This window comes from Halovivax cerinus (assembly GCF_024498195.1).
Taxonomy (GTDB): domain Archaea; phylum Halobacteriota; class Halobacteria; order Halobacteriales; family Natrialbaceae; genus Halovivax; species Halovivax cerinus.
Window position 1 is genome coordinate 1,428,901 of record NZ_CP101824.1, and the last position, 229,446, is coordinate 1,658,346.

The 229,446-nt window shown below is 64.7% G+C and carries 216 protein-coding genes, 1 tRNA gene and 3 pseudogenes (2 of these 220 cut by a window edge); 115 read left to right on the forward strand and 105 right to left on the reverse strand.

Features of this window, described 5'->3' with window-relative positions; translation table 11 throughout:
* Window positions 1-558: the 5' portion of a formyl transferase gene (locus tag NO366_RS06515; protein ID WP_256533515.1), read on the reverse strand. Its footprint begins 150 nt before the window's first position; only the first 558 of its 708 coding nucleotides appear in the window; it begins with the start codon at window positions 556-558; the stop codon falls past the left edge of the window.
* 139 nt (window positions 559-697) lie between these two features.
* Between NO366_RS06515 and wecB the strand changes: the two genes are divergently transcribed.
* Window positions 698-1,765 carry a non-hydrolyzing UDP-N-acetylglucosamine 2-epimerase gene (wecB, locus tag NO366_RS06520; protein WP_256533516.1) on the forward strand — a complete coding sequence of 356 codons (1,068 nt, stop codon included), beginning with the start codon at window positions 698-700 and terminating at the stop codon, window positions 1,763-1,765.
* Entirely contained in the window at window positions 1,758-2,690 is a 933-nt protein-coding gene (locus NO366_RS06525) for a glycosyltransferase (protein WP_256533517.1), read from the forward strand. The genes wecB and NO366_RS06525 overlap by 8 nt, the downstream gene beginning before the upstream one ends.
* A gap of 19 nt (window positions 2,691-2,709) precedes the next feature.
* Here NO366_RS06525 and NO366_RS06530 read toward each other — a convergent pair whose 3' ends face one another.
* Window positions 2,710-3,948 (reverse strand): hypothetical protein, encoded by a 1,239-nt coding sequence (locus NO366_RS06530; protein ID WP_256533518.1) that lies wholly within the window; start codon window positions 3,946-3,948, stop codon window positions 2,710-2,712.
* An 874-nt stretch (window positions 3,949-4,822) separates the two neighbouring features.
* Window positions 4,823-5,857, reverse strand: a complete 1,035-nt coding sequence (locus tag NO366_RS06535; RefSeq protein ID WP_256533519.1) for a glycosyltransferase — start codon at window positions 5,855-5,857, stop codon at window positions 4,823-4,825.
* Between the two features lie 398 nt (window positions 5,858-6,255).
* Here NO366_RS06535 and NO366_RS06540 point away from each other — a divergent pair.
* A pseudogene (locus tag NO366_RS06540) lies at window positions 6,256-7,088 on the forward strand (transposase); the annotation flags it as partial.
* 245 nt (window positions 7,089-7,333) lie between these two features.
* On the forward strand, window positions 7,334-8,758 hold the full coding sequence (locus tag NO366_RS06545) for a glycosyltransferase family protein (RefSeq protein ID WP_256533520.1): 1,425 nt from the start codon (window positions 7,334-7,336) through the stop codon (window positions 8,756-8,758).
* Window positions 8,759-8,825: 67 nt separating this feature from the next.
* On the opposite strand, the gene NO366_RS06550 is transcribed toward NO366_RS06545, so the two are convergent.
* Window positions 8,826-10,685 carry a sulfatase-like hydrolase/transferase gene (locus NO366_RS06550; protein WP_256533521.1) on the reverse strand — a complete coding sequence of 620 codons (1,860 nt, stop codon included), beginning with the start codon at window positions 10,683-10,685 and terminating at the stop codon, window positions 8,826-8,828.
* A gap of 168 nt (window positions 10,686-10,853) precedes the next feature.
* A complete protein-coding gene (locus NO366_RS06555) occupies window positions 10,854-11,849 on the reverse strand; it encodes a sulfatase-like hydrolase/transferase (protein WP_256533522.1) in 996 nt (331 codons plus the stop codon).
* Window positions 11,850-11,997: 148 nt separating this feature from the next.
* Here NO366_RS06555 and neuC point away from each other — a divergent pair, with 148 nt between their 5' ends.
* From neuC to NO366_RS06570, 3 genes are read left to right on the forward strand one after another with little or no spacing between them, the layout of a single operon-like run.
* Window positions 11,998-13,197: a UDP-N-acetylglucosamine 2-epimerase gene (gene neuC, locus NO366_RS06560; protein WP_256533523.1), complete on the forward strand. Its 1,200-nt coding sequence runs from the start codon at window positions 11,998-12,000 to the stop codon at window positions 13,195-13,197.
* The gene (locus NO366_RS06565; protein ID WP_256533524.1) at window positions 13,190-13,876 is read left to right on the forward strand and encodes an acylneuraminate cytidylyltransferase family protein; all 687 of its coding nucleotides are present in this window, start codon (window positions 13,190-13,192) and stop codon (window positions 13,874-13,876) included. The genes neuC and NO366_RS06565 overlap by 8 nt, the downstream gene beginning before the upstream one ends.
* Window positions 13,873-14,889 (forward strand): N-acetylneuraminate synthase family protein, encoded by a 1,017-nt coding sequence (locus NO366_RS06570; protein ID WP_256533525.1) that lies wholly within the window; start codon window positions 13,873-13,875, stop codon window positions 14,887-14,889. The genes NO366_RS06565 and NO366_RS06570 overlap by 4 nt, the downstream gene beginning before the upstream one ends.
* A gap of 20 nt (window positions 14,890-14,909) precedes the next feature.
* On the opposite strand, the gene NO366_RS06575 is transcribed toward NO366_RS06570, so the two are convergent.
* Window positions 14,910-16,712, reverse strand: coding sequence for an ABC transporter ATP-binding protein (locus NO366_RS06575; protein WP_256533526.1), 1,803 nt, complete (start codon window positions 16,710-16,712; stop codon window positions 14,910-14,912).
* A gap of 670 nt (window positions 16,713-17,382) precedes the next feature.
* On the opposite strand from NO366_RS06575, the gene NO366_RS06580 reads away from it, so the two are divergent.
* Entirely contained in the window at window positions 17,383-17,730 is a 348-nt protein-coding gene (locus NO366_RS06580) for a hypothetical protein (RefSeq protein WP_256533527.1), read from the forward strand.
* Between the two features lie 397 nt (window positions 17,731-18,127).
* On the opposite strand, the gene NO366_RS06585 is transcribed toward NO366_RS06580, so the two are convergent.
* The 6 genes from NO366_RS06585 to NO366_RS06610 all read right to left on the reverse strand — a co-directional run bounded on the left by NO366_RS06585 (window position 18,128) and on the right by NO366_RS06610 (window position 20,921).
* Window positions 18,128-18,568, reverse strand: a complete 441-nt coding sequence (locus tag NO366_RS06585) for a toxin-antitoxin system TumE family protein (protein ID WP_256533528.1) — start codon at window positions 18,566-18,568, stop codon at window positions 18,128-18,130.
* Window positions 18,565-19,080, reverse strand: coding sequence for a winged helix-turn-helix domain-containing protein (locus NO366_RS06590; RefSeq protein ID WP_256533529.1), 516 nt, complete (start codon window positions 19,078-19,080; stop codon window positions 18,565-18,567). The genes NO366_RS06585 and NO366_RS06590 overlap by 4 nt, the downstream gene beginning before the upstream one ends.
* Window positions 19,081-19,207: 127 nt before the next feature.
* Window positions 19,208-19,360, reverse strand: coding sequence for a hypothetical protein (locus tag NO366_RS06595; RefSeq protein WP_256533530.1), 153 nt, complete (start codon window positions 19,358-19,360; stop codon window positions 19,208-19,210).
* Between the two features lie 260 nt (window positions 19,361-19,620).
* A complete protein-coding gene (locus NO366_RS06600) occupies window positions 19,621-19,908 on the reverse strand; it encodes a hypothetical protein (RefSeq protein WP_256533531.1) in 288 nt (95 codons plus the stop codon).
* A gap of 192 nt (window positions 19,909-20,100) precedes the next feature.
* The gene (locus NO366_RS06605) at window positions 20,101-20,550 is read right to left on the reverse strand and encodes a type II toxin-antitoxin system VapC family toxin (RefSeq protein WP_256533532.1); all 450 of its coding nucleotides are present in this window, start codon (window positions 20,548-20,550) and stop codon (window positions 20,101-20,103) included.
* On the reverse strand, window positions 20,547-20,921 hold the full coding sequence (locus tag NO366_RS06610; RefSeq protein WP_256533533.1) for a helix-turn-helix domain-containing protein: 375 nt from the start codon (window positions 20,919-20,921) through the stop codon (window positions 20,547-20,549). Before NO366_RS06610 ends, NO366_RS06605 begins: the two co-directional genes overlap by 4 nt.
* Window positions 20,922-21,653: 732 nt before the next feature.
* On the opposite strand from NO366_RS06610, the gene mntA (NO366_RS06615) reads away from it, so the two are divergent.
* The 4 genes from mntA (NO366_RS06615) (at window position 21,654) to NO366_RS06630 (ending at window position 23,728) form a co-directional block, all read left to right on the forward strand.
* Entirely contained in the window at window positions 21,654-22,082 is a 429-nt protein-coding gene (gene mntA / locus NO366_RS06615; protein ID WP_256533534.1) for a type VII toxin-antitoxin system MntA family adenylyltransferase antitoxin, read from the forward strand.
* The gene (hepT, locus tag NO366_RS06620; protein WP_256533535.1) at window positions 22,079-22,543 is read left to right on the forward strand and encodes a type VII toxin-antitoxin system HepT family RNase toxin; all 465 of its coding nucleotides are present in this window, start codon (window positions 22,079-22,081) and stop codon (window positions 22,541-22,543) included. Before mntA (NO366_RS06615) ends, hepT (NO366_RS06620) begins: the two co-directional genes overlap by 4 nt.
* A 451-nt stretch (window positions 22,544-22,994) precedes the next feature.
* The gene (locus tag NO366_RS06625) at window positions 22,995-23,303 is read left to right on the forward strand and encodes an AbrB/MazE/SpoVT family DNA-binding domain-containing protein (RefSeq protein WP_256533536.1); all 309 of its coding nucleotides are present in this window, start codon (window positions 22,995-22,997) and stop codon (window positions 23,301-23,303) included.
* The gene (locus tag NO366_RS06630; protein WP_256533537.1) at window positions 23,300-23,728 is read left to right on the forward strand and encodes a PIN domain-containing protein; all 429 of its coding nucleotides are present in this window, start codon (window positions 23,300-23,302) and stop codon (window positions 23,726-23,728) included. The genes NO366_RS06625 and NO366_RS06630 overlap by 4 nt, the downstream gene beginning before the upstream one ends.
* On the opposite strand, the gene NO366_RS06635 is transcribed toward NO366_RS06630, so the two are convergent.
* Window positions 23,700-23,885 (reverse strand): hypothetical protein, encoded by a 186-nt coding sequence (locus NO366_RS06635; RefSeq protein WP_256533538.1) that lies wholly within the window; start codon window positions 23,883-23,885, stop codon window positions 23,700-23,702. The two genes, NO366_RS06630 and NO366_RS06635, sit on opposite strands and share 29 nt — an antisense overlap.
* A 343-nt stretch (window positions 23,886-24,228) precedes the next feature.
* Between NO366_RS06635 and NO366_RS06640 the strand changes: the two genes are divergently transcribed.
* The 6 genes and pseudogenes from NO366_RS06640 to NO366_RS06665 all read left to right on the forward strand — a co-directional run bounded on the left by NO366_RS06640 (window position 24,229) and on the right by NO366_RS06665 (window position 27,215).
* On the forward strand, window positions 24,229-24,477 hold the full coding sequence (locus tag NO366_RS06640; RefSeq protein ID WP_256533539.1) for a hypothetical protein: 249 nt from the start codon (window positions 24,229-24,231) through the stop codon (window positions 24,475-24,477).
* A gap of 279 nt (window positions 24,478-24,756) precedes the next feature.
* The gene (locus NO366_RS06645) at window positions 24,757-25,308 is read left to right on the forward strand and encodes a DUF7342 family protein (RefSeq protein WP_256533540.1); all 552 of its coding nucleotides are present in this window, start codon (window positions 24,757-24,759) and stop codon (window positions 25,306-25,308) included.
* Window positions 25,309-25,595: 287 nt separating this feature from the next.
* Window positions 25,596-25,829 carry a hypothetical protein gene (locus NO366_RS06650; protein WP_256533541.1) on the forward strand — a complete coding sequence of 78 codons (234 nt, stop codon included), beginning with the start codon at window positions 25,596-25,598 and terminating at the stop codon, window positions 25,827-25,829.
* Window positions 25,830-25,927: 98 nt separating this feature from the next.
* A pseudogene (locus NO366_RS18635) lies at window positions 25,928-26,195 on the forward strand (type II toxin-antitoxin system HicB family antitoxin).
* Between the two features lie 34 nt (window positions 26,196-26,229).
* Window positions 26,230-26,448 carry a type II toxin-antitoxin system HicA family toxin gene (locus tag NO366_RS06660; protein WP_256533543.1) on the forward strand — a complete coding sequence of 73 codons (219 nt, stop codon included), beginning with the start codon at window positions 26,230-26,232 and terminating at the stop codon, window positions 26,446-26,448.
* Between the two features lie 488 nt (window positions 26,449-26,936).
* Window positions 26,937-27,215, forward strand: coding sequence for a DUF433 domain-containing protein (locus NO366_RS06665; RefSeq protein ID WP_256533544.1), 279 nt, complete (start codon window positions 26,937-26,939; stop codon window positions 27,213-27,215).
* 134 nt (window positions 27,216-27,349) lie between these two features.
* Here the strand turns inward: NO366_RS06665 and NO366_RS06670 are convergent, their stop codons facing one another.
* Together NO366_RS06670 and NO366_RS06675 are read right to left on the reverse strand one after the other, a co-directional pair.
* Complete coding sequence (locus NO366_RS06670; RefSeq protein WP_256533545.1) at window positions 27,350-27,736, reverse strand: PIN domain-containing protein; 387 nt, start codon at window positions 27,734-27,736, stop codon at window positions 27,350-27,352.
* Window positions 27,726-27,950, reverse strand: coding sequence for a ribbon-helix-helix domain-containing protein (locus tag NO366_RS06675; RefSeq protein ID WP_256533546.1), 225 nt, complete (start codon window positions 27,948-27,950; stop codon window positions 27,726-27,728). Before NO366_RS06675 ends, NO366_RS06670 begins: the two co-directional genes overlap by 11 nt.
* A 122-nt stretch (window positions 27,951-28,072) precedes the next feature.
* Here NO366_RS06675 and NO366_RS06680 point away from each other — a divergent pair, with 122 nt between their 5' ends.
* Window positions 28,073-28,369 (forward strand): DUF5615 family PIN-like protein, encoded by a 297-nt coding sequence (locus tag NO366_RS06680; protein WP_256533547.1) that lies wholly within the window; start codon window positions 28,073-28,075, stop codon window positions 28,367-28,369.
* Between the two features lie 574 nt (window positions 28,370-28,943).
* Here the strand turns inward: NO366_RS06680 and NO366_RS06685 are convergent.
* The 4 genes from NO366_RS06685 to NO366_RS06700 all read right to left on the reverse strand — a co-directional run bounded on the left by NO366_RS06685 (window position 28,944) and on the right by NO366_RS06700 (window position 31,208).
* On the reverse strand, window positions 28,944-29,339 hold the full coding sequence (locus NO366_RS06685; RefSeq protein WP_256533548.1) for a type II toxin-antitoxin system VapC family toxin: 396 nt from the start codon (window positions 29,337-29,339) through the stop codon (window positions 28,944-28,946).
* Window positions 29,336-29,491 carry a hypothetical protein gene (locus NO366_RS06690; protein WP_256533549.1) on the reverse strand — a complete coding sequence of 52 codons (156 nt, stop codon included), beginning with the start codon at window positions 29,489-29,491 and terminating at the stop codon, window positions 29,336-29,338. Before NO366_RS06690 ends, NO366_RS06685 begins: the two co-directional genes overlap by 4 nt.
* Before the next feature lie 747 nt (window positions 29,492-30,238).
* Window positions 30,239-30,682: a hypothetical protein gene (locus tag NO366_RS06695; RefSeq protein WP_256533550.1), complete on the reverse strand. Its 444-nt coding sequence runs from the start codon at window positions 30,680-30,682 to the stop codon at window positions 30,239-30,241.
* A gap of 1 nt (window position 30,683) precedes the next feature.
* A complete protein-coding gene (locus NO366_RS06700; protein ID WP_256533551.1) occupies window positions 30,684-31,208 on the reverse strand; it encodes a winged helix-turn-helix domain-containing protein in 525 nt (174 codons plus the stop codon).
* A gap of 608 nt (window positions 31,209-31,816) precedes the next feature.
* Here NO366_RS06700 and NO366_RS06705 point away from each other — a divergent pair.
* Window positions 31,817-32,761, forward strand: a complete 945-nt coding sequence (locus tag NO366_RS06705) for an alkaline phosphatase family protein (RefSeq protein ID WP_256533552.1) — start codon at window positions 31,817-31,819, stop codon at window positions 32,759-32,761.
* Window positions 32,762-32,992: 231 nt separating this feature from the next.
* On the opposite strand, the gene NO366_RS06710 is transcribed toward NO366_RS06705, so the two are convergent.
* Window positions 32,993-34,753 (reverse strand): hypothetical protein, encoded by a 1,761-nt coding sequence (locus tag NO366_RS06710; RefSeq protein ID WP_256533553.1) that lies wholly within the window; start codon window positions 34,751-34,753, stop codon window positions 32,993-32,995.
* A gap of 302 nt (window positions 34,754-35,055) precedes the next feature.
* On the opposite strand from NO366_RS06710, the gene NO366_RS06715 reads away from it, so the two are divergent.
* Complete coding sequence (locus tag NO366_RS06715; RefSeq protein ID WP_256533554.1) at window positions 35,056-35,208, forward strand: hypothetical protein; 153 nt, start codon at window positions 35,056-35,058, stop codon at window positions 35,206-35,208.
* A 146-nt stretch (window positions 35,209-35,354) separates the two neighbouring features.
* On the opposite strand, the gene NO366_RS06720 is transcribed toward NO366_RS06715, so the two are convergent.
* On the reverse strand, window positions 35,355-36,362 hold the full coding sequence (locus NO366_RS06720; RefSeq protein ID WP_256533555.1) for an alpha/beta fold hydrolase: 1,008 nt from the start codon (window positions 36,360-36,362) through the stop codon (window positions 35,355-35,357).
* Between the two features lie 195 nt (window positions 36,363-36,557).
* Here NO366_RS06720 and priL point away from each other — a divergent pair, with 195 nt between their 5' ends.
* The 3 genes from priL (at window position 36,558) to NO366_RS06735 (ending at window position 38,347) form a co-directional block, all read left to right on the forward strand.
* Entirely contained in the window at window positions 36,558-37,721 is a 1,164-nt protein-coding gene (priL, locus tag NO366_RS06725) for a DNA primase regulatory subunit PriL (RefSeq protein WP_256533556.1), read from the forward strand.
* The gene (locus tag NO366_RS06730) at window positions 37,718-37,861 is read left to right on the forward strand and encodes a hypothetical protein (RefSeq protein ID WP_256533557.1); all 144 of its coding nucleotides are present in this window, start codon (window positions 37,718-37,720) and stop codon (window positions 37,859-37,861) included. Before priL ends, NO366_RS06730 begins: the two co-directional genes overlap by 4 nt.
* Before the next feature lie 105 nt (window positions 37,862-37,966).
* On the forward strand, window positions 37,967-38,347 hold the full coding sequence (locus NO366_RS06735) for a toxin-antitoxin system TumE family protein (RefSeq protein WP_382274428.1): 381 nt from the start codon (window positions 37,967-37,969) through the stop codon (window positions 38,345-38,347).
* 31 nt (window positions 38,348-38,378) lie between these two features.
* Here NO366_RS06735 and NO366_RS06740 read toward each other — a convergent pair whose 3' ends face one another.
* Window positions 38,379-39,035, reverse strand: coding sequence for a helix-turn-helix domain-containing protein (locus NO366_RS06740; RefSeq protein WP_256533559.1), 657 nt, complete (start codon window positions 39,033-39,035; stop codon window positions 38,379-38,381).
* An 82-nt stretch (window positions 39,036-39,117) separates the two neighbouring features.
* Between NO366_RS06740 and NO366_RS06745 the strand changes: the two genes are divergently transcribed.
* The 3 genes from NO366_RS06745 (at window position 39,118) to NO366_RS06755 (ending at window position 41,081) form a co-directional block, all read left to right on the forward strand.
* Window positions 39,118-40,302, forward strand: coding sequence for an FAD-dependent oxidoreductase (locus NO366_RS06745; RefSeq protein ID WP_256533560.1), 1,185 nt, complete (start codon window positions 39,118-39,120; stop codon window positions 40,300-40,302).
* A gap of 137 nt (window positions 40,303-40,439) precedes the next feature.
* A complete protein-coding gene (locus tag NO366_RS06750; RefSeq protein WP_256533561.1) occupies window positions 40,440-40,718 on the forward strand; it encodes a DUF433 domain-containing protein in 279 nt (92 codons plus the stop codon).
* Window positions 40,719-40,721: 3 nt separating this feature from the next.
* The gene (locus NO366_RS06755) at window positions 40,722-41,081 is read left to right on the forward strand and encodes a DUF5615 family PIN-like protein (RefSeq protein WP_256533562.1); all 360 of its coding nucleotides are present in this window, start codon (window positions 40,722-40,724) and stop codon (window positions 41,079-41,081) included.
* 166 nt (window positions 41,082-41,247) lie between these two features.
* On the opposite strand, the gene NO366_RS06760 is transcribed toward NO366_RS06755, so the two are convergent.
* Together NO366_RS06760 and NO366_RS06765 are read right to left on the reverse strand one after the other, a co-directional pair.
* On the reverse strand, window positions 41,248-41,928 hold the full coding sequence (locus tag NO366_RS06760) for a DUF4382 domain-containing protein (RefSeq protein ID WP_256533563.1): 681 nt from the start codon (window positions 41,926-41,928) through the stop codon (window positions 41,248-41,250).
* Between the two features lie 220 nt (window positions 41,929-42,148).
* Window positions 42,149-43,114 (reverse strand): stage II sporulation protein M, encoded by a 966-nt coding sequence (locus NO366_RS06765; RefSeq protein ID WP_256533564.1) that lies wholly within the window; start codon window positions 43,112-43,114, stop codon window positions 42,149-42,151.
* A gap of 184 nt (window positions 43,115-43,298) precedes the next feature.
* Here NO366_RS06765 and NO366_RS06770 point away from each other — a divergent pair, with 184 nt between their 5' ends.
* From NO366_RS06770 to NO366_RS06780, 3 genes are all read left to right on the forward strand, one after another.
* Window positions 43,299-44,597: an amidohydrolase gene (locus NO366_RS06770; RefSeq protein WP_256533565.1), complete on the forward strand. Its 1,299-nt coding sequence runs from the start codon at window positions 43,299-43,301 to the stop codon at window positions 44,595-44,597.
* A gap of 339 nt (window positions 44,598-44,936) precedes the next feature.
* Window positions 44,937-45,647 (forward strand): hypothetical protein, encoded by a 711-nt coding sequence (locus NO366_RS06775; RefSeq protein WP_256533566.1) that lies wholly within the window; start codon window positions 44,937-44,939, stop codon window positions 45,645-45,647.
* 444 nt (window positions 45,648-46,091) lie between these two features.
* Window positions 46,092-46,241, forward strand: a complete 150-nt coding sequence (locus NO366_RS06780; protein ID WP_256533567.1) for a hypothetical protein — start codon at window positions 46,092-46,094, stop codon at window positions 46,239-46,241.
* A gap of 78 nt (window positions 46,242-46,319) precedes the next feature.
* Here the strand turns inward: NO366_RS06780 and NO366_RS06785 are convergent, their stop codons facing one another.
* The gene (locus NO366_RS06785) at window positions 46,320-49,265 is read right to left on the reverse strand and encodes an OmpL47-type beta-barrel domain-containing protein (RefSeq protein ID WP_256533568.1); all 2,946 of its coding nucleotides are present in this window, start codon (window positions 49,263-49,265) and stop codon (window positions 46,320-46,322) included.
* A gap of 160 nt (window positions 49,266-49,425) precedes the next feature.
* The gene (locus NO366_RS06790; RefSeq protein ID WP_256533569.1) at window positions 49,426-54,087 is read right to left on the reverse strand and encodes a carboxypeptidase regulatory-like domain-containing protein; all 4,662 of its coding nucleotides are present in this window, start codon (window positions 54,085-54,087) and stop codon (window positions 49,426-49,428) included.
* 697 nt (window positions 54,088-54,784) lie between these two features.
* Between NO366_RS06790 and NO366_RS06795 the strand changes: the two genes are divergently transcribed.
* From NO366_RS06795 to NO366_RS06805, 3 genes are all read left to right on the forward strand, one after another.
* Window positions 54,785-55,054 carry a hypothetical protein gene (locus NO366_RS06795; RefSeq protein WP_256533570.1) on the forward strand — a complete coding sequence of 90 codons (270 nt, stop codon included), beginning with the start codon at window positions 54,785-54,787 and terminating at the stop codon, window positions 55,052-55,054.
* 498 nt (window positions 55,055-55,552) lie between these two features.
* The gene (locus tag NO366_RS06800) at window positions 55,553-55,930 is read left to right on the forward strand and encodes a DUF7718 family protein (RefSeq protein ID WP_256533571.1); all 378 of its coding nucleotides are present in this window, start codon (window positions 55,553-55,555) and stop codon (window positions 55,928-55,930) included.
* Complete coding sequence (locus NO366_RS06805) at window positions 55,927-56,064, forward strand: hypothetical protein (RefSeq protein WP_256533572.1); 138 nt, start codon at window positions 55,927-55,929, stop codon at window positions 56,062-56,064. Before NO366_RS06800 ends, NO366_RS06805 begins: the two co-directional genes overlap by 4 nt.
* A gap of 133 nt (window positions 56,065-56,197) precedes the next feature.
* Here NO366_RS06805 and NO366_RS06810 read toward each other — a convergent pair whose 3' ends face one another.
* The 3 genes from NO366_RS06810 to mntA (NO366_RS06820) all read right to left on the reverse strand — a co-directional run bounded on the left by NO366_RS06810 (window position 56,198) and on the right by mntA (NO366_RS06820) (window position 57,994).
* Complete coding sequence (locus NO366_RS06810) at window positions 56,198-56,821, reverse strand: DUF7437 domain-containing protein (RefSeq protein ID WP_256533573.1); 624 nt, start codon at window positions 56,819-56,821, stop codon at window positions 56,198-56,200.
* Window positions 56,822-57,128: 307 nt separating this feature from the next.
* On the reverse strand, window positions 57,129-57,572 hold the full coding sequence (hepT, locus tag NO366_RS06815; RefSeq protein ID WP_256533574.1) for a type VII toxin-antitoxin system HepT family RNase toxin: 444 nt from the start codon (window positions 57,570-57,572) through the stop codon (window positions 57,129-57,131).
* Window positions 57,569-57,994 carry a type VII toxin-antitoxin system MntA family adenylyltransferase antitoxin gene (mntA, locus tag NO366_RS06820; RefSeq protein ID WP_256533575.1) on the reverse strand — a complete coding sequence of 142 codons (426 nt, stop codon included), beginning with the start codon at window positions 57,992-57,994 and terminating at the stop codon, window positions 57,569-57,571. Before mntA (NO366_RS06820) ends, hepT (NO366_RS06815) begins: the two co-directional genes overlap by 4 nt.
* 309 nt (window positions 57,995-58,303) lie before the next feature.
* On the opposite strand from mntA (NO366_RS06820), the gene NO366_RS06825 reads away from it, so the two are divergent.
* Complete coding sequence (locus tag NO366_RS06825; protein WP_256533576.1) at window positions 58,304-60,373, forward strand: histidine kinase N-terminal 7TM domain-containing protein; 2,070 nt, start codon at window positions 58,304-58,306, stop codon at window positions 60,371-60,373.
* 69 nt (window positions 60,374-60,442) lie between these two features.
* Here NO366_RS06825 and NO366_RS06830 read toward each other — a convergent pair whose 3' ends face one another.
* Window positions 60,443-61,405, reverse strand: a complete 963-nt coding sequence (locus NO366_RS06830; protein ID WP_256533577.1) for a YIP1 family protein — start codon at window positions 61,403-61,405, stop codon at window positions 60,443-60,445.
* A 294-nt stretch (window positions 61,406-61,699) separates the two neighbouring features.
* Window positions 61,700-62,605: a hypothetical protein gene (locus NO366_RS06835; RefSeq protein ID WP_256533578.1), complete on the reverse strand. Its 906-nt coding sequence runs from the start codon at window positions 62,603-62,605 to the stop codon at window positions 61,700-61,702.
* Between the two features lie 248 nt (window positions 62,606-62,853).
* Here NO366_RS06835 and NO366_RS06840 point away from each other — a divergent pair, with 248 nt between their 5' ends.
* The 5 genes from NO366_RS06840 (at window position 62,854) to NO366_RS06860 (ending at window position 67,265) form a co-directional block, all read left to right on the forward strand.
* Window positions 62,854-63,048 (forward strand): hypothetical protein, encoded by a 195-nt coding sequence (locus NO366_RS06840; protein WP_256533579.1) that lies wholly within the window; start codon window positions 62,854-62,856, stop codon window positions 63,046-63,048.
* Between the two features lie 111 nt (window positions 63,049-63,159).
* Window positions 63,160-64,482 carry a hypothetical protein gene (locus tag NO366_RS06845; RefSeq protein WP_256533580.1) on the forward strand — a complete coding sequence of 441 codons (1,323 nt, stop codon included), beginning with the start codon at window positions 63,160-63,162 and terminating at the stop codon, window positions 64,480-64,482.
* 201 nt (window positions 64,483-64,683) lie between these two features.
* Window positions 64,684-65,430 carry a hypothetical protein gene (locus NO366_RS06850; RefSeq protein ID WP_256533581.1) on the forward strand — a complete coding sequence of 249 codons (747 nt, stop codon included), beginning with the start codon at window positions 64,684-64,686 and terminating at the stop codon, window positions 65,428-65,430.
* Window positions 65,431-65,519: 89 nt separating this feature from the next.
* Window positions 65,520-65,915, forward strand: a complete 396-nt coding sequence (locus tag NO366_RS06855) for a hypothetical protein (RefSeq protein WP_256533582.1) — start codon at window positions 65,520-65,522, stop codon at window positions 65,913-65,915.
* 60 nt (window positions 65,916-65,975) lie between these two features.
* Window positions 65,976-67,265 carry an adenosylhomocysteinase gene (locus NO366_RS06860; RefSeq protein WP_256533583.1) on the forward strand — a complete coding sequence of 430 codons (1,290 nt, stop codon included), beginning with the start codon at window positions 65,976-65,978 and terminating at the stop codon, window positions 67,263-67,265.
* A gap of 45 nt (window positions 67,266-67,310) precedes the next feature.
* Here the strand turns inward: NO366_RS06860 and NO366_RS06865 are convergent, their stop codons facing one another.
* The gene (locus NO366_RS06865) at window positions 67,311-67,565 is read right to left on the reverse strand and encodes a type II toxin-antitoxin system HicA family toxin (protein ID WP_256533584.1); all 255 of its coding nucleotides are present in this window, start codon (window positions 67,563-67,565) and stop codon (window positions 67,311-67,313) included.
* Window positions 67,566-67,574: 9 nt separating this feature from the next.
* Window positions 67,575-67,844 (reverse strand): type II toxin-antitoxin system HicB family antitoxin, encoded by a 270-nt coding sequence (locus NO366_RS06870; protein WP_256533585.1) that lies wholly within the window; start codon window positions 67,842-67,844, stop codon window positions 67,575-67,577.
* Between the two features lie 239 nt (window positions 67,845-68,083).
* Here NO366_RS06870 and NO366_RS06875 point away from each other — a divergent pair, with 239 nt between their 5' ends.
* A complete protein-coding gene (locus NO366_RS06875; protein WP_256533586.1) occupies window positions 68,084-68,890 on the forward strand; it encodes a hypothetical protein in 807 nt (268 codons plus the stop codon).
* A 417-nt stretch (window positions 68,891-69,307) separates the two neighbouring features.
* Entirely contained in the window at window positions 69,308-69,808 is a 501-nt protein-coding gene (locus NO366_RS06880) for an RDD family protein (RefSeq protein ID WP_256533587.1), read from the forward strand.
* A gap of 63 nt (window positions 69,809-69,871) precedes the next feature.
* Here NO366_RS06880 and NO366_RS06885 read toward each other — a convergent pair whose 3' ends face one another.
* The gene (locus NO366_RS06885; RefSeq protein ID WP_256533588.1) at window positions 69,872-71,278 is read right to left on the reverse strand and encodes an MFS transporter; all 1,407 of its coding nucleotides are present in this window, start codon (window positions 71,276-71,278) and stop codon (window positions 69,872-69,874) included.
* A 119-nt stretch (window positions 71,279-71,397) separates the two neighbouring features.
* Window positions 71,398-72,279 carry an ArsR/SmtB family transcription factor gene (locus NO366_RS06890; RefSeq protein WP_256533589.1) on the reverse strand — a complete coding sequence of 294 codons (882 nt, stop codon included), beginning with the start codon at window positions 72,277-72,279 and terminating at the stop codon, window positions 71,398-71,400.
* An 80-nt stretch (window positions 72,280-72,359) separates the two neighbouring features.
* Here NO366_RS06890 and NO366_RS06895 point away from each other — a divergent pair, with 80 nt between their 5' ends.
* From NO366_RS06895 to NO366_RS06910, 4 genes are all read left to right on the forward strand, one after another.
* Entirely contained in the window at window positions 72,360-73,196 is an 837-nt protein-coding gene (locus NO366_RS06895; RefSeq protein ID WP_256533590.1) for a CPBP family intramembrane glutamic endopeptidase, read from the forward strand.
* A gap of 135 nt (window positions 73,197-73,331) precedes the next feature.
* Window positions 73,332-73,856 (forward strand): Holliday junction resolvase Hjc, encoded by a 525-nt coding sequence (gene hjc / locus NO366_RS06900; protein WP_256533591.1) that lies wholly within the window; start codon window positions 73,332-73,334, stop codon window positions 73,854-73,856.
* A gap of 189 nt (window positions 73,857-74,045) precedes the next feature.
* Complete coding sequence (locus tag NO366_RS06905; protein WP_256533592.1) at window positions 74,046-74,678, forward strand: alpha/beta hydrolase; 633 nt, start codon at window positions 74,046-74,048, stop codon at window positions 74,676-74,678.
* Window positions 74,679-74,894: 216 nt separating this feature from the next.
* On the forward strand, window positions 74,895-75,311 hold the full coding sequence (locus NO366_RS06910) for a universal stress protein (RefSeq protein WP_256533593.1): 417 nt from the start codon (window positions 74,895-74,897) through the stop codon (window positions 75,309-75,311).
* Between the two features lie 128 nt (window positions 75,312-75,439).
* Here the strand turns inward: NO366_RS06910 and NO366_RS06915 are convergent, their stop codons facing one another.
* Both NO366_RS06915 and NO366_RS06920 read right to left on the reverse strand, forming a co-directional pair.
* A complete protein-coding gene (locus tag NO366_RS06915) occupies window positions 75,440-77,527 on the reverse strand; it encodes an acyl-CoA dehydrogenase family protein (protein WP_256533594.1) in 2,088 nt (695 codons plus the stop codon).
* A gap of 76 nt (window positions 77,528-77,603) precedes the next feature.
* The gene (locus NO366_RS06920; protein WP_256533595.1) at window positions 77,604-82,580 is read right to left on the reverse strand and encodes a PKD domain-containing protein; all 4,977 of its coding nucleotides are present in this window, start codon (window positions 82,578-82,580) and stop codon (window positions 77,604-77,606) included.
* Window positions 82,581-82,946: 366 nt separating this feature from the next.
* On the opposite strand from NO366_RS06920, the gene NO366_RS06925 reads away from it, so the two are divergent.
* Window positions 82,947-83,732, forward strand: a complete 786-nt coding sequence (locus NO366_RS06925; protein WP_256533596.1) for a helix-turn-helix transcriptional regulator — start codon at window positions 82,947-82,949, stop codon at window positions 83,730-83,732.
* 13 nt (window positions 83,733-83,745) lie between these two features.
* On the opposite strand, the gene NO366_RS06930 is transcribed toward NO366_RS06925, so the two are convergent.
* The gene (locus tag NO366_RS06930) at window positions 83,746-84,384 is read right to left on the reverse strand and encodes an SWIM zinc finger family protein (protein ID WP_256533597.1); all 639 of its coding nucleotides are present in this window, start codon (window positions 84,382-84,384) and stop codon (window positions 83,746-83,748) included.
* Between the two features lie 264 nt (window positions 84,385-84,648).
* On the opposite strand from NO366_RS06930, the gene NO366_RS06935 reads away from it, so the two are divergent.
* The 3 genes from NO366_RS06935 to NO366_RS06945 all read left to right on the forward strand — a co-directional run bounded on the left by NO366_RS06935 (window position 84,649) and on the right by NO366_RS06945 (window position 87,254).
* On the forward strand, window positions 84,649-84,888 hold the full coding sequence (locus NO366_RS06935; RefSeq protein WP_256533598.1) for a DUF7472 family protein: 240 nt from the start codon (window positions 84,649-84,651) through the stop codon (window positions 84,886-84,888).
* Window positions 84,889-85,203: 315 nt separating this feature from the next.
* Complete coding sequence (gene hisG, locus NO366_RS06940; RefSeq protein ID WP_256533599.1) at window positions 85,204-86,058, forward strand: ATP phosphoribosyltransferase; 855 nt, start codon at window positions 85,204-85,206, stop codon at window positions 86,056-86,058.
* Between the two features lie 464 nt (window positions 86,059-86,522).
* Complete coding sequence (locus NO366_RS06945; RefSeq protein ID WP_256533600.1) at window positions 86,523-87,254, forward strand: hypothetical protein; 732 nt, start codon at window positions 86,523-86,525, stop codon at window positions 87,252-87,254.
* 209 nt (window positions 87,255-87,463) lie between these two features.
* On the opposite strand, the gene NO366_RS06950 is transcribed toward NO366_RS06945, so the two are convergent.
* Window positions 87,464-87,787, reverse strand: coding sequence for a DUF7577 domain-containing protein (locus NO366_RS06950; protein WP_256533601.1), 324 nt, complete (start codon window positions 87,785-87,787; stop codon window positions 87,464-87,466).
* Window positions 87,788-87,946: 159 nt separating this feature from the next.
* Window positions 87,947-88,837 carry an acyltransferase gene (locus NO366_RS06955; RefSeq protein WP_256533602.1) on the reverse strand — a complete coding sequence of 297 codons (891 nt, stop codon included), beginning with the start codon at window positions 88,835-88,837 and terminating at the stop codon, window positions 87,947-87,949.
* Between the two features lie 112 nt (window positions 88,838-88,949).
* On the opposite strand from NO366_RS06955, the gene NO366_RS06960 reads away from it, so the two are divergent.
* A complete protein-coding gene (locus NO366_RS06960) occupies window positions 88,950-89,600 on the forward strand; it encodes an NUDIX domain-containing protein (protein WP_256533603.1) in 651 nt (216 codons plus the stop codon).
* Window positions 89,601-89,638: 38 nt separating this feature from the next.
* Here NO366_RS06960 and NO366_RS06965 read toward each other — a convergent pair whose 3' ends face one another.
* The 3 genes from NO366_RS06965 to NO366_RS06975 form a co-directional block, all read right to left on the reverse strand.
* Window positions 89,639-91,084, reverse strand: a complete 1,446-nt coding sequence (locus tag NO366_RS06965) for an ABC transporter permease (protein WP_256533604.1) — start codon at window positions 91,082-91,084, stop codon at window positions 89,639-89,641.
* On the reverse strand, window positions 91,081-91,911 hold the full coding sequence (locus NO366_RS06970; protein WP_256533605.1) for an ABC transporter ATP-binding protein: 831 nt from the start codon (window positions 91,909-91,911) through the stop codon (window positions 91,081-91,083). Before NO366_RS06970 ends, NO366_RS06965 begins: the two co-directional genes overlap by 4 nt.
* Before the next feature lie 76 nt (window positions 91,912-91,987).
* A complete protein-coding gene (locus NO366_RS06975) occupies window positions 91,988-93,502 on the reverse strand; it encodes a ribonuclease FAU-1 family protein (protein WP_256533606.1) in 1,515 nt (504 codons plus the stop codon).
* Between the two features lie 327 nt (window positions 93,503-93,829).
* Between NO366_RS06975 and NO366_RS06980 the strand changes: the two genes are divergently transcribed.
* On the forward strand, window positions 93,830-94,570 hold the full coding sequence (locus tag NO366_RS06980; protein ID WP_256533607.1) for a DUF6517 family protein: 741 nt from the start codon (window positions 93,830-93,832) through the stop codon (window positions 94,568-94,570).
* A 23-nt stretch (window positions 94,571-94,593) separates the two neighbouring features.
* Here the strand turns inward: NO366_RS06980 and NO366_RS06985 are convergent, their stop codons facing one another.
* The gene (locus NO366_RS06985) at window positions 94,594-95,232 is read right to left on the reverse strand and encodes a riboflavin synthase (protein ID WP_256533608.1); all 639 of its coding nucleotides are present in this window, start codon (window positions 95,230-95,232) and stop codon (window positions 94,594-94,596) included.
* A 232-nt stretch (window positions 95,233-95,464) separates the two neighbouring features.
* Here NO366_RS06985 and NO366_RS06990 point away from each other — a divergent pair, with 232 nt between their 5' ends.
* Window positions 95,465-95,701, forward strand: a complete 237-nt coding sequence (locus tag NO366_RS06990; protein ID WP_256533609.1) for a DUF7533 family protein — start codon at window positions 95,465-95,467, stop codon at window positions 95,699-95,701.
* Between the two features lie 10 nt (window positions 95,702-95,711).
* On the opposite strand, the gene NO366_RS06995 is transcribed toward NO366_RS06990, so the two are convergent.
* The 4 genes from NO366_RS06995 to NO366_RS07010 all read right to left on the reverse strand — a co-directional run bounded on the left by NO366_RS06995 (window position 95,712) and on the right by NO366_RS07010 (window position 99,555).
* On the reverse strand, window positions 95,712-96,827 hold the full coding sequence (locus tag NO366_RS06995; RefSeq protein ID WP_256533610.1) for a M24 family metallopeptidase: 1,116 nt from the start codon (window positions 96,825-96,827) through the stop codon (window positions 95,712-95,714).
* A complete protein-coding gene (locus NO366_RS07000) occupies window positions 96,824-98,698 on the reverse strand; it encodes a UvrD-helicase domain-containing protein (RefSeq protein ID WP_256533611.1) in 1,875 nt (624 codons plus the stop codon). The genes NO366_RS06995 and NO366_RS07000 overlap by 4 nt, the downstream gene beginning before the upstream one ends.
* A gap of 214 nt (window positions 98,699-98,912) precedes the next feature.
* Window positions 98,913-99,071, reverse strand: coding sequence for a DUF7563 family protein (locus NO366_RS07005; protein ID WP_256533612.1), 159 nt, complete (start codon window positions 99,069-99,071; stop codon window positions 98,913-98,915).
* Window positions 99,072-99,372: 301 nt separating this feature from the next.
* Window positions 99,373-99,555: an HVO_0416 family zinc finger protein gene (locus tag NO366_RS07010; RefSeq protein WP_256533613.1), complete on the reverse strand. Its 183-nt coding sequence runs from the start codon at window positions 99,553-99,555 to the stop codon at window positions 99,373-99,375.
* Between the two features lie 314 nt (window positions 99,556-99,869).
* On the opposite strand from NO366_RS07010, the gene ubaA reads away from it, so the two are divergent.
* On the forward strand, window positions 99,870-100,739 hold the full coding sequence (gene ubaA, locus NO366_RS07015) for an SAMP-activating enzyme E1 (protein ID WP_256533614.1): 870 nt from the start codon (window positions 99,870-99,872) through the stop codon (window positions 100,737-100,739).
* A 42-nt stretch (window positions 100,740-100,781) separates the two neighbouring features.
* Here the strand turns inward: ubaA and NO366_RS07020 are convergent, their stop codons facing one another.
* The 5 genes from NO366_RS07020 to NO366_RS07040 form a co-directional block, all read right to left on the reverse strand.
* Window positions 100,782-101,084, reverse strand: a complete 303-nt coding sequence (locus NO366_RS07020; RefSeq protein ID WP_256533615.1) for a HalOD1 output domain-containing protein — start codon at window positions 101,082-101,084, stop codon at window positions 100,782-100,784.
* Between the two features lie 132 nt (window positions 101,085-101,216).
* A complete protein-coding gene (locus NO366_RS07025) occupies window positions 101,217-102,152 on the reverse strand; it encodes a cobalamin-binding protein (protein WP_256533616.1) in 936 nt (311 codons plus the stop codon).
* Window positions 102,153-102,231: 79 nt separating this feature from the next.
* Window positions 102,232-102,990, reverse strand: a complete 759-nt coding sequence (locus NO366_RS07030) for an E3 ubiquitin ligase family protein (protein ID WP_256533617.1) — start codon at window positions 102,988-102,990, stop codon at window positions 102,232-102,234.
* A gap of 328 nt (window positions 102,991-103,318) precedes the next feature.
* The gene (locus NO366_RS07035; RefSeq protein ID WP_256533618.1) at window positions 103,319-103,981 is read right to left on the reverse strand and encodes a hypothetical protein; all 663 of its coding nucleotides are present in this window, start codon (window positions 103,979-103,981) and stop codon (window positions 103,319-103,321) included.
* A gap of 79 nt (window positions 103,982-104,060) precedes the next feature.
* Window positions 104,061-104,594 carry a helix-turn-helix transcriptional regulator gene (locus NO366_RS07040; RefSeq protein ID WP_256533619.1) on the reverse strand — a complete coding sequence of 178 codons (534 nt, stop codon included), beginning with the start codon at window positions 104,592-104,594 and terminating at the stop codon, window positions 104,061-104,063.
* 46 nt (window positions 104,595-104,640) lie between these two features.
* Between NO366_RS07040 and NO366_RS07045 the strand changes: the two genes are divergently transcribed.
* Window positions 104,641-104,964 carry a nucleoside triphosphate pyrophosphohydrolase gene (locus tag NO366_RS07045; RefSeq protein WP_256533620.1) on the forward strand — a complete coding sequence of 108 codons (324 nt, stop codon included), beginning with the start codon at window positions 104,641-104,643 and terminating at the stop codon, window positions 104,962-104,964.
* Between the two features lie 411 nt (window positions 104,965-105,375).
* Here the strand turns inward: NO366_RS07045 and NO366_RS07050 are convergent, their stop codons facing one another.
* Window positions 105,376-106,410: a sodium:phosphate symporter gene (locus NO366_RS07050; protein WP_256533621.1), complete on the reverse strand. Its 1,035-nt coding sequence runs from the start codon at window positions 106,408-106,410 to the stop codon at window positions 105,376-105,378.
* A 354-nt stretch (window positions 106,411-106,764) separates the two neighbouring features.
* On the reverse strand, window positions 106,765-107,049 hold the full coding sequence (locus tag NO366_RS07055; RefSeq protein WP_256533622.1) for a DUF8011 family protein: 285 nt from the start codon (window positions 107,047-107,049) through the stop codon (window positions 106,765-106,767).
* Between the two features lie 377 nt (window positions 107,050-107,426).
* Here NO366_RS07055 and NO366_RS07060 point away from each other — a divergent pair, with 377 nt between their 5' ends.
* Window positions 107,427-108,218: a TrmB family transcriptional regulator gene (locus NO366_RS07060; RefSeq protein WP_256533623.1), complete on the forward strand. Its 792-nt coding sequence runs from the start codon at window positions 107,427-107,429 to the stop codon at window positions 108,216-108,218.
* Between the two features lie 200 nt (window positions 108,219-108,418).
* Here the strand turns inward: NO366_RS07060 and NO366_RS07065 are convergent, their stop codons facing one another.
* Both NO366_RS07065 and NO366_RS07070 read right to left on the reverse strand, forming a co-directional pair.
* Window positions 108,419-108,616: a helix-turn-helix transcriptional regulator gene (locus NO366_RS07065; RefSeq protein ID WP_256533624.1), complete on the reverse strand. Its 198-nt coding sequence runs from the start codon at window positions 108,614-108,616 to the stop codon at window positions 108,419-108,421.
* Between the two features lie 3 nt (window positions 108,617-108,619).
* Window positions 108,620-109,015 (reverse strand): hypothetical protein, encoded by a 396-nt coding sequence (locus NO366_RS07070; RefSeq protein ID WP_256533625.1) that lies wholly within the window; start codon window positions 109,013-109,015, stop codon window positions 108,620-108,622.
* 255 nt (window positions 109,016-109,270) lie between these two features.
* Here NO366_RS07070 and NO366_RS07075 point away from each other — a divergent pair, with 255 nt between their 5' ends.
* Window positions 109,271-110,905, forward strand: coding sequence for an oligosaccharide flippase family protein (locus NO366_RS07075; protein ID WP_256533626.1), 1,635 nt, complete (start codon window positions 109,271-109,273; stop codon window positions 110,903-110,905).
* Between the two features lie 151 nt (window positions 110,906-111,056).
* Here NO366_RS07075 and NO366_RS07080 read toward each other — a convergent pair whose 3' ends face one another.
* Window positions 111,057-112,136 (reverse strand): DUF7350 domain-containing protein, encoded by a 1,080-nt coding sequence (locus NO366_RS07080; protein ID WP_256533627.1) that lies wholly within the window; start codon window positions 112,134-112,136, stop codon window positions 111,057-111,059.
* A 242-nt stretch (window positions 112,137-112,378) separates the two neighbouring features.
* Between NO366_RS07080 and NO366_RS07085 the strand changes: the two genes are divergently transcribed.
* On the forward strand, window positions 112,379-113,683 hold the full coding sequence (locus tag NO366_RS07085; RefSeq protein ID WP_256533628.1) for a DUF7405 family protein: 1,305 nt from the start codon (window positions 112,379-112,381) through the stop codon (window positions 113,681-113,683).
* A 100-nt stretch (window positions 113,684-113,783) separates the two neighbouring features.
* Here the strand turns inward: NO366_RS07085 and NO366_RS07090 are convergent, their stop codons facing one another.
* From NO366_RS07090 to NO366_RS07115, 6 genes are all read right to left on the reverse strand, one after another.
* Window positions 113,784-114,665 (reverse strand): aldo/keto reductase, encoded by an 882-nt coding sequence (locus NO366_RS07090; RefSeq protein ID WP_256533629.1) that lies wholly within the window; start codon window positions 114,663-114,665, stop codon window positions 113,784-113,786.
* Between the two features lie 79 nt (window positions 114,666-114,744).
* Entirely contained in the window at window positions 114,745-115,602 is an 858-nt protein-coding gene (locus NO366_RS07095) for a CPBP family intramembrane glutamic endopeptidase (RefSeq protein WP_256533630.1), read from the reverse strand.
* 152 nt (window positions 115,603-115,754) lie between these two features.
* The gene (locus tag NO366_RS07100) at window positions 115,755-116,783 is read right to left on the reverse strand and encodes a Gfo/Idh/MocA family protein (protein WP_256533631.1); all 1,029 of its coding nucleotides are present in this window, start codon (window positions 116,781-116,783) and stop codon (window positions 115,755-115,757) included.
* Window positions 116,784-116,854: 71 nt separating this feature from the next.
* Window positions 116,855-118,492 carry an ABC transporter permease gene (locus tag NO366_RS07105; protein WP_256533632.1) on the reverse strand — a complete coding sequence of 546 codons (1,638 nt, stop codon included), beginning with the start codon at window positions 118,490-118,492 and terminating at the stop codon, window positions 116,855-116,857.
* Window positions 118,479-119,369 (reverse strand): ATP-binding cassette domain-containing protein, encoded by an 891-nt coding sequence (locus NO366_RS07110; protein ID WP_256533633.1) that lies wholly within the window; start codon window positions 119,367-119,369, stop codon window positions 118,479-118,481. The genes NO366_RS07105 and NO366_RS07110 overlap by 14 nt, the downstream gene beginning before the upstream one ends.
* A 254-nt stretch (window positions 119,370-119,623) precedes the next feature.
* The gene (locus tag NO366_RS07115) at window positions 119,624-120,121 is read right to left on the reverse strand and encodes an Lrp/AsnC family transcriptional regulator (RefSeq protein ID WP_256533634.1); all 498 of its coding nucleotides are present in this window, start codon (window positions 120,119-120,121) and stop codon (window positions 119,624-119,626) included.
* Window positions 120,122-120,389: 268 nt separating this feature from the next.
* Here NO366_RS07115 and NO366_RS07120 point away from each other — a divergent pair, with 268 nt between their 5' ends.
* Window positions 120,390-122,567 carry an amino acid permease gene (locus tag NO366_RS07120; protein ID WP_256533635.1) on the forward strand — a complete coding sequence of 726 codons (2,178 nt, stop codon included), beginning with the start codon at window positions 120,390-120,392 and terminating at the stop codon, window positions 122,565-122,567.
* A gap of 117 nt (window positions 122,568-122,684) precedes the next feature.
* On the opposite strand, the gene NO366_RS07125 is transcribed toward NO366_RS07120, so the two are convergent.
* Window positions 122,685-122,933, reverse strand: coding sequence for a hypothetical protein (locus tag NO366_RS07125; protein WP_256533636.1), 249 nt, complete (start codon window positions 122,931-122,933; stop codon window positions 122,685-122,687).
* Between the two features lie 453 nt (window positions 122,934-123,386).
* Here NO366_RS07125 and NO366_RS07130 point away from each other — a divergent pair, with 453 nt between their 5' ends.
* Window positions 123,387-124,487, forward strand: a complete 1,101-nt coding sequence (locus NO366_RS07130; protein WP_256533637.1) for an NADH:flavin oxidoreductase/NADH oxidase — start codon at window positions 123,387-123,389, stop codon at window positions 124,485-124,487.
* 382 nt (window positions 124,488-124,869) lie between these two features.
* Here the strand turns inward: NO366_RS07130 and NO366_RS07135 are convergent, their stop codons facing one another.
* Window positions 124,870-125,280, reverse strand: a complete 411-nt coding sequence (locus NO366_RS07135; protein ID WP_256533638.1) for a hypothetical protein — start codon at window positions 125,278-125,280, stop codon at window positions 124,870-124,872.
* A 126-nt stretch (window positions 125,281-125,406) separates the two neighbouring features.
* Complete coding sequence (locus NO366_RS07140) at window positions 125,407-126,192, reverse strand: helix-turn-helix transcriptional regulator (RefSeq protein WP_256533639.1); 786 nt, start codon at window positions 126,190-126,192, stop codon at window positions 125,407-125,409.
* Between the two features lie 158 nt (window positions 126,193-126,350).
* On the opposite strand from NO366_RS07140, the gene NO366_RS07145 reads away from it, so the two are divergent.
* Complete coding sequence (locus tag NO366_RS07145; protein WP_256533640.1) at window positions 126,351-129,329, forward strand: beta strand repeat-containing protein; 2,979 nt, start codon at window positions 126,351-126,353, stop codon at window positions 129,327-129,329.
* 247 nt (window positions 129,330-129,576) lie between these two features.
* Here the strand turns inward: NO366_RS07145 and NO366_RS07150 are convergent, their stop codons facing one another.
* A complete protein-coding gene (locus NO366_RS07150; RefSeq protein ID WP_256533641.1) occupies window positions 129,577-131,097 on the reverse strand; it encodes a carboxypeptidase M32 in 1,521 nt (506 codons plus the stop codon).
* A 294-nt stretch (window positions 131,098-131,391) separates the two neighbouring features.
* On the opposite strand from NO366_RS07150, the gene NO366_RS07155 reads away from it, so the two are divergent.
* Together NO366_RS07155 and NO366_RS07160 are read left to right on the forward strand one after the other, a co-directional pair.
* On the forward strand, window positions 131,392-132,009 hold the full coding sequence (locus NO366_RS07155) for a hypothetical protein (protein WP_256533642.1): 618 nt from the start codon (window positions 131,392-131,394) through the stop codon (window positions 132,007-132,009).
* A gap of 108 nt (window positions 132,010-132,117) precedes the next feature.
* Complete coding sequence (locus NO366_RS07160) at window positions 132,118-132,501, forward strand: hypothetical protein (RefSeq protein WP_256533643.1); 384 nt, start codon at window positions 132,118-132,120, stop codon at window positions 132,499-132,501.
* Window positions 132,502-132,874: 373 nt separating this feature from the next.
* Here NO366_RS07160 and NO366_RS07165 read toward each other — a convergent pair whose 3' ends face one another.
* The 4 genes from NO366_RS07165 to NO366_RS07180 form a co-directional block, all read right to left on the reverse strand.
* Entirely contained in the window at window positions 132,875-134,398 is a 1,524-nt protein-coding gene (locus NO366_RS07165; RefSeq protein WP_256533644.1) for a carboxypeptidase M32, read from the reverse strand.
* 202 nt (window positions 134,399-134,600) lie between these two features.
* A complete protein-coding gene (locus NO366_RS07170; RefSeq protein ID WP_256533645.1) occupies window positions 134,601-135,035 on the reverse strand; it encodes a toxin-antitoxin system TumE family protein in 435 nt (144 codons plus the stop codon).
* A gap of 8 nt (window positions 135,036-135,043) precedes the next feature.
* Complete coding sequence (locus tag NO366_RS07175; protein ID WP_256533646.1) at window positions 135,044-135,577, reverse strand: DUF7342 family protein; 534 nt, start codon at window positions 135,575-135,577, stop codon at window positions 135,044-135,046.
* Between the two features lie 88 nt (window positions 135,578-135,665).
* The gene (locus NO366_RS07180) at window positions 135,666-136,850 is read right to left on the reverse strand and encodes a M20 family metallopeptidase (RefSeq protein ID WP_256533647.1); all 1,185 of its coding nucleotides are present in this window, start codon (window positions 136,848-136,850) and stop codon (window positions 135,666-135,668) included.
* Between the two features lie 222 nt (window positions 136,851-137,072).
* On the opposite strand from NO366_RS07180, the gene NO366_RS07185 reads away from it, so the two are divergent.
* The 3 genes from NO366_RS07185 to NO366_RS07195 all read left to right on the forward strand — a co-directional run bounded on the left by NO366_RS07185 (window position 137,073) and on the right by NO366_RS07195 (window position 147,133).
* Window positions 137,073-140,267, forward strand: a complete 3,195-nt coding sequence (locus NO366_RS07185) for an ATP-binding protein (RefSeq protein ID WP_256533648.1) — start codon at window positions 137,073-137,075, stop codon at window positions 140,265-140,267.
* A gap of 220 nt (window positions 140,268-140,487) precedes the next feature.
* Window positions 140,488-143,685 (forward strand): ATP-binding protein, encoded by a 3,198-nt coding sequence (locus NO366_RS07190; protein WP_256533649.1) that lies wholly within the window; start codon window positions 140,488-140,490, stop codon window positions 143,683-143,685.
* Window positions 143,686-143,833: 148 nt separating this feature from the next.
* Window positions 143,834-147,133, forward strand: a complete 3,300-nt coding sequence (locus NO366_RS07195) for an ATP-binding protein (RefSeq protein WP_256533650.1) — start codon at window positions 143,834-143,836, stop codon at window positions 147,131-147,133.
* A gap of 9 nt (window positions 147,134-147,142) precedes the next feature.
* Here the strand turns inward: NO366_RS07195 and NO366_RS07200 are convergent, their stop codons facing one another.
* Window positions 147,143-148,246 (reverse strand): PAS domain-containing sensor histidine kinase, encoded by a 1,104-nt coding sequence (locus tag NO366_RS07200; RefSeq protein ID WP_256533651.1) that lies wholly within the window; start codon window positions 148,244-148,246, stop codon window positions 147,143-147,145.
* 186 nt (window positions 148,247-148,432) lie between these two features.
* Between NO366_RS07200 and NO366_RS07205 the strand changes: the two genes are divergently transcribed.
* Window positions 148,433-151,624: an ATP-binding protein gene (locus NO366_RS07205; RefSeq protein WP_256533652.1), complete on the forward strand. Its 3,192-nt coding sequence runs from the start codon at window positions 148,433-148,435 to the stop codon at window positions 151,622-151,624.
* 161 nt (window positions 151,625-151,785) lie between these two features.
* Entirely contained in the window at window positions 151,786-153,672 is a 1,887-nt protein-coding gene (locus NO366_RS07210) for a PINc/VapC family ATPase (RefSeq protein ID WP_256533653.1), read from the forward strand.
* 465 nt (window positions 153,673-154,137) lie between these two features.
* Here NO366_RS07210 and NO366_RS07215 read toward each other — a convergent pair whose 3' ends face one another.
* From NO366_RS07215 to NO366_RS07240, 6 genes are all read right to left on the reverse strand, one after another.
* A complete protein-coding gene (locus tag NO366_RS07215) occupies window positions 154,138-154,569 on the reverse strand; it encodes a hypothetical protein (RefSeq protein ID WP_256533654.1) in 432 nt (143 codons plus the stop codon).
* 159 nt (window positions 154,570-154,728) lie between these two features.
* Window positions 154,729-155,019, reverse strand: a complete 291-nt coding sequence (locus NO366_RS07220; RefSeq protein ID WP_256533655.1) for a winged helix-turn-helix domain-containing protein — start codon at window positions 155,017-155,019, stop codon at window positions 154,729-154,731.
* Between the two features lie 263 nt (window positions 155,020-155,282).
* The gene (locus tag NO366_RS07225; protein WP_256533656.1) at window positions 155,283-156,446 is read right to left on the reverse strand and encodes a DUF5305 domain-containing protein; all 1,164 of its coding nucleotides are present in this window, start codon (window positions 156,444-156,446) and stop codon (window positions 155,283-155,285) included.
* Between the two features lie 140 nt (window positions 156,447-156,586).
* Window positions 156,587-157,768 carry a signal peptidase I gene (locus NO366_RS07230; protein WP_256533657.1) on the reverse strand — a complete coding sequence of 394 codons (1,182 nt, stop codon included), beginning with the start codon at window positions 157,766-157,768 and terminating at the stop codon, window positions 156,587-156,589.
* Between the two features lie 43 nt (window positions 157,769-157,811).
* On the reverse strand, window positions 157,812-158,669 hold the full coding sequence (locus NO366_RS07235) for a CARDB domain-containing protein (protein WP_256533658.1): 858 nt from the start codon (window positions 158,667-158,669) through the stop codon (window positions 157,812-157,814).
* A gap of 260 nt (window positions 158,670-158,929) precedes the next feature.
* Complete coding sequence (locus tag NO366_RS07240) at window positions 158,930-159,430, reverse strand: hypothetical protein (protein ID WP_256533659.1); 501 nt, start codon at window positions 159,428-159,430, stop codon at window positions 158,930-158,932.
* Between the two features lie 238 nt (window positions 159,431-159,668).
* Here NO366_RS07240 and NO366_RS07245 point away from each other — a divergent pair, with 238 nt between their 5' ends.
* The 13 genes from NO366_RS07245 (at window position 159,669) to NO366_RS07305 (ending at window position 174,338) form a co-directional block, all read left to right on the forward strand.
* Complete coding sequence (locus tag NO366_RS07245) at window positions 159,669-160,196, forward strand: DUF7344 domain-containing protein (RefSeq protein WP_256533660.1); 528 nt, start codon at window positions 159,669-159,671, stop codon at window positions 160,194-160,196.
* A 39-nt stretch (window positions 160,197-160,235) separates the two neighbouring features.
* Window positions 160,236-161,081, forward strand: coding sequence for a hypothetical protein (locus tag NO366_RS07250; protein WP_256533661.1), 846 nt, complete (start codon window positions 160,236-160,238; stop codon window positions 161,079-161,081).
* Between the two features lie 195 nt (window positions 161,082-161,276).
* Window positions 161,277-161,594, forward strand: a complete 318-nt coding sequence (locus tag NO366_RS07255; protein ID WP_256533662.1) for an EMC6-like membrane protein — start codon at window positions 161,277-161,279, stop codon at window positions 161,592-161,594.
* Between the two features lies 1 nt (window position 161,595).
* Entirely contained in the window at window positions 161,596-163,464 is a 1,869-nt protein-coding gene (locus NO366_RS07260; RefSeq protein ID WP_256533663.1) for a ribosome biogenesis/translation initiation ATPase RLI, read from the forward strand.
* Window positions 163,465-163,689: 225 nt separating this feature from the next.
* Window positions 163,690-165,375, forward strand: coding sequence for a hypothetical protein (locus tag NO366_RS07265; RefSeq protein ID WP_256533664.1), 1,686 nt, complete (start codon window positions 163,690-163,692; stop codon window positions 165,373-165,375).
* A 49-nt stretch (window positions 165,376-165,424) separates the two neighbouring features.
* Window positions 165,425-165,976, forward strand: a complete 552-nt coding sequence (locus NO366_RS07270; RefSeq protein WP_256533665.1) for a hypothetical protein — start codon at window positions 165,425-165,427, stop codon at window positions 165,974-165,976.
* 6 nt (window positions 165,977-165,982) lie between these two features.
* A complete protein-coding gene (locus NO366_RS07275) occupies window positions 165,983-167,377 on the forward strand; it encodes a radical SAM protein (protein WP_256533666.1) in 1,395 nt (464 codons plus the stop codon).
* A complete protein-coding gene (locus NO366_RS07280) occupies window positions 167,374-168,264 on the forward strand; it encodes a hypothetical protein (RefSeq protein ID WP_256533667.1) in 891 nt (296 codons plus the stop codon). The genes NO366_RS07275 and NO366_RS07280 overlap by 4 nt, the downstream gene beginning before the upstream one ends.
* A gap of 212 nt (window positions 168,265-168,476) precedes the next feature.
* The gene (locus NO366_RS07285) at window positions 168,477-169,259 is read left to right on the forward strand and encodes a hypothetical protein (RefSeq protein ID WP_256533668.1); all 783 of its coding nucleotides are present in this window, start codon (window positions 168,477-168,479) and stop codon (window positions 169,257-169,259) included.
* A gap of 525 nt (window positions 169,260-169,784) precedes the next feature.
* Entirely contained in the window at window positions 169,785-171,470 is a 1,686-nt protein-coding gene (locus NO366_RS07290; protein WP_256533669.1) for a hypothetical protein, read from the forward strand.
* A gap of 2 nt (window positions 171,471-171,472) precedes the next feature.
* Window positions 171,473-172,093 (forward strand): hypothetical protein, encoded by a 621-nt coding sequence (locus NO366_RS07295; RefSeq protein WP_256533670.1) that lies wholly within the window; start codon window positions 171,473-171,475, stop codon window positions 172,091-172,093.
* A complete protein-coding gene (locus tag NO366_RS07300) occupies window positions 172,090-173,514 on the forward strand; it encodes a radical SAM protein (RefSeq protein WP_256533671.1) in 1,425 nt (474 codons plus the stop codon). Before NO366_RS07295 ends, NO366_RS07300 begins: the two co-directional genes overlap by 4 nt.
* On the forward strand, window positions 173,511-174,338 hold the full coding sequence (locus NO366_RS07305; RefSeq protein WP_256533672.1) for a hypothetical protein: 828 nt from the start codon (window positions 173,511-173,513) through the stop codon (window positions 174,336-174,338). The genes NO366_RS07300 and NO366_RS07305 overlap by 4 nt, the downstream gene beginning before the upstream one ends.
* A 165-nt stretch (window positions 174,339-174,503) precedes the next feature.
* On the opposite strand, the gene NO366_RS07310 is transcribed toward NO366_RS07305, so the two are convergent.
* From NO366_RS07310 to NO366_RS07320, 3 genes are all read right to left on the reverse strand, one after another.
* Complete coding sequence (locus tag NO366_RS07310) at window positions 174,504-174,740, reverse strand: glycine zipper 2TM domain-containing protein (RefSeq protein WP_256533673.1); 237 nt, start codon at window positions 174,738-174,740, stop codon at window positions 174,504-174,506.
* 74 nt (window positions 174,741-174,814) lie between these two features.
* On the reverse strand, window positions 174,815-175,570 hold the full coding sequence (locus NO366_RS07315) for a hypothetical protein (protein ID WP_256533674.1): 756 nt from the start codon (window positions 175,568-175,570) through the stop codon (window positions 174,815-174,817).
* Between the two features lie 260 nt (window positions 175,571-175,830).
* Entirely contained in the window at window positions 175,831-176,352 is a 522-nt protein-coding gene (locus NO366_RS07320) for an archaemetzincin family Zn-dependent metalloprotease (protein WP_256533675.1), read from the reverse strand.
* A 39-nt stretch (window positions 176,353-176,391) separates the two neighbouring features.
* On the opposite strand from NO366_RS07320, the gene NO366_RS07325 reads away from it, so the two are divergent.
* From NO366_RS07325 to npdG, 5 genes are all read left to right on the forward strand, one after another.
* Window positions 176,392-176,802 (forward strand): UPF0146 family protein, encoded by a 411-nt coding sequence (locus tag NO366_RS07325; RefSeq protein WP_256533676.1) that lies wholly within the window; start codon window positions 176,392-176,394, stop codon window positions 176,800-176,802.
* Window positions 176,803-176,959: 157 nt separating this feature from the next.
* Window positions 176,960-177,982 carry an HAD-IA family hydrolase gene (locus NO366_RS07330; RefSeq protein ID WP_256533677.1) on the forward strand — a complete coding sequence of 341 codons (1,023 nt, stop codon included), beginning with the start codon at window positions 176,960-176,962 and terminating at the stop codon, window positions 177,980-177,982.
* Window positions 177,983-178,080: 98 nt separating this feature from the next.
* A complete protein-coding gene (locus NO366_RS07335) occupies window positions 178,081-178,305 on the forward strand; it encodes a hypothetical protein (protein ID WP_256533678.1) in 225 nt (74 codons plus the stop codon).
* A 67-nt stretch (window positions 178,306-178,372) separates the two neighbouring features.
* Complete coding sequence (locus tag NO366_RS07340; RefSeq protein ID WP_256533679.1) at window positions 178,373-179,986, forward strand: FAD-dependent oxidoreductase; 1,614 nt, start codon at window positions 178,373-178,375, stop codon at window positions 179,984-179,986.
* Window positions 179,987-180,086: 100 nt separating this feature from the next.
* The gene (npdG, locus tag NO366_RS07345; protein WP_256533680.1) at window positions 180,087-180,755 is read left to right on the forward strand and encodes an NADPH-dependent F420 reductase; all 669 of its coding nucleotides are present in this window, start codon (window positions 180,087-180,089) and stop codon (window positions 180,753-180,755) included.
* Window positions 180,756-180,846: 91 nt separating this feature from the next.
* On the opposite strand, the gene NO366_RS07350 is transcribed toward npdG, so the two are convergent.
* Together NO366_RS07350 and NO366_RS07355 are read right to left on the reverse strand one after the other, a co-directional pair.
* Complete coding sequence (locus NO366_RS07350) at window positions 180,847-181,818, reverse strand: hypothetical protein (RefSeq protein WP_256533681.1); 972 nt, start codon at window positions 181,816-181,818, stop codon at window positions 180,847-180,849.
* Between the two features lie 153 nt (window positions 181,819-181,971).
* Complete coding sequence (locus tag NO366_RS07355; protein WP_256533682.1) at window positions 181,972-182,241, reverse strand: thioredoxin family protein; 270 nt, start codon at window positions 182,239-182,241, stop codon at window positions 181,972-181,974.
* 153 nt (window positions 182,242-182,394) lie between these two features.
* Here NO366_RS07355 and NO366_RS07360 point away from each other — a divergent pair, with 153 nt between their 5' ends.
* The 3 genes from NO366_RS07360 to NO366_RS07370 all read left to right on the forward strand — a co-directional run bounded on the left by NO366_RS07360 (window position 182,395) and on the right by NO366_RS07370 (window position 185,482).
* Window positions 182,395-183,282 (forward strand): DUF7351 domain-containing protein, encoded by an 888-nt coding sequence (locus NO366_RS07360; protein WP_256533683.1) that lies wholly within the window; start codon window positions 182,395-182,397, stop codon window positions 183,280-183,282.
* A 257-nt stretch (window positions 183,283-183,539) separates the two neighbouring features.
* Window positions 183,540-184,541 (forward strand): ABC transporter ATP-binding protein, encoded by a 1,002-nt coding sequence (locus NO366_RS07365; protein ID WP_256533684.1) that lies wholly within the window; start codon window positions 183,540-183,542, stop codon window positions 184,539-184,541.
* Complete coding sequence (locus tag NO366_RS07370) at window positions 184,538-185,482, forward strand: ABC transporter permease subunit (RefSeq protein ID WP_256533685.1); 945 nt, start codon at window positions 184,538-184,540, stop codon at window positions 185,480-185,482. The genes NO366_RS07365 and NO366_RS07370 overlap by 4 nt, the downstream gene beginning before the upstream one ends.
* Before the next feature lie 10 nt (window positions 185,483-185,492).
* On the opposite strand, the gene NO366_RS07375 is transcribed toward NO366_RS07370, so the two are convergent.
* Together NO366_RS07375 and NO366_RS07380 are read right to left on the reverse strand one after the other, a co-directional pair.
* Window positions 185,493-185,783 carry a DUF424 domain-containing protein gene (locus NO366_RS07375; RefSeq protein WP_256534008.1) on the reverse strand — a complete coding sequence of 97 codons (291 nt, stop codon included), beginning with the start codon at window positions 185,781-185,783 and terminating at the stop codon, window positions 185,493-185,495.
* 26 nt (window positions 185,784-185,809) lie between these two features.
* Window positions 185,810-186,619, reverse strand: coding sequence for a tetratricopeptide repeat protein (locus tag NO366_RS07380; protein WP_256533686.1), 810 nt, complete (start codon window positions 186,617-186,619; stop codon window positions 185,810-185,812).
* A 111-nt stretch (window positions 186,620-186,730) separates the two neighbouring features.
* Between NO366_RS07380 and thpR the strand changes: the two genes are divergently transcribed.
* The gene (thpR, locus tag NO366_RS07385) at window positions 186,731-187,336 is read left to right on the forward strand and encodes an RNA 2',3'-cyclic phosphodiesterase (protein ID WP_256533687.1); all 606 of its coding nucleotides are present in this window, start codon (window positions 186,731-186,733) and stop codon (window positions 187,334-187,336) included.
* An 81-nt stretch (window positions 187,337-187,417) separates the two neighbouring features.
* Here thpR and NO366_RS07390 read toward each other — a convergent pair whose 3' ends face one another.
* Window positions 187,418-187,648 (reverse strand): antitoxin VapB family protein, encoded by a 231-nt coding sequence (locus NO366_RS07390; protein ID WP_256533688.1) that lies wholly within the window; start codon window positions 187,646-187,648, stop codon window positions 187,418-187,420.
* A 958-nt stretch (window positions 187,649-188,606) separates the two neighbouring features.
* Here NO366_RS07390 and NO366_RS07395 point away from each other — a divergent pair.
* From NO366_RS07395 to NO366_RS07435, 9 genes are all read left to right on the forward strand, one after another.
* Window positions 188,607-189,503, forward strand: coding sequence for a hypothetical protein (locus tag NO366_RS07395; RefSeq protein ID WP_256533689.1), 897 nt, complete (start codon window positions 188,607-188,609; stop codon window positions 189,501-189,503).
* Complete coding sequence (locus NO366_RS07400) at window positions 189,482-191,161, forward strand: hypothetical protein (protein WP_256533690.1); 1,680 nt, start codon at window positions 189,482-189,484, stop codon at window positions 191,159-191,161. The genes NO366_RS07395 and NO366_RS07400 overlap by 22 nt, the downstream gene beginning before the upstream one ends.
* Window positions 191,162-191,872: 711 nt before the next feature.
* Window positions 191,873-192,883, forward strand: a complete 1,011-nt coding sequence (locus tag NO366_RS07405) for a hypothetical protein (RefSeq protein ID WP_256533691.1) — start codon at window positions 191,873-191,875, stop codon at window positions 192,881-192,883.
* 155 nt (window positions 192,884-193,038) lie between these two features.
* Window positions 193,039-193,191 carry a 50S ribosomal protein L39e gene (locus tag NO366_RS07410; RefSeq protein ID WP_007699949.1) on the forward strand — a complete coding sequence of 51 codons (153 nt, stop codon included), beginning with the start codon at window positions 193,039-193,041 and terminating at the stop codon, window positions 193,189-193,191.
* A complete protein-coding gene (locus tag NO366_RS07415) occupies window positions 193,191-193,469 on the forward strand; it encodes a 50S ribosomal protein L31e (protein WP_256533692.1) in 279 nt (92 codons plus the stop codon). The genes NO366_RS07410 and NO366_RS07415 overlap by 1 nt, the downstream gene beginning before the upstream one ends.
* A gap of 1 nt (window position 193,470) precedes the next feature.
* Window positions 193,471-194,136 carry a translation initiation factor IF-6 gene (locus tag NO366_RS07420; RefSeq protein WP_256534009.1) on the forward strand — a complete coding sequence of 222 codons (666 nt, stop codon included), beginning with the start codon at window positions 193,471-193,473 and terminating at the stop codon, window positions 194,134-194,136.
* A gap of 268 nt (window positions 194,137-194,404) precedes the next feature.
* Complete coding sequence (pfdA, locus tag NO366_RS07425) at window positions 194,405-194,860, forward strand: prefoldin subunit alpha (protein WP_256533693.1); 456 nt, start codon at window positions 194,405-194,407, stop codon at window positions 194,858-194,860.
* Window positions 194,861-194,865: 5 nt separating this feature from the next.
* Window positions 194,866-196,074, forward strand: coding sequence for a signal recognition particle-docking protein FtsY (ftsY, locus tag NO366_RS07430; RefSeq protein WP_256533694.1), 1,209 nt, complete (start codon window positions 194,866-194,868; stop codon window positions 196,072-196,074).
* 139 nt (window positions 196,075-196,213) lie between these two features.
* Window positions 196,214-196,690, forward strand: a complete 477-nt coding sequence (locus tag NO366_RS07435) for a beta clamp domain-containing protein (RefSeq protein ID WP_256533695.1) — start codon at window positions 196,214-196,216, stop codon at window positions 196,688-196,690.
* Window positions 196,691-196,714: 24 nt separating this feature from the next.
* On the opposite strand, the gene NO366_RS07440 is transcribed toward NO366_RS07435, so the two are convergent.
* Window positions 196,715-197,125 carry an HIT family protein gene (locus NO366_RS07440; RefSeq protein WP_256533696.1) on the reverse strand — a complete coding sequence of 137 codons (411 nt, stop codon included), beginning with the start codon at window positions 197,123-197,125 and terminating at the stop codon, window positions 196,715-196,717.
* A gap of 38 nt (window positions 197,126-197,163) precedes the next feature.
* On the reverse strand, window positions 197,164-197,400 hold the full coding sequence (locus tag NO366_RS07445) for a type II toxin-antitoxin system HicB family antitoxin (RefSeq protein WP_256533697.1): 237 nt from the start codon (window positions 197,398-197,400) through the stop codon (window positions 197,164-197,166).
* A 184-nt stretch (window positions 197,401-197,584) separates the two neighbouring features.
* On the opposite strand from NO366_RS07445, the gene NO366_RS07450 reads away from it, so the two are divergent.
* A complete protein-coding gene (locus NO366_RS07450; protein WP_256533698.1) occupies window positions 197,585-198,976 on the forward strand; it encodes a signal recognition particle protein Srp54 in 1,392 nt (463 codons plus the stop codon).
* A gap of 20 nt (window positions 198,977-198,996) precedes the next feature.
* Here the strand turns inward: NO366_RS07450 and NO366_RS07455 are convergent, their stop codons facing one another.
* The 6 genes from NO366_RS07455 to NO366_RS07480 form a co-directional block, all read right to left on the reverse strand.
* The gene (locus tag NO366_RS07455) at window positions 198,997-199,311 is read right to left on the reverse strand and encodes a DUF7344 domain-containing protein (RefSeq protein WP_256533699.1); all 315 of its coding nucleotides are present in this window, start codon (window positions 199,309-199,311) and stop codon (window positions 198,997-198,999) included.
* 69 nt (window positions 199,312-199,380) lie between these two features.
* Complete coding sequence (locus tag NO366_RS07460; RefSeq protein ID WP_256533700.1) at window positions 199,381-200,337, reverse strand: helix-turn-helix domain-containing protein; 957 nt, start codon at window positions 200,335-200,337, stop codon at window positions 199,381-199,383.
* A 177-nt stretch (window positions 200,338-200,514) separates the two neighbouring features.
* Window positions 200,515-200,970: an RNA-binding domain-containing protein gene (locus tag NO366_RS07465; RefSeq protein ID WP_256533701.1), complete on the reverse strand. Its 456-nt coding sequence runs from the start codon at window positions 200,968-200,970 to the stop codon at window positions 200,515-200,517.
* Window positions 200,967-201,533 carry an AAA family ATPase gene (locus tag NO366_RS07470; protein WP_256533702.1) on the reverse strand — a complete coding sequence of 189 codons (567 nt, stop codon included), beginning with the start codon at window positions 201,531-201,533 and terminating at the stop codon, window positions 200,967-200,969. Before NO366_RS07470 ends, NO366_RS07465 begins: the two co-directional genes overlap by 4 nt.
* Window positions 201,534-201,651: 118 nt before the next feature.
* The gene (locus tag NO366_RS07475) at window positions 201,652-202,047 is read right to left on the reverse strand and encodes a hypothetical protein (RefSeq protein ID WP_256533703.1); all 396 of its coding nucleotides are present in this window, start codon (window positions 202,045-202,047) and stop codon (window positions 201,652-201,654) included.
* Window positions 202,044-202,805: a creatininase family protein gene (locus NO366_RS07480; protein WP_256533704.1), complete on the reverse strand. Its 762-nt coding sequence runs from the start codon at window positions 202,803-202,805 to the stop codon at window positions 202,044-202,046. Before NO366_RS07480 ends, NO366_RS07475 begins: the two co-directional genes overlap by 4 nt.
* Window positions 202,806-202,904: 99 nt before the next feature.
* Here NO366_RS07480 and NO366_RS07485 point away from each other — a divergent pair.
* Window positions 202,905-202,979, forward strand: a tRNA-Arg gene (locus NO366_RS07485).
* A 445-nt stretch (window positions 202,980-203,424) separates the two neighbouring features.
* Here NO366_RS07485 and lhgO read toward each other — a convergent pair.
* Complete coding sequence (lhgO, locus tag NO366_RS07490; protein WP_256533705.1) at window positions 203,425-204,636, reverse strand: L-2-hydroxyglutarate oxidase; 1,212 nt, start codon at window positions 204,634-204,636, stop codon at window positions 203,425-203,427.
* Between the two features lie 448 nt (window positions 204,637-205,084).
* On the opposite strand from lhgO, the gene NO366_RS07495 reads away from it, so the two are divergent.
* Complete coding sequence (locus NO366_RS07495; RefSeq protein ID WP_256533706.1) at window positions 205,085-205,216, forward strand: hypothetical protein; 132 nt, start codon at window positions 205,085-205,087, stop codon at window positions 205,214-205,216.
* A gap of 153 nt (window positions 205,217-205,369) precedes the next feature.
* Here the strand turns inward: NO366_RS07495 and NO366_RS07500 are convergent, their stop codons facing one another.
* The 5 genes from NO366_RS07500 to NO366_RS07520 form a co-directional block, all read right to left on the reverse strand.
* Window positions 205,370-206,686, reverse strand: coding sequence for a hypothetical protein (locus tag NO366_RS07500; protein ID WP_256533707.1), 1,317 nt, complete (start codon window positions 206,684-206,686; stop codon window positions 205,370-205,372).
* Window positions 206,683-207,279, reverse strand: a complete 597-nt coding sequence (locus NO366_RS07505; RefSeq protein WP_256533708.1) for a hypothetical protein — start codon at window positions 207,277-207,279, stop codon at window positions 206,683-206,685. The genes NO366_RS07500 and NO366_RS07505 overlap by 4 nt, the downstream gene beginning before the upstream one ends.
* Window positions 207,280-207,411: 132 nt before the next feature.
* The gene (locus NO366_RS07510; protein ID WP_256533709.1) at window positions 207,412-208,074 is read right to left on the reverse strand and encodes a hypothetical protein; all 663 of its coding nucleotides are present in this window, start codon (window positions 208,072-208,074) and stop codon (window positions 207,412-207,414) included.
* 206 nt (window positions 208,075-208,280) lie between these two features.
* On the reverse strand, window positions 208,281-209,075 hold the full coding sequence (locus NO366_RS07515) for a CHRD domain-containing protein (protein ID WP_256533710.1): 795 nt from the start codon (window positions 209,073-209,075) through the stop codon (window positions 208,281-208,283).
* Between the two features lie 234 nt (window positions 209,076-209,309).
* Window positions 209,310-209,717, reverse strand: coding sequence for a hypothetical protein (locus NO366_RS07520; RefSeq protein ID WP_256533711.1), 408 nt, complete (start codon window positions 209,715-209,717; stop codon window positions 209,310-209,312).
* Between the two features lie 234 nt (window positions 209,718-209,951).
* On the opposite strand from NO366_RS07520, the gene NO366_RS07525 reads away from it, so the two are divergent.
* The 10 genes from NO366_RS07525 (at window position 209,952) to NO366_RS07570 (ending at window position 219,688) form a co-directional block, all read left to right on the forward strand.
* Window positions 209,952-210,212, forward strand: coding sequence for a hypothetical protein (locus tag NO366_RS07525; protein ID WP_256533712.1), 261 nt, complete (start codon window positions 209,952-209,954; stop codon window positions 210,210-210,212).
* Window positions 210,213-210,441: 229 nt separating this feature from the next.
* On the forward strand, window positions 210,442-210,798 hold the full coding sequence (locus NO366_RS07530) for a DUF7344 domain-containing protein (RefSeq protein ID WP_256533713.1): 357 nt from the start codon (window positions 210,442-210,444) through the stop codon (window positions 210,796-210,798).
* A gap of 192 nt (window positions 210,799-210,990) precedes the next feature.
* Window positions 210,991-212,142 (forward strand): NAD(P)/FAD-dependent oxidoreductase, encoded by a 1,152-nt coding sequence (locus NO366_RS07535; protein WP_256533714.1) that lies wholly within the window; start codon window positions 210,991-210,993, stop codon window positions 212,140-212,142.
* A gap of 66 nt (window positions 212,143-212,208) precedes the next feature.
* Complete coding sequence (locus NO366_RS07540; RefSeq protein WP_256533715.1) at window positions 212,209-212,637, forward strand: universal stress protein; 429 nt, start codon at window positions 212,209-212,211, stop codon at window positions 212,635-212,637.
* A gap of 121 nt (window positions 212,638-212,758) precedes the next feature.
* Window positions 212,759-212,953 carry an HVO_2922 family protein gene (locus NO366_RS07545; protein WP_256533716.1) on the forward strand — a complete coding sequence of 65 codons (195 nt, stop codon included), beginning with the start codon at window positions 212,759-212,761 and terminating at the stop codon, window positions 212,951-212,953.
* Between the two features lie 181 nt (window positions 212,954-213,134).
* Window positions 213,135-214,451: a sodium:calcium antiporter gene (locus tag NO366_RS07550; protein WP_256533717.1), complete on the forward strand. Its 1,317-nt coding sequence runs from the start codon at window positions 213,135-213,137 to the stop codon at window positions 214,449-214,451.
* 116 nt (window positions 214,452-214,567) lie between these two features.
* Window positions 214,568-215,929, forward strand: a complete 1,362-nt coding sequence (locus NO366_RS07555) for an NAD-dependent succinate-semialdehyde dehydrogenase (protein WP_256533718.1) — start codon at window positions 214,568-214,570, stop codon at window positions 215,927-215,929.
* A gap of 139 nt (window positions 215,930-216,068) precedes the next feature.
* On the forward strand, window positions 216,069-218,570 hold the full coding sequence (locus NO366_RS07560; RefSeq protein WP_256533719.1) for a heavy metal translocating P-type ATPase: 2,502 nt from the start codon (window positions 216,069-216,071) through the stop codon (window positions 218,568-218,570).
* Window positions 218,571-218,666: 96 nt separating this feature from the next.
* A complete protein-coding gene (locus NO366_RS07565) occupies window positions 218,667-219,008 on the forward strand; it encodes a hypothetical protein (RefSeq protein ID WP_256533720.1) in 342 nt (113 codons plus the stop codon).
* Between the two features lie 113 nt (window positions 219,009-219,121).
* A complete protein-coding gene (locus NO366_RS07570; RefSeq protein WP_256533721.1) occupies window positions 219,122-219,688 on the forward strand; it encodes a hypothetical protein in 567 nt (188 codons plus the stop codon).
* Between the two features lie 98 nt (window positions 219,689-219,786).
* Here NO366_RS07570 and NO366_RS07575 read toward each other — a convergent pair whose 3' ends face one another.
* Window positions 219,787-220,017 carry a hypothetical protein gene (locus NO366_RS07575; RefSeq protein WP_256533722.1) on the reverse strand — a complete coding sequence of 77 codons (231 nt, stop codon included), beginning with the start codon at window positions 220,015-220,017 and terminating at the stop codon, window positions 219,787-219,789.
* 512 nt (window positions 220,018-220,529) lie between these two features.
* Here NO366_RS07575 and NO366_RS07580 point away from each other — a divergent pair.
* Window positions 220,530-220,781 carry a hypothetical protein gene (locus NO366_RS07580; RefSeq protein WP_256533723.1) on the forward strand — a complete coding sequence of 84 codons (252 nt, stop codon included), beginning with the start codon at window positions 220,530-220,532 and terminating at the stop codon, window positions 220,779-220,781.
* 287 nt (window positions 220,782-221,068) lie between these two features.
* Here NO366_RS07580 and NO366_RS07585 read toward each other — a convergent pair whose 3' ends face one another.
* Complete coding sequence (locus NO366_RS07585) at window positions 221,069-222,148, reverse strand: aminopeptidase (RefSeq protein ID WP_256533724.1); 1,080 nt, start codon at window positions 222,146-222,148, stop codon at window positions 221,069-221,071.
* Between the two features lie 141 nt (window positions 222,149-222,289).
* On the opposite strand from NO366_RS07585, the gene NO366_RS07590 reads away from it, so the two are divergent.
* From NO366_RS07590 to NO366_RS07600, 3 genes and pseudogenes are all read left to right on the forward strand, one after another.
* Window positions 222,290-224,419 carry a hypothetical protein gene (locus NO366_RS07590; RefSeq protein ID WP_256533725.1) on the forward strand — a complete coding sequence of 710 codons (2,130 nt, stop codon included), beginning with the start codon at window positions 222,290-222,292 and terminating at the stop codon, window positions 224,417-224,419.
* Between the two features lie 76 nt (window positions 224,420-224,495).
* Window positions 224,496-226,814: a hybrid sensor histidine kinase/response regulator gene (locus NO366_RS07595; protein ID WP_256533726.1), complete on the forward strand. Its 2,319-nt coding sequence runs from the start codon at window positions 224,496-224,498 to the stop codon at window positions 226,812-226,814.
* Window positions 226,815-227,027: 213 nt separating this feature from the next.
* Window positions 227,028-228,046: pseudogene (locus tag NO366_RS07600) on the forward strand (threonine aldolase family protein).
* A 23-nt stretch (window positions 228,047-228,069) separates the two neighbouring features.
* Here the strand turns inward: NO366_RS07600 and NO366_RS07605 are convergent.
* Complete coding sequence (locus NO366_RS07605; protein WP_256533727.1) at window positions 228,070-228,198, reverse strand: DUF7859 family protein; 129 nt, start codon at window positions 228,196-228,198, stop codon at window positions 228,070-228,072.
* An 829-nt stretch (window positions 228,199-229,027) separates the two neighbouring features.
* Window positions 229,028-229,446 carry the 3' portion of a YfcE family phosphodiesterase gene (locus NO366_RS07610; RefSeq protein ID WP_256533728.1) on the reverse strand. The gene runs 100 nt beyond the window's last position, so the window shows 419 of its 519 coding nt (coding positions 101-519); the start codon falls outside the window, past its right edge; it ends in the stop codon at window positions 229,028-229,030.

Here is a 229,446-nt window from a genome sequence, read left to right on the forward strand (position 1 = left end):
CTCAAGCAATAATATCGCCTCTCGAGTTAATGCCGCTGCCAGTTCTCCTATCGTAGTAACCATATCGAGAGGGGTTTCGAACAGTCCAATCCGATACTTCTGTTGAGCGATGATATCCCCTTCATCGAACTCTGACGTCATCTCGTGTACTGTCACTCCTCCTTCCGCTTCGGCATTGGCCCATTGCGCTCGATGAACGCTCAGTCCTCGGTAGCGAGGTAGATAGGAACTGTGGACATTGAGCGCCGCGGTCTCTGGGATGGCTAATGCTTCGTCCGGAACTCTATGCGACCATCCTATTGAAATGAGATAGTCGCACCCTGACACTTTATCTGTGACTTCATTGATCGTAGTCCCAACCTCACTCGGATCGTCGCAGACGGAGATAGGGAAGGTTAAATCTCGTGCTGCTGACACTGCCTTCCCAGAACGTGCATCGGTCACCACCTTCACACAGGTGTTCTCAAATGCCCACTCCGAAGAAAAGCATTCGAGCACTTCTTTGCTCTTATTAGATGAAGAATTGGCCAGGAATACGATATCAATGTCGGACAGCATACTCTTGGACGGTCAGCCGACACTGCCCTTAGATGTTCTGGTACTCTCTCCAACTCTATCTTATCATCTAACGAAATGGCGGGGAATTCTAGCCAGAATGATAACGCTTACTTGGCAACGGGGCTAGTTCCGTATCAAGTTGAAAGTACTTTCTATAGTCGGTGCTAGGCCGCAATTTATCAAAGCCTTCGCCGTTTCTCGTGAGCTACGGAAATCGCACGAGGAAATCCTCGTTCATACGGGCCAACACTACGACGAGGAACTCTCCGACGTTTTCTTCGAGGAACTGGGGATTCCAGAACCCGATTACAACCTCGGTGTCGGTTCGAGTTCGCACGGAACACAGACCGCAGCAATGCTCGAGGGGATAGAAGGGCTGATCGAAACCGAAGCGCCCGACGTTGTGTTGCTCTACGGCGATACGAACTCAACGCTCGCTGGAGCGATTGCGGCGGCGAAAGTAGATCCCATCGTTGCCCACGTCGAAGCTGGTCTGCGTAGCCATAACCGAGAGATGCCCGAGGAAATCAACCGGGTTCTTACTGATCACGCGTCGGATCTCTTGTTCGCTCCTAGTGACTCAGCGGCGGAAACGTTAGCCGAGGAGGGTATCACGGAGGGGGTTCACGTCACCGGAGACGTGATGTACGACGCGATTTTGTGGGCACGAGACGTTGCCAAGGAAGAGTCGGATGTGCTCACTCAACTCGGCGTCGAGGAGGGTGAGTTTTTCCTATCGACAGTCCATCGGGCGAGCAACACTGATGAACGAGATCGTCTTGAGGCTATTCTTGATGGCCTTTCGGCGGCACCACGTGATGTCGTGTTACCTGTTCACCCCCGGACCGAGGATCGATTGAAATCGTACGATCTTTGGCACCGTGCAACCTCCGAACTTGAAGTTATTGACCCCGTCGGATACTTAGATTTCGTTCGACTGCTGGACGGTGCAGAGCGAGTTGTGACCGATTCCGGGGGAGTTCAAAAGGAGGCTTTTTATTTGGATACACCTTGTGTTACGCTGAGGGATGAGACAGAATGGAAAGAAACAGTCACATCTGGATGGAACAAACTAGTTGGCGTATCCGCCCCCGAGATTGTCAAATTTTTAAATAAAAGTTGGTCTCCTGGAAGAAAAGGAGATCCATATGGGAGTGGCGACGCGTCGGTAAAAATCGCAAAAATATTGGCCGATTATAATGAATGAATTGAATATCCTTTCCCTGACTACAAATAAATATGCGCCATTTTATCAGTCACAGGTCGAAGCACTGAATAGATTTGGATGTGATACAAAAACTATATCACCATATAAAGAAACAAATAAGGTTGACAATATTGGGTATGACAGATCGGTATTAGACTATTTGAAAATATGGCCAAGATTATATGGTAACTTGGAGGATGAATATGATATAATTCACGCCAATAATGCAAAAGTGGCACCAATGGCACTTTCACAAATTCGATGCCCGGTGGTAGTCACCTTTTGGGGATCAGAATTAATGGAAAAACATACAACTCTAAGCAGAATTTGTGGCCGGATTGCAGATGAAGTGATAGTACCATCCTCTGCAATGTCGCCGTATCTATCAGTTTCCCATTCAGTCATTCCATTCGGTGTTGACAAAACTATTTTTAAGCCAATGGACACAAGCGAAGCTAGGGATCAATTAGGCTGGAGTCAATACGATGACATAGTTCTTTTCCCATATCCAAAGTCAAGGAAGGTGAAACGTTATTCCCTTGCTGAAGAGGCGGTATCTAGCTTAGATTCGGATGTTGTTCTTAAGACTGTATCTGGCGTTCCTCATGAAGATATGCCAGTATACATGAACGCAAGTGATGTCATTCTGATAACCTCTGAACGAGAGAGTGGTCCTATGGTGATTAAGGAAGCAGCACTTTGTAACCAGCCGATCGTCTCAACCGATGTCGGATTTGTGGCAGAAACATTGGATAATGTCCCCGGATCCTTCGTTTGTGACAATAAAACGGAGATAGTCAGGTGCTTGAAACAGGCATTAAAGTATGGAGGAAACGCAGACGCTCGCAGTAAGGTTGAAGACCAGTGTAGCACCGAAAAGATGGCTCAATCAATTTTAGATGTGTATAACCGTGCACTACGATAGACACAACCAATTCAGAAATTCATCCAACACACCGGTTGTGTTTTTGATAAATATTGTAACTTTCTCCATTCTTATAAACCATGTTTACATCACAACCAAATGAAACCTGAGGTACTTTTCCAAATACTGTGAACCGGGCATTTGTTGTTTTGAGTTGGTACAGAGCATTTCCAGAGTAGAGATATGGCCTTTCGATAACTAGCTGACTCCCACTTTGCAATTGTACCTTGTTCCTCGAGTGGTTAATAGTCAACATTGAGGAATTCGGATTATCGTAGTATCGGCGGATGATCGTTGATGCACGGCCATCGGCGATTATCGACGAATCATCTCCATAAGCGTCGACAAACTCGTACATCGCGTACTCGTTATCGTTGGCGGCGTAGCGTTGAGCCGAATGCGCATCATCTGCGATCGGTCCGTCGACCGCGCCTATAAATCCGACTGCCATGATGGCAAACCAGACGCCACAGAATAAGATCAAGGCTGGTAGTGCGACGCGGCCAATGATGTCTTCTGTGAAAACTTCGCGAAGCCCGATCGCAGCAAACGGTGCGAGGGCAAATGAAATGAACTGAAACCATCTCATTGGGAAAAAGAAGTCTATATTGAATAGTGGACCACCGAAGGCAAATAGATAAAGAATCCCGATGAGGGCCGTGAACTGGACTCCAAATTGGTCCCACCGATGTCCGAGGTGCCGAATAACACCGACAGCTGCTAATCCGAATAACACTGCTGAGCCAACAACGTGAATAGGGGTCAATCCACCCGCGACGGAGGTAGCGACGTTAAGACCTTCGGGAAGCGTTTCTCCCCCTCCTCCTCCTGAAGAGCGGAACCCGATTTGGGACAGCAGCGGTATCAGTTGCATTACCAGGCTTGACACGACATCCGGAGCGTCACCTTCCGGGCCGCTGTACCGGGTTATCCGCCAGAATTGAACGAGACTTACGCCAAGAATCATGAGGTACCCAATTATATGGAAGCGCCGTTCACGGTGATAGTCTGCTGCCAGGATTGCAACTAAAGCCATGAGTGTGATCCACCCCGTAGACTGGTGCGTTAATAGGACCATCAAATAACAAATCAATGCAACTCCGAGCATACGTTTTGAATCTGTTACTAAAAACCGGTGGGTTCCGTAAACCGCGAGAGTGAAGAACACCATTCCAATAGTTGTTGTGCTTTGGAACACGCTCCAACCCAGTGTAAAATCGGCTGTGATATAGAGTAATCCACCGAGACTCCCGAGCATCGGTGCTCCGTACGTCCGTTGAATTAGAGCGAATATGACCAGGGGGGGAACAACAGTATACAAAAAAGTGACAGATAGAAAGAAAATCTCCTGTACATCTAACCCTGTGACGTGTGCGACCGATGCTAGTATTTCGTGGTACGCTGGCGCATAATAGTACTTCGACGTAGCAAATACTTGATCGAGTGCTCCAGTGGTGATCAATTCTTGTGTATGCCGGAAGTGATAGTGGCCGTCACTCCCAAACGGATACGGGCTGGAGAAGTGGATCGTTGCTCGATGGAGAAGGCCGCTTATTAGAGCGAAACTGATACCGAGAAGAGGTTTTCTAGATAAGATTACGAATAGCGATATGCAGTATAGTACAATAGTAAGCCCTATCACCCAAACCGATCGAGTGAACCCTCCTAGGCGATATACAAGTGTCAGGGTTCCTACCCCGAATAGAAACCCTAGCATGGACAATCGCCAATCGAATGGGGTGGCAGGCAGTTTCTGTATCCAATTTCTATTTGCAGTAAATACTGAGAATATTCCTCCACTAAGAGCCGCCAAGGGATATATCTTAGCGAATGGATTAGATATGAAAACCGACAGCATTAAACCAAGGATGCCCGCAGAAATAGATACCATTGCGAGGGATTTGTGACGGTTTGTGTTGAACCTCGTCCAGAGTCTCATTGGGCGAATCTTCCTAATATGGTGTAATAATAGACGCGGTTAAGTATTGCCATATTCTCGTTAAAGGGTTGGTTTGTAAAACGACCCGTGATTCAGATCTGCTCTTGTTAGTTCTCTGGTCGTTTTCAATGTACCACCGTGAAATTACAGATGCAGTTTAACACGTGAATTGCTAGATTCATAACGTTCTATTTTAACTAAAAAAAGCACACACTTCGGCGGCTCGATCTTCCCAGGTGTTACGTTTGGCAGTTTCAATGGAATTTTTGGAAATCGTGTTAACTTTACCCAAATCATGCATCAGTGACATGACTCCCTCGGCCAACTCAACTGGATCGTCTCTACAAATGACTCCACAGCCGTTATTCTCGACAAATCTTGCGATCGTCTTACATTTAGTTGAGACGACCGGTAGCCCAAAAGACATATATTCGAACAATTTTACCGGCATGGCCATATTGTTGTAATATGTGTCTCTAAAAGGTATGATACCTATATCACTTTTATTATATATTGGTTCTAGCCCTTCGCCCGACTCATGATAAACGTAAATTGGGAGACTTTCGATGGCGTTACTTGTTTTGTCATTTAATCTTTCATATTCTCCTTCCCTACAGACCAGGTGCAGAACAATATCATTATTTTCTAACTCCCTCATCATACCAACTAGGTTATGTATCCCATATCTCTCCGAAATACCACCAACGTATATTATATCGCTCACTTCCTCTCGTTCTATTGGATTCTGTTTATTACAGCCAGGCCATAATACGTCTCGAGTCGCAGCTTTTAACGACAGCTCTAATGAATATTCACTCGGAAAATAGACTATATCGGCTAGTTTTGTGTATAGGTCGACTTCAGCAAAATGTGCCGCTCTAAATACGTATTTCTTAACTCCATCCTTAGAGAAATGGTCTGCGAATTTCCAATATGTGTCTCGATAAAAAACTGCTAGGGGTACGTCGTGTTTCCGAATCTTGTAGAGAAATGGATAATCATACAATGGATGAATCGGGGAGGAGGGAGGTTCTGAATAGCAAAAATCATATTTGTCCCATTCCATACTCTCTCCAAATACTTTTCTTAACCTATTCTTGCCCCTTCCTTGAATTATGTCAACATCGTGGCCTAGCCCCTTCAACGATCGAAACATCTCATAGGGTCTCTTTCCTGACCCCTTCTTGACGTTAAACGATTCACGGGGAGAATGATACAATATTTTCATCCCTCCTCAATTTGTGATCCCTCTCTATTAAGCGTCTCCATCTTTTCACCGGAATTCAGATTCTATTCACGAATCACTAAGAATTTTAGGAAATATATTCCATTTGACTATATATTACTTTATATGTATACATTTATCGAGGGGATAGATCCTATCACTATCAATTTCCCCGTTTCGAACACGAACTATTCCCTTATTCGATCGAAGTTGGGGCACATGTGTGGGGAATGCGATTCTAGATCGGTCAAATTATACGTCTGAATGGATTCCGAGTTATCTACCTTCTCTCCGGGGACTGAATTCGGCTCTGTTTAGACGTCCGAACCGCGACGGAGGAACCGCCACTAGTAAGTCGTAGGGTTCTAGCAAGAGATGCTACTTTTCGAATGTAGCAGGGAGTGAAGCGGGACGGTTCGGTTGTGCAATTGAAGATCGCCCGCTTCACCGAATTATTCGTTTCGCTCGCCAATAAGTTGTCGCTGGAGAGTGGGCTCCGGCGTTTCATCCCGGTGAAGGCGGCTACGCTGACTGGGTGATTGTTACGTTTCACGGCTTTCGCGAGTATCATAATCACCCGTAACGGCGCCTCATGGATGGTCTATCCGAGCTGCCAAAATTTCCGACATTCTCGGTCTAGTACTGTCTTATCTGCCCGATTTCACTAACCACCTGTGCGCGGTATCTACGACTCAAAATGCCGATCTGGTGCGTCCTCCTACGACTTTCGGCGGAGCTGCACGACACCGGTGAGAGCCAGGCGTTTGACGCGACTGGTATGGATCGCATCTCTGTCAGCCAGCACTACGCGAAACAGACGAATTACACGGGTTTCGGGCGGATAAGACGGCCGTCTTGATCACATGCAAAAATAATCTGCCCCTTGATTTTAACTGGTCCATTAAACGATCGCATGACTCTCATTCCGGTTGGAAAGTGCCGAAACGAAACCAAAACAAGGTGAATAGCCTCACGGGGATAAAGGCTACAACTGATGGTTATTACGCAAGATACTCCTTTCAGACGGTGTGGAGCCGCTGATCAAGCACTGCGAATTTGGTTGTATCGGCGTCGCGCGAAAACTTTGATTGATAATGCTATCTACAACCAACACTCGAACGTCGAATCGGCATTTTTTGAACCCCGGCGAAAATATGGCTAGATAGTCCGTACTCGAACTTGGTACGGCCAGTTCCGGGAACTCGTTCTGAAGTATGTAGTCAGAAGCGTCGAAGCGCACTCCGCTTTGGAGCAAGGTTCAGTAAATCCGTTCGTCGTGACTCACGCTGGTATCGTCTCGTCATCAATCGGATTGAACGCTGTCCAAAAACCGGAAGAGTGGCTATAGTGGAAGTATGCTAGTCAATTCTCCATTTTGAATTGAGCGTTGACCATTGGTAGTGGGACAGGAGACGCCCTACAGAGCAGGTAGACATAGGCATTGTTATACCTACGCTATCCAATACCCAACCGTCGTAGATGAATCTCGACCACGAGCAATTCTTTGATTTCGAACTCGACCAATCACTCTACGATCTCACGGTGGACGGTGTTCCCGTTTGGGAGCGAATACGCGTGAAGGTAGCAAACGAAATTAAACGAAAGCACGGCCTTGGACAGGCCCATTCGAATGCGGCCGAGGGATACGCTTCGTACACGAAAGCCGCCAGATTACTGGCGAAAAATATCGTCCACAAGAACCCACTACTCGCTGACCAATCGGATATCGTAATCGTCGGCTCTCCGAGACGAAAACAACTTGAAGACGGACGATGGTGGGACATATACACCGACCCAATTCACCAAAAACTCGACACGGACTCCCTCCATCTGGAGTTACCCTATTCGCTTGAACATCGTTCTCCAGTACCAACGGAGAATATGCGCTACCTTGATATGGTTAAATTTATCGGGGATGCTCAACGGCTCCTTGGGGTAGGAAAACCGACGTTGACGACAAAAATTGATACCCGGTTGAATAGTATCTCACGAGCGATTAAGCGTGAATTCGACGCCACTGTCAATGTTGGGTCGATCACTAGGGAAACCCTCCATAAACGAACCACCCTTCTCAGGTTGTACAAACGGGTGATAGAACGGACAAGGCCGTCGATCGTGGTCCTTGTCTGTAGCTACGGCAAGGAAACGCTGATCGAGGCCTGTAAAGACCAGAACATTCCTGTCGTCGAACTCCAGCACGGTGTCATCTACGAACACCACTACGGCTACTCGTTTCCGGCACCTCGAACCAAGGAAATGTTTCCGGACTACCTCCTCACGTTCGGGGAGTTCTGGGGTGAGCACATTGAGTTCCCCATCCCAGACGAACGGGTGATCCCCGTCGGCTATCCTCACTTGGAGAACTCGCTCGATCGCTACACCGACGACGAGACTAGCGACCAGTTCCTGTTCATCTCCCAAGGGACAATCGGCGAGCAACTGTCGAAGTTCGCGATGGAGGTCGATCGCCATCCGGATGTCGACTACGATATCGTGTACAAACTCCACCCGGGCGAGTACGATCGCTGGAAGGACGAGTACCCCTGGCTGCTCGACGCGAACTTCGAGATTGTCGACAGCTCGGATCGCCAGCTGTACAGGCTGTTCGCTGAGTCGAGCGCCCAAATTGGGGTCGGATCGACGGCCGTCTACGAGGGACTAGCGTTTGGTCTGGAAACGTTCGTTTACGACTGTCCGGGTTCCGATGTCTTGGAGCCGCTGATCGACGAGGGAGCAGCGTCTATGGTCACGTCTGTAGACGAACTCGCGTCCGCACTCGGAGGGGAGGGCGGGTCGTTCGACCGAGAGTACTACTTTGCACCCAACGCGACCCAGCAGGCGTGTAACGTGATCGAGCGGTTGGCTGAAAACGGAACGATGTACGATCGAGCGAACGAATTATGACTGTCCGATTCTGTAGTCGGTTGATGGCCGCACGGGAAACCGAGTTGAAATCTCGGCATCGGCCTACTCAGAGGTATCCAAGATCTTGCAGTCGGTCTTCGGTTTCCTGTGCGGGACGCGTCGCCGACACAGCCGAGTCGTACGAGCCTCCTGCTCCAGACGTTGCGAACTCCTCGGCGATCCGCTCGAGCTCGGCCGCGTTCGACGGGCCGTCGAGTTCCGTGAAGTCACCGTCACGAACGGCCTTGACGTCGTAAAACTCGGTGAGGACTGGACCGGCGTCGATCACGTCGGACGACGGTCGATCAGGATAGCCGGTGTCGTAGGTGAAGATCCCTTTGACCCCGTCCGATTCGACGGCGACGTTGTACCGTTGCGGCGTGATCCGCTCTGTGATTCGTGGAACCGAATTCCCGTCTTTCGTCTGTAGTGGTTCACCGGCACAGCTGTTGGGGACATCGGCACCGATCTCGTGAGCAATCGTCGGGAGGAAGTCGACGGTGTTGACGGTATCGGGAACCGACCACTCCGCAGTTGCCGGCGGCTTGATCGCCATGAACGGTCGGATATTGCGGTCGTAGAGCGAACTGTGGGTGAAGAAACCGCGTTCGCCGAACTCTTCGCCGTGGTCACCAGTGAGGATGATCAGCGCGTCGTCGAACAAATCGACGGATTTGAGATAATCGGTAAACCGGGCGACTTGCTCGGCCGTGTACTCGATCGACAGTGAATGATACCGTTCCATCTTAGCCGAGAGATCTTGCTCTACGTCGTGATCACGTTCGTACACCCGGAGGTACTCTCCCGTCTCTCCGCGAGCGGCATCGTATTGCTCCCGATATCGTGATGGTCCAGTTAGATCCAGTTCTTTGTCCGAAAGTCGGTCGAGAGGCGGGAGATAGGGATAATGTGGATCGAAAACGTGGACGAAGTAGAACAGACTGTGGTCTCGCCGCTGCAGGTCGGTATCGATCCATTCGATTACCTGTGATAGACTCTCTCGGGAATCGTGATTGCGGCTGACCCAGTCATTGTACCCCATTACGTCGCCACGGTACCGATGGCACCCCCGACCGAATCCGAATTCGGGCAGGATACGGGTATGACTGACGAGACTGGAGCATTTGTAACCGTGGTCGGTCAGTAGTTCGGGAATCGTCGTCAACGTCGGATTGATCGGTCGCTCGTCCCCTTGGCCCTTTCCGTGACCTACGTAGCCGTGATCCCCTGGGTGTGTACCCGTGAACATGGAGCCGTGGGACGGGGGCGTCCAGTGGGCTTGGGTTCTGGGTTCCGTCGGGATAGTCGCATCCGATCCAAGTGCCTCGACGATTGGTTGCATAGACTCTCGTGCCGAATAGGGGAGCGTATCGATAGAGAGCAGGAAGATTGGAGGCTGTTCGCGATCCGGTTGAAGGGCAGGTAACCCGACTCGAGTTCGGTGCGCGCTGGTGTTCTGTCTAAACACGTTCCGAGAACGCCGCGACGAGGCACCATCTGTCGAGATCCGAATCGTGGCGGTATCTGTCGACTCATCTACTGGGATTGTGGACCAGAGCTGTGCCGGGTAGTCGTAGGTACCGTCGCTGACGATCCGTCGTATCTCGGTCGACGAGGTGATCGTCACCGATTCGCTGCGTTCGCTACCGACAATCGGCACTTCGATCGCACTGGCATTCGAGGTATCGACCTCCAAATCGATGGTTTGATTGGGGGGGGAATCTTGAGCAATAATATATTCAGTATCGTGGATACAGTAGGTGTTGAAATCAGTGTTCGACATCCACTCGGGTGTGTTGATGTCTTGTACTTTGTAAATCTCCTCGGTGAATAGCGACGATAGCTTTTCGCCGCCCTTTCGAACTACAGCAGGAAACCCCTCTTCTCGCAGTAACGAGAAGGTTGATCTGACAGTTCCAGGTCCCATTCCTACGGTGCCATTTTTCAAGTGGGACTTTATCGTTTTTCGTTTTCGAACTCTGGTTAGTCACTTAGGAGGACTATATGCCTAGAGACCTCTCCAACCCAATTTGCCGAACCATGCGTGCAATGATCGAACATCATTCGGCCGGTCTGTCTAGTACAGTACCCCCGACTATGTTTTGTAACCGAGATTTACCAACCGTTTTTCGATTGCTTCATTGGTAATATCTTGTAAGGTTGTGGGCTTCTCTGAGGTGACTTCTGGCCTATCTCCAGAATCGACTGTTAGCCAAGGAACGCGTCGCAGTTCTTCCATATACGTGTTTTGTGGGTGGCCAAACACATCTTTCTCACCTAACGACTGGCCATGGTCTGCGGTCACCACTATCTTCCCATCAAAATATTCAATTAGGCTGGATACATATTCTAACACAATCTCCAGATTCTCCACATATACTTCTTTAAATTCTTCCATCGTCATATAACCCTCTCTGACGGCGCCACCTAACGTTGATACTACGTTCTCGCCATTTTGGTCGTAATTCTTGATTTTCTCAGGATCTCTGGAGAGAACGATCAACCCCTCGTTTTTCACTCGCTTCCGGAGTTCTTCGGCTCGTTCTCCGAGATAGGGGCTATGGGGTTGCATGAAATGAGAAATGATACGTTTGTTAGGATATTTCTCATAAGCATCTATCGTCGCGTTGTAAACTGTGCTGGGGGCCATGCCTTTCGCACTAGAGTGGAGGACTTCCACATCCTCAACAGCGTCATCCTCGTCAGTGAAAATGAGGTCGTGGAACGCACCGTCTGCAATCCGAGCCCCGTATCCGTTCGCAGTCACGTAAACGGTGTTGTAGAGTTCCCTGTTAGCAAAGTTCTTCGTAGCAAACTCTTTGCTATGAGAGCCCCTTGATATAACAGAATTCAAGTTGCCCTCCATCGAAGCAACCTCCTCGAAAATATCGTACCGACAAGCATCTAGTATTATTAAATAATCCCAATCTTTAGCCATCACGTCTATCCCATATCCATATTTTTGTACGAATTGATGCCGGTTATACCATTTCCTGGGCAGGTGGGCTATCCGTTTCATCTCACTAGCTATTAGTTTCGGCGAATTAACTCCTCTTTTTACATTCTCAATTGTGTATCTCTTAGAGCTCATACTCTATTCTGTCTCTCCATTTTGGGTGAGTGGTGATTAAACTACTGTAGCTTTCCTACCGGTGGGGGTGTAAAAAATACAAATAATGTATGGGATATCTAGCTAATGATGGCAAAGTACTTCGGAAATGGGTCACAACGTGCCCATAATGCCAACACGGGTGGCTTCGATCGTCACGACGCGATCTCAGTATGCACGGGTAAAAACTGTTTACCAGTCGTTAGAGGCGGATGAACGGATCGATTTCCGGTTGATTGTTTCTGGAGGCGGACTTGTTCACCGGTTCGGAGAACTAACCGACACTATCGAAACGGCCGGAATCGATATCGAGAAGAAGATACACACGTTGTTAGAGGGCGGAGAGCCCGTCACGCAGGCGAAGACCACCGGGATGGGGCTTATCGAGTATGCCTCGGCACTCGAAGATATTGATCCCGACCTCCTGTTGACGAGTGGTGATCGTTATGAGACTATGGCGACTACACTGGCTGCATCGTACCTCAACCTCCCTGTCGTCCACCTGGAAGGTGGGGAACTGACAGGATCGATCGACGACAAGGTGCGCCATGCGACGACGAAAATGGCCGACTACCACCTCGTTTCGACCGAACGTGCGCAGGATGTCGTCAAGGAACTCGGCGAATCCGACGACCTAATTTACCGGACCGGCTGTCCGTCGATAGACATTTGTCAGGAAATCGAAGTCGACGGACGAACGGCGTACGACCCCCAGGACGACTACGGCGGCGTGGGGAGTACTGTCGACGTCACCGATGACTATCTCGTTATTCAGTATCACCCCCTCCCGACGGAGTACGAATCAAACTATGAGAAGGTCCAGGAACTGATCGCCGCCTACCAACGCCTTGATGTCCAGGCGTTCTGGTTCTGGCCGAATATGGACGCCGGTACTGATCAGGTGTCGAAAGCGATCAGGGAGTTCCGAGAACAGGGGGATCCGGACGACGTACGATTCTTCATCAATCTTGACCCCCACGACTACCTTACGCTGGTCAGTAACGCGGCCTGCATGGTCGGAAATTCGAGCGTGGGGATCCGCGAATGCTCGTACTTCGGAGTCCCGACAGTAAACATAGGTGAACGGCAGAATGAACGCGAACGTGGTCCAAATGTAATAGACGTCGAGTGTGACCGAGACGAAATCGTGGCAGCGATCGGGACTCAACTCGAACATGGTCGGTATCCCCAGTCGAATCTCTACGGTTCCGGGTCAGCAGCGGAGACGATTACGGAGATCATCGCGGATCTCGACCCAGAACAGAAAGACCCCATGACACCCGCGCAAATCATGCAACATGAACAGGAGATCCAACTATCCCATGACTGAACGTGACGTCCTCGGACTCGTCCCTGCAAGAGGTGGATCGAAGGGGGTACCAGAGAAGAACATTAGGGATATCGCAGGAAAACCACTGATCGCTCACTCGATTGAGTCAGGACGCAAATCTACTGTGATCGATTCCGTAGTGGTGTCTACCGACGACGAAGAGATAGCAACTGTCGCAGAAGAGTATCATGCACGTGTTCCCTTCCTGAGACCAGACAATCTGGCTACGGATACTGCACCGACGAGTCCCGTCGTGGAGGACGCACTCGAGACGCTCGCGGAACAGGGGGAATCGTACGACGATATCGTCCTGTTGCAGCCAACGTCACCGCTACGAAGTTCGACGCACATCGACGAGGCGTACGAGCTGTACACGGTACAGGATGCTGATTCCCTCATATCGGCTTATCCGACAACCGAAACTCGGTGGCGGTCGACGTCGAACGGAGCAGTCCAATTGAATTACGAGGACGAGAGCAAACGCCGGCAAGATAGAGAACCGGAATACATAATCAATGGCGCTGTCTACGTTACGGCCGTCGAAGCGTTTCTATCGTCACAGGAACTCATCACGGGAGAGACGGTAATCTACGAGATGGACGAGATTGATTCGATCGATGTCGACACACCCTTCGATTTATGGCTCGCCGAACAAGTGATGACGGAGTGGAAACAGTGATCGAAATCGACGGCACGAAGTTGGGATCGGATAGCAGGCCATACGTAATCGCGGAAGTGGGAATTAACGCTCGAAACGACCTCGAACTCGCGAAACGATTTATCGAGGTTGCAGCGTCGGCTGGAGCGGACGCCGTGAAGTTCCAAACCCATCTTGCCGACGCGGAGATATCTGAACCCGCGATCCGTAGTATCGGCGCCGGTGACGTATACGAGACGGTTGCCGAGTGCGAGTGGACGGCCGAGGAACACGAGATGCTGCGGGCGCACGCAAAGGCCAGCGATGTTACGTTTCTCTCTACGCCCTTCTCGGTAGAAGCCGTAGATCTTCTCGAAGAAATCGACGTCCCTGCGATCAAGATTGGCTCCGGAGAGTTGACCAATCGGGAGCTACTCGCCCGTGTTGCTGAGACTGGCAAGCCGTTACTCGTTTCGACCGGAATGCACACGCGGGAAGAGATCGCTGAAGCCTGTTCGTTCCTCGAATCAGTAGCGGAGGAATTTGCGCTATTTTACTGTGTCTCCGAGTATCCCACATCTCCCGCAGACTTCGACTTCGGGACGATCCAGTCACTGGAGCAACTGGCTGATGTCCCTGTCGGGTTCTCGGATCACTCTACCGGGGCCGAAGCTGCGAAAGTCGCAATTGGAAATGGAGCCGCGATGATCGAGAAGCACTTTACGATCGACCGCCGATTACCCGGCCCCGATCAGGAGGTGTCCATCGAACCGGAAACGCTCGAGGACCTCTGTTCGTTTGCCGATCTATATCACGAAACATCTACGGAAAAGACTGAGTTGCAGGGAGAAGAGCCAGACGTGAAGGCGTGGGCACAGCATAGTCTCGTCGCGAAACGACCGATTGAGCAAGGCGAGGAATTCACCACGGAAAATCTCACGACGAAGAGACCTGGTTCTGGTATCTCAGCGAATAGATATTTCGATATTGTTGGGAGGACAGCTGCTACCGACATCGAAGAAAATATCGTGTTATCGTCGGACGACGTCCAATAACTGAGAGGGTCGGACAGTTATCACCGAGACTGGATCGCGTACAGATCGGCGTACTGTCCACCACTATCGATCAGCTCACCGTGTGTCCCGGTCTCGATAATCTCGCCGCTCTCAACGGTATAGATCCGATCCGCATTCTCCACCGTTGACAGTCGATGCGCAATTGCGATCATCGCGTAGTCTCGTTCCATCTCCTCGATTGCCTCCTGAACCTCCTGCTCGAGATTCGAGTCGAGGTCGCTCGTCGCCTCGTCGAGAACCAGCAGGTCGGCGTCCTGCAATAGCGCCCGCGCCAGCGCCACCCGCTGTTTCTGCCCGCCCGACAATCTCACGCCATCGTCACCGAGCATCGTTTCGTACCCGTCGGGCAACTCGTCGAAGAACTCGTCGACCTTCGAAATCGAACAGGCCCGGTCGAGTTCCGCTCGCGTCACGTCGCGGTTCCCAATCGTGAGGTTGTACTCGAGTGTGTCGTTGAAGATGAACGGATCCTGGCGGACGACGGCGATCCGTTCGCGCCACTCGTCGATATCCATCTCGTCGATCGGGACGCCGTTGGCACGAATCTCCCCCTGGTCGAGTTCGTACAGTCGGGCGAGCAGCGAGACGATGGTCGACTTTCCGGCACCCGACTGCCCGACGAACGCGACGAACTCTCCTTTCTCGACCTCGAAGTCGATTCCCTGGAGTACCTGCTCCTCCTCGTCGTACGAGAAGTGGACGTCGTCGAATGCCACAGTATTGACGACATCGGGAACCTCTCGTGTTGACTCGTTTGGCTCCTCTCGCGACTGGAGTTCCGTGATGAACTGTTGGGTTCGGACGAGGTGTGGGAGATCGTTCTCGACGCGATAGAACAGGTTATTCAGGCCACTCACCTGGGGACCGAGTTGGAACATCGCGAAGAGGAAGACACCGAGCGAACCGAAAGAGAGGTTTGCGAACGTCAATGCGAGATAGATGAGGACGAAAACGGAGACAGCGACACCGAGATTGTAGAAGTTGGTGATCGCCGCCTCGTTCCGACGGAGGGTTATACGTGCGCTCGTGAACTGGTCGATCGCGTCGAGGAAGTCCTGACGAAGTTCGTCGGCAAGTCCGAAGATCCTGACGTCACGAATCCCTTGCGTCCCGGCCTGGGCGGCTTCCTGTCTTCGTTCGTTGGCATCTGCTACCCGGTCACCAACCGCGTATCCCGGCTCAATGACCCGTCGGAGGAATACGGTCAGGAATCCGAGGACGGCAACTGCAAAGACAGTCAAAAATGGTGAGATGACTAGCGCAATAAGTAAATAGACCGAGGAGAGAAAGAGTTTTTGGAGAAGTTGGACGACTCGCTGGATGACTCTCCCTGCGTAGTTGGTCTGTGTGACGATCGCGTTCAGAATATCGTCGGATCCCTCCTCGTCGAAGTAGGTGACGCGGGCATCGAGTGCGCTGTCGTACGCGCGAATTTGCAAGTCGCGAATATAGTACGTCCGGAGCGCCTCCCGGAACCAGGCGACGACGAAACTCGTCGTGTACCGAACGGTCATCACGGCCGCAACGCCGACGACGACGTAGCCCAGTGTGAACGGGATTCCGAGTGTCGCGTAGGCCGTTACGAACATCCCCATGAGCCCATCCGCTTGGGCCGTCGGATCGTCCACCTGGACGATCTCGATGATCGGGAGAATAAAGCTGAGCCCGACGCCCTCGAGGACAGCCGCCGCGAGACCGAGGACGACGATGAGGATGGTGAATGTTGGGTTGAATCGTGCGACGTCGAGGAGTGCATCGATCTTTTCTCGTCGTGAGACCGATTCTGAGCCGTTAGAGGACATGTCGAAGACTGATCAGACGAAAGTCTTCGAGTGAGAACTATAACCTCGTCGGTACGTGGTTCAACGCTTCAAAGCTTAGAGATGGACGCTCAATGGGAGCCCTGGTTAGAACACTCCTGTCATCCAATATATTTTAGATGAAGTGGCCAAGCCGAATGGTGGTTGCCAAATAATGACCGTGTATATTTAAAGACCTCCCCGCAGACTCTTTATTGGAAGTGCTTGCAACGTATGGAAAGTCGAAGACTTTTCGAATGGTCGTTACACGATGGTCTTGGCAAGTCGAAGCGATCGAAACCGGTCTTACCGACCAGTGCCCGATTGACCGGGCAGCCTTAACACATATATCGTCTATGGGGGTTTGACCTGGTAGTAGTATCTCGTTTTGAACCCACTGAATCCGCTCGTTTACAAATAATAGAACCGACACTCCGGTGATCGAACGAACCTGTACCGACCTGCCGAACGATCTGGATTAGACAAACGATATCTGCCCGCTCACCTAATTCTTATCCTAAAACAAATCACCAGTAGATATAATACACTGCCCTTCGTTGACACGCGTGGAAGCCACGCTCACCGGTTCGCCGGCTGGGTAGAATTGCCCCGGGTGCTTGGGACACCCGGAGCGTGGCTTCCGATCCCCAGGACAGGGGATTCTACGAAAGCCATGAATCACTACACACCCAACACGGATAAACGCCACGCACAGCCCGCCTACCGCCTGCGTACGCCCACTGACCAGTCTAGCACCCCACTACACCTCCGGACCGATCTTCTCCCACGTGTCGCCTGCGCGGACGACGACGATGCGGAGTATCTCGTCCTCGATCCCGCGCCGCCATCAAAGTACTCGGCCAAACCGGGCCACCGTCCGGTCGACTATCCGCCGTGTCCCCACTGCGGCGAGCCGGTGATCACGGTCTGGATGTTCGGCCCGGACATGCACACCGCGGATCCCTGCCAGTGCGCGCTGACCCGCGAGGAAGTCGTGGCCCTCGGCGGTGATGAGCTGTGAGGGGAGACGAACCGGAGCCCGTCGAGACGCCCGACGCTCCAGACAACCCGACCCGGAGCACGGACCCGATCGCGTCGACACGCCCGACCCAGTCGATACGCCCGATTCCGTCGACGCCCCAGACACACCGGACCCGACGAACTCGCCCTTCCCGCTGTGTCCGCGCTGTGATCGCCCGGTCACCCGCTACACCTCCACGGGCCCACACACCCACGTCGCGAGTCCCTGTGGCTGCCGGCTCTCGCTCGCCGAGGTCCAGGGGATGCGGTAGCGACCCAACCGTCCACTGAACGAGACACTTCCCTCCACTCTCGATCCGATCCCCGTCGAACCGTCCACCCCCGATCACCGTCGTGCGAGCGGTGTGTCACATCGATTCCCCGCTCTCAGCATCCAGTCACGGCGGATTGGAGCGGCTGTTCAACCGGGACGGATCGCCGGCGTCGTAGGCCGCTCGCCACAGCGCGTGGACGGCCCGTGCGACCAGCGATACCTCTGTCACTTCGATACAGGAGGGTTCGGCGATCGAACCGTCCGGCGGATGGAAGTGAATTTCGGGCGAGTGTGCGTTCGGGTGGCGGTCGAATCGCCAGTTGACGTCCCGGTTATCGACGTAGTGAAACGAGTACATGTCGAGTTCGCTCCACTGCACGTCGAGGCGGGCCGCGTCGGCGCGTCCGATCCCGTCGGTGAGGTGAATCTCGAGTTCGGTCGGCGCGATCTGATCGTCGAAGGCCGTCGAGTCGACCAGCGGTTCGAGATCGATCCAGAGCGTTCGAACGCGCTGGAGGGCGGGCAGGTAGATCGGGCCGAACGCCCCGGTTCGGTCGTCGCTCATGCGGTGAGCTGGTGACTGGCTTCGTCGTACGCGAGGGCCGCCTGGGCGACCGCGAGGTTCGTCCGCGTCGTCTTCCACGCGCTTATGTCGTCCCATCCCTCAGTCTCGTCGGCGTCGAGTTTCCGTGCGAGCGCTTCGGGGGTCACGACGTCGTAGCGATCCTGGTAGCGACGAATGTCCCGCTTCATCCGTTCGATGCCGTCGAGAATGTCGTCCCGGGTGGTTTCCTCCCGGAGCTCGCGGATGCGGGCGTCGAGTACGCGGTCGCTGTTTCGTTTGTACAGCGTCGTCCGGCCGTCTGCGTCGGCCTCGGCGAAACCGGTGGTGACGAGAGTCTTGCAGTGTCGTCGGGCCGTCGGCTCGCTGACGAGCGCTCGCTCGGCGATGCGGGCCGCCGATTGCCCGTCGTGGGTCCCCTCGACGATCGCGTACACTCGTTCGAACGGGGACGTCTCCGCCTTCCACTCCGCTTTCACGTGCTCGTTGACGTCGTCCCACCTGCTGGTGGTCATAGCGTCGTCTACGCACTCGGTGAATAAATAGTTTCTCTGAAAAACTATACTTTTCCGGGGTGGTGTCGGTCCCGAATAGCACTCTCCAGGCGATGCGGTAGTGACCGAGCGACCCCTCAGATAGCACTCACCACCGCCCACGTTCGATCGAGTTCGCCTCGAACTGTCCACCCTCGATCGCCGTCGTGCGAGCCACCACGATCGTCCCGCCGACGCCGTCCCGTGATCGACGCTCGCGGCCGTCCGACGAATCGGCGGCGTCCCACCGGTGTGTCGCCACTGACGATCGCGTCGGCGAGTCGGCTGTCGCGTCGAGTATCCGAAACCGATAGTTTCGGGTGGCGCCACGACGCGGCCGTCGATCGCGTCAGTCCGCACCCGGGTGATCGAATCGAACGCGACTCACTCGGTCGCGAGTTCGTCGTAGATCTCCGCGTGTTCGTCCAGGTCGTGCCGGCCGAGGAACCGGATGCGGTAGCGCCGCGTCCTCGGGGGAGAGATCGTCGGGAATCTGTTGCTGGTCGCGCTCTGCTGCCATACTCACTCCTCGCTACGGGCGTCACGATCACAATCGTTCGGTTCGTCGTCCGTCGTCTCGTGTGGTCGAGGACCGGACTGTCGATCCGACCCGTCGATGCGTGACAGCCAGAGATCGATCGTCGCTTCGTACTCAGGTGCCAGCGGTGCGGTATGTGTTCGGAAGTACGCGGTCACCGAATCGGCCTCGACGCCCGTTTCGTCCGTCGCGAGCGCTTTCAGTATGTCCTTCACCGTCCGGTCGTAGTCGAAGGAGTACCCGTTCATGGCGTAGAAGATTCGAACGGACATACGGAGGCTGTTGTGATCGCGTTGCACGGTCGCCCGTGTCTGCGTACGGACTCGAGGAACTGTACTCGCGGGCGGGTGTTCGCTCACCGATTTGACGGTCGCTGCCCGATAGTGCGGGCCGCCGCGTTCCTGTGCGTGAACCGAGCGACTCCGCTGTCAGTTCGGGTCGGGAACGATAGCGGTCGAATACCGTCACCCGTTCCCGGTATCGTCGGGGACGACGGTGAACCCGAGGGTGTGGAAGTCGTCCGGGTCGAAGGTAAATACGTGTTCGATCTCGAAGTGGCGGGCGATCGCACCGCCGAGGTGATCGAAGAACGCGATCTCCTGGTCGTCGTACCGAACGAACCACTCGTGGGCCGCGTCGAACGTCGTCTCGTCGACTGGGAGGACGTTGATCGTCTCGGAGGACCGGATCTCTTCCAGCGTCGAGACGGCGTCTCGGTGGCTCGTCTGATAGAGGATCACCGTCGCGAGCTCGGCGAGTACGTATCGACTCGTGAATACCGGAGCGTACTGGTCGCCGGCCCGTATGGCATCGAGGACTGCCGCTGCACGCGCGTGATTCACGTCGTCTTCGACGTACGCGGCGTAGAAGCCGCTCGTGTCGACGAACAGCGGGTCGGCTGCCCCCGCGGTCATGTGGAACTTTCCGCGGAGTCACCGTAGAGGATCTCGTCGATGTGTTCGGACGCGTCCGCTGGCTCTCCGGCTTCGAAGGTGCGCCGGTCGAATATCGGATCCGACGCGTTCACACCGTGTGTTCCGGGAGCGTGCGGACGGTCGTCGACACGCCACCACACGACGGCGCGACCGCCCACCTTCGCCTTCTCGACCTCGCCGTCGTCGGCCAGTTGTTGCAACCGTCGGTAGGCCTGGGACCGGTCGAGATCGAAGCGGTCGGCGATCGACTGCGCCGTCTGGAACGGGCGGTCGGCATGCGTGAAATGCGCGAGGAGGGACTCGTCCGTCACGGACGGCGTGTACTTTCCGTGTTCGTTGCGGTTACTCATGCCAGACCCTTCGTAGTGCACCGGAAAAAGTGTTACACTACGAAGTGAGCCGATGGGGCCGCAGCGCGAACCATCGTTGCGATCGCCGGACCAGCCTGCTAGGGGCTGAATTCGTGGTAGCGCCTCCGAACTGCCCGCCGTGTCGACCGACGCTCGAAACCGCGACGAGAATTCGGGATGTCCGTAGCGTTTCTGTCGGCGATGCACCGGTTCGTCGTGCGGAACGACCCTTCGGTACCGTCTACGGTCCCTCGCACAGCCACCCGCAACGTAGCGGTCGAACGCTGCATCACTCGTGGTTCCCGTTTCACTATCCGAGCGTCCCAGCTGAGACCGACGGACTGAGGGGGTTCCCCTCGGATCCCTGCGGCTGTGACCGTCCCGAGTACCGGGTCGAGCACCTCGTGAGGCAGGAGTGCTCGCGGCCGAAGACCCGACGAACTCTCTCCCCGCTGTGACCGCCCGGTGACGAGCAACACTCCGACGGGCCCGCACACGCACGTCGCGAGTCCCTGCGGCTGCCGACTCTCGCTCGCCGAGGTCCGGGGGATGCGGTAGCGACCGACAGATCCACGAACGAACTCGCCAACGCTCACGCTCGATCCCCGTCGAACCAGCCACTCCCGATCGCCGTCGTGCGAGCGCGTGTTCGCTACCGTCGATACACGGTGAGACGTCGCAGGGGACGCACGGTGAGATACACCTTTGTGGCGCCGCGCTAGAGTGACAGGTATGCACGAGTCCGGATTCGACGAGGAGACCATCGAGACGTTGTCGAGGGTCCTCGGCGAGCACGGCGTGTCGTTCGCGATGGTGTTCGGATCGGGCGCCCGGGGGACGATGGACGAGGGGAGCGATCTGGACGTCGCGATCGAGTTCGAAACGGTTCGACCGACCGACGAGGGGTACAGCGAGCGGTACCTGCGACTGCGGGGAGCGCTCGACGAGGCGCTCTCGACCCCGGTCGACGTGGTCGACGTCCACGCGATGGAACCGCGGTTCGCCCGCGTCGCGTTCGACGAGGGCTGCCTGGTTCGCGGCACCGAATCGCGGAAGACCGAGTTGGCGGAGCGCTACGCCGGCGAGGCGCTGTCGGTGACGGACGCCCGCGAGCGCGTCCGCGCGGCGGTGGAACGACTGCAGGACGTGACGGTCGGATGAGCGACGACGAGGGACTGTCGGCGGAGCGAGCGACGCGTATCGCCGATGCAATCGAAGCCATCGAGCAGAACGTGTCCGGCCTCGAGCGATACCGCGATCTCTCGCGATCGGAGTACCGGTCGGACGAGTCCACAGAGCGGCGCGAAGCCGTCGAACGGAAGTTCGAAAAGCTGATCGCTGCGACCGTCGACATCGCCGAGACGATCATCGCAGCCGACGGCGCGTCCGTACCCGGCCGTCGAAAGGACGCTATCACGGGGCTCGAACGGCGCGGCGTCATCGACGAAGCCCTCGCACGACGGTTGCGCGAGGCGGTCGGGTTCCGGGACGTCCTGGCGCACACGTACGGCCCGGTGATCAACGACGATATCGTCTACGACGCGTTACAGGAGAGCCTCGGTCGGTACGTTGCGTTCGCCGAGGCGATCGATGCGTATCTCGACGACGCGCTCGATGACTGAACCGGGGCTCCATCGCTCGATACCAGTAGTCCGGACCACTGATCCGCTCGCTCGAACAACAGCACTGCGTTCGCTCGATGACCCCTTCGGTGGCGACCCGACATCGAACGGGTTTCGACGGCGAGGACGAACTCGACCGACTCACATCTCTCCGGAACCGCCCGGCCGAAGTGACCCTTCGATGACGGTGCGGCGTGACTCCCTCGTCGGTTCCACAACGCTGAATCCCGCGTCGGTGTTGTTGCTTCGACCCCGTCTTTTAGTCGTCGGTCCTGCGGCTGCCGACTCACGCTCGCGGCGGTCCAGGGGATGCGGTAGCGACCGAGCGATCCCTCAGATAGAATCCGCACCACCCTCGATCGTCACACCCGATCGACCACCTCCCTGTCGAGCGCACAGCAGCCGCGAAATGGTTATGTATGTTCGAACCGCAGTATGAATACGAGAAAGTATGAGTAAATCTGAGTCTGAGAAAGTGGTCTCTGTATCATCCCGCGGGCAGGCCACGATCCCGAAAGAGTTCCGCGAAGAGTTGGAGATCGAGACGCCCGGGCGGGTGAAGTTCGTCAGGACGGACGAGGGCGAAATCGTCGTTCGTCCTATCCACTCGGTTACGGATCTGCGTGGGGTTCTGTCCGGAAAGACCGACGAGCGGGGTCGTTCGGCCGTGGAGCGCTTGCGGGAGGAACGCGCTTCTGACAGAGCGAGCGAGGAAGCGTTGCGCCAGCGGTACGCCGATGATGAGGAGTCCGACGCATGACGATCGGGTCAGAGATCCCCGAGACGATCGTGTTCGACACCGAACCGCTGATCGCCTATTTTTGCGACGAACCGGGAAGTGATACCGTCGAGCGGTACGTAGAGGCGGTCGAAGGTGCGGCGAACGGCTACATTTCGGCGATCAATCTCGCCGAGGTCCACTACGTCGTTCGTGCGATCGACGGTGAAGAGCGGGCGGACGCTGTCGTCGATGTGTTAGAAGAGAGCGGGATCCGCCGCGTCGACACCGACGCAACGTGGCCGGTAGCGGCTGATTTCACGTTTCGCTACGCGCCGGCGCTCGGCGACGCGTTCGCTCTCGGGACTGCGGCACACCTAGATGGGACGCTCCTGGTCGGTGCCGATGATGACTACGACGACGTCACCGACGTTCCGATCACGCGTTTTCGAACCGAACCGGCGTAGAGAGCACCTCGGCGAGGGCGAGGACGGCGTCCCGCCAGAAGCCCGCGAGCCGTGACTCCTCGGCGGCGGTTCGCTGGCTGTGAAGCAACCCCTCCGGGTGTGACGAGTACCCGGAGTGTGGCGTCCGATCCCGTAAGAGGATGCGACTGAAAGCCACGATCCGCGTATAGAGTCACCACGGATACACGCCACGCACAGCCGGCCTACCGCTCACAAACGGATGCTCACGAGTCTAGCACCCCACTACACCTCCGGACCGATCTTCTCCCGCGCGTCGCCTGCGCGGACGACGACGATGCGGAGTATCTCGTCCTCGATCCAGCGCCGCCATCGACGTACGCGGCCAAACCGGGCCACCGCCCGATCGACTATCCGCCGTGTCCCCACTGCGGCGAGCCGGTGATCACGGTCTGGATGTTCGGCCCGGACATGCACACCGCGGATCCCTGCCAGTGCGCGCTGACCCGTGAGGAAGTCGTGCGCCTCGGAGTTGATGAGCTGTGAGGAGAGACGAGCCCGATCCCGTCGACGCCCCCGACCCGGAGAACGCGCCCGACCCCGTCGACGCCCCGGACGCGCCCGACCCCGTCGACGCCCCGGACGCGCCCGACCCCGCGGACGCTCCCTTCCCGCTGTGTCCGCACTGCGACCGCCCGGTCACCCGCTACACCTCCACGGGCCCGCACACGCACGTCGCGAGTCCATGCGGCTGTCGACTCACGCTCGCCGAGGTCCAGGGGATGCGGTAGCGACCGACAGATCCACGAACGAACTCGCCATCGCTCACGCTCGATCCCCGTCGAACCAGCCACCCTCGATCGCCGTCGTGCGAGCGCGGTCACTGTCGGCCTCGCTCACGCTCGTCACTCCCAACCGGTCGCCGGCTCGGTGACCGACTCGGACGGGGGCGAGACCTGGCGGTCCTCGTCGGCGGAACGGGCATCCGTCACCGCTCCTTCGAGGATAGTCGTGGGGATGCGAACATATATGAGATACAATCTCGAATGGAGTCGATAGAGGTGTCAGGGATGTCCGAGTCCTCGCGGGACGGCGTCCGGTCGTGGAGTGAGACCGACAGTGCGCGCGAGCGGATCCGTTCGATCGCGGAAACGCTTCGGGAGCCCCGTTCGGTCAACTGGATCAGTGACCAGGCCGAGGCGGCGTGGGGGACGACGAAGGAGGAACTCGAGTCCCTGGTCGAGCAGGGGCGGATCCGTCGCGTTGCGGTCGGCGACGCGACGCGCTACGAGCCGGACTACACCACGTTACTCTTCGAGGAAATTCGCGCGCTCATCGGCGACAACTCGCGCGAAGCGCTTCGGGACGAGTTGGCTGCGATCACGGAGGAAGTAGAAACGTGGCGGGAGACCTACGGCGTCGAGACGTGGGAGGAACTCGAACGGTCGCTCGCGGACGACGACCTCTCGAGCGAGGACCTCCGCGAACGTCGCGACGTGATCGGGTTCTGGCGCGAGAACGAGGCGGATCGGCAACTCATCAAACACGCACTCTCCCTCTATTCGGACGTCGAATCCGCTCGTGAGACGATGGCGGACGCCGCCGACGGCGCCGCGAGCTAACCTGGCGCACACCGCATGATCTTCCTCGCACATCGAGACCGCTACACCCAACGGACGCTCCTCCGTGACGTCCACGATCGGCTGACGAACCAGCCCGGCTGTTCGGACGTTCGGTACCGACCGTCCCGTCGGCGCCCCGGCACGTGATCGCCTCGGTCGATCCGGAGCCGTTCCTCGGTCGATCCCACGGATGTGACCGCGCTCGGCTGGAAATTCGATTCTGGAATCTGACGGGTAACTCGCACGAATACTACCGTCTCAACTGGATCGAGCCCGCACGACGGCTCATGTTCGGATTCCATCGGGACGGCGATCACCCGGATCTCGGGCCGTGCCACGTACAACTCGATCACGAGGACGCGCCGATCGCTCGATACGAAGCCTCGGTTCTCGATGTGCATCCGCTCGCCGTTCTCGACGAGCGCCTCGGGCAGCTCCCGTCTGCCCTCTCGTCCATCCGGTGGGTCGACGGCACGCCGTCACTCCCGGGGTGGGACGGATCGGATTCCGCCCTCGGCTGAAGCCGTTGGCTTCCTCCGTGCACTTCTGTGCGTCTGTAACAGCGTCGGCCGGGACTGGCCGAATCCGTATCGGACCGGTCGCCGTATCGACGGGAACGATGGCGAGTTCCTCGAGTAACGGGCCCGTCCACGAGGCCGAAATCAGGCTGTGGCGCGAAGAGGGGGTGGATCGCCAGAGACGTCGAGACGGGCGTGACGACGCAGGGATCGTCCCGGGAGGCTGCGCTCGACACTCTCGACGATGCGGTCGCGCTCCGGCGGGGCGATCGCGGCCGGGAGCCGACGGACGCGGAACGTCGAGACCTCGGGATCGATCCGGGGGCGAACGAGACTGGCGAGCGGGAACCGCCCGACGTCCTCGAGTAGGATTGGACGCCGCACGGTTTCCGGCCGATAGGTCGTGACGGTCCTCGTCAATGTCGGCGGATTCGAGTGGCGACGGACGACGGGCGATCACGCGCAGTTGTACGACGAACACCCGACGAACGACGACGATCGACGGTGGGTGCCGGTGCCGTTGCACGACGAACGTCGGACGGGGACGCTCAGGGATAGTGCGGAACGTGCCGGTGCCAACGATTTCGATGCGTTCTGTGCGTGGATCGATCGGAACGCGTAGCGGTCGTCGCGATTCCGGTCGTGCGTTCCACTGTCGCTGATCCAGTTCTCCGATGCGAGGAGTCGATACGTGGCCCGTCGAGCCGTCCGGCGGTCGATCCACGGGCCCGCACACGCACGTCGCGAGTCCCTCCGGCTGTCGACTCACGCTCGCGGCGGTCCAGGGGATGCGGTAGCGACCGACAGATCCCACGAACGAACTCGCCACGCCGCCCACGCTCGATCGAGTTCGTTCTCGATCCGTCCGCCCTCGATCGCCGCCGTGCGAGCGGGGCACTCCCGCTGCGCGCTCGTCTCCTGTCAGCCCGCCGGTCGTTCGTTCGAAGTCGACTCGGATCGGGCGAATACCGAGCACAGTTTCCGTCTCCGACCGTTCCACATCGACGCGCTCGACTGGTCGACGCGGTCGGGTTCCCGGCTCTCGGTGTGCCAGCCGACGGTGGCGCCGACGAACGTGTATAGGCTATCGCGACCAACTGTCGACCGTACATGGCCAGTATCGTTCGCACGGAGGACGTTCTCGGTGGCGAGCCCCGCATCGACGGGACGCGTGTCGGGGTTCTCGACGTCTACGAACTCGTCATCGATGGCGGCTACGCCCCCGCCGACGTGGCCGATCAGCTCGGCCGGAGCCACGCTGAGATATACACGGCGCTCGCGTACTATCACGACCATCCCGAGGAGATGCGTCACCTCCGTCGGGATCGCGAGGAGACGACGTCGACGCTCGCCGACGAGGCGTTGCAGCCGCCGGAACCAGCACAGTGACGCGCTCGGTTTGCACCGACGAACACGTTCCGAGCACCGGATGCCGGGTTCGTACTGATCGAACGTGTACTCGGTCGAGAGCGGCTCGCCACCGGCTTTCCCGCCGATTGATGCCACTCGGCCGAGTCCCCGGGTCAGGCGAGTTCTCGCGGATCGATGTGATCGACTTCCACGATATCGGGGTAGAGGGTATCGGTCGAGACGATCGGTTCCTCGAGCACCATCGCCGCGCCGAGGTGGATCGCATCGAACTGGTTCAGTCGATCGTACGCGCGCTGTAACACCATTCCAGCATCGAGATGCTCGATTCGCAACGGAACGATCGTGATTTCGTTCGCATCGAGCCGGTCGTGGATCGTCGTCAGCCTGTCGAGTCCCCACTCGCCTTCCATAGCGTACTGGACTTCGATACAGGTTGCGACGGACGTCTTCGGGTCGGCGATCGCGTCTACGTCGACGGCAGAAGACAGCCAATCGTCGTCTTTTAGCACCGATAACACGACGTCGGTATCAACGTACACGTTTTCGCTCCAGTCGGTCCTCGACGTCCTGTTTCGCCCGGTGAGCCGTCTCCTCGTGGAGGCGTTTCAACCGGGATTCGCGAGCCACGAGGCGGGCTCCGTATCGGAGTGCGTCGGACCGCGAACCGAACTTTCCCTCCGCGACGAGTTTATCGAGTTCCTCGACCAGGCCGTCGGGGATCGAGACCGGGATCGATTTTCTGTCCGCGCTCATAGCTATACATATGTGTAGCTCTCTAATAACGGTTTGGCCCGGGGTGCGGGCGGACGCGCACGCGGGGAGGTGAACCCGTCTTCATCGGTGAGACCCGTATTCCGTAGACAGTTCGTCCTCGGGTGCTGACGCGTAGTCGGAAACACGTTCCGAGCGTTTTCGTCACGGCTCTCCGATCGAACGGGTACGTCGTCGTGACGGCCAATTCGGTGTTCGGAGAAGGGACCGACGATCGTCGGCTGCTCGAGTACTGTGGCGAGGCAGGTCACGTGTTCGTCACGCACGACAAGACGGACGTCGGCGGCGCGGTCGGCGATAGCGTCGACCACGCGGGGATCGTCATCTACACCGATCCGGTGTTTCCGCGCGCGGATCCGAACGGGGCGGTTCGGTCCATCGAACGGATCCTCGAACACTAGTCACCGACCGACCTCGCCGGCGAGCGTGTCTGGCTCGATCAGTGGCGCCGTACCGCGGACGAGAGCGTACGGGAACGGACGTCCGTTCTCGTCGACGGCCGACCCACTGTCCGATCCCGATACCCTCGACCCGCGCCGCCAACAGAATCGGTCCGAGAGAACCTGGTCGAGCAGTCGGCCTCCCCGTCGTGACCGAACTGTGTCGACACCATCGTCGCGTGTGGACCTGCAGTTCGGATCACCACGTCGCGAGTCCCTGCGGCTGTCGACGCACGCTCGCGGCGGTCCAGGCGATGCGGTAGCGACCCTACCGTCCACTGAACGAGACACTTCCCTCCACTCTCGATCCGATACCCGTCGAACCACCCTCGATCGCCGTCGTGCGAGCGCGGGTCCGCTACCGTCGGCTTCGATGCGAGTTGCGACGTTGCCCCACCCTCCACTCTCGATCGCCCGTCGAACGGAGACGATACGTGGCCGGTTGGGGACGCCGCATCGATCCGGACGCGTGCGTCTCGCTTGCAAACGGACTCGAACCAGAGACAACTCTCGCGAGCGATCGTGACTCGGTGCGCTAGTCCTGGGCGACGGCCGTCGGATCGAGGGCACCGCCATCCCGTAACTCGGCGTCGAAGGAAACGAGCTCGGCGTCGTGATTGTGCGCACAGGCCAGAACGAGGCAATCGATCGGGTAGCGGAGCGTATCCGTTTGCAGTCGATTCGCGGCCATCATGTCGGACGCGTCGGGAATGACGACACGAACGTCGGCCGTAATTTCGTGCTGGATTTCCTGCGCTCGCGACTGTTTGAGGCGCTGTTTCTTCGTCAGAACGGAGCGTAGTTCCATGAGATTCATCGTCGCCGCTGGGAACTCGTGATCCGCGTCGAGCAGCTGCGTGGCGACGGCGCCCGTTTCGGGCTCGTCGGTCACCGCCGCGATGAAGCAATTCGTATCGAGAAAGAGTCTCATCGCCGTTCTCGAAGGGACCGAACTTCTTCGACGGAGTCGACGTCCAGGTCGGCCGCCAGTCCGCGGAGGCGAGTTCCCAGCGGCTCGCGCTCGCTATTCGTCACATCGCTCGAACGCGCGAATTCGCTCGCTTCGTCGGCGAAGACTCCCATAGGGTACGAGAGGTGTGCCATCGATATACCAGTCGGTGCGATCCCATCGCCGCACCGATGTCCACACGGGTGAGTGACCGAGCGCCCGATGGCATCGAGAACGGCCGGGTGGCTACTCGACCGGCGGCTGTGCCCTCGACGTGCCTGAATCGTTGCGACGGGCCCGCACACCCACGTCGCGAGTCCCTCCGGCTGTCGACTCACCCTCGTTGAGGTCCAACGGATGCGGTAGCATCGCCAAGCGATCGCTCCGATAGCACTCGCCACCCCGCCACTTCGATCGAGTTCGCCTCGAACCGTCCACCCTCGATCGCCGTCGTGCGAGCACGTCGACAGCTCCTCCCGGGAACGGTGTCCGCGATCGACGCTCGCGGTCGTTTGACGAATCGGCGGCGTCCCACCGGATCGCACCGGTGTGTCGCCACTGACGAGCGCGTCGGCGAGTCGGCTGTCGCGTCGAGTATCCGAAACCGATAGCTTCGGGTGGCGCCACGACGCGGCCGCCGATCGCGTCAGTCCGCGCCCGGGTGATCGAATCGAACGCGACTCACTCGGTCGCGAGTTCGTCGTAGATCTCCGCGTGTTCGTCCAGGTCGTGCCGGCCGAGGAACCGGATGCGGTAGCGCCGCATCCTCGGGGGAGAGATCGTCGGGAATCTGTTGCTGGTCGCGCTCGGCTGCCATACTCACTCCTCGCTACGGGCGTCACGATCGTACTCGTTCGGTTCGTCGACCCTCGAGTCGTGCGTCACTTCTCGGAGAGTATCGCGGTCACTTCGTCGAGGATCTCCCAGGTGACGCGCGCCGGTTCGACGCTGTTGAACGCGAAGGGCTCGTACGCGTACGAGTCGCCATCGCTCGCTCGTTCCTGGTAGTGGCCGAGGCCGTCGACGTGCGTCTGCTCGTGGTGGTGCCAGCCGCAGTCGAACCCGGTGTCGTCTGCGTAGTGAAAGCGAAAGTGCGGCGGAGCGCCTGCCGGTCGAACGAACCACGCGACCGTGAGGGTTCCGGGTGGCGCGTCCGAGCCGACGAGCAGCGGGTCGATCGCCGCGCGGAGCTGGGTGTAGAGGGCGTCGTGGGGGTGGCCGTCGACGCTCGTGATCGCAGGGTGTCTACGGAGCTCTCGACGGATTCCCTGGAGGGCGGCGTGCGACGCGCGTCGCGGATCTCGCCCGTCGTCTGTCGGGGCCATCCTAGGCGTGAGCGCGGTCGGTCAGCTGGTCGAACTCCGCGTAGTGTTCGATCGCGTCGTCGACCACGGAGACGTGGTACTGCGTGAGTTCCCAGTCGCTGGCGGCTTCCTTGAGGGCGACCGTTTCGTCGGCCGAGTCGGTCGTCGCGGCGCGTTCGCGCAGCGCTGTCGGAGAAACGACGTCGTACTCGCGTTCGTACGCGCCGAGCTGGTCTTGCAATTCGGCTTTCCGATCGAGGAGCTCGTCGTGGTCGTGCGTTTCCAGCAACTCGCGAAGCGTCTGAAACCGGACGTAGAGCGGATCGGGTGCGTACGCCGTCGCACCGTCGGATTCGACGGTTCGCACGACGTTCATCTCGACGAGTCGGGTGAGGTGGTCGTTCGCGGTGGTGGGTGAGACGGCTGCATCGTCGGCGATGTACCCCGCGGTACGCGGCCGATCGAGTGCCTGAGCGATCGCGCGGACGCGATCGAACGCTGTCGCGTGTTTCGTCCACGTGTCGACGCCGGGATCGTCGTCGGTCATGGGCGGACCGACGGCGCCAAGTCCAATAAATCTGTCTGGAACACAAATTATTGGATCGATGGTGGCCACCTCCTGGTGACCACACGGCAGTCGGTCGTCGCCGTCTCGGGCACCTCTCGTGGGGCGGACTGAGTCGTGATGCCGGTCAGGTGACGACTCCCGCGGCCGGGTACGCCGTCCCGAGATCGATAGTCCGGTCGTCGTTCGAAGGGGAACACCGGCGCCGTGACGCCGTAGCGGAGCCGGCTCTCCTCGGGAAATGGGGACGGGTACGCCAACTGGACGATTCTACGGGCACGACTCCGTGGCCGTACCTGTCCACAATCGATCGACACACCTCGAACGAACCACCCTCGATCGCCGTCGTGCGAGTACGTACCCACCGCGCCCCGGGAACGGTGTCCGCGATCGACTCTCGGCGACCGTCCGGGCGATCAGCGAGCGCACGCTCGACGTGAGTCGTCGGGTCGGTTCCGTCGCGACATCCCAACCGAGACAGAGACTGCTGATTCTGCCGTCGATTGTGCCCCGTCGCGGGGACGAGCCACCCAAATCTACCTACGACAAATAGAAGAAAGATTTAGTGCTAGTAGTTATTTTATCTACGTATGGTATATGGAAAACTCGTCCGGACGGCGTACTACGCGTACGTGGGGGCCGCGATGTCCGTCTTTTCCAGGCGCCCGTTCGGGACGAACGTCTTCGACCGGGAGTGGGACGTCCTCGTGATCCTCGACACCTGCCGCGTCGACGCGCTGGCGTCCGTCGCGAGCGAGTACCCGTTTCTCGACGAGTCCGCCGTCGACTCGATCTGGTCCGTCGGCAGCGGGTCGAGCGAGTGGATCGCGAGTACGTTCCGCGAGGAGTATCGCGAGACGATACGCGACACCGCGTACATCTCGGCGAACGGGTTCGCCCAGCGCGTGCTCGTCGACGGCGAGCGTCCCGACGACGGCCGCGGCTGGTCGTGGTCGAACTGGCAGACGGTCGACGCCAACACGTTGCACTCGCTCGATCAACCGTGGCTGTACACCCCCGATCACCCGGAGTGGCACACCGAACCCCGACCGGTCACCGAGCGAGCCATCGACACCTGGCGAACCGACACACCGGATCGGATGATCCTCCACTACTCACAACCGCACCATCCGTACGCGGCGAACGCCCGGGCGGAGGGGAGAGACGAACTGTACCGTTTCGAGGCCGAACCCTTCAGGGCGCTCAGGGAGGGCCACGACCGCGAACCGATCTGGACCGCCTACCTGGACCAGCTTCGCGAGGTTCTGGACGACGTCGCACTCTTGCTCGAGAATCTGGACGCCGAGACCGTCGTCATCAGCGCGGACCACGGCGAGGCGTTCGGCGAGTGGGGCGTCCTGTACAAACACCCGCTCGGCGTCCTCCACCCGTCGATCAGACGAGTGCCGTGGGTGGAGACGGCCGGAACCGACACCGGGACGTACGAACCCACCCTGGAGCCGACGACCGACCGGGACGAAGCCGAGGAGAAGGCGATCGCCCAGCTCGAGAAACTCGGCTACGTGGATCCGTAGCGACCCGCCTGCGAATCTACGCTGCCACGACGGTGGGAAATCGTCCCTGCGCGTTACAGTCATGGGCGTCGGTCGCCTCAGTGATCGGCTCGACCGGTCACGGCAGCGCTCGATCGGTCGTCGTCTGGCGAACGGCGATCCGGACGAGGTGAGCTTCGTCGGTCGGTCCGGCACCCAGGTCGGCAGGGACGTCTCGAACTGTTCGCCCATTGCGCTCCGTCGACCCACGACTCACGCCGTTCCGTGGACGTACCACTCGACGTTCCCGTTGGTGTAGAACCGTGAGACGGTTGGACTCGAATCCATCCCGTCGAGGTCGGCTTCGGTGACGTGCAGTTCGTCGTACAGGCCCACCTCTCGTTCGTAGTCGCTCCGCGTGAGGACCGTGTAGTCACCGGTCGGATCGCCGACCGGGAGCGAGTTCCCGTCGTACAGGACCTGGCGTGTCGTAAACGGGATCGGCTCCTGCCACTCGACGTACGCGTCGTAGTACCGCTCGGGATCCGTTCTGAGGTAGTGTATGTACGATCCGTCCTGCACTCGATCGAGGGGGGAGGCGTACCCGGCCTGTTCCGCGTCGGAGACGTGGCTGGTCGGTTGATAGATGTACGGCGAGAGGTGAACGATCGGGATCGACAGGAGGAGAAAGACGATGAACGCGACCGAGAGGACGGTGGAGATGGCTCTGCGCCGTGTTGGGAACTGCTCGCACAGCTGGCCCATCCCTAACGGGGCGAGAATGGATATCACCATCATGATGAACCCGAGATGTCGGAAGTACTGTGACGAGAACGCGATGTAGAAGCCAAAGAGGAGGAACAGGGGGATCAGCGAGACGGTCAATCCTCTCTCGAGATCGCTCGAGCGAGCCGAAACACGCTCTAGTGCGTCAGGGAGCACACGGCCGGGGAGGAGTAATACGACCCCGTAGAGGCCGCCGATCGCGCAGAAGACCGCGGAGACGAGAAACAGTTTCACGAATAGCTCTTCGATGGACCCGCCAAGCTGGGCGAGCGAGCTCCCGGCGCCGGAGACGTCTCCCGTCGATCCGGAGAACTGGACGATCGACCGCACGAGCCCGGAGACCGAGCGTTTGAACGGGTCGAACCCGTACACCCACCGCCAGAAGATGAGGCCGGTGATCGCCGTGGCCGACACGACCCTCCCGGGCCGCATGGCGGGTCCCGTTCCCGACGCGGAGATGTGAAACACGAGTGGAATCGTGATTCCGATCAGTACGAAATTAAACGCCTGTTGGGGGTGGGCGAGAACGAGGACGACGAGTCCGACCACCGACCCGAGCACGAATCCGGCGCGATCGGATGTGACTGACCGGAATAGGAGGTACAGGACGATGGGCGTGAGGAAAATAGCGAGGAGGGTTGGATACGGTTGGTAGAACGTTCCAGCCCGCGAGACCTGGTTTACGGGGAGCAAGAGACAGGCCGTTACACACGCGATGACTGTCGCTGGGTTCGAGGCGCTTCGATCCCGCACTATCAGGGTTACGAATAGGATGTACGCAGCCGTACAGACCGGTAACAGAAGCAGCATGGCTGCTTCCAGGGGGAGTCCGGCGGGGAGTGCGACCACGGACGAGAGGAGTGACAGAAGCGGGTAGAGAATCTCTGTTACGGAGGTGGACCCCGTCACGATACTCCGTGCCATTCCGAGGTGCGAGAGCGCATCGCTCGTGCCGAGGTATCGGTATCCGCGGATGACCGGCAACGCACCCACAACCAACACGGTCCACCCGACGTTGGTCGCCGCGAGGCCGCTGTTCAGCGTGGATTTCGAACGGAACGCGATGGGGACCGAGAGGAGGACGGACCCGACGACGAACCCCCAGAACAGTGTCGGGGTGGCACGATACATCGAGAGTTCGTATCCGCGTGCGGGGTTCCTATAGGCGGAGACGATGGCGATGGCGGAGGCGGTAACACAAACGAGTAGCGCGACCCGTTCCGTCCGGGTGCCGTAACTCTCGCTCATCGCGAGACGTGTGCGCTCCGCCCTCGTCCAGTGATGGGGGAACCGCCTGTGGGTGTACCCTCGGCGAACGCTCGAGTTCGCCGACTAGCGAGTCCAGACCGCTGCCTATCCCCGACGGAATAGCTTTCGGCCGTGGCCGAAGCGGAGTCGATTGGACGAGTGTCTCCTCCAGGCGCTCGTCTCATACTCGCACATACTCCTGAAAATAAATGAGCCTATCGAATGTAATAGAACGAAAACAGCTCGTATCGATAGGGGCGGCTGGTAGTAGAGACGGACCGGGCAGTACGTTCCCGTCGAACGTGTGTACGTCCACTCACACCACACAGTACGACCTCGTCTCCGAAGGGCGCCGGTTCACCATCCACGGCGCCCTCCCGATCGAGGCGACACAGCCGCGCGATCGCAGTCGGGTGTACTCGACGGGTCGCGACGACCTGACACTCCTTCGGTGAGCGCCCGTCGGGACGCCACTCGACAGGCCGCCACCGGTGGGCGCCCGAGGGATCGGTTCCGGTGCGTCCCCGCGGGTAACATTGGATTCGGTGCGGCCCCGCGGGGACGTCCGGTGCGATCTTTGGGAGGAGCGGTCCGACCCCAGTCAGTGTGCGTCGAGGAACGAATCCAGCCGATCGGTCACGCGGTCTGCCCGCTCCAGTCCGACCAGGTGCGGCCCGCCCTCGATCAGTTCGATCTCGCTCTCCGGAATGGCCTCGGCGAGTGCGTGACCGTTCTCGACGGGGACGATGCGGTCGGCCGTGCCGTGGAGGACGAGCGTCGGAACCGAGACGTCGGCGAGGCGATCGCTCGGATCGAAGCGGTTCCAGGCGGCCCACTGGGCGTCGCGCGTGGCGGTGGCCGGCCCCTGCTCGTCCTGCCAGACGCGAAGCCGTTCGAGCAGTCGCGGGTTGCGTGCGACGAACGCGTCGGTGAGGAATGGGCGCAGGCGGGCGCGCTTGCGAGCCAGTTCGGATCCCCCGTCGGGATCGCGTTGCTGTCGGCGGACCGAGTCGGGCGTCTCCGGCACCTCAGTCCCGCCGTGGCGCGTCCCGACGAGCGTCAGCGATCGCACTCGGCCGTACGCTACGGCGTACTGCAGGGCGATGGCACCGCCGAGGCCCTGTCCGACGAGGTGGACGCGACCGCGCGACCGTCCCAGACCGAGGGCCGCGTCGTCGGCGAGGACGGCATCGAGGTCGGCGGCGAGATCGGAGACGGTGTACCCGCCCCAGCGACCGACGATCGGGCGTCGAAGCGGACCTGGAAGCGACGGGACGACCGGCCACAGACCCGCGTCCGAGCGGCCGCGGTCGTCGTGGACGGCGACGCCGCCGTCGGCGAGCACGCGCGGGCCGGTACCCCGGAGGAACGGCGCGACGACTCGCCGGCGGCCGCGAAACGCCTCGCGCTGCCAGCGCCAGGCCCACCGGCCGGTCTCGATCCCCGGCACGAAAACGACGGGGGCGTCGTCGCGGACCCGTGTCTCCGTGTCGGATCGCTCGTCAGCCTCGCCGGTGTCGCTCCCGGTCGCGTCCGGGTCGGAGTCGTCCTCTCCCATCGGATCGACCTCGTAGGCGAGTTCGACCCCGTCGCGCGTGACTCGCGGCATACCACCTCTATCGTGGGGCGTGCTCTTCAAGTCGGCGACACTCGGCCCGTGATCGGAGCGCCTCAGCGTTCTCGACGGCGACCGTCGCGACGGGCGCTCACTCGGCCTGTTCGATCGCGGCGGTGAGGCCGGGTATCAACCCTGTCCGTATCAACCATCGTGTTTATCCTCGTTCGCACACATTCACCGCTAGCGATGGACGCTCGCCACGCGCGGTACCCGTTCTTCGAGGCGGCGAGAGAGGCCGTTGCGGAGGCGGCGGTCGACCTGGCGAGCGTCGTGGAGTCGGAGCCGGCGGTCGTCGAGCGGGCGATGGAACGCGTCGAGTGGGCGCTAGAGGAGGGCGACGTGGGAGAGCCCGCGCCCGACGTGCGGACGGAACTGTTGTCGTACCCGGTCGCGCGGGTACTCGTCTCGCTGGTCGGCGAGCGGGTGCTGGTTCGGCGGTACGCGCGTGCGGAGGCGGCGGTGGCCCACGAACGGATCGTCGCGGACCTGGCCGACACGACGGAACTCAAGAGCGTCGACTCGGCCGGACTCGACCTGGACGACCTGCTCGCCGAGTTCGACCTCGTGGACGCGGTTCGCGAGGCGCCGCCCGAACTGGCGGCGGCCGTCGCCCCCGAAGAGGCGGCCGGTCCGACGGCGGGGTCGACCGGTCGTCCGAGGAACGAACCCACTTACCTGATCGAGGTGGGTGCGTACCTCCCGCTCGCGGCGGACTGCTGGGGCGACGAGTGGCGACTGGTCAACCGGGCGCTGGCCGACGGCGAGGTTACCGTGACGGAGACCGAACTCCTCACGCTCCTCCGGGAGGCCGTCGGGAGCCGCGTCGAGGAGGGGCTTCCCTTCCCCGACGTGCCGGATCCGATCGCCGAGGCGCTCGACGACGAAGCGGCCGCCCTCCGTGAACTCGTCGCCGAACTCGAACTCGTCCGCGAGATCGATACGGTCGTCCCGGAGCTCTTCCCGCCCTGTATGAAGGCGCTGCTGGACGACATCCAGAAGGGCGAGCACCTGCCCCACCACTCGCGATTCGCCATCACGGCCTTCCTCTCCTCGATCGGCATGACGACCGACGAGATCGTCGAACTCTACCGCGTCAACTCCGCGTTCGGCGAGGAGATGACCCGCTACCAGACCGACCACATCCGCGGGGAGACCTCGCCGACGGAGTACTCGCCACCTTCCTGTGCCACCATGCAATCGTACGGCGACTGCGTCAACATGGACGACCTCTGCGAGCGCATTCCGCACCCGATGGCCTACTACGAACAGCGCCTCGACGACGCCGAGGACGAGGACGAGGAGATCGAAGACTGGCGCGAGACGCTCGAGGAGGGCGAGGCAGCGGAGTGAGTACGCGAACCGGCGGAGTGAGTACGCGAGCCGTCGGTGCACTGGTAGAACGGCGTGCGATCGTCTCCGATCTGGCGGAGCGGGTGAGCGAGCGTCGCGACCGGGAGTCGGCCCCGTCGTTGGCAGGGTGTGCAAACTGAGTCGGCCCCGTCGTGCGCAGACGGTGCTGGCCCGTCGTGTTTCCTGGCCGACCGGGTGCGGATCGACCCCTATCGACAGGCCCGCCGGATCGAGCGACGCTTCAGTTGATCGAACGCCAGTTGTCCACCGATCCGCTCGTTTCCACAACGCAGTTCGACCCGGACGTGTACGAACCGAGGCTCCTCTCCGCCGCGCTCGAATCCGATCGCTATCCACCGAGTGTCACGGCCGCCCGGCTCGACAGTCGGTGGTTCGAGAGCGGAGACGTCTCGTCTCACTACGTCGAGACGCGCGCGGACGAACCGAACTGGCAGTGTCGCTGGGATCGGCACCCGAACGGATACGACGACCGTCTCCACTTCCATCGACCACCAGACGGGACCGACACTGTCGACCTCGACCGTCCGTCGCTGCATCCACTCGACGTGTACGCGACGGTACTCGCGGCGATCGAAACGCGAATCGAACCGACGTGGGACGCATAGCTGACCGTGGCCGTTCCGACGGTCCAGTTCGTCACCGAACCAGTTGCGAAAACACCCGTGCTTCGACCTTTCGGAGGTGTTCGCCGGCCGTCGAGGGCGAGATACCGACGACCTCGGCCACGTCTTCGAGCGTCGCCTCCCGGGTCGCGCGATAGTATCCCAGATCGACCGCCGTTTCGAGGACCTCCCGCTGGCGATCCGTCAATCGCCGTGCGAGCGATGCCTCGTCCGGATCGTACGACCCTGTCTCGCAGACCTCGAACGAGAGCGCCGACCCGCCTTCGACGGTTCGATACAGCGCCTGCACGTCCGCCTCGCTCCCCATGAACGTGATTCGTAGCGCGCCGTCGTCCTCGATGTGGATCGGCAACTCGAGACTGACGCTCGATTCGCGCCGGAGGTCGAGGAGCCGTCGAGTGGGCGGCGTGGGCTCGATCTGACTCACCGCGATCCAGGGGTCGGTGCCGGTGACGAGCGCGTCGATCACGTGCGGTGACCTCGCCGTGATCGCCTCGTACCGGTCACGATCGCCGCTGCCCTCGGCGAACAGGAGGGCCGTGCCGTCTGCGAGCAGCTCGACGGAGTGGATCGCCTCTCGCGTGATGGACGGTTCGGCGCTCAATCGCTCGCCGAGCGGGTGGAGCCCGCCGTTGTCGGCCGGATCGACCCGGACCGTGACGTATCGCATGGTCGTGCGATCGCACCCCTTACATAAAGGGCCGTCTCTATGGGGCAGTCAGTGCGTCCCATCGGGGACCCACCTACCGGGTATGAGCAGGAACGACACGCTCGACGTGGCGATCGTCGGCGGCGGCATCTGCGGGCTCACGACGGCGCTCGCCTTGGAACGACGGGGGATCGAGCCGCGGCTCTACGAGGCGGCCACCGAGTACCGGCCGGTCGGCGCCGGCATCCTCCTCCACACGAACGCGATGCTCGTCTTCGACCGTCTCGGGCTCGCCGATCGGATTCGGGACGCTGGCGTCGAACTTACCGGCGGGGAGATCCGTTCCCCGACCGGAACGCTACTGAAACGGCTCGATCTGGCGGGCGTCGAACGGGCCGCGTTCGGTCACGGCTACGTCGCGATTCACCGGGCGGCGCTTCAGCGGCTCCTCCTCGACGCGCTCGCGACCGAGGTGCGGACCGACACGACCTGTACGGCCGTCGAACGGACGGACCCACCGGTCGCCGTGTTCGCGGACGGGACGACGATCGAACCGGACGTGCTCGTCGGCGCGGACGGGATCGACTCGACGGTCCGCGAGGCGGTCGTGCCGGGGGTGGACCGGCGTCGACTGGAGAGCGTCGTGTACCGGGCGGTCGTCCCGGTCGAGCTGCCACCAGCCGACCGCAGTCGTGGGTTCCAGTGCTGGGGTGTCGGCACGTACACCGGCGGGGCGCGGATCGACGCCGATCGCGTCTACTGGTTCGGAACCGCCCCCGAGCCACTCACCCCCGAGTCCGCGAGTCCCGCGGCGAAACTGGCGGCGATTCGCGACCACTACCGCGGGTATCCCGAGCCGATTCCCGGTATCGTCGACGCCCTCGAACCCGGCGACGTCTTCCGGTCGGAGCTGGCCGACCTGCCCCGTCTCGAGCGGTGGCAGATGGATCGCGTCGTCCTCGCCGGCGACGCCGCCCACGCCCTCCTTCCGTTCGGCGGTCAGGGTGCCGCTCAGGGGATCGAGGACGCGATCGTCCTGGCGCACGCACTCGCGACGCACGACGACTCGACGGCGGCGCTCGCCGCCTACGAAGCCGAGCGAAAGGACCGCGCCGATCGCGTACACGACGAGGCGCGTCGCATGGGCTGGCTGGCGACGATTCGGTCGACCACCGGCGCCCGGCTCCGAAACCTTGGGGTCCGCCTCTTCCCCGAACGAGTGTTCGACCGCTTTCGACGACGGCGGGCGGCGGCGACGCCGCTCCCGGAGGATGGGAGTGGGGCGTGACCGTACAACGGTATCGTCCACACCGACCCGCGTCACCGATTCATCGACCACGTCCGGTCGAGTTCGGTCGTTCACCGCCGTCCGGTTCCGTCCGAGCGGTCCGGTAGTTTATACGGGATGGCGACTTACTCGTCGGTATGACAGCCATCGTCCGGACCGACGACGTCCTCGGCGGTGATCCACGCATCGAGGGAACGCGAATCGGGGTTCTCCACGTGTTCGACCTCGTGATCGCCGGCACCTCGACGCCGGAGGATGCTGCCGACCAACTTGGAATCGGTCTCGGCGACGTCTACGGCGCGTTGTCGTATTATTACGATCATGCGGACGAAATGGCGCGGATCCGCGCGCGCCACGAGTCACTCGAAGACGAACTCGCGGAGCGGACCGTTCAGCCGCCGACGGCCGTCGAGTGAGCGATGACGACGCCTCCGCTTCTTCTCGACGAGCACGTCCCGCGGGTGCTCGAACACACGTTCGACTCTAGCGGGTACGAAACGGTTCGCGCCGACGAGCGCTTCGAACCGGGGACGGACGACGAGCAGCTCTTCGCCTGGTGTCGAGCGAACGGTCACGTCCTGTGTTCGAACGACCGTGACTTCGTCTCGATGGCGGAGGGACACGACCACGCCGGTGTTTTGCTGTATACCGACCAGGCCTGGGTCCGAACGCACCCGCGAGACGTTCTCAATACGGTCGATTATGTCGTCGCGGAATTCGGGTCCGCAGGGCTCGATGGGCAGATCGTTTGGCTCGAAGCCTGGCGTGATGCGCGCTGAACGGGACGCGGACGGTGATCGACGACGGATCACCGTCTCCACTGCCGAGGGGATACCCAGTTACGCTCGCGATGTCCCGGACGCAGCGTAAAACGAATCGCTGTCCGACGATACAGTGGAGCTTCCCGGCGATACAGCGGAGCGGTCCGACGAGACGGTGCAGGCGTCACTCGTTCTCCGCGCCCGACCGCGTCGCGTCGACCTCCTCGATCTCGGCCTCGGTTCCACTCTCGCTGATGACCGGCGTCAGGATGTACCTCCCGCTCTGGCCGGCCTTTTTTGGCGCGATGTCGTAGACGAAGTCGAGTTCCTCGTCGGCGGCGACGGTGAACGGCGTCCTGATCTTGAGTCGCTCGCTGGGGATCTTCAGCGTGGTCTCGGTCCCGTCGGTGAGTACCGCGTGCGTGTCCGCGACGAACATGTCGACCGCGACGTACTCCCCTGTGGGGACGTCGAGTTCGTCGAGGACGGTGGCCTTCGGTCCCTTCAGCTGTGTGAGGTCGACCGTGGGATCGTCGAGGTCGTACTCGTCCCAGCCGCCGCGGCCGCTCTCGGGGGCGTCGGACTCGTTTCCATCGTCGGTCTCCGATTCGTTGCTGGCGTCGCTCCCGCCGTCCGTCTCGGACTCGTTGCCGCCCGATTCGTCGTCTTCGCCCGCGGGCTTGAACGCGACCGCGGAGACCGTCACGTCGAGCGTCTCGAAGTCGTCGATGCGATTCGGCTCGTCACTCACGTAGAATCGGACGGTGCCGCGCTCTCCGCCGCCGAATCCGTCGAGTGAGCTCGTACAGCCGGCTGTCAGGGCGATACCGCCCGCGGTCGCGGTTACGAAGGTTCGTCGGTTCATGCGGGCTGACCGTACCGACGAGGGACGTAAAACCCGGGAGACCGTTGGTGCCCGTTTCGAGCGTTTGGACCGTTTTGAACGGTTCTCCTGACGGTTCGACCGTTTCGAACGGCTCCCCCGGTGGTCCGACCGTTTCGAACGGTTAGATACACACCCCCGACGCGCGAGCGTACTGGGGGCCGCGAACCGAGAGCGGGTCGCGAACGTGACCTCGACGACGCTACGCGGTTTCCAGTCCCTCGAGGCGCTCGGCGAACACCGTTTCGAGCAGCGGGCTGGTGACGTACGTCTCGACGAACGCCGCGAGGACGAGCAGGAACCAGGCGAAGACGACGAGTGCGGCGGTCCGGCGGAGGTACGCCCGGGTGACGAACGCCTCGCGGCGACCGGTGATGCGTGCGACCAGCCGATGGACGATACGGAAGCCGACGCCGGCGGCGACGAACAGCGCCGTCAGTTCGAAGATACCGTGTGGAAGGAGCCCGACGAGGATGTAATCGACCCCGACGAGGCCGCCGGTGAACCAGACGACGTTGCCGACCAGCAGGCCGTTGAACCCGATGACGTACGCCGACAGGAGCCCCAGCGAGACGGCACCCGCGATGGAGACGAGAAACGGGATCGTGTTGTTCTGGACGAACCACCAGGCGGTGAGGTCACTCTCCTCGATTCCGGCGAAGGGGTCCTGTCCGGTGACTTCGGTGATGAGCTGCAGGAGGTTCACGCCCGTTGCGCCCAGAGCGAGCCCGCCGGCGACGCCGAGGAAGAAGAGCCCGGCTGCCCCGCCGGTGTACCGTCGGTGCTCGGCCCAGCCGTTGGCCAGCGCCTGGAGGGCACCGGGCGCTCGACGGGGGCCGAGGACGGCGACCCCGACGAACGCGCATCCGAGTACGGCCGCGCCGATCGCTTCACCGATCGGACCCTGAACGCCGGTGGCGAGCGCGACCAGCAGCGTGGCGACGCCGAGGAGACCACAAAGGATCGCCCAGCGTCGGACCGTCTCGGGATCGGCATCGTCCGTCGTGGTCGGCTCGGATTCGCCCGTCGTGGTTCGATCGGATTCGCCCGTCGTGGTTCGATCGGATTCGGCTGTCGCAGGGTTCGGTTCGTTCGCTGGTGGTTCCGACGTGGGATCGCGTGTCGCAGTACTCCCCGACGCCTCGTCCGATCCCGACCGATCGTTCATACGCGCCTCGAGGGTCCTGGCCGCGGTAAATCTTCCCATGTTGTCATCTGCGGTCGCGTCGGTGCCACGCGACGGCCCAGGCAGGACGCCCGGCCGCTCTCCCGCCCGACGGCGTCCGATGATCCGTTATCGCCGTCGGTCCAGGACCGACACGCTAAGGCGCCCGTGGGCGAAACGACGGGGTATGTCTACGCTCGCACTCACCGGCGGCCGGGTCCTCCGACCGGACCTGACCGTCGACCGCGCGGACGTCCTCGTCGACCAGGAGACGGGCGAGATCGGAGCGATCGGTCCCGACCTCGGCGACGACGCCGACACCGTACTCGACGCGACGGACGCGCTCGTCACGCCTGGCTTCGTCAACGGCCACTGCCACGTCGCGATGACGCTCCTTCGGGGCTACGCGGACGACAAACCCCTCGATGCCTGGTTGTCCGAGGACATCTGGCCGGCCGAGGCGGAACTCACGCCCGAGGCGATCGAGGCGGGTGCGGAACTCGGCCTGCTGGAGATGGTCCGCGCGGGGATCACCGGCTTCGCGGACATGTACTTCGAGATGGATCGCGTCGCTGACGCCGTCGACCGCGCCGGCGTTCGCGCCAGACTCGGCCACGGCGTCATCTCCGTCGGGAAGGACCACGAGGACGCGCGCGAAGACGCCGAGACGGGGCTCGAATTCGCCCGCGCGTTCGACGGCGCCGCCGACGGCCGCGTCCGGACGGCCTTCATGCCCCACTCGCTGACGACGGTGAGCGAGGCAATCTACGAGGAGTTCGTCCCGAAAGCGCGCGATGCGGGCGTTCCGATCCACCTCCACGCCAACGAGACCAACGACGAGGTGACACCCATCGTCGAGGAACACGGCGTCCGCCCGCTCGAATACGCCCGCGAGCTGGGCCTGCTCGAACCCGGGGACTTCCTCGCCCACGGCGTCCACGTCGACGAGACGGAGATCTCCCTCCTGGCGGAGACGGGCGCCGGCGTGATCCACTGCCCCGCCTCGAACATGAAGCTCGCGAGCGGGATGGCGCCCGTTCAGGCCCTGCTCGACGCCGGCGTGACGGTCGGACTGGGCACCGACGGCGCCGCGTCGAACAACGACCTCTCTCTGTTAGACGAGGCGCGCGACGCGGCGATGATCGGCAAGCTCGCGGCCGACGACGCAGCCGCCGTCGCCGCCGCGGACGTCGTCGAGATGGCGACCGCCGGCAGCGCCGAAGCGATCGGCCTCCCGGCCGGTCGGCTGGAGACCGGTGCACCCGCCGACCTCGCCGTGATCGACCTCTCCGGGCCCCACCTGACGCCACACCACGACCTCGTGAGCCACCTGGCGTACGCCGCCGCGGCGAGCGACGTCAGACACACCGTCTGCGACGGACGGGTCCTCATGCGCGATCGCGATGTGCGGACGCTCGACGCCGATCGCGTCCGCGAGCGCGCGGCAGCCGAGGCAGCCGCGCTCGTCGAGCGCGCCGAGTCCTGACCATCGTACGGCGGACGCCGAACTGGGGTTCTCGGGCGACGTGAACGCCGCTCGTCTCGCCCACTGGTGATCGATCGCCGCCCGTTTCACCTGCTGGCCGCACCGAGTGTCGCTCGTCTCGCCTACTGGCGAATCGATCGCCGTCCGGGTCGGCTGCTGATGGATCGTCCGCATTCAGAGCCGTCGTTCGACCCCGCGATAGCGTGTCAGTCTCCCTCTATTGAACGTTCAGATTCCGTTATAAACGCTTTCGTCGTCTCTCGGACCGTCCTGTACGAGTTCAAACGGAACGAACTGCTTGGGGGCTTTATCCGGGACTCGCGAGTGTTATCGAGTGCAATGAATCGAATCAACGCACCCGTCGCTGCTGCGCTGGCGGCCCTGCTCGTCGTCGCCGCGTTGGCGCCGCTCGGCGTGGCTGCGGCGGCCGATGAGACGAACGAGCTGTCGGTCGCCGTCTCGGATACCGACGGCGACCCGGTCGTCCACGTGACGGCGAACGGGAGCGCGGTCGAGAACGCTTCCGTGAACGTCACGCTCGCGGACGACTCGGACGATGACGACGCGGACGACAACGAATCCGACGAAGACAACGAATCGGACGACGAAGGGTACGCGGGCGTCGGTACCTACGAGACCGACGCGAACGGGACTGTCGCCCTGCCCGCGCCGGAGTCGGACGTGACGATCGCCGTCACGGCCACCGCTGACAACGCGTCCGCGTCGACGACGGTCGAACTCGACGCCGACGACGAGGCGACTGACGTCGGCTTCGGCCAGATCCTGTCGCAGTTCATCCAGGAGAACAAGGACGAAGCCGACGGCCCGTTCGGGCTCATCGTCTCCCAGTTCGTCCACGACAACAACCCCGGTAACGCGCCCGACCACGCCGGTCCGCCGGACCACGCAGGCGGCAATCAGAGCAGCCAGGGTCCGCCGGACCACGTCGATGACGACGATGGCGACGATGACGGCGACGACGAGGGCGGCCCACCGGGTCACGGAGGATCGCCGGGTGACGACGGCGACGCTGACGACGAAGACGAGTAACGAGCGACGACAGTACACCCTGCCGACTAGCATCACAGTCCACGCTCCGCGCGCATCCTGTTGCAGGCACCCCCACTACCGATCCCGGTCCCACCGGATCGAACGCGCGCGTTTTCCCCATTCGTCGACTCAATAGCAGCGGCCGGCGTACGGGCCGCTTTCCGGCACCGTTCGGAGGAGCGATGCTGCCTATCCGGTCGGCCGATCGTCCATCGCTGTCGACGTAGTCCCGGGAGTAGCGACGACGAATGAGAAGGTATAGTATTACTATATGGATAGTAGTATTATGGCACGTGGTCCACTACTACTGGGTCCGATGGGCAGTATCGATATTCTCATTCAGCTACTCGCGGTAGGGGTTTACTTCGGATTCATATTTGCAGGTGTCTGGATTTACGATACATATATCAAGCGGAGATAAACTCAAATCGGTGAATACTGGTATTGCTTCGTCGGTTGCCGTTGCAGGAGACCGACACAGTAGCGCGTGATGGTACGACGGCGCTGTTACGGGAAGGGTTCGAAGGTGCGGGCCAGTTGCAGTTTCTGAAGGCCGAAACCGTCCGCCTCGCCGGTTCGAACGTCACCGGTTAACTGGGGGTGCCGAACGGGAAGCACATCGTGAGGTTGTACGGTAGTCGAATCACCGGCTGTGGCGCCCGTCGCGAATCGTTACTGCCGGCGGAGTGCCACTCCGAGAACGACGAGCGCGACGAGCGCGGCGACCGGTGTGAAGCCGGGGATGCCGTCACCGCCGTCGGAACCGTCGCCGGCCGGCGTGGACTCGGATTCGTTCTCGTCGGTCTCCGCCGGCGATTCCGCCGACGCCTCCTCGACGGTGACCGTCCCGACGGCCTCGCCGTTGACGCTGACCTCGTAGGTGCCAGGTTCGTCGATGGCGTGTTCGAGCCTCGCCTCGACGCGTTCGCCGGCCGGGACGGAGACCGTCCTCGTCCCGACTACCGATCCGTCGAGTGCGAGTTCGAGCGTGCGGTCGCCGGCGGCGTCACCGGTGTTCGCGACGACTGCGGTGACCGCGATCGAGTTCCCGGCGTCGATCTCCGGCGTGTCGAGGCTCGTCTCTCGGACCGAAAGCGACGGTTCCGGGTCGGATTCCGGCGGTGGCGGCGGCAAGCCGGGACCGCCCGAGTCGTCGGCGGTGACGGTGAGGTTGAGCGTCGTTCCGTTTCGGTTCCCGGCGGTATCGGTGACGGCCACGGAGAGCGTGTGGTTGCCAGTGGTCTCGGGCGCTTCGACCGTCGCAGTCCAGTTCCCGTCCGCCTCTCGGAGGGCTGTCTCGTTCGTCTTGACGGCGTGGACGCCGCTTTGGTCATCGGCCACCTCGACGGTGAGCGTGAACGCCTCACCGGGCGTCAGATCCCCTCGCTTCGACGCCGTCGCGTTCACTATCGTCGGCGATCCTCGGTCGATTCCGACCGTCGCGTTCGCGGTCGGTTCCGTGTTGTCGAGCCGATCGACACTGTGGTACGCCAGCTCGTGAGTGCCGTTCGCCGTGAGCGACACCGGTCCGGTGTACGGGTCGAACGCGCCCCCATCTCTGCGAAGGACGGTCGTCTCGACGCCGGTCGTCGCGTCCGTCGCGTCGAGGGTGACTTCGACCGATCGGTTCGTCCAGCCGTCGGTCAGTGTCCGGTTCGTCGAGAGCGTCGTCTCGGGTGCCTCGCGGTCGATCCCAACGGTCGTGTTCGTGATGGACGCTGCGTTACCGACTTCGTCGGTGCTGAAGTACGAGATGATGTGCGTTCCGCTCTTCGCCAGGGTGATCGGTTCACTGTAGGTGCTGAAAGGCTGCCCATCGACGCTGACGAGGGTCTCGGTGACGTTCGATGTCGAATCAGTCGCATCAAGGCTGACCGCGACCGACCCGTTGGTCCAGCCGTCGGTCAGCGTGCGGTTCGTAGAGAGCGTTGTCTCAGGTGCCCCGCGGTCGATACCGATAGTCGTGTTCGTTACCGCCTCCGTGTTCTGGAGTTCGTCGGTGCTGTAGTACGAGATTTCGTGAGTCCCGTTCGCCGACAGGGTGATCGGACCGCTGTACGTGGTGTCTGGACCACCGTCGACACTGACGACCGTCGTCTCGACGCCGGTCGTCGCGTCCGTCGCCTGGAGGGTGACTTCGACCGATCGGTTCGTCCAGCCGTCGGTTAGTGTCCGGTTCGTCGAGAGCGTCGTCTCGGGCGGCGTCGTGTCGACGGTGATCGATCGATTGCTGTCGGTCGACGTATCGTCGTCCCCATCGCGCACGTACGTCGTGAGCGTGTGCGTGCCGTCGGTCAGCGTCCGGTTCGTCTCGAACTGACCGGCGCCGTCGGAGGTCGTCCCGTCGCACCCGAGCGCCTGGAACTGACCATCGTCGACCGAGAGGTACGCCCGGTAGGATGCATCGTACGGACTCGACCCCTCGATCGTGATCGGTACGGTGCTCTGGTTGAAGCGCTCGGTCGAGTTAGAAATTTCGGCTGTCAGACCCGCCGGGACGACGTCTGCGAAGGCTTCGCCCGTGATGTCGACGTAGGTATCGTTGTACGAGGCGTTTCGGGGCGTGAACGTGCCGGAGTCGTTGTGGTGGACCCGCTGGGCGGGCTCGATCTGGGTCCCCTCGTGGTACTCGTTCCACGTCTGGACCAGCAGGTGCGAGAGGTCGTAGTCAACGAGGTCGTTGATCGCCGTCTCGTACTCGGTCGCGTTGCGTTCGAGGAACGGTGCGTCTTCGGGATGTGGCTTCGTGAACCCGGGCGAGACGTAGCCCGAGTCGGGCTGGGTTCCCAACCGGTTCGCCGGTGCGTACTGGTGCCAGCCGTCGATCCCCGGTTCCGTCGCGGCCATATCCCCGTTGACCTTGAGGACGACGTGGACGTCGGTCTGGTTCTTCACTCGGCGCCAGCGCTCCGGGTACGTGGTGTTCTCTCCCTCCTGGAGGTCGCCGTCGTCCGTTATCTCCCCGTAGACGTACACCACTGGCGAGCCGTTGATCGTGTAGTAGTACGGGCTGTCGGCGTAGTTCGCTTTGATGTACTCGATGTCGTCGACGATCTCGTCGACCGGTGGATCGTCGAAGTCATCGGAGCTGTTGTATCCCGGCCCCTCCTTCTCGTAGTACATCGCCCACTTCAGATTTCGGTGCGGATTGGTCGCACTCGGCATGATCTCGTCGACGATGGTGTCGAAATTCTCGTCCGTTCGACTGCCAGGTCCCCACCACGACGAGATCGCGACCTCGATGTTCGCCTGGCGCATCTTCTCGAACTGCCAGCGCTTGACGCTCCGATTGGTGCTGTTGTACAGTTCGATCTCGGGTTGGTACCCTGGAACGAGATCTGGCGTGTAGTTCGCGTACCACGTGTCGGGTGGATCGTGGTCCTGGTCGCTCCAGTGGGCGTCGTCGCCGTACCACGGGTAGAAGAACGTCCCAGACGTCTGGTTCGGCTTGGTCAGCGAAGCGCTGGCGTTCTGGCAGGCCTGGGGAAGCGTCTGGGCGCCACTCCCGGCCGTATGCGGGGACGACTGCGCGAGTGGGGCCGGGGCCGACAGGGTACCGACGATAGAGACGAGTAGAATCGTGACGAGAATTCCGGCCCACACCCGCGACCGTCGCATCACCTGATCATTCGAACCATCGAACAAATAGGTGTGGGATATTTTCGCACGGGCTCGGTTCGACGAGTCCCGAAACCGCACCCGAGTGGTAGAGCAGCGTGAGGCGAACGCCGATCTGTATACTGAACCGCTCTCCTGCCCGACGGCGTCCGATGATCCGTTATTGCCGTCGAGTCAGGACGACCGTCACTGCCAGGGCGACGAGCGCGGCGACCGGCGTGAAACCGAGGATGCTGTCACCGCCGTCAGGGGTGTCGACATCGTCGGTCGACGCGGACTCGTTCCCGTCGGTCTCCCCCACTGGCTCCGCCGACGCTTCGGTGACGGTGACCGTTCCGACCCCTTCGCCGCCGATCGTACCGCCGTCGACGGCGAGGTCGTACTCGCCGGGGTCGTCGAAGGTAAACTGGAGCGTCGCGTCGACGCGTTCGCCTGCTGGCACGGTGACGCTGACCGTATCGAGGACCGATCCGTCGTGGGTGAGTTCGAACTCCCCCTCGCCCTCGGCGTCGCCCGTGTTGCTCACCGTCGCCGTGACCGATCCCGTCTCGCCGACTGCGAGTTCGTCGGTGTCGAGGGTCGTGTCGACGAGGTAGAGCGAGGCCTCGGATCCCGACGACGACGGCGGTGCTGGCGGGAGTCCGCCGCCGGACGACTCTTCGACGGTCACGTTCGTCGACGCCGACGCGTTCGCCGTGGCGACGGTGTAGTTCGCCTCGCCCGTCGTGGCCGGCGTGTGCGTGAACGTGATCGTCGCGTTCTCGTCCGTGCGCCAGTCGTCGGTGGCATTGAGCGAGACGTTCTGCGTCCCGGTCTCGGTCCCGTTGACGAGCAGTCGGACGGAGTCGTTCCAGTCGTCGGTGCCCCGGTTCGGGATCGTCGCGGAGACGTCCAGGCCGCTGTCGACGGTGGCCGAGTCGGGTGCCGTGAAGTCACGCACGCCGAAGTAGCGCGCTTTCTGCGTCAGCGTGGCGTTCACGTCCCCGACGTCGTCGGTCAGCTCGGAGACGTTCTGCGTCGCGTCCCGGAAGATCGGGTGGTCGAACGCGACGGTGTGGTTCGCGCCCGTGCCCGCCACGTTCTCGACGGTGTAGGTGCCGTTCGCGTCGGTCTCTGCGGGGTAGCTCGCCCCCGCCGTCGTCTCGGCGCTGATCGAGACGTTCTCGAGGAGTGCGCCCGCGGTCGAGTTCACGGTGCCGGAGATCGAGGCGTTGCCGACCATCTCGACGGCGATGGATTCGTTGTACCCCAGTTCGACGGTGAGGTTCGTCCTGTACTCCTCGTACCCGGCCGCACTGGCGTTCAGCGTGTACTCGGCGCCCGTCGCCGGGACGTCCGCGATCGCGAATCGCCCGCCGTCGCTCGTCTCGTTTGGCCCGAGCGTCGTTCCCCCGTCGGGGTAGTCGACCGTCAGGGTCGCGTTGGCGAGGTGGTGACCCGAGACGCTATCGACGACGGCACCGCGGATCGTCGCCGCGCCGGTCGGGGCGAAGTCGACTGTCGCGGTGGTGTTCGACGCCACGGCGACCGAGTCGTTCGTCGCCGCGTCGTAGCCCGTCGCGTTCACGCTGACGGAGTAGTTTGCGCCCGTGCCGGGGACGTTCGCGACGGTGAACTCGCCAGCCGTGGTCGCTTTCTCGTCCCCGCCAACGGTTTCAGTTCCGACGATGGCCGTCTCGCCGTCCGGGTAGGTGACGGTCACCGGCGCACCGACGAGCCCCTCGCCGGAGTGGGCGTCGGTGACGGTGCCGGTGATGGTGGCGTTGCCGGCGAGCGTCCGGTCGAAGCTGACGATCTCCGACTCGTTCGCTTGCACGCTCGTGTCCGTGAGCGGCTCGTAGCCATCGGCGGTCACACTAACGCCGTACGTCGACCCGTTGCCCGGCACGCCCTCGATCCGGAACGTGCCGTTATCGGGCGTTTCGGCGGATCCGACGGCCGTCGTCCCGTCGGGATACGTCACGGTCACGGTAGCGTTCGGGAGGGGTTCGGTCGCCGCTTCGTCCGTGATGGTCCCCTCGACGACGGCGTCGCCGCGGAGGGTGACCGTCCCCTGCGGGTTGTCGCCGGCCGAGAGATCCTCCAGCGTCGATACGTTCGCCTCGTAGCCGGTGGCGTCGACCGAGACGGTGTAGTTGTAGGCGCTGGAGACGTTCTCCACGGTGACCACACCCGTCGCGTTGGTCGATGCGTTGTAGGTACCGACGGTCTCGTTTTCGAGCGCGACCGTCGCGTTCTCGATCGGTGCGCCGGAGATCTGGTCACCAACGTCCAGCGTGACGTTTGCATCGCCGGAGAGCGAGGCGTTCAGGGAGTACTCGCCGTCGACCGTCAGGTCCGTTCGCTCCCAGCTATCGTATCCCGAAGCGTCGATGGAGACGTTGTACGTTCCGTTCTGCGGGAGGCCCACGCTGTACGCCCCGTCCGCCGCCGTCGCCGCGGTTGCCACCGTCTCGCCGGCGTCCTCGACGGCGACTTCGATTCCGGCGAGTCCGGTTTCGGTCTCGTAATCGGTGACGGTTCCGGTGAGCACGGTCGTGGCTTCCAGCTCGATGTTTTGGGTGTGATCTCCGTCGATCGTGAGCGACTCGTTCCACGGCGCGAAGCCCTCGGCGTCGACCGAGACGTTGTACGTCGCCCTGGTTCCAGGGAGCGATATGGCGTAGCTCCCGTCGGACGTGCTTCGGCTTTCGTAGGTTCGCGATCCGGTTTCGGCCGTAACCGTCTCTTCTGGGAGTGGTGTCCCGTCTCCGTCCGTCATCGTTCCGGAGAGTGTCGCGTTCCCGGTGAGCTGGATCGTGCCGAGGTCTTTCACACCGGGGTTAGGCATGTCTATCGATTCGGTGGTGTTGGTCTCGTACCCGGGAACGTCGACGGTGAGGTTGATCTGAGAACCGCCTTTCACGCCGTCGAGTTCGAACGCTCCGTCGCCGTCAGCCTCCGTCGAGACGGAGAACGAAGAGCCGTTCTCGTAGGTGACGGCGATCTCAGCGCTGGCGTTCGGGAGAGCCGCCTGCGACACCTCGGTCGCGTCGGTGAGCGTCCCGGAGACGGACGCATTGCCGTCGAGCGAGACGTCGGCGGTCACGGTTTCCATTCCGCGCGGGCTGACTTCTGCCGAATTCTCTTCGTACCCATCGGCGGAGGCGATGACGGTGTAATTGCGAATCGCCGGGACGTTCTCCACTACGTACGTTCCGTCGGGATTCGTCTCAGCGGTGGTACTCCAGTCGTCGTTAACCGCCTCGATTGCTACGGTCGCACCCTCGATATGTTCTCCTGTTTTGTTGTCTGAGATTGTGCCCTCGACCCTTCCGCTAGTCACCTCTTGGATCGCAGCGGTAGCGTTGACGATCCCGTGTCCGTATCTGGTGTCTTGCTCGGGTGGTTCACCTGCAGGTTTCCAGGCCGTTTCTGTTAGGGCATTTTGTATCTCTGTCGGCGTGAGATCCTCTTTCGTCGCCGACTCCATCAGCGCCGCCACCCCTGAAACATGTGGCGTTGCCATCGATGTCCCGGTAAAGTAGTCGTAGTTTCCACCTGGAATAGAACTGAATACTCCGACTCCCGGAGCGGTAACGTCGGGAACGATCCAGCTATTGGGGTCCCCAGACCCATATGAGTCAAAATAGTGTCGATAGACGACTTCTCCGCTCGAATTCGTGTACATGTCAGCATTCCAGTCGGTGCCGCCGACGGCGAGCGATTCGTTGGTGTTTGCGGGCGATCCCGAGGTGCCTTCGCCGTCATTACCTACGGCTGCGATGACGGCGACGCCGTTGGCGTTCGCGTTTCTCACGGCCTTGACGTAACTGTCGTCGTACCGATTCCCTCCGAGACTCATCGAGATGACATCGACGTCGGCTGGATGATCGGCCGCCCACTCCATCGCCTCCAGAATGCCCGACGTTGAACCACTGCCATCACTCGCCAAAACCTTCCCATGGAGCAATCTTACGTCCGGTGCAACGCCGTACTGTTCGTTGTACGCGGTCGTGTCGCCTCCAACCGTTCCCGACACGTGCGTTCCGTGGCCGTTGTCGTCGTACGGCGATGATTGGTGATTGATAAAATCTTTCCAGCCGTCGTCGATGAGGTCAAGGTCGTTGTGATTTTCGGTGTCTATCCCAGTGTCGAGAACGGCGACCGTTGCGCCGCCTCCTTTCGTCCCGAATTCATCCCATGCCTCGGGTACGGAAATCTGTTCGAGGCCGTAGGTTGGATTTCCGGACGCGGATAAATTTACTGATGTAGATGCGTTTACCGGTGATGTAGAGTTCGGTCGGTTGGCAGGTCCGGTCTTATTTGACCCAGAAAGTCCCGTCGATTGCGTCACCGCGGCTTGGACCTCGTAATTTGGTTGTATGCCAGCCACCCCGTCGATTCGTGCCAGTTCCTCCAGCGCCACCTGCTCCGTATCCACCGTCACGAGCGCCGCGTTCGTAATCCAGAAGTCGTTCTCCACGGTCACGCCGTCCGTCCCCGCCGCGTAACGCTTTAGTGGTGCCTGCGAGGCACTCGCTTTCGTCTTCAGCGTCTCGACCGCGTTCGAACTCGCCTTGACGCTCGCCAGATCGGCCGATTCGAACCGGACGATCGCCTCTACTTCACCATCGGATTCTTGTAACGCCTGATCGATCTCGACGTCCGCCGCCGGGTTCGACCCGACCTCGGTTGCCGACCCGTTATCACTATCGACCCGGTCGTCGCCGGCCGCGAATGCCCCGTCGGCCGCCACGATACCACCGCCCAGCAGAATTCCGGCGAGGACCACCGCCACCAGGATGGTCCGCCGAGAAACGTCGCCTGCCCTGAATACCATCGATAGTGAACATACTCTATCGAAGGAACAAAGGAATTCTGCATCGCACAGTTTATTCTAGCGTTCTATGAAGGGCAAATCTGACGATACTGAAGGATATCTCGCCTACTGATCTAGATTTCTGAAGAGCGCCCAGGACCAAGCCGAACGTCGCGTGGCATTCCGTCGGTGCGGGCCCTGTCCACAAACTAAGCCGTAGAACGGTAGCGGGTGTACTATCTAAGTACTTTCACCAACTCGTTCTAAATTCGTAAAATACTCTCTCCAATCCGATAATTAGCGATAGCTATAAGATAAAACCGATCGAAGGCCGTGTTGGAAGCACCCGTCTCTCTCCGTCGTCAGGGGCAGCGCCGAGAATGCCCCGGGTGAGGTAGCACCCGAGACGATGCTTCCAACCCATAGATGGGAGTGAAAGCATGACCGACTACAGTACACACCACCATAAGCATCCCGACAGCGAAACGCTCGACTCGGGCCATCTCGGCCCGTTTTTCGACAGAATTAGCGCCGAGTCCGAACCGGCGAACCCGGCGACCGACCCGGCAACGCGTCCGGGGCCACCGTCGTCACGGACGCCCCGTCCGGCGCCACGGACGCCTCGAACGGGGCCGACCATCCGTCCAGGACCGACCGACCACTCCGACGACCAGGATCCCGATCCGCCGGGAGCGGCCGCCCTGGCCGAGGTGGCGGTGTGACGCCCGCGGGCGGTGCGAACGGATCCGACGTGGGCGAACCTGACGCTGTTGAATCCGACGACGCCGACGCGAACGCGACCGAATCAGACGACGGCGACGACGTCCCGGCGTGGAAGGCGTACGGCTACCCCCGAAAACCCGAGTGGGCGCCCGACTGCCCGCGGTGTGGCGGCCCCATCCTCGGGGTGACGGTCGCCGGCCCGGGCGTCAGTCAGGTCACACCGTGTGGCTGTCGCGTCCCGCCCTCGGTGATCGAGATCCTGTAGGCGACGCGAGGGGATTCGATCGGGTCGTGAGTTGGCGGTCGGTGTGGTTGATGAGAGAGTGGACGAAAATGAACCCCTCACGGCCCCCGGTAGAAAGCCCTTGGTCCTTTCAGTCCCCCGGGGTTGTTTGATCGTATGCCCTCTGGTTGCAGCGTCTAGAAGCTAGTGGGTACTGTCTCGTGGTCAACCATAGGACACGTAAGCGCTGTATCCGTCGGGAATTGAATTCAATTATTATTTAACGATGAACGTGTATATGTACCATGTCAGAAATTACTCTCGATATAGCGTGCGGTCGGTGCGCTTCTCTGTGGCTCGCGGTGGAGATGTTACCCGTACGACGTTGGCACGGCGGATTGGTAGGGGCCGGTGTTGTCGCCACAACAGACGGGTACGTTCGTGATATCGTCCGCAAGATACGTGGCGGGCTGCAGTACGAAAGTCGCGTAGACAGTAGAGCGGTCGATGCAGTCCCCGTCCGGTGTGGGTGAGATGCGGATGAGCGAAGGCCCCAGAGACTACGACCGAGTGTTCACGACGCCACTGGAGTTCCGCGTTCGGCGTCGAATCGGCTATAGCCACGATCACGGGATAGTGACCCGATTCGTGGTGCAACTTGAGTACAGATTGGGCGGGAGCTGGGCGGAAGTCGTCCGATTCGACCACGATCCGGCAGGCGAACAGGGTCACGACGTGACCGTTGAGGGTGTCCACATGGACGTCTACCGAGATGGAGAGAAAGTACGGTCGCCGGAAATCTTCCCACCGATGCCAGCGAACGATGCGCTCACGAGCGCCGAAGAACACTTGACCCAGCACGGCGAACGGTACGTAAAGAGGTTCGAGGAATGGCACGACATCAGACGGAACCCATGACTGACGAAGAACTCGACGAATTCCGGGACGCGATGGAGGAACAGGGAGAGACACTCCGCAAAGCGCTCGCAGAAGACCTCGGTGGGGACGCTGACAACTACCGAACGCGCCCGATTGCCGACGGCGGCGAGTGATTCTGCATCTCTTTCCGGTTCGATACTGGTGCCGACAGATGCGATCCATTTGAACGGCTGCGGGACGACTTCGCTACTCCGGTCGCAGTCACGTTCTCGTCCCTTCAAAATCGAGTGCGGTGTCCCCGTTGGACTACTCGGTCTGGGTCTCGGGGTTCGAGACGTCGATCTCGTTCCGGCAGTCGATCTCGTCGGCGATGTCGGGAAACATCGCGTCGAAGTGCGGGTCGGACGTCTGGCCAGCCGCGAGGACCGGTTCGAGCGCGAGTACGATCCGGATCGCCTCACCGGTCGGAACGCCGAGCGGTTCGGCTGCCGTCCGTTGCGTGATTCGCCCCGCGTAGTGGCGTCCGGCCTCCCGGACGGCGGCGGCGAGTTTCCCGACGCCGTGACGCTCGACGAAGTACGCGATATCGTCGTCGATCTCCTGGCGGGCGACCGCGTGCAGAATCGTCGGCGTGATCGTGCTCCCGTCCGCGTCGATCCGAACCGGACTCGCGGTGACGTCGACCGGTCGATCACCGTCGAGGTCGACGACACCCAGTGATTCGAGCGTCTCGACGTGATCGTACACCGTGGTCTTCGGAATCGAGAGCGCATCCTCGATCTGCGGTCTGGTGACCGGCCCGAAGTAGCACACGTAGACGTAGACGCGGGCCAATTCCGGCTGTTCGAGTAGCCGACCGACGGTCGCGAGCTGGTTAATCTCGGTTTCGATATCCCCCGGTGGGATCGTCGCTGCGGGGGCGGGACCCATCACCGGCTAGTTCGAATTCCTCGAACTTCAATCTTGCTCCGTCGCCACGCCACGACGCTGAACCGAGTCGGTCGTCGAACGACTCGAACCGTGGGGTTCGGCCGCGAACCAGGGACCCACATCTCGCGTCACGATCACCGGACCGGGCGTCAGTCAGGTCACGCCGTGTGGCTGTCGCGTTCCGCCGTCGTCGATCGAGATCCTGTAAGCGGTCAGAGCGGCGGCTTCCATACGGTCGTTCTTCGACCTACGGCAGATCACCGTCAGTCTTCGTGCACCGAACGCGCTCTCGGGAACGAACGGCTGTTCACAGCGCACCCGTTTCGTCGAGATACGCCTTGATGTCGTACAGAAAGTCCCGATATCGTTCGAGATCGCACAGCGCGTCGTAGACGTCGTCGTGATCGATGGATCGGCCGTACGTGTGCGCGAGAACGTTGCGAAAGCGCGCCGCCTGGGCCATCTCTGCCGTCTCACACCGATCGAAGACCTCGATTGCGCCCAGATCGATCATGGCTGCCGGGTTACTCTCCGGTCTGCGTCCACTCTCGTTGACAACGATCGTTCTGGCGATGTCGAGCGTGGCCTCGGTCAGTTTGACGAACCGACGCTCGACGACGTCCTGTGTCTCCGTCTCGGTGAGATACCGCTCTCGCGGAATCGCCTGTTTCTCCGCCAAGATCGCGAGACTCTCCTCGATAGTTTCGACCGCGGTGACGATCCGTTCGACGTCGTCGTCGGCGAACGTCATGCCAGGTGTTCGTCGACAGCTGCGAGCGCCTCGTCGAAACGTTCCGCGGGAGATCGTGGATCGGTATCGTCGGTACGCAGTCCGTCTCGCAGTCGATCGGCATCCGATTTGCTTCCGACGAGCCGCACGCCGTTCGAGAAGACGGATCGGCGGACAGACGGCGCCGCGGACCGGATATCGACGACGTCGACGTCGTCGGTTCCGAACGCGACCGCTAGGTCGACACCGAGAGCGAGGAGTCGATCCGCGTGACCGGAATCACCCGGGTGGCAGTCCTCTAACGCGACGGCCACGTCGACGTCGCTCCGTGCGTCGGCCTCGCCCCGGGCGTGCGAGCCGAAGAGGTACCCGACGGTCACCGGATGCGCGGCGAGTACGGAACTGACCGTCTCGTCTATCGGACGTCTGTCGGCGTCGGTCATCGGCCGAGAAAACGCGGTGAGGGATGATAAATCCGCGGTCGAATCGTGCCGGAGAGCGACGACCAATGGTCCGTACGCGGACGGACGCCCGTTCGAGTACGCGTCGTTCCGGCGTCAGCCAGATCACGCCGTGTGGCTGTCGCGTCCCACCCTCGGCCATCGAGCTCCTGTAGCGATACGAGGCGTTCGATCCGGGTCCCAAATGGCCTCGTTCCGGACGGCGACGACCGATCGGAACCGATCGTCGTGTCGAATCAACAGACATATTCATACCAAAACTATTTCGTCCGTTCATCCCTGGGTGGTGGCATGTCGGTCCAGTTCTCGCCGGTACACGCGGGTACGCTCGTACTGGTGGGGCTGTTGAACCTCGGGCTCGGCGCGTTGCTGGTGCGGACGCGGTCCGACCGGAGCGTGCCCGCGCTGTTCGTGTTCTTGTTCGGCGTCTCGCTCTGGACGATCCCGCAGGGGATACTCCTCATCGCGACGGATCGCGCGATATCGTTCGGGCTGGTGGTCAGCATCAACGTCGGTGCCTCCATCATGTCCGTCGGGCTCTTTCACTTCGGGTTGTCGTACTCCGGACGGACGGCGTGGCTCCGGTGGCGTCGTATCGGCCTCTGTTACCTCTCGATCCTGTTCTGGGCGGTCCTCTTCGTCACGAACCCGAGCCACGAACTCGTCTACGTCTCGCGGTCGTACGCGGGCGAACTCCTGCCGATCATCAGCGATCAGCACGCCCTCTACTGGGTGTACGTCTTCTACAACTGGAGTTTCTCCGGACTCGGGGCGTACCTGTTGTTCCTCGAATACCTGGACGTCCGCGGCGACGGCGTCTACGAGAAACAGGCGGCGCTCGTCGTGCTGGCGCCGGTGATCCCCTTCGTCGCCAACGTGTTCGCGTTCTCCGGGGCGACGGCGGTCAACTACACGGTGTGGGGATTCGGCGCGACCGGCGTGCTGATCGCGACGGCGATCTACCAGTACCGGTGGCTCGACCTGATCCCGATCGGTCGCGACCAGGTCATCGAAGGGATGCGCGACGGCTACCTTGTCGTCGACGAGGACGGTCGAATCGCCGACGCGAACCGCTCGGCGGTGGCGTTGCTCGCGGACGACGATCCGGTCGGCAAGGGGATCGGGCAGGTCCTGCCGGAGTGTCGGGCGTTGCTCGACGGCGAAGCCACCGAACGTCAGTTCGCGCTCGACGGCGCGATCGTGGACGCGACCGTCTCGACCCTGACCACTCGTCGCGGTGCGGGCTCCGTCGTGATGCTCCGCGACGTCACCGACGAGCGGCGCGCGGAGCGGCGCTTCCGGGCGCTCATCGAGAACGTCTCGGACGTGATCACGGTCGTGGACGCCACTGGGACGATCACCTATCAGAGTCCGGCGGTCGAGGACGCGCTGGGCTACGATCCGGACGAACTGGTCGGCACGGCGGTCATCGACGTCGTCCACCCGGAGGACCGGGACGACGCGCGTCGAACCGTCGCCGAGTTGCTGGATCGGCCGGGGGAGATGGCCCGATTCGAGTACCGCCTCCGGACAGCGGATGGGTCCTCGCGCGTGTTCGATGGCGTCCTGACGAACCTCCTCGAGAACGACTTCGTCGACGGCATCGTCATCACGTTCCGAGACGTGACGAGTCGCAAGCGTCGCGAAGAACAACTCGTCACGCAGAACGAGTACTTGGACGAGTTCGCGGAGATCGTCTCCCACGACCTGCAGGGACCGTTGATGTCGATCAAAGGAAACGCCGACCTGGCCCTGTCGACGGGCTCCGTCGAGCACGTCACCCACGTCCTGGACGCCGTCGATCGAACGAATCAGCTCGTCGACGATCTCCTCCAGATTGCGCGCACGGGGCGTCGGATCGAGGAACTCGAACCGGTCGCGCTGGGTGACCTCTCCCGGTCGGCCTGGGGACGTGTCTGGAGTCCGGACGCCGAACTCGTCGTCGAGACGGAGCAGACGATCCTCGCAGACCCCGACAGGGTGCGCCAGCTCCTCGGGAACCTCTTCGGTAACGCGGTCGAACACGGTTCGACCGACGGTCGCGCCGATCACTCCCGAAACACGCTCGCACGGAGTGGCGGCGACCGCCAGTCCACCGCCACCGAGCCGGAGCGTGGCGTCACCGTGGCGATCGGCTCGCTCCCGCTTGGCTTCTACGTCGAGGACGACGGCCCCGGCATCCCGCCGGACGAACGGGACCGAATCTTCGATCGCGGCTTCACGACGAGTGACGACGGACTGGGCCTCGGGCTCGGGATCGTCAAACAGATCGTCGGTGCGCACGGCTGGTCGATCCGCGTTACCGAGGGGTCTGACGGCGGGGCTCGCTTCGAAATCTCGGGCGTCGAACTCGCCGACTAGGCGTTTCGGTTCGACCGGCAGGTACGAGCCAGGCGACGCTCGTCCGGGCCTGTGCGATAGTACCGCGCGTCAGACGACGGCGATTCCGTCGACGAGGACGAACCCGAACGCGAGCCCGATCAGTGCGCCCGCGCGGTGGAGTCCGACGTACCAGGGTTCCGGCGTCACCGTCTCGCTCCCGCCGAAGCCGATGAGTTCCAGTTCCTTCGAGACCGTACTGTACGTGTAGGCACCGAGCAGACCGACGATACCGCCGACGACGAGCAGGAGGCCGAAACCGATCGGCGCGCCGATCCAGCCACCGTTCGCGAGGGCGGCCGACGCGGCCGTCGAGACGAACGCCACCGCGGCGATCAGCGCCGCCTTCCCCCGTCCAACGTCGAAGGCGGAGGCCACTCCGCCGTAGACGATAGCGGCCGTCCACACCCCGGAGACGGTTACGACGGCCAGCCAGAGCGATCCATCGGGAAACAGCTGCGAGACGGCCGCCGTCCGCACGCCGTCGAGCGTTCCCGGGTGGGTCCAGTCTGCGACCACTCGTTCGACCGCGATCGGGCGGGCGGCGTACCGGAGGAGACCGGGCACGGCGGCGAGGGCGGCGATACCAAGTCCGTCGCGGAACGCGGCGATCGCGTCCCCGTCGCCCCTCCCTGCGCGGCCGGCGACGAGCACGGGAAGCCCCGCGATCAGGACCATCCAGGCGAACGGAGCCAGCGCGGCCCGCGGCGTCACGCCGCCGACGGCGTTGCTCGCGGCCGTCCCGAGCGATCGGTCGACCGTCTCCGGGGCGTCGCAGTTGTAGAACGACGCCCGTTCTCCATCACAGACCCCCTCCGGCGGCCCATACGGGTTGTCGACGGCGACGGTCCCTTCGACCTCGTCGGCGACCGCATCGCCGGCGAGCGTCATCGAGACGCCGCTGGCGAGACACACCACGACGACGATGCCGACGACGACGCGAGGTCCGGGCGTCCACCCGTCGAACGCCTCGTGTGGCAGAACGAGGGCACGGAGACTTCGTTTCAGCACCACACGATCGCTTGATGTGGCTGACGAATAAACTTTCTGAACTGTACGTCATATCTACTACTTCGGGGGACCGTCTGAACGTTCGTAGCGAGCGTCGACCGACGATCTCGGGAGTCCGGCTGGTGCCACTCGACTCGCTCGCGCTCACGATCTCCGTCGCCGCCAGCGGCTCGTGGTGGGCCTCTCGGCTGGCGGTCGAAAGTCGCTGCTGAACGCGATTCGGTCCTGTATCGACCTGGCGAGAACGTCCGAGCGACCGAAACGCGAGAGCGTATAGAGACGCTCTTCGTCCCGCCCTCAGACGAACGCGATCCCGTCGAGGAGGACGAACCCGAGGGCGAGCGCCACGAGCGCGCCTGCGCGGTGAAGTCCGACGTACCGGGGTTGCGGCGTTGCCGGCTCGCCCCCGCCGAAACCGACGAGCCCCTTCGACACCGTGATGTACGTCGACGCGCCGAGCAAACCGACGATGCCGGCGACGACGAATCCGAGGCCGAAACCGATCGGTGCGTCGATCCACCCGCCTTCCCCGAGGACGGCCGACGCGGTCGTCGTGACGAACGCCACCCCGGCGACGAGCGCCGCTCGACACCGGCCCGTCTCGAAGGAGGCGGTCGTCCCTCCGTAGACGATGGCGGCCGTCCACACTCCCGAGACGGCCACGACGGCCAGCCAGAGCGCTCCGTCGGGAAACAGCTGCGAGACGGCCGCCATCGGAGGCTCGTACAGGGATCTCGCGTACGATTCCATGTACGTCCATCCCCCGATCGACCGCTCGACCGCGACCGGGCGGACGGCGTATCGGAGGAGACCGGGCGCCGCGGCGAGGGCGGCGATGCCAACTCCGTCACGGAACGCGACTCTCACGTCTTCGTCGTCCGTTCCTGTACGACCCGCGACGAGGACGGCAAGCCCCGCGATCAGGAACACCCAGGCGAGCGGGGCCAGCGCGGCCCGCGGCGTCACCCCGTCGAGGGCGTTACTCGCATCCGTCTCGATCGACTGGCGCGGCTCCGACGGCATATCGACGGGGTGGCCCTCCGCGACCTGGTCGGCGACCGCATCGCCGGCGAGCGCGATCGAGGCGCCGTTGACTGCGCATAGCAGGACGACGAGGACGGCGATGACGCGAAGTCCCTGGGTCCACCCGTCGAACGCCTCGTGTGGCAGAACGAGGGCGCGGAGACTCCGTTTCAGTGACATACTCGCACTTTCTACTCTCGTAGATTATGCTTTAGGGAAGCGATTCAGCCGTACTAACCGACCGCTCCGGTCGTCACTCCGTCCATTGGAGCGAGCACGGACGCAGCTCTCACCGGGTCCGAACGCTGTCCTCATCGGTTCTCAACGCTGCGCTCACCGAGTTCGAATGCCGCCCTCCGGCCGTGTCGACGCAAACATTGTTACGGCGAAGAGTCATTGGATCGGATATAGAATCGACACGAACACCGATGATCGGCCCCGCCTGGATCCGCCAAAGCGCCCTGGTCGCCCGAGCCGAGTGGCGACGCGACGAGCGCGAGTTCGCCCGCACCCGGTCCGGACCGGCGTTCGGACTCGCCGTCGCGGCCGTCGCGGGCTGGTTCGCACACGCGTTCGGAAGCGCGTATCTGGCGGCCGAGTTGTCCCTGCCCATCCCACCCTGACTCCTGGTCGGGCTCGCGGTCGCGGACGTCATCTGGCGAAGCGGTCGGCTGACGCTACGCCGATTCGAACGGTTGAATCCGGCCCTATTGCTCCCGACGATCCACGTTCGTGTGGCGGTGGGAGGCTTGCTCACGTTCGTCTACGCGCGAACGTTGGCCAGAATCGGGCCGCCAGCGATCGGCGTGGCCGTCGGTCTCGGACTGGCTGCCGATTCGCCGGTACTCTCCCTCTCGATTCTCGTCGCCACGCCGGCGATGGTGGCGCTCGCAGTTGCGGTCGGCGCGGCGAGCGGTATCGCCGGCCGACACGCCGTCACGCACGTCGTCGGTGGACGCGGGATTCGCGGTTCCGTCCGGCTGGTGGCTGGTGTAGTCGTTTTCGCTGCGACTTTCGCCATCGCCTCCCTCGTCGGCGCCCCGTTTTCGGATTCGACGCGGTTCGGACCCGAAAGCGGACTCGATTCGCTATCGCCGGTGATCGAATTCTTCCGACCGAGTGGCGACGCGACGGGGATACTCGCCCTTCGGTGGCTGGCCGCGTTCAGTACTCTCTCCCTCATCGTGCTGGCCCTCGTCTCGGTGTCGGTCGCGTCCGCTCAACGACACTGGCTGGCCGATCCAGTCGGAACGTCGCGAGCCGTCGACTCTCGATCGCTACTCGCCCGCGGTCGGCTGGATCGGCTGCTCGGCGGACGCGTTTCTCGCTCGACGCGAACGGTGATCCGGGGGACGTGGCGCGTCGAGCGACGAAATCCGCGGGGACTGTTGTACCCGACGTTCGTTCTCGTGTTCGTGGGCGTACTCGGCTTCCCCGTCTTCGCACTCGCCGGGATCCCGTTCGCGTTGCTGCTCGTTCTCGCCCTCGGACTGGCGGCGGGCGTCGTGTTCGGGACCGACCCGGTCGGACGCGCCTACCGCCCGCTCCCGCTGCTCTTGACGACCGCCGACGCGCGAACGTTCGTCGTCGGACCGCTTGTCGCCACGGTCCTCACGGCCGTCGTCCTCGTCGCGGTCGGCTTCGTCCCGCTGGGTCTCCTGAGCGCCGCGTCCGTGCCGGAGACGCTCCTGCTCGCGGTCGTCGGCGTCGGGTTCGCGGCGACGACCACCGCGGTCGCCCTCGCGATGGGACTCGATGTTTCGACCGACGCCGTCGGACGCGTTCCCACGTACTTCAGCGACGTCCGGACGTACGGAGAAACCGGCTGGGGGCAGTTTCGCCGAGTCGGCACCGGCTTCTTGCTCACGTCAGCCGTCGGCCTTCCGGCGTTTCTCGGCAACGCGGCGTGGGTCTACGACCCGCTCGCTGCTGTTGGCGTCCCGATCGTCGCGGTCCGGCTCGGCTCGCTCGCGCTCACGATCTGCGTGGCCGCCGGCGTCTCGTGGTGGTCGTCTCGGGTAGCGATCGAGCGGTATCGCGGTTACGAACTGGTGTGAATTCCTCTATAATTGCCCGTAGCACGGCTTGTTCACAACGTGTTTTCTATCCCGGTATTGGCGTACGCCTACGAGAGTTGGTGCTTTGAACGGCTCCCACAGCACCCTCGTTGAATATTCTATCCGAATAGCTGCTCACTATCATCTATATAAATATTTACAAACCGTTATTTATTTAAGTACATAATTTCAATACTATATATGGCTAAAACACCAAATAGGAGATCTGTATTATCGGCATTGGGAACGGCTGGTAGCGCTTCTTTAGCAGGTGTTACGGTAGAAAAGGGGGGAGCGGAAAACGAGCGGCGAACCGTTCGAAGTTCAGGCCGTGAGGTGGTCGAGTGGACCGGTGAAAAGAAAAAGGAGGTTGCTTCCACCGCGTCAAATAATAAGATGGTAGCAGCAATTTCAAACCGATTGAAGCAAAACGGGTGGGTTATTTCCGACAGCAAGCACAGGTCGGGGACCGTTTTGGCTGCCGACGGAGAGGAGTACGATTTCGGCGTCCTATCGTTCGAATCGGTCATGGAGTCGGAGAGGCAGGCTGCAATTCTGTGGAAACGATATAAAACAGGCGAGTGGGAAGTTAAGGGATACGTGCACAGCAATTCTGACAATAACTCGGATAGTGATGTGGTGATTACTGTCGATTCTACGATGAACGTCCGGAAAATCGAATATGAGGGCGGGGCCACAATTGAGACATCTTGTCCGTGTCTTGATCCCGGTGGAGGAAGTGACTGCGTGTTCTTCCACGATCGCTATTGTGTCGACTTCAACCTGAGTTGTGTACTTTTCGTGATAGGGGCACTTGGTTTAAGCTGTGGGACTGCGGGGGCTGTCGGTTGTTTAGGGGCAGCGGGTCTCGGTATTGCTGAGTATCTCGCCGGTGATGGGTGTAATATTTGTGACGAATATACGGAGGATGAGGTCTTCCTCTGTTAATGGCTCAAATAATATCGCGTAACCTATTCAGAACCAATAATATATCATAGGATCGAACTCTCTACGCGTACAAAATATATCATACAGTAATGGAAGGTAGAACTACACTGTTTGGGCGGCTCGTTTCGAGCTTACTTGCTCGGGAAATAGCCCTATTTATATTTCTGCTTATCGGCGGTCACGTCGAGGGCGTCATCGAAGTGGGGGAGTACCTCTCGATCGGTGCTGCGATTCCCATACTAATGGGACTGTTCACCGGAATCGGGTTACGATTGTACCTCGGCACCGATTCCGACTGGTCGGCCTTCTTGATCGTATTCGTCGTCTCCGTCGCTGGTATTACGTTCAGTTGGGTCGTCTCGGCCGCGTTGTTCGGCGACGCGGGCGAATCCGGCCGGATTCCCGGATTCTTTCTCGCGGTACTTCTTGGTAGCGTCCTCGCCCGGGCCTGGAACGCCGGCCGTCGACCCGGGGTCGCCGAGTGATCGTCGCGCGGTTCGTCCGGTGTCGGTAGGGTTTTGGCGCCCCTCCCACTCACTTCGAGCATGAGCACGTATCCGCGGATTTCCGCGCAACTCGACGACCTGGAGTCGGCCGTCGAGGAGGGTCGACGGAAGATGGAGTGGGCGCGTCAGCACATGCCGATCATGGAGGCGGTCCGCGAGGACTTCGAGGCAAACCAGCCGCTGGCCGGCGAACGCATCGCGATGGCGATGCACGTCGAGGCCAAGACGGCGATTCTGGTCGAGGCGCTCGCGGCTGGTGGCGCAGAAGTAGCTGTCACGGGCTGCAACCCGCTGTCGACGCACGACGACGTCTCCGCGGCGCTGGACGACGTCGACGACATCACCAGCTACGCCAAGCGCGAGGTCGACGACGAAGAGTACTACGCCGCCATCGAGGCGACGATCGACCTCGAGCCGACGATTACCGTCGACGACGGGATGGACCTCGTCGCCGCGATCCACGAGGACTATCCGGAACTCATCGACGGCATCGTCGGCGGCTGCGAGGAGACGACCACCGGCGTCCACCGCCTGCGCGCGATGGCCGACGACGGCGCCCTGGAGTACCCGGTCTTCGCGGTGAACGACACGCCGATGAAGCGCCTGTTCGACAACGTCCACGGCACCGGCGAGTCCTCGCTGGCCTCGCTGGCCATGACGACCAACCTCTCCTGGGCGGGCAAGAACGTCGTCGTCGGCGGCTACGGCTACTGCGGCAAGGGCGTCGCGAAGAAGGCCGCGGGCCAGAACGCGAACGTGATCGTCACCGAGGTCGAGCCTCGCCGCGCCCTCGAAGCGCACATGGAGGGCTACGACGTCATGCCGATGGCCGAAGCCGCCGAGATCGGCGACGTCTTCATCACCACGACGGGCAACCGCGACGTGATCGTCGAAGAGCACTTCGAGAAGATGCAGGACGGTGTCCTGCTGGCCAACGCGGGCCACTTCGACGTCGAGATCGACCTCGACGCACTCGACGACCTCGCCGTGGACCGCTACGCGGCCAGAGACGGCGTCGAGGCCTACGAGATGGCAGACGGCCGGCGCCTCAACGTCGTCGCGGAGGGCCGCCTCGTCAATCTCGCCGCCCCCGTCTCACTGGGCCACCCCGTCGAGGTCATGGACCAGAGCTTCGGCGTCCAGGCCGTCGCCGTCCGCGAACTCTTAGCACGCGACCACGCGGACGAGTACGACCCCGGCGTCCACGATGTCCCCGACGAACTCGACAAAGAGATCGCCGAGATCAAGCTCGCCGCGGAGGACGTCGACTTCGACTCCCTGACCGACACCCAGCGCGAGTACATGGGCAGCTGGGATCACGGGACGTAGTCTGCGAGCACCGTTCCGGTCCCCTGGCTGAACGGGAGTGCTTTCTTACAGATTTCGATCAAGCCAGTCGAGAAACAGCTGAAAGTCCTTCATACCCGCCTGGGAGCCGACCTTTCTGAGCGTTCCTGTCGAGAGTTCGTCGTGTCGCGGAACGGGGACGGTTCGTGCGTCCGAATCGTGGTCGGCGGGCGGCTCCCACCGAAGGATGAAGTGATCGCCGTTCACGCGATCGACGTAGAACGGCCCGCTGTTGACCAGTACGCGCATGACGTCGTCCCCAGAATACGTCCGCCTCGACATTCGTCCGTATTACTCGAGTACGTCGGGGAGCGAGTCACCCGATTCGTTGGATTCGGGATCGATACCGATCGAATCGAGCTCTTCCCGCGTCGGTGGTCGCCCCTCGCCGTCGTATCCGGCTACCGCCTCGTCGAGATTCTCTAGTGCTGACTCTCTGGTTTTCCCCTGACTGGTGACACCCGAGTGCTCGTCGGTTGCGACCCACCACTCGTCTTCTTTCGTGAGCGTAATCCGCTCTTCGGGGTTGGTGGCGTCGTTCGAGCCGATATCGGTACTCATGGGCCGTTACGCAAACAGTGCAGCGATACGCGTATATATCTTCACATATATCGGAACGCGGAGCGATCGGTCGCCGACTTCGACGCGCTCACAGACACCCAGCGCGAGTACATGGGCAGCTGGGACCACGGGACGTAACTCGGCGCGACGCCTCCCTGGCGACCGGTAGGAACAATTACTCCACAGCGACGACTATCCGTCACTGTCTCTCGATGATACCTCGACTCGACCGACCGTCCATGGCGATCGGCGCCGTCGGCGGCCTCGCTCACGTCCTCCTCGTCGTCGCCCTCCTCTCGTCTTTCGACTACCACCCGTTCGTGACGTCGACTGAACTGGTGATACTCTCGGCCGGCGTCTTCGTTCTCGGGGCGATCCCGTCGGCCATCTCGGTGTTCACGAGACTCGTTGTACCCGGCGGTGGCCTGCTCGCGCTCGCCGCGAGTGTCACGGTCGTCGAGGTGACGACGCCCGCCCCGCAGAAAACCGGTGAGCTGGGCGGGCACGCGATCGTCGACGGCTCGTTTTACGCCCTGCAGTACGCCGATTCGTGGTATCTCTGGCTCTCGCTCCTGCTCGCCGCCGGCGTCGCCGAATTCGTGATTCGACGCGGATACGCCCTCGGGGACGACCGAATTCGACATCTCCCGTCACTTCCAGTCGTCCGATCCAGGCGGTGGACGGTGGTCGCTGCCTGTAGCATCGTGGCCGGGACTGGGACGATGGTGTTACTTATCGACGGCACTCTGTGGGATACTGTCCCCGGGTACGCCATCGGCTTCGCGGCCGCTGGCGCCGCGACGGCCGTTCCGTTCGCGGCGTTACTCGCACGGGGCCTCGTCTGCCCGTTCGTCCTGTACAGTCTGGTCATCACCAACCACGTTCGGGCCGAGGCCTTCTTGAGTCCCGATGGACTTGCCATCGTCTTTCTCGGGTTCATGGCACTCGTCTTCGCGATCGTTGCGGTAATCGAGTGGCTCGTCCGCTCGGGCCTGTTCGGGTGGGATGGCGGGCGATTCGTCGACAATCAGCCTCTCGGTCGGTGAGCACGCGGACGGGATTTGATCCATCGATGCTGTAATAATTTCGCGAGTCCATGCGGGCACCACTGGCTACGGAACCGGACGACGTGTCGTCTGGCTCAGACTCACAGCACGTCGAGGAACTCGCCGGTATCCTCGTCCTCACCGTCTCTTTTCGGTTTTTTCGGTATCCGTGTACGTAACCGAGAGCCCGGAACACATCTCGTGGTGGTTCTGGATCGGTATCGGCGTGACCGTGGTCTAACTTCTCGCTGCCTCTCCAACACCATCGAGCGACTCCTGCGGAACCGCTGATCGACCGGCGTTGCCCTCGAGTCTCTCTCTCTCTCTCTCTCTCTCTCTCTCTCTCGACCGACTGGTCTAATGTTTCCCGATAGTACTCCGTAACAGTTATTACACTGTTGTTGGATTTTCAATATCATGTCGACTCACCGAATGGGTTCGGGCGATGGTGGTGTCCACGACCCCCATTCGACCGTCAGCCGAAGCGAGACAGACGTCGTCTTCGAACGCATCGCTGCACAGGTCGTCGACTTCGGTTTCGTGTTCGTGCTGGCCTTCGTCTTCATCCTCGTCTTTTTCCGCCCGACGAGCGGACTCGTCTCCGGGACCGGCATCTTTCTTGGAGCCTTCGTCAACTTCGGATACAACTTCGGCCTCGAGGCCACGTGGAACGGGCGGACGGTCGGCAAGTGGCTGCTCGGGATCAGGGCGGTCGACGAGTCGGGTCGGTCGATGTCGGCGGCCCAGGCTCTCCTGCGGAGTATCCCCGCGCTGTTCTCCTTCGGCTGGCTCTCGTACCTGGTCGCGCTCGCGACGATGGCCAGCACCGACAGGCGTCAGCGCCTCTTCGACACCGTCGCGGGAACGACCGTGGTTAGCGACGCCTCGCGACGAAACCGCCCGCGCGCCGCCGGCTAATTCGTCGATCCGGATTCGAGTGCTCGGGGTCGAGGAGACGGCGTAGACCACAGTCGTGGGGGGTCACCCGTCCAGACTCGTCTCACCCGCGGGTGGAAGCCCCCGGATCTCCGCGTTGGCGAGGAGGTAGACCGCTTGTCCGAGACCAGCGACGCCGATTCCGGCCATCGCGGCCCGCGGACCCAGTGCCCCCGCGACGATGCCCCCGAGGAGCGCGCCGACGGGAACGACCGCCGTCGAGGCCGATCCGAGGAGGCTGCTCACCCGGCCGACCAGCGCCTCCGGGGGCGCCGTCTGGACGATGGTTGCGATCTGGACGTTGACGGTGCCGACGGGGACGAGTGCCAGGGTGAACAGGAGGGCGGTCAGCGGGAGCCAGTCGACGAGGAGGCCGGCCGTCCAGAGCGTGCCGGTCGCGAATCCGGAGGCGAGGAAGACGTACCCGAAGGGGCGATCGGAGACGGCGGAGGCGGCGAGCGCCCCGAGAAAGTTCCCGCCGGCGAAGGCCGCCATGAGGATCCCGTACGCGCCCGCGGCGCCGAGCGCGGAGAGCGCAGTCGGGACCGCCAGCGAGTCGGCGTACGCCGGAATGGACGCCATCACCATCCCGCCGGTGACGTTGAGGATCGACGCCGCCACGACCAGCGGGAGCAGGAAGGTCCCCCGGAGGACGTCCGCCCCCTCGCGAAGGCGGTCGACGTAGCCGTCCGACTCCGGCGGTGTAGTGTCGCTTGCGTGATCGTCCGTCGATCCGTCTTCGGGCGATCCCTCGTCGTCGGAGTCAGCGTCGTTCGCTCGGGTCGGTGTTCCGCCGTCGGCCGCGGGCTCGCCACCGCCGCTCTCGACCCCGTCACCGGTCCGTCCGTCGTCGGTCGCCGTGCTCTCGTCGCCCGCGTTCGCGGGCGGAATCGCGAGTGTGGCGAAGACGAGTGCAGCAATCCCGAACGTGGCGGCGTCGATCACGAACAGCGAGACTGCGCCGACGAAGCCGATGATCACCCCGCCGATGCCGTTGGCGACCATCTCGAAGCCCTGGTAGGCGACGGAGAAGGCCGAGTTGGCGGCGACGAGCTCCGCCTCGTCTACGATCCTCGGGAGAGCGGCCGTCTGCGCCGGGTAGACCAGTTGGTTCGCCGCCGAGAGGATCGGCATCACCGCGAGCACGTGCCAGACGGTCAGTGCGTCCAGGGCGTGGGCGATCGGGATCGTCGCGACGATCACCGCCTGGAAGAGTTGCGTGCCGACGAGCAACCGGCGGATCGGGTGTCGGTCGACGATCGGTCCCGCCAGGAACTGAAAGACCGCCGGCCCCTGGGTTAGAAAGCCGGCGACCCCGGTGTAGAACGGATCACCGGTCAGGCTGTACACGAGCCACATCGCGCCGATGAAGTAGAGGCTGTCGCCGAGGTTCGTGATCACGCGGCCCGCGAACAGGCGGCGAAACGTCCGATTGTCGAATAGTCCTCGCATGGAACCGACCAGCACCCGAACCGCCATAAGGGTAATCAGAACGACACTTCTGTAATCGGGGCGGCAGAATCGCCCTTCTGTAAAAATTCTGTCTGTTGTGCCGGCAGACCACCCGGTCGCTACGCTGACTCCCGCTCGACCGAGACGACCGAGAGGTCGTCGGCGACGGAGAGCGTCACCGCGTCACCGTCGATCTCGTAGGTGACGTCGGCGGCGTGGGGTCCCTCGGCCGGTATCGTCGATCGTGGGAGGCCGGAGCGCGCCCCGAGTTGCCAGAACCGTATCGTGCGAACGTCGACGTCGTGCTCGTCGTAGAACCGAACGACTGCGGGTTCGTCGAGCAGGAGGGTCGCGAGGTCGAGTTGTGTCGACATCCCACACCGGTCGCAGTCGTAGGTGGCCAGCACGAGGCCGTCCATCGTCGGCGGGAGTTCGTCGAGCTGTTTCTCCGTGAGTGACAGGGTGACGCGCCCCTCGCAGGCCGAGCAGAACTCGTTTCGCGCCTGACTCAGGAGCGTCCGGAGGTACCGGTCGGCGAGTTCGGGAAACGCCTCGGCCGGGTAGCCCGCGAACGCTCCCGGTGGGATCGGAAACGCCGTCTCGAATGGCCCGTCGGCGCACTCGATCCGCGCGCGATCGTCCTCGTAGGAGAAGGTGAGCGCGTCGCCACAGAGGGGACACGGATCGTCGAGATCGATCGGATCGATTTCGCCGTCCATCGTGTACGCCCCCGAAAGCAGTGCCCCGACGACGTGTCGACCGGCCGCCCGCAGTTCGTAGCCGTCGTCGGCCTTGCGGACGAACCGGTCGGTGAGCTTGCCGAGGTGGTAGTTGAACTTCCCCGAGTCGCGCATTCCCACGGCCTCCCGAAGTTCAGAGAACGTCGCCCGCTGGCCCTCCGCGTCCCAGAGCGCCCGGAGGATGGCGATGCGAGAGTCGTCGGCGAGCACCGAGAAGGCGGCTTCGGGCGCGACCGCCTCGACGATGTGATCGTCGTCCATGGGGGCCGGTGGGCCGATACCGGCTTAGAAGTGACGGGTGGAGACGAACATCCAAGAGTCCGCACGACGAACGGTCGGGTATGTCCACGTCGCAGTCGAGTCCGTCGGTTCAGGCACCCGGCGGCCCGCTCAGGGCCGTGTTCGTCGCGCTGTCGCTGTCGGTCGCAGGGTTACTCGTCGCCACGGCCACCGCGACACCGGCAGGGCTGCTCGATCCGTCGATCCTCACCGATCCGGCAGCGGCGTCCGACCTCGCGACGGTCGTCTACCTGATCCTCCAGTTCCTCGGCTACGCGCTGACCGGTGCGCTCTACCTCCGGTGGACGGGTCGCGGCTGGGACTGGCTCGATCTCGAGCGACCCACCGGACGGGGCTGGCGGTACGTCGTCTACGGCGTCGTCGGGAGCATCGCGTTCCTGATCGCCGTGCAGGTCGTCGCGACGGTACTCGACCTCTCGTCGTCCGACAACCAGGTGATGGGCCTGATCGGGAACGATCCGAACATGGTACTCGTCATGATCGTCATCGTCTTCGCGTTCAACGCGCCCGCCGAAGAGTTCCTCTTCCGAAACGTCGTCCAGAAACGCCTCTACTCGTCGTTCAGCCGCGTGGGTGCGGTACTCGTCGCCGCGCTCATCTTCGCGCTGTCGCACGTCCCCACGTACGCCCTGGCGGCCGACGGCTCGTTCGAACCGGCCGGCGCCATCGCCACCTCCCTCGCCGTCGTCTTCGGCGGCGCGGTCATCTTCGGCTACCTCTACGCGAGGTCCGACAACCTCCTCGTTCCCATCATCGCACACGCCACGTTCAACGCCATCCAGTTCGGCCTCCTCTACCTCGCGCTTCGGTACGCGCCGGAGGAACTCGAGTCGTCTACCGCGATCCTCGGGGCGCTGGTCGCCGCCGTTCCCGTCTGATGCGCGATCCAGTCTCGTAGCCGGTCGGCGCCACCGGCCCCCGACCCTCGACCCATCCGTCGCCTCGTTACCGTCTCGTTCCACCGTCGCCTCGCTCCCGTCTTGTTTATGTACGCCCGCCCGCGAGCTATCGCCATGTCCCAGGCGAAGGGTGACCGACGCGAACGCGAACTCGTCAACCGGCTCGACGAGGCCGGGTTCGCGGTCATGCGGGCACCCGCCAGCGGCTCGGCGACGGAACGCGAACTCCCGGACGTGCTGGCCGGCGACGGCGAGGTCTTCTACGCCGTCGAGGCCAAGTCGAGTTCAGGGGATCCCATCTACCTCACCGGCGAGGAGGTCGAAGCGCTCATCTACTTCTCGCGGAACTTCGGCGCGAAGCCCCGCATCGGCGTCCGCTTCGACCGCGAGGACTGGTACTTCTTCCACCCCGGCGACCTCCACACCACCGACGGCGGGAACTACCGCGTCAAGAAGGAGACCGCCATCGCCGAAGGGACCGACTTCGACGAGTTCGTCGGTACGAGCGAGAAGGTCACCCTGGACGAAGTGGGCGACGACGCGGCCGACCCCGGTCCGGATCCCGAAATCGTCCGCGTCCTCACCGCCGTCGAACAGGGGATCATGGACGTCGAGGAGGCAGCCGATATTCTGGAGTAGCTGGCTTCGACGGGGCCGGGATGCCGGCTGATCGACGGAGATCGGACCGACCGGCCGTTGGAACGCAGCATCGCGCCCTCCATCGGCCCGATCGCCGGTGTTCCACCGTCCCGACGAGGGGTTCTCGGTCTCCAATCGGCCAACATCTCGATAGTTTTATCGGACCTACTCGGGAATTCTTCGTCGTCAATGTGTGCGATGGACGTGACACTCGACGTCGGTGACGAGCGATACCCGGGCCGGTTGAACGTCCCGGACGCGGAGACCGACAGTGGGATCCTGATGGTTCCCGGCGCGGGACACGGTCCGTTCGGCGACGTGTTCCTCCGGTTCGCTCGGACGGCCGCGAATTCGGGTCACCAGGTGGCTCGCTTCGAGACGTGGCCGTTTCCGACCGATCTCGAGGCAAAGACCGACGCAGACTTCGCGGCCGAGCTCGAGGCGTCGGTCGATTTCCTTCGGGACCGGGGCTGTGAGACGATCACGGTGGTCGCGAAGAGTTTCGGCGGGCGGATCGCGCTGTGGCACCTCCCCGAGGCGGTCGATCGACTCGTCCTCTGGGCGCCGGCGATCCTGGCGGGCGACCACGACGACGAGCCATCGATCTCGGACGACGATCTCGCGTCGATCGAGATCCCCGTCCGCCTCCTCCAGGGGGACGAGGACACCCTCTCGATGGAGAACGCCGCCGCGCTCGTCGACGCGCTCCCGACGGGCGAACTGGTGGAACTGCCCGGTGAAGACCACTCCTTCCGCCGCGACCACGAGCGCGTGATCGCGGAGACGATGTCGTTCCTCCCGGAGTCACCGACCCACGACTGACGTCGTGGGCCTCCGCCTCGAATATATGTGATGGCGTCCCCGTCCGGGCCAGAGTGGGGGTATTCCCGACCGTGTGACAGGTGCCACCGATCCCCGCCCGCCTCGTTCCGGCGCGACGAACGCCCGACTCGTTCTTCGAGATCCGACGTCTCCTCGCCGATGGCGGCCCGCTCGTCGATCCGAACCGATTTGCCTCAGGCCCGCCACTGTCGAGCCATGACGGTACTCGTCGCATTCGACGGCTCCGAACCGGCGCAGAAAGCGCTCCAGCACGCGGCACAGACCTTCGACGGCCAGGAGATCGTCTTGTTGCGGGTGCTCGACACGCCAGACGGGCTGGTCGACGCGAGCGTCGGTTTCGCAAAAGAGGGGATCAAGCAACTGCGCGAGGAGTCCCGGACGGAGCTCTCGGCGGACGTAGACGCCACCCTGGACACGACCGACGTCGAACTCCGGACGGAGGTCGCCTTCGGCGAACCGACTCGCGAGATCGTCCGCTACGCGAACGAGAACGACGTCGACCACGTCGTGGTCGGCAATCACGGCCGCGACGGCATGGCGCGCGTCCTGCTCGGCAGCGTCGCCGAACAGGTCGTGCGACGGGCGCCGATGCCGGTCACCGTGGTCAGGTGAGCGCTGATCGACCGCCGATGCCTGTCACTGCCGTTCGGTGAGACCGAGCGCAGACACCTGGGAACGTCGCTCGAATGCGACCCAGTCGGTTCGTCGAGCTTATATGCGTTACAGCTCCTCGACCACCGCTACGGCTCCCCGAGTATCTCCGGCGCGACCGACGCGTACCGGACGATGGCGTCGAAGTGCTCGATGACGAAGCGATCCTCGCTCGTGATTCCGCGTGCGTCCCGGTCGCGAAGGTGTGTCTCGACGAAGCGTTGAGCGACGAGTGCAGTGCGGCCGTCCGGTCCGCCGGTCGCACCGGACGTCTCGGCTGCCGGGTTCTCACCGCCCGCCCCGTCTCGATCCAGATCAGCCTGAGCCTCCGCCAGCAAGAGCGCGGCCGTGTAGACGTCGAAGACGTAGTGGGCGAGTCGCTTCGCCGAGAGCTGGGCGTACTCGTCGTCCGATCCAGCGAGCGTGGCGAGCGCCCGAGAGAGATCGGCGGACGCCTCGCGCGTCGTCTCGACGGCGGCGGCGAGCGCCGGGTGGGTGACGAACGCCAGGCGGTCGTCGATCGTCTCCAGCAGGGGCTCGTGGGAGTCCTCGCGATCCAGCGCGCGGAGGAGGTCGAGCGAGAGCACGTTCTCCGTGCCCTCCCAGATGGGGAGTACCTGGGCGTCACGCAGGAGCCGGTGGGTGACGAAGTCGGAGACGTAGCCGTTGCCGCCCTGGATCTCCATGGCGTAGGAGGCCGTGTCGACGGCCATCCGGCCCGTCCGGAGTTTCGCGATCGGCGTCAGCGCCCGCAACAGGCGGTAGACCCGGTCGGGATCGGTCGGGCCCGACAGGGGCGCCTCGTCGGGTGGTGTGGCCCGGTCGCCGGTCGATGTCGCGTGGTCGCCGTCGTCGTTCGGCGTGACGCGGTCTCCGTCGCCGGTCGGCGTGTCCACGCCGCGCGCTCCGTCGTCGCCGGCCGTCTCGTCGCCGTCTTCATTCTCGCTCCATTCGCTCCGTTCGTATCGCGAGAGCAGCGCCGCGGCGTCGAACGTGAACGCCGTCGCGGCCTCGTAGTCGACGGTCGTGTCGACCAGGTCTTCGCGCATGAGCGGATACTCGTTGATCGTCGAGCCGAAGGCTTCGCGCGTGGCCGCCTGGATCCGGCTCTCGAGAAGCGCGCGCCCCATCACGCCGCAGGCGGCCGCCGCGTTCGACAGGCGCTCGACGTTCAACATCTCGGCCATCTGTTGGAAGCCCGACCCCTCCTCGCCGACGAGGATCGCGTTCGCACCGTCGAACTCGACCTCACCGGTCGGGACGGAGATCGTCCCCAGCTTGTCCTTCAGTCGGCGATACAGCTGGTCGTTCACCAGGTCGGGATCGAGAGCGGGCCCTTCGTTCACGGGCGCGCCGTCCGCGTCGGCGCCATCGGCCCCGCGGCTCGCGCCCGCTCCGTACCGGTCGCCCTTCGTCAGGGGTCCGTCGACCACCGTTGGGTCGGCGTGCGGGACGAGAAACATCGAGAGCCCCGCCGTGCCGTCGGGGGCGTCGGGCGTTCGGGCGAGCGCAAGCGTCCCTTCGGCGTCGATATTGGAACAGAACCACTTCTCGCCCGAGAGGTGCCAGTAGCCCGACTCCTCGTCGTACTCGGCGGTCGTCTCGATCGCTCCCACGTCGCTCCCTCCCTGTTCCTCGGTGAGGAACATCGCGCCCTCCACGAGATCCTCGTACTCGCGACTCACGAGCGCCTCGTAGTACGGGTCGGTCGCCTCGTCGCCGAATTTCCGGAGGACGACCGCAGCCCCGGCCGTCATCGCGACGGGACAGCCGAAGCCCGCGTCGGCGTACGAGAGGAGCGTGAGCATCCCCATGGTGTGGGAGAGGGCCACCGGCTCCTCGCGACCCGGGGGCGGGCGGAACGCGTCGGCGACGATCCCGCGCTCGTAGACCAGCCGGTCGTTCTCCAGTTGCTCGGGCGGGTATCGGACGAAATTCTGCACCTCGCCGTAGCGAGTCCAGGGTTCGAGTTCGGGGCCGGTCGCGTCGACCCGATCGGCGTTGTTTGCGACGGTGTGGCCCACCAGTTCACCGAAGGACGAGAGTCGGGATTCGGCCCACTCGAACTCGACGTCGTCCATCACCCGGCGAAGTTCGCGCCCCAACGTGGGATCGAGTTCCCAGTAATTGACGTTCCGGCCGCGCTCGAACCGACCGTAATCGATCCCCTCGGTCATGGGGTGACGTCGACCGCCGGGGAGGTAAGTACCCCGGCCAGGTGAGCGAGGACGAGCGCCGGATCCCAGTCCGCCCCTACCTCCTGGACCGACGAATCGCGACCGCACAGAGCGCGAGGACTGCGCCGAAGACGCCGAATCCGGGGACGCCGTCGGTCGACGATGGTTCGTCCGGCGTCTCCGATCCGCCGGATTCACCACTGTTTTCGGACGCGTCGGTCGACGATCCGGCCGGGCTCACTGTCACGTCGAACCCGTCGTCGCCGACGGTGAGCGTGTACGTTCCGGGCTCGTCGACGACGTGAGTCACGGTCACCGGTTCCCGGTCGCCCGCCCCGAGCGCGATCGTCTCGTTCGCGACGATGGTCCCGTCCAGTGAGAGGGTCACGACGTGCGTCCGCTCTTCGGTGCCGGAGTTCTCGACGGTCGCTTCGACGATCACCTCCTCGCCGGCGACGACTTCGTCGGTGACGAGCACCACGTCGACGACCGACGGCACCGAGGATTCTTCGGTCACCGTCACCGTCCCGGCCGAAACGCCGTCCACCGCGAGGTCGTACTCGCCGGGGGCGTCGAACGCTCGCTCGAACGTGATCGTCTGGGTCCCGTCGGCGGGAACGCGGACGGTCGCCGTCTCGACGCCGTCGCCGTCGACGGAGAGCGCCGAACTGACGTGCACCGACGTCTTCCGGGGATTCTCGATCGTCGCTTCGATCGTCACCGGTTCGCCCACCGAAACGACGTCCGTTTCGAGCGTCGCGGACCGCACCGATATCGGTGTTCGCGGCGGCAACGGCGACGACTCGACGGTCGCGATTGCACTCGCCTCGTCGTCGGTCGTTCCGACGGCGTACCGATACTCACCGGACGAGCTGGGAAGTGAGACATCTTCGTACGTGACCGGCGTCGACTTTCCGCCGTCGAGATCGACCGTTCGATTCCCGCGATCTGCGCCGTCCAGCGTGAGCGTCACCCGTTCGGTCCCCCCAACTTGACCAGTGTTCGTGACGGTGGCGGTCACGTCGACCGACTCGCTCGCGTCGGCCGTGACGTCGCCCGGCGAGAGGTCGGAGACCTCGAAAACGGCGGGTTCGAGCACGGTCAGCGTCCCGGTAGCGTCGCCCTCGATGCCGTAGACTCCGTAGGCGTAATCGCCCGGTCCGAGGTGGCTCGTCGAGACGTTGTCGAACGCCACGGTCGTCGACTCGCCGCCACCGAGCGTCACCGTTCGGGCGGAGACCGCCTCGCCGTCGAGTCGGAACTCGACGTCCTGCGTCCCTTCGAGGTCCCCGCCGTTGGATACCGCCGCCGTCACCGAGAGCGACTCGTTCGGCGCGATCTCGGCGGTGGCTGGATCGAGGACTGAGACCGAGATATTCGCGGGCGCGAGGACCGCGAATCCGTCGCTCGTCGCGGCCGAGCCGACGCCGGCCGCCTCGAACGTGAGCGCGTAGCGTCCCGTCGAGTCGACGACGAGGTCGGCAAACGTGGCGGTTCCGTCGGCTGCCGTCTGGACGGTCGTGGCCCCGGACTCGAACGTGTCGTTGACGGTGGCGGTCACGTCGACCCCTGCGACCGGGTTTCCAGACGCGTCGACGACGAGCGCCGTGGGTGGACCGGCGATCGAGTCGCCATCGATCGTCTCGCCTGGCTGGGTCACCACGGCGACAGATGCAGCCTGGCCGGCGTCGACGGTGAACGCCTCGGTGGTGACGGCGGCTCGTCCGGCGACCTCGAACGAGAGTTCGTAGGAGCCGGCCGCGTCGACGACGAGGGCCGAAAACGTGGCGGTCCCGTCGGCACCCGTCGCGTTCGTCGTCGCGCCGCCGGCGAACGACCCGTTGACGGTCACTTCGACATCGACGCCCGGGACGGGATTACCGTACTGATCGCTGACGATTGCGGTCGGCGGGCCGGCGATGGCCTCGCCTGCCGTCGTGTCCGCCGGGTGCGTCTCGACGGCGACCGAATCGACCGCTGCCGAGGTGACGTCGAACACGGTAGAGTCGACCCAATCACTCGATTCGACGGTCCCGTCGTCGTCGATCGAGAACCGCAGACGATAGGCGTCAGCCGTCTCGACGACGAGGTCGTCGAACGTGGCGACGCCGTTTGCGTCGGTTTCGAGTGTGGTTTCGCCGTCGGTGATCGCCCCGCCGCCGAGGCTCACTGCGACGTCGACCGGTACGTCCGGGACGGGATTGCCCTTCGTGTCCGTCACCAGCGCAGCAGGTGGTCCAGTGATGCTGTCGCCTGCGGTGCTGTCGCTCGGCTGGGTTTCGACGGTGACCGCCGTCGCCGGTCCCGGCTCGACGGTGACGGTCACGGTGGCTGTGTCAGTGGTACCGGCGTCGTCGGTCACGGTGAGCGTGACGGTGTACGCGCCCGGAGCGTCGTAGGTGTGCTCGACCGTCTCCCCGGCCGCGGTCGAGCCGTCGCCGAGGTCCCACGCGTAGGAGGCGATCGCGTGGTTGTCGATCGAGCCGGATCCGTCGAACGCGATCGCTTCGGTCGCGGTGCCGGTCGACTCGTTGGTGGTCGCGTCCGCCGTCGGCGCGGTCACGTCTTCGACGGTGACAGTCACCGTGTCGGTGTCGGTGTTGCCGGCGTCGTCGGTGACGGTGAGCGTGGCGGTGTACGTGCCTGGATCGGCGTAGGTGTGGGTCGCCGTCTCTCCGGTCGCGGTGGAGCCGTCGCCGAAGTCCCACGCGTAGGATGCGATGGCGTCGTTGTCGGTCGAGGCCGACGCGTCGAAGGAAACTGACGAATCCTCGTCCCCGGTCAGGTCGCTACCCGCGTCAGCCGTCGGTACGGTCACGTCCTCGACGGTAACGGTCACCGTGTCAGTATCGGTGTTGCCGACCTCGTCTGTCACGGTGAGCGTGACGGTGTAGGTGCCCGGATCGGTGTAGGTGTGGGTCGCCGTCTCTCCGGTCGCCGTCGAGCCGTCGCCGAGGTCCCACACGTAGGTGGCGATGGCGTCGTTGTCGGTCGAGGCCGACGCGTCGAAGGAAATCGCCGTATCCTCGTCCGCGGTCAGGCCGCTCCCTGCGTCAGCCGTCGGTGCGGTCACGTCCTCGACGGTGACAGTCACCGTGTCGGTGTCGGTGTTGCCGGCGTCGTCCGCCACGGTGAGCGTGGCAGTGTACTCGCCCGGATCGGTGTAGGTGTGGGTCGCCGTCTCTCCGGTCGCCGTCGAGCCGTCGCCGAGGTCCCACGCGTAGGATGCGATTCCGACGTTGTCGCTGGACGCGGAAGCGTCGAAGGAAACTGACGAATCTTCGTCGACCGTCTGATCGGCGCCTGCATCGGCAGCCGGAGGCGTGACGTCCTCGACGGTGACGGTCACGGTGTCGGTGTCAGTGTTGCCCGCGCCGTCGGTGACGGTGAGGGTGACGATGTACTCGTCGGGATCGGCGTAGGCGTGCTCGACCGTCTCTCCGGTCGCGGTCGTGTCGTCGCCGAAGTCCCATTCGTACGACACGACGTCGACGTTATCGGAGGAAGCGGAGGCGTCGAACGTGCGGATGGCGTCCTCGTCGATCGTTCGATCACCGCCCACATCGGCGGACGGATCCGTCACGTCCTCGACGGTGACGATCGCCGTATCGATATCGGTATTACCGGCTGCGTCGGTAACAGTGAGCGTGACAGTGTAGGTGCCGGGGTCGGCGTATGTGTGACCGGCCGTCTTTCCGGTCGCTGTCGAATCATCGTCGAACTTCCACTCGAACGAGTCGATATTCCCATTGTCTGTCGAGCCCGACCCGTCAAACGCGAGGGTGGTATCCTCGTCGGTAGTCTTGTCGACTCCGGCTTCAGCCGTCGGGGCGGTCTCATCGGAGACCGAGACGGTTTCGGTCGCGGTCGCGCTTCCGCCGGTCACGGTCACCGATCGGTCACCGATATCCGTCAGCGTCTGTGTAATCGCGACCGTCTCGGTCGACCCGCCGTCGATGGTGCCGTTGACCCACTCTTCGATGGTCCCGTCAACTGCAAGTGAGACGTTGTACCTCCCCGCGAGCTTGCCCGCGTTCTCGACAGTGATCGATGCGTCGACCGTATCGCCTGCGCTCACTGACTCCGTCGAGATGGACGGAGAGCCGAACGAAACGCTCGCTGGATCGACGAACGATCGCAAGAGTGGATACCCCGCTGGATTGGTTCGCGTTTTCCAGACAGTATCGAAATCGAGTCCATCCATGTGCGAGACGGCGTCCGCTCCCTGCATCTCGTCGGTCGTGAGACCGATCGGGGGTGCGGGGGAGTCGACCACTCCCTGATCTGTCAGGTCGGTGTTCCAGTACGTCGTGTCGAGCGGAATGTCTCCGTTATTCCTCCCGACTAGCCCGCCATAATATTGCGGACTCGTGGAAACGGTACTCGCAGCGTACGACTGCGTTATCGCATCTGCGTTCGAAGCAACTTGATCACCGACGAGTCCGCCGACGTAATTCCCGCCCGAAACCGATCCGAAGCTCGACGATCTGGTGACTATTCCCCCGTTCAACCCAACCAGACCGCCGACCTGAGCACTGTCTCCCGAAACGGTCCCCTCGACGGTTACGTCCGAGATAGTGCCCTGGTTTTCCCCCGTGAGAATACCGGTTTGGGAATATGTATCGAGGACCGCACCGCTGAGCCGAAGGTGCGCCACCGATCCCGTGGCGCCGATACCATCGAACAGACCGGTAAATCTCTCGTTCGGCCGAGATATAGTGAGTCCGGATATCTCGTTTCCGTTACCGTCGAACGTGCCCGTGAACCAGTCATCGCGGCTAAAATCGACGTCACCGATCGGATCGAAGCCGTCGCCGCCGTTCCAGGTCGCTGTTTCGCTCGCGTCGATGTTCTCGGTCAGGACGTAGTCGGCGTCGAGCCCCTGCGAGGAGATGCACTGGAGTTTCTCGACCGAGTCGATCTCGTAGGCGCCGTTCGACTGGGTGTAGGTGACGTCGGCACAGTTGGGGGCGTCGGCCGCTGCGGTGCCCGCTCCGGCGAGCAGGACGAACCCGAGTGCGAGGACACCGAAGAGGAGGCGACGGCGGTTCATCGGGCCGGCCTCCGTGCACACTGTCGACCGTGCCTGCTCACGCCGTCTTCGTCGGCAGACGCACCGTCCGCGTCCGCCGTAGCCGACGTCGGGTCCCACCAGTCGCCAGTAGATCGCACGGCCCCACAGCCCCTGGTCTCCCACGCGTTCCCGCGATTGTCGTTCGCCGTCCCAGTTCCCGATACCTCGGCCCCGTCCCCGTGCCCACCGGTCATTATCGACATTCTGGTAGATTATTCGGTTATAGTCACCGGGTGAACGAACGGTCACGACCGACCGATCGATTCGCACCAGACAGATCTATTCACCGACGAACAGCCGATTCGTACCTGAACGGTTATATGTCTGGTATCGAAAGGATCCTCCATGACGGGGGCCGGGTACGAGACGGCGATCGAACTCCTTCGGTACGCGCCGGTCCTCGAGGCCTGCCGATCGGCTCCCCGGTCTCGGCGGGAACTCGTCGAGGAGACTGGCACCTCGCGGACGACGATCTACCGCGCGACGGTCGCGCTCGAAGAGCGTGACCTCGTAAAATACGACGGCGACGGCTATCGGACCACCGCGCGTGGCGGCGCGCTGAGTCGGGCGAGCGCATCGTTCCGCGCCACGACCGAGACCATCGAGCGACTCGAACCGCTGTTCGACGTCGTCTCGCACCCGGAGCTACTCGACAACGCCTACCGACTGGACGACCCGACGGTCACCGTCGTCGACGCGTCGAATCCCTACCGGGTCGCCGATCGGGCTGTCGAACGGTTCGAGGAGCGACCGGCCGTCCGCGGCGTCACCGCGAGTGCCACCGACGCCGAAGCGTTCGCCCGGGCCGGTCCCCTTCTGTCAGAGAAATCCCGGGTCGAGTGGCTGTTCACGGAGACGGCGTTCGACGCCCACGAGACGATCAACGACGAGTTCCGACGCGTCCTCTCGGCGCCGACCATCTCGATCGGAATCGTCCCCGACGAGGCCGTCCCGTTCTCCTTCTCCGTCGACGAGGACGTCTCCATCGTCGGGCACGACGACCGCACCGGTCTGCCGACGGTTCTCGTCGAATCCGACTCGCAAGCGGCCCACGACTGGCTCCGCCGTCGGTTCGAGGAACTCGACGAGCGAGCGACGCCGCTCGAAACCTGGATCGACGAGCGAGGGTGATTCTCCCCAGATTTCAGCCGCGGGAGGAATTTGACGGCGTCCGTTCGAGGCGCGTTCGCGGGAAGAGGTACACCTGCAACTCGCGCGGGACGGGGCCGTTGCGACGGACCGTCGCGTGCGGGTAGACCGCAGCGACGACGGGGACGTCGCCGTCGTACTCGGCGTTCGTGCCGTACTTGGCGACCGATTCGCCCGTTGCGGGAACGGCGGTCGCGTCTGCGCGCCGGTCGGAGACGGACACGACCGTCACGAGGGCGTCGGTCTCGCGATCGCGGGCCGCGTCGCCCGGCGAGAGGGCGTGGCGATCGCAGTAGACGGGGCCGTCGTCGTCCTCGTCGACGAAGACCGTCTCGGTGCAGTCGTGACACTCGACGGCGAGCTGGCCCGGCGGCGGGGCGAGTCCTTCGGTGATCTCGATGGCGACGCGGCGGACGTGCTTGCATCGGGCGCCGCGGAAGATGTGATCCGGGCAACTGCAGCGTCCGGAGGCAACGTCGACGAGGTAGGTCGTGTCCTCGGTCTCGACCTCGTAGAGCCCGTCGCCGAGCGCCATGACGGCCATCGGTTCGGTCCGTGCCCGGCGCGAGCGCTCGTCGAGACGGTCGGCGCGCGGGACGGACAGCGGTGCTTTGGGTGAGGCGGTGGTGTTCATGGGAGACGCTGGTGTGTTTCGACGTGCGTCTGCGGCGGGTCACCGAGTCGGGACGACGGCCGGGGGGACCGACACCCGAGGCTGCGTCCCGAGGGTGAGCCGTGGTCGGTCGTCGATCACCGAATGCAGGCGTCGGGACAGCATAAGGATCTCCTTGCGCTAGCAGGTGTGACGGGGCCGAGTACGCGGGACGACTTCTCCGCTCGCCGACGACGCCGATCCGCCCTTCGACACGCTTTTGGCCACACCGACGAAGTCCCATCCATGATCGATCGCGAAAGCGTCATCGAGGCCGCGGCGGCCCTCGCGAGCGTCCTCGTCATGCTCGGCGTGATGCTCTACGTGGGCATGACCTACGGGAGCGCCACGGCGCTCGGCGATCAGGGCGCGGAGGTCATGGTCGGGGCGATCGTCGCCTTCATCCTCTTCGTAACCGTCCTCGGTGTCGGACTCGCGTACGCGACCTCCGACCCGACGCCACCGGACGACGACGCGACGGCCTGATCGCACGACACCGCCACGAATTCCCCCGCCGACACGTCGCGTCGGCTCGATCGGCGCCGTCACCGCGCGCGATGGAGATCCCCTCGTTTCCCGCCGGTTCGTCATCGCCTCGTTTCCCGCCGGTTCGTCATCGCCTCGTTTCGCTCCGGTTCGTCACGCGGTTCCGTCGGTTCGAGCGTTCGTCTGCCTCCTCGACCTCCCCGTCTCGACCCCGTTCCCGTCTCTCCTGTCTCCCACCGTCCGCCACCTGCCATCGATTCGCACGCGGCGCTGGGATAGAAAGACAGTTCCCGCCGCCGGTCGAACGGTCACGTGATGCGAATCGCCGTTCCCAACAAGGGCCGCCTGCACGAGCCGACGATCGACCTTCTGGAGCGGGCAGGTCTCCATCTGGAAAACGGCGCCGACCGCAAGCTCTACGCCGAGACGGTCGATCCCGAGGTGACCGTCCTCTTCGCTCGCGCGGCCGACATTCCCGAGTACATCGCCGACGGCGCGGCCGAGATGGGCATCACCGGCCTCGATCAGGTCCGCGAGTCCGGCCAGTCGGACCGCCTCGCTGAACTGCTCGACCTCGAGTTCGGTCGGTGCCGGCTCGTCCTCGCCGCGCCGGAGGACGGCGACATCGACTCGCTTTCTGACCTCGCGGGACGGACCGTCGCGACCGAGTTCCCGCGGATCACCCGAGAGTTCTTCGCCGACACCGGCGTCGACCCTGAGGTCGTCGAGGTTACCGGCGCGACGGAACTCACGCCCCACGTCGAGATGGCCGACGCCATCGTCGACATCACGAGCACGGGGACGACGCTGCAGGTGAATCGCTTAGCCATCATCGACGAGGTCCTCTCGAGTTCCGTCCGCCTGTTCGCCCACGAGGACGTCGTCGACGAACCGAAAGTCAGGGAACTGCGGACGGCGCTGTCCTCGGTCCTCACCGCAGACGGCAAGCGCTACCTCATGATGAACGTCCCCGAGGACCGGATCGACGCCGTTCGCGACGTCATCCCCGGGCTGGGCGGACCGACGATCATGGACGTCGCCAACGGCGGCGACAAGGTCGCCGTCCACGCCGTCGTCGACGAACGCGACGTCTTCGAGACGATCACCGAGGTCAAACGCGCCGGCGCGAGCGACATTCTCGTCACCGAAATCGAACGGCTGGTCGAGTAGGCTCGCCGACGCACCGTCTGGTCCGATATCGATCGATATTCCGTCCAGTCCCCGCTCCGTCTGGTGGCGCTTGGACCGCTGTCGCTGAACCGACGCTCGCTCTGCTAGCGTCACTCGAGAACCACGCGCTGCGCTCACTCACACACTCACTCTCCCACTCACTCCCACTCTCCCACACACTCACTCCCACTCTCCCACTCACTCCCACTCTCCCACTCACTCCCACTCTCCCACTCACTCCCACTCTCCCACTCACTCACTTTCCCACTCACTCACTTTCCCACTCACTCCCACTCTCCCACTCACTCCCACTCTCCCACTCACTCCCACTCTCCCACTCACTCTCTCGATACCCAAGATTTTCACACATTTCTGATTGTAGTGTTTATACGAACGATTACTCGGTGTTAGGGTGGATGAAACGCAAGGGTTATGCCGGTAGTACCGTATTACTGTATATCCGCATGGACGGGTACGAACACCCCGACGCGTTCGACGATCCCCGTATCTCCGCACCGTTTTACCGGCACTGCCCCGGCGACGACGGTGACGTCCTCCTGCTGGGCGTGGTCCACGACCACCCGGCGAGCGTCGGCCGCGTCGAGACGGTCCTCGACACTCTGGAGCCGACGACGGTCGCGCTCGAATTACCGTCGGCGGCGATCCCGCTGTATCGTGCGTACGCGACGCGACTCGACGAGCACGACCACCCGCGAACGGGCGGCGAGATGAGTGCTGCCATCGCGGCCACCGATGCCGATGTGGCCGGAATCGACGCGCCGAGCTGGTCGTTCCTCCGCCGACTGGTGACGCGACTCGTCGCCGACCGTGTCCCGCTCTCGACCGTCCGACGCGTTCTCTCGAGCGTCGGCGGCGCGACCCGGACGGCGCTCGCGTGCCGGTTGGCGGCGACGATGTCCGACCCGTCGTCGCGCTGCGTCGGGGTGACAGACACCGTCGACTACGACGTCGCTGTCGACGACCCGCCGGCGACACAGGCCGCACACGAGCGCAGTCACGTTTCCGGCGTCACGGCGTTACTCCGCGCGACCGAGACCGACCCGAAACGGTACCGGGACGAGACCCGCGAGGCGTGTATGGCCGACCATCTCGACGCCCTTCGAGCGGACGGGGACGTCGTCGCCGTCGTCGGCGTCGATCACCTCGATCCACTCGCCGACGCGCTCGCACGTTGACTCCCCTGCCACGCTGACTCTCCTGGGGACGCGGACTCCCCTGCCACGTAGCGCCTCACGCGTCGACACCCTTCGAACGTAGCGTCTCGGGCACTGGCTCCCCTGCCACGCAGTGTCTCACGCACGCGCTCGCAGTCCGCTCCGCTCGCGACCGGTGTCGGGCCCGTGTCCCGGAGTACCGTCCTATCGACCCGGGAACGGTACGCGTCCTACGTCCCGAGCGTCGAGAGGCAGTTCCAGCAGTAGGTGTACGTGGTGTCGCCGTCGTTGGGGGCACCGCACGTCCTGCAGAGGTGGACGTCGCCGTCGACCTCGACTGCGTACTCGTCCGGATCGTCGTATCGCTCGTCCGACTGGGCGAGGTGGTGATCGTCGATGGGAGAGCCGTAACTGACGCCGGTGAGCGTTCGATCCGCCACCGACGGCGAGGCGGGTTGATCGTCGCCGTTCCGTCGGACGTAGTAGACGTAGAGCAACGCGTGGAGGAGGGCGAACAGGAGGACGTATCCGACGAGCCAGCCCCAGAGTTCCATCGGTGTGGTATACTATGGCATCCCCCTTGGGTATTACCCGCGTCTCTGCCGGGTGGGACCGCGTAACGTGCGATTACCGACGGGTATCGCCCGCCCGTCGCCGAACTCGAGGCGTCGTCCGGTGAGTGAAGACGGCGATGGACAAGCGGCGGTCGGGCGTTAGAAGTCCCGCTGGAACTCGTCGAAGACGTCTATGTCGTCGGGGAGGTCGTACTCGATGCGGCGATCTTCTTTTCGATCCGCGCCGCCGGCGTCGAGTGGCGCGGCGTCCGCCTCCCAGCCTGGTTTGACTTTGACGCTCTTCGCGGGTGCCCCGACCGCGACGTGGTGGGCTGGAACGTCCCCCTGTACGACGGCACGTGCGCCGACGATGGCGTTCTCGCCGATGCGACAGCCCGCGCGGACCATCGCGTCGTACGTGACGCGCGCGTCGTCCTCGATTATCGTCTGGTAGTTTCGCACCGTGGTCTGGTCGACGAGGTCGTGGTCGTGACTGTAGATGTGGGCGCCGTCGGAGATGGACGCACGATTTCCGATCGTCAACTCACCGCGGTCGTCCAGGTGAACGTCGTCGTGGATCACGGTGTTGTCGCCGACGGTGATGTTGTGGCCGTAGGTGAACGTGATCCCCTTGAAGAACCGGCAGCCGTCGCCGCAGGACTCGAAGAGGTGGTCGGCCAGCATCGCCCGAAACCGGAGGGCGAACGCGACGTTGTCGGCGATCGGCAGGCTGTCGAACTGCCGCCAGAGCCACTGGAGGTGTTTCGACTCCTCGAACGCCGCCTCGTCCTTCTCGGCGTAGTACTCGCTCTCGAGGGTCGTGTTGCAGGGGTCGTAACTCTGTAGGCGGACGCGCTCGGCGGCCGAAACGTCCTCACCCGATTCCCAGCGCTCGTAGGCGTCCCGATCCCCCGTCAGGTCGATGAGGACGTCCTCGACGACGTCGCACGTGTCCTCCTCGTCGCTCGCCAGTCGCTCGTCGACCTCGTCGATGAAGTCGGTCATCGCCGTCTCCGCCTCGTCCGGGAGGGAGACGTGCCGCTTGGTCATACGCCACCGTTGGACGCTCGCGTTGATTAGGGGTTCGGTTGCGGAAGGGGGGACATCGGCGACCTCGGTCCGGTCGGAAGCATTTTTCGCCCGCATTGCGACAGTAGACCCAGTGACCACCCACGTCAACCGGTCCGACGTCGAGGCCAGACTGGCACGCCTTTGCGAGCGCTACGAGTCGGTCCCAGTCGTCGAAACCGACACGGCTGTTCCGCCGGCGCGGTTCGATCGGCTGCTCGATCGCGCTCGCGAGGGCTACACCGGCGGCGCCTACGCCTGGATCGTCCGTGAACCGACCGACGCTCCGCCGCTTTCGACGTCGATGCCCGACGAGTCGGTCGAGACCGGGCCCGTCGTCTGCCTGATCCAGCACCGCGGCGACGAGGACCGCTGGCGACTTCCCGGCGGCGGGAGGGAAGACGGCGAGACGTCCGAGGAGGCGGTCGTCCGCGAAGTGGCCGAGGAGACGAACCTGACGATCGACGTGGACGCGCCGTTCCTGTGCTACCGGGAGACCCAGACGCCTGACGACGCGCGCGAAATATACCTCCACACGCTGTGGATCTGTTTCGACGCGACGTACGCGAGCGGGCACCTCGATATCCTGGTCGGCGAGCTCCGCGGCGCGGCGTGGCTGACCGACCCGCCGCGCGACCTCGGTCCATGGGCGCAGTTTCGTGGCGTCGACTGGTGGGAAACGTACACACCACCTGAACCGTGGTGGGAGGTCGCGAATCCGGATCCGTATGCCCTGGTGGCGTGATCTCGTCCGACGAACCTGCACACCCGATTCCGCCTGCGTTACTCGTATCGCAACGCGTCGATCGGGTCCGTCCGCGCGGCCTTCCACGCGGGGTAGAGCCCGGAGAGGACGCCGACGCCGATTCCGACGGCGATCGCGAGCGCGACGTACTCGAGCGGATAGATCAGCGGGAGGTCGATGTACCACGCACCGAGGTAGCCCGTCGCGAGGCCGAGGGCCGTCCCGAGGATCGCACCGATGACACCGAGGACGATCGCCTCCATGAGGAAGAGCCCCAGGACGTCGCGGTTCTGCGCGCCGACGGCCTTCATGATGCCGATCTCGCGGGTGCGCTCGGTGACGGAGACGAGCATGATGTTCGCGATGCCGATCGACCCGACCAGCAGCGAGATGGCCGCCACGCCGACGATGAAGTTCTGTAACAGGTCGAGGATGTCCTGGACCTGCTGGAGGAGCTGTGTGCTCGTCTGGAGGATGATCTCCAACTCGCCGCTCGCTAACAGCGCGCTCGCGTCCGAGGCGTCGCTCTCCAGATACGAGCGCGCCTGTTCGCGGGCGCGGTCGACCGCCGCGTCGTCGGCGGACGGTGCCTCGACGACGATCGCGGTGTACCGGGTTCCCGCCGAGAGCCCGCCCGTGCCGCCCTCGGTATCGCCACCGTCTCCACTCTCGTTGTCGGGGTCGTCTTCCTCGGGTGCCGATGCATTCCCGTCGGCCTCGGATCCACCAGCGGACTCGTTCTCGCCGGTCGGACCATCTGTAGCGGACGCGTTCCCATCCGCCGTCTCGTCGGAAGCGGATTCGTTTCCGTCGGATTCCTCGTCGGCCGCCGAATCCGCGCCGGCGTAGAACGGATCGGTCGGGACGTACAGCCGCGGTGACTGGCCGAAGCCCTCGAACGGACTCAGTCCTTCGGACGTGTCGGTGATCCCGACGACCGTCACCGTTCGCGTCTCGCCGCCCTGGAAGACGAGCGTGAGCTCGTCGCCGACGGAGACGTTCGACTCGAAGGCGCCCGCGACGGCCGGGTTGACGACGGCTTCGGATTCACCCGGTTCGAACTGCCGGCCCGTTTCGATGTCACTCTCCCTGACGTACGTCGGACCGGTGGCGAACGCCCCGTCGCCCAGTGGGACGACAGAATCGCCACTCGCGACCGCCTGGGTACCGAGCGGCGCGTAGCCGTAGGCGGCCTCGATCCCGTCGCGTTCTTCGAGCGCGGCCAGGTCGGCTTCGCTGACGACCGGTTGGGCCCCGGCGAGCGGGCCACCCTCCGTGCCTGGATCGGCCGCCCAGCCGTAGACGTTGCGCTGGTCGTCGGGGCTGATGTCGCCGACGATCCCCGCCTGCAGGCTCGCTCCCAGGGTGACGAACGCGATGACGGCCGCGACGCCGATGATGACGCCGAGCGTCGTCAACGCCGACCGCAGGCGGTGCCCGGCGATCGACCGCCAGGCGAGTCGGAGGAGGGCGAGCGGCTTCACCGGTCTGGCCCCCGATCTGTCCCCCCCTGATCCGTTCCACGGTCCGTCGCCCCACCGCCGTGCTCGTCGCGTCCAGCGGTCGACGATGGGGCGTCGTCAGGTCCGACGGACGGCGGCCCCGATCCGTCGTGGGCGTCGTCCAGTTCTTCGATTCGCTCGATCGTCCCGTCGAGCAGGTGCACGATCCGCTCGGCGCGTTCGGCGACGTGGCGTTCGTGAGAGACGACCAGCAGTGTCGTACCGGCGTCGTGAAACTCGGCGAAGAGGTCGAGGATCCCGGCTTCGGTCTCCGTGTCCAGGTTCCCCGAAGGTTCGTCGGCCAGCACGATCGCCGGGTCGTTCACGAGTGCGCGAGCCAGCGCGACGCGCTGGCGCTGCCCGCCCGAGAGTTCGTTCGGCCGGTGGTCCGCCCGGTCGGCCAGACCGACCCGGTCCAAGAGGTCGCGTGCCCGTTCGTTCCTGTCGGCACGGCCCACGTTCTGGAAGAGTTGCGGCATGGCGACGTTCTCCAGGGCGGTCAACCGGGGCATCAGGTTGAACGTCTGGAAGACGAACCCGATCTCGGTCCCGCGGAGTCGGGTCCGTTCCCGCCCGGTGAGCGTCGAGACGTCCGCCCCGTCGATGACGACGCGCCCCTCGGTGGGCGTGTCGAGACAGCCGATCACGTTCATCAGGGTCGACTTTCCCGACCCGCTCGGCCCCATGATCGCCGTGTACGAGCCGCGGGGAAGCGTGAGCGAGACCCCGTCGAGCGCGTGGACCGGCTCGGCTAGCTGGTAGGTCTTGCGGACGTCGTCGAGGGTGACGGCCGGCTCGCTCGGCGCCATGTCGGGTCGGACCACGTCCCCGGCGAAAAAGATTCGCGACGACGCGGGTGACACCCGGCGGAGCCCGTCCGATCGGTTACCCGTCGAGCGCCCGTGCGACCGCCTCGGCGACGCTCCGCGCCTTCTCGGCCAGCGTCTCGGAGACGAACCCGTCCTCGACCGCCGCCGCGAGTTCGTCCTCGTCGACGACCTCGACCGTCCCGTCGCCGTGGCGGACGACGTCGACGTGCAGGTCGACGTACCGGGCCGTGTCCGGGAAGCACTCGACGGGCGTACAAACGTTGACGTAGGTCCCGACCACGGTGCCGTCGGCGCGTTTGTACGTCGTCGGGTACCACCACCGGCCCTCGCGGAGCTTCGTCACGGCGACGTCGCCCGACTCCTTCGGCGTGCCGAGCCCGTCGTACCGCCCGCCGCCGCGGATCGACCGCTCCAGGGTGAGCGAGCCGTCCGCGTTCCACTCGGTCACCTCGCCGGGCCCGAGCGTGATGTATCGACCGTCGGGTTTACCGTGCCCCAGCGCGAGTCGGTCGCCTGCCTGCGGGCCGTACTGGCGGGTGACTGCGGCGAACGGGAAGTCGACGTCCGCTCCGTCGAACGCGTCTGCGAATCCGGTGTCCGCTCCGTCGACGCCGTCGTCCCCGCCGTCTGCCGATTCGCCGACGACCGATTCGACGAAGTCGACGGCCGCGCTGGCCGCTCGATCTGCGGCCTTCGCCCGGTGGTGACCCGGCATGGTGGTCTCGACAGTCCGGCGCGCCTCGTCGAGGGCGAAGCGCGACTCGCGTCCGAACCAGCACCACGCGGTCGCCCGCGGTGCGGCGACCGGCGCGGGCTCGTCACCGCGCTCGGCGGTGGTGAGCGCGTCGTCCAGCTCCGCGGCCCGTTCGGCGGCGACCGAGAGCGCGTCGTTCATCGCGTCCATGTCGGCCTCGGCGGCCGTCCGCTCCCAGCGGAGTCCCCACCCGTCCGGCGCCTCTACCGAAAGCAGGTCGGTCAGACCGACGAGTTCCTCGCCAGCCTCGCCGCGGGCGGCCGCGCGGACGCCGTTCCGGCCGCGTGTGAGGGTGCACAGCCCACCGCCGACGACGATTTCGGGTTCGACGCGGGGTACCTCGTCGATCCACGGCGGCGTCGGTTTCGTCACCTGCACCCGATAGCTGTCGCCCGAATCGACGGACCCGTCCACCGCGTCGTAGGGCAGGTAGCCGCGGTCGCCGTCTCCGAGATCGACGGTCGCGCCGCTGCTGCCGTCGGCGTCCCTGACGACGGCGTCGAAGACGGCGCCGCGGGGCGCGTCGTCGGTCCACCGGAGGGTATCGATCCCTACCGATTCGAGCTCGTCCGCGACGAGTCCGACCGCCTCCGGCCTGCCGGTACACTCGACCCCGAGGCGATCGCGCGTCGTCTCGATCCGGACGGACGCCGGTGCGATGTCGAACGTCGCGTCGAACCGCTCGTCGATCGGATCTGACGGCTGGACGACCGCGTGGCCCGCCTCACGCAGCTGGCGAGTGAGGGCGGTCGCGTAGATGCCGCGAACCCGGGCCGTCACCGCCTCGCGCTCGGCGGACGCGCCGCCTCCAGTCATGGGTCGCTCGCTCCGCGGCGGTGCTGGTCTCGATCTTCGTCCATATGTCGACGTGGGCCGGCCGCGTCTTGTCTGTGGCGGGTTGGGACGGTCCCCGAGGGGTTCGTAGCTGGCCGGTCGTTCGTTTGTGCGTCCGTCGTGTTTGGCATCGTCGAGTGCGGGCGCGTCCCTCGTGTGCCGAGGTGAACCCGAATACACGGTCGCCTGCCGACCGCTCTCTGCGACATCGAAATATGGTTTATAACCATCTGTATGGAAAATAAATTTTGAATCACTTGGACGGGTGAGTCACTAAGCACTTATCCGTCCGGTTTCTCGATAGGCGTGATGAATCGACGGAACTACCTGGGGACGGCAGGCGCGGCGTCGCTGGCCGCTCTCGCTGGGTGTACGAGTCTCCTGGGGATGGACGAACACGAGGCGTCGCCGATCGGTGTCGATCCGGACGCGCGATCGGAAACCGGCTACCCACAGCGTCGCGTGAACGATCTCGTCATCGACGAGTCGGTGGACCTCGTGCTGTGGTCCGAGTCCGTCTCGGTCACGAACTACGTCGTCGAGCACGAAAAGAGCGTCTCGATCGGTCCGCTGGTCGATCAGCGTGCCGCCGTGTTCGTCACGCTCTCGACGCCGAAAGTCGAGGTCCTCGGTCGGCAACTAAATCCAGTCGAGGACATGGAGACGGCTCGACTCGTCGGCATGATCGCAGAGAACTACGGCGGCCTCGGCTCACCCAGTCACGTCGAGGACACGGAGCTGTCCGTCCTCGACCAGCAGGTCGTCACCTCGATGTACCGTACCACCGCGACGTTCGGGGGCAACCAGGAGATCGAGGTGAACCTCCACGTCACCGAAGCGATCGATGCGGGAGACGATCTCGCCGTCGGTATCGGCGTCTACCCGCGCCAGCTCGCAGATCGCGAGCGGCCGAACGTCGAATCGCTCGTGGCAGCGATCGACCCGTCAGTCGACGTCGAGGGGGACGGTGACGACGCCAGCGCCTCGGCCGAGGGCGGCTCGTCCGGTGCTGGTGGCGAGGATCAGAACGGTCTCGGTATCGATCTCTGACCGGTCGCGCCCCGGTTCCCCGTTCAGGACTGGGAACGGTGTGTCCCCCGTGGGCGTCCCTCGTCGCGTTCGGGTACCTCCAGGATCGACTCGACGTACTTCGCCAGCACGTCGACTTCGAGGTGAACCGGATCGCCGACGTCTTTCTCCGAGAGCGTGGTGATCTCGTACGTCGTCGGGACGATGGCCACCGTCAGCCGGTCGCCGTCGAGGTCGGCGACGGTGAGGCTGATCCCGTCTAACGTGATCGATCCTTTTTCGACGACGTACCGGTCGTAGCCCGGAGGGAGCTCGAACTCGACGTACCAGTCCTCGCCGACAGACTCGACGGCCGAGACCGTCGCGACCGCGTCGACGTGGCCCTGAACGACGTGGCCGTCGAACCGGCCGTCCGCGGGCATCGCCCGTTCGAGGTTGACCGCGCCACCCTCGCGGAGATCGCCCAGATAGGTGCGCTCGACCGTCTCGCTCGCGAGGAAGACCTCGAACCAGTCGCCGGTCTCGAAGCGCTCGACGGTCAGACAGACGCCGCTGACGCTGATACTCGCCCCGTGTTCGACGTCGCTCGCGGCGACGTCGGCCTCGATCCGGAGCCGGACACCATCCTCTGTCGCCTCACGCGAACGGATCGTCCCCGTCTCCTCGACGATACCGGTGAACATACGCGGACCTCGGCCGGCCCGCGGGATAATTGTTCCGAAATCGTTACCCGTCTCAAAATTGATACAGGGTCCGGGGTGGACTGGACGATCGACGCCCCGTCTCACGGCCAACTCGCGCCGTGACCCGCGAGTTCGCCTCCAACCTGGCCGAGACCTGCACACACTGCGTCCACGGACGCCGTCGGACACCGGACCGACGAACCTTTGGTCCGGCCCGACGGAGGACGTATCGATGGGAGGTATCGTCGATACGATACAGTTGGCCGCCGTCCTGGTCTTTGCGATCCCGGCGGCGCTGGCCGGCCTCGATTTACTCCTGGTCGGCGGGGAACCGCTACTCGGCGGCGCACTCGTCTTTCTGGCAGTCGCCCTCGTCTGGCTCAAACGATACCTGACGACGCCGACCGACGTCCCGGTCGAACTCGCCTCGCGCGCCGAGGACGCGATCACTCCCGACGACGAGGAGTGACCGATCCCGATCAGGGTACGAGCGACGACGGCTCGAGCGTCCGCGGCGGACGTTCGAGCCACTCGACGCGGTCGTCGCGGACCGCGAGGAGGTCGCCGAGGACGACCGCCCCGCCGTCCGGCGACGCGACGCCGACGTCGAGCGCGACGACGCGTCCGACGCCGAGTTCGTGACCGCCCCGAACAGGGCGTTCGCCGACCGTGAGGCCCACGCCAGCGACCGTCCCCGTCGCCGCTCGCTCGAACCCGAAGGAACCGGCCTCGGCGACGAGTTCGCGCTCGACCGCCCGAACCGTCGCGGTCTCGGCCGCGAGCATGGTCTTCGCCGAGCGAAGGGCGCTCTCCGCGGCGACGTGGGCCCGCCGCTCCCACCCGCCGTCGGTCCCGGGCACCAGCGTCCGCGCGAGGTACCCGCGGTAGCCCTCCGGCGAGGACGGCGCCAGCCGGACCACGAGCGGTTCACCAGGTCGAATCGCGGCGTCGGCGTCGCCGGTCCCTATCACGCGCGTCGCCCCCGTCGGCTCGCCGCCGGCCTCGACGATACCGGCGTCGATCGCTCGCCGGAGCCGGTCGTGTGACAGCACGGCGCCGTCGTATCGCAGTCCGTCGTCGCCCCGGGTCGCCTCGGCGAGGACGACACCGCCCCGACGGAGGCCGGCGCCAGCGGCTCGCTGGGCTGCTTCGATCCGCCGGCGTTCGGGCGCGTCTTTCCGCCCGCGTGCGCGATCGATCACGTCCGTCGACGCCAGATCGAACCCGGCTCGTTCGACGTACAGCGCGGCGTCGTGCGGGATCGACGCCGGAGCGAGGACCCTCGTGTCGTCGGGTGTGGGCCCGTCGGCCGGGGATCGCGTCGCCAGCCGGTCGGCCAGTCGCGACGCCGGATGGTCGCCCTCGCCGTGGGCAGCCACGAGCACGTCGTCGGCGCAGACGGCGACGGCTACGTGGTCGTGCTCGCGACCGGTCAGCGGTCCGGTGTCGACCGCCGCCGGTTCGACGGCGGAGACGTCGTCAGAACCCGCGAGGAGGTACCGGACGTTCGGGTTCGTCCGTGGGCCGGCGTGGACGAGAGCGACTGCCTCGCGGTCTGCTAGCGCCGAACGGATGGCGTTCAGCCGAGTGGTCACGGCGCTTCGGCTTCGAGTTCCTGTGGACGCTGGGCCTCCTCGACGAGCTCCTCGAGACTCTGGTCCGTCAGCTCGTTGTTCAGCAGGACGTCGATCGACAGCGTGGGGGCGCCGTCGACCAGGTTCTCGAGCAAGACGAGGCGCTCGCGGGCGCGCGACATGCCGACGTAGAAGACGCGGCGCTCGTTGTCGGTGAGGACGGGCACGGGAGACGTGGTCTTGGTGAACTCGGAGCCGTCCGGAGCCGTGACGCCGTCCTCGCCGTCGCCGGATCGGTCCTCGATGGTGGCGACCATCTGTTCGACGACCTTCTCGGTGAGATCGGTGCCGACGAAGACGTGGTCGGCCTCGCGACCCTTCGCCGAGTGGATGGTGCCGACGCGGACGCGGTCGGTCTCCATCCCCCGGTACTCGCCGATGTTGAAGTAGGCCTTGACGGACTTCTTCTGGAAGCTGGTGACCTTCCGGAGCATGTCTGCCGCGGAGGCGCCGTCGGGCATGAAGGGGACGTGCTCGTCGATCACCGAGGCGGAGACGGTGAGTTCCTCCAGGTCGTCGACGCCTGCCTCTTCCTGTAGCTCGTCGATCTCGTCGAAGAGGGCATCGCGCTCGTTCGTGCCGAACGCCGAATCCTGGAGCATATCGGCGAGCCGGCGAGCCTGCAGGCCGTCGACGTCGTCATCGTCGGCGATGGCCTCGACGGCGCGAACGTACTGGGTCAGGCGGTCGGTCCACATTCGCTGGTCGGTCAGTGCGGTGAAGGGTACGCCTTCGGTGATGAACTCATCGATGAACTGGAACATCTGGTAGCGAGCGCGAAAGAGCAGCATGATGGTGCCGTCGCCCTCGACGAGCGTCTGGCGGACCATCCGAACCAGATCGAGCATAGACTTGTTCGTCTCCGCCTCGACGATGCCACCTTCCTTGCGCGGGTTCAAGTCCTTGTCCTGGCGCACGTCGATGTGGCGGATCTCGCGGTTGACGGCGTTCAACACGTTCGAGGGCAGGCGGTAGGAGTTCGGCAGGATGACGTCCTCGTCGACCGCCTCGTCCAGCAGGAGGGCCGGGTCGGCGCCCTGCCAGGAGTAGACGACCTGGTCGTCGTCGCCGGCGATCAGCACCTGCTCGACGTGCGGTTTCCACTCCTCGTAGACGTCGTACTGCAGGGTGGTGATGTCCTGGAACTCGTCGATGACGAGGTAGTCGACGTTCGGGACGAGCGAGCGTTGTTTGACTCGCTCTAACATGTCCGCGAAGCCGATCTTTCCTTCCTGGCCCTTGTAGGTGCGCCAGCCGCGGATAGCCTCGGGGACGTCGATCCGGTCGTCGTCGCTCGGCCACGTCGGCGTGTACTTGTTACCCTCCTGGGCGTTGGGGTCGATATCCGGCGGCAAGCGGACTTCCTCTACGTCCCACTGGAAGGGGACGTCGTACCAGTCTGCGACCTCCCGACTGGTACGCTGGAGCCACTGGCTCGTCGCGATGATCTTGTTGCCGATCGTCGTCGAGCGAGCGGTCCGTCGGCCGGCCCCCGAGTACTCGTCTTCGTACTCGATGCCGAAGTCCTCACAGAAGTCCTCCTTGTCGGACTCGCCGATGACGTCGCCTCGGGAGAGGTCGAGCAGCTCGTATGCCTTCGCGTGCATCGTACAGACGTTGCCCTGCAGCGAGCGCGGGTTCTCGTCGAGTCGGTCGGCCAGTCGTTCGCGCACCTCCTGGGCCGCGGCTCGGGTGTAGGAGACGACGAGGATGTCACGGAACGTGACGTCGTCGTCCTCGAGGATTTCCTCGACGTGGTCGAGCAGCGCCGTCGTCTTCCCGCTGCCCGGCCCGCCGAAGAGTCGCGTCACAGTCGTGTCGCTTGCGGTCATTGTCACCGTACAAGAGCGCGGCCCCCATAAGTACGGTGGGTTTCGTTCGACCGGCCGCTGAGTGAATCGTCGGTCCTCGTCCCCGCTCCTCGCAGTTCGGTGTGACGACGGGGCGGCTGGGTGTGACGACGGGACGTTGGAGCGGGACGACGGGTCGTCGGAGCGGGACGCCGACTCCTGGGGGTTCGATACCACCGTACGGCCGTGCCGTCCGTCACGTTCCCCGCGTCGAACGGGCCTGGCGGACGTCCGCCCCGTCTCGGATCTTGTCGGGACAGTCCGGGCAGACGCGCGGTTCGTCCTCGTCCGGGGGCGTGAACACTCTGGCGTACGCGTCAGTGACGAACGATCCGCAGTTCTGGCATTCCGGCATGCGTCTCTCCTCTCTCCGTCTCTCGGTATTGCTATTAGTGATGTCGGTATTTGTTTGATTTGTTTGTATATCCGAGTATTGTGTCGATGCGGCGGCAGTCTACCGGGTGCGTCGAACGGGCCGGCTCCCGAAGACCTCGCCGTTGTCACCGTCCAGGGCGCGTCCGTGAACGGGCGGTGCCATCAGGCGGTGCACGCGCCAGAGCGGGAGTTGTCACGGCTCGATCGTCGACCCGCAACCGCACTCGGGTCGCTCGGGATACCGACGCTATCGGCCCGCCGTCGGACCCGTACTCACCGCGTCAGCGCCGGGGTGTCCACCCACAGACGGTGCAAGACGTGGCGTTCTCGTCGTGGAGGCCGCCACAGTCCGGACATTGCTTCTTTCGCCGGTCCTGATCCCAGCCGACGGGTTCGGTCTCGTGACCGCGGTCCGTCAGAAACTGGTCGAACACGTCGTCGGCACCGGTGGGAGTGGCTCCCATAGCCATGTGTTCACATCACACGATAATAAAGGATTGGGTGGGTTCTCCCGGTTCGGTCGTACAGGGCCGTTTCGAGGGCTGAATCGTCGAAATTCTCCACTCTCTCTGTTTCACTCACTCATCTATTAGTCCCCTCCTGCACTCTCTCACACGCGAACACTCTCACACTCTCTTTTTGCCACGCCGGTCGGACGGTCCAGTCCGTCAGTCGACTGGTGGCGCCTCCCACCTCACCCTCACAGCCCGATCGCTCACGCGGTTCGCCTCCCCGACCGTCCAATCGACTTTTGCTCCCGTGGGTTCAACCTCGGCCCATGAGCGACCTCTCCCTGGACGCGACGCAGCTCGATCGCTACTCGCGTCACGTCATCATGGACGAAGTGGGGCCGGAGGGGCAAGCGGCGCTGCTCGACGCGTCGGTACTCGTCGTCGGCGCGGGCGGGCTCGGTTCGCCCGTGATCCAGTACCTCGCGGCGGCGGGCGTTGGTCGGCTGGGGATCGTCGACGACGACGTCGTCGAGCGGTCGAACCTCCAGCGTCAGGTCGTCCACGCCGATGCCGACGTCGGCCGTCCGAAAGTCGAGAGCGCCGCCGCGTCCGTCGAGCGACTGAACCCGGACGTCACCGTCGAGACCCACGAGACGCGACTCGACGCCGCCTCGATCGACGCCATTGCGGGCGACTACGACGTGATCTGCGACGCCAGCGACAACTTCGCGACGCGCTACCTCTGTAACGACTACTGCGTCCTCACGGACACACCGCTCTCTCACGGCGCCATCTACCGCTTCGAGGGCCAGGTCACGACGATCGACACGCGGGGCACGAGAACCGGTACCGACGGCCCGGTAGACGACGCGTCCGCCGAACCGAGCCCGTGTTACCGCTGTCTCTTCCCCGAGGCGCCGGAACCGGGCACCGTCCCGGACTGCGCGACGACTGGCGTGCTGGGTGTCCTCCCTGGCACGGTTGGCTGCATCCAGGCGACGGAGGCCGTCAAGCTGGTGACGGGCATCGGCGAGGCGCTGACCGGTCGAGTGCTCCTGTACGACGCCGCGGACATGTCGGTCGAAACGATAGACGTGCGACGGAACCCCGACTGTCCCGTCTGCGGCGACGCGACGACGATCGGATCGGTGGACGAGGTTTCCTACGAGGGGCGGTGTCGTGTTCCCGCGGAGTAGATTCGCACGGAGACGTCCGTCGCGGACGGGCTCCTCGCGCGCTCATCCAAGGCGGTCGTCTTCGAGCGGTTCGAACCGCGCTCTTCCGTCCTGTTCGACGGTGATTCGGTAGCCGTTGTAGGTGAACGTAATCCGTACGTCCGCCTCGTCGGCTGGCGGATTCGAGTACAGGTGTTCGAGGATGTGGTCGATACAGCTGTACAATGGGGTCAACTCCTCTACGGGCACGTCTTCGATCTCGGCGAGCGCAGAGACGACCGCAACGTTCGGATCCTCCTGGGTCGTGTCGAACTCTCTGGTGACGGTTCTCGCGTCGGCTCGGTCACGATCGTCGATCCCACTCATCGGTTTCGACCACGGTCGCGAGGCGCTTAAGTAGGCGACCGATACGATACGCGGTTGACAGTCCTGGGGAGGGACCGGGTCGCGCCGATACTGGTCGGTGATGGGACCGTTCACCGAGCCCGATCCCGACCGTCACGCGCCCGGATCGGCCTGGAGCGCCGAGAGCGGCCGGGCCACGCTCGCGTCCGGAGTGTCGTCTGCGTCGAACCGATCTGGATGGAGGAGACGGGCGAGCGTCTCAGCGGCGTCGACGAGTCGCGGGCCGGGCCGATTGAGGTAGTGGGTGCCGTCAACCGCCCAGACGCGACCAGCACGAACGGCAGCGAGTTCGTCCCAGCCTGGGCGGTCGGTGAGGTCTCCGAGGTTCTCGGCGGTCTGTGCGAGATCGTAACCACAGGGCGCGACGACGAGGGCGTCGGGGTCGCCAGAGCGCAGTTCGTCCCACTCCCGGGGGCGAGAATCCGACCCGGCCTCGGCCAGTTCGTAGCGCCCGCCGGCGATCTCGACCAACTCTGGCACCCAGTGGGCCGCCACCATCACGGGGTCCGTCCAGTCGAAGACGGCGACGCTCGGCTGGGCGTCGGGTTCGTCCGGTGTGCGTTCGCGGACGGCCTCGAGACGCGATTCGAGGTCCGCGCGAACCGCTCGGGCGCGCTTCGATCGGTTCAGCACGCGCCCGAGTCGCTCCAGGTCGTCGAACACCTCGGCGATGGTGTGGGCGTCGATGGTGACGATCTCCGGCTCCGCGTCGATCTCCTCGACAGCGTCCGCGACGAGCACGGTGTCGACCGCACAGACGTCGCAGACGCCCTGCGTGACGACCACGTCGGGATTCAGCCGCTCGATCGTCTCGGCGTCGACGTCGTAGACGCCGCCGTCGGTGTCGGCCGCTAACACCTGCCGGTCGATCTCGGCGGTCGACGCCTCGGTGTCGATCGCTGCGCTCGTGATACGGGGCCGATCCGCGACCCGTGGTGGGTAGTCACAGCTGTGTGAGACGCCGACCGGGTCGATCCCGAGGGCGGCGACCAGTTCCGTCGCGGAGGGGAGTGTCGTCACGACGCGCATACGCGGCGATTCGTCGGGTGGGTGGAAAGGCTCACGGGTCGTCGGTGGGCTTCGATCTGAGATGTGATCGCGCCCACGCTCAGACCGGGACCCACGCCAGGATCGCCACGGCGGCGCCGACGAGTGTGAGGAGTCCGCCGAACGCGAGGGAGACGAACCCACCCTGCGTCCGCTCCTCGATCAGTTCACGCTCGGGTTTGTTCGAGAGGACGAACTCGCCGGACCCCGTGGGCTCGTCGATCGCGTAGTCCGCCCGGTCCCAGCCGGCCGCCGTCTCTCGGGCCGCCCCGAGCACGTAGCCGTCGTCGCCCGGTTCGAGCACGCCCTCCGTGTAGCGTCTGCGCTCACCGACTGTCACTGGCCCCATACTTCGCCGGTCGGGCAATTCGAGGTCGGGTTCGCGTTCGACGTACCGTCGCACGGCAGCCGGCGGTTCGTCGTCGACGCCAACCTCGGTTTCGGTCCCCCTGAGGTCCAATTCGTCCGCGGACGGAAGATCGACCGGCACCTCGCCGGTTCCGTCGTCGACGAGCAGGGCTTCGGCCCACTCGTCCGTGAAGATCGTGTTCCAGGACCCGTCCTGACGTTCCTCGACCTCGATACGTGCTGCCAGCGCGTCCGTCTTCGAAATCGGCGACTCCACCGTGGCCGCGTCTTCGTCGGGACGAACGGTGCCTTTCACTTCGACCGGCCCCGGCGTGAGATCCCGGATTGGCGTCGTCTCGGTCTCGGCGATCACTCCGCCCTCGGCGCGTTCACCGTACCCTCGGTACATCGTGACGGCGCCGGCGACGACGAAGACCAGCCCGAAAACCGAGACGACCGCGTTCTCGAACATAATAAGAGGGTCTCGAAACCGGAGCCTCAAGTAACCCGGTAGTATAATCTCGATAGCAGGTTCCTGGCGGACTCGGTTCGGTTGGCGGCCAGAAGGACCGTCCGCCTGTCGAGATCGAGGGGCCGTCTCTCGCCACCAGCCGCTTCGAGGCCGAACCGGCCGATCCCGTTCGAAGAGCAGGCCGAGACGGCGTCCCTGTCAGCCTCCGTCGGCGACGAGGGAGACGATCGTGGGGATCGCGTCCGCATCCGCCGCCGCGCCGCGGTATCGCAGCGCTGCCCAATCGAGTTCGGCCTGCCACCGGGCGCTATCGCACGATCTAACGTTCTCACGAAGGTGGCCGAGTGACGAATCGGCCGGTTTCGACCACCTCCCACGTCACCATATTACTGAATCGGTCGTCCGACATGTAGTCGGCCACCCGGGAGTGTTGCGACGCGGCGGTTTCACAGCGCGCGTCGGCGTGACCGGCCCGAACGACCGTGCCGGTGAACGACTCGCCAGCGTATCGCGGAGCGGCGGCGTCGAGTTCGTCACCGAGTGTCTCGTGAACCGTTTCCAGTTCGTCACTCGGCGGCCCGTCCTCGGTTTCGAGGTGGTACCCGCGGGCCATCGCACTCGAGGCAACTGCGAGCATGTACTGTGTGAGGGCCTCGTGGCGAGCAGCACAGTCGCCGATCTCGTCGGGACCGTTCCCTGCGAGGTACTCGTTCGCGTTTTCGAGGCGCTTCGAGCCTGCTTCATCCGACTTCGTGAATTCGCGCTCGGTACTTTTGACGTGCTCGCGGGCCCACGAGTAGGCGGCGTCGAGGTGGGTGTCGGTGACGGTAACGGGATTGGAAACCGTCGGGACCGCGACGTCGAGTGTCGTCTCGATCGCATCGAGATCGTCCCGCCGCCAGAGCCACCGGCGCTGCCAGTAGGCGACGCCGGCCCCACCGAGACCGACGCCACCCGCTACTTTGAGGAGGGTCCGCCTGCCAAGACGCATACTCCTCAAAAATATTCTGGCTCCATCGAATATTTCTAATCGATATATTATCTTGGTCGGGCAGTACTGATGTCCGTTCTCACTCGTCTTCGTCGGGCATCGAGACAAGGTTCTCTCGGCCCAATTGTAGCTTTTCGACGACTCCCTCGTCCACCAGCTCTCCGACGACGCGCGACGTCTTCGAGGCGGACCAGTCACACTCCTCGGCGATTTCTGCCTGTCGGATTCGGCCGCCATTGGCTTCGAGGAGGTCGAGGACGCGCTCTGGAGCGACGACCGCGACCGGCTCGAAACGGTGGGCAACGACACCGGCACGGAGCCGATCCAGATCGGGTACGAACAGGACGTGCCGACCGCGGCGGTAACCGGTTGCTGGTGGCGAACGCCCAGGCGGCCAGTGAGGCGGAGTGACTACGACGTCGCGTGACAGCCCGTCTCCCGAGCACGGAGTCGCGTGCGACAGTCGGGGCGCGGTGGCGGGCTCGGGGCCCGGCCGATCTCTTCGGGGGACCGGACTGCGGTGGATCGGGAAGGTTTCGACCAGGTTTTCGAGCGCGGTACGTTTCGTGTCCCCCGGCTGGGAACCCGGTCGATCGCCGATCAGTAGCCACACCTCACGTACCCCCTACCCCTAATAGTGAACCGACGAACGTTCGAACGTGGTCCGATCGTACGACAAACTGGTTCGCGATGGAATTCCGGAGCTCATCGTGGCAAACGGCGAACGCCCGACGACGCACGTTGCCGACGGCGAGGAGTACTCAGAGCGCTTGATCGAGAAGCTGGAGGAAGAGGTGACAGAGTATCGTGAGAGCCGAGAGGTCGACGAGCTGGCGGATATTCTGGAGGTGGTCCACGCGATCCGAGCCGATCGAGGCGTGTCCGTCGAAGCGCTGGCGGACCGCCGGTCGCGGAAGGCAGAGCGGCGCGGTCGGTTCGACGAGGGGATCGTGCTCGAACGCGTCGAAGCGGACTCGTCCTGACCCACGTGGCCGGTCGATACCGGTGTCCCTTTCGGGAGCGAAATTCGAGCCAGTCGTCGCGCGGTTCGCGGCCGATGCTCCCCTTCGAACCGTCGGCGTTCGAATACGACGAGTGTGTCCACCGCCCGTGAATATCCGTCGTGAACGGAAGGCGTATATTAAACCGTACTAACAGGAAAGAGTAGGGGGTGTTCGAGGGATGCGATGATCGGTGGCGTCGATCCGGTGCTCGGCACCAGGTTCGGTGATGCGAGCGTTCTCTCTCTCTCTCTCTCTCTCTCTCTCTCTCTCTCTCTCTCTCTCACGCGGGGTGGCCCCTGGTACCGTCTCGGGGACGCGACACGAGTGCCTCGGCCGGGAACGCTCGACCGACCGCGACTGGGCGGGAGTAGAATCGGTTCGCCCGATGCGTCACGGGAGTACGATCAACAGGATCGGGACGAGCAGGAGCGAGAGGAGTACGCCGAGGAAGTAGCTCCTGTTGCCGATGATTCGGTTCTGGACCCCGTCGATGGCTCTGCTGTACGGGGCGTAGTAGGCCAGCGCGAGGGCGGAGGTGACGGTTCCGCTGGCCAGGACCGTGAGGACGGTGAGTACGCCGACGGACGTGTTCAGCGCGACCGCGACGACGAGCGTGTCGACCAACGTCCCGAGGTTCGCACCCAGCACGAACGGTACGATCTCGCCCCGTTTGACGTGCCCGCGATTGTACAGCGGAACGATCACCCCGAGGGAGAACGCGACGCTGGTCGTGAGTCCGGTGACGACGAGGCCGAGTCCGAACGAGAGCCACTTGTCCTGTAACGTCGAGATGTAGCGCCGCCGCAGGCGCTCTTTGTCGACTCGATCGAGCACGTGATCGAAGGACCTGAGACTGACGAGGATACAGCCGATCGCCACGAGAAACGCGACCCCGGCCCCGACGGTGGCGATGAGGCCGTCGGTGAGGACCGAGAACACGTCGGGAACAGGGGCCTCGAAATCGGGGAACAGGTGGCCGTGTCCGTCCGCTCGCCGGATCCTCGGCATCGCGAGAAAGCCGAGCACCATCGCGGGCAGGTAGATCGAGTGGGTGAGCAAGACGGTGAGGATACCGAGGCTCATCGACTCGCGGAGCGACTCGATCTCTTCGTTCACGTAGTCGAAGCCGCCGATGAACACGACGACTGCCGCACCGCCGAGCCGGGAGCCGACGATCATCAGGAACAACTGTGTCGGCTCCACGAGGGCTGACTCGAACAGGGTCAGCGAGACAGCGGCGACGATCGACCCGTTGGCCACCACGTACGAGGCGATCCAGCTGAGACCGAGCGCCGACCGCCCGTCGACGATCACTCGGTCGAGGACGCCCTCGAGTGACGGCGTCAGGGCGTTCGTCGCGCCACCCAGCAATCGTATTGCGAAGAGAAACAGGGCGACCGTCACGAGTATCTGCGCCCCGATCACCAGCGACCGGTCGTCACGCAGCCGGTCTGTACTCGTCTGGCTGCTGATTGCTCGTCACCGGCCCACGGTACGACGGAGATCGGCTAAAGTATTGTTCAGCCTGTGATGAATGGTGGGCCTGTAGCGCACGTCCAAATTCTCCCGGGTCACCGTCACGCGCTCCCACACTGGAGAACGGCCACTGGAATACGCCGCTTCTGGGGAACGGCCACTGGAATACGCCGCTTCTGGAGAACGGCCACTGGAATACCGCCCCTTCTGGAGACGGCCACTTTCGCTCCCGACGGATCCGATCCGCGCACCCCAATTGCGCCACCCGGCCGCGGCTTCGCGACCATGTGCGACATTCGACCCCTAGGCCGCCAGCGAGAACAGCGAGTAGCCGACCAGCGCCAGGAGGACGCCGATGCCCGAGAGTCGCAGCGCGACCGCCGGCCAGCGCCGATCCGTCGGGAGGAGCTCCGCGAGTCCCGCCAGCCCCGTCCCAAGAGCGAGCACGAGCGTCGAGGGGAGCCCGCCCCCGTACCGCAGTTCGAAGTACGCGTAGATGGTGACGAACGCGATCGCACTCCCGACGGACACCTTGGCCGCGTCCCAGCCGCCCGGCCCGGACACGAACTGTTCGGGGTGTACTTCCATTGGTATATGAACGACCGTAGTGTTGGATAATAGTTGTCATTAGTTCCGACGAACCGCTACGCCCGAGACTGAAACCCCGAGAGTTCGTCGGCCACTGCGAAACCGTTCAGGTGCCGAAACGGCGACTGAAAGCGTTCTCTCTCTCTCTCTCTCTCTCTTCGAGTACGTCGTCCCGGTTCCGTTCGTCTCCGAGCGGACTGCCCAGGTGTACCCGACACCTGTCGCGTTCGCGGGGCTGTACTCACACGGCCGGTCGATTCGGTGGTTTCGCCTTCAACCCGAACGTGGCGAACGGTCGGTCACGTCCGTCACCGTACCCACGGATCGGGTGAGCGAAACGGGTGGGAATTTTTATCGCTACCGAGCCAATCGCCACTATGGCGGATTTCGAGGAGAGGAAGGCTGAAGACGAGGCGCTCCGCCGATTGCAAGAGCTCGGACTGACGAAATACGAATCGCAAACGCTCCTCAACCTCGTCAGGCTCGGGACGGGAACCGCACAGGACATCACGCGAATCGACGGTGTTCCCCGAACTCGCGTCTACGAATCTGCGGAGCGCCTTCACGAGTTGGGATTCATCGACGTTCAGCACACGACACCGCGAAAATTCACCGTAGCCTCCGAGGAGACGCTCATCCGAATGCTCAACGTCAAGCGAGAGAACACGATCACCGAACTCGCGTCGTGTCTGGAGGCGATCGGCCCGGCCAACCCACAACGCGAACAGTTCGGCGTCTGGACGGTGACCGGTCGTGAAGCGGTCGCGTCTCGCGTGGGCGAGTTCATCGCCGACGCAGACGAGCAGATCGTCTACATGACCGTCGACGAGTTGCTCACCGACGACCATCTGGCGGAGCTTCGGGCTGCCGCAAATCGCGACGTCGAGATTTACCTGGCAGGGATCTCCGATGGCGTTCGAGACCGCATCCAGGAGTTGGTGCCGAACGCCGAACTGTTCGAGACCCTCTGGGAGTGGGATCAGACGCCCGCCGGACGACTGCTGATCACGGACGAAGAGACGGCGCTCGTGAGCGCACTCGTCGACGAGTCCGCCACGTCCGAAGCGATCGAGGAAACGGCGATCTGGGGTGCCGGTGATCGAAACAGTCTCGTCGTCGTCCTGCGAGCGATCTTCACCTGGCGGCTGGACTCGGACGTGCCGTACTGATGTCGGTCGACCGTTCACTCGAAGCCGTACACACTCGTTCGATCCGTCGATCGCTGTGAACGGAAGCCGCGTTCACAGTCGTCCGTCGTACGGTACGACGCACGCTTCGGTCGCTCGACGTCACGGCTCGATGACGCCGGTGTGTGTGTGTGTGTGTGTGTGTGTGTGTGTGTCGGTCCCTCTCACTCGCCGTTCGACGCTCACTCGCCGTCGTAGGTGAACAGGTCCTCGATCGAGCACTCGAAGTACTCGGCGAGCTCGAAGGCGAGTTCGAGCGACGGATCGTACCGCTGGGCTTCGATCGCGTTGATGGTCTGGCGCGTCACACCGACCGCCATGGCGAGGTCTTTCTGCGTCAGGTCGTGCTTCGCGCGGTAGATCCTCAGTTCGTTCTCCATAGGTCACTCGACGTACCGGTAGTAGACGAAGTACGCTCCGTACGCGAGCAGGCCGACCCAGACGTAGATCGTGCTGGCGTGCTCCGGCGGGAAGACGGAAAATCCCATGTCGAAGACGATGACGGACAGCAGTATCCAGAAGGCGTTGACGCCGACCCGTCCGTGCAGCTTTTCGGTTCGCTCGTCTCCCAGGGCTCGTCCCTCACGAGTCGCCGAAACCGTCCGGTACCCGAAGAACGCGAGGATCGTGAACGGAACGAGCGCACCGAGATAGCTGATCGGGTCCGCGTCGAAGTACGCGAACGCGGCGACCGTTCCGATCGGGATCACGACCGCGCCGATCAGCATCAGGTAGCCCCTTTGCTTCTGCCGACGGAGGTTCTGCGGCAACTCACTCATGCGCTCACCTCCATCCCGGCTTCGGCATCACGACCGTGTCTATCTCTTCTCCCGACCGTGTCTGGTACTACAGACATAGTGGAAAGGGTACTTTCCATACTGGAAAGCATACGTTCCACCAACGTAAGGCTTGTTGCTGGGCGGCGCCTTCCGGCGGGCGATACGTCCCGCGCATCCGCCACGTGTCACGGCGAGGTGACCCGCTTTCGCGCGCCTTATCCGACCGGGGTGGGTCTCTCGACGTAGACTCGAGTCGTGAGTGACGACGGACCCTCCCCTGGCGTCGAACCACCTGCAGTCGCCGGTTCTACGGCCAAAGACGAACCCCCAGCCAACGTCGTCGGAGCCGACGAGACGACGGCCACCGACGAGGTGCCCGCCGACGAGCGCGACGCCCTCCTCTCGATCGCTCACGGGGCGGTCGTCACCGGCGGTGGGGTGTCCGTCAAACGCGGTCTCTCCATCTGGATCGAGGCCATCCTCACGCGTGGGCTGGGGCCGGAACTCTACGGCGTCTACGCGTTCGGCTGGCGTCTGGTCTCGATGGTCCTTCGCTTCGCGAACCTCGGCGCGGACATGACGCTCCTGCGGGATCTGCCGGCGTTCGCGGACGAACCGGAGCGCCAGCGGCGATCCCTGGGACTCGCGTACCTGTCGACGCTCGTCACGTCGGTACTCCTCGCCGCGTGCTTCGTCCTCGCCGCGGAGCCGATCAACGCCGCGACGATCGACCAGCCGGCGTTTCCCGAGGCGCTCCGTCTCTTCGGCGTGTTGCTCGTCCTCCTGGCGTTCGTCCGGATGCACGCCACGGCGCTCAAGGCGGCGAAGTCGGCCAACGGCGAGGTACTCCTCAACCGGATCCTCCGCCCGGCCGTCCGGCTGGTCGCGGCGGCCGCGGCCGTGGGCCTCGGCTACTCCGTGGTCGGCGTCGTCGGGGCGCTCGTCGTCACCGTGGGGGCCCTCGCCGTCGCGGCCTATCCCATCACGATCGGCACCGTCGGCGTCAGACCGACGGTCCGCGGTCTCCGCTCGGAGGCCCGACATTTCTTCGATCACGCGGTTCCAAGCGCGCTCTCGGGCGTGGGGCGGCTGATCCGCACCCGCGTCGACGTGATCCTGATCGGCGTGTTGCTCACCGCGACGGCTGCGGGGATCTACAACGTCGTCCTCGTGCTCGTCGGCCTCGCGGCGATCCCGCTGATCGCGTTCAACCAGCTGATGCCGCCCGTCGCGTCGGACCTCTACGCCCGCGGTCGGGTGGCGACGCTGAACGACGTCTACACGACAGTGACACGACTCATCGTCACTGCGACGGTTCCCATGATCGTCGTCCTCGCCGTCTTCGGCGGAGACCTGCTCGCCATCTTCGGTCCGCAGTACACCCGCGGCTACGAGATCCTCCTCGTCTTCCTCGTCGGCCGGTTCGTCGGCAACGCCGTCGGCGCGACGGGGATCCTCCTCTCGATGACGAACAACCACTACCCGAAGCTGTGGCTGGAGTGGCTGCTGGCCGTCCTCAACCTCACGCTCACGACGCTGTTCGTCCTCCAGTTCGGCCTGATCGGTGCGGCCCTGGGGACCAGCGTCGCCATCGGCGTGCAGAACTCCCTCCAGGTACTCCTGCTCAGGCGGTTCGAGGGGCTGTGGCCGTTCGATACGACTTTCCTCACCCCACTCGCCGCCGGAATCGCGATGGCCGGCGTCATGGCCGGCGTTCGGTGGGCGCTCGACGGCTGGACCGCGGTCGGTGTTGGGACGCTGGCCGGACTGATCACCTTCGGTGGTGTCATCGTGCTGGTCGGCCCGAACCCGCGTGATCGGCTCGTGGTGTGTGAACTGACGAGCCACTACCGACAGGTCGCGATCGAGGCAGTCGACACCGTTCGCTGAGAGTGCCTCGTTCCTTCGACGTTACCGGCGGGTCGTCTGTCCTCGCTCGGACGCTGTCTCCGACAGCAATGCGATCTCCTCACGAGGTCGACGGTCGGTCGCCGGCGATGCGGTCGCCCGTTCTCGACGCTGGGCAACAGCTATCGACGGTTCAGACGGTAAACTCGACGTCGGACATCGCGAGGAACGCGGTTTCGTACCCCTCGTGGCGAGCGACCTGCGGCGGTGTATCGACGGACAGGGTCACGACGTCGCCCGACTCGAATCCCTCGATCGGAGCACCGTAGTGGAGCTTCAGTTCGGGATCGAGCGTGGCCCGAAGCGACTCGTCGAAACTTGTCTCGGAGCCGCGGGTGACCGTCGCCGCCAGCGACGTGAACGGGAGCGGCAAGTGGTTGTAGGGGGTCCGCGGCGAGACGGCGAGGTAGCTCCCGGCAGTCCCACCGCTGGCGAATCGAGCGCCGTCGTGGACGACCGTCGCGACGAACGTGGCGTCTCCGCTCGTCGCGTCGCCGAGCACGGTGCCGGGAAGCGTCGTTTCGTCCGGAACGGTCGCCACGGGCATGTCCATCGCCGTCGACGGCGCGACGCCTCGCTGTCCCTGCTCGTTCGGATACTCCCGCACGTCGACGCCGTCGCGCGCGTCGCGACTGTAGTCGAACTCGATATCGGCGGTGACGAACTCGTCGAAGCGGCCCGCGAAGTCGCCCGTCCGTCGGACTGCGAGAGGCGCGAGCTGGACGGTGGCCGTGTACGTGCCGTCGTCGGGGAACGGCACGTTGTCGCCGAAGTGTGCGCCCATCGTCTGGCTGAGCATCGGCCACAGCGATCGCTGGTCGACGGACGATCCATCGGCCCGCCTGAGCTCGATCGTCGGACTCCCGACCGGCACGACGACCTCGGTTTCCGTGTCCCAGACGGTCAGCATGAGGTGGGCCGAACCGGGATCCTGGACGTACACCCGTTCCGCCTCGTCGCCGCGGACGGTCCAGAACCGGTGGGGGAAGCTGTACGAGAGCGCGATCGTGTACGGCCCGGCCTGGGTCATCCCGGCCATCTCCATGCCCTCGGTGTGCGTCGGGACGTACACCGCGTCCGGTCGATCCTCGACGACTGGTGGCTCGCGGGGACGGTCATCAGACTGAAACAGCGACGTGGTCGACTCCATACACCCCGCTGCGAGCGCGCCCGCGAGAGTCGCGCCCGTTCCGACGAACTCGCGACGCTCCATCGCCGGTCCTTCGCGATCTGCCAGCATACGAATTGTGATTCGAACCGGCCACGGGTGGCGTCTCGACCGACGATCGCCGCTTCGAATCGGACCGGGGGGCACTGGGTCACCCCTGAACGCCTTCCGCCAATTTTACGTTCGCCAGCCGCCAACGATCGGTTAGATTCGTTCGACGGGACGCCGGGCCGAGCGGCTCTCCGCGCCGGATCGTCCCCGAGCGACCACGCCAGGAACCACGTCAGATGGTCTCTCCCTCACACGACTCCCTCTCGCGCCGCGACGTTACCAGAGCGGCCGTCGCTATCGGCGGGTCGGCGGCGCTCTCGGCCTGCCTCGAACGCGCGGACGAACCGGCCGACGTTCCGCACGGCCCGGAGGACCTCTCGACCCTTCCCGCGCGACAGCACGCCTGGAACGACGCCCTCGCGACGGACGAGTACGGCAATCACCTCGCGCCGCGCCACCGCGTCCTCATTCTGTTCGACTACGCGCGCGACGGAGCGCCGAGCGACGCCGACCGGGAGACGGTCGAGAACGCGTTTCGCACGCTCGAGCGAGCGTACGAACGGAGCCACGACGGACTCCTCTGTACGATGAGTTACTCGCCGTCGTACTTCGCTCGGTTCGACGAATCGCTTCCCGACTCGGTCGATCTGAGAGAACCCGAGGCCCTGGCTCCCTTCGAGGACCCCGAGCTCGACCGCCCCGACGCCGTCGTCCACCTGGCGAGTGACCACGGCTCCGTCGTGCTGGCGGCCGAGGAAGCGTTACGCGGCGAGCTGGACGAACTCAACGGCGTCTCCGTAGACGCGACGTTCGACGGCGTCTTCGAGCGAGTGGATCGACGCACGGGCTTCGTCGGCGAGGGCCTCCCCGCCGAGAACCAGGACGTGTCGGACGTCCCCGATTCGAAACCGGTGCCCGAAGATGCCCCGATGTACATGGGATTCAAGTCCGGCTTCGAGAAGAATCAGGCCAGCGAGGAGCGCGTGACGATCCAGGCGGGCCCATTCGCCGGCGGGACGACCCAGCAACTCTCGCTCCTCCGACTGACCCTCCACCAGTGGTACGAACAGGACACCCGCGACCAGCGCGTCGCCACGATGTTCTGTCCCGCTCACGCCGCCGACGACCGCGTCGAAGGCGCCGGCCACTCCCTCGGGAATTCGAGCGGGCTCGGGAACTGTCCGGCCCACGCCGGCGACGACGCTCGCACGGAGGGCGCGGTCGGTCACGCCCAGAAGGCGGCCCGGGCGCGCGAGGACGACTCGCCGCTGCTCCTCCGCCGGGACTTCGACTCGACCGACGACGATCGAGCCACCCTCCACTTCCTCTCGCTGCAGCGGTCGATCGGGGACTTCGTCGACACGCGCCAGGCGATGAACGGGACCGACCTCGCCGAGACGTCGGCGGTCGGTCAACGGCTGAACAACGGCATCTTGCAGTACGTGACGGTCGAACGGCGGGGCAACTTCTTACTCCCGCCGCGGGCGCTCCGCGCGCTGCCGACGCCGACTCCCGACGCGAACCGGACACGGTCGGACTGAGACAGCCGTCGGCACACCGTGCCATCGTCGGTCCGTCTCCGAACGAGCGCGCTCGAGGACGCGCCGTCGTCGGTCCTGAAACGGCGGTCGTCGACCTCGACTACGCGACGTCGTCCAGTTCCGTCACGTCCTCGTCGGTCAGTTCCAGGTGCGACGCCGCGACGTTCGCCTCCAGGTGATCTACGCTCGACGTGCCCGGAATCGGGAGTGTGACGTCCGAGTGTTCGAGGAGCCAGGCCAGCGCGACCTGGCGCGGCGTCGCGTCGTGTCTCCCCGCAACGGCCGCCAGCGTGTCGGCGACGCCGTCCTCGTCGACGGTGTACATCGGCCCCCAGGGGATGAAGCCGACGTCGTGGTCCTCGCAGGCCTGCAGGACGGCCTCGTCCTCGCGGTAGCCGACGTTGTAGCGGTTCTGCACGGTCGCGATATCGACGATGTCCATGGCGGTCTCGAGCTGGTCGACGGTGACGTTCGAGAGGCCGACGTGGCCGATCTCGCCGTCGTCCTTCAGCTCCGCGAAGGTGTGGACCGACTCGGCGAAGTCGGTATCGGGGTCCGGGCGGTGGTACTGATAGAGGTCGATCCGGTCGGTCCGGAGCCGGTCGAGGCTACACAGCACCTGATTCCGCAGGTAGTCCGGATCGCCGTGGGGGAGCCAATCGCCCTCGCGGTTGCGGAGCAAGCCGGCTTTGGAGGCGACGACCACGTCGCCGGCGTCGGTGGGTCGGTCGTCCGCGCCGTCGCCGAGCACCTCGCCCAGCAGGCGCTCACTCGCGCCGGGACCGTAGGAGTCCGCCGTGTCGACGAAGTCGACGCCGAGTTCGACGGCGCGCCGGACGACGGCTTTCGCCTCGTCTTCGTCCGCCGGCGGGCCGATGATGTCCTCGCCGGTGATGCGCATCGCGCCGAAGCCGAGTCGGCTGACCGTCAGTTCGCCGCCGATATCGAACGTGTCGCTCTCGTTGGTGGGCGCGGAGGCCATACGCGTCGTAGGTCCACCAGGCACTAAGTCGTGTGGACCTGGGCAACGGTGGCGGGTCCGGTGTCTCGGACCGACGGGGTCACGCGAGGAGCAGGCCGCCGACCGACAGCCCGACCAGCACGACGTGGAACGTCGCGTGAGCGACCATCGCGGCTTCGAGGCTCGATCGCCAGTAGAGCCAGCCGAAGCCGAGGCCCGCGACGCCGTTGAGCACGACGGTCCGGACGATCAGCACGGCCGTCGGCTCCGCGATGGTGGCGAGCGCCGGCAGGTGGCCGACGCCGAAGAGCACCGCAGAGGCGACGATGGCCGCCCACGCCGACGAACGTGCGAGTCTCCCGTGTTCGGTCCCCTCGCGGACACCGCCGAACCGGACGCGGCCGGCGTGGATGGCCCACGCGAAGACGGTCAACAGTCCCCACCGGAGCAGGAGTTCCTCCGTGATCCCGCCGTACAGGAGCCGGACCGGGAGGCTGGCGAGCAGTCCGGAGACCGTCGCTACCTCCGGCAGCACCGTGACCGATTCGAGGTCTGTGGCGACCAGGGGCGCGAACGCCACGTCGAGCGCCACGATGGCGACGTACGTCGCCACACCGACCGCCACTGCTACGCCCAGTTCGGACCGGAGAGCGCCCAGAACTGGCGGTCCACCGCGAACGCGCGCGTCGACGTGCGACCGGAGGCCGACTCGGGGCGCGAGCAGGACGCCGACGCCGACGGCGACCGTGAGCAGGATCGTCGGCTGGAGCATCACCAGCGCCGCGACCGCGGGCCCGGACAGCTGCGGGAGGCCGGGAACCCCTCCCTCGCCGGTCGCAACCGAGACGCCGACCGCGACCACGCCGAGCATGCCCAGCGCGAACAGTGCGCCGAATCGCGTCGGGAACGACCCAGTCGTCGGGGCCGTTCTCTCGAGTTCGTCCCGAGTCTGACTCATACGTACTGCGTACGCTCCGCTGCGGGATATACTCACTCGTCCGTACAGGTAGGGGTGGAGGCTCGACCGGCTGACTGACGACCGGCCGTCGCGACGACGGACGGGTTCCGAACACCAATCCGGCCGATGCGTGGGACGGAGCCGACGCCCTCTCAGGCGGTGTCGACCCCGAGAACCTGGTCGACGACGGCCTGCACGCGCGTCGCCTCGGCGACGGAGACGAGGTCGCCGTCGCCGCCGTCGAGTGCGGCCACGAATTCGTCGATCAGCGCGAGGGTCGTCTCGCCCGGATCCTCGGTGAGGACACGCTCGTCTTCCTCGCCGGGGTCGGCGACGAGCCGGCGCCACGCCCGCAGCGACAGGGACCCCTCGGTCCCCTCGACGGTGATGGCGTTCTCCTCGCTCCCGGCGCAGTCACAGAGGAGGTCGATCGTTCCGTGAACCGGTTCGTCGACGGTGATAGCGCCACCACCGTCGGCGCCGACGGCGGTGTCCTCGCCGTCGGGATCGGCGCTCGCGACGCCCCCGCCGGCACGGAACGTGCCCACGATGGACTCCTCGTACGTCTCCGGGCCCGTGTATCGCACGTCCGCCGTCACGTCGCCGATATCGCCGAACAGTTCCTGCGTCCCGAAGACGAAGTGACTCCCGACCTCCCGCATCGGGCCGCCCTGGTCCCGGTCGGCGAGCCAGTCGACGTCCTGCCACTCCCGGGGCCACCGCGGGAAGCGAAACCGGAGGGCGACTCGTTTCGGCGCGCCGATCTCGCCGGCCGCGATCCGTTCGCGCATGTCCACGAACCCTGGCGTGTAGCGAAACGGGAGGTTGATCGCGGTCGTCCGCCCACTCTCGCGTGCGAGTTCAGTAAGTTCGCGACCGACTGCGGCGGTCTCCGCGATCGGTTTCTCGCAGATGACGTGCTTGTTCGCACCCAGCGCGGTTCGAACGACGGCAGCGTGGTGCTTCGGCGGGACGCCGATGTAGACGATGTCGACCGCATCGATGGCGACGAGGTCGTCGACGTCGGTGACCGCCTCGCAGCCGTACTCCGCCGCCATCGACGCGGCCTTCGAGGCCACGCGGTCGCAGACGACCCGAATCTCTGTTCGCTCGTGTTCGTCGAACGCGGCCGCGAGACGCGACCCGATGACGCCGCAGCCGACGATGCCGACCTGGTACATGCAGGCGCAGTCGTGCGCCCGTCGCAAGAATGTGCGGATACCGGGCGAGCGGGCGTGCAGGCGACCAGAACCTACGAGAGTCGGTGTCTGTGCACCATCGCGCCCAGGAACAGGGTGAGTCCGACGACGCCGAAGGCGAGCGGCGTCGCGGTCCCGACGGTTTCCCCAGTCGCGCCCGCGAAATCCAGCATCGGGACGCCGTTGAGCGGGCCGACGTACCAGCACAGGAGGTAGCTCAGTTCGAACGCCCGCCGCGTCCCCGTCCAGCTCCCGAGACATTGCGCGAGCGACGGGACGAAGCAGACGAACCCGGCGAGGACGATGAGTCCGCCGAACCCCGAGTCCAGGACCGTCGGCCAGTACACGACGCCGAGAAACGACCCCGCGACGATCGCGCCGGCGATCCACTCGGCGAGAAGCTGGCGTTGCGGTCGTGGTGCCGAGACGACGAGGGGGACGATCCGGTGGTGGATGGGGCGATAGCCCATCGGCGACCAGACGAACAGCGGCCACATGGCAGCGATTGCCACGGTTACGCCGGTCGTACCGGCGCCGTTCAGGCCGACGACGGCGATAACCCCGGCGCCGGCGTACCACCACCACGGGTGACCGCGCAGCAACAGACGGAGTTCCTGGACGAGGAGTCGCCCGAACCCGCTTCGGTCGCGGTCCGTGACCGGGCGTAACGAAACCGCTGCGGGATCCGGTGTGTCGGGTTCCGGCACCGACCCGTCGCCGAAAATCACGGCGAGGAATTCGGTTAGTCGGTCGAACCGGCTCCGCTGCGACGGAGCCCCGGTCCGCGAAAATCGCTCGTAGGGGATCGTCGCGAACAGCACCAGCGCGAGACCCACGAGCCCGAACCCGAACCGGTTGAGGACGAACCACGGCGGCCACGCCCCGCCGTCCCAGCGGTACCGTACGGTCTCGCCGGTACTCGTTCCGGTGCCGTAGTTCGCGACCGGCGGGCCGTCGTATCCCGGCGCAACGTCCAACAACGCTGCGAACGTCATCTCCCCGGCCGCGAATACCCCGATTGAATCGGCCAACCGGAGCCAGATCGAAGGTCGGCCGGCCGACGGATCGGTCCCCACGGCGAGGACTGCCGTGAGCAGGGTCATCGCGCCGAAGAAATACGCGATGGTACCGAACGTCCCGCGCGAGAAGGAACTCGACTGGAACAGCACGGTCACGCCGGAGACGAAGCAGCCGATCGGGACGCCGATTGCGACGACGCCGCCCAGGATCCAGACTGGATTCGTCGGGCCGCTCCCGTGTACGACGTGATTGATCAGGGCCGCGAACCCGAGCGTCGCGAGTAGCACCGCACTCATTCCGACGTGGCTGAGCCACTTCCCGAGCAGGTACGAGCGATCACGTATCGGCGTGCTCGCGACGAGTTCGTCGACGCCGCTCGTCCGGTCGCGTTCGATCGACCCACCGAGGACCGAGTACCCGAAGAACAGGAGGACGGTCGCCGCCGTCACGCCGGTCGTGAGTCCGACGTACGCGGACGTCGGCTCGCCACGGTAATTGACAATCTCTCCGGCGACGGTGTCCTGGTACAGTAGTTCGAACGCGCCGACGTTGAGCTGGTACCCGACGAAGGCGAAGATCGCCAGGACGAACAGCAGTCGCCGCGATCGGATTCGCTGCAGGAAGTCGGCCCGAGCGACGGCGGTCGCGTGCGACACGCTAACGGGAATCATCGAATCTATCACCCTCCCGGTCGATTCGGTTGAGATACGCGTCTTCGAGCGTCGGGACTACCGGTTCGGCGTCGGGAGCGGGACGATCGTCCGCTATAACGCGCATCCTGACGCCGTCCGTCCGTTGAACGGTTCCCGAGACCTGGTACTGCGCGCGGACCGAATCGACCTCAGACTGCGGGACGAGGACCTCGAAGACGTTCCCCTCGGCCGCCTCGATCAGCGATTCGGGCGTCGTGTGATCGAGCAACTCGCCGTCGCTGAGGAGTGCGACGGTGTTCGCCGTCGCCTCGACGTCCGGGACGATGTGGGTCGACAGAAGTACGACCCGGTCTCGGGCGACTTCCGTGAGGAGATTCCTGACTTGCACGCGCTTTTCCGGGTCGAGACCGACTGTCGGCTCGTCGACGACGAGGAGTTCGGGATCGTTCACCAGCGCCTGGACGATTCCGACGCTCCGGCACATGCCGCCGGAGAACGTTCGGAGCTTTCGGTCCCGATCGTCTTGCAACCCCGCCACCGCGAGGAGGTCGTCGATGCGATCGGCGGCCGTCTCGCCGTCGACGCCGCGCAATGCGGCGATATACTGGAGGAACTCTACCGCGGTCAGATCGGGGTACACGCCGAAATCCTGGGGCAGGTACCCAAGCACGCGTCGGACCGTGACCGGATCGTCGGTCACGTCCGTTCCGTTCCAGACGAACGATCCCTCGGAGGGCTCCGACACGGTCGCGATGATCCGCAGAAGCGTCGACTTTCCGGCCCCGTTCGGGCCGAGGAGTCCGTGGATACCGGTGTCCAGCTCGAGGTCGACGTCCCGGACGCCCCAGACCCCATCCGCGTACCGTTTGCCGATCGCCTTCAGAGAAAGGGTCATGTTTCCGATAACTTCTCTCGGTTCTTTTAACGATTGCGAACGCTCGCGGAGCCGGGTACGGTCTTCGAACGGCGCGTCACCCGTCGGCGGTGTCGCCGAGTGACTGGCTCAGGGTCCCGACCGAAGGCCACCATAGCCCCTGGGTGGCGCCCGAGTCTCTTCACTTGCGGGCTCACAGCCGCGTGTTCCTCGGAGGAGTGGTGACTCCGGGTCGCCGTTCGGACGCGGCGGCAGTCGCCGCCGATATCGGGTCGTTACTCTTCGGGCGATTCGTCGGTCGCCGCCTCCCAATCGTCGACGAACCCGCGGAACGGACAGACGTACTCGTCGCGGATCAGCTGTTCGTCGACGACGGTGAGGCCGAGCGCGTCGAGTTCCTTGCCGATCCGATTCAAGTCGTCGTGGTCGGTCCCGATGGCGTTGACGTAGACGTTGCGTTCGCCGGTCATGATGTCGCGGACCGCCGTCACGCCTCGAATGTTCCGCGCTTCCTTCGCGAGTTCGTCGCGCTCCGGTACCGGTGCGGTACAGATGATCTTGGTGTACAGCGGGTAGCCGGCGAGATCGTAGTCGATGTCGATGTGGTAGCCCCGGATGATCCCGCTCTCTTCTAGCGCGTTGAGTCGGGTGCGAACGGTGCTCGACGACAGTCCGAGCGTCGCCGCGATGTCCGTCGAGGACGTCCCCCGGGCGTCCTGCTGGAGGTGGTAGAGGATGCGCTTGTCCACGGCGTCCAGTTCGCCATCCTTCATCGGTCGTCGATTCTGCCCCGTGGGTGTTTATACTCTCGGTCCGCGCCCATCCCGCCGGGACGCGCCGCGCCCGCCTAAACGATGACGGAAGTTGAAAATTATGTCCTCTGTATCGACACTCCGTCAATTAAATCGCCTAGTTTATTAGCATCCGTCACCAACTGCCGGTGATTCCTGCCGTGAGACCGGAGACGCCGACGACGGACGACGCGAGCCCCGCGCTTCCGAACGGAACGGCCGCGTTCGAAGCGGCGATCGCGGAGGTCGTATGAAGGAACTCGAACGCGACCTCGGCCTCCCGTCGGTGCTGGCGATCAGCATCGGCGCGATGATCGGCAGCGGCATCTTCATCCTGCCAGCGCTCGCCCTGGAGACCGCGGGGCCGGCGGTCATCCTCGCCTACGCGCTCTCGGGTCTGCTCGTCGTGCCGGCTGCCCTCTCGAAGTCCGAGATGGCGACCGCGATGCCCGAAGCCGGCGGCACCTACATCTACATCGAGCGTGGGATGGGGCCGCTGCTGGGCACGATCGCCGGCGTCGGAACGTGGTTCTCCCTGACGTTCAAGGGGGCACTCGCGCTCGTCGGCGGTGTTCCGTACCTGCTCCTGTATCTCGAACTGCCGATGAAGCTGGTCGCACTGGCGCTCGCGACGGTGTTGATACTGATCAACCTCCTCGGTGCGAAGCAGACGGGTCGACTGCAGGTGGTGATCGTCGTCGTCATGCTGGCCGCGCTGGGCTGGTTCGCCGCGTTCAGCGCGCCCAGCGTCCAGTCGGCCAACTACGCGAACTTCTTCGACGACGGGATCGGCGGGATCCTGGCGGCGACCGGGCTGGTGTTCGTCTCCTACGCGGGCGTCACGAAGGTCGCGAGCGTCGCCGAAGAGGTCGAGAATCCGGGTCGGAACATTCCGCTCGGCATCCTCGGCTCGCTCGCGTTTACCACGATCCTCTACGTCGTCATCGTGGCGGTCCTGGTCGGCGTCACCGATCCGGGGAGCGTCGCCGGCTCCCTGACGCCGGTGGCCGTCGCAGCGAGGGAGACGCTTGGGGGGGTCGGCGAAATCGTCGTCGTCATCGCGGCCATGCTCGCGCTCGTCTCGACGGCCAACGCGGGTATCCTCTCGTCGTCGCGATACCCGTTCGCCATGAGTCGCGACCAGTTGGCGCCACCGACGTTCTCGTCGGTGAGCGATCGGTTCGGGACCCCCGTCGCCTCGATCACGCTCACCGGCGCGGTGCTATTAGTGCTCATCGCGGTCGTCCCCCTCCAGAACATCGCGAAACTCGCGAGCGCGTTCCAGATCCTCGTCTTCGCGCTGATCAACGTGGCCGTGATCGCGTTCCGCGAGGGCGAGGGGGCGTACGACCCCGAGTTCCGGTCGCCGCTGTATCCGTGGGTGCAGGTCTTCGGCGCGGTCTCGGGACTCGTCCTATTGACACAGATGGGCCGGGACGCCTTCCTCGGGGCCGTCCTCATCATTGTCGGGAGCGTGGCCTGGTACGCCTACTACGCCCGATCGCGCGTCGACCGCGAGGGCGCGGCGACGGACGCGGTTCGCCGGCGTGTCGGCCAGGAAGCGCTCATGGAGACCGAATCAGCGGTGAACGAGACGCCGCGGGAGGTCCTCGTCTCGCTCACGAAAGGGCTCGACGCGGACCGGGAACGGTCGCTCGTCGCCATCGCGGCCGACCTCGTTCGTGCGGACGACGGCCGCGTCGTCGTCGCGCGGTTCGAGGAGGTGCCCGACCAGGTTCCGCTGACCGACGAGGTGACGGTGCAGTCCGCCGCGGACCGCTCGTTCGAGTCACGGATGGACGACCTCTCGGCGGACCTGGACGTCGCGATCGAGGCCGACGAGATCGTCAGCCACGACACGAAACACGCGGTCGTCAACCTCGCCGCGGACCGGGGCGTGGACGCGATCGTCGCCGAACACGAACCGCTGCGGCTTCGCTCTCGACTTCTCGGCGATCCGGTCGACTGGATCGTTCGCCACGCTCCCTGCAACGTCGTCCTCGTCGACAATCTCGGCTACGACGATCCGGATCGCGTCGGCCTCGCCGGCGATCGCGGGCCGTTCCCGCCACTCGCAGTGACCGTCGCCGAGTCCATCGCCGGCGAGAACCGCGGTGCCGTCTCGCTCTGGCAACCCACCGATCGCGACGGGACGGAACAGTACGAGCGGACGATCGAGGACTACCAGGCGGAGCTTTCGGAGTTGCTCTCCGTGCCGGTTCGTGCCGAGCCCATCGGTGCCGACACGCTCCAGTCGTCGGCCCCCGACGTGGTAATCCGTCGCGGCACCGACGACACGCTCGCCTCGCAGGTGTTAGACGACAGTCCGACCGTTCCCCACCCCGGTTGTACGACGATCTCGGTCTATCCGCACGCGTCGCGCCGGCCGCGGTTTACGCGCCGACTACTGGAGCGCCTCACCTTCTGACCGACGACGTTCCGATCGCCGTTTTCGACGACCGATGGTGCCGGCCGATGGCGTTCCGAGCGACTGGCGAGGTCCGAGCGACGACTCTCCTCGCACGACGCCGTCGACGAGCCGCGGTCACTCGGACGCTCCGGCTCGCAGATCGCCCAGCGAGTAGATGATCACGCCGACGATGACGACGTAGAGCGCGACGAGCAACAGCGCCGCGGCGCTCGCTTCCGTCGGCGGGAGGAAGTCGTAGAGCCAGTCTGTGGCGAGCCAGACCAGCCAGCCGCCGGCGACGATGACGCCGGCCAGGCCGAAGACCAGGATGATCGCGCCGATCGCCGCGATGCCGCGTCTGAGTACGTCGAGTACGTCTACCATGTTTTCTCACGCCGGGGCCGTCGCCGACCCCGCGGCGCCCGACCCAGCTAGGGGAGTCACCGAAATGGGCACGGTCCCGGCGGATGCAGGTCGTAGAATTGTGGTCCTCCACTCGACGCCGCGTTCGGCCGTCGGGCGATCGCGGAGACGAGCTGAAAGGCGAAGGCCGATCCCGAGCTAGCAGCGTCGGGAACCCGATCGAGAGCGGAGGGGTGACGGGTACCGAACACACCAGCTGTAAGAACACACCTGCTCTAAGAACACACCTTCAAACACACCTGCTCTAAGAACATACACCTGCTCTAAGAACCCACTCCCGCTGTACGGTTCGTACACACGCGGCCGGTTCCAACTGGCCGATCGAAACGAAGCTGGTCGATCGAAACGAAGACAGACCCGGTGAATATCACCGCTGCCCGGACCCCGATAGCCGCGCGTATGGTATCCAGGATGATGACTGACGATGCCTTCTCGTCGCTCGAGATACGGGACACGACGGTTCGAAATCGGTTCGCCATGTCTCCGATGTGTCAGTATTCCGTCGACGCTCGCGACGGTCTCGCGACCGACTGGCACCGCGTTCATCTCGGCTCTCGCGCCGTGGGCGGCGCCGGTATCGTGCTGACAGAGGCCACCGCCGTCGAGGAACGCGGCCGTATCACGCCCGAAGATCTCGGCGTTTGGAGCGACGACCATCGCGACGTACTCGCCCCTATCGCCGAATTCGTCGCATCTCAGGGCGCGACGCCAGGAATCCAGCTCGCCCACGCCGGTCGAAAGGCGTCGAAGACGCGACCGTGGGAGGGAAGCGAGCCCCTCCAGCCCGTCGATGGCGGCTGGGAAACGGTCGCGCCGAGCGCCGTTCCGTACCCGTACGACGACGAATCCCCCGTGACGACGCGGTTGGACGGAGACGGGATCGCCGACGTGGTCGACTCGTTTCGGGCGGGGGCGCGCCGCGCTCGGGAGGCCGGCTTCGAGATCGCCGAAGTCCACGCCGCGCACGGCTATCTCCTCCACGAGTTCCTCTCTCCGGTCACGAACCGCCGCGAGGACGAGTACGGCGGCAGCTTCGAGAATCGCACCCGAATCCTCCGGGAAGTCACCGAGGCCGTTCGCGACGAGATGGGCGACGAGCGCCCCGTTTTCGTTCGGATCTCTGCGACCGACTGGCTCGACGACCGTCGCTCCTGGGACGTCGAGCAATCCGTTCGGCTCGCGGACGACCTCTCCGACGCCGGTGCCGACCTCATCGACGTCTCTTCGGGTGGTATTCACCCGGATCAGGCCATTGAGTGGGTCGGCCCGAACTATCAGCTCCGGTTCGCCGAACGTATTCGGAACGAGTGCGAGACCGACGTGAAGATCGGCACCGTCGGTGGGATCAGGGCCGCCGAACAGGCCGACGCAATTATTCGCAACGACCGCGCGGACCTCGCCATCGTCGGCCGACGGTTCCTCTCTGATCCCTACTTCCCGCTGCACGCTGCCGTCGAACTCGGCCGCGAGGACGCCGTCGACGTCCCCGTCCAGTACCAACGCGGGTTCGAGTGAACGGTAGCGTTCGTATCGACTCCACCAAACATCTCGCGCGACCCTCGACGGGAGATCAGCGCACACGGAGCCGGACTCGTCCTCGCCCGGCGCTCACGAGCGTGTCCACCTCGTCTCGATCCGGTTCGTTCCGTCACCTCGCCCACTCGACGGACAGTCGTGGTCGACGACCCGCTCGTGACGCCGTTCAGTTCGATCGCGGTTTCGTCGGTCGGACCCTGTCGTGAGACGATGCGTCCGATTCCGGGTGCGTCCATCGAGGACGCCTGGAATCCGGAACGTGCCGGCCGAACGCTAGAGCGGTCGGGCCAGCGCGACCGGCCGTGGCCGCGGTGGACGGCCGATTCGGACCCCGTTGTGCCGGGCCTCTCTTCTCGCCGTGCTACTCGTCGACCGGCGTCGCCCCGTCGCTAATCTCGATGACGGTCCCTTCCGCCGTCGCGTCGTCGCGACCCAGCACTCCGTCGAGGCTGCGCTCGGCCTCGCGGTTGACCGCGTAGGCGAACTGGAACGCGCGCTCGACGCCGCCACCGACGTCGGGGCCGGGCAGTCGGTCTCGCGAATAGTCCGCCATGCTGTACGCGCCTTCGGGGTGAAGGTACTGCAGCGGGTGATCGGTCGGTACTTCGCGGAGGTCGACGTCGATCGACCACAGGAGCGCCAGCGCCTGCAGGGCGTAGCCGTTGGGCTTCGGCGCCCGCCGGCTGGCCGCGGTGAGGGCCGTGGTGACCACCGTCGTCTTCGCGTCGGTGTCGTAGTATACGCCGGGAACGCCCGGAACTGAAAGTCGCATACGGGAGCAAGCGGGGCTGGCCGAAAGGGTTCGGTCCTGGCAGGTGCCGGCGTGGTAATCGAGTCCGGTCGTTGGGGGGAATCCGGCCGGACGTGCCTGGCGGACGACCCCCGACGATCCGTTCGGTCACGCGATCGCGTCGACGGTTGCGGCCGTGACCGCGGTTGCCTCCTGGCGGTACCGGTGGTAGAGCCCCTCTGCCCACTCCAGGGCCGCCCGGTCGTCCGTCGCCGCCGTCACGACGGGGAGCGTCGTCTCCTCGTCGAATCCCGAGAGGATCACGGTCTCGTCGAAGAGACTCATCGTGAACGGCAGCTCGGGGTGCGAGTAGAGCGTGGCGGTGTCGCCGCCGGCGATCGACTCGAACGCCTCCTCGTTCGCGTTTCGGTCGGCCTGTAGTGCGAGCGGGGTACAGATCACTTCCATGTTGATGCCCGCCTCGACGTTCCGTGTTCCCTGACGGGTGACGGCCTGCGGGCACCCGGTGACGACGAACCCGCGGAAGCGGTCGGTCGACGCGAAGTACTCCAGCCAGTGCTCGATCGGTCGGTTCGGATTCGACGGCGAGGCGACCGAGACGTCGGCGTCTGCGAACAGGTCCACGTGTCGCGTGAGTTCGGGCGCCGAGACCGTCTGGAGAAGTGGTTCGAGCCGTTCGGCGGCCGCGACGGAGCGCTCGAACCGATCGACGGCGTCGGCGACGGCGCCCCCGGCTCCGGTCGTTCGGTACCCGTCGTGCGTGCGTTCGAGCAGGTTTCGCTCGGCGAGGGCGGTCGTCCAGCGGTAGGCAGTCGCCCGCGAGACGTCGAGTTCCGCCTGCAGCGTCGCCCGATCGGCCGTCGTCCCGCGGGCCGCCTCGAGTAACGCGGCCTGGTTCAGCAATCGGCCCCGGTCGTCGTCGTGCTGGTTCATGCCCTCCAGTCACGTATAAAAACACTAAGTGTTTCGGTGCGTCCTCGTCGCGGTTCGCCGGTTGATCGGATCGAGGCGGCCCCTCGGGGCGAATCTCACGCCGTGAAACATCGTTTCGTCCAGTGACTATACGCCGACGAGAACCGAACGGCGAGGCGATGGACGACGGACTGGGTATCTCGAGGGAGGGGTGGCTGCGACTCGCGGTCCGGGTAGTGGCGCTGGTCGCACTCGTGGCGATCTGCGGGCCCGGATTCGCCGGTGTGATGGCCGACGGGGCGACGAATCAGGCGACGATCGAGGGGATGACCGGGAACGGCACGAGCGACGACCCCTACGTGATCACGAACGCCACGCAGTTGCAGGCGATGGAGGAGGACCTCGGCGCTCACTACGAACTGGGCAACGACATCGACGCCTCGAACACCACAGAATGGAACGACGGGAAGGGCTTCGAGCCGGTCGGCAACGAGTCCGACCCCATCGACGGCAACGCCGGATTAGACGGTCGCGGGCACACGATAGACGGGCTGACGATCGACCGGCCCGACGAGGACAACGTCGGCCTCATCGGGTACACCAGTGGAACGACGTCCGAAATCGAGATCAGCAACGTCACGGTGACGAACGCGACCGTCGTCGGTAACGACCGCGTCGGGATCCTCGCCGGATACCCGTACTTTGGTCCGGACATCTCGAACGTCCACGTGCAGGGATCCGTCACCGGAACCGACTACGTCGGCGGCGTGGTCGGCCAGATGTACGTCGGGGACCTGACTGACGTGTCGGTGAACACCACCGTGACGGGCAGGAACGACGTCGGCGGTCTCGGCGGGTTCGTCAGGACGGACGGGCAGGACATCTCCGTCGAGAGCACCGTCGACGGGAAGAATCGCGTCGGCGGCGTTTTCGGGACGACCGAGAATCCAACGTCGAACGTTTCGGTGACGACCGACGTCACCGGGACCAGCGACGTCGGCGGGCTCGCGGGCTTCACGTCACGGTCGTACGACCAGACGCGGAACGCCTCGGCCAGTGGTACCGTCACCGGGACCACGAACGTCGGCGGGCTGGTCGGTCAGACCACGGTCACGGACGTCGTGGATTCCTCCGCCAGTGCCACCGTCCACGGCGGGCAGAACGTCGGCGGACTCGTCGGCAACGTCAGTGACGCCGATCGGGACGGGGCACTCCGGGCGACGGTCCGAAACTCGACGGCGACCGGCGACGTGCACGGTGAGCAGTACGTCGGCGGGCTCGTCGGCGTGATCAACGGTGGCGACTACTTCGGCGGCGAACTGAGCCACGGACTGGTCACCGACAGTTCCGCGACCGGCGACGTCTATGCAGCCAACGAGCACTACGATGGGGACGAATACGTCGGTGGACTCGTCGGGATCATGCGCGACAGCCCCGACGGCGACGCCTCGCCCCACGTTCAGGACTCCTGGGCGAGCGGTACGATCGCCGGCGACGGAACACAGCCGGTCATGGCCGGCGGGCTCGTCGGCTCGGTCGACACTGGCACCGTCGCCCGCTCTTCGGCGGTCGGCGACGTCGACGGCAATATCGAGGTGGGCGGACTGGTCGGCAACAACTCCGGGACGATCACCACGTCGAGGGCCAGCGGCCACGTCGACGGGAACGAAATCGTGGGCGGACTCGTTCCGGTAAACACGGGGACGGGAACCGTCGAGCACTCGTCGTCGACGGCACGGGTCGATGGTGGCCCCCAATGGGATACCGGCGGGGTCGTCGGGTTGAACTTCGGCGGCGAGGTGACCGACTCCTGGGCGGCTGGTTCAGTGTCCGGTGGCGGCGATCTTGGAGGCGTGGTAGGAGACGACCGAGGAACGGTCACCGACTCCTACTGGGACGTCAACGTGACCGGCCAGTCCGGCGGCGTCGACGGCGATCCCAACTACCCCGGCGTGACCGGACTCGCGACCGCCGAGATGACCGGTCCAGCCGCCGAAGGCAATATGACCGACCTCGAGTTCCCGGGGACGTGGGAGACGACCAACCGCTACCCACACCTCGCGTGGCAACCGGCCTTCGACGTCGTCGTCGAGGACGCCGACACGTCCATCACCGCCGGTGAGACCATCACCGTGACCGTCACGGTCACCAACACCGGCGAGATGGCCGACGGACAGGAAGTCTGGCTCACCGACACCGGCTTCGAGGATCGGGAACGGGACTCGACGACGGTCGCGCTCGAACCCGTCGAGTCGACGACGGTGACGCTCGAGTGGGCGACCGACGCCGGCGACGTGGGCGACGGCGCCGTCACGGTCTCGACGCCGGACGACGAGGCGACCGAGACCGTGACCGTCGACGATCCGGCGCCGGCACCGGGGCCGCTGCCACCGCCCGCCCCCGCCGATGCGCCGTCGCTGGTCCTCGGAGGCCACGCCGGGCCGATCACGGTCGTTCCTGGAGAGACCGCGACCGCGTCGACGACGGTCGGGAACGACGGTGGCCGGAGCGCCACGGGGGCCGTCCGCCTGGTCGTCGATTCCGAGGACGTGGACGCGAACCGTCGCGACGCGTTCGAAGACGCGTACTCGCTCGCCGACGAGGGGTTCGTCCTCGCGAACGAGACCGTCTCCCTCGACGCCGGCGAGGAAACGACCGTCGCTCTCTCGATCGACGCCGTCGACGGTTTGCCACCCGGAACGTACGAGTACGCGATCCGAACCGCCGACGACGCGTCGAGCGGTACGCTCCGCGTTCGCGAGGCGTCCGAACCCGACTGGGACCTCTCGGTCGAGACTCGCCCTGCAGACGGGGATTCCCGGGCGGCGATCGAGGCGACCGTCACGAACGTCGGCGACGCCGAGGGCTCGGTCGTCGTCGCCTTCGACGCCGGCGAGGCCTCCGACGAGGAATCGATCACCCTCGCCCCCGGCGATTCGACGACCGTCGCGTTCGACGGGCTGGACGCCTCGGCGGCCCCCGAGATCGAGTGGGTCGTGACCGTCGGCGACGCCAGCGAATCCGGAACGCTCACCGCGGAGGACCTCTCGACCGCCGCGCGAGGCGACGGGGACGGCGTCCCCGGGTTCGGACCGATCGCGACCCTCGTCGCCCTCGCGGCGGCCGTCTCGGTCACCCGTCGGCGTCTCCGGGGGTGACGCCCGGGCGAACGTCTCTCGTCTCCGCGACCGCTTCGGCCGGGATCCTCGCCGGTGTCGTATCGTCGCGCTGACTACGGACTCGGGAGCGACGGAGGTGGCCGGAGGGCGGTGAACGGATCGTGAGGACCGTCGCGCGGCGCGTCTGGAGGTGGAGAGAACCGCCGAGGCGGCGGTCTAGCACCTTATTCGTCCTGATTCCCACGCCGGCGCGCGCCGAAGTACTCGGTTCCGCGACGAGCGTCGATCAGAGGTCGTACAGTTCGGTGAACTTCTCGTCGACGTAGTCGAGGAAGTACTCGGCGGTCAGGGGCTCGCCGGTGGCCACTTCGATCAGCTCGTCCGTCGGGTAGCGCTGGCCGTGGCGGTGGACGTGCTCGCCCATCCACTCGCGGATCGGGTCGAACTCACCCTCGCGGACGAGCCCGTCGACGTCCAGATCCTCGCGCACGGCGGCGTTCAACTGGGCGGCGAGGACGCTGCCGATCGTATAGCCGTGGAACGACGCGAGCCCCATCGACCAGTGGATATCCTGGAGACAGCCCTCGGCGTCGGTCTCGGGGCGGACGCCCAGGTACTCCTCCATCTTGTCGTTCCAGACTTCGGGGACGTCCTCGACGTCGAGCTCACCGCGGACGAGGGCGCTGTCGATCTCACAGCGGAGGATGATGTGCATGTGGTAGGTGAGCTCGTCGGCCTCGACGCGGATGAGGTTCTCCGGGTGGATGCGGTTGACCGCGGCGTAGGCCTCGTCGGCGGTCAACTCGGAGAGCGACGGGAAGTGTTCTGTGACCGTGGGGAGGAACAGCTCCCAGAAGGGCTTCGTCCGCCCGACGTGGTTCTCCCAGAAGCGCGACTGGGACTCGTGAATCCCCGACCGCGACTCGCCGAGCGGCGTTCCGTAGGCATCCTGCGGTAACCCGAGCTGGTAGGAGGCGTGCCCGAACTCGTGGATGGCGGCCGTCAGGCCGGCGAGCGGGTTCGACTCGTCGTACCGCGTCGTGACGCGGGCGTCGAACTGCGTGCTGGCGTGAAACGGGTGCGGCGCGGTGTCGAGACGGCCGCGATCCCAGTCGAACCCCAGCGTGGTGAGCACCTCACGACAGAGGTCGTCCTGTGTCGCTTCGTCGTACGTCCCCGCCGGGATTTCCGGGAGCTCGCGGCCGTCGGTCCGAATACGCTCGATCAGCGGGACGAGGTGTTCGCGCAACTCGTCGAAGATGTCTTCGACGCGATCGAGCGCCAGGTAGTGCTGGCTGTCCTCGTACTGGACCTCGTACGGGTCGCGGTCGGGGTCGATTGCGGCCGAGCGCTCGCGTTCGAGTTCGACGAGGCCATCGAGTCGCGGGGCGAAGGCGTCGTAGTCGTCTGCGGCTTTCGCCGCTTCCCAGATGCCGCGACTCTCCGTTCGATACGCGGACAGGTCCGACGCGAGATCGTTCGGGACGGTCGCCGTGCGGTCGTACTCGCGGCGTATCTCCCGGACGACCGCACGCTGGTCCTCGTCGAGTGTCGCCTCGCCGTTCGCCTCTGCCTCCTCGATGCGTTCGATGAGGTCGCCCGTCTCTGCTGCCGCCAGGACGTCGTTTCCGGCCGCCGAGACGGCTCCGAACTGGTCCGCGCGCGCCGGTGCGCCTCCCGCCGGCATCGTCACCTGCTGGTCCCACTCCAGCAGCCGTTCGACGTGCCGGAGGTTGCTGTATCGTTCGTACCGCTCGAGTAACGCGTCGTACGCGGCGGTGCGCTCGCGATCGGCGGACTCAGCCATGTAGTCGCTCCGGTGTGCGCGTCGCCCTCAAGGTTGGGGTACCGGCGACTCGCTCCCATCCGAAACCGGTCTATTTCGAGGGAGACCGCTCGGTCACGTTCGCGGGCCCGACTACCGCGTCCCGGACCCAGATCGCCGTCGAAAGGCCAGCTTGAACGGGTCGCACCCGGCGCAGTCTGGTTCCTTTCCCGACTCCGACGGTCGATACCGAGTCGCCGAACGGGTACGTATCGCCGCCCCTGAAGCTCTTGAACCATGAAAACTATTTTGGCTCCGTTCGTCCACTGATCGCGTATGATTGGGGGGCCGGGGGCCCGACGGGCTGGGGGGTCCGTCGAGCGGGAGCGACTGGAACGTGCGCTGCGGGAGTGGGAGTACGGGACGTCGCCGACGGCGGCGGCGTCACTGGCGACGTACCTCGCGGATCGATTTCCCGACGCGACGGTCGACCGGCCGACCGGCGGCGCCGACGCGGACGTCGTGATCGACGACGTGGCGATCCTCTTCGCGAAGTCGTTCGGTCGCCGGTTCCGGACCGCGTTTCACGTCCTGCGAGAGCGCTACGGTGGGGTGTTCTGTTACTCGATCAGCGCCCACACCGACGACCCGACGGAGTGGCGGGCGTTCGTCCGCCGCTACGGAGCCGACGACGTCCGCTTCGTCCGCCGGACGCTCCCCGAGCCGTCCGAACCGGGACTCGCCGGCCCGGCCGCCGTCGCGGCCGTCCCGCTCGTGATGGCCGCGATCACGATCGTCCTCGCCGCGTCGACCGGTCTCCTCTCTGCGGGGGCGACGCCGATCGCGGGGAAAGCCGGGCTCGTCCTCGCGGTCGTCGGCCTCGGCGCGCTGGCGACGTCGCTCGGACTCTTCGAGATCCTTCGGCGTCGCCAGGGCCCGCTCCAGGCCGCCTGATTTCGTCGAAGTGGCGCCCCGCAGTCGTCCGAACCCGGCCGACATCGGCCACAACCTTCTTTCCCGAACTTCCACAATCGGGAGCCAGACCGTCCGGTCTAGACCCCCATGACGACCTGGCTCGACGCGACGCCCCGCTACGACGAGTACTGGGACTGGGCAGCGATCGTCCTGTTTCTGTTTCTCACCCTCGACCTCCTCCTCTCGGTTTTCGCCGCCGGGACGGTCGGCTTCGCCTACGAACGAAACCCGCTCATGGCGTGGCTCTTCGGCCAGTCGGTCTGGCTGGTCGTAGGCGGTCACGTCTCCGTGCTCGTCGTTCTCGCGGGCTTCTTCCACGCGCTGTTCGCGATCGTTCGCGAGCTGCCCCAGGCGTATCGGGGTCCGGTCGCTCTCGCCGTCGAGATCTTCCTCGGCGTGTTACTCGCGGCTGGTTTCTTCCTGTTCGCGAACAACGTGGCCGTGATCGTCCTCGGCGAGGGACTGTTGTAGCCGACGCTATCGCGGTGACACGGACTGCGTCGGGCCACCAGGCCACTTCGCGTCGGCTCGCGCCCAGGCAATCCCCGTCAGCGCGCCGACCGGACCGACACGGGTCGCGACGACGAAGACACTGGCAGCCGTCGAACCGGCCGTCCCGTGTCCACGACGGCGCTCGCCAGTGCGACACTCACCGCGTACCCGGTGGCGAGGTATGCGACGCCGACGAGAGCGGTTCGTGTTCGAGCCCGATAGCGGCGGAACCGACGCGGGGAGCCGGCCAATGACACTCGCCCCGACTCCGGTACCTGCCGGTGACTCCGGTTGGGCCCGTCGTGTACACGAACGCGGAGCGGCCGCGAGAACGGATCGACCGGGCCCGCCGTCAGAACGCCTCGAGGTCGTACAGGCGACCGTACTTCTCGGTCGCGTAGTCGATGAAGTAGTCGGCCGTGTAGCCCTCGCCGGTGGCTTCCTCGACGAGGTCGGGTGTCGTGTACGTCGCGCCGTGGCGGTGGATGTTCTCGCGGAGCCAGCCGTTCAGCTCGTCGAATTTGCCCTCGCGAACCTGGGCGTCGACGTCGCCGACGTCGTCCTCGGCGGCGGCGTACAGCTGTGCGGCGAGCACGGAGCCGAGCGAGTACGTCGGGAAGTAGCCGAACGAGCCGTGGCTCCAGTGGATGTCCTGGAGACAGCCCTCGGCGTCGGTCTCGGGGCGGACGCCCAGGTACTCCTCGTACTTGTCGTTCCAGACCTCGGGGACGTCTTCGACGGCGAGGTCGCCCGAGATGAGCTCGCGCTCGATCTCGAAGCGGACGATGATGTGCATGTGGTAGGTCAGTTCGTCCGCCTCGGTCCGGATGAGGTTGTCGTCGTAGACCTGGTTGGCGGCCTCGTAGGCGTCGCGCGGGGAGACGTCGGAGAGCGCCGGGAACCGGTCGGCCGCGGTCGGGAGGAAGTGCTCCCAGAACGCCGCCGAGCGGCCGACGTGGTTCTCCCAGAGTCGGGACTGGGACTCGTGGACGGTGAGGTCGCGCGACTCGCCGAGCGGCGTGCCGTACTCCTCGTCCGGCAGGCCGAGGGTGTAGTTGGCGTGCCCGAACTCGTGGACGGTCGAGGTGATCGAACCCAGCAGGTCTTCCTCGTCGAAGCGCGTCGTGACGCGGGCGTCGAACTGCGTCCCGGTCGAGAACGGATGCGGTGCGGTGTCGAGTCGGCCGCGATCCCAGTCGTATCCCAGCGCGTCGAGGACGTCACGGGAGAGTTCCTCCTGCGTATCGGCGTCGAACTCCCCGTCGAACGCGCCGCCCAGTTCGACGTCGCTCTCGGCGACGGCCTCGATCAGCGGAACGAGTTCGTCGCGCAGCCGTTCGAGGACGCGCTCGGCCGTCTCCAGGTCGAGGTAGGGTTCGTACTCCGCGAAGAGCACGGCGTACGGGTCGGCGTCGGGGTCGATGTGTTCGGCGTACTCGCGTTTTTGCTCGATGAGTGTCTCGAGCGTCGGCGCGAACGTCTCGAAGTCGTCTTCCTCCTTCGCCTCCATCCAGACGGGATGGGCGTTGGCCGTCGTCTCGGAGATTGCCTCGACGAGTTCGGTCGGGACGCTCGTCGCCCGGTCGTACTTCCGGCGGATCTCGCGGACGACCGCCGACTGTCCCTGGTCGAGGTCGGCGTCCTCGAGTTCGTCCAGTAGCTCCCCCATCTCCGGGTCGGTCAGTTCCTCGTGGGAGATCGACGAGAGCGTCGAGAGTTGCTTCGCCCGCGCCTGTGTCCCGCCTTCGGGCATCACGACCTCCTGGTCCCACCGGAGCACGCCCGCTCCGGCGGTGATGTTCGTGAGTCGTTCGACACGCGATTCGAGCTCCGCGTAGGCGTCCGCGACGGACGTCGCCGCCTGTTCCGGTGCCATTGGTTGCACTTCTGTGCGGACCGACATCAACATCGTGGTATCGGATGGTGGGGCCGCTAGATCCCTCCGGCTGAGGTGCTGCCCTTCTTCGGCCTGAAGGCCGCTACCTTCTCGGCTGGGGGCCGCTAGATTCACGCTGTGGCTGGGCCTTTCTGCGGTCGAAGACGGGCGTCCCACGATTGGTGCGGCTGACTCCTCGCTCTCACTCGTTCCAGAGTTCTGTGAGTCGTGTTTCGACGTCTCCGAGGACGAAGCGCAGGACGTCGCGGTAATCGACCGGCCACGAGGCATCGTCACCGGGGGTGCTCGCTCCCGGTGGCGGGTGGAAGTGATCCCGGGAATTGTGGGAATTCGGATGGCGGTCCCACCGGCAGTCCCAGGTACGATCCTCGTGGGACTCTCGATAGTGCACGGAGAAGTCGTCGTTCGTGTCCCACCGAACGGACAGGGTCGCCTCGGTGACGGAGGCAGGGTAGTACGACGCAGAGAGGGTTACGTGGAGTTCGAGGTGTCCACTCGCGTCCGAGACGACCGCCTCAGCGACCTGCGCCGTCGCTTGCAGGTGCGTCTGGAGCGATTCCAGAATCGGCCGATCGATGGGTGCGGGGCTTGCCCCATCACCTGTTGGCGGTGCCATCGACGCGGCTAGCCGGATACCCGTCCGGTCCCGGCACCGCTGCGTTGCTGGCGAGCGCGTTCGTGGCGCCGGCGCTCCTCGCGAGCGGTCTCCCAGTCGCCCAGATCGCTGTACACCTCGTCGATCGTCCGGTCATCGCTCGCCTCCGCAGCGGTGACGGCGTCGACGGCGGCCGGATCTGTGGCGTCGTACGCGTCCTCGTACGCGTCGATCCGTGCCGTCAATTCCTGGACGCGTTGCTGGAGGGCGTCGACGGAGTGATCGGTTGCGAGCCGATCGATCCGTCGCCACTCGAAGTAGGTGTCGTTGCGCTCGTACGTGGCCGGCCGTCCATCGTGTCGCGTGACGATTCCGAGTTCGGTGAACCACGTCAGGTACTTCCGGGCGGTTTTTGGGTCACAGCCGGCTCGTTCGGCAATTTCGCTCGCCGCCGTCGGGTCGCGAGTCTGGAGGATCGTTCCATACACGCGCTGTTCGACGTCGTCGCCGCCGAACGTGTCCTCGAAGGCGGGTGGACCACCCGATGGGTCGCCGTCGGCCATAGTAGTCCTTCCACGGCAACGGATATAGTTCTTTCTTCGAGGAATAATTTCCTGAAGGTGTGCTGGGTACTCGTGTCGGCGATACGACCTAACCGCTACGCAACCACGCCTGTGCCGTCGCCCGGTACACCGCCCGACATCGCTCCAGCACGTCGATCGAGACGCTCTCGTCTGCGGTATGGGCCTCGCCGGGTTCGGCCGGACCGACGATCACGCACTCGGTTCCGGCGCGGTCGGCGAGCCAGCCCGCGTCGGTCGCGTGCGGTTTCGTGACGTGGACTGGTTCCGGTTCGCCCCGCTGTTCGTGGACCTGGCGGGCGGCGTCGAGCACGGTGTCGGCGAACTCGTCGTCCTCACAGGCCATCGGCGGCAGGTCCTGATCGACGTCCCACTCGACGCCGTCGATCGCCTCGACGCGGTCGAGCGGCGCCCGTTCGCCAGGGACGGTGCGCTCGTCGACGGTGATCGTACACCGCTCCGGGACGACGTTCCAGGCCGACCCGCCGTCGATCTCCGTGACGACGACGCTGCCCGACAGCGACTCACCCGCAATCGTCACCTCGGGAGCCGACAGCTCACGGACGACGTCGACCGCCTCGCTCGCCCGGTAGATCGCGTTCGTCCCCGCCTCCGGTTCGCTCGCGTGGGCCGCCTCCCCGTGGGCGGTGATCGTACTCGCCCGCCGACCCTTGTGTGCGACGGCGACGTCCGTCACGCCCGGCCGTGAGTAGTTCGTCGACCCCTCGCCGACGACGGCGACGTCCGGGGCGAACCCCTCGTCGATGGCGTGGCGGACACCCTCGCCGCCGATCTCTTCGCCGACGAAACTCGCGAAGACGAGTTCGTCGCGGCCGTTCGACCGATCCCCGTCCGCCACCACGGTGGCGTCCCGAAACGCGAGCAGCATGGCGGCGACGGCACCCTTCATGTCTGCCGTTCCGCGGCCGTAGAGGCGTCCGTCGCGTTCTTCGACGACGTACTCGCCCGTGCGGTGGCCGTCCACGTGGCGGTCGTCCGCACCGCGGCCGTTCGCGTCCGCCGTCGCGACCTGCGACTCGTCCGGCGGGACGACGTCGTGGTGACCGACCAGCGCCAGCGTCCGTCCGTCGCCCGGTCCGCGCCTGGCGATCACGTTGCCGGCGTCGTCTCGCGTGATCGACGCGTCCGTCTCCGACCGGAGCCAGGACTCGATCCGATCGCCGGCGGCCGTCTCGTCGTCGTGGCTGGGGATCGACACCAGTTCGCGCGCGAGCGTGGCCACGTCCCGGTCCATGGCCGATCGTTCGCGCTCGGGGGCCGTGGTTCTGTGGGTGCCGGACGGTGAGTTCTGTGGGCTCCGGACGGTGGGGCGTTCCTGGCGACCGGAGCGGCGGTCCATCCGAACGGCCGCCCGGGCGCGTCGCCGTCGGCGCCGTCGCATTCCCCTCGAATCGGGGGACCCTCGTGACCGATCCGGCCAACACCTATTACGGTGGCCTTCGCCTGTCTCGACTCAATGGACGTTCCTGGCGTGGACGACCTCGTCCTGGTCGCGCTCGACCGGACGCCCGACGGGTCGGGCGGTGCGCTGACAGCGACCGAAATAGCGACACGGATCGATCTGGCGGAGACGGTGGCTGCTCGCGTCTCGTTGCTCTCCTCGCTGTCGTCGATGGAGGCTGAGGGACTCGTCGACCCGGTCGCCGACGACGGGACGACGGAGCGATACGCACTCACAGAGACCGGCAGTGACAGGGCCCGCGAGGTCTTCGACCGGTACGCGTCGGCCGACGTCACCGCCCGCAACGACGGAGAGATCGTCGAAGGAACGCTCGTCGACGTGGCCGCGGCGTTCGATCTCGATCCGGTGACGGCGATGGCCCGGCTCTCTCCGGGCGGGGAGGTGACCGTCGCCGAGACGCTCGACTCGGCGTTCGTCGACCGCTCGTCGGAACGAGATACGATCGAGAGCGCCCTCGAAACGGCCGAGTCGGGCGAATCGACGGTAATCGTCGTCGTAGGTGAGACGGGCATCGGTAAGACGTCGTTGTTCCGTGAGTGTCGCTCCCTGGCCGCCGATCGCGGCTTCGAAACCAGGATCGGTCGGGCCGATCCGGAGCGGACCGACCCGTACCACGCGCTCGCCGAGGCCCTCCCGCGGGCCCTCGATCACCTCGACCGGGCGACGGTCCCGGAGTCGCCGTCGGCGGCCACGAACCGGGCGCTCGACGATGCCGCGGCTATCCGGTACGCCGCCGTCCGGGACGCTCTCGTCGAGCGCGCCGATCGGACGCCACTCCTCGTCGGCATCGAGGACCTGCAGTGGGCCGACGCCGCATCGCTGTCGCTGCTCGCCGCACTGCTCGGAGGCCTCGAAGACGTTCCGATCGCCGTTCTGGTGACCCTGCGGACAGACGAGTCGGGCGGGGCCGACGACTCCGTTCTCTCGGACCTCGTGGAAGCGGCCGCGTGCGAATCGACGGTCTGTCGCCTCGGCCCGTTCGATCGCGAGGCCGTCGGAGAGTTGATCGAACGGCGGGTGGGACGCCGAGGTGTGCCAGAGGCCTGTCTGGACGCGATCTACGAACACACCGGTGGCGTCGGCCTGTTCGTCGAGGAGACGGTCGACGACCTGCTCGATCGGGGCGTGATCGACCCCCAGCGCGGGACGTATCCGGAGTCGTTGGCCGACGTTCCGCTGCCGTCAGTCATCGAATCGACGATTCGGGATCGGCTCGATCGCCTGGACGCGGGGACCCGCCGGCTTCTCGAGGTGGCGGCGGTCGCGGGGACGACCGTCGACGTGGAGACGCTCCGGGCAGTCCTGACGGGCGACTCGGCGCACCTGCACGACCAGGCGCACCTCCTCGTGGATGGTCGGGTCTGGGAGCGCCTGGACGAGGAGCGGTACCGATTCGCGAGTCACGTCCTGCGGTCGACGGTGCTGGAGACGCTCGACCCGGATCGCCGTGTGTCGCTCGAACGGCGGGTGGCCGACCACCTGTCCGAACGGGCGGACCCGCCCCACGCCGAACTCGCCCGGCGGTACGACCGCGCCGGCGAGCTCGAGTGTGCGCTCGACCACGCGATGAATGCGGGTGAGTCGGCGCTCGACGTCTACGCCCACGAGGACGCGATCGACGCGTTCCAGCACGCGCTGGGGATCGCCCGCGATCTCGATCGTGAGACGGAGACGATCGAGGCACTAGAATCGCTCGCACTGGTCTACCGGCTCACTGGCGAGTACGAATCGGCCCACACCCACCTCGAGTACGTGCGCAACCACACCGACGACGTCGACCGAATCAGGCGCACCTACGCCTCCCAGGCGATCATGGACACCGACGTCGGCGAGGTGGAGCGAGCGATCGAATTCGCCGACCGCGGTCTCGAACTCGACGGGCCGCGCTCGACGGCGTACGTCCAGTTGCTCGACGTCCTCGCGAGCGTGCAGTTCCAGCGCGGTGATTTCCGCGAAGCGGTCGCCACCGCGAGATACCAGTACGACCTCGCAGAGCGGCTCGACGATCCGCTGTCGATGGGACGAGCGTCGTTTCACATCGGTCGGAGTCACCGCCAACTGGGGCGGGCCGAACGGGCCGTCGACTCCCTCGAAGCGTCTCGCGACCTGCTCGAACCGCTCGACGAGCCCGTCCACCTGGGGGACTGCCTGAACGAACTGGGCATCTCGTACGTCACGACCGATCGATTCGACGCGGGCGTGGCTGCGATGGAGCGCTGCGAGGAACTCGCCGAGGAGACCGGTGAGGTGCGCCTGGCGATCCGCGCGCTCAACAACCTCGGCGTGCACGCGCTCAGCAACGGTGACTGGGAGGCGGCTCGCGAGCGCTTCGACCGGTTGCACGAGCTGGCCTCCCGCGTCGGCAACGACCGCATGCGCATCATCGCCCTCAGCAACGAGGGCGTCATCGACCTCGAGACCACCGACGTCCGGACGGCCCGGGAGACGTTCGAGACGGCGCTCTCCCTCTCTCGGTCTATCGGCCACGATCACCAGTCCACGTTCGCCAGGATCAACCTGGCGCAGGTCGAGGTGCTGGCGGATCGACTCGACGAGGCCGACCGGTACGCGACGGAGGCACTGGAACGCGCGCAGGCGGACGGCTACGTCAGGACGGAAGCGGACGCGATGCGCATGCAGGGCGCGATCGCGCGCGAACGCGGTGACTTCCAGCTGGCAGTCGATCGGCAGCGCGAGGCCCTCGATCTCGCCCGGGAGAGCGAGAACAGCATGGAGATCTCCAAGGCGGCGCGCGACCTCGCGGAGTCGCTGGTGGCGACCGGCGAGACCGAGACGGCCCTGGCGCTGTGTGACGAAGCGGCGGAGTACGTTCCGGACGGCTTCCGCATCGACCGCGTCACACTGGAGGCGACCCGTGCTCGCGTTCTCTCGGCGGCCGGCGATCCCAGGGGTGGCGATGCGCTGCGATCGGTTCTGGAGGAGGTGACGGCGATCGATCTCGCGCAGGTCGAACTGCAGGTCCGTCGCGACCTGGCCTGGCTCGCGCTCGAGTCGGGCGATCGGAGGGTCGCCATCGACCACCTCGACCGCGGCTACGCGCTCGCCGAACGGATACGGAGCGCCCGCCACCGCGAGTGGTTCGACGCCGCGCTCCAGGCTGTCGAGTCCGGCTGTGCGGCCGACGCGTTGCGGCCACTCAGCGGTCCGTTCGAGACCACGGTGGTGTGATGGGGCCTGATCCGGCCGCTTCGATCGGGCGCAATCGACAGGTTTCGGGACGGCGGTTGGGTCGGGTGGCGAGCGATGGCGGCTGGCTCGCCGACGGAGTGACGTGGTCGGCCTGCCCCGATCCGGTCGTCGCGGCCGGTCCGGTCGATCGAAGATCACACGAGCGCGCCGCGGTCGCGGGCCAACACCTATTATGCAGACCCTCGAACTGTCGCCCCCAATGGACGTTCCTGGCGTGGCTGACCTCGTCCTCGTGGCCCTCGAGCGAGCCGGTGCCGACGGCCCGTCGGCCGCGCTGACGGCGACGACGATCGCGGACACGATCGACCTGCCTGAGACGATGGCCGCTCGGGTCTCCCTGCTCTCGACACTGTCGACGATGGAGTCGGACGGACTCGTCGACCCGGTCTCGACCGATGGAGGCGATCCAGGTGCGTACGCGCTAACGGCGTCGGGTCGCGGCCGGGCACGAACGTCACTCGATCGCTACGAGTCGGCGTCGGTCACCGCACACGCTGGCGGCGAGCGCGTCGAGGGCTCGCTCACCGACGTCGCCGACCGCTTCGGACTCGATCTCGTGACGGCGATGGCGCGGCTCTCACCCGGCGGCGAGGTGACGGTCGAGGCGACGCTCGAGCCCGCGTTCGTCGACCGGGTGGCCGAACGTGAGGCGGTCGACCGACTGCTCGAGGCGGCCGCAGACGGCGAGCCGACGCTATTCGTCATCGAGGGCGAGGCGGGGATCGGTAAGACGACGCTCTTTCGCGAGTGTCGCTCGATGGCGGCCGACCGGGGGTTCGAGACGCTGGTCGGCCAGGCCGACCCCGATCGCTCCGATCCGTACCACGCACTGACCGACGCACTTCCGTGGGCGATCGAACACTTGGAGGAGGCGCCCGTCCCGACCTCGGATTCGGCGTCGGTGACGACCCAGTCGCTCGAAGACGCCGTCGCGATTCGGTACGGCGCGATCGGGGACGAGTTGCGCGACCGGGCGAGCGACCGGCCGATCTTCCTGGGCATCGAGGACTTGCAGTGGGCCGACGCCGCCACGCTATCGGTGCTCGCTTCGCTCCTCGAGGGAATCGAATCCGTCCCAATCGCCGTCGTCCTCACCGTGCGAAGCGACGCGTCCGCCGACGAATCCATCGTCGCGGCCCTCACTGACGCGGCCGCGTGCGAATCGACGGTCCGTCACCTCGACCCGTTCGGTCGCGAGGCCGTCGGGGAGTTGATCGAGCGGCGAGTGGGACGGCGCGGTGTCCCAGAGGCCTGTCTGGACGCGATCTACGAGCACACCGGTGGCGTCGGCCTGTTCGTCGAGGAGACGGTCGACGACCTGCTCGATCGGGGCGTGATCGACCCCCAGCGCGGGACGTATCCGGAGTCACTGGCCGACATCCCGCTGCCATCGGTCGTCGAATCGACGATCCGAGGCCGGCTCGACCGACTCGACGATCGCACGCGCGGCGTCCTCGAGGTGGCGGCGGTCGCGGGGACGACCGTCGACGTGGAGACGCTCCGGGTCGTCTCGGCGGACGCCTCGGCGCACCTGAACGATCAGGCGCACCTCCTCGTCGACGGTCGGGTCTGGGAGCGCCTTGACGAAGAGCGGTACCGGTTCGCGAGTCACGTCCTGCGGTCGACGGTGCTGGAGACGCTCGACACGGATCGCCGTGCGTCGCTCGAACAGCGGGTGGCCGACCACCTGGCCGAGGCGCCTGACCCGCCCCACGCCGAACTCGCCCGGCGGTACGATCGCGCCGGCGAGCCCGAATCCGCGCTCGAGCACGCGATGGATGCGGGCGAGGCGGCGCTCGACGTCTTCGCCCACGAGGACGCGATCGACGCGTTCCAGCACGCGCTGGGGCTCGCACGCGACCTGGACCGAGACGCGGCGACGATAGAGGCCCTCGAATCGCTCGCGCAGGTCTATCAGATAGGCGGCGAGTACACGTCGGCCCACACCCACCTCGAGTACGTTCGCAACCACACCGACGACGTCGACCGCGTCAGGCGAACGTACGCCTCCCAGGCGAGGATGGACACCGACGTCGGCGAGGTGGAGCGAGCGATCGAATTCGTCGATCGAGGCCTCGAACTCGACGGACCGGTCTCGACGGCGTACGTCGGTCTGCTGGATGCGCTCGCGAGCGTGCAGTTCCAGCGCGGTGATTTCCGCGAAGCGATCGCCACCGCGCGATACCAGTACGACCTGGCGGACCGTCTCGACGACGCCCGGATGAAGGGGCTCGCGTCGTTTCAGATCGGGCGGTGCCGGCGACAGGTGGGCCAGCCCGAACGGGCCGTCGAGTCCCTCGAAGCGGCGCGCGACCTGCTCGAACCGCTCGACGAGCCGGTCGCCCTGGCGGATTGTCTGACCGACCTCGGCATCTCCTACATCACGATCGGCCGGTTCGACGAGGGCGTCGCCGCGATGGATCGCTGTCGGGACGTCGCCGAGGACGCCGGAGCCGTCGGCATGGTAATCAATTCACTCAACAATCTCGGCGTGCACGCGATCGGCCGAGGCGACTGGGAGCAGGCCCGCGAGCAGTTCGATCGGTTACACGACCTGGCCACTCGCGTCGGCAACGACCGAATGCGCATCATCGCCCTCAGCAACGAGGGTGTGATCGACCTCCTCAGCACCGACGTCCAGCAGGCCCGGGAGACGTTCGAGACGGCGCTCTCACTCTCCCGCTCGATCGGCCACGATCACCAGTCCACGTTCGGCAGGGTCAACCTGGCGCAGGCCGAGGTGCTGGCGGGCCGATTCGATCGGGCCGACCGGTACGCGACGGAGGCACTCGAACGCGCGCAGGCGGACGGCTACGTCAGGGCGGAGGCGGACGCGATGCGCATGCAGGGCGTCGTCGCTCGCGACCGCGGCGACGTCGAGCGAGCGGTCGAACGCATCCGCGATGGGCTCCAGCGAGCGCGAGAGAGTGAGAACACCGTGGAGATCTCCAAGGCGGCGACGGACCTCGCCAAGGCGCTGGTGGCGATCGGCGAGATCGAGGCGGCCCTGGAGCGCTGTGACGAGGCGGAAGCGAACGTCCCGGACGGCTATCGAATCGACCGCCTCGGTCTGAGAGCGACCCGTGCTCGCGCGCTCACGGCGGCTGGGGACCCCGAGGGACCCGATGCGTTGCGATCGGTCCTGGAGGAGGCGATCGAGATCGATCACGCGCAGGTCGAACTGCAGGTCCGTCGTGACCTGGCCTGGCTCGCGCTCGAGTCGGGCGATCGGTCGGTCGCCATCGACCACCTCGATCGCGGCTACGCACTCGCCCAACGGACGCGGACGTACAGCGATCGCGAGTGGTACGAGGCCGCCATTCAGGCGGTCGAGGCCGGTTGTTCGGCAGCTGATTTACAGCCGCTCTGTGGACCGTTCGAGGCCAGTCGTGGGTGAGCATCCGACGGACTGCCGATCGCCCCGATCCGACGTCGAAGCGGGCACCCGGCTCGGTCAGGCGAGCGTGCCGATCCGCAGGCCCGTCGGCTGCCGTCGGTAGCGCGTGCCTGAACGGTTTTACCGCTCGCCGTTCAACCCCGGAGTGATGACCGAGTACGGCGTCGACGACCTCGTCGTCCTCGCGCTCGATTCGACGGCCGATGGAGACGGGAGCGCGACGACGGTCGAACTCAGCGAGACGATCGCGTTCGGCGAGTCGTTGGCCGACCGCGTCCAGCTTCTCACCACGCTCGCCTCGCTGGCCCGTGCGGATCTCGTCGAGGAGTCCGTCGACGAGCGCGACCGGACGCGCTACCGGCTGACGGATGCGGGTCGCGATCGCGCCGCGGAACTCCGGGCGGAGCTGGCAGCCGAACGAGTCACCGTCTCGGACGGAACCGACGAGCGTGAGTGCGCGCTGACCGACGTCCGCGACGTCGCCGGCATCTCGATCGCCGAGGCCCTCGTCCGCCGCTCGCCGTCGGGCGAGCTCGTGCTCGCGGACGCGTTCGACGCCGTCGTGAATCGTGAGGACGAGTTCGACAGGCTGACGACGACGTTCGACGCGGTGACGGCGACCGCCGTCGATACCCGGTCGACCCACTCCGATACCCGGTCGACTGATTCCGACACCGCATCCGACGCCACCGAGCCCGCATCCGACGCCACCGACACCGCATCCGACGCCACCGAGCCCGCATCCGACGCCACCTGGTCCACAGCCGACGCCGACACCCCGCGCACGGTCGTCGTCACCGGCGACGCGGGCGTCGGGAAGACGACCCTGGTCGAGGCGTTCCTGGATCGCGTCCGCGACCGGTGTGGGGCCGTCTACGTCGGCCGCAGCCGGCCCGGTGGCGACGCGCCGTTCGAACCGATCGCGGCCGCGCTCGACGCGGACGACGCGTCGCCGCCCGCCTTCGACGTCGACGCCGCGCTCGAGACGCCCGACGCCGAGGCCTACCGGGCCCACCGGACGCGGCTCTACGACGACATCGCGTCCTGGCTCGAGACCCGTGCGGCCGACGGTCCGGTCGTACTGGTCGTCGAGGACCTGCAGTGGGCCGACAGCGCGACGCTCGACCTGCTCGCGCACCTCCACTCGTCGCTCGGGGAGGGGATTCTACTGCTGTGTACCTATCGGTCCGACGACGTGGACGAGACCGATCCGCTCGCCGAACGGGTACCGGCGGACGCCGTTCGACCGGTCGCCCTCCCGCTCGAATCGTTCGACCGCCAGACGACGGCGACGCTGGTCGAACACGAACTTCGCCAGCGGGGCGTCCCGACGGCTTTCACGGACGCCGTCTACGCGGTGACGGGCGGGAATCCCCTGTTCGTCGTCGAGACCGTCGCCGCCGCGCTCGAGGACGGCTCGCTCGACCCTCGCGTCGACCGGTACCCGACGAGTACGACGACCCTCTCCGCACCGGACGTGGTCGAGACGACGATTCGGCGTCGGTTCGACCGGCTCGACCCCGAGACGCGTGAACTCGTCGACACCGCGGCCCTCGCCGACGAACCGTTCGCGGTCGAGACCCTCGGCTCGCTCTGCTCGCTCCCGCCGGCGCAGTTGGGTGATCGCGTCGACCTGCTCGTCGACGCCGGTATCTGGCGGGAGACCGATGGGGGGTACCGGTTCCGGAGCCACGTGCTCCGGAGCGGTGCCCAATCGGCGCTCGAACCCGATGCCCGCCGGGAGCGCCACCGGGCGATCGCGGCGCACCTTGCCGACGTCGAGGACCCCAACCACGCCCGAATCGCGACGCATCTGGACCGGGCCGGCGACGCGGCGACGGCCCTCGAACACTACCGGCTCGCGGCCGAGGACGCGGAAGAGACGTACGCCCACGACGTGGCGAGTTCGCACTACGAACGCGCACTCTCGATCGCGCGCGAACTCGACCGCGACGACGACGTGCTGGCGCTGCTCGAATCGCTGGGCGACGGCTACTACACCCGCGGCGAGTTCGACGAGGCGGACCGGTACTTCCGGTACGTACGCGAGGCCGCGGACGATCCGGAGCGGATCCGGCGCAGTTACTACTACCAGGCCCGCATGCACTTCGAGCAGAGCGAGTACGAGCGGACGGCGACGCTCGCCAGGCGCGGGCTCGACGCCGGAGGCGACGAGGTCACCGAGATGGTCTGCTGGCTGGTCGACTACCTGGGCAGCGCGCACATGAAACGAAGCGACCACGACGCGGCGATCGAGCAGTTCGAACGCCAGCGCGAACTCGCCGAGTCGATCGACTTCCGACTCTCGCTGGGGCGTTCCTATCAGAACCTGGCCACCGTCTCCCGCCGTACCGGCGCGATCGAGGACGCCGTCGCGTACGGTGAGCGAGCCGTCGCGTTGCTCGAAACCGCGTCGGCGGATCGCGAACTCGCCCGCTGTCTCAACGACGTCGCCCTCGTCTACCGGAGCGCGGGACGTACCGAAGACTACGTAGAGGCCTTAGAACGCTGCCACGACCTGGCCGAGGAGACAGGCAACGTCCGGGCGCGCATCCTCGCGAAGAACAACCTCGGCGTCGCCGCTCAGAGCCGGGGCGACTGGGGGGACGCCCGATCGTACTACGAGGACGTCGTCGCTCTCGCCGAACTGACCGAGGACACCGATACGGTCGCCCTCTCGCTGTGGAATCAGTCGATCGTCGACGTGGCACTCGGCGACCTTCCGGGAGCGATCGACGGGTTCGAACGGGCACTCTCCCTCGTCGAAGGGTCCGCGGAGATTCAAAAAGTAACGCACTTTCACACCAACGTGAGTCGGGCGTACCTCCTGGCGGGCGACGTCGACGCGGCTCGCTGGCACGTCGCGACGGGCCAGCGACTGGCGGTCGAACACGACCTTCCCCACCTGCGGGCGACCAGCGCGATCAACGCTGCGACCATCGAACGGGAACGCGGGGCGATCGACGTCGCGCTCGAACACCTGCGATCGGCCCGCTCGGAGTTCGACTCGACCGAGGACGTCCGTACCGAAACGGCACTGCTCGACCAGTTCGCGCGGACCTACGTGGCGGCCGGGGAGCCGTCGACGGCGCTCGAGTACGCCCGCCGAGCTCACGACGCGGCTCCCGACGGTACCCGGCAGGCGACGCTTCGGGCCGCGGTCACCCTGGGCGCGGCCCTTCGCGCCGCCGGGCGGCGAACGGACGCCCGAGACCACCTCGAGTCGACCCTCGCGGACGCACAGACCATCTCTCGTCAGTCGACGATCCGCGCCCGTCGCGAACTGGCGCGCCTCGAACGTGACCTCGGGAACGCCGATCGCGCCCGCGAACACTACGCCACGGGCATCGACCTCGCCCGGTCCGCGGGGATGACACTGTACGTGACACAGCTTTCCCACGAATCGTCGCGACTCGACGAAAACGCCGCCGTCGCCGACGACCGGTGATCCGGGCGATCAATCGGCCCGCTGGAGCGTCACGCCGAATCGGGCGCCGCCGAGCGGCGAGTCGCCGACGGTGAGGTCGCCGCCGTACGTGTCCGCGATCTCCGCGGCGAGGTGGGTGCCGAGACCCGTCCCGCCGGAGTCGCCGATCGAGACGCCGCGGTCGAAGATGCGGTCGCGGTCCTCGCGGTCGATGCCCGTGCCGTCGTCGTCGACGTAGATGGTCACCGCCTCGTCGGTCGCGGTCGTGTGAATTCGGATCTGCGAACCGCCGGAGTGGACGAGCGCGTTCTCGAGTACGTTCGCGAAGAGCTCCTTGAGCAGCGTGCCGCCCTCGACGCGCAGGTCGTCGACGTCGGTCTCGACGTCGAAATCGTGCTGACTCGCGAGGTCGGCGTGTCGGTCCACGGTCTCGCGGATCACGCGCGGGAGTCCGACGGGTGAGAGTTCCTCGTCGGCCTCTAGCTGGTGGAGCGTCCGGACGTTCTCGATGAGGTCGATCGCCTCGGTGACGCCCTTCTCGGCGTAGCCGTGGTACTCACGTTGCTCCTCGGTGAGGTCGCCTTCGGCGAGCAGGTCGAGGTAGCCGTCGATGACGGTGAGCTTGTTGCCGAGGTCGTGTCTGAGCACGGAGTGGAGGAACTCGGCGCGCTCCTGGGCTTCGGTTCGCTCGGTGGTGTCCGTCGCGACGCAGACGATCCCTTCGACGCTCCCCGAGTCGTCCGTCATCACGGACGCGGAGAGGCTGGTCGGGATGGCCTCACCGTCGGCGGTCTCGAAGTAACTCTCGAGGTCGGTGACGCTCCCCTTTCGCAGGAGGTGTTCGATGAGCTCCCCGGAGTGAAGCATCGAGGAGAGCTCGGCGTTGCGGTCCGGATCGGCGAGGACGTAGTCGATCGGTTTTCCCTCGAGTTCGTCGGGCTCGTAGCCGAGCATGTCGCGAACGGCCTCGTTCGCCAGGCGGATCCGCCCGTCGGGGCCGAGTTTGACGAGCACGTCGACCATCGTGTCCATCAGGTTCTCGAGGTCGGCCGTGCGCTTTCTGACCCGTTCGGCCAACTCCGATCGGGAGAGGATCGTCAGTTCCTCGTCCCCGTCGATCCCGGTATCGTCCATCCGGTCGACATTGGGTCGGCCCGTAATTAATACCCCCGCTCGCCGATCGGCTATCCACCGGCAACGACGCCGACGCGGACGACCGCGCGACTGGCGGCGATCTGGCGTCGCGTTCGCGCCGCCGTTCGGCGGTCAGTCGTCTCACGGTCACGCAGTTTTATGTGAGTTCGCGGCCACATTCGGTCGATGACGGCGTATAGCGTCGAGGACCTGGTCCTCCTCGCCCTTCGCGAGCAGTGCGGTGCCGACGAATGCACGGCGGGGGCGACCGTCTCGGAACTCGGCGACGTGATCGGGCTCTCCGGGACCGTGGCCGACCGGCTGACGCTCCTCTCGGCCCTGTCGACGCTCACGGGGAACGGGCTGGTCGACGAGACGACCGGCACCGTCGCGGACCGGTCAGGCGAGCGGAGCCTGTATCGATTGACGGGTTCGGGTCGACGACGTGCGACGGAACGGACGGACGCGGTGGGCGAACTGCCCGTGACGGTTCACGAACGTGATGAAACCGCCGAGTGTCGCCTCGGCGATGTTCCCGAGCGGTTCGATCGCTCCATCGCCGAAGCGCTCGTCAGACGCGCCCCCTCCGGCGACCTGTATCTGCCGGCCGAGTCCGACGACATCGTCGACCGGTCCGACGAACGCTCCCGCCTCCGGAGCACCTTCGAGAAGACGCTCGACGGCGAGCCAGCGACCGTGATCGTCTCCGGAGAGGCCGGCGTCGGCAAGACGACACTGGTGGAGGCGTTCGCCGAACGGGCTCGCGAATCGGGCGCGGACGTGCTCGTCGGGCGGAGTACTCGAACCGGAGCCGACGCGTACGGACCCCTCCGGGACGCGATCGAGGGCGCGATCGGCGCCGCGGACGAGTCGCCGTTCGCCGACGGGTGGGCGAAAGCGGCGGACGCCGAGATGTACCGGACCCAGCGCGCCGCCCTCTACTCGACGGTGTCGGCGACACTCGCCGATCACGCCCGGAACACGCCGACGGTACTCGTGATCGAGGATCTGCAGTGGGCCGACGCCGCGACGGTCGACCTGCTCGCGCACGTCTGCGAGGAGCTCTCGGACGTTCCGGTGCTCCTCGTCGCCACCTACCGCCCGTCTGGGGTCGCGGACGAGACGCCACTGGACCGGCGACTCGCGGAGCGAGTGGCGATGGACCACGTCGTCGAACTCGCGCTCGACCCCTTCGACCGGGAGCGAACCGGCGAGCTCGTCGAGGCCGAAGTAACCCGCCGGGGCGTCCCCCAATCGTTCGTCGACGCCGTCTACGAGCGAACGGGCGGGAACGCGCTCTTCGTCGTCGAGACGGTCGCGGCGTTGCTCGAGTCCGGCGCGCTCGATCCCCGCGTGGATCGCTACCCGGACGCGGTCGACGACGCCGAGATTCCGGACGTGGTCGAGACGACGATCGACCGGCGCTTCTCCAGACTCGACGACGAGACGTACGGGGTGGTGGCCGTCGGCGCGGTGCTCGACGACCCGATCACCATCGACGGGCTGCTCGCGATCTCGTCGCGTCCGGAGCCGACGGTTCGCGAGCGGGTCGACCTCCTCGTCGACGGTGGCATCTGGGTCCGGGACGACGACACGCTTCGATTTCGAAGCGAGGTGCTCCGGTCGACGGCCCTCGCCTCGATCGCCGACGACCGGCGGCAGTCGCTCCACGAGGGGGCCGCTGCGTACTTGGCCGATGACGAGTCGACTCCGCCGGCTACCGTCGCGTCGCACTACGAGCGGGCCGGTGACGCCGATCGCGCCCTCGAGTGGTACCGACGCGCGGCCGGGGACGCGACCGAGGTGTACGCACACGACGTGGCGGTCGAACACTACGAGCGAGCCCTCTCCCTCGCCAGGGAACTCGACCGGGAGGCGGCCGTCCTGGATCTTCTCGAGGGGCTCGGCGACATCCACGCCACGCGGGGCGAGTACGGCGAGGCGGATCGACAGTTTCGGTACGTCCGTGAGCGGACCGACGACCCGGAACGGATCCGTCGCAGCTACCGGTACCAGGCGAAGATGGCCTTCGAGAGCAGCCGGTACGACGACGCCGAAGAGTACGCCCAGGCGGGGCTCGCAGTCGGCGAGGACGACGTCACGCCGGAAGTCTGTCGACTCACGGACTACCTCGGGAGCGCGTACTTCGGTCGCGGACAGTACGAGGAGGCGATCGCCCACCACGAGCGGTTGCGCGACCGCGCCGCCGAGATCGACTGCACCGTCTCGCTCGGCCGGGCGTATAAGAATCTCGGGACCTGTTACACGAAACTCGGCGAGTTGGACCGGTCTGTCGGACTCAACGAGCGTGGCGTCACGTTACTCGAGGACACTGGCCACGCGCGGGAACTGGCGAGCGCGCTCAGCGATCTCGCCATCGCGTACGGCCGAACCGGGGACTACGACCGGGCCGTCGACGCGCTGGAGCGCTGCGACGAACTGGCCGAACGGACGGGGAACGTCTCGGCGCTCGTCCTCTCGAAGATGAACCGCGCGGTCTTCGCCCAGTGGCGAGGTGAGTACGGGACGGCGCGCGAACGGTACGCCGACGTTCGCGAGATCGCCGAGCGCATCGACGATCGGGACGGGCTGGCGCTCGCCATCTGTAACGAGAGCCTCATCGATCGAGAAGTCGGCCGTCTGGAACCCTCGATAGCGGGGTTCGAACGAGCGCTCGACCTCGTCGATGGAACCGAGGTCACGAATCGAATCACGCTCGTCGAGTGGGGTCTCGGGGAGGCACACTTCCTCGCCGCCGATTTCGACCGCGCCGAGACGCACCTCGATCGGGCGCTCGACCTCGCCGTCGAACACGACTTCACGCGACACATCGGGGCCTGCAAGTCGGTCATGGGGGCCGTAGAACGGGAACGTGGCGAACTGGATCGGGCGATCGAACTGGGTCGGGCGGGGCTGGATCTCGTCCCGGACTCCGAGACCCAGCGGGTCCTGTACCTCCGGATGAACCGTCTCGCGCAGACGCTGTTGGCGGCGGGAGACGTCGACGAAGCGCTAGAACTCTGTCTCGAGGGCAGAGAGACGATCCCGGAGCACGTCACGGTCACCGAGGTCAAACTCGCCGCCACGCACGGTGCGGCGCAGGTGGCTGCTGGCGAACTGCAATCCGCCCGTGAGACCCTCGAATCGACGGTCGACCGTGCCCGCGGTCTCACGACCGAGGCGCTGCTCGTCGCGCTGTGCGAACTCGGTCGCCTCGAACACGAAGCGGGCGACGCGTCGACCGCTCGTGACCACCTCACGGAGGGTCGTCGGATCGCGACGGACGCCGGCTTTCGCGTCTTCGTGCCCCGCTTCGACGAGGTACTCGCCGAGATCGACGGTGGTGACCGGTCCGACGGGTGCGTCGACGGCGTCTGACGTCCGATCGAGTCGCTGGTCCGATCTCGAACTGCGGGTCGCCAGTCTCCGTAGCGCGGATTCTCCGGCCTCGACCCCGGGCGCGTCGGTTCGGCACCGTCCGGTTCGCTTCGGTGGTTCTTCCGCACGTTTTTACCCGTCCGAGGCGAACGGTCTGGTATATGCACGTCGTCCCGGACACCAGCGTGGTCATCGACGGCCGCGTCTCCGCGTCGGTCGAGGACGGGTCGTTCGCGGAGGCGACGGTATCGGTTCCCGAAGCCGTCGTGGCCGAGCTGGAGGCGCAGGCGAACGACGGCCTCGACAGCGGTTGGGAGGGGCTCTCGGAACTCGACCGGCTCGCCTCGCTGGCCGAGGACGGGCGGATCGACCTCGAGTACGTCGGTGAGCGCCCGACGGCCGGCGAGCGCGGCCGCGCCTCGGAGGGCGAGATCGACGCACTCATTCGCGATCTGGCCGAGGAACGCGACGCGACGTTCGTCACGAGCGACGTCGTCCAGGCCGAGGTCGCGAAGGCGAAGGGCCTCACTGTCGAGTACATCTCGCCGAAATCACGCGACGTCGGGGCACTCACGATCGAGGACTTCTTCGACGACGAGACGATGAGCGTCCACCTCAAGACGGACACGATTCCGAAGGCCAAGCGAGGCGCGCTCGGCGAGATGCGATACGAGGAGATCGCAGACGAGCCGACGGACGAGGCGACGATGGACGAGTGGGCACGCGATGTGGTCGACGGCGCCAAGGAGTCCCCCGACGGCTTCATCGAACTCTCGGAGCCGGGGATGAAGATCGTCCAGTTTCGCGACTACCGCATCGCGGTCGCTCGGCCGCCGTTTTCCGACGGCATCGAGATCACGGCCGTGCGCCCGATCGCCCAGACCGACCTCGAGGACTACGACCACGCCGACGAGCTGAAAGAGCGCTTGCTCGAACGTCAGCGAGGCGTCCTCATCTCCGGCTCGCCGGGCGCTGGGAAGTCGACGCTCGCACAGGCCGTCGCGCGCTACCTCGAGACACACGACAACGCGGTGAAGACGATGGAGAAACCGCGAGACCTCCAGGTCGGCCCGGAGATCACGCAGTACACGGCGCTTGGCGGCCGAATGGACAAGACGGCCGACGCCCTCCTGATGGTCCGGCCGGACTACACCATCTACGACGAGGTCAGGAAGACCGACGACTTCGAGGTCTTCGCGGACATGCGCCTGGCCGGCGTCGGGATGATCGGCGTCGTCCACGCGACGCGTCCGATCGACGCGCTCCAGCGCCTCGTCGGTCGGGTCGAACTCGGCATGATCCCGCAGATCGCCGATACGGTGGTCTACGTCGATGCGGGTGCTATCGACACCGTCTACGACGTCCGGACGACCGTCAAGGTTCCTGCGGGCCTGACCGAGGAGGACCTCGCACGGCCGGTCATCCAGGTGACGGACTTCCAGACGGGCGACCCCGCCTACGAGATCTACACGTTCAATCGACAGGTCGTCACGGTCCCACTCGACGACGAGGAAGATGGTCCCGGCGCTCGCGATTCGGGGGTCGACCGCATCGCCAAAGGCGAGATCGAACGCGAGATCCGCTCGATCGCCCGGGGCTACGTCGACGTCCGTCTCAAGAGCCAGAACAAGGCCGTCGTCTACGTGGAGGAGGACGACATCTCCTCGGTCATCGGCAAGGGTGGCGGCCGGATCACCGACGTCGAGAACCGACTCGGGATCGACATCGACGTCCGCACCCACGACGAGAACCCCCACTACGGAGACGGCGGCGGGGCCGGTGTCGATGAACCCACCTCCGGCGGTGGTGGCCCATCCGGTGGGCAACCCGACGGCCAGCTCGTCCAGCCCGAGATCACCTCCCGACACGTCGTCATCCCGGTCGAGGGTCACGACGGCGAAACCGTCGAAGTCCAGGCCAACGGCGAGTACCTCTTCACCGCGACGGTGAGTCGCGGCGGTGAGATACAGGTCTCGCGCGGGAGCGCGATCGCAGACGAACTCGAGGACGCGATCGATCACACGGAGCCGATTACTGTTGTGTCGTAGACAGCGCGGTTCGGAACGAGCGAAGCGAGTGAGAACCGCGTAGTAGCGAACGGGGAGCGAAGCGACCCGTGAGGAGAGGCGCGCGGTTCGGAACGAGCGAAGCGAGTGAGAATCGCGTAGTAGCGAACGGGGAGCGAAGCGACCCGTGAGGAGAGGCGCGCGGTTCGGAACGAGCGAAGCGAGTGAGAATCGCGTAGTAGCGAACGGGGAGCGAAGCGACCCGTGAGGAGAGGCGCGCGGTTCGGAACGAGCGAAGCGAGTGAGAATCGCGTAGTAGCGAACGGGGAGCGAAGCGACCCGTGAGGAGAGGCGCGCGGTTCGGAACGAGCGAAGCGAGTGAGAATCGCGTAGTAGCGAACGGGGAGCGAGGCGACCCGTGAGGAGAGGCGCGCGGTTCGGAACGAGCGACGCGAGTGAGAACCGCGGAGTGTCTCTCTGGACTGCCACTCACGGGTGACGGGGTGTCTACCGACCGCGACCGTCGTCACCGGTCTGAAAGTAGAGGTCCGAATTGCGCACGTAGAACAGGGCCCACCCGGCGAGCAGGCCAGCGAGCATAGCGAGTAGTTCGGTCGGGAGTCTTGGGAGGCCGGTCTCTGCGAGTGAGAGGAGGACGATCGACGCGCCGACGAGCGTTCCGAGGACGACGAAGACGACGTCGCTCGCGACGCGGAGTCGATCGTGGGACCAGTACGAGCGCTTGTCCTCGTCGTGCCACACGTCGACGTAGACGATCACCGGGGCCATCGACGCGATGACGGTGACGGCGCTGTAGGCGACGGGTAGCCCGAGTGGGTAGAAGACGAGTACGTTGAGCACGTTCGAGACGAGAGCCATCACGACCAGACCGGCGGTCATCCAGCCCCAGCGCGGCAGTCGGTCCGGATCGAGGTTCATGTTCTGTGGCCGGCGGGCCGCCCGGTTAACTGTACCGCCTTTCCCGTCTGTTGCTGGTGCTGTCGAGTGGCCGATCGTGGGACTCGAAGCCGTTCGCTTCGGTCGGCTCGTCGGAACAGCAGAAATCGGGGGGTCGGGAGCAGTCGAGACGAGCGCGCGTTACTCCGCGCAGCAGGCGTCTTCGGTCGTACTGCCGTCGAGGCCGCCGTCCGCTGCGACGGGTTCTTCGAGTCGGTAGAGGCTCTGTCGGGCGTCGGCGAAGTAGATGTCTTCGTCGACGAGGCCGATCTCCTCGAGTCGTTCGAGCGCGTAGCGGACGGTTCGGGCCGATAGCATCGATTCTTCGACGATCTGCTTTTGCGTGAGCGGCCCGTCGTACTCCAGTACCTTGAAAACGAGTTTGGCGCTGGGGGGACAGTCACCGAGTTCGGTCGATTCCTTCGCTTCCATCGTTACGATTCGAAACACTCCAGAGCCTTAAAAGTTGACCATCTCGACCCGTTTTCCTGTTAGATTTGAAAGCTATATCGGGTAATACTACCGAGTCGTACGCATCGGTGCAGCCGAGCCGGGTCAGGTCGGCCACGGCTCTGGCACACTATCGCTTCCTGGTCGGGTCACTCCTGTAACTGCCTGATGCAGTGATGCATGTATCACAACGTGGAGTCCAGTGGGGTCCCGGTGAGTCCCAGTGCCCCGGCACGGCGGTGGGGCTAGAGTTGTCGCCAGGCGTCTTCGTCGTCCGGATCGATGTCGGTGGCCATGTCGGCCGGTGGCCCGTCGCCCACTCCCGTGGCGGCCTCTGGCGCCGACGGAGGCGCGCCGCTCGGTGGCTCCGGTCCGCCTGCGTCGTCGTCCAGGTCGATGGAGGGCCAGGCGGTCTCTTCCCAGAGTCCGCGGTCCGTATAGTAGTAGACGACGTCGTCGGTGACGACCGCGAACAGGCCCCGCTGGCGGTCGTGGACGACGCGCTCGCTGGTGTCGATGGCGACGTCGACGACGTCTTCGAGCGTGTCAAGCGCGATGTGGTGTTCCCCGAGCCACATGGGAATGGACCCGCGTGAGATCCACTCCGCGTAGCGTCGCTCGTGGACGGCCCGCCGCGCCGCCGTCTCGTCGATCGGCTGGCGCCGACCGAGACCCCAGGCGCCGGCGAGCGAAATCGTTCCGACGAGGGCGAAGAGACCAGCGAGGGCCGTCCGTGGTTCCGTTTCCGTGACCTGGACGTGCTGGGGGTGTGTTCGCTCGTCGCTCGGCACTGGCTGGTCGAGCCAGAACGCTCGTTCGGTCACGCCGATCCTGGATTCGATCGTGAACGAGTCCGCGTTCGTCCCCGTGTCGTAGCGCGTCTCGACGGCCACGACGGCGTCGACGCTCCCCACCCCGGCGAGTTCGCGTTCGATTTCGTCGAGGCGCTCGCGGACGGATTCGACGTCGACGTCGACACTGCTTCGGGCGATTCCGTCGGTCACCGTGGGCGACTGCCTGGTGAGCGGTTCGGTTTCGTTCCAGAACGTGGTGTCGTCGCGCGTCGCTTCGTACCGGAGGGTGACGTCGTGGCCGACGGTCGACTCAGCCGTCGGCACGGTCGTCTCGGGCCTGAGCGTCACCGTGCTCGTCGCGTTCGTGAGGTAGACCGGTTCGTTCTCGAGGACGGTCCCTTCGGACCAGAGCCCGTCGCTCTCGACGACCGCTTGCGTGCCGACGGTCGTCGAGACCCGTTCGGTGTCGGCCACTTGTGTGGTCGTAGTCGTCTCGGGCGATGCGACGGCCCAGCCGCTCACCGCGAGCGCGAGCACGCCACAGACGGCGAGCGCGATGACGAGCGTTCGCCCGTGTCTGGCAACGAGCAGGTCGATGCGTGGATTGTCGATCATTGTCCATCCCCGTCGGGACTCGTACCGTCACGAGTCCGTACCCCGGTTCCCAGCCGGGACCCCCGACGTGGGAACGTATACGAACTTCGAACTGATAACCGTACTGGCCTCTTGGCTCCGAACCCAGCGAAATCGGGCGGTCAGTCCAGCCACTTTTCGAGTTTCCGACGGATTCGTCTCGAGAACGGGACGTGCGATCCGGGGTTTCGCACCCTGATGTCGCCGGTGCCGAACAGGGCGAGGATCGCGAGGACGCCGACACCGACGACGACCGCGTCGACGGCTGTGACGGCGAGATACGGGTGTACCCCGTGGAGCCACCCGAGAAGCACCGGTGGTAGGACGAGCAGGTAGCGGTACTCGCTGACCGTTCGAAGGGACGTTCCCTGACGCTCGGGAGCCGAGAGCGTGATGGTCGTCTCGCCGTCGGACCGGCCGCCGACCACCTGTCGATCGGGTTCGGCGGTCACCCCGTCGCTCGCGGGTTCCGTGACGACGACGATCGGCGCGTATCCTGCGTTGTCGACGGTACGGGTGAGGTCGGCGCTCGCCCCCGGTTCCATCACCTGCGGTTCGTCGCTCGGGTCGTCGGTACTCACCACCTCGTAGGCCGTCGTTCCCGACGGAACGACCATCGCCGCGGTCGCAGCCGTCGCGAGGACGAGGAGGACGATTCCGACCACGGACCAGATGGCGATCACGTTCCGGCGCGTCGTCTGGCGGAACCGGTCGCGCTTTGGCGGCTCCGCCCGGTCGAAGACGACACCGAACCCGAGCAGCCCGACGCCGAGCCCGACGAGGAGTGCACCCGCCCCGTCGGCGTCGACGCCACCTTGTCCGCTTTCCAGGCCGAGCGCGCCGGCGACCGCACCGAGGACGCCAAGCAGCACCGATCGAACGCCCATCACGACCGTTCCGAGGTGGGGGATCGTCACGACGGTTCCGTGAACCTGGAGTGCCGTGGCGACTACCTGTCCGTCGGTCACGTACGGTTCCCCACCGTCCTGGTCGGTGAACGGGTTCGCGTCCCCTTTCGTCACGTATCCCTCGTCGGTCTCTTCGATCACGCGGTGGGTCGTCAGTTCGCCGTCGTTGACCTCGCGGGCCTCGTAGACGATCACGTCGCCGTCGGAGACCTCGCCACCGAGGCCGGCCGGCACCGCGACGAAGCCATCGCCGGTGTCCATCGCGGGCTCCATGCTTCCGGAGGCGACGTACCCGAGCAGGATCGGCTGACCCAGAACCTGCCCGAGGATCAGCGCGGCTACGACGATCGCGAACACCGTGCCGAGGGCGCGTCGCCCCACGTCTGCGTCTATCACGAGTTCCCCCGTCCGTCGAGTTCGACTGTCGACCGGGACATCCTTACCGTCTTCGGCCCCTCACGGCTCGCCCCAGAACGAGGAGTGAGAGGCCGGCCGGCGGCGCGACGGCCGCCGTCAACGGCGAGGAGAGGTCGATCGATTCGAACGACGGTCCCGTCGCGTCGGAGACGGCGACGGTTCCGGCCGACGCGTTCCCGACGCTGACTCCGTAGACGCCGGCGTCCTGCGGCGTCCACGAAAACTCGACTGTCCGTTCCCCGCCGGGCGAAAGACGCACTCGCCGATCGTCGACGGCCATCCCATCGATAGCGATGTCGATCGTGTCGGTCGTGGGGATGGTGCCGGGGTTGGTGACGGTCGCGGTCACGGTCACCGGCTCGCCGACGGTCGCGTTCGTGGTCGAGACGGACGCGTTCGTGACCACGAGCGGGCCTGGCGTCGGTGCGGCCGCGTCGGTTTCGTCGGTGGTGACGACGACGGAGAACGTCTCCGTCCCCGTCGGCGCGTCGTGCGTGTCTATCGAGACGCCGACCGTGACCGACTCGCCTGGATCGACGACGAGCGGTCTCCTGGCGTCGATCTCGTTCGCCGGCTCGCCGTCCAGGTAGAACGTTACCCCCGGCAGCTGGTGGGCGATCCAGATCCGTTCCGCCGACGCGTCGTGAACCGTTATCTCGAAGGCGTCGTCGACGTTCGTCGTCGCGGCGGCGTTGAGACGGTCGAAGTCGAGCGCGAGCTCGCCGTCTTCGACGCTGGCGTACGAACTCGTCGGGTCGAGTTCGACGGCCGAAGTTGTATCGGTGGTATCGGTGTCGTCGAGCGTGACGGCGGCTGTCGGGGCCGCCAACAGGACCGAGAGGATGGCCAGTGCAGCCAGTGACCCGAGCAGCCGGTTCATGTGTTTCTCGTATTTTCGTGCGCGTTCGTCCCGCAATTCTCTCTCTCTCTGCTGTCGATCGACGGTATCCGGTACCGCAGTTTCGAGCGTCGATCACGAGACAGCCCGGTCTGTGAGTCCGTTCGGAGTGCAGGCTTCACACCTGACCGGTCCGCGATCTCGCCAGCCGGTCACCTGTCGCTCGTCCGTGTGCCTACGGACTCGGCTCATCACGCCGGAGTGTACCCGATTCGCGGGAGTTGTCGGACCTCCTCGCGCGGTTAGGCCGTGTTCGTCGCCGTGATCGTCAGCGTCACGTCGAACGTGGCGTCGGTCGCTGCGCCGCTCGTATCGACCTCGAGATCGAACGATTGCTGGTCCGAATCGTCACTCGCGGAGGCCTGGAGGCTCGCAGTCGATGGCGTCAGCGTCAGGCCGACGTCCGACCCGTCGTCGCTGAACGAGATGTCGACGGGATCGTCGCTGTTGTTCTCGACCGTGAACGCGTCAGTGATCGTGATCGTCGCGTCGCTGTTGACCCCGCTGGCGTCGTTCCAGTTGCTCCCACTCAGATCGATCTGCAGGAGACCGTCCCCGTCGGTCGTGACCATGCTAGACGAGCCTTCATTGAGCGCGATGAGCGCCGAGGCGTCGCCGGCCGTGTCGACCGTGACCGTTCGCTGTGCTTCGACGGTGCTAAACGCGCCCGTTCCCAGTAGTGCGCCGCCACTCGCTACGATGCCACCCAGTCCGACCAGTACGTTTCGTCGATTCATTCTCATTGGTATGTCCCCCACGTCCCTCGCGGGCCGGCCCCGCTCGACGCGGTTCTCGTTCGTCATCAGCCACCCTACCCACATTGTATTGAGCAACCGGAACGGTCGAACGGTTTCCCAGAACGTGCTTCAAGCGGGTCTTGAACGCCAATATCTGAAGCTGAGGTGCGTATCGGCCCAAACACATTAATATCTACGAGACCTATCTTTCTCTCGATACCTTCGGGGGAAGGGTGAGCGACGAATGACAGCGTCACAGGTGAGTCGCGGGGACGTCTTCGACCTGTTGAGCAACCGCCGTCGGCGGTACACGATCCACTACTGCAAACAGGTGGACGAACCCGTCGAACTCGGCGAACTCGCAGAACAAGTCGCCGCGTGGGAACTCGACAAGGACGTCGCCGAGCTCACGTCTGCGGAACGAAAGCGCGTCTACACCGCGTTGCAACAGACGCACCTGCCGACGCTGGAGCGAGCCGACGTCGTCGAGTTCGAGAACCACACGATCGAACTGACCGCGGAGGCCGACGCGCTCGAAATCTACCTCGACATCGTCCCGCCGGACTCGATCCCGTGGGGCGTTTACTACCTGGGCGTGTCGATCCTCGGTTTCGCCGTCCTGGCCGGCGTCTGGGCCGACCTCGTCCCAACCGAACCGATCACGCCGCTCGGGTGGGCCGCACTGGTGCTCGGTGTCGTGACGGTTTCGGCGGCCGCGCACGTCCTCACGAGCCGGCGGTACCGCCTCGGCGAGATGGAGCGACCGCCGTGAGCCGCGAACACGCATGACGGGTTGGCAGGATGAACGCGTATGACAGGGAGAACACTACGGACGCTGGGGCTGGTGCTGGTGGTCGCTGGAGCCGTGCTCGTAACCGGACCCGCGTTCGGCTTCTCCACGCTGTCGGCGGATCGTGGTGTGTCGGTCGGGACGGCACCCATCGATTCGGCACTACTGGCCATCGAGCCGACGGGCGAGACGCCGAGCAATCAGAACGATGCGGTAGTGATCGAGATCACGAACAATGGGAACGAACAGTTCGATCCGCTGTCGGCGCAGGCCGTCATCGTGGACGATACGAAGGGTGCACTCGCGATCAGTAGCAGCTTCGACTCCGTCCTCGATCCGGGTGCGACCACCGGCCTCGAACTCACCTGTTCTGGCGGCGGTGACGGCACGGCGACGGTCGCGGTGACCGCCGACGCCGCGGCCTCATCGTTTTCGATCGGGAATGTGTCGTACACCTATACGTTCTCCTACAGCTGTACGGGAGGCGGTGGTGGCGGAACCGGTCCGGCTCAATTCGAGGCGAGCGACGTCTCGGCGGCCGAGCAGCGACAGACGTTCACGCTCGACGGTACCGCACTCAAAAACAAAGACCAGTTTACGATCGACCTGACGGATCCGCAGGAATCGGGCCAGGTCGACTACTCGGGACTGACGGACGCCGACGTGACGGTGGTCCAGGGGTCTGCGAGGAGTGTCGGATACGACGCGGCAACGAACGCGATCACCTACGAGGCACAGGGGAACCAGCAGGGACCGATCGAGATCGAAATTTCGAATATCGACGTTCTCGGTATGGGGGGCGGCACGATCACGTATGAAGACACGACGGGTCGAACCGACAGTGATGACTTCGATAGCACCCCGTGATCGGTGAGGATGGACCCGTATTAACCCACTGACACCGGTACTGGCGAGGGTCGCGTCCAGTTGCTGGGTCGGCACGATTGCTGAACTCTTTCCGGGGACGTATCGGCATCGGGATACACGGACCGTACTCTCGTCGTCACGATGCACCGACGTCACTTCGAACGGCTTTTGCCCACGCATCACGGACACCACCGTATGTCGACAGCAACGCTCAGCGATCGAGGGACCCACCTCCGCTCGATCGGGGTTACCTCCTCCAGCGCACTCCTGGGGGTCGTCGCCGGCTACCTCTCGTACGTGCAAGTAGGGGCGACGGAGGCGGCCGCGTCGGACACGATGGCGTTTGCGTTCGTGCTCGGAGCCATCCTGGTGGAGATGGCGGTGGTCCAGCTCTCGGGGATCTACGACGAGGACGAACTCGGGTTCAAACACTACCTGTTCATCTCCTTCATGATCTTCTCGTTCTGGTTCGTGACGTGGGGAATCCTGCTGACGGAGATCGCCCTCTACTGACATGGCCGACGATAGCATCGCCGTCGTCGATCTGGATCGCTGCTCGCCAGACCGGTGTAACTACGAGTGCAAGAACTACTGCCCGCCCAATCGCACGGGCAAGGAGTGCATCACACTGCGCGGCGAGGACGCAGACGAGGGCCAGCCCGACCAGGTACGCATCTCCGAGGAGATCTGTCTGGGCGAGACGTGCGGTATCTGTGTCGAGAAGTGTCCCTTCGACGCGATCGAGATCATCAACCTGCCCCAGGAGTTACAGGACGATCCCGCCCACCGCTACGGCGAGAACGCCTTCTCGCTGTACGGCCTGCCAGTCCCCCAGGAGGGCCAGGTCACGGGGATACTCGGACCGAACGGCATCGGGAAGACGACCGCCGTGCGGATCCTCGCCGGCGAACTCGAACCCAACCTGGGGAACTACGGCGACCCGCCGGGCTGGGAGGCCGTCCTCGACGCCTACCGTGGGACGGAACTGCAGGACTACATCGCGGACGTCCGCGACGGCGACGTGACCGTCGCGCGCAAACCCCAGTACGTCGATCAGATTCCTAATCAGTTCGACGGCAACACGCGGCAATTACTCGAACGCACCGACGAGCGCGGCGAACTCGACTACCTCGTCGATCGCCTCTCGATTCGTCCCGTCATGGACCAGGCCATCGACGACCTCTCCGGTGGGGAACTACAACGGGTCGCCCTCGCGGCAGCACTCGCGCGCGAGGCGGACTTCTACTTCCTGGACGAGATCACGCCATATCTGGATATCGGCCAGCGTGTGACTGCGGCGCGGCTCGTGCGCGAACTCGCGGAGGAGGAAGGCAAGTCGATGCTGGTCGTCGAGCACGACCTCGCGATCCTCGACCTGCTCTGTGACACGCTCCACGTCGCCTACGGTGAACCCGGCGCCTACGGTGTGATCACCGACCCCAAATCGGTTCGTAACGGCATCAACGAGTACCTCAAGGGCTACCTCGAGAACGAGAACATGCGCATCCGGCCCGACCGGATCGAATTCGAAGAACACGCCCCGCGGACCGAGAGTCGCGGCGACACCCTCGTCTCCTATCCCGACCTCCGAAAGTCCTACGGCGAGGGCGAGTTCGCACTCGACGTCGAGGGTGGCGAGATCCGCGAGAACGAGGTGCTCGGCATCGTCGGCCCGAACGGCATCGGGAAGTCCACCTTCGCGAAGCTGTTGACCGGCGACCTCGAGCCCGACGCGGTCGGACCGGACGCGGGCGTCACGGCCGGCGACGCGACCGAGGGTGGCGCGATCGACGACCTGGACCTGGATCTCGACATCTCCTACAAACCGCAATACGTCACCATCGACCAGCCGATGCGCGTCGACGTCTTCCTCTCGTCGATCACCGACCAGTTCGGCTCGTCGTACTGGAACACGGAGATCGCGAAGCCGCTGCAGCTAGAGCGGATCATGGAGCAGAACCTAGACGATCTCTCCGGCGGGGAGCGCCAACGCGTCGCCATCGCGGCGTGTCTCTCCGACACCGCGGATCTCTACCTCCTCGACGAGCCCTCCGCCCACCTGGACGTCGAACAGCGCGTGCAGGCGACGCGCGCGATCCGCCGATACGCCGAACAGCAGGACGCCACCGTCCTCGTCATCGACCACGACATCTACACGATCGACCTGCTGGCCGACCGCCTGATGGTCTTCGACGGCGAACCCGCCGCACACGGCCGCGCCGGCCGGCCCCAGTCGATGCGCGGCGGCATGAACGATTTCCTCTCGAACTTAGAGATCACGTTCCGCCGGGACGAGCGCACACAGCGCCCGCGGATCAACAAACCCGACTCGCAACTCGACCGCGAACAGAAACGCGAGGGCGAGTACTACTACGCGCCGTAAGTTTCCTCATCCGTGTCGACCGCTGGGGATCGTTTTCCTCGCTCCGCTCCAGGCCTCTCGTGAAAAATCTGAACTATTTTGACTGAGCACAAAAACAGAACTACACTCGTTAGTAGAAACGGTTTGTTGGGTGGCACTTCCCGGAAGTTTTGATGAATAAATCTAATGGTGCAGTATATTTTAACATTCCAAAACATTATATGCTATCGTTATTCAAATTGTGCCATGGGGAAAAATAGCAGTGAAGTGAACAGACGCTCCGTCTTGCGATCTCTCTCAGGGGCTGGAATCGCGGTCGCCGGGACCGGAACCGGACTCGCCGCGACCGGCTCGGCCGAGGTGAACTCCGACGTCGGGATCTTACCGTATACCGATTGTACGCCAAACTTCGGCGAGGAATTCGGCGATGATGACAACGGTATTGGCCATTGCGACGACCTACTCCCCCAGGCTACCACTCCGGTATGGTCCGTAATGGACTACACCTTCGAAGAGGAGAGGAAATGCTCACAGCAGGTGCTGAGTTACTTCGGCGCTCGATACCTCCCTGGCGAGGATGAGTGGGCTCATCGGTTTACCCTCCAGGGGCACCAGGTTGCAGCGAGTCTTTCGAGTGACTATGGATACGCCCCCGACTACACCTGCCCGATGGATAATACGAGTAGTTTATATACAAAAAATCATGCTTCAATCGATATCGAGAGTGATACCGGGTCGTTATTAATCGAACACGATACTGATTCGATGGGGTTCTATGATTTTGCTACGTTTGTAAATCACTACGAGCAGGAACACGGCGAACTCGAAGACCCTCGGACGGTTGATGGATGTTCTCGGATCGATGTCGAAGAGGAGGGCAACGACTACTTCTACGACACGCCTTCCCCATTTTCTGACGAAGAATCGATGGCGTTTCGGTCACTCTTCGACCCTGACGCTCCCGACGAACCGATTACCGACAGGGCTATCGATCTCACCGACGAGATACAGGCCAATACGCCATTGCTAGAGGACCCAGTGAACGACGATTTCGCCGTCGATTTGATGCTCGCTATGATCGGAACAGCCGGTACTGGAATCGGCGTAGCGGCTCCACAATTCGGAGCGGCCGTTTCGATCGGAGTGACGATGGTCGATCTGTTCGCAGGGATCGATTGGAAGGATAATGACGACGAAAGAGGGGTCGAACGGCCTGGTGGGGAGAACGCATGGGACGCCGGATACGAACCATCTACGATCGGAACGCCTGCCGGTCACTTCGTACACTTTGAGGTCCACCTCGATCCAGATACTCATACGGAACCGATCGACGTCGCCGTCCAATCGACGTTACTGGACGAGGAACACTCGATGACGGTAACCCTCCAACCGCTCGGACAGCCCGACAGAGCCCCCGATCCAGCTCTGGGACGGTATAGTTTCGTGGGCAACGACGCTGCCGTCCCGCCATCGGATGGCGTGTACGACATCTTCGAACGGCCGGAGGGCGGCACCGACCCGATCATCGAAGAGGTTCACTGTCCGTCTCTCGTCGCGCCCGACGAATCGTTCGAGTGTTCGGCCGTCGTTAATTCCGCCAGCACTCGAGACATCGCCTACTATGCTTGGGCAAACGACCACTCGGTGGAGGACGACTCCCAACAAGATACCCTCCAGTGGTGTAACACGACCGACTCCGGCGTACCGAACTGGGAACACTGTGGCTTCCAAGATCCAGGCGAGGCCGAAATCACGCTCGTCGTCGGCGACGAGGCCGGGCTCTTCGACTACGAAACCGTCACGATGGTCGTGGGCGAGCCTGAGGAAGGTGAGATGTTACCGACAGGCGGCCCGGGAGATCAGGTTCTCGGTACGTCGGAAGCGAGTGGATTGACGGTTCCGAACGGGACTAATCAGTGGGTGGGGGCCTAATATGTCCACTCAAGGATCAATATGGATTGACGGTGATTCGTTACGCTTCGTGGATGGAAACGACACGGTGTGGGAATACGTGGGTACTGAGGTATCAGATTCGTCCAACGAGGAACCGGGGACGATCTGGATCGAGGGATCGTTCATCTACTATATCGACGAAGCCGGCACCAAGCGGCAGGCTCCCGCTGATGTTGGCGAGCCAGTCGAAGAAGCGGTTGAAGGCTCCGTCTGGATAAACGATTCCAAGATAATCTGGATCAATGATGACGGTAAAAAGACAAAAGGAACTGCCGACAACTTGAATTATACCGACGGCGGGTATGCCGACTCTGGGTATTCGGACACTGGATACACGGACGACGGATACACGGACTGGAACTATCAGGACTCGGGATACTCGGACGCTGGATACGATGACGGGCCCTTCTATATAGACGGCGGGTACTTTGACGAGGGCTACCTCGACGATGGGTACAGTGACGACCCATACGATGACCTGAGCTATTACGATGCTGGGTATTCCGACTCCGGGTACTCTGACTCCGGGTATTCGGATTCCGGATACGGTGATTACGATGATATGCCCCAGCAGGTGTGATAATCGATGACGCTACACGTTCAAGCAACGACGGGCTGCAACCTGGGATGCTCCTATTGCTACGAGAATCCCGACAGAGAACGAAAGCAGGAGTGGGTTGATCGCCAGTACGATCTCGACGAGATCTTCGACCGACTGAACGAGTTTGGTCACCGATACGACGAAGTTCCCGGACTTCACGGCGGTGAACCCCTCCTAATGCGAACGGAGGACATCGAAGCCATCTTCGAGTGGGTCTACGAGCGCTACGACCGGGGACCAGCGATACAGACGAACGGAACGCTCATCGACGACAAGCATATCGAACTCTTCAGAGACTATGATGTCCACGTCGGCGTGAGCTGTGACGGCCCCGCCGAACTCAACCGTGAACGACAGGCAGCAGGTGAGCGCGAAACCGATCGAACGAACGCGACGGACTCCATGACGGGCCGAACGGTCGATGCGATCGAGCGGATGATCGAGGAAGGGATTCCCTGTAGCGTGATTACTGTCGTTCACGAGACGAACGCCGGGACGGACGAGCGCCTCGAGAAACTGCTTGACTGGATCGACTGGCTCTGTCGAAACGGTGTCACCGGCCACTACAACCCGGCTATTCCGTACGACGACATTCAGAACGACGTCTCCGTCGGCCCGGAACGCCTCAAGGAGGTGTATCTTCGAACCTGGGAGTGGATGAAAGCCGAGCCGTATCGATCCTGGAACCCGATGGAGCAGATGGTCGACAACCTGATCGGGAACGGAACCGGCGGCTGTGTCAACCGCAGGTGTGACGTCTTCAACACGCGCGACGCGAAGTCGATCAAGGGCAACGGCGAGTCGAGCGGCTGTGGGAAGACATGGAGCGCCGTCGGTGACGGCGTACCGTTCCTCCAGGGCCCGACGACCGACAACGAGTACGAACACTCGAACGAGCGCTACGACGTACTCAAGAACACGCCCGGACCACATGGAGAAGAAACCCCTGACATGGGCGGCTGCAAGGGCTGTACATATTGGAACGTCTGTCAAGGGGGCTGTCCCTCTGCGGGGATCAACGACGACTGGCGCAACCGGTCGATCTGGTGCGAAGCGAAGTACGCCCTCTACGAGAGGATCGAACACGATATCCGTGCAATCTTCCCAAACGTTACGCTGGTGACCGATTTCCCGTGGGACGCCGAACTGTCCCGCTCGGATATGCGCAAGCACGACTGGAGCGGAGACTTCAAACCGTTTTCCGCGGTGCGGCCTGGAACGCGGGGTCCGAGCTCGGCTAGCAGGGCCGCTGCTGACCCGGCTGGGCCCGCTCTGGATCGGGTCCCCAATCGCGTGCTGCCGGACCGACTCCGTTCCCAGAAAAGCGGTCAATCGACGTCGACTGGGTGGCGGACGGTTACGGAGTTCGATACCGAATGATAGAGCCAAAGTACGCAGACACTGACGTCAACGGGGACGACCTTTCCGCTACGGAGCGTCAGTGGATCCGTGACGAGACTAATCGCTTCTTCCCGGAGGAGTATGTGAAACGAAACTGGAAGACAGGCCCGGGACGAGACCAGTGGTGTGACGTCCTCGAACGGGCGAAGCGTGGAACGTCACTGGCTGAGTGGCTGAGCGTCGCGGACGACCGCTCGGATCGGCAGGCGATCAGTGTCGAACTGAACGAGCAAACCGTCCCGAATTGGATGGAACGCATCAGTGAATACGATTTGCACTTCTATCAGATAGATGATCAATCACGAGGGATCGTTGCGGCCAATACCGACGTCGCGGACGCAGTCCTCGAAGCCGAAACCGAGTTGGAGGGGGAAGACCGCGACGAAGTCCTCGGGGATCTGTATGGATATCCTGACTGTTGTCGCGAGTTCTACGTCGACAGGGTTAGACAGGACGACCGGCGCGATCCACTGTACGAAATCGCGTGTAACTCGGACTCGGTGTCGCCAATCGACGGGGATCGTGAACGACTGCTGGCGGAGGGAGTGGAGCCATGGGCGAACGTACTGTACCGACAGTTCGGTTGGACCTTTATCTCCCATCTTCCCTGTAGCTTCGACTGCGAGCGTAGCTTCGACGTAGGCGAAACGAGGGGCGAGATTATGGCCGACCACGGGTTCCGCGACGCCGCAAACCATCTCTGGGAGTGGCTACAACTCCCGATGACGTGGACGGCTTTCAAAGCCCTCTCGCACGTTCGTAACAGGTACTTCATCGGATCAGCTTCCACAAGCTGCTACTGGAGTGAGAAGGAGATCGTCTGGAAGCGACCACACCAGGCGGGTGGGCAGATCGTCGACGAATGATTTACAACCAAGATGTGTGGCCGGACCATCGTGACTCACCGTGGCACCCAGAACGAATCGAAGGCCGTAACGGCGACGTACCGTCACTATTAGATGGGTGTCGATGGGACGTTCGCTACGAATTCCTATCGAAGCGGGACGAACGTGACGCTCGCCGCTCAGGGATACTGGGACGGGAGCGTTGTGTACGAATGAAATGAGTGTGACTACCCGTGGAACCCATAGACACCTTCGATCGGCCGATTCCGTTCGACGAATCGTTCGCCGCCACATTTGATCCCGAGGAAGCGACCGAACCGGTTTCAGTCATCTCCAATCAGGAGTACGATGTCGTCTACGTAGAATCCGATACGGCCGGAGCCTACGTGCGCCGTTACAACAACACTGACTGGACAGAACGACGGTACGCCCGATACCGTACGACGTATGAGCTTAGCGTGTTACTCGGCGGGAGTGCACCCGCCCACGCGTTCGGAGATAAATGGATAGCATCACGTGCGTGTTGCGCCCCGGACGGAGCTCACGAACACGACTTCAGGACTATTGAGATGAGCCCTGACGAATATATCCGCCAACTCGCAAAACATATCGTTCTCTCCGACATCGATCGTACGTTGACGAACACGATCACCGAAAACGGATGGATCTACTTTATTGACCAGGAGCCGATATCCAATTGGGATCGACACGAACGAGTCTCCTCATTGATCTCCCGTATCGAGAATACGTACGATAACATATCGAGACGGAGTGGCTGGAGCCAGAAACACTCGTTCAGGAATCGTCTCGGCGTAGAATTACATGACATAGCGACGAATATTTCTACATCCGACACTTTTCAGTCAGCACTCGATGAGTTAGCATCCCGTTCGGAAGTGTACGCCGAAACGGTCGCCTATCGACGGACCAATATCGATCGTATCTTGGCGGATCGTGTTCCGGGCATTGAAATTGGACGCACATTGTCTGAGAGCGGCACGTGGTCACTCTTATAGTACTATACTGTCCATTATTCAGAGCAGTTTACTCGAACACTTGCCACGTCTCGACCGATAGGGATCGGCAGCTTTTCGCCGAATGCGGGATTCGCTGTGACCGAATCGAGTTGACTCGTTCGTCTCAACGTCGTACAGAGACGCGCTCTCACCGTTCGAATCGTTGAGGCTGATCGTATCGGTGTCCAGGTATTCTCCCGAAAACGAACCGTTGCGTGGGGAGGTCGCCTCATATCTGGGCGGCGTGGTTGACTCACAACTCGATCGCGAACAGAAGTGCGAGGGCGAGTACTGCTACGCGCCGTAGGGTTCGTCGTCGCGACGACGTCGGTGGACCGGTATCCACGCCTAAAAATGACTACTGAGAATAATATAACCACTCACTGATGAGTGAAACCAATCACAGAATCGTTTCTAGGCACAGAATTGATGCTTAAGTCCCGTGGTACTTTGGAGAGTGCATAGGACATCTGGATATATTTTAATAACCAAAATATTATATACTACTGCCAGTATTGCTGTTTCATGGGTGGAAATAGCAACGAAGTGAATAGACGGTCCGTCCTCCAAGCGCTCTCGGGGGCCGGACTCGCGATCGCCGGAACCGGAGCCGGACTCGCCGCTACTGATCCGAGCGTGTCGAGTTCCGATATCGGGATTCTGCCGTACGAGGGGTGTGAAACCCAGGAGACGAGTGGTCCGAAGTGCGATACACTGATCCCCGATGCCACCTATCCAGTGTGGTCCGTGATGGACTACACCGTCACTGAATCGGACGCATATAAACAGAAACGCTCACAGCAGGTGCTGAGTTACTTCGGGACTGGATACGATACTGAATCCGATAAATGGGTTCACCGATTCGCACTCCAGGGTCACTATATAAAAAGCGATCACGTTGTTGATCACGATTGGCACGCGATCAACTACACCTGTCCCATCGATAACGTGGAAGAAACAGATACTAAAAATCGAGCTGCCATCGAGATCGAGGGCGAAGACGCAACCTTAAAAGTAGATGAAAATCAAGATACGCTGGGATTTTACGATTATGATACGTTCGTAAACCACTACGAACAGGAACACGGAGAACTCGAGGACCCCAGAATCGGGACGGGATGCTCTCCAATAAACTCTCTCGACGACTACGACAAGAACGATTTCTTCTACGATAAACCCTCCCCGTTTTCCGAGGAAGAATCGAGGGCGTTTCGGTCACTCCACGACCCCGATATTCCCAACGAACCGCTTACCGACAGCGCACTCGAGATTACCGACGCGGTCCAGGCCAATTCACCAGTACTGCAGAATCCGGATGGTGACGATGATATCAATCTCGACATGATGCTTGCAACGGTCGGTATGGTGGGTACCGGTGTTAGCCTCGCTGCTCCTCCACCCTACGGGGCAGCTGTGTCTGTCGGATTATCGATAATCGACATGATCGCAGGGGTCGATTGGGACGAAGAGAACCCTGAGGAAGTCACACGGCCTGGGGGAGACAACGATTGGGGACCCGTCGGATACGAACCAGACACCATCGGCACCCCTGCCGGCCACTTCGTCCATTTCGAGGTCGAACTCGAACCTACTACCGATGGGGAACCGACCGACGTCACCGTCCAATCGATGTTACTGGACGAGGAACACTCGATGACGATATCTCTCCAACCACTCGGACAGCCCGACAGAGCGCCGCATTCGAATCTTGACGGATATAGCTTCTCGCGAAACGATGCCGCTATTCCCCCATCGGACGGCGTGTACGACGTTTTCGAACGGCCGGACGGTGGCACTGACCCGATCATCGAAGAGATTCACTGTCCGTCTCGCGTCGTAACCGGAGAAGAGTTCGAGTGCTCAGCCGTCATTAACTCTGCCAGTACTCGCGATATCAACTATTATGGCTGGGGACGCGAACACTTTGGGGAGGGAGATATTGAAGAGAAAAATAAGAAATGGTGTGGAACGACTGACACCATCGTACCGAACTGGGAACGCTGTGGCATCAACGTCCCCGGAGAGGTCGAGATCACGCTCGTCGTCGGCGACGAGGCCGGACTCTTCGACTACAAAACGACCACGGTGCTCGTTGGTGAACCCGAGGGAGAGACGCTTCCCATTGGCGACCCAGGTGCCCTGACGCTCGGCACGTCGGAAGCGAGCGGTATGACCGTTCCAACTGGATCTATCCAGGGGGTGGAGGCCTGATCATGTCCGACGAAGGCTCCATCTGGATCGACGGGACTAATCTCCACTTCACCGACGGCGACGGTGAAGAGTGGTATTACCTTGGCGAACTGACGGGAACTGACGACCGGACATCCGGGAAGATCTGGATCGAGGGTGACGTCCTCTACTACGTTGACGAGTACGGACAGGAGCGAACGTTGCCGACGAACATAACTGACAACTCGGTGACGGGCGTGAAGGGGTCCGTCTGGATCGAGTCCTCGAAGATCACGTATGTCTCCGCGGAGAAGAAGGAGGTCGAAGCAGCTGGCACGGTCGGACAGAATACCGGTTCGAACGATCACACCGATCACAACGACCACGATAACACCGGTCACAGCGATTCCCACGACAACGAGTTCAGCGACCACGCGGACGACCCGCACGAGGACTCACACCAGGACGATCACACCAACAGCATCTACGATCCGATCGAGGGCGGCCACAGCGACCACGCTGACGACCCGCACACCGATTCCCATAGCGACGGGGACATTCATTCGAATACCCACGACAACTCCCACGAGAATCACACCGATCACGACGACTGGGGGCACGACGACCACGAAGACTGGGAGATGGACGTCCCGAAGAAAGCATGACGATTCACGTCTCTGCCAACTCGGGGTGTAACCTGGGGTGTTCGTACTGCTACGAGGAACCGGATCGCCAGCACTCCCAGGCCGACATCGACGCCGAGTACGACATCGAGGAGATCATGGCGCGACTCCGGCAGTTCGAGGCGAAGTACGACGAGGTGCCGGGGATGCACGGCGGGGAGCCGCTGCTCGTCCGCGACGAGCATCTCGAACGGATCTTCTCGTGGATCTACGAGACGTACGACCTCGAGGAGACGGGGCGCCACACGCACATCCAGACCAACGGGACCCTCCTGACCGAGGAGCACGTCGAGATGTTCGAACGGTACCGCGTCAGCGTCGGTATCTCCTGTGACGGTCCCGCCGACCTCAACGACAACCGCCTCGCACGATCGGAGATGGACGGGGAACTGCGAGACGTCACCGAACGGATGACCGAACGGACGCTCGACGCCATCGACACCCTCAAAGAGTCCGACGTCGGCGTCGGCGTCATCGTCGTCCTCACGAAGCAAAACGCCGGTACCGACGAGAGACTCGACCGGCTCCTGGAGTGGATGGACGATCTCACCCGCCACGACGTCGGCGGCCACTACAACCCGGCGATCCCGTACGAAGACGTCCAGGAGGACGAGTCGCTCTCGCCGGAGCGACTGAAAGAAGTGTATCTCCGGACCTGGGAGTGGATGAAAGCCGAACCGTACCGCCACTGGGGACCGATGGGGGATTACCAGGACAACCTGCTGGGCAACAAACTCTCGAACTGCGTCAACAACACCTGCGACGTGTTCAACGCGGGTGCGGCGAAGATCGCCACGGGCGACGGCGCCACGACCGGCTGCGGCAAGACCTGGGCCGCCGCCGGCGACGGCAACGCGTTCCTCCAGGGCGACTCGACCGGCAACGAGTACAACGACACCGAGGAACGCTACGAGATGCTCAAACAGGTTCCCGGTCCGCACACTGACGATGAAGACGACCACGGCGGCTGTAAGGGCTGTCGATACTGGAACGTCTGCCAGGGCGGCTGTCCTTCGGCGGGAATCGAGTACGACTACCGGAACCGAACCCGGTGGTGTGCGGCCAAGTACGCCCTGTACGAACGGATCGAAGACGACATGCGATCGATGTTTCCCGGACTCAGGCTGGTCACCGACGCGCCGTGGGACGCGCCGCTGGCCGAGGAAACGAGCCGCAGGAACGTCGACATCAAGCCGTTCGCGGGCCTGCACTTCGGCCAATCGTCGAACGGGAAACCGACGGTCAGAGGCGGTGCTCACGACGAATCCGACGTCTGGAGTCTCGCCCACGACTCCCTGTCGTTCGACGAGGTCGTCGAGCAGTATCGCGATCGGTACGACGAGGAACACCTCACCATCGACCGATCTCGCCAGTCCGTTCACGCGGACAGTGATTCCCAGTGACGTCGATCGATCCAACACGCCATACGCCAGATGCCTCCCTCGACCTCCCGGCGGTCGAAAAGCACAACTGGAAGTCACAAGAGCATCGTGACGCCTGGGACGGGCGTCTCGGTCGCTTCTCAAGCGCGTTTGACCGGGCGATGGAAGCGGCGCTGGTCGACGATGAGCACCCGCGAACGGGACTGCGACGGACGCTTCCCACCGACGATGCGATCGACCTCGTGGCGCGCGTGTCGGACGCCGTCGACATCGCACGGAAATCGGGCGACCGAACGACGACTGTCGGACTCACAACGCCGGCGTGTGACGTCGACGCGGACGCACTGTTAGACGGCGTTGAAAGCCAGGAGATAGAGCGGTCGATTCGGGGTATCCCAGAGTGCTGTGCGGACGCTCACCGAGACGCGCGCGAGGCCGGTTTCGACGATCCGATCGCCGAAATCGCTCGAAACACGCCGAGGTCGACGGAACGTGGCGGTGAACTCGTCGTCGAGGATCCCCATCCGGTACTCAACCGCGCGTGGGCGTACCTGGGATGGCGTTTCGTCGACTTCCACCCGTGTTCGTTCGAGTGCGACGCGGCTCGCGAGGTCGCCATCCAGAACGGCCGACTCCTCCGCGAAACCGGTCACGGAGAAACGGCCGACGCGATGTTCGAGTTCCTCGCCAGTCCGACCTACTGGTCCGGGTACCACGGACTCGCCCACGTCAAGAACGGGTGGTGTATCGGTGAATACACGACGGACGACTACTGGTCGGAGGAAGTCGTCCGGTTCAACGGCTACCACGACTCGCTGGCAGGGTCTTCGTCCGAGGGTTGTTGAGGGAACGACCGATCTCCCGTACTCCGGGTGCCGGTTCATTTCGTGACGACGAGATCGTCTCGGAGTCACCCCGGCACGATCGCGACAAAAAGGCGAAGACGAGTACTACACGCCGTAACAGGGACTGTGTACCGTCGATATCAGCGTCGCCCACCCGCTTCTTCGTCACTCCGTCGATCGGACGGTCTCGACGCCCTCTTGTCCCCGCGAGCGCCACTCCTCGATCCGGGTCTTCGCTCCGATGCGACTCTCGCCGACGAACGCGCCGATCAGCGCGCCGACGGCGGCGCCCGAACTCGCGGCTCTCCGGCTGAACAGTCCGCCGAGACCGCCGCCGATCGCCGCGCCCGTCGCTGCATATCGTGCCCGGCTGAGCGCCAGGGTGAGTGCGTCTCGTACCATCTTCCCGTGCTACGACGGGAGACGGGATAAGCGTACTGTTCGCTAACACGTCCGTCGGCCGCGGAGTGCCCACGTCACGCCGACCAGACGAGGAGCGCGATTCCGAGACCGACGAGGAGGACGCCGGGCAGGGCGGCGAGGATGCCTGCGGAGACGGCGGCGGGACCCGCTATCGAGAGCCACGTGCCGCCGGCTGCGACGAGGGCTGCGCCGACGGCCGCGAGCATCGTTCCGAGGAGGACGGTCGCCGCGCCGGCCGCCTGCGTGCGCGAGAGCCGCGGTCGAGTCCGGGCCGCCACGCGGTCGCGCGGATCGACGAGTCGCCACTCGGCTGCGGTCGTAACCTCGAGGTCGAACCGCTCGCCCATCCGGGTGAACAGCGCGACGCCGAGTTCGCTCGCGGTCGCCGACCACCACGACGCTGGTTCCTCGGCGTCGTCGACCCGCTCGACGGCGACGGATTCGCCGACGACGTGATCGATCGAGGCCGCCCGGTACCCCAGGTCCTCGACGATCCGCGCGAGGAGGAACTCGCGCGACCAGGGGATCGGTTTCGCCAGGTCGAACGAGGTCGTCCGATCGTGGGGAAGCCGGACGTCGAGCCGGACGGTTCGGTCGTCCACTTCGGTCAGGTCGGTGATCGTCCCCTCGACGTGGCCCTCCGGCGTGGTCCGGACGTCGATCCGACCGAGTTCGTCGGCGAGCGCACGCCCGGAATCGGAGCGATTCACACGTGCCGCGTTCCGCTCGTCGGGTGGTTCGCTGGTCGAAGATCGCTCTCGCTCCGTGCGCCCGTCATCGTCGATCTCGACCTCACCGTCGTCACTCACGACGTCCCCTCCGCCAGTCGTCGCGCTTGCCGTGAGCGGTCGATCACTCCGTTCGTCGACCGATCCCGTGCGTCGCGTCCGACCTGGCTGTCGCCCATGCTACACGAATCGGGACCGATCGATAAATCGTTGTTCGTCACAGACTCACCGTCGCGGCCGGTCGCCTCGTCCATCGGATGGTTTCGTGGGTTGGAGTCGGTCGTGCGGTGTCGAATCCCGGTCGCAGGCGGCCTGGCAGTGAGCTCGACGGGTCTGGGTCGTCAGTCGAGGCGGCGCTGGCAACTCCCACAGAGGTTCTCCGATTTGATATCGACTCGCTGCACGGTCCGCGAGAAGTTCATCACGCAGCGGTTGTTGGTACAGTGTTCGAGGCCGTAGGTGTGGCCGATCTCGTGGACGACCTCCTTGCGGACGCGATCGTCGACGATCTCGCTCGCGGGTTTGCTCGAGACGCCGCCGTCGGAACTGGTCTGGAGGCGGTAGGTCGAGACGACGCTCCCGCTGCCGTCCAGGTAGGCCAGCCCGAAGACGTAGTTGCGCCGCCGGTAGAAGATGTCTTCGGGGGTGATGGCGATGTTCTTGTCGCCGCGGCCGACGCGCTCGGCCAGCTGGATGAAACTTTCCGCGCTGTACTGGTCCCGGCCGGAGTCGTACGCGCCGGTGGGGATCGACTGGCCGTCGCCGACCGTGATGTCGCAGTCGTAGATCGAGCGCAACGCCGATGAGGCCTCTCGCTTGACCCGCGCTGAGACCTCGCCGACCGGGACGATGTCGACGTGCATGGCAACGGCTAAGACTGCCCCCGGCATAAACGTCCCGCCGTGGCCCGATCCGAACGGACGACCGCGCTCGTCGACCGCCTCGCGGAGTACGACCGACTCGTCGAAGTCGGAGTCGGTCGTCGGACCGACGTGGCCGGCACACTCGCCCAGCGAGGCCGATCGATCACCGCGACCGACGTCCACGACCGGCCCGTCCCCGACGGAGTGGCCTTCGTGCGAGACGACGTCGTCGACCCGGACCCGTCCGTCTACGCCGACGCCGACGCCGTCTACGCGCTGAACCTCCCGCCGGAGCTACACCGGCCCGCGGCGGACGTCGCACAGGCCGCGGACGCCGACTTCCTGTTCACCACGCTCGGTGCCGACCAGCCGCAGGTCCCGGTCGAGCGCGAACCCCTCCCGGTCGGGACTCTCTACCTCGCCACGACGGACCGCGCCGGTGGTCGCTAAGTCGGTACTTCGGCGCCGGTCTGACGGGGAGGTCGGCCGGCGAAACGGTGCTGGTCTGACGGGGGGTTGGCCGGCCAATCGGTGTCAGGGTAGCGGGGCGACCGAACCGGGACGGGGAATCGCGGACTTTTACCCGCTGCCGAACCGATGGGCGAGCATGCCCGACTCTCTCGCGGCCGACGCCGTCGTCCTCGACGTCGACGGCGTCCTCGTCGACGTGGCCGACTCCTACCGGCGGGCCATCGTCGAATCCGTCGAGCGCTGCTACGGCCGGACGATCGACCACGCGGCCGTTCAGGCGTTCAAAGATGCCGGCGGCTTCAACAACGACTGGGATCTGACTGACGCTGCCGCGCTGTACGTCCTCGCCTCTGGCGAGGGGTACGACGCGTCGGTCGATGCCTACACGAACGCGATCGCCGAACGCGGGGGTGGCCTCGAAGCGGCGCAGGCCGTCGTGAAAGACGCCCTCGGCGCCCGGGCGTTCGAGCGGGTCGCGTCCCGCTTGGACCGCGAGCGCCTGCGGGAGGTGTTCCAGGGACTGTACCTCGGTGCGGACCTCTATCGCTCGATCGAAGGCGGCGAGCCCGACGTCCCTGCCCGACCGAGTTCGACCGACGTCGATCTCGATCGCAATCTAGACGGGACCGTGCGGGCCAGAAACGACGTCGACCCGATCGACGACGGCGACCCGATCGACGGTGGAGCAGCGGCCGACGTCGACCCCGAGTCGGACCCGCTGTGCGGGTTCATCCACGACGAACCCGTACTCGTCACCGACGAGACGCGCCAGTGGCTCACGACGAACGTCGACGTCGGCATCCTCACCGGGCGACCGGACGCTGAGGCCCGGATCGCCCTCGGACGGGCCGCTCTGGACGGAATTCCCGCCGACCACCGATTCACGATGGACGACTGGGATGCGGGCAAACCCGACCCCACCGCACTGACGACGCTCGCCGAGCGCATGGACGCCGAGACGGTCCTCTTCGTCGGCGACACGCTCGACGATATCCGAACCGCGACGAACGCCGCCGAGGCCGATCCCCGTCGGGTCTATCACGGAGTCGGCGTCCTCACCGGCGGCCTCTCGGGCGAGACGGGCCGCACCAAATTCGCGAACGCCGGTGCGGTCGCTGTCTGCGAGTCGGTCAACGCGGTTCCTGACCTCCTCGAGTGATCAGGTCGAATCCCGCCTCGATCGGCGACCAGTCCTCCGATCTCTACTTTCACCGCGCTTGGCTGATCCCTTTATCGTCGTCCGTCGAACGACGGTCCATGAGTGTCAATCTGCACCAGGTCTTGGAGTCCGCGGACGGCGAGTTCGAGGGCTCGACCGGCCGGGTCGACGCCGCCGTCTCCGCCGCCGTCGAACCCGGTGAGTCGATCACCCTCACGCTGGAGGCGGACGGACCGGGGACGAACTCGCGGTCGATCTCGGTCGACCTCTCGCACTCCGAGGCACGGTTGCTGGGCGGTCGACTGGTCGAACCGACGTCCTGACCGGCCCCGGAACGAACCCCGTGACCCACAAGGGGTATCCGCCACTTCGTGGTAGCTGCCCGCATCGATGGTCGACGACGCTCCCGCTCCCGGGTCGCTCCCGGGACGCCACACGTCCCCCTGGCTCGCGAACACCGACGCGGAACCGCGATTCGAACCGCTCTCCGGCCCAACGACGACCGACGTGGTCATCGTCGGTGCCGGCATCGCCGGTCTCTCGACCGCGGCCGAACTCGCCGCCCGCGGCTACGACGCCGTCGTTCTCGAACGCGACCGCATCGCCGGCGGCACGACGGGCCGTTCGACCGCGAAGATCACCAGCCAGCACGGCCTCGTCTACGACGAGGTACGCGAGTCCTTCGGCGAGACGAGTGCTCGTCGGTACGCCGAGGCGAACCAGGCGGCGATCGAGGCGATCGTCGAGCGCGTCGAGGCCGTCGACGCCGACTGCGGCTTGCGCCGCTGCCCGGCGTACGTCTACGGCGACGACCGCGGCGCGATCCGTCGTGAGGCAGACGCCGAGGCGGCCGCCGGGCTTCCGGCCTCGTTCGTCACCTCCGTCCCGCCGTTCGAGGCAGCCGACTGCGGCGTTCGGGTGGACGATCAGGCCTGCTTCGACCCACGACGGTACCTCCTTGCGCTGGCCGAATCCCTCGTCGAGTCGCCGTCCGAGAGCGGTGACTCCCGGTCCGTCGCCGTCCACGAGGAGACGCGCGTGACCGACGTTACGCCCGGCCGGCGGCCGCGCGTCGAGACGGAACACGGGTCGGTCGCAGCCGACCGGGTCGTCCTGGCTACCGGCTTCCCGCTGCTAGACCGCCTCGGTCTGTTCGCCCGCCTCGTACCGAAGCGGTCGTACGTCGTGGCGATTCGGATCGACGGGGAGCCGCCGGACGGGATGTACTACCGACCGGCGGAGGGGAGTCGACCGTATCGATCGGTGCGGGCGCACGTCGGAGCTCAGTCGGACGATTTCGGGACCGAAGCCGGCGATGCGTCCGCCGGCTTCGACGGCCCGCTCGTCCTCGTCGGTGGCGAGAACCACAAGCCCGGCCAGGGCGGGTCGACGCGGGAGCGCTACCGCCGGCTCGTCGAGTGGGCCCAGGAGTGTTTCACGGTACAGGAGGTCGCCTACCGCTGGTCCGCGCAGGACTACGTCTCGGCGGATAGCGTCCCGCTCGTCGGTCCGGCCGGTCCGGGTGCGCGAAACGTCCTCCTCGCGACCGGCTTCGGCGGGTGGGGTATGACCGGCGGAACCGTCGCGGGCCGGCTCCTCGCCCGAACGATCGACGGCGAGGAGCCGCCGATCGCGTCACTGTACGACCCGCGTCGGTTCACACCGACCGCGTCGATCGGCCAGCTGGCCACGGAGAACGCGGACGTCGCCGGCCAGTTCGCCACGGACTGGCTGCGAACGGTCTTCGGATCGGGAGACGTCGCCGTCGAACCCGGCGAGGGGCGCGTCGTCAGACGCGACGGCCGGCCGATCGCCGTTTCGCGGGACGACGACGGTGAGTTGCACGCTGTCTCGGCCGTCTGTTCGCACGCCTACTGCGTCGTCGACTGGAACGACGGCGAGGGGACGTGGGACTGTCCCTGCCACGGCTCGCGGTTCGATCCCGACGGGCGGGTGATCGAGGGCCCGGCGACGGAGGGACTGTCGTCGCGAGACGACGCGTAACCGACCGACGCGTCGGGTGGCGATCGACGCCCGATCGCCGACCCCGGCATCGCTGGCCCGCTCCAATCGATTTATCCGGCGGCCGTGCAATTTCGAAGGTATGCGAATCGCACTACTCGGCGGGACGGGCGATATCGGCGAGGGACTCGCGCTCCGCTTCGCGCGGGATACGGACCACGAACTTCTCATCGGGTCGCGCGATCCCGAGAAGGCTCGCGACGCCGTCGAGGGCTACGAGGAGCGCCTGGCCGACGTGGGCGCCTCCGGTGACCTCAAGGGCTTCGCGAACGAGATGGCGGCCGATCGGGCAGACGTGGTACTCCTCTCGGTCCCGCCGTACTACGCGGGCGACACCGTCGAAGCCGTCGCCGACAAACTCGATTCGGACACGATCCTCGTCACGCCCGCCGTCGGCATGAAAGGCGACGAGGACGGCATGCACTACCACCCACCGGGGACCGGCAGCGTGACGGAGTTAGTCGCCCAGCGAGCCCCCGACGACGTGTCGGTCGTCGGCGCCTTCCACAACCTCGCCGCCGGCAAACTCGCCGACCTCTCGACCGCGTTCGACCTCGACACGCTCGTCGTCGCCGACGACGCCGATGCGAAGGCAAGGGTGCGCCAGCTCGCCGACGAGATCGAGGGTCTCCGGGCGTTAGACGCCGGCCCACTCGCGAACGCGGCGGAGGTCGAGAGCGTCACGCCGCTGGTCATCAACATCGCCAAGCACAACGACGACATGCACGACGTCGGTGTGAAGTGGATCTAGGTCGACGCGATCACACACACTCTAACGCCACACACTCACTCTAACGCACTCACACACACACTCTCTCTCTCGATTTCTACCTCGACCGTGCCTAGAGCGTCCGACCGTCGTAGGCTGCGAGGATCTCCTGCATTCGCGCTCGCACCGTCTCTGCCCGTTCGGGGTCCGGACACGGAACGTCGGTCGGCGGCCTGTAGAGCCGGTTCATCACCCAGGTGAGCGCTCGGCCGATGGCGTCGTCGCCGACCGTGCCCGCGTCCCAGGAGAGTTCGAGCGTGCCGTCCGCCCTGACCGACGCCGCCTGCAGGTTCGAGAGGCCGTAGCAGCTTCCGGGACGGCCGTCGATGCGCTCGGCGCAGAGGTATTTACCTGCCAGGCGCCACCTGCGGTCGCCGTCGACCCAGGTCACGGCCGGCCCGGTCGGGACGAGACAGGCGGCGACGCCGGCGAGGTCGACGATCTCGTCGTCCGCGACCGTCTCACATCGGGTGGCGTCGAGCGAGGCCTGCGAGTGGTGCGGGACGGCGGACGCGAGCACCTCGTCGTCGCGCCGGAGTTGGATCTCACGAACGAAGTACGCGCCGACGACGCCGTCGGTGTGCGAGAGGAGTTCGAGAAGCGCGTCCCGTCCCTCGGCCGTCGTCGTCGGGCACCGCCAGACCGTTTCGGATTCGTCACCGTCGGCCACGCGTTCGAACCGATCGCGGATCGATTCCCACGCCGGGGCGGTATCGTCGCCCTCGATGTCGAGCGACAGTTCGTCCTCGTCGAGGCGCACGATCGCCGCCGTCATCTCCTGACGGACCAGTTCGAAGACGGCGGCGAACGCCTCGCCGAAGCGATCGCACACGAGCGTGTGCGTCTGTGTCAGGTCGGGTTCTGCGGCCGACCCGTCCCGGGCGGAATCCGCCGGCGATCCGTCTCGTGCGGTGTCGCGGGTCGACGTCCGATCACGATCTTCGTCGCTCGTCATTGCTGCGTCCGGTTCTCCGTCGCTCGTCGTGGAGGCCCCCGAATCGTCGTCGGTGGTGGCGTCGTCCCTGCGGTCGTCGGTCGTCGTCATCTCGTTCGGTATCGGTATCTCACTCCGAAAGCGTTCGTCGCCGGTCTTGGTCGCTCATCGACTCGGTCCGCTCACGCGCCCACAGCGCGGGCGGGACCTATACGCTGTGCGAACTGTGTCGGATAGAATTCGAGTGCGCGGCCCGTGCTCCGCCTACGCGCCGGCGGATTCGAGGGCGTCCTCGATGTCCTCGCGCTGTGTGACGCCGACGAAGCGGTCGACGATGCCGTCGTCGTTCTCGACGACGAGCGTCGGCAGCGACCGCACCTGGTACTCGTTGGCGACCTCCTGTTCCTCGTCGACGTTGACCTTCTCGACCTCGAAGCGGCCGTTCCAGTCGTCTTCGATCTCCTCCAAGATCGGGTCCTGGGTCTTGCAGGGGCCACACCAGTCCGCGTAGAAGTCTTTGAGCGTGACGGTCATATCGTATCTCGGGGTTCCCGCGCGTCGCGCATAAGGGTTTCCCAGTCAGAACAGGTTGCCGACAGGTCGGACGCCCTCACGGACGGCTGTGCGGGGAATTCCACCCCTCCGCAGACAAAAACCACTATACTGGTGGCGGTGCTGGACCCGGCCGTGGACGAGCGCGCTCCGCACGAGTCGTTCGCGAAACTGGCCGACGAGACGCGCGTCGACATTCTGCGCGCCGTCGCCGTCGCCGAGCGTGATCGTGAGTCGGGAGGGGAGGAGCCGTACCTCTCGTTCTCCGAACTGCGCGATCGCGTGGAGGTCTCGAACAGTTCTCGCTTTGCGTACCACCTGGATCAACTCACTGGTACCTTCCTACACAAAGCAGACCGAGGCTACACCTTCACGTGGAGCGGCGAGCGTATCGTCCGGACGATTCTCGCGGGTGGCTACGGGACGCCGATCGAGTTCGACAGCGTCCCGGTCGAGGGGGCGTGCCCCGCGTGCGGTGCGGACGCGCTCAGGGCCGGAGCGGAGAGGGTGATGATCCGGGTGCGCTGTGCGGACTGCGACGGACCGATCGCCTCGTTTCCCCTAACGCCTGGGCTCGCGGCCGATCGCGAGCCCGAGGCCATCGTGCAGGCGGCCGAGCGACGGACGCGGTCGGATTTCGACGACATCTTCGCCGGCGACTGTCCGAAGTGCGCGGGTCGACTCGATCACGAGATCCGCGAGCGAGATGCGTTACCGGGTGATCCGTTCCTCACAATCAATCGCTGCCGGGAGTGTCTGGCCCCGTTCGGGCTTCCGCTGTCGATGTGGGCACTCTCGCATCCGGCGACGGTGGCGTTCTACTGGAACCGCGGGATCGACATCCGCTCGAAACCCATCTGGAACCTATTTGCGCACCTGAGCGACGGCGGGTGGACCGTCGAGGTCGAGTCGGAGCCGCGAACCTATCGGGTTACGCTCCGCGAAGATGAGGACGAACTCCGTCTCACGTTCGACGCCGACCTCTCGGTGACGGACGTCGCACGGCTGACGAGCGAGGCATGAGTTGATCGGGGCGACCGGGTTCTGCGCGCGACCAATGGAGCCCCCTCTCGTCGAGATAAGTTGGCTCTCCAACACAATAGCTCTTGACCGATCCGTCCCGTTCGACGACCGAATCCGCCGTACCCGCCGCGATCTGCCGCATTCACTCAATATCGCTTTTGTTCTAGCCGTGACAAATGTCAAAAACTCAATAACACTTATGGGCGTCCACCTCGCGAGGCCTCACTACAGCCGGGCATCGCCCGGGTGATACACCGATGCACGCAATCAGCACGCACGAGTTGACGAAACGCTTCGGAGACGTTACCGCAGTGGAAGGTATCGACCTCGCCGTCGAGCGCGGCGAGGTCTTCGGCTTCCTAGGGCCGAACGGCGCCGGGAAGTCGACGACGATCGACACCCTGCTGGACTTCGTCCGGCCGACGGACGGCCGGGCGGAGCTCTTCGACCTCGACGCCCAGGCCGACGCCGACCGGATCAGCCGCCGGATCGGCGTCCTGCCGGACGACTTTTCCCTGTACGATCGACTCAGCGGGCGACGCCACGTCGAGTTCGCGATCGAAACCAAGCGAGCCGACGACGACCCGACCGAGATCCTCGACCGCGTCGGCATCGACCCCGCCGACGCCGATCGGCCCGCCGGCGACTACTCCAAGGGGATGGCCCAGCGCCTGGCAATGGGCATGGCCCTCGTCGGCGATCCCGACCTCCTTATCATGGACGAGCCGTCCTCCGGACTTGATCCCCACGGGATCCGCGAGATGCAGGAACTGGTCCGCGCGGAGGCCGATAACGGGACGACCGTGTTCTTCTCGAGTCACATCTTAGAACACGTCGAGGCGGTCTGCGACCGCGTCGGCGTCCTTCACGAGGGGGACCTCGTCGCCGTGGACACTATCGACGGCCTCCAGGAGTCGCTGGGCGGCGGCGCGACGGTCCGTGTCGACCTCGATCGACCAGTCGCCGACGCGGTCGAACGGCTCTCGGGGATCGACGGTGTCTCGGAGGTGGTCGCCAGCGGCCGATCCGTCCAGGTGACCTGTCACACCGCGCGGGCGAAGGCGGTGGTCGTCCTCGAACTGGAGGGCACCGGCGCGACCGTGGAGGATCTGGCCGTCGAGACGGCCTCGCTCGAATCGCTCTTTACGACGCTGACCGAGACTGGCGGGTTGGACGCCGGCGGTAGGCGGTCGGGGTCGTCACCCCCCACCGGGACGACCGACGATACCCGTCGGAGGGTCACGGAGGTGCGTTCATGAGTACTGACGTCCGCTCCGACGGCGAGACCCTCGGCGATTCGACCGGAACAGACCGGCGCCGGTGGCGGTTCCGGACGGCCCTCGCGGTGGCTCGGAAGGACCTGGCCGACGTGGCCCGTTCGCGGATGCTGCTGACGATGGTCGCCCTGCTCGTCGGGTTCGTTGCGATCCTCTACGCGGCGTTCGGGTTCGTCGCGGACGACGGCACCGCTCTGGAGACACTGGCGTGGCTTGGGATGCCGATGCAGACCGTCCTCGGCGTCGCGGCTCTCGTCGTGGGCTACATGGCGATCGTCGGCGAGCGTCGGTCGGGCAGCATCAAGCTCCTGCTCGGCTTGCCGCCGAGTCGGCGGGACGTCCTCCTCGGGACGCTCGCGTCCCGGAGCGCGATCGTCCTGCTGGCCGTCGTCCCGGCCGCCCTGCTCGCCGCGGGGCTCAGCCTGGCCGTCTTCGGGACGCTCCCCGTCGCCGAGTGGCTCGTCCTGTCGCTCGCGACGGCGCTGTTCGGCCTGGCGTTCGTCGGCCTCGCGGTCGGCGTCTCCGCCTCGGTGTCGACTCGCGGTCGCGCAATGGCGCTGACGGTCGGGCTGTTCACCGTCTTCGTCGCTCTCTGGGAACTCGTCGTCGCCGGACCATACTACCTGATTCACGGCAAATCGCCGCCCATCGAAGCCGAGGCCTGGTACCTCTTTCTCGACGGACTCAATCCGATCGCCGCCTACGCGGGGCTGGCGAACGCGGCGATACCCGGTGACGTCTGGCCGCTCCAGTTCGGGTACGGCCTGCGCGAACCGGCGGCGCTGACGATGACCGCTGCTGAGCGTTATCCAGGAGACGCGCCCGTCTATCTTGAGGCCTGGTTCGGTGCCGTCGTTCTGCTCGCCTGGTTCTTGATCCCGCTCGCAATCGGTTACCGGCGGTTTCGACGGACGGACCTCTGAGACGGCCCCGTCACATCCACAGCGCCTGCGCGTGGACGGTCTCGTCGACCTCTAGGACGTTCGCCTCGTCGACGATACCGACCTCGACAGCGAGGTCGACCGCCCGGTGGCCGACGACGTTGGCGACGTCGGCGCGAGCGAGTGCGTCGGCCGCGACGTCCGCCTCGACGGGATCGGAGCCGTAGAACTCCTCGGTGACGGTGAGCGAGACGGCGCCGGCCTCGAACGTCTCACCGAGGACGTCTGCGTCGCAGACGGCGACGAGGAGTCCCTCTGGGGTCTGGCGCTCGGTGCAGACGATCGATCCGTCGACCTCGCTCTCGTCGCTCATTCGTCGAGCTGGGCGCGCTGTTGCTCGTCGATCAGCCGCTGCTCGGCCTCTTCGCGGCGCTGTTCGGCCTCGTCGGCGACGCGCTCGGCCTCGTCGTACTCGCCGAGATCTTCGAGGATGCGGGACTTCTCCGCCAGTACTTCCGAACTGCGCATCCCGAGGCGGATCGCGTTGTCGATGCACCGTAGCGCCTCCTCCGAGAGGCCACGCTCCTGGAGGAAGAACGCGCGATTGTACCAGCCCTCGGCGAAGCGCGGGTCGCGCTCGACGGCGCGCTCTGCGTGTTCTAACGCCTGCGTCGTCTCGCCGTACTCCCAGAGGGCGAAGGCGAGGTTGCTCTCGGCGGTGGCGGCGTGCTCGCTCGCCGACCGGGTGTTCGACGTCTCGTCTTCGCTCGTCTCGATTTCGGTCTTCTCGACGACGTTCAACGCCTCGCGGTAGGCGCCGATGGCCTCGTCCCACTCCTCCAGTTCGGCGTGGGCGACGCCCTTGTTCGTCCAGGCCTCCTGGGCGAGTCGATCGTCGTCGGTGAAGCGGGCGGCGCGCTCGAACGCCTCGGTCGCCTGCTCGAAGCGATTGATCTGCATGTAGTTGAGGCCGACGTCGAGAACCTCCTCGGCGTCGACCTCCTCGCTCCCGATCTGGCGCTCGTCGAGCATGTCGGCGATCGCTCGCGAGTCGACGGGGTCGACCGTCCCCGGGTCGACGTCGAGCGCAGGGGGGTCGAGGTCGAACTCGTCGTAGGGGTCGTCGAAGCCGGCGCCTTCGGAGAAGCGGTGCCGGTCGTCTCCCGCGTCGTCGGTCATGGCAAAACGTACTCGCCCGGGCGGGTTAAGACCTGCGCACCTCTCTGTCCGCTCCGGACGTTCACTCACGTCCGCGCACGATTGAAGAAGCCCCGCCGCGAAGTCCGACGCATGCGACTGTTCGTCAGCGTCGACCTCCCCGACGCGCTCGCCCCGGCGGTCGCCGACGTACAGGACGCGTTCGCCGACGCGTCGGGCCTGTCGGTCACCGATCCCGCCCAGGCGCACCTGACCCTGAAATTCCTCGGTGAGGTCGATCGGAATCGCGTCCCCGAGATCGAGGGCGCCCTCCGAGCGGCGGTCGAGGAGTCGGGCGTCACGCCGTTCCCGGTTACCTACGGCGGGCTCGGCGTCTTCCCGGACCTGTCGTACATCTCCGTCCTCTGGCTCGGCGTCGAATCGGGTGGCGCGGAACTGACCCGCCTCCACGAGGCCATCGAGGCGCGGACGACCGCTCTGGGATTCGACCCCGAAGCGCACGACTTCACCCCGCACGTCACACTCGCCCGGATGGACCACGCTGGCGGGAAGGAACTCGTGCAGGACCTGGTCACCGACTGGGAGCCCATCGACTCCGACGCCCTGGCCGCCCAGCATCCGGGCGAGCGCGGGCCCGTCGTCGGCGAGACGACGATCGAGGCGGTTCGGCTCACTGAGAGCACGCTCGGTCCCGGCGGGCCGACCTACGAGACCGTCTCGTCGCTTCCGCTGGGATAGGCGGGGCTTCGAGATCCCGAACCCTCGGCCCGGCCGCGTCGACATCGTCGATGCCGTCCAGAATAAAACACGTATCGACGATCATTCGAACTGCTTCGCCACCTTACGGACCTCGTCGCGGTCCGTCCGGTCGGCGGCATCGATAGCGTCGCGCATCTCGGTCACCTGTTCGTCGTCGAAAACATCGCGGAGGTCCCTAAGCGAGCGGCCGCCGATGAGTCGCTCGACGGCGTCACTGAACGACTCGTCGGCTCTCTTGTTCGCCTTGATCCGTTCGTAGACGTCGTCATCAAGCCGGACCTGGGGCGACATCCTTGTTGACAACGTTGACGCTCGATGCGATTCAAGGTTTGGGTGGACCGGAACGAAACGGGAGAAATCGGTATCGGCTGCTCCGAGAGATATTTCACCGATCGGTATCGCGTCTGGCGCACCTCGTCATCGTGTGAATGTATCCGTGATCACGCAGAACGGTGGGTTACTCCGTACGATCCGATATGCGGTAGACCCTCACGATCTGAATGCAGATCCAGCATTCGAGAGGAGTCGCAAATCTATACGCAACCGACTCTTACAATCCAAAATACGGGTTGTTGTAGTTGGATATATGTAACTACTCGGCGTAGTACAATCCGGAAGCTACCGTCTCCATCGGCCGTCGCCAGGGGACGTGCGCGAGAGGTCCCGAGTGGCCTAACACCCGAGACGGTGGCTTCCATCCGAATGGAGCGAAGCCATGATTCCGTACCGCCCCGCGAGACATAAACGTCTCGCACGAGCGCTCACTCGCTCGGTCTTGGTAGCGTTGAGTCTCGAGGCCGTTCTCGACAGCCGTGTCGACATCGACTGCGGTGTCTCCATCGCCATCGTCGTCGGCGGTTTCGATGGCGGTGGCGTTGTCGGCCAGTGGATTGGGGAATCTGCGTCACCTGTGGGTGACGACTGTCGCGGACGGCCATCCGGGATGCGGCGCGACGGGGCGGCCCTGGCTTCGCTCCCATCGGAGTACGTGCGCGAGCACTTCGTGTCGGTGGATGCGTCGCAGGCACGAGAACGCTTCCGGTCGCGAGACCCACCGATCGCGACCTCCTTCGCGATCGGGATTATAGTTCCCGTTGCTGAGTGATGGATTTCGACGGGTGGCCTACTGTTGTTTTCTCTATACGCCCGTAGGATCACAAGCTATGGCGCTCCATCCATCGTACTACGCCCACTTGCGTGCTCGGTTGTGACCCAAAGACAAATGAAGGGGGATTACCGATGGTGGCCTATGGGTGTGCGTGAAGGGGGCGTGGATGTCAAAAACGTCTTCCGGGTTTGGGCTCTTCGTGCATGGAAGGGACTCTACAGTCGATGGATGGGCCTATTCCTCGGTGTTTCTCTCGCCCTCCTACTGGGTGCCTTCGGATATCTACTCGGACCAATCGTTGGCCAATTCATCCGTGAAGGACTTAGCCTGAACATATTCAATTTCTCTCGCGACGAACTTATTGCGCTATGGGGTATTCATGGAACTATCATCGCCTTTGGTCTGGTTGCACTCTCATTTGCCTGGAATTCTATTCGGGATATCGAGACGGACCCCGACATTATCGCGAATATCGCCCATAGGTTGCGGTCAATCGAGCTGATCGCGTTCTTGCTCATGTCTAACCTCTTGATTGGTGCTTTAGTATTGCGAACACCGTCACAACCGGTTCCAACTCATATCGGGTTACCGGCTGGAATCCTCCTGATTGTCGGATTAGGGGCAATCCTCAATCGTTTCTGGCACGTGCTTGACTTGCTCCTCCACAACTCAATTGACGATAAGGTCGAGCAATACGGAAAAGATCACCTTTCAGGGGACTTTCACAGTCCAGCCGGGGATTTTGACACCTACTTGGGCCACTATTTCGACGCGAGCAGGCGAGAGATCGATTCGGAGCGTCCAGAGAAGCTGAGGGAAAAATTACGACGGGTAGAATCTCTTCTTGAAGTACTATTGGAGAACGACGACCAAATGGCCACTGATACTGAACTCTGGGACTTCGTTTTCAACAACTACAATTCGATTTACCGAAGAGCAGTTGCACAAGATAATGATGAACTCGAACAGCAGGTTATTAACTCACAATCGGGTGTCCTCTGGATCAGCATGAATCAATGGAGGAATCGCCAGTCATGACCAACGACCGATCTGACCCTGTCCATCGGGCGCTTGGCATGTACGCACAGTTGCTCGAAACGGGGCTTTCTCAAGACCCACGATCCGGCTCTACGATTCACCTGCTCAAGCGCTTCGAAAATGCGCAGATACAGACGTTAATGGAATTTGGAGAGGCTGAGACCCAAGAGCAGATATCTCGGACGGAAAGTCTGCTTGACACTTGGCTGCAGACACAAACCGACATGTGGAAGGCATCCGTTGAAAACGATTCCCTCGAGACGCTGCAGTCACTCAGACAGCTACTGAGTGACATCAATCAATTTCGGGAAGGCGAATACGCCTTTACCCAACATGATATTAATATAAAAATTTCCGAACAAGCGGATCTCCACTCTACTCATTATAAACAACGGCTCGCAGACGGGTTTCGACGGCGACTGGCCGAATTACAATTCGCGGCATATGCTTGGGCGTTTCACCTTTTCAAGGAAGACGAGTTATCCGAGGCTACCATTCGCTGGGTTCTTGAGACAGCAATCCCCGAAGACTTTGGGTCGGTGCGGGAACTCTCTGAGATGTTCTTCCGCATGCGTGAGGCCCGGGGACTCGCGAGTTCTTGGGAACAGTGGAACATGAATCGCGAACTGGACCGCAATTTTGGCGTTGCGACCACGGGCCCGGCGACGAGTACGTGGCTTCTCTCGTTCTATTGTAGTGCCCTCGTTTGGATCACTCTAAGTACCGACCAACGGATATCGGAAATCGAGGATCCACAGGACAGCCCAGCGCTCGACTATGCCGACCGCACCTTGCAACTAGACCAAGTTCTCGAGACCCTCGAATTATATAAGGAAACGTATCCACTGGAGTCGCTGCTGATCGATGATGCGGCCGTTGAGCGTACCTGTGAGAATCTGACCGAATACTTCGAAGGAGTGCAGGCTACCTTCAAGCAACAAGAACGTGAGTGGACTCGAGCTCAACCGATCGACAACTCTCTCGTGGAACATTTTGAAGAGAGAGCAAACTCCAGACTCAACGACAGTACCTTTCGAGCAGCACTTACTAACTTAAAGAAGATCACCGAAGTCGACGATTTGGACGACGAAAACACAGCGAGCTTCGACATGTCTTTGTGGTACCCTCGGAGACTTTTCGTCGAAACTGGGATTTCAACGACGTTCACGAACTCCCTTTCTCCAGTACTCACTCGCTATCGAGAGTTCGTGATCAACCAGTTAAATTTCAAGACTCAGCGGGTCTCTTCGCACAACAGACTCCCCCAAGAACTAGATGACATCATTGGGAACCATACTGTCGAGCTGATTATTACTGGTGGTAGTGAGCCAGCAAGTACACTCCGCAATCACGAAAAGAGCAACCGCACATCCAACAGGCGCCTGCGGAGCTATCTGGAATATGGTGACACACCCGTACTCAATGACTTCGGGGCAGATTACTTGACGCTAGTCCTCTACGAGGTCGAGTTCGCGTATGAAGAATCTTCCACCAATACTCCCTTGTCGATCGACTATACCCCTGGAGAATCTGTCGATGATTGGCAAGACATTAAAACTTCGTCAGATGCTGATCCATCCGACTGGGTGAGATTCAATATAAACTACGACGCCGTAATTCAGTCTGATATACAAACCGGTATTCTCCTGACGTTATAAGCCCAATCGCCGCCCATGTTGTTAAAATTCTTATACGTCTGGCAGAATCGATTCCGGCCCTGCCCAGTAAGCCGCATAAGCACATCGCCCTCCTCAAAATGCCCAACCAATCGATTCGCGGTGCTGTACTGCACGCCAAGCCAGTCAGCGGTCGTGTTCACGTAGAGATATGGATTCTCGAAGAGGCGCATCATCACCCTGAGGATTTTCTCCGAGCGCTCGTTCTGGTATCGGCTTCTTGTATCTTCATGTAGGTCGATAAGTACGTCGGCTCGCCGGTGAGCCTCGTCGACCTGTATCTGAACGCCCTGTAGGAAGAAGCGAAGCCACGAGACAACGAGCAACCGTACACTCGCATGTGTTGTAAGCGTGCCCGCGGACCGACATTCGATCGAACACTGCGAGTATACCGAACTCACTCCGCTTGGAGTCCATCGGGTTCGAGCGGACATTGCGGACCGTGCTGCGGTAGTCGGGTCCTCGGGCAGATCCGTAACGGGAACCTGGCTCCCGCGACAGATACTCCCGTCAGCTTCCGTTCGGTACTGCTGCGTACGATACGACACGGAACTGCGCACTGCTTTCAGCACCAGCACTTCGGATAATCGGCGTGTACAGGGCATTCACTGAAGCGCCCGCCGAGCGTGGGTCACTGGGCATGTCGAGCCGCGTCCGTCCGGGACACGTTCCGGGTGCGTTTGCGTGACGGCCGTGGACGATCCTCCCGACCCGCCGGATGCCAGCGGAGTCGGCGACCGGCCCGACTCGTGGTGCTCCCGCCGGACCGTCCTCTCGGCGGGGCTCGCCGCGGCGGGGCTGCGCGCGCCGGTCGTCGGATCGGTCGAGCAGGGCGAGCCACGCGCGACCGTCCACGTCACCTGTTACGCCGGACCGACGCCGCTGTACGCGCGCCTCCGTGACGGTCCGAGCGGGCTGGGTTCCCCATGGACGAGTGCCCACGAGGCGGGTATGGCGGCCGTCGCGGACGGCCTCGATCAGATCGAGTCACACGCACGGGAGACGGGTCGTGATTGGTTCTCTGTCGCCGTCGATCGCGGGCCGTCGCTCGGCTCCCCGCTCGCCGCGGCGTCGCCGATAGACGCTGCCGCACCCGTCGAGCGTGTCTACGACGGCTTTCGGGAGGCGATCGGTGCGGGACTGGACGAGCGGCGATGTCACCTGCTTTGCTGGTGGGGCCCGTTCGATCACCGGATCGGCTACGGTCGGACGGTACCCGGCGACGGACGCGTGGGTCGCGGCGACCGGCCGGCGGCCCTCGCAATCGCGAACGTCGGCGCGACGGAAGGCTGGGATGGCCGCGCGGTGACGCGAAACGTGGCGATCCACGAGGCGCTGCACGCGTTCCTCTCGCCGGCGGTCGTCGAGACGGTGATCGACGGCCTGTGCGACCACGGCCTGGGAACTGTCCGCGAACCGGACCCCGGCGTCCGCGAGGTGTCGCCGATGGCGACCACCTACGCCGGCGGCGGGGCGGGAGAGCGCGGACCGGCGGGCTTGCTCGCCGACGGCCTGATGGGTTCGAACGGGGGCGGTACGCGCTGGGCCGGTCGCGGGTGCGTGGCTCCGGACGCGGTCAGGGAGGAGGGGGAGAAAGCGGGGGCCGGACCGACGGAGAGCGACGTCACCTGGCGCCACTCGACGCGACTCACCGTGGAAACCAGGGAGGCCGTCTGTCGGTACGCGGAGCGGACACTGCGGTGACGTGGTCGCTGGGCTCCCTGATACGCGTCGAGGCTCCCGGGCCTGCGCTCGAAACCGAGCGCACGATCCACCGGAGAGCGCGTTCGGGGCGCCGAATACCGCCCGCACGCGGGATGGACAAGCCTTTAAGCGAGGCTGGGTAAGAGACGGCCACTATGGGTAAGAAGTCCAAGGGCAAGAAAAAGCGCCTGGCGAAACTCGAAAAGCAGAACAGCCGTGTCCCGGCGTGGGTCATGCTCAAGACCGACATGGACGTCCAGCGAAATCCCAAGCGCCGAAACTGGCGGCGTAACGACACCGACGAATAATGAGCGCCAGTGATTTCGAGGAGCGCGTCGTCACCGTCCCGCTCCGCGACGTGAAGGCTGCACCGAACCACGAGGCAGCTGACCGGGCGATGAAGATCGTCCGCGAACACATAGCGAAGCACTTCGCGGTCGAGACCGACGCCGTCCGCCTCGACCCCTCGATCAACGAGGCCATCTGGGCCGACGGCCGGTCCAACCCGCCGCGGAAGCTTCGCGTCCGCGCCGCACGCTTCGACGAGGAGGGCGAACCGGTTGTCGAAGCCGAGTTCGCCGAGTAACTTGCTCCGCGCCTCCTTCGCCGGCTCCGCCTACGTCGGCGTCTTCGCGTGCGCGACCGACAGCCTCCTGCTCGTTCGCCCGGACGCCGACGACGACACCGTCGCGGCTATCGCCGACGAACTCGACGTGACGGCCGTCCCGACGACCGTCAGCGGCGCCGGCACCGTCGGGGTGCTCGCCGTCGGCAACGAGAACGGGCTGCTCGTTAGCGACCGCGTTTACGACTACGAGCGCGAGCGTCTGACCGAGGCGGCGGACGTCCCCATCGGCACGCTCCCCGGCGAGATCAACGCCGCCGGGACCGTCGTCCTCGCGAACGATCACGGGGCCTACGTCCACCCCGACCTCTCTCGGGACGCCGTCAGGGCTGTCGAGGACACTCTCGATGTCCCCGTCGAGCGGGGCGACCTGGCCGGCGTCCGGACCGTCGGCACCGCCGCCGTCGCGACGAACGACGGCGTGCTCTGTCACCCGAAGTCGACGGACGAAGAACTCGACCGGCTGGAGGACGTCCTCGACGTCCGTGCCGACGTCGGGACGATCAACTACGGGGCGCCCCTCGTCGGCTCCGGCCTGCTGGCCACCGACGCCGGCTACGTCGTCGGCGAGGACACGACCGGCCCCGAACTGGGACGTATCGAAGACGCCCTGGGCTATCTGCAGTGAGGTCGGTCGCGGCTCGGTTCGGTGATGCAGTCGATTCTCAGTAACACACTCGATCACTTTCCCACGACACGTCACAACTGGCTGTCTACCGCCCGGAACCGACCGGTTCGACGACCCCGTCCCCGCTCCGTCGGTTCCCAGCAGTCGATAGTCGGAAGGGAACATTCTTCCGCCTGCCTGCCGGAAGTCGGTGTATGAACGAATCAGTGCCGAGTGTACTCGCGACGAACTCCTCTCACCGACGCACAACGGGCGAGGTGATCGCCCGATGAGTCAGAGCCAACAGGAACTGCAGGCGCTCTCCCAGGAGCTCCAGCAGATCCGCGAGCAGATCGAGGGGCTGCAGGGCAGTGTCGAGGAGATTCGAACCGAGAAGACCGAGGTAGACGAGGCGATCGACGCTATCGGGTCCCTCGAGACGGGGTCGACGGTCCAGGTGCCGCTCGGGGGCGGGGCGTACGTCCGTGCCGATCTTCAGGACATCGACGAGGTGCTCGTCGAACTCGGCGGCGAGTACGCGGCCGAATTCGACCAGGACGACGCGGTCGACGTGCTGGAGAACAAGAAAGAGCGCCTCGACGACCGTATCGAGGACGTCACCGAGGAGATCTCCGAACTCGAAGCCGAGAGCACCCAGCTCGAAGGGCAGGCCCAGCAACTCCAGCAGCAGGCGATGCAACAGCAGATGGGGGCCCTGGGCGGGCAGGGAGACCCTGACGAGTAAGGGCCATGTTCGACAACCTGAAGGAGAAGCTCGGTAGCTTCCGGTCGGAGGCCGAAGACGTCGCCGACGAGAAGGCGGAAGCGGTAGACGACGAGGAGGTTGAAGCGGTAGACGACGAGGCGGCGAAGACCGAGGTAGACGAGGCGGCGATAGCCGATTCCTCGTCGGCTGGGGACACTCAGGGCTCTGTCGACGCGACGAGCGCTGCCGACGAGTCGTCCGGTGACGAGACTGCCGTCGACGGTCGCGACTCGACCGAAGACGACGGCGCGAGCGGGTACCGCGCCGGTGTCACGACGGCCGACGAGGAAGCGTCGTCGAACTCGGCCGGCTTCGGCCGCAAGGCGGCGTCGCTCGCCCGCGGGAAGTTCGTTATCGAGGAAGCGGACCTGAAAGGTCCGCTCGATCAGCTCGAGCTCGCGTTGCTCTCCTCTGACGTCGAGGTGGGTGTCGTCGACGAGATCGTCGGCACCATGCGCGAGGAGCTGGTCGGCGAGACGCGCACCTTCACCACGTCGACCGGCGAGGTCGTCGAAGACGCCCTCCGAACCGCGATCACGGACGTCATCAGCGTCGGACAGTTCGACGTCGAAGAACGCGTCGCCGAGGCAGAGAAACCCCTCGTCATCGTCTTTACCGGCGTCAACGGCGTCGGCAAGACGACCTCGATCGCCAAGCTCGATCAGTGGCTCGCCGAACGCGGCTACTCGACCGTGATGGCCAACGGCGACACCTACCGCGCCGGTGCGAACGAGCAGATCAGAGAGCACGCCGAGGCCCGCGGGACGAAGCTCATCTCACACGAGCAGGGTGGCGACCCGGCCGCCGTCCTCTACGACGCCGTCGAGTACGCCGAGGCGAACGGCGTCGACGTCGTTCTGGGCGACACGGCCGGCCGGCTGCACACCGACGAGGGGCTCATGGATCAGCTGGAGAAGATCGGCCGCGTCGTCGATCCGGACATGACGCTGTTCGTCGACGAGGCTGTCGCGGGCCAGGACGCCGTCAAGCGCGCCCGCGAGTTCGACGAGGCCGTCGAGATGGACGGGGCGATCCTGACGAAAGCCGACGCCGACTCCAACGGCGGTGCCGCCATCTCCATCGCGCAGGTGACCGGCAAACCGATTCTCTTCCTCGGCGTCGGCCAGGGCTACGACGATCTGGAGCGGTTCGACCCCGACGAACTCGCGGATCGATTGCTCGCCGAGGAGTAGACCGCCATCACCGTCTACCCATTTCTCTCCTCGTCGTTGCTCGTCCGGTGTCACCCTAGAAGTCGGTCACTTTCGACTGGATCCGACCGTCGTCGACGGTCGCGGGCTGGCCGATCGCGATCTGCCGGTGACCCTCGCCGTGGACGGGGGGACGCGTCACCTCCACGTCGGCATTGGCGAGCTTCGGTACGAGATGGGGCTGCTCGACCCCGAGACGATCCGCTCGCCACCGGATCCGACGGAGTTGCGCTTCGAGTACGTCGGTGGAGCCGTCCTGTCCGGGGCGACCGTCGACCGGTTCGTCGAGGCGACCGATCTGGTGGCGAATCACCTCTCGATCGCTCTGGCAACCGAGGCGCTTCGGGTCGAGGCCGACGGCGACGTCGATTCCGTCTCGCTGGAATTCGAAGCGACCGATCTCCAGGATCTCTCCCCTGGCCAGGCCCGCTCGCTGTACTCCCTCGAGTCCCTCCGCGACATGAGCCGGGCCATCCCCGGCGACGCGGCCGTCGATCTCAGGCTCGGGACGGAGACGCCTATCTCGCTCGGGTTCGAGTTCGCCGACGGCGACGGCTCCGTGGAGTACGTCCTGTCCCCGCGAATCACGCGGGAGTGATCGATTTCGATTCCCGATTGCTCCTCAGCTGTTCGATCGAATTCGCGCTGCGAGCGTTTCGGCCTGCTCCGCCTCCAGCGAGTCGCGCTCGAGCGAGAGGGAGATCCCGTCGTCGCCGCTTCGGGGCAGGACGTGGACGTGAGCGTGGTCGATCCGGCCGACGAGCGGGCCGGAGGTGTGGAATACGCTGAAGCCGTCGGGATCGAGTGCCTGTTCGAGGGCGTCCGAAACGTGTCCGACGGCGTCGAAGACGGCCTGGCGCGTCGGCTCCGGGGCGGTCGCGATCTCCGTGTGGTGGCTCGTCGGGATCACCAGCGTGTGGCCGTCGACGGCCGGGTTGGCGTCGAGGAACGCCACGGTCTCGTCGGTTCGATAAACTTCGGCAGCGTCGCCTCTCCCGGCGACGATCTCGCAGAACGGACAGTCGGCTTCCATGTCAAGAGGTTCGAGCGAATAGTCAAAACGTTGTGGCCTCAGAGCCAGTCGTCGCCGTCGTCCGCGTCACCTTCCTCGACGGTCTCGAGCGTCGCCGCGAGATTCCGAAGGGCGTCGAACTTGGTCGGGCCCTGACTGGAGATGCCGGTCTCGTCGTCCGCGGCGATCCAGAGGCCGTCTTCGACGGTGATCCTGACGGTCGTTACGGCTTCGGACCCGGTCGTCGGCTCCTCTTCGGTCCGCTTTCCGTCGTCGGCTGGCGTGTCGTCGCTCATACTTGGCAGTTGGCTGCTTCTGTGGAAAGCGTTGCTGGTCCACTCGGGTACTGGCTGTCTGTCTCAGCTGCCGGTTCGTCCGGTCGAGTCGACGCCGGCTAGCCCAGTCGCGGCCGCCGATCGGGCCAGCGCGATCGTCCGCGCGAGAAAAGCCTTTAACGCCGTCACCCCGTACTCCGTGCAAATGGTACTCGACGATCTCGGCAGTTCGCTGCGGGGGACCTTAGACGACCTCCGGGGCAAATCTCGGATCAGCGAGGACGACGTCGAGTCGGTCGTCACGGAGATCCAGCGCTCCCTGCTCGCGGCCGACGTCGACGTCTCGCTCGTGATGGAGCTCTCTGACAGCATCGAGACGCGGGCATTAGAGGAGGAACCGCCCGCGGGAACGCCGGCGCGCGACTTCGTCCTGCGCATCGTCTACGAGGAACTCGTCGACCTGATCGGCGAGTCGACGGAGCTCCCCTTAGAGGAGCAGACGATCCTGCTGGCCGGTCTGCAGGGGTCGGGGAAGACGACGTCCGCGGCCAAGATGGCGTGGTGGTTCTCGACGAAGGGGCTGAAGCCGGCGGTCATTCAGACCGACACCTTCCGCCCGGGCGCGTACGACCAGGCGAAGCAGATGACCGAGCGCGCGGAGGTCGAATTCTACGGGAACCCCGACGCGGAGGATCCGGTCGAGATCGCGCGCAACGGACTCGAGGAGACCGCCCACGCGGACGTACACATCGTCGACACTGCGGGTCGCCACGCGCTGGAGGACGACCTCATCGCCGAGATCGAGGAGATCGAGGGCGTCGTCGAACCCGACACCTCCCTGCTCGTCCTGGACGCCGCGATCGGACAGGGCGCAAAAGATCAGGCTCGCGAGTTCCACGACTCGATCGGTATCGACGGCGTCGTCATCACGAAGTTAGACGGAACGGCGAAAGGGGGCGGTGCGCTGGCCGCCGTCGACCAGACGGACTCCTCGATCGCCTTCCTCGGGACCGGCGAAGAGGTCGACGACATCGAGCGCTTCGAGCCCGAGGGGTTCATCTCCCGGCTGCTCGGGATGGGCGACCTGGGCCAGCTAGCCGAGCGCGTCGAGCGTGCGATGGAGCAGACCGATATCGAGGAGGACGACTGGGATCCCGAGGACATGCTGCAGGGCAACTTCACCCTGAACGATATGCAGAAACAACTCGAGGCGATGAACAACATGGGACCGCTCTCACAGGTGCTCGACATGATCCCCGGGATGGGCGGTGGGCTCAAAGATCAGTTGCCCGACGACGCGATGGACGTCACGGAAGAGCGCATGCGCACGTTCCAGGTCATCATGGACTCGATGACCGACGCGGAGAAGGAGTACCCCCGCGCCATCGGCGCCAGCCAGATCGAGCGCATCGCCCGCGGGTCGGGCACCAGCGAGGAGTCCGTCCGGGAACTGCTGCAACAGTACAAGATGATGGAAAAGACCATCAAGCAGTTCCAGGGCATGGGCTCGGAGAAGGAGATGCAGCGCATGATGCAGCAGATGCAAGGCGGCGGGGGCGGTGGGATGGGCGGTATGGGCGGCGGGCCGTTCGGCTGATCCCCAGGGTCGTTCTGCGGTCACTCGAGGCGCTCTTCGACGGCCTCGAGTATCGCACACAGCCGGCGAACGCGTGCCGTCGACTCGATCCGATCTCGCTCCGCATCGTACTCGACGACGCCAGCATCGGCCAGTTTCGGGACGTCGACGTGTCTGAGTGCAGACTGGATCCGTTCGTACTCGACCTCGCAGTCCTCGGCGATCACCCGCGAGATGTCGGCCGTTGTCGTCACGTCGTTCGTCTCGTTCAGGTGGCGGACGACGTGGTGGCGACGCGGTTCGCCGAGAATGCGCCACACTGTACGTTCGTCCCCATCGACGACCGTTTCGGACATTGGTATCGGTTACTCTATCGTCGTCTTTATAGCCTTCCCGTACGCCGGTACTGTTCGATCGTTGTCGTTTCAGCCCGGGTCGCCGTCGTCGACGTCGGTCGGCTCCGGCGGCTCGCGTTCGATCGTCCGGACCGTGAGGTCGCCACCCATCCGAACGCTGAGCGTGTCGTCGTCGATCCGAATCGAGATGTCGAACAGGTACGGTTCGCGCTCGATCACGTCGACGTCGACGTGTCGATCGATCTGTAGGCGTTCCCAGGGGAGTTTCCACACCGGAATCGACTCGTCGATACCGTGGTCGTAGTAGAACGAGATGACGCCGGGGTGTGTCAACGCCGCGAACCAGACGATCACGCGCCTGGTGTAGTAACAGCGTTCGCATCGCAGGACGGCCCACGTTTCGTTTCGCGTCTCACACGCGACACATAGCTCGCCGTCGATGGCGTCGTGGTCCTCGCAGTGCTCGATCGTCGACTCGATCTGTCCCGCACAGATCGGACAGATCCCGCGCAGCATCGGGATCACCTTCGCGTCGTAGAAGACGTGCGCCGCGTCGACGATCTCGGCCGCGTCGCGACCGGCGAGTCCGCCCGGCGGAAACTCGTAGTGGATAAACGTCCCGCGGGGCAGGTCGCCACCGACGAGGCCCTCGCAGTCGGTGCAGGAGACGGTGATCGTCTCGTCGTCGTACTGGAACTCGACCGGTGCACCGCAGAAGGTACACTCGTCGTCGACCGTCTGGGACGGAAGCGACGGGTTCGCGGTGATGGTGCCCGCGATGACGGCTCGAACGACCTGTTCGCCGGCGAGACGTAGTTCGTACCCGTCGTTCGATTTCTGGACGAAGTGGCCGGTGAGTTTCGACAGGTGGTACCCGAAGTTCCCCCGGTCGTCGGGCGCCACCTCGCGACGGAGGGAGGTGTATCTCATCGCCTCGTCGGCCTCCCAGAGTGCCCTGAGAACGTCGAGGCGGGTCTCGTTTCCGAGCGTCGTAAACGCCTCGGCCGGGTCCAACTCCCAGGTCACGGTCTCTCCGGTCGGTAACACGTACTTATAGATGTACAGGACGAATAAACAATTTGTGGTGGGGTTCCGATCGTTAAACGGTCGTTCGGGCAGATTGGATCGGCGAAGGGCCGTCGATGCGTCGTGTCCTCGCTATCGGACCCGATCGCCACGCCGTTGTCCACCACCGTACCAGCGTCAGGACTCGACCGGACGACCGTCTTCGGTCCGCGGGGCGACGTGGTCGACGAACGTCTCGACGGTCGGTTCGTCGACCGTCACGCGGACGTCTATCTCTCCGAGCTCGTCGGGTTCCCCGACCGAAAACGTCGCTCGCCCTCCGAGCGCCGGCTGTTTCTTGAGCGCGAACGAGAAGGCGTCCCCCTCTCGTCCCGCGAAGAACTCGTTCCTGGCCGTGTCGAGGATCTCCTGGCGGTGGAGTAACTCAGAGAGGTGATCGAGTGAGTGGGCACGACCGACGATCTCTCCGTGGCGCGCTTCGACGTCGGCCTCGGGGAAGATCGTCGTGACAGCTTCACGGACTCGATCGGTCACCTCCGTGTCGAAGACCGGCGCGGTGATCTCGACGTCGACGCGGTAGATGGCCGCCTCGCCGTCACCGCTCGTCGATTCGCCGTCGTGGTTCGCGCTCATCGGTTCACCCGAAGCTCGTCGTCGGTCGTGAGGAGCTCACGAACGCGCTCGTGGAACGCCTCCAGCGTATCCGTGTTCTCGACGACGACGTCCGCCTCGGCCATCGCCTCACCCATACCCCAGCCGAGCTCGCGCTGGTCTCGCTGTTCTACGGATTCGCCGCCGTCCGCCTCGTCGGCGTCGCGACCCCGGCTTTCGAGACGCTCCCGACGGAGCTCGGCCGGCGCCTCGATGCTCACCAGGGTAAACGTCTCGCCGAAGGCCTCCTCGAAGACCGCCACCTCGTCGTCCGACCGGATCCCGTCGACGAGGACCGTGTCGTGGGTCTCCAGGCGGTCTTCGATCATCGGAAGTGACCGCTCGGCGATCGCCGTCGGTCCGTCCTCGTCGCGCAGCGCCTGGGCGACGGTCCCGTGATCCTTCGTCGGATCCAGGCCGCGATCCGCCGTCTCCTGGCGCACCACGTCCCCCATCGTCACCACGGGAATACCCGCTTCGCGGGCGACCGTGGCCGCCTCTCCCTTCCCGCTTCCCGGCAACCCGACGGTTCCGATGACGTGCATCAGGGCTGGATACTGCGACCGCGAGTATAAGGACTGTGGGTTCGGTATCGGTCCGAATGGGTTCGGGAGTCGCGCGAAAACGAGTATTCAGCGCTGACGGACCGGTCCTCGCCCGTCGTTACATCCGGCCGAGGTGGATCTCGTCGTCGGTGACCGATTCGACGCGACTCTCGTCTAGCTGGTAGGTGTCCTCGTCGGCGTCGCCCCACCCGAGTGAGGCCTTGATCGAGTCTGTCATGCCCGGGTCCGGCTCGACGTGGAGTTCGCCGTTTCTGACTTCTTTGACCATTCCGATCCGGTCGCCGTCACTGGTTACCACGTGTTTTCCCTCCTCGTCGTCGGTGTAGTGAGCGCACATTGCACCGCAATCGACAGCCAGGACACGGGTGAAGGTGTCAGGCGCACTCGCCGGGCGTTCAGATGGGGGCGAGTAGCGTGCGTCTCCATCCCACTGGAAGATACCGACGTGGTCAGGCGGTAGGGGGCCGTACGCGGTCGTTTCGGTGCGGCTCAAACGCGCTCAGCTGGGAGGAGGTCGTCGTTCGGGCGGTCGGCCACCCAGTCGGCGAGGCGAACGAGCTGCTCCGTGGCGGCCTCGAAGAGTTGTTCGCCCTTCTCGGCGGAGGCGTCGCGCGGATCGCCGAACGAACCGTTCGCGGCGTTCTCGACGGAGTCGTGGAAGACGCGTGCCCCGTGTTTCGTGAACGTCTCGCGCTCGACTGGGACCATCCCGCCCTCGTAGGCAGCCTCGAGTTCGTCCTCGCGGACCAGGCCCTCGAGGTAGGCGACCATCGAGGTCTCCTTCGGGCCCGCGTGGGGGCCGTTGGTCTCGAAGAGCTCGTCGACCAGTTCCGGGATTGACTCGTCCCACATCCACTCGATGGCGTAGGCGGTGCCGTCCCTGTGGAGGCGCTTCGAGACCTCCCGGAGGTGGGCCACGTTCCCTCCGTGGGCGTTGACGTAGATTACCCGGTCGATCCCGTGGTAGGTGAGGTTTCGGGTGAGGCTCTCGACGTAGTCGCGAAAAACCGGCGGCTCGACCCACATCGTCCCGGGGAACTGCCGATGGTGGTCGCTCACCCCGACCGTGATCGTCGGCGTACAGAGGTACCCCGTCCGCTCTGCGGCCTCGTGCGCCAGCCCGCGGGCGATCATGTGGTCCGTCCCCTCGGGGAGGTGGGGTCCGTGCTGTTCCGTCGAACCCAGCGGTACCAGCGCGATCGACTCGTCGTAGTCGGCGACCTCGGGCCAGGTGTGGTCCGGCAGGTACATGGATGACTGCAGGAGCGCGGACACTAACGGTCTTCCGGCTTCGTCGGCGAGCGGCGAATCCACACCGCTTATGCTCTACCCGACGGAACCCGTACCCGAGGGCACGTAGCTCAGTCCGGATAGAGCGTCGGACTTCTAATCCGACGGTCGTGGGTTCGAATCCCATCGTGCCCGTGATTCTGCGACGAACGGACGTGAGGAGCGAATCACGAACTGAGATGGGTTCGAATCAGGGAGGAGCGTTGCTCCGACCGTGGTTCGAATCCCATCATGCCCGTAGATTCTGTTGCGAGCGACAGCGAGCAACGAAGTGAGGACCGGGTGGGATTCGAGCCCTGCCAGTCGCGCACAGCGAACGGAGTGAGCGAGCACGTCTGGCTTCGGTTCGAATTTCATCGTGCCTGTGCGAACGTTGTCGGTTCAGCGCTTCTACACAGAAGCTACAGCGAACGCCGGAGGACGGAGAATTCCGCCGATCTACGATCCCACTTCCGCGCTGAAAAATCGGATCCCGTTAGACAGCGTACCGCCCCGTCGCAGTCGGGCGATTTTCGGTGTCGTCTCGTGGGGACTCTCGAGGTGGTCGGCGTGACGATCACAGACGCGGAAGGCCAACCGACTACACCGCCTCGAAGTTCTCGATGATGCGGTCGGCGAGGTGGTCGCCGAGGGGGAGCGAGCAGGTCAGCCCGGGCGAGACCGCGTTGAGCACGTGCGTCGAGGCGTCCGTGTGTCGAACGACTGGGTCTTTGACGAGGTCGCCGTCCGCACTCACGAGCTGGGCGCGGATGCCGGCGTAGCTCTTCGTGACGTCGTCGGCCGAGAGGGAGGGAACGAGGCGTCGGGCCGCCTCGACGAACGCCGTCTTGCGGTAGGACTTGTTTACCTCGGTGGCGGCGACCCGGAGCATCTTTGGGTCCGAGACGAGGCGTCGGAAGCCACGGTACCCGAGGATCTCGACGAGGTCGCGTGGATTCACGTCCGTGTTGGTGTAGGCCTCCCGACCGAGGGCGAGCACCGCGTTCGGCCCGACGATGACCGTGCCGTCGGTCCGTCGGGTGTAGTGGACGCCGAGGAACGGCAATTCGGGATCCGGCGTCGGGTAGATCATCGACCGACAGAGTTCCCGCCGGTCGGGAACGACCTCGTAGTACTCCCCACGGAACGGGATCACCTGGAGGTCCGTCCCGACGTCGAAGGCGTCGGCGACGCGATCGGCGTGTAATCCCGCGCAATTGACGACGTACCGCGCGTTCAGCCGTCCCGAGGAGGTCCGGAGTCGAAAGCCGTCGCGGGTCGGCGAGACGCCCTCGACGCGCGTGTCGGTGTAGAAGTCGACGCCTGTGGCTCTCGCGTCCCTCGCCAGCGAGTAGACGTACTGCTGGGCGTCGATCGACGCCGCCGCTGGTGCGACGAGCGCGGCCTGGCCGGCGGCGTGGGGTTCGTACGACTCGATGGCGTCGGCTCCGCGGAGCAACTCGGCTTCGACGCCGTTCGCGTCGGCCTGCCGTTGGAGGTCGCGTAGTCGACGCTCCTCGGCGTCGGACTGGGCGACGACGAGGACGCCGTCGTTCGCTATCGGGACATCGTTCTCGGCTGCGTAGGTCTTCATCCGTCGCGTCCCCTCGGTCGCGAACCGAGCCTTCAGCGACCCCGGTTCGTAGTTGAATCCCGGGTGGAGGACGCCCGAATTCCGACCGCTCTGGTGGACGGCGAGGTGGTGTTCTTTCTCCACCACCGCCACGTCGAGTGCGGACGCCGTCGACAGCGAGCGGGCGACCGAACACCCGATGCAACCGCCCCCGATGATGACGATGTCGTGTGTCGACACGTTGGGGGCGATGCGGTCGCGGACGATAAGTGTACTCACCTGGGGACTCACTCGTGTGCGGAGTGCCGTCGGCCGACAGTAGGCTGGACGATCGAGCCGCTGTTCAGGAAACGCTTCGTCCCTGACCTGACTCCGAACTGGGTCACTCCGTCGATACATCAGAGCGGTCCTCCTCCACTTTCATCTCCTCCGTCTCCTCCTTCTCCACTCCCTTCTCCTCCGTCTCCACTTTCATCACCCCCACCACAATCCCACATCTTCACCTCCTCCTCTCCTCGGTGGAATCGTCGCTCTCACCACCGGTTGCCGCTCGTTCCCCTGTAATTCCCGGACAGGACCGATGCGTGTTCACAGTCCCGCCCGAGATTCGCCTTTTAGCCACACAGAGGCATATTGATGGATTTACACTAGTCGATAATTTTTATACGGTGCAGTATGCAACAGGTGTATGCCCATGAACGAGTTACTCGTCGTGGCGGAGCCAGCAATCGAACTGCTGACGACCATCGACTTCGTCTGGGGCTTCGAGGTCGCCGACGTCGAACTGTTCAAGCGCGTGTCGTCGTACGGCGGGCCCTGATCGGGTTCGACGACGAAAGTGAGCCGCGTCAGTCCTCGCTTGGCCGACGCGGAGTCGAGGCCGGCATCCACGGAGTGTCACGACACCGTCGGGATTTCAGTGGCCGGTATCGCCTCGCCCGGAGAATACGGTGGCAGTAGCCGTCGGATTCGATCAGGTTAGCAGCGCGACGAGTCGGTCCGTCGCGTCCGGAACCGACCGCGCCTGTGCGGTCGCGATGGCGTACAGGGCGATCATTTCGACCGCGGTCGGTTCGGGCAGGTACGAGGCGTCGTCTTCGGCCTGTTCGTCGGCGTTTCGAATACGCCAGTACGCGTATTCGAGTCCACTGTCGACGAGCGCCGGGTGCGCGGCGTCCGCCCGGCCCGATTCGAGGGCCGCCACCGCATCCGCTCGCGCCGTTCGAACCGCCGAGCCGTCGTCCGGGCGATCGAGTCCGCCGTCCGCGACGATCGCCCGGATCCGATCGAGCGCCCCCAGCAGGATCTCGACCCGGTACAGGTCGACGAGTACCTTCGCGAACCGGTCCGCCTCACGCGACTCGCTCGCGTGCTCGAACGTCGACCGGATTTCCCGGACGAGTACCTCCCCGACTCGCCGTCTCGGCGTTTCCTCGACCGGTGCGTCGAACAGGTCCTCGGCGACAGTACGCGACCGCTCCGGAAGGTCGGCGACGCGGTCTGCGAGGTCGTCGTGGAGCGTCGTCGTCGCCTCCCTGAACTCGTCGTCGAACGAACGCGGGTCGTCGAGTCCGTCGGCGTGTCGGTCCCCGAGGTGCTGGGCCTGGTCCAGTCTGGCGGCACCCGTCTCGAGACGCTCGTCGAGTTCACCGACGGCCCGAGCCTCGGCGTAGCCGTCCGCAATCGCGCCCGTCCGGAGTCGCTCGACCGCGAGCGCGGCCACCCGGAGTTCCTCTTCGACTCGTTCGTAGACGACCAGCGACGGGATCGGTTCTTCGCCGATCCGTTCGAACGCCGCCGCCTCCCGGACCCGCGTTTCGAGTGCGTCCACCTCGTCCAGTGCGTCGGCCCGCGTCCGGTTCCCGACGGCGGCGGCGACGGTACCGGCCGCGTGGGCGGCGCTCTCGCGCGCCCGGCGCAACGGCCGCAAGGCCGCCAGGTTCGTCGAGGCGTCTCTCACGTACGTCAGCCCCTCTCGCGCGCTCTCGCGCTCTCGATCGACGTACCGTCGCACGGCTTCGTTGGGAATCTTCGCGTCGAGGTCGTCGGGAATCGACGCCAGCAGGGAGTCGACGCGGTCGATTCCCGCGTCGACGTACTCGTCGGTCACGGTGAGAGGGAACGCATCAAGCGGGGCCGGACCGTCGACGCTCGCGATTTCCAGCAGCGTCGACCCTTCGACGTCGATCGGCGGCGGTTCGTCCGCGAAGCGATCGGTACACCCCGCGAGAGACGTGAGACCAAGCGCGCCACCGGTGAGTGCGCGGCGACGAGACAGTCGGTGGGTCATTCGGAATCACCGTCGGCGGCCGGCTGGCCTGGCGGGTGGTTACAGCCCGAGCTGGTGGTGATCGTCCCCGGGTACGGCCCGTTCTCGAACGTGACGGGAACTTCGATCGCCGTTACCTGCCGGTAGGTGTCGTCGACACTGCACTCGAACGAGGCATCGTGAAATCGCTGGCAGAACTCGATCGACAGCTCGTCGTCGGCTCGACGCTCGACGAGTTCGACGACCAGCTGGTGACAGGCGCGGGTCCGGTTGTCGGTCAGGAGGCCGGTCGCCTCGTCGAAGTCGATGGCCCGGAGGAACGCGAGCGGGTCGGCCGCGTCGTCGTCCGCCGCGAGCGGGTCAGCTTGCAATTCGAACTCGTCGACATCCGCGTCGGACGTGACGGAGTAAAGCGGCCCGCGTTCCCCATCGAGCACCGGGTCCGTCACGTCGAACCAGTACCTGCGGACCGCGAGGTCGGTGAACACGTCGTCCGGGTCGGGGTGTGGCTGTTGCGGCTGATCGAATGGGTCGGTGCCGTCAGTACAACCGGCCAGCAGCGCGAGCGTCCCGGTGGCGAGACCGAGATACTCGCGGCGGGTGGGGAGGGCCATGAACGAACGCTCTCCGGTTACTTTTCTACCAAAATACTATATTTGTTCCGGACGAATGCGGAGTTAAATCCACGAATTCCGGCGACGCCGCCGGCGCTAAGCGTAGGCACGCGGTGCGACCGGGCGACGCGGTCACTCCGATCTGGAGGCGTCGATCTCCTCGACGAACACCTGCCCGTCCGTGTCCAGGTCGTCGTACGCGACCGGTGGCTCCCACTCGGTGTAGTTGAATGGCTCCGTGAGGACGTGATAGCCGTTCGGCGTCGCTCGCGTCGACGCGACCGTCGTCTGCGTCTCCAGTGCGGCCGTGAACGTCTGGATCTCGGCTTCGGTGACGTCGTCGACGTCGAACTGGAAGTACTGGTCGTCCCGCACCGTCGGGCTGTGAAGCGCACTCTTCCAGCGCGAGTCGATCTCGCCGAGCTTCGGGGCGGCGTGGTCGTCGCCAGCGACGAGGTCGCGGATCCAGCCGTTCATCTCGTCGCGGAACTCGAAGTACGCGTCCAGCGTGTTCCGCGCGTTCACCGTGAGGTAGATCCGGAACACGAGGTCGTGTCGGGTGAGTAACGCCCGAAGGTCGTCGTACTGTCGCCTGACGTCATCGGCGTCGCGGAGGACGCGTCGGTGGACGACTTCGTCGGCACCCGTGAGATCGTCGTTGTGCGTCGCCCGCGCGATGGCCATGAGGATGTACGCCCGGTAGTCACCGAACTCGCACCAGTCCGTGATGGTCTCGACTGGGTCAGCTCTCGCGGCGTCTCCTCGTCGAAACGTATCGCCGCTCCCGTCCGTCATACCATCACCACGGCGACCGATCGTCGTATCGGTTTCTATCGACTCACCTGGCTCGGCACGGAGACCGAGCGCGACGGACGACCGTGCGGTCGAAGGCCCAACTCACCACGAACGCGAGCCGCTGGCGAAGTCGATCGCCGCGTTCGACGGTGCCGCGTTCGATCGATGGAGGGGTCCGGACCCGTCGGGCGGCCGCCGTCGACCGTTCAGTCGCCGTATCCACCGTCGTCGCCACTTTCGTTGCCGCCGGATTCGTCGCCGGTGGCGCTCTCGTTTCCGTCACCATCGCCGTCCTGGTCGTCGTCACCGACGCTCTCGTTTCCGTCACCATCGCTGTCTCCCGAAGCGTCGTCATCCTGGCCATCGCCCCCCGCGGCGTCGTCCATATCGGTGCCGCTCAGCATGTCGACTACGTCGGTTACGGACAGGAGCTGGCCCCTGATCTCACCGCCGGGGTTCGCCTCCGTGTGGACGTTCACGTAGGTGTCGCCGCTCGCGATCCGGTCTACGAGGGCGTCCAGTCGCTGGCCCTCAACCTCCTCGGTGAGGTGCTCCTCGGTGATCGTCCCGGTGGCCAGAATGCCGTCGTAGCGGCCTTCCTCCAGCCCGGGCTCGGTGGCGTCGGGGCCGGGATAGAGCCAGACTGCGACCGGGCCGTCCTCGCCCGCAGCGCCCAGGTGGATGTGCGCCTGCGTTGCGTCTTCGATCGCGGTGACGAGCACCGCGTACTGGAGTTCGCTTCGATCCCCGTTCGCGCTGACCACCGCGCCACCCGCCGCCACGGTGTCGATATCCGTGGTCTGCTGGTCGCCGGTCAGCGCCGCCACGTACAACTCGGCTTGCTCGTCGCCGTCGTCTTGCGCCGCGGCGGGGATGGTCGATACTCCCAGCCCCGCACCGACGGCCGTCGCCGCTCCGATCGCCAGCGCGCCCCGCCGGTGTACCTCCATCGATCCGTCTCGCTTCGATACGGCCGTCTCCGCTGATGTGTCGTCGTGCATGTGTTCACCGCCCCACTGATCGGATCACGGGCCCTTCAAAGAGGACTACGGACCGTTTCACGATACACGAGCCATTGCCGACGGGTCGCCGCTCGATCCGCCGTCGTACGATCGCTATCGACGATCGACTATGACTCGTTACCGGGTGACAATACCGCACTACCAGCGGCCGTTCGCTCCCTTTCCCGGTCGCGTTCCTGGTCGCACCGGTCTTTCCTCAGCTTGCAGCTGTTCTCACGTCCGTTCGGACCGGACCAGCTGTTCTCGTCTGCAGCCGTGTGGAACCGCCCGTCGCCCTGGGCTCTCGGGGGTTTCCGACTCGGCCTCGTACGAACAGCGATCCCCGCAGTCGCCGCTACAAACGCAACCGTTCCCGAACCCGAGTCCCGGTCGACCGCACCCGTCGCAGCAGCCGACTTGCGTGAAGACGCCCACGGCGCCGAGGAGACCGATCCTGCGGACCAGGAGTCCGGACGTGGGTTCGAAGACCGTGATCGCGATCGTCTCTCGACCCACGACTCCCAGGCTGATTCCGGCGAGCCCGCCGGCGAGGACGTTCACCAGGACGGTGATGCCCATGCTGTCGCGGATCAACGCGACGAGTCGCGATGGTCCCCCTCGGTCCCCTGCCGTCGCTGTCATACGTCCGATTCGCCGGTCCCGTGCTATCTCTTGGTGCCCATCTCGGGCGCTCGCGGTCGCGGTAGCCGTCTCGTCGGCTTCGAGACTCGTCTCGACTCGTCGGTTGCGACACCCGTTTCGGCGGGCGGACCGTCGCCGCTCGTCGTGGTGTTCGGTCGCCGACGCGGTTATCGTGGTGCCCGCCCTGGAAGGTGTGCGAGTGCGGCGACATCGTCCCGTCCTCGCCCTCCACAGATGCACGACACCGATCCCACAGGGACCACTGGACCCAGCACGGCACCCGACGCCACGAAGCCACCCGCCGACCCGACAGAGACCTTCGAGACCCGGCTCGCCGAAGTGATCTTCTCCGCGTACGGCCGGGGCGCGGCCGTCGAGACCACACTCGAGATCGACGGGCCGACGTCCGACGCGCCGGACTGGCTCGTGACGATCGAGAAACGTCCGCCCGCCGAGCGGACGTACAACCCGACGTTGCTCGACGACGATGTCTGACGCCCGTCCGCATTTTTCGTACGAACCCGTCGATCACCGTTCTACCGCGTTGTAGACGCCGAAAACCGTGACTGACCGGAAACGTTGATTGTTTGTTTTACTGTCTATTTATCGGATACAAACCCTTATGGTACTCCGTACCACACGTGGTGGTACCCCCTACGTTGCTGACGTCGGTACGCGAGACGGGTCGACGGCGCGTCGGGTCGGTACGGCACCACCATCAATTATGATCCCTCAAACGAGCGACCCCAACAGGCTGGACGACGAGAACCAAGAGATCCCCCCGGAGCGGCTATTTCGAGCGTTCGCGAACGACCGGCGGCAGCGAGTCGTGGCCTACCTGGCAGGGAAGACCGCGGCGATACCGATCGGCGACCTCGCGGAGTACGTGGCAATCACCGAGGGACAGCCCACGCAAGAGCGGTACGAGCGTGTGCTCACCGCACTGGCGCACAACCACCTCCCGCACCTGCAAGACGCGGGCCTCGTCCGGTACGACGCACTCGCGGAGACGGTCGAATGTACCGCCTCGCGAAGCGTGATCGATCCGTACCTCGACCTCGCCGGCCACGCGGTCGAGTAGCCACGAACGAACAGATCCTGGCGGTCTCGATCCATTCCGGGGCCGCGGTCCTCGCGCGTCGAAAGACGGGACAGGACCGCCCGAGCAGTCCGGAACCACCTGACCAGTCCCGAAGCGCCCGGGCAGTCCCGAATCGGGTGAACGGTCCCGAAGCGCCTGAACCCTTACGGGGTCCGGGGACGAATCGATCGCATGGACGTCGGAATCGTGGGCGGCGGGATCGTCGGCCTCTCCGCGGCGCACGCCCTCGCCGAACGCGGCGCGACAGTGGCCCTCTACGAACGTGGTGCGCTGGGGACCGGGAGCACCGCCCGGTCGGCGGGCGGGATCCGCTCGCAGTTCTCGACGCCGGTCAACGTCTCGCTCTCGCGGGCCAGCAAACGCGTCTGGAACGACTTCGAGGGGCGCTTCGGCGTGGACATCGAGTATCGAAAGTGCGGCTACCTGTTTCTCGCGCGGTCCGACGCGACCGCCGAGCGGCTCCACGAGACCGTCGGGATGCAGCGGGAACTGGGGGCGACCAGCGAGTACGTCGACCCGATCGAGGCGACCGAGTACTGCCCTGGGCTCGATCCGGAGCCGTTCGTCGGCGCGACGTACGGCCCTGACGACGGGTTCGCGGATCCGAACCTCGCGGTCCAGGGCTACGCGACGGCGGCCCGCGAGGCCGGCGTCGAGATCCGGACGGGGACGACCGTCACCGACCTTCGTCGCGACGGTGACCGCGTAGTCGGGCTCGAGGTCGACGGGACGGAGCGGTGCAACGCGGACTACGTCGTCAACGCCGCGGGCGCATGGGCCGGTCGCATCGCCCAACTGGCCGGGATCGACCTCCCGATCGCGCCGCGTCGGCGCCAGATCGCGATCGTGGAGCCGGAAACGCCAGTTCCGGAGACCGTCCCGCTGACGATCGATCTGGAGACGGGGTCGTACTTCCGACCCGAGCGCGCGGGGATCGCCCTCGTCGGCGGGCACTTCGGCGACGCCGATCCGGACGTCGATCCCGACCGGTTCGACGACGGGATGGACGTCGCGTGGGCGGCCACCGCCGTCGAACACGCGGCCGACTACACCGGGTACTTCGGGCCGGAGACGCGGATCCGCCGGGGTTGGTCGGGGCTGTACGCCGTCACGCCGGACCACCATCCCATCGTCGACGAGACGCTCCCGGGGCTCGTGACCGCTGCGGGCTTTTCGGGTCACGGCTTTCAACACGCACCGGCTACGGGCCGACTCGTGGCCGAACTCGTCCTCGACGGCGATGCGTCACTCGTCGACGTCTCGGCCCTCGACGGCGACCGGTTCGATCGCGGCGAGACCGCGACGGAGCGCCACGTCGCCTGACCGTACGGGTCGGACTCGGTTTCCGTCGCCCCGTACTTCTATATCCCAGGCCCGACAGTCTCCGGTATGGTGTCGCGTATTCTCGTGCCGTTCGACGCGAGCGCGCCGTCCGAGGCCGCGCTGCGGTTCGCGTTCGAGCAGTTCCCGGACGCGTCGGTCGCGGTCCTCCACGTCGTCGAACCGTTCGCGGATCACACGGACGCTGGCAGCGAACACGACCGCCACCGGTGGCGAGAGCGAGCGACCGGGATGGCCGAGGAGCACTTCGACGAGGCGCGGGCGATCGCCACCGAGTACGACGCCTCGATCGAGACGGACTGGCGGTACGGCCGGCCGGGCCACGAGGTCGTCGCTCACGCCGCGACCGGTGACTACGATCACGTCGTGATGGGCAGCCACGGCCGTAGCGGCATCGAGCGTCTCATGCTCGGCAGCGTCGCCGAGACGACGATCCGGCGCGCGGGCGTCCCGGTGACGGTCATCCCGGAGACGTGACCGGCCGACCCGGGTCGCGACCCGCCACGGTCGGACTGCGTCACCTATTCACAATCGTCCCGATACGGACCTGCGCTGGCGACCCGGGGCTATTAGTGCCGACGGCCTGCATCGGGACGGTATGAGTAACTCGGCAACCTTCGAAGTGTTTCGCGACCGTGCGGACGAGTGGCGCTGGCGACTCGTCGCGAGGAACGGCCGAATCATCGCCGATAGCGGCGAGGGATACACCTCGAAACAAGGAGCCGAGCGCGGCATCGAGAGCGTGAAACGGAGTGCGGCCGACGCGACCGTCGAGTACCTCCCCGAGGACTGATTGCCCCGCATCTCCCCCTGTATCGGCCGGAATTGACTCTGTGAGTGCCTCTACGGTGACTTCTCCCGATTGGCCGGCAACTGGGGCGTTCGTGCGTCCTGCCCGTTCTCGACGCTGTCTGTGGCGATCGAGCGAATATCTTGTGGATTATATATTGGGGGCGTCCAGTCACCACTGATCAATGTCACGCCGGTTGCGCCACCCGCTCGTCGCGGTCGCCGTTACGGTTCTGTTGACCGTTCCCTGGCTCGGTACGTTCTTCTCGTACGGCGGCTACGGCACCGTTCATCCCGGTGCTAACATCGGTGCGGGGATCGCCGTCCTCGTCGCTGGTGCGTCGATTCTGGGCGCGTCGTTCCTGCTGGCGTGGGCCGCGGAAACGGCCGAGAAGGACGTCCCACGGGCGTTTGCCATCGCCGTCCTGGCCGTGCTGGCGGTCGCCCCGGAGTACGCGGTCGACGCGCTCTACGCCTGGCAGGCCGGCGCCGGCGATCCTGAGGCGGCCAACCTCGCCGTCGCGAACATGACCGGCGCGAACCGGATCCTCATCGGTCTCGGCTGGTCCGGGATCGCCCTCTACAGCATTTATCGTGCTCGTGGTGGCTCGGACCCGGCGGTCGACCACCGGAACGGTTTTCTCACCGACGTCGTCACGCTGGACCGGGACCTCTCCCTCGAGATCGTCTTCTTGCTCGCGGCGACGGCGGTCGCCTTCTTCGTCCCCCTCGCCGGTGGCATCGGCATCGTGGACACGGTCGTCCTCGTCGGCCTCTACGTGACCTATCTCGTCGTGATCGTCCGCGGCGACGTCGAGGAACCGGAGGAGCACGGCGGCGTTCCCGCGTATTTCCAGCAGTACCCGAAACTCGGCCGCGCTGCGGTCGTCCTCGGGGGCTTTGCCTTCTCCGGGGCGATCATCTTCACCGCGGTCCACCCGTTTGCGGAAGGGTTGGAGCAGGTCGGGATTCAGAACGGCATCCCGGAATTCTTCATGATTCAGTGGTTGGCGCCGCTGGCATCCGAGAGCCCGGAACTCATCGTCGTCGCCTATCTGGTGAACAAGGCGCGGACGACCGCGGGCTTTAACGCGCTCATCTCGTCGAAGTTGAATCAGTGGACGCTCCTCATCGGGACGCTCGCCATCGTCTACTCCATCTCCGCGGGCGCGGTCGAGGCGCTCCCGTTCGACTCGAAACAGGCCGCCGAGATCTGGATCACGGCCGCCCAGAGCTTCTTCGCCATCGCGATCCTGACCAACTTCGAGATCAGTACTCGCGAGGCGGTCGGCCTGCTCGGCCTGTTCCTCTCGCAGGTGCTCGTCGAGTTCTTCATTATCCAGACGTACGCCGAATCGACAGCCAACGAGCTCAGTATGCTCGTCCTCTACGCCTACACGGCCGTCTACGTCGTCCTCGGGATCGCCCTCTTCGTCGCCCGCCGTGAGAGCGTCGGGGCGCTGTTCGCCCGCTCGGCACGGACGGTTCGCGACGCGATGTGAGGACTTCGGCGGCCCGACCGATCACACCGTACTCGGTACGACGGCCGATCGAAACGACTCGCCGACGCGTGCCGTCGAGGGAACACTGATAGGCCTGTCCGTGTAACCTCCGCGACATGGAGACGACGAACCCGGCGACGAACGAACGAATCGACACCTACGAGGCCGATTCGGCGGACGACGTCGATGCGGCGCTCGACCGCGCGACCGACGCGTACGCAGACTGGCGCGACGTTCCGATGCGCGACCGCCAGGAGCTGCTCGTCAACGCGGCGGAAATCCTTCGCGATCGCAAGCGAGAGTTTGCCGAACTGATGACCCGGGAGATGGGCAAACCGATCTCGCAGGCCGAGAGCGAGGTGGAGAAGTGCGCGTGGGGGTGTGAACACTACGCCGAGTACGCCGAAGCCTATCTCGCCGACGAGTACTACCCCAGCCCGCCGGGAACGACGGCCAAGACGCAGTACGACCCGATCGGCCCCGTCCTGGCGGTCATGCCGTGGAACTACCCCTTCTGGCAGGTGTTTCGCTTCGCCGCGCCGTCGCTCGCTGCGGGCAACGTCGGGCTGTTAAAACACGCCTCGAACGTTCCCGGCTGTGCGCTCGCGATCGAGGAGATCTTCCGCGAGGCGGGCTTCCCCGAGGGCGTCTTCCAGTCACTGCTCATCCCCTCCGATCTCGTGGACGACATCGTCGAGGACGAGCGCGTCCGCGCGGCGACGCTCACCGGGAGCGGCCCGGCGGGTCGCGCCGTGGCGCAGACTGCTGGCGACCAGTTGAAACCGACCGTCCTCGAACTCGGCGGGAGCGACCCGTTCGTCGTCTTCGACGACGCCGACCTCGACGCGGCCGCCGAGACCGGCGCACTGGCGCGAAACTTGAACGGCGGTCAGTCCTGTATCGCCGCCAAGCGCTTCATCGTCCACGAGTCCGTCGCCGAGGCGTTCACCGAGAAACTCGTCGACGAGATCGAGGCGCTCACCGTCGGCGATCCGATGGACGAAGACACCGACGTGGGCCCACAGTCGAGCGAGGGGGCGATGGAACACCTCCACGAACAGGTCGAGGCGAGCGTCGAGGCCGGCGCGACCGTTCTCGCGGGCGGCGAACCGATGGACCGGGAGGGCGCGTTCTACCCGCCGACGGTCCTGACCGACATCCCGGCCAACTGTCCGGCCGACAGCGAGGAACTCTTCGGGCCCGTCGCATCGGTCTTCACGGTCGAGGACGAGGCCGAAGCCATCGAGAAGGCCAACGACACGCGCTTCGGACTCGGCGCGTCCATCTGGACCGAAGACCGCGACCGTGGCGAGCGCGTCGCCGGCCGGATCGACGCCGGCTGTACCTTCATCAACCAGCTCACGAAGTCCGACCCGCGCGTCCCCTTCGGCGGCGTCAAGGACTCCGGCTACGGCCGTGAACTCTCGAAGGAGGGCATTCACGAGTTCGTCAACCGCAAGACCGTCTGGATCGAGTGAGCGCCGAGTCCCCGGTCGCTACCCGGCCACTACGCTGGAGGGATTGTTAAATCTGGGCCTATAATTTGTTAATGATGGCTAGATTGGACCGGGTATATGGTAGCTACATTAATAAAAATCCGGCACCTAGGCAGATTCAATGACTTCGACGGACGACAACCCGCCCGATCCTGACCCGGCCGTCGCCGAGTTCTCGGTCCCCGAGATGGATTGTCCCTCCTGTGCGGGGAAGGTCGAGAACGCGCTGGGTGGTGTCGATGGCATCTCCGAGGCCGACCTGCGGCCGACGACCGGCTCGGTCTCGGTCGCGTACGACGCCGAGAACACCACTGACGCGGAGATCGCCGGCGCTATCGAGGGTGCCGGATACGCGGTAGCCGACTCGGCCGGCGATAGTGCGCCGACCACCGGCGGCGAAGCCGGCGCAGGCGCACCCAGTGCGGGCGCCGCGGCCAGTGCGAACCCTTCGAACGCCGACGAGTCGCCGGCCATCTGGACGAGTTCGCGCGGGATCAAGACGGGGATCAGCGGCGTCTTCCTCGCACTCGGCCTCCTCTTCGAGTTCTTCCTCCACGGGGCCAACGTCCAGGTCGGGACGCTCGTCGGGACCGATCTCTTCCTCGCGGACGTGCTCTTCCTCGTCGCCGTCGCCGTGGGCGGCCAGGAGATCCTCCGCGGGGGCTACTACTCGGCGAAGCTCCGCAACCTCGACATCGACTTCCTCATGTCGGCCGCGATCGTCGGCGCCCTGCTCGCGAGTCTCGCGTTCGGCGAGGCGCTGTACTTCGAGGCCGCGACGCTTGCATTCCTCTTCAGCGTCGCCGAACTCCTGGAGACGGCCTCGATGGACCGGGCGCGCAACTCCCTGCGGGAGTTGATGGACCTCTCGCCGGACGAGGCGACCGTGCGGCGCGACGGCGAGAGAGTGACGGTTCCCGTCGAGGCGGTCGACGTGGGCGACGTCGTCCTCGTCAAACCCGGCGAGAAGATCCCGACCGATGGCACGGTCGTCAACGGCGAGAGCAGCGATGGATCGGAGATCCCTCGAGCGAACGGGGAACCCGTGAGCGCCGTCAACCAGGCGCCGATCACGGGCGAGAGCGTCCCCGTCGACAAGACCGACGGTGACGAAGTCTACGCCGGGACGATCAACGAGGGTGGCTACCTCGAAGTGTCGGTCACGGCGGCGGCCGGCGACGACACGCTCTCGCGGATCGTTGCCATGGTCGAGGACGCCCAGGCGAACAAGACCGAGCGCGAGCAGTTCGTCGAGCGTTTCGCGGACTACTACACGCCCGTCGTCGTCGCCTTCGCGATCGTCGTCACGCTCGCCAGTCCCGCCGTCCTCGGGACCACGTGGCCGACGGCGGTCGTCTACGGCCTGACGCTGCTGGTGCTCGCCTGTCCCTGTGCGTTCGTCATCTCGACGCCCGTTTCCGTCGTTTCCGGCATCACGAGTGCCGCGAAGAACGGCGTCCTCGTCAAGGGTGGGAATCACCTGGAAGCGATGGGCGCAGTCGACGTCGTCGCACTCGACAAGACGGGTACCCTGACGAAGGGCGAACTCACCGTCACCGACGTCGTCCCGCTGTCCGACAACACCGAGGACGACGTCCTCCGCTGTGCACGCGGGCTCGAACGCCGCAGCGAACACCCGATCGGCGAGGCCATCGTCGACGCGGCCGACGAGGCGGGCGTCGCCGAGCGCGAGGTCGCCGACTTCGAGAGCCTCACGGGAAAGGGCGTCCGCGCCGACCTTGACGGGACGACCCACTTCGCCGGTAAACCCGGCCTCTTCGACGACCTCGGCTTCGATCTCTCGCACGTCCACGCCGCGACCGACGGTGGCGTAGTCACGCAGACGGCGCGCGACCTGTGCGACCGGAACAACTGCCTCGACCTGCTGGAGGAGACCGTCCCCGAACTGCAGGCCGAGGGCAAGACGGTCGTCCTCGTCGGCACCGCGGACGAACTCGAGGGCGTGATCGCCGTCGCGGACGAGATCCGCCCCGACGCGAACCGGACCATCCAGCGCTTACGCGATCTCGGCGTCGAGCGCACCGTCATGCTCACCGGGGACAACGCGCGGACGGCCACTGCAATCGCCGAGCAGGTGGGCGTCGACGACTACCGGGCGGAACTCCTCCCCGAGGAGAAGGTGGCAGCCATCGAGGAGTTGATGGACGACCACGACGATGGCGACGAGCAACGGATGGCCGATAGGGGAACCACCACCGGCGGCGTGGCGATGGTCGGCGACGGCATCAACGACGCCCCCGCGCTCGCGACCGCCACCGTCGGCGTCGCGATGGGCGCCGCGGGGACCGATACGGCCCTGGAGACGGCCGATATCGCCCTCATGGGCGACGACATCGCGAAACTCCCCTACCTCTACGAACTCGCCCACGACGCCAACGGCGTCATCCGGCAGAACATCTGGGCCAGCCTCGGGATCAAGGCCGCCCTCGCGGTCGGCGTTCCCTTCGGGCTCGTCCCCATCTGGCTGGCCGTCCTCGCAGGCGACGCCGGGATGACCGTCGGCGTCACCGGCAACGCGATGCGCCTCTCGCGGATCGAACCGGAGTCGGTCGATCCGAACACGGTCGATCGGGAGTCGGAGCAAATTGACACCGCCCAGTGAGCACGGACAGTGTGTCCCGTCCCGAAATCGCGCACTTAGCTGGTGGCCACGTACAGGGAACGATGTAGGGGCCAGGCCGGCACTGTCCCGATAGGAATGGCCACCGTCGAGACCGTCCTGTCGTCGATCTTCAGCACGATTCCCGAACTGCACGCCGGTCAGCTCGGCCTGTTGGCGGGTATCCTCGTTGGGTTGTGTTACTGGCACGGGTTCCGACGAGCGTCGCTCGGTCTGCTGGCTGCGTTCTACCTGCTCGCACTCGGAATCGTCCCCGCGTCGACGACCGGACTCGCGGTGGTCCAGGCCAAGCCGTGGTACTTCGCGACGTTGCTGGTCGGAACCGCACTCGCGGCGATCTGTGCCAACGCGCTGTGGATCCGGGCGCTCTCGACGACTCGCACGCGCTCGTCGCTCGAACGCGGACACAGGGACCTCTAACCGCCGCCACCATTCTGTGATTCCGTCAGTATCACCTCCGCGTGTAGCGGTCCAGGGTGAACCCCGCGAGTGCCTACCCGGCCCTTTTTCCTGCCGGTCGGTGTGGAGCGACTATGAGTACCCAGATGGATACCCGGGCCAGGCGAGGGCTCGGCGGGACGCTGAACTGGCTCGTCGGCGGCGCGATCGGTGGCCTCGTCGGATCCGCCGTCTTCGGTGCGATCCTCTGGCTCGTGGAACCGACCATCGTGCGGGAAGATATTCCCGCGATCTACGGCGTGGATCCCGGGTCGATCGGCCTGCTGTTTCACCTGATTCACGGCCTCGTCCTCGGCATCGTCTTCGGGTTTCTCGTCACGCGTGATCCGGTCCTTGGAACTCTCAGCGCGGACGTCGAAACCGACGCCATCGCGGCGATGGGCATGCACACCCGGTTCGCCCTGGCGGGCTTCGTCTTCGGGCTCCTCGTCTGGACGCTCCTGCCCGTCATCTCGCAGTCGATCCTGATCGCGGTCAGCGGCGGCGGGGAGTCGGTCTTCCCGGCAGCGGCCTTCTCGAGCCTCGTCGGGCACGTACTCTACGGATTCCTGCTCGGCTGGCTGTTCTCGATCGTCGTCGCCGTCGGTCCCGCGGCTGCGGGTACGACGAACCCGTTCGACGAACCGGTCGATCGTCGATGACACACCGAGAGCGTCGCACCAGCACCGGTCGGCCTATCGAGTGACCGTTCCGTACCGTTAGAGGGGAGGCGACGCCGGATCGCGGACGCTCACGGCGGCTACGGATCCGTCCCGACGCGACACCCGCAGGGACCGAGCACTCGCGTGGTCGGTTCCGTCATCGTCACCTGGAAAACGGGCCAGTGACACTTCGGACAGCGCGTGTCCGTCGGTAACGCGTCGTCCGGAACCTCACTCATATCGAACGCTGTCAGGTCCGCCGGGTCGAGCGCGTCCCAGTCGACCGAGCCGCCGTCCATCGACTCGTCGTCGGGCGCGGAGTCGCTCATCCGGTTCGCCTCGCCACGGGACTGGCGACGCTGTGACCCGACGACTGGCCGGTCGACGCCGATTGGGCACCCGCCAATCGGCGCTCGCCCGGCGCGCCGGCCGGTTCGGTCGTACCGGGCGTATATTCTCCGCTCGTCCGTTTGCTTGCGTCTGACATCCGTCCTATTATTAGATCTATTCGTACATATATCCTCTGCATTTTCTATGAATAACGGGTGCCGGCTTCGGTAGCCGCATCCGTGGCGGTGGGATGGACACACCGAGACGCCATACCGGGTCTCACTGCGTCCACGCAACCGCCGTGCGTCCACGACGACGTCCTCCGATACGCCTATGTCCACGTGCGAAGTTGGGTGGACTGTCGGCAACCCTGTATGGCATCACACCTGGGGATCGGTCCGACGCGATGCGTCGGCCCACTGCCGACACGTCCGGATCGACCCGGAGCGGACACTCGCCGAAACCGGGGGCTACAAATACGACGAGCCGAATGCATCATCTAGAGATCCATATGCAGCGTTTCGCACTGTCGACCGACCTCGCACTCCTCGGTGGCGTCGATCCGACCTTCCTGATTACGATCGCCGCGTCGGCGTTCCTCGTCCTGTCGATGGTGTTCTTCACCGCGATCGCCATCGGCCCGTACGTGAAACCGTCGGCGCTCTCCGAGGACCAGAAGAGTGCCGCGATCGGACTGGGTGCTGCGCTCGCTGGTGCCTCGTGGATGGTCGCGATCCTGCTGGCGGCGTACTACCTGAGCTAACCCTGCCGTCTCCGGACGAGTCGACCGCGCCGTTCGAACCCCTCCAGGATCCGTCACTCGATAGCTCCGGCTCCCCGTTCACGTAGCTGAACGTCTCGCGCCGTCGGCGCTCACGGGTCGTTCCTCACCGTTCGCTATCTCGCGGTTTCACCGCTCGTATGTTCGCGGTTCTCACTCGCTTCGCTCGTTCCGAACCGCGCACGCTCTGACTCTCGCTCCTCGCGGCTCACTCCGTTCACCGCTCGTATGTTCGCGGTTCTCACTCGCTTCGCTCGTTCCGAACCGCGCTACTCGAACACGAACGTCCCGTCCTCCTGAATGCGCTCGCCGTCGACCTCGATGAACGAGTCCTCGCTCATGTCGACGATCATGTCGACGTGGGTCGACGAGTCGTTGACCTCGTTGCCGTCGCCGACGGTAACGGGGTAGGCGCGTCCGACTGCCATGTGGACGGTGTCGCCCATCTTCTCGTCGAAGAGCATGTTGTAGGTAAACTCGTCGATGTCGCGGTTCATGCCGATGCCGAGTTCGCCGATCCGACGGGCGCCGTCGTCTGTTTCGAGCACTTCTGTGAGGACCGCTTCGTTCTTGCCGGCCTCGTGGGCGACGACGTCCCCGTTCTCGAACTCGAGGTAGGCGTCGGTCACTTCGCGACCCTCGTGGTACAGCGGCATGTCGAAGTGGACGGTGCCCTCGACGGAGTCGGGGAGTGGTGCGGTGAAGACTTCGCCGCCGGGCAGGTTGTGCTTCCCGTGGTCGTTGAGGGCCTGGTTGCCCGCGATGGACATCGTCAGGTCCGTCTCGTCGCCACTCTTGATCCGGACCTCGTCCGCGGGATTTAAGATCTCGACGAGCTGTTCCTGGTGGTCTCGCTGGTCGGCCCAGTCCTTGTTGACGGCGTCCCAGACGAAGTTCTCGTACGCTTCGGTACTCATCTCTGCGAGCTGGGCGTTGGCCGGTGCGGGGTACTGGGTGAGACACCAGCGCTTGCTCAGGCGCTCTTCTTGCACTGGACGGTAGGCCTGTCGGTACGCGGTGTTCGTCGCGGGATCGACGTCGCTGGTCTCGGTGGCGTTCGTCCCCGCTCGGACGGCGATGTAGACGTCCGTCTCTTCCATCATCGCGAGCTCGTGTTCTGGCGTCTCGAACGCCCCGTCGGCCGACCGGAGGAACGCGCGATCAGGTCGCTTCCCGGCGCGTTTTACCGTCCAGAGCGGCTTCGCGCCCGCGTCGCCGATCTCCTCGAAGAGCGCGACGACCAGGTCCTCGGCGACCGGGTGGGCGTCGACGACGACCGTGTCGCCTTCCTGTAAGTCGACGGAGTGATTCGCTACGACGGCTGCGTGCTCCCGAATACGCGGATCCATGTCGCTCGCTTGTGTCACCGGTCGCATACGGCTTTCGCTTCGCCGTCTCTACGGCCGGTCGACGATCGCGTCACGGTCGGATCCGGTCGAGTGGTGTGCTGACCAGTACACCTATGCCGACACCGGCGGAGAGTCTACGACGTGTCGGGAGAACATCGTCCGGTCCTCGAAGTCGAGCATCTCGATACGACGATTCGCGCGACTGACCGCGCTGACAACGTCTCGTCGATCGGCGTCGTCGGCTGGGACCCGATCGAGACCGATCGACAGATCCCATTCGCGCTCGACGAGACGGTGTCGGGTCACGTCAGCCGACTCACGTACTCGTCCGGTGGGACGTCGCTCGCCACGGTCGTGGACGGTTCTACCCGCGGCCACGACGGAGTCGCTGCTCGCGAGGAGCGGGTCGTCGACGACGGATCGTTTCTCGTGCAGTTGTTCTCTGCCATCGAGACGTTCATCGCCTTCTCGGGCCCGGCCACGCTCTCGCAGGACGCGACCATGAACGGAACGCTCTCGTTTCCCCAGCCGACGCGGGTCACGATCGGCTTTCGAAGTCCGCTCAACGTGCCCAGGGACACGGTCACTGTGCCGCCGACGCCGACGGGCCTGGCGGCGGCACTGTCGACCTTTTCGTACCAGTATGCTGAGGAGTCGCCGAAACGAACCATGTCTCTCGCCAGGAACCACCCTCCTCGCGTTCGATACGGGGACACCGTTCACGTTCCGTCGACGGTCGCCGAGGCGGTGACCGAGACAGGTATCGAACTCCGACTCCCCGACTCGCTCGACGCGATCGTCCCGGCGGCGTCGCTCGCGACGTATCTCGGCGCTCGGGTCACCGTCTCCGACCGGGAGCGACCGCGGTTACTCGCACCGTCGGTCGATCTGGACCGACCGTTCTCGCCCCTCCCGCGATTTCAACACGAGACAGCAGCACTCCTCCGGCGGATCGTCTTCCTCGATATGCTCGTTCAGAACGTCGTCGAGTACGATTGGGACCTGTTCGAGGCGGACGCACTCACGACGCTCGCCCTCGACCCTGAACGGTGCTACGACCAGCCGCTGGCCGCGCGTCTGGCGACGTACCTCCAGTTGGATTTCGAATCGGTCTCGGCCATCTTTCCCGACTGGTCGTCGGCCGTCTACGTGGACCCGACCGTCGAGAATGCACGAGCGTTACCCTCTCTCGTCAGTCGACTCACTCAGCCGTACCTCCCCGGCGGGAGTCCCGATCGACGGGAGCCGACGATGGCGGCCGCCGGTGGCGGTGATGGCGACGTCGCCGAACCGGTCGAGCCCCTCCCGACGCTCCCACCGCCAGCTCCCGATCCACGGGGTGAGCCGGCGGGTCCGTACGTCGGCTGGATGGGCCCCGACCCGCTTGCCGGTACGTTCCGGGTGACGCCGACCGCGTACACGAACCGGGAACGGTACGCGGAACCGGGGGACGAACTGACCGTCGACGTCGTCACGCCCGATACGGGCTGGGCGGACAGCTGTCGTGAGGTCGTGACCGGCTGTGAGAGCGATCCGATCACCTCGACGGACGTCACCGTCCACCGCTCACCCGACCGGGAAGCACTCGAGGCGATCGCCGCCCGAGGGACGGACCTGCTGTACGTCTTCGGACCGTGTCGCGACGGCATCCCCTGCGCCGAGGGTCACCTTCGGCCGGCCGAAGCGGACACGTTCGACGTCAAAACGGCCGTTCTGGACGACTTCGGTGCACACGAGACCGCTTCTGAGTGTGTCGAGGCGGGCAGCGTCGCGTGCCTGACGTGGCCGTCTGACGGTCCGGCCCTCGATTCGGCCGCCTCCGCGGACCCGGACGAGCGTCGAGCGACGCTCACGTCCGAACCGATCTCGACGGTACGAACCCCGCTCGTAACCGGGTTAGTAAGCGGGTTCACCGCCGAACTGTCGCGACGATACGCGTCACTCACCGTCGAGGACGGACCGGTCGCCCGCCTCGTCGGCGACGGAACGGTCGCGCTGACCAGCTTCGGAAAGGGGCCGGTGTTACCACTCGAAGTCGTGGCCGAACACGAGGGAGCCGTCACCGTCCGCCTTCACGTGCGCGACGCCGAGCCCGGATTCGCCTTCGGGGGACCGCCGCTCGACCACTGGCAGTTCGGCGGCAGTACGTTCGACGTCACGCTCGAGTGGACTGAACTCAAGCAACTCTTCGAAATGCGCCGGTACCTGGTCGTTCACGACGGGTCGATCTACCGATCGGAGGCTATCGAACCGTTCTACGCATGGCTCTGATCGGTCGCCGGCCGTTGGCCGTACGTGGCGAGGCCCGTGCCACAATTTACAAGGGCGTGACACGCGAGTTTCGTGTATGTCCGGGACTGGTCTGCGCGTCCTCGTCGTCGGTGAGGACGACGTGGACGCGGAGGCGCTCCGTGCGGCTGGCGAGTTCGACGTCGCGACAGTCCCTGGTCCCGACGCGGCGGTCGCGTGGTTCGACGAGGGGACGGGATTCGACGAGCGGACGGTTGCGTGTGTGGTCGTCGGGGCCGACCTCGACCCGGTCGCGGTTATAGACGCCGTGCGACGATCGGTCCCCGAGATTCCAGTCGTAGTGTGTACAGCCGACCGTCGCGAGTCGACGGCGGTGCTCGAAGCAGGTGCGACCGACGTGGTGGCGAGCGACGAACCGGTCGCCGTCTTCGCGAACCGGATCCGGACCGTCGCTGCGACGGCGAGGCGGCGTTCCGATTCACTTCGGACATCGGCTGGGGTCGAGGGCATCCTCCAATCGTTCGCGGACGATCGGCTGGTCGCGGTGTTCGACGAGACGGGCCGACACCTCGCGGCGGCGGGGGAATCACTCGCCGAAGGGCTCGACCCGTCGGCCCTCTCCGGTCGAGTCGTCACCGACGTCTTCGCCGATACGCCCTCGACGGCCGCGCACCTGTCGGCGAACTACGCCGCGGCCGTCGAGGGTGACCGTCGCGACCGCGAGTTTCCGGTCGGCGATGGGACGTTCTGGTTCGAAACGCGTCCCGTCTCCGGTGTCGACCTCGGACTCGTGTGCGTTCGGTCGGGGGTCCCTGGCCCGGCGACCCTGCCGGATCGCGACGACGCCAATCGAAAATTACACCGGTTGCACGACATCGTGACGCGGATGGACGCCGTCGAGAACGAGAGTGACATCTTCGAACTGGCGGTCGAGAGCGCCGAACGGATCCTCGCGTTCGACGCCTGTAACATCGCCGAAGTCGAGGACGGGAAGATCGTCGCCCGCGCGGCGACGGCGCCGGAACTCGACGTCGACGTCCCGCTCGCCGACGCGACGGACGGGATCGCCGGCAAGACCATCCGGACCGGCGAGAGTTATCTTATATCTGATGTCTCTGCCGAACCGGAGGCGATTCCGACGAACGCGTCGTACCGATCGGCGCTCTCGATCCCCCTCGGTGAGTCCGGCGTCTTCCAGGCGATTTCGACCGAGGAGGGCTACTACGACGAGTCGGACCTCACTCTCGCGGAGTTGCTGGTGGCACACGTGGCGGACGCGCTCGATCGAACCCGCTACCAGGACGCGCTGACGATCGAACGCGATCACTTCGCGGCGCTCTTCGAGAACGTTCCGGATCCGGCGATCGAGTACCGCCTCGTCGACGGTGAGCCCCGGATCGAAGCCGTCAACTCGGCGTTCGTCAGCCTGTTCGGCGTCGAACCGGACGACGCGATCGGTACGTCGACGCTCGCGTTGCTCGTTCCCGACGAACACCGCGACGAGGCGCGCGAGCGATACGCAGCGATCGCCGCGGAGACGCGGATCGACGCCGAAGTCGTCCGCGAGACCGCAGACGGCGTCCGGCCGTTCTTGCTCCGGAGCGTCCCCGTCCCCGCGGACGACGAACGGATCGGCTACCTGATCTACACGGACCTCGCCGAATTGAAAGCCAGGGAACGCGAACTCGAACGCGAGAACGAGCGCCTCGATCGGTTCGCGAGCGTCGTCAGTCACGACCTGCGGAACCCGCTCACCGTGGCGTCAGGCTACGTCGATCACGCGAAAGAGACCGACGATCTGTCGATGCTCGACCCCGTTCAGGAGGCTCACGATCGCGCGTTCGCGATAATCGAAGACGTACTGACGCTCGCGCGGGAGGGTGGGACCGTCTCGGAGACGGAACCGGTGGCCCTGGACGAAATCGCCACTCTCGCGTGGAACGACGTCTCGACCCCCTCTGCTTCGCTCGAGCTCGCGACGACCCGGACCGTCGACGCCGACCCGAGTCGTCTGCGACAGCTGTTCGAAAACTGCTTTCGAAACTCGGTCGAGCACAACTCCACGAGCCGCTCGAGTGTCGACACCGCCGGTGACACCGACGAGGGTGCGACGTCCGACGACGCCGACGGATCCGGGTCCGATTCGACCGGCGACCTGACGATCACCGTCAGATCGATCGACGACGGCTTCGCCATCGCCGACGACGGCGTCGGGTTCCCCGACGGGGCCACCGACCGTCTCTTCGAATACGGATACACGACGTCTTCCGACGGGACCGGGTTCGGCCTCTCGATCGTCGCCGAGGTCGCGAGCGGCCACGGCTGGGATGTCGAGGCGGGTGAGAGCCCCGACGGCGGGGCAGAGATCCGCGTGACCGGAATCGACCGCCCGCTCGCCGTCGACCTCGACGACTGACGTTTGCGTAGCGTTCGTCCGGACCATGTCGGCCGTTGGAAGCGATAATCGACGGCAGGTCGAGCTGAGCGCGTCCGTCGCCTTCGTGCTGTCTGTGTCCTCGAAAACGGCGTCGTCCGTTCGCGTGAATCGCTCCACCGGCCGCCGGGTACCGGTTTCGTCACACTGGCCGGGAACGGCCCTTTTTTCTCCGGTGGGTGGGTAGACCGGGGCATGATCGACTGTCGCTCCGACACCGTCACCACGCCCGACGACGAGATGCGCGAGACCGCCGCGTCGGCCGACGTGGGTGACGACGTCTACGGCGAGGACCCGACCGCGAACGAACTCGAACGCCGTGCGGCCGAGCGCGTGGGGAAAGCGGCGGCGCTGTTCGTCCCGACGGGGACGATGGGCAACCAGATCGCCGCACGCGTCCACACCGACCGCGGGCAGGAAGTGCTCGCCGACCGAAAGAGTCACGTCGTCAAGTACGAACTCGGCGGGCTGGCCCAGCACTCGGCGCTGCAGGTCCGTACGTTCGACGCCGAGCGAGGCGTCCCGACACCCGAACAGGTTGCCGCAGGCGTCGTCGAGGAGGACCTCCACCGACCGGGAACCGGTCTGCTCTGTCTCGAGAACACGCACAACGCCCGCGGCGGGCTCGCGATCGAACCCGACGCCATTGGCGCAGCGGCGACGGCCGCCCACGAACGCGACGTGCCCGTCCACTTAGACGGCGCGCGCGCGTCTTCAACGCCGCGACGGCGCTCGACGTGCCAGTCACGGAGATCACCGACCACGTCGACTCCGTCATGTTCTGTCTCTCGAAGGGACTCGGCGCGCCGGTCGGTTCCATCCTCGCCGGCGACGCTGACTTCGTCGAACGCGCCCGACGGATCAGGAAACTGCTGGGCGGTGGGATGCGCCAGGTCGGCGTCGTGGCCGGCCCCGGGCTCGACGCGCTCGAGAACGTCTCCGACCTCGCGGTTGATCACGACCGCGCCGGGCGCCTCGCTGCCGGTCTCGACGACGTTTCCGGCTTCGACGTCTCCGAACCTGAGACGAACATCGTCTTCGCGGACGTCTCCGGGACCGGACTGGACGTGGCGGCCGTCCTGGACCGAATGGAGGCCGAGGGCGTTCGGGCGTCCCCGTTCGGACCGACGACGATCCGATTCTGCACCCACCGAGATCTGACCGATGCAGCCGTCGATGCCGTCCCCGACCGCGTCGCAACCGCGCTCGAGTGAGCCGGCACCGCGGCGAGGCGGGGCTACTTCTCCATCCCTTCGCGGAACTCGAGGACGGTCCGCCGGAGGAGCAGATAGGTGAAGAAGATCAGGGCGAGTAAGATGACGACGATCGTGAGGATCACCGGGTCATCGGTCATCGTTTCCAGCATACTCGACCGCTACATGAGGGGCCGGCAAAGCCCTTTCGGAGCGACCGACGGTGGAGCAAACGGTACGTTCGTTCGGCCATCCGGGCTCGACAGGTGGCGCCAGCCGGGTACCGGCAGTGACGTGAGGGACCGTCACCGAGCACGACCCGACCGGTGAAACCCCGTAACGGGCCAGATCGGCGAAACCCAGTGACGGTCCTGACCGACGAGACCCAGTGACTGGCTCGACTGGTGAAACCCAGTGGCGGTCCTGACCGCCGAAACCCAGTAACGGGCCAGCTCGGCAAAACCCAGTGACGGGCGGAGGATCGCCGTGGGTAAAACTCGTGTTTTACCTTGGCGGAGTTATAACTCTCCGTGGGGCCAAGCGGTGGTATGCCCTGGTCGTCCCTCGCCGGTGAGTTCGATCGGGGCGTACCGTGTCCGGGGGTCTAACCTGACATCCCGGGCCGGACGCCGAGCCGGCCGTGTCCCGGCCGGGGGCCCGACACACCGCGGCGCCTCCGGTCCGTGCCGCTCGGTTCGTTCCGGCCCAGCGTTCACCGGCCGCCCGGCGCGGTCGCCATCGACCGCGCCGGGTCACCGTGTCGGCCCACCACGCCTGCCCACTGCCCTCCCGGTGGGCCGTCGCGAGTAGAAACCGTCCCCGCTGACGTACCCGGCCGTCCCTCGTACGCATTCTCCGATGCCCTGACCCGAACGGAGACCGCACCGGGCAGTTTCGGTCCGATCCGTCGATTCGACCAGCCCCGTCGAGCCCCGTCTATCGACCGATCCGGCGTGGATCTGTGGTCGTCTGTCCCCCTGATTCGGCCCGACTCGCGTCAGATCACCGGTCGTCGAGCGCGCGCGTCGCGTCTTCGATCACCGTCCCGTCAGGTTCGCGAATCGTGATGTGGAGTCGCCCGTTCTCTCGTGAGAGTGTCGCGAACCCCGGTCGGAATCCGCGCGGCTGGGCGTGGCTGCCGGGGTTACAGAGGACGACGTCGTCAGTTTCGACGAGCGTCGGCCGGTGGCTGTGGCCGAAGACGACCACGTCCGCGTCGCGTTCCCGGCCGAACAGCGCGAGGGCGGTCTCGCCGCCGTCGGGTCGGTGGCGCAGCGCGATTCGTACCCCGTCGACGCAGACCGTACGCTCGGTCGGGAGTCGCTCTTCGACGCCCGGTTCGTCCACGTTACCGGCTACGGCGAAGAGCGGCGCCGGGAACGCCTGGAACGCGTCGAGGACCGATTCCGTCTTGAAATCGC

Coding starts and splice junctions, on each gene's coding strand:
- NO366_RS07395 (WP_256533689.1), top strand. CDS start 188,607: ATGGGTGTGCGTGAAGGGGGCGTGGATGTCAAAAACGTCTTCCGGGTT.
- NO366_RS07000 (WP_256533611.1), bottom strand. CDS start 98,698: ATGACCGCAAGCGACACGACTGTGACGCGACTCTTCGGCGGGCCGGGC.
- NO366_RS07275 (WP_256533666.1), top strand. CDS start 165,983: ATGACGCTACACGTTCAAGCAACGACGGGCTGCAACCTGGGATGCTCC.
- NO366_RS07200 (WP_256533651.1), bottom strand. CDS start 148,246: ATGGACGATACCGGGATCGACGGGGACGAGGAACTGACGATCCTCTCC.
- NO366_RS07250 (WP_256533661.1), top strand. CDS start 160,236: ATGACAGGGAGAACACTACGGACGCTGGGGCTGGTGCTGGTGGTCGCT.
- NO366_RS07210 (WP_256533653.1), top strand. CDS start 151,786: ATGCACGTCGTCCCGGACACCAGCGTGGTCATCGACGGCCGCGTCTCC.
- NO366_RS07060 (WP_256533623.1), top strand. CDS start 107,427: ATGGCGGATTTCGAGGAGAGGAAGGCTGAAGACGAGGCGCTCCGCCGA.
- NO366_RS07090 (WP_256533629.1), bottom strand. CDS start 114,665: ATGGCCTCCGCGCCCACCAACGAGAGCGACACGTTCGATATCGGCGGC.
- NO366_RS07020 (WP_256533615.1), bottom strand. CDS start 101,084: ATGAGTGGGATCGACGATCGTGACCGAGCCGACGCGAGAACCGTCACC.
- NO366_RS07365 (WP_256533684.1), top strand. CDS start 183,540: ATGCACGCAATCAGCACGCACGAGTTGACGAAACGCTTCGGAGACGTT.
- NO366_RS07495 (WP_256533706.1), top strand. CDS start 205,085: ATGCCCATGAACGAGTTACTCGTCGTGGCGGAGCCAGCAATCGAACTG.
- neuC (WP_256533523.1), top strand. CDS start 11,998: ATGCCAACACGGGTGGCTTCGATCGTCACGACGCGATCTCAGTATGCA.
- NO366_RS07505 (WP_256533708.1), bottom strand. CDS start 207,279: ATGGCCCTCCCCACCCGCCGCGAGTATCTCGGTCTCGCCACCGGGACG.
- mntA (WP_256533575.1), bottom strand. CDS start 57,994: ATGACCGACGCCGACAGACGTCCGATAGACGAGACGGTCAGTTCCGTA.
- NO366_RS07335 (WP_256533678.1), top strand. CDS start 178,081: ATGAGTGTCAATCTGCACCAGGTCTTGGAGTCCGCGGACGGCGAGTTC.
- NO366_RS06775 (WP_256533566.1), top strand. CDS start 44,937: ATGAATCGAATCAACGCACCCGTCGCTGCTGCGCTGGCGGCCCTGCTC.
- NO366_RS06935 (WP_256533598.1), top strand. CDS start 84,649: ATGATCGATCGCGAAAGCGTCATCGAGGCCGCGGCGGCCCTCGCGAGC.
- NO366_RS06880 (WP_256533587.1), top strand. CDS start 69,308: ATGTCGACTCACCGAATGGGTTCGGGCGATGGTGGTGTCCACGACCCC.
- NO366_RS06750 (WP_256533561.1), top strand. CDS start 40,440: ATGACAGCCATCGTCCGGACCGACGACGTCCTCGGCGGTGATCCACGC.
- NO366_RS06755 (WP_256533562.1), top strand. CDS start 40,722: ATGACGACGCCTCCGCTTCTTCTCGACGAGCACGTCCCGCGGGTGCTC.
- NO366_RS06985 (WP_256533608.1), bottom strand. CDS start 95,232: ATGTTCACCGGTATCGTCGAGGAGACGGGGACGATCCGTTCGCGTGAG.
- NO366_RS07100 (WP_256533631.1), bottom strand. CDS start 116,783: ATGTACCAGGTCGGCATCGTCGGCTGCGGCGTCATCGGGTCGCGTCTC.
- NO366_RS06645 (WP_256533540.1), top strand. CDS start 24,757: ATGTCCGAGTCCTCGCGGGACGGCGTCCGGTCGTGGAGTGAGACCGAC.
- NO366_RS07540 (WP_256533715.1), top strand. CDS start 212,209: ATGGTGTCGCGTATTCTCGTGCCGTTCGACGCGAGCGCGCCGTCCGAG.
- NO366_RS07225 (WP_256533656.1), bottom strand. CDS start 156,446: ATGATCGACAATCCACGCATCGACCTGCTCGTTGCCAGACACGGGCGA.
- NO366_RS06740 (WP_256533559.1), bottom strand. CDS start 39,035: ATGCGATACGTCACGGTCCGGGTCGATCCGGCCGACAACGGCGGGCTC.
- NO366_RS06855 (WP_256533582.1), top strand. CDS start 65,520: ATGGAAGGTAGAACTACACTGTTTGGGCGGCTCGTTTCGAGCTTACTT.
- NO366_RS07595 (WP_256533726.1), top strand. CDS start 224,496: ATGTCCGGGACTGGTCTGCGCGTCCTCGTCGTCGGTGAGGACGACGTG.
- NO366_RS06840 (WP_256533579.1), top strand. CDS start 62,854: ATGATCGGCCCCGCCTGGATCCGCCAAAGCGCCCTGGTCGCCCGAGCC.
- NO366_RS07545 (WP_256533716.1), top strand. CDS start 212,759: ATGAGTAACTCGGCAACCTTCGAAGTGTTTCGCGACCGTGCGGACGAG.
- NO366_RS07575 (WP_256533722.1), bottom strand. CDS start 220,017: ATGAGCGACTCCGCGCCCGACGACGAGTCGATGGACGGCGGCTCGGTC.
- NO366_RS06895 (WP_256533590.1), top strand. CDS start 72,360: ATGTCCACGTCGCAGTCGAGTCCGTCGGTTCAGGCACCCGGCGGCCCG.
- NO366_RS07510 (WP_256533709.1), bottom strand. CDS start 208,074: ATGACGGACGGGAGCGGCGATACGTTTCGACGAGGAGACGCCGCGAGA.
- NO366_RS06675 (WP_256533546.1), bottom strand. CDS start 27,950: ATGAGCGCGGACAGAAAATCGATCCCGGTCTCGATCCCCGACGGCCTG.
- NO366_RS07480 (WP_256533704.1), bottom strand. CDS start 202,805: ATGTACCTGCCGGACCACACCTGGCCCGAGGTCGCCGACTACGACGAG.
- NO366_RS07025 (WP_256533616.1), bottom strand. CDS start 102,152: ATGCGCGTCGTGACGACACTCCCCTCCGCGACGGAACTGGTCGCCGCC.
- NO366_RS06695 (WP_256533550.1), bottom strand. CDS start 30,682: ATGGCCCCGACAGACGACGGGCGAGATCCGCGACGCGCGTCGCACGCC.
- NO366_RS06765 (WP_256533564.1), bottom strand. CDS start 43,114: ATGAACGATCGGTCGGGATCGGACGAGGCGTCGGGGAGTACTGCGACA.
- NO366_RS07105 (WP_256533632.1), bottom strand. CDS start 118,492: ATGATTCCCGTTAGCGTGTCGCACGCGACCGCCGTCGCTCGGGCCGAC.
- NO366_RS07530 (WP_256533713.1), top strand. CDS start 210,442: ATGATCCCTCAAACGAGCGACCCCAACAGGCTGGACGACGAGAACCAA.
- NO366_RS06950 (WP_256533601.1), bottom strand. CDS start 87,787: ATGGAACTCTGGGGCTGGCTCGTCGGATACGTCCTCCTGTTCGCCCTC.
- NO366_RS07010 (WP_256533613.1), bottom strand. CDS start 99,555: ATGGGAGCCACTCCCACCGGTGCCGACGACGTGTTCGACCAGTTTCTG.
- NO366_RS06870 (WP_256533585.1), bottom strand. CDS start 67,844: ATGAGTACCGATATCGGCTCGAACGACGCCACCAACCCCGAAGAGCGG.
- NO366_RS07570 (WP_256533721.1), top strand. CDS start 219,122: ATGAGTACCCAGATGGATACCCGGGCCAGGCGAGGGCTCGGCGGGACG.
- NO366_RS07550 (WP_256533717.1), top strand. CDS start 213,135: ATGTCACGCCGGTTGCGCCACCCGCTCGTCGCGGTCGCCGTTACGGTT.
- NO366_RS07080 (WP_256533627.1), bottom strand. CDS start 112,136: ATGGAGCGTCGCGAGTTCGTCGGAACGGGCGCGACTCTCGCGGGCGCG.
- NO366_RS06585 (WP_256533528.1), bottom strand. CDS start 18,568: ATGAGCGACGACCGAACCGGGGCGTTCGGCCCGATCTACCTGCCCGCC.
- NO366_RS06925 (WP_256533596.1), top strand. CDS start 82,947: ATGACGGGGGCCGGGTACGAGACGGCGATCGAACTCCTTCGGTACGCG.
- NO366_RS07320 (WP_256533675.1), bottom strand. CDS start 176,352: ATGCACGTCGACATCGTCCCGGTCGGCGAGGTCTCAGCGCGGGTCAAG.
- NO366_RS07310 (WP_256533673.1), bottom strand. CDS start 174,740: ATGGTACGAGACGCACTCACCCTGGCGCTCAGCCGGGCACGATATGCA.
- NO366_RS06575 (WP_256533526.1), bottom strand. CDS start 16,712: ATGTCCTCTAACGGCTCAGAATCGGTCTCACGACGAGAAAAGATCGAT.
- NO366_RS07195 (WP_256533650.1), top strand. CDS start 143,834: ATGACCGAGTACGGCGTCGACGACCTCGTCGTCCTCGCGCTCGATTCG.
- NO366_RS07340 (WP_256533679.1), top strand. CDS start 178,373: ATGGTCGACGACGCTCCCGCTCCCGGGTCGCTCCCGGGACGCCACACG.
- NO366_RS07160 (WP_256533643.1), top strand. CDS start 132,118: ATGACGACCTGGCTCGACGCGACGCCCCGCTACGACGAGTACTGGGAC.
- hepT (WP_256533574.1), bottom strand. CDS start 57,572: ATGACGTTCGCCGACGACGACGTCGAACGGATCGTCACCGCGGTCGAA.
- NO366_RS06530 (WP_256533518.1), bottom strand. CDS start 3,948: ATGCTCGGGAGTCTCGGTGGATTACTCTATATCACAGCCGATTTTACA.
- NO366_RS07565 (WP_256533720.1), top strand. CDS start 218,667: ATGGCCACCGTCGAGACCGTCCTGTCGTCGATCTTCAGCACGATTCCC.
- NO366_RS07215 (WP_256533654.1), bottom strand. CDS start 154,569: ATGAACCTCGATCCGGACCGACTGCCGCGCTGGGGCTGGATGACCGCC.
- NO366_RS07585 (WP_256533724.1), bottom strand. CDS start 222,148: ATGGATCCGCGTATTCGGGAGCACGCAGCCGTCGTAGCGAATCACTCC.
- NO366_RS06525 (WP_256533517.1), top strand. CDS start 1,758: ATGAATGAATTGAATATCCTTTCCCTGACTACAAATAAATATGCGCCA.
- NO366_RS07055 (WP_256533622.1), bottom strand. CDS start 107,049: ATGGAAGTACACCCCGAACAGTTCGTGTCCGGGCCGGGCGGCTGGGAC.
- NO366_RS06600 (WP_256533531.1), bottom strand. CDS start 19,908: ATGTCCGTTCGAATCTTCTACGCCATGAACGGGTACTCCTTCGACTAC.
- NO366_RS07155 (WP_256533642.1), top strand. CDS start 131,392: ATGATTGGGGGGCCGGGGGCCCGACGGGCTGGGGGGTCCGTCGAGCGG.
- NO366_RS07455 (WP_256533699.1), bottom strand. CDS start 199,311: ATGTCCGAAACGGTCGTCGATGGGGACGAACGTACAGTGTGGCGCATT.
- NO366_RS07030 (WP_256533617.1), bottom strand. CDS start 102,990: ATGTTCGAGAACGCGGTCGTCTCGGTTTTCGGGCTGGTCTTCGTCGTC.
- NO366_RS06665 (WP_256533544.1), top strand. CDS start 26,937: ATGGCCAGTATCGTTCGCACGGAGGACGTTCTCGGTGGCGAGCCCCGC.
- NO366_RS07205 (WP_256533652.1), top strand. CDS start 148,433: ATGACGGCGTATAGCGTCGAGGACCTGGTCCTCCTCGCCCTTCGCGAG.
- NO366_RS06700 (WP_256533551.1), bottom strand. CDS start 31,208: ATGACCGACGACGATCCCGGCGTCGACACGTGGACGAAACACGCGACA.
- NO366_RS07145 (WP_256533640.1), top strand. CDS start 126,351: ATGGACGACGGACTGGGTATCTCGAGGGAGGGGTGGCTGCGACTCGCG.
- NO366_RS06835 (WP_256533578.1), bottom strand. CDS start 62,605: ATGTCACTGAAACGGAGTCTCCGCGCCCTCGTTCTGCCACACGAGGCG.
- thpR (WP_256533687.1), top strand. CDS start 186,731: ATGCGACTGTTCGTCAGCGTCGACCTCCCCGACGCGCTCGCCCCGGCG.
- NO366_RS07605 (WP_256533727.1), bottom strand. CDS start 228,198: ATGCTGGAAACGATGACCGATGACCCGGTGATCCTCACGATCGTCGTC.
- NO366_RS06850 (WP_256533581.1), top strand. CDS start 64,684: ATGGCTAAAACACCAAATAGGAGATCTGTATTATCGGCATTGGGAACG.
- NO366_RS06625 (WP_256533536.1), top strand. CDS start 22,995: ATGAGTAAATCTGAGTCTGAGAAAGTGGTCTCTGTATCATCCCGCGGG.
- NO366_RS07135 (WP_256533638.1), bottom strand. CDS start 125,280: ATGCGACTTTCAGTTCCGGGCGTTCCCGGCGTATACTACGACACCGAC.
- NO366_RS07580 (WP_256533723.1), top strand. CDS start 220,530: ATGCAGCGTTTCGCACTGTCGACCGACCTCGCACTCCTCGGTGGCGTC.
- hepT (WP_256533535.1), top strand. CDS start 22,079: ATGAGCGACGACGAGGGACTGTCGGCGGAGCGAGCGACGCGTATCGCC.
- NO366_RS07465 (WP_256533701.1), bottom strand. CDS start 200,970: ATGAGCGCGAACCACGACGGCGAATCGACGAGCGGTGACGGCGAGGCG.
- NO366_RS06565 (WP_256533524.1), top strand. CDS start 13,190: ATGACTGAACGTGACGTCCTCGGACTCGTCCCTGCAAGAGGTGGATCG.
- NO366_RS06930 (WP_256533597.1), bottom strand. CDS start 84,384: ATGAACACCACCGCCTCACCCAAAGCACCGCTGTCCGTCCCGCGCGCC.
- NO366_RS06685 (WP_256533548.1), bottom strand. CDS start 29,339: ATGAGACTCTTTCTCGATACGAATTGCTTCATCGCGGCGGTGACCGAC.
- NO366_RS07520 (WP_256533711.1), bottom strand. CDS start 209,717: ATGACAGCGACGGCAGGGGACCGAGGGGGACCATCGCGACTCGTCGCG.
- NO366_RS07445 (WP_256533697.1), bottom strand. CDS start 197,400: ATGAGCGACGACACGCCAGCCGACGACGGAAAGCGGACCGAAGAGGAG.
- NO366_RS07260 (WP_256533663.1), top strand. CDS start 161,596: ATGGCCGACGATAGCATCGCCGTCGTCGATCTGGATCGCTGCTCGCCA.
- NO366_RS07190 (WP_256533649.1), top strand. CDS start 140,488: ATGGACGTTCCTGGCGTGGCTGACCTCGTCCTCGTGGCCCTCGAGCGA.
- pfdA (WP_256533693.1), top strand. CDS start 194,405: ATGAGTCAGAGCCAACAGGAACTGCAGGCGCTCTCCCAGGAGCTCCAG.
- NO366_RS07175 (WP_256533646.1), bottom strand. CDS start 135,577: ATGGCCGACGGCGACCCATCGGGTGGTCCACCCGCCTTCGAGGACACG.
- NO366_RS07390 (WP_256533688.1), bottom strand. CDS start 187,648: ATGTCGCCCCAGGTCCGGCTTGATGACGACGTCTACGAACGGATCAAG.
- NO366_RS06535 (WP_256533519.1), bottom strand. CDS start 5,857: ATGAAAATATTGTATCATTCTCCCCGTGAATCGTTTAACGTCAAGAAG.
- NO366_RS07410 (WP_007699949.1), top strand. CDS start 193,039: ATGGGTAAGAAGTCCAAGGGCAAGAAAAAGCGCCTGGCGAAACTCGAA.
- NO366_RS06650 (WP_256533541.1), top strand. CDS start 25,596: ATGTTCGGATTCCATCGGGACGGCGATCACCCGGATCTCGGGCCGTGC.
- NO366_RS06865 (WP_256533584.1), bottom strand. CDS start 67,565: ATGTCGAGGCGGACGTATTCTGGGGACGACGTCATGCGCGTACTGGTC.
- NO366_RS06885 (WP_256533588.1), bottom strand. CDS start 71,278: ATGCGAGGACTATTCGACAATCGGACGTTTCGCCGCCTGTTCGCGGGC.
- NO366_RS07515 (WP_256533710.1), bottom strand. CDS start 209,075: ATGCACGACGACACATCAGCGGAGACGGCCGTATCGAAGCGAGACGGA.
- NO366_RS07525 (WP_256533712.1), top strand. CDS start 209,952: ATGCACGACACCGATCCCACAGGGACCACTGGACCCAGCACGGCACCC.
- NO366_RS07035 (WP_256533618.1), bottom strand. CDS start 103,981: ATGCGTCTTGGCAGGCGGACCCTCCTCAAAGTAGCGGGTGGCGTCGGT.
- NO366_RS06825 (WP_256533576.1), top strand. CDS start 58,304: ATGTCGGTCCAGTTCTCGCCGGTACACGCGGGTACGCTCGTACTGGTG.
- NO366_RS07255 (WP_256533662.1), top strand. CDS start 161,277: ATGTCGACAGCAACGCTCAGCGATCGAGGGACCCACCTCCGCTCGATC.
- NO366_RS07370 (WP_256533685.1), top strand. CDS start 184,538: ATGAGTACTGACGTCCGCTCCGACGGCGAGACCCTCGGCGATTCGACC.
- NO366_RS06860 (WP_256533583.1), top strand. CDS start 65,976: ATGAGCACGTATCCGCGGATTTCCGCGCAACTCGACGACCTGGAGTCG.
- NO366_RS07400 (WP_256533690.1), top strand. CDS start 189,482: ATGGAGGAATCGCCAGTCATGACCAACGACCGATCTGACCCTGTCCAT.
- NO366_RS07295 (WP_256533670.1), top strand. CDS start 171,473: ATGTCCGACGAAGGCTCCATCTGGATCGACGGGACTAATCTCCACTTC.
- NO366_RS07140 (WP_256533639.1), bottom strand. CDS start 126,192: ATGAACCAGCACGACGACGACCGGGGCCGATTGCTGAACCAGGCCGCG.
- NO366_RS07330 (WP_256533677.1), top strand. CDS start 176,960: ATGCCCGACTCTCTCGCGGCCGACGCCGTCGTCCTCGACGTCGACGGC.
- NO366_RS07150 (WP_256533641.1), bottom strand. CDS start 131,097: ATGGCTGAGTCCGCCGATCGCGAGCGCACCGCCGCGTACGACGCGTTA.
- NO366_RS07095 (WP_256533630.1), bottom strand. CDS start 115,602: ATGAGTCAGACTCGGGACGAACTCGAGAGAACGGCCCCGACGACTGGG.
- NO366_RS06915 (WP_256533594.1), bottom strand. CDS start 77,527: ATGACCGAGGGGATCGATTACGGTCGGTTCGAGCGCGGCCGGAACGTC.
- NO366_RS06590 (WP_256533529.1), bottom strand. CDS start 19,080: ATGACCACCAGCAGGTGGGACGACGTCAACGAGCACGTGAAAGCGGAG.
- NO366_RS06550 (WP_256533521.1), bottom strand. CDS start 10,685: ATGGGACCTGGAACTGTCAGATCAACCTTCTCGTTACTGCGAGAAGAG.
- NO366_RS07125 (WP_256533636.1), bottom strand. CDS start 122,933: ATGGTAGACGTACTCGACGTACTCAGACGCGGCATCGCGGCGATCGGC.
- NO366_RS07240 (WP_256533659.1), bottom strand. CDS start 159,430: ATGAGAATGAATCGACGAAACGTACTGGTCGGACTGGGTGGCATCGTA.
- NO366_RS06905 (WP_256533592.1), top strand. CDS start 74,046: ATGTGTGCGATGGACGTGACACTCGACGTCGGTGACGAGCGATACCCG.
- NO366_RS06975 (WP_256533606.1), bottom strand. CDS start 93,502: ATGACTGGAGGCGGCGCGTCCGCCGAGCGCGAGGCGGTGACGGCCCGG.
- NO366_RS07065 (WP_256533624.1), bottom strand. CDS start 108,616: ATGGAGAACGAACTGAGGATCTACCGCGCGAAGCACGACCTGACGCAG.
- NO366_RS06705 (WP_256533552.1), top strand. CDS start 31,817: ATGGTATATGGAAAACTCGTCCGGACGGCGTACTACGCGTACGTGGGG.
- NO366_RS07560 (WP_256533719.1), top strand. CDS start 216,069: ATGACTTCGACGGACGACAACCCGCCCGATCCTGACCCGGCCGTCGCC.
- NO366_RS07235 (WP_256533658.1), bottom strand. CDS start 158,669: ATGAACCGGCTGCTCGGGTCACTGGCTGCACTGGCCATCCTCTCGGTC.
- NO366_RS07120 (WP_256533635.1), top strand. CDS start 120,390: ATGAAGGAACTCGAACGCGACCTCGGCCTCCCGTCGGTGCTGGCGATC.
- NO366_RS06810 (WP_256533573.1), bottom strand. CDS start 56,821: ATGGGTCCCGCCCCCGCAGCGACGATCCCACCGGGGGATATCGAAACC.
- NO366_RS07380 (WP_256533686.1), bottom strand. CDS start 186,619: ATGACCGACGACGCGGGAGACGACCGGCACCGCTTCTCCGAAGGCGCC.
- NO366_RS06710 (WP_256533553.1), bottom strand. CDS start 34,753: ATGAGCGAGAGTTACGGCACCCGGACGGAACGGGTCGCGCTACTCGTT.
- mntA (WP_256533534.1), top strand. CDS start 21,654: ATGCACGAGTCCGGATTCGACGAGGAGACCATCGAGACGTTGTCGAGG.
- NO366_RS06980 (WP_256533607.1), top strand. CDS start 93,830: ATGAATCGACGGAACTACCTGGGGACGGCAGGCGCGGCGTCGCTGGCC.
- NO366_RS07280 (WP_256533667.1), top strand. CDS start 167,374: ATGATAGAGCCAAAGTACGCAGACACTGACGTCAACGGGGACGACCTT.
- NO366_RS07165 (WP_256533644.1), bottom strand. CDS start 134,398: ATGGCACCGGAACAGGCGGCGACGTCCGTCGCGGACGCCTACGCGGAG.
- NO366_RS06690 (WP_256533549.1), bottom strand. CDS start 29,491: ATGGGAGTCTTCGCCGACGAAGCGAGCGAATTCGCGCGTTCGAGCGAT.
- npdG (WP_256533680.1), top strand. CDS start 180,087: ATGCGAATCGCACTACTCGGCGGGACGGGCGATATCGGCGAGGGACTC.
- NO366_RS06610 (WP_256533533.1), bottom strand. CDS start 20,921: ATGAGTAACCGCAACGAACACGGAAAGTACACGCCGTCCGTGACGGAC.
- NO366_RS07185 (WP_256533648.1), top strand. CDS start 137,073: ATGGACGTTCCTGGCGTGGACGACCTCGTCCTGGTCGCGCTCGACCGG.
- NO366_RS06785 (WP_256533568.1), bottom strand. CDS start 49,265: ATGCGACGGTCGCGGGTGTGGGCCGGAATTCTCGTCACGATTCTACTC.
- NO366_RS07220 (WP_256533655.1), bottom strand. CDS start 155,019: ATGGAAGCGAAGGAATCGACCGAACTCGGTGACTGTCCCCCCAGCGCC.
- NO366_RS06720 (WP_256533555.1), bottom strand. CDS start 36,362: ATGCCGCGAGTCACGCGCGACGGGGTCGAACTCGCCTACGAGGTCGAT.
- NO366_RS07180 (WP_256533647.1), bottom strand. CDS start 136,850: ATGGACCGGGACGTGGCCACGCTCGCGCGCGAACTGGTGTCGATCCCC.
- hisG (WP_256533599.1), top strand. CDS start 85,204: ATGCGAATCGCCGTTCCCAACAAGGGCCGCCTGCACGAGCCGACGATC.
- priL (WP_256533556.1), top strand. CDS start 36,558: ATGGACGCTCGCCACGCGCGGTACCCGTTCTTCGAGGCGGCGAGAGAG.
- NO366_RS07085 (WP_256533628.1), top strand. CDS start 112,379: ATGGTCTCTCCCTCACACGACTCCCTCTCGCGCCGCGACGTTACCAGA.
- NO366_RS06580 (WP_256533527.1), top strand. CDS start 17,383: ATGAATCACTACACACCCAACACGGATAAACGCCACGCACAGCCCGCC.
- NO366_RS07415 (WP_256533692.1), top strand. CDS start 193,191: ATGAGCGCCAGTGATTTCGAGGAGCGCGTCGTCACCGTCCCGCTCCGC.
- NO366_RS06800 (WP_256533571.1), top strand. CDS start 55,553: ATGAGCGAAGGCCCCAGAGACTACGACCGAGTGTTCACGACGCCACTG.
- ubaA (WP_256533614.1), top strand. CDS start 99,870: ATGAGCGACCTCTCCCTGGACGCGACGCAGCTCGATCGCTACTCGCGT.
- NO366_RS07170 (WP_256533645.1), bottom strand. CDS start 135,035: ATGGCACCGCCAACAGGTGATGGGGCAAGCCCCGCACCCATCGATCGG.
- NO366_RS07355 (WP_256533682.1), bottom strand. CDS start 182,241: ATGACCGTCACGCTCAAAGACTTCTACGCGGACTGGTGTGGCCCCTGC.
- NO366_RS06945 (WP_256533600.1), top strand. CDS start 86,523: ATGGACGGGTACGAACACCCCGACGCGTTCGACGATCCCCGTATCTCC.
- NO366_RS06890 (WP_256533589.1), bottom strand. CDS start 72,279: ATGGACGACGATCACATCGTCGAGGCGGTCGCGCCCGAAGCCGCCTTC.
- NO366_RS07070 (WP_256533625.1), bottom strand. CDS start 109,015: ATGAGTGAGTTGCCGCAGAACCTCCGTCGGCAGAAGCAAAGGGGCTAC.
- NO366_RS07115 (WP_256533634.1), bottom strand. CDS start 120,121: ATGAAGGATGGCGAACTGGACGCCGTGGACAAGCGCATCCTCTACCAC.
- NO366_RS06955 (WP_256533602.1), bottom strand. CDS start 88,837: ATGACCAAGCGGCACGTCTCCCTCCCGGACGAGGCGGAGACGGCGATG.
- NO366_RS07005 (WP_256533612.1), bottom strand. CDS start 99,071: ATGCCGGAATGCCAGAACTGCGGATCGTTCGTCACTGACGCGTACGCC.
- NO366_RS06545 (WP_256533520.1), top strand. CDS start 7,334: ATGAATCTCGACCACGAGCAATTCTTTGATTTCGAACTCGACCAATCA.
- NO366_RS06790 (WP_256533569.1), bottom strand. CDS start 54,087: ATGGTATTCAGGGCAGGCGACGTTTCTCGGCGGACCATCCTGGTGGCG.
- NO366_RS07350 (WP_256533681.1), bottom strand. CDS start 181,818: ATGACGACGACCGACGACCGCAGGGACGACGCCACCACCGACGACGAT.
- NO366_RS07110 (WP_256533633.1), bottom strand. CDS start 119,369: ATGACCCTTTCTCTGAAGGCGATCGGCAAACGGTACGCGGATGGGGTC.
- NO366_RS07500 (WP_256533707.1), bottom strand. CDS start 206,686: ATGACCCACCGACTGTCTCGTCGCCGCGCACTCACCGGTGGCGCGCTT.
- NO366_RS07300 (WP_256533671.1), top strand. CDS start 172,090: ATGACGATTCACGTCTCTGCCAACTCGGGGTGTAACCTGGGGTGTTCG.
- NO366_RS06760 (WP_256533563.1), bottom strand. CDS start 41,928: ATGAACCGACGAACCTTCGTAACCGCGACCGCGGGCGGTATCGCCCTG.
- NO366_RS06920 (WP_256533595.1), bottom strand. CDS start 82,580: ATGAACCGCCGTCGCCTCCTCTTCGGTGTCCTCGCACTCGGGTTCGTC.
- NO366_RS07265 (WP_256533664.1), top strand. CDS start 163,690: ATGGGGAAAAATAGCAGTGAAGTGAACAGACGCTCCGTCTTGCGATCT.
- NO366_RS07555 (WP_256533718.1), top strand. CDS start 214,568: ATGGAGACGACGAACCCGGCGACGAACGAACGAATCGACACCTACGAG.
- NO366_RS07450 (WP_256533698.1), top strand. CDS start 197,585: ATGGTACTCGACGATCTCGGCAGTTCGCTGCGGGGGACCTTAGACGAC.
- NO366_RS07470 (WP_256533702.1), bottom strand. CDS start 201,533: ATGCACGTCATCGGAACCGTCGGGTTGCCGGGAAGCGGGAAGGGAGAG.
- NO366_RS06910 (WP_256533593.1), top strand. CDS start 74,895: ATGACGGTACTCGTCGCATTCGACGGCTCCGAACCGGCGCAGAAAGCG.
- NO366_RS06770 (WP_256533565.1), top strand. CDS start 43,299: ATGTCTACGCTCGCACTCACCGGCGGCCGGGTCCTCCGACCGGACCTG.
- NO366_RS07130 (WP_256533637.1), top strand. CDS start 123,387: ATGACTGACGATGCCTTCTCGTCGCTCGAGATACGGGACACGACGGTT.
- ftsY (WP_256533694.1), top strand. CDS start 194,866: ATGTTCGACAACCTGAAGGAGAAGCTCGGTAGCTTCCGGTCGGAGGCC.
- NO366_RS06970 (WP_256533605.1), bottom strand. CDS start 91,911: ATGGCGCCGAGCGAGCCGGCCGTCACCCTCGACGACGTCCGCAAGACC.
- NO366_RS07290 (WP_256533669.1), top strand. CDS start 169,785: ATGGGTGGAAATAGCAACGAAGTGAATAGACGGTCCGTCCTCCAAGCG.
- NO366_RS06990 (WP_256533609.1), top strand. CDS start 95,465: ATGGGAGGTATCGTCGATACGATACAGTTGGCCGCCGTCCTGGTCTTT.
- NO366_RS06630 (WP_256533537.1), top strand. CDS start 23,300: ATGACGATCGGGTCAGAGATCCCCGAGACGATCGTGTTCGACACCGAA.
- NO366_RS06605 (WP_256533532.1), bottom strand. CDS start 20,550: ATGACCGCGGGGGCAGCCGACCCGCTGTTCGTCGACACGAGCGGCTTC.
- NO366_RS06805 (WP_256533572.1), top strand. CDS start 55,927: ATGACTGACGAAGAACTCGACGAATTCCGGGACGCGATGGAGGAACAG.
- hjc (WP_256533591.1), top strand. CDS start 73,332: ATGTCCCAGGCGAAGGGTGACCGACGCGAACGCGAACTCGTCAACCGG.
- NO366_RS06875 (WP_256533586.1), top strand. CDS start 68,084: ATGGCGATCGGCGCCGTCGGCGGCCTCGCTCACGTCCTCCTCGTCGTC.
- NO366_RS07535 (WP_256533714.1), top strand. CDS start 210,991: ATGGACGTCGGAATCGTGGGCGGCGGGATCGTCGGCCTCTCCGCGGCG.
- NO366_RS06555 (WP_256533522.1), bottom strand. CDS start 11,849: ATGAGCTCTAAGAGATACACAATTGAGAATGTAAAAAGAGGAGTTAAT.
- NO366_RS07245 (WP_256533660.1), top strand. CDS start 159,669: ATGACAGCGTCACAGGTGAGTCGCGGGGACGTCTTCGACCTGTTGAGC.
- NO366_RS07440 (WP_256533696.1), bottom strand. CDS start 197,125: ATGGAAGCCGACTGTCCGTTCTGCGAGATCGTCGCCGGGAGAGGCGAC.
- NO366_RS06745 (WP_256533560.1), top strand. CDS start 39,118: ATGAGCAGGAACGACACGCTCGACGTGGCGATCGTCGGCGGCGGCATC.